General features: G+C 71.2%; 161 protein-coding genes, 1 tRNA gene and 1 pseudogene (1 of these 163 running past the window's edge). 91 read left to right on the top strand and 72 right to left on the bottom strand.

The window, feature by feature from the left end; all coding sequences use genetic code 11:
- Positions 1 to 291: 291 nt before the first annotated feature.
- On the top strand, positions 292 to 1341 hold the full coding sequence (gene bioB, locus WMF26_RS25630; protein ID WP_437322282.1) for a biotin synthase BioB: 1050 nt from the start codon (positions 292 to 294) through the stop codon (positions 1339 to 1341).
- On the opposite strand, the gene WMF26_RS25625 is transcribed toward bioB, so the two are convergent.
- From WMF26_RS25625 to WMF26_RS25610, 4 genes are all read right to left on the bottom strand, one after another.
- A complete protein-coding gene (locus WMF26_RS25625; protein ID WP_437994816.1) occupies positions 1283 to 3043 on the bottom strand; it encodes a mechanosensitive ion channel family protein in 1761 nt (586 codons plus the stop codon). The genes bioB and WMF26_RS25625 overlap by 59 nt on opposite strands.
- A 215-nt stretch (positions 3044 to 3258) precedes the next feature.
- Complete coding sequence (locus WMF26_RS25620) at positions 3259 to 4470, bottom strand: HRDC domain-containing protein (protein WP_438002444.1); 1212 nt, start codon at positions 4468 to 4470, stop codon at positions 3259 to 3261.
- Positions 4467 to 5429, bottom strand: coding sequence for a matrixin family metalloprotease (locus WMF26_RS25615; protein ID WP_437994815.1), 963 nt, complete (start codon positions 5427 to 5429; stop codon positions 4467 to 4469). The genes WMF26_RS25620 and WMF26_RS25615 overlap by 4 nt, the downstream gene beginning before the upstream one ends.
- Complete coding sequence (locus WMF26_RS25610; RefSeq protein ID WP_437948830.1) at positions 5416 to 6069, bottom strand: hypothetical protein; 654 nt, start codon at positions 6067 to 6069, stop codon at positions 5416 to 5418. The genes WMF26_RS25615 and WMF26_RS25610 overlap by 14 nt, the downstream gene beginning before the upstream one ends.
- Before the next feature lie 135 nt (positions 6070 to 6204).
- On the opposite strand from WMF26_RS25610, the gene WMF26_RS25605 reads away from it, so the two are divergent.
- The 5 genes from WMF26_RS25605 (at position 6205) to WMF26_RS25585 (ending at position 11060) form a co-directional block, all read left to right on the top strand.
- Positions 6205 to 6987: a thiazole synthase gene (locus WMF26_RS25605; RefSeq protein WP_061621915.1), complete on the top strand. Its 783-nt coding sequence runs from the start codon at positions 6205 to 6207 to the stop codon at positions 6985 to 6987.
- 291 nt (positions 6988 to 7278) lie between these two features.
- Complete coding sequence (locus WMF26_RS25600) at positions 7279 to 8517, top strand: glycosyltransferase (RefSeq protein WP_437321907.1); 1239 nt, start codon at positions 7279 to 7281, stop codon at positions 8515 to 8517.
- 195 nt (positions 8518 to 8712) lie between these two features.
- The gene (locus WMF26_RS25595) at positions 8713 to 9987 is read left to right on the top strand and encodes a glycosyltransferase family 4 protein (protein WP_437994814.1); all 1275 of its coding nucleotides are present in this window, start codon (positions 8713 to 8715) and stop codon (positions 9985 to 9987) included.
- A 104-nt stretch (positions 9988 to 10091) separates the two neighbouring features.
- Positions 10092 to 10412, top strand: coding sequence for a tetratricopeptide repeat protein (locus WMF26_RS25590; protein WP_061621175.1), 321 nt, complete (start codon positions 10092 to 10094; stop codon positions 10410 to 10412).
- A 30-nt stretch (positions 10413 to 10442) separates the two neighbouring features.
- A complete protein-coding gene (locus WMF26_RS25585; RefSeq protein ID WP_437932826.1) occupies positions 10443 to 11060 on the top strand; it encodes a thiamine phosphate synthase in 618 nt (205 codons plus the stop codon).
- Between the two features lie 54 nt (positions 11061 to 11114).
- On the opposite strand, the gene WMF26_RS25580 is transcribed toward WMF26_RS25585, so the two are convergent.
- Together WMF26_RS25580 and WMF26_RS25575 are read right to left on the bottom strand one after the other, a co-directional pair.
- Positions 11115 to 11708, bottom strand: a complete 594-nt coding sequence (locus tag WMF26_RS25580; protein ID WP_437994813.1) for a Uma2 family endonuclease — start codon at positions 11706 to 11708, stop codon at positions 11115 to 11117.
- A gap of 98 nt (positions 11709 to 11806) precedes the next feature.
- Positions 11807 to 12400, bottom strand: a complete 594-nt coding sequence (locus WMF26_RS25575; protein ID WP_437994812.1) for a Uma2 family endonuclease — start codon at positions 12398 to 12400, stop codon at positions 11807 to 11809.
- Between the two features lie 96 nt (positions 12401 to 12496).
- On the opposite strand from WMF26_RS25575, the gene ileS reads away from it, so the two are divergent.
- On the top strand, positions 12497 to 16360 hold the full coding sequence (gene ileS / locus WMF26_RS25570) for an isoleucine--tRNA ligase (RefSeq protein ID WP_437994811.1): 3864 nt from the start codon (positions 12497 to 12499) through the stop codon (positions 16358 to 16360).
- Positions 16361 to 16632: 272 nt separating this feature from the next.
- Positions 16633 to 17886, top strand: a complete 1254-nt coding sequence (locus WMF26_RS25565) for an AAA family ATPase (RefSeq protein WP_437994810.1) — start codon at positions 16633 to 16635, stop codon at positions 17884 to 17886.
- A 7-nt stretch (positions 17887 to 17893) separates the two neighbouring features.
- On the opposite strand, the gene WMF26_RS25560 is transcribed toward WMF26_RS25565, so the two are convergent.
- Positions 17894 to 18586 carry an HAD family hydrolase gene (locus WMF26_RS25560; RefSeq protein ID WP_437994809.1) on the bottom strand — a complete coding sequence of 231 codons (693 nt, stop codon included), beginning with the start codon at positions 18584 to 18586 and terminating at the stop codon, positions 17894 to 17896.
- Between the two features lie 133 nt (positions 18587 to 18719).
- Here WMF26_RS25560 and WMF26_RS25555 point away from each other — a divergent pair, with 133 nt between their 5' ends.
- Both WMF26_RS25555 and WMF26_RS25550 read left to right on the top strand, forming a co-directional pair.
- Positions 18720 to 20831 (top strand): hypothetical protein, encoded by a 2112-nt coding sequence (locus tag WMF26_RS25555; protein WP_437994808.1) that lies wholly within the window; start codon positions 18720 to 18722, stop codon positions 20829 to 20831.
- 33 nt (positions 20832 to 20864) lie between these two features.
- Positions 20865 to 23282, top strand: a complete 2418-nt coding sequence (locus WMF26_RS25550) for a hypothetical protein (RefSeq protein WP_437994807.1) — start codon at positions 20865 to 20867, stop codon at positions 23280 to 23282.
- A 19-nt stretch (positions 23283 to 23301) separates the two neighbouring features.
- On the opposite strand, the gene WMF26_RS25545 is transcribed toward WMF26_RS25550, so the two are convergent.
- Positions 23302 to 23856, bottom strand: coding sequence for a 3'-5' exonuclease (locus WMF26_RS25545; protein WP_061622765.1), 555 nt, complete (start codon positions 23854 to 23856; stop codon positions 23302 to 23304).
- A gap of 444 nt (positions 23857 to 24300) precedes the next feature.
- Between WMF26_RS25545 and WMF26_RS25540 the strand changes: the two genes are divergently transcribed.
- Together WMF26_RS25540 and WMF26_RS25535 are read left to right on the top strand one after the other, a co-directional pair.
- The gene (locus WMF26_RS25540) at positions 24301 to 25224 is read left to right on the top strand and encodes a serine/threonine-protein kinase (RefSeq protein WP_437994806.1); all 924 of its coding nucleotides are present in this window, start codon (positions 24301 to 24303) and stop codon (positions 25222 to 25224) included.
- A gap of 160 nt (positions 25225 to 25384) precedes the next feature.
- Positions 25385 to 25951, top strand: coding sequence for a hemerythrin domain-containing protein (locus tag WMF26_RS25535; RefSeq protein WP_061622763.1), 567 nt, complete (start codon positions 25385 to 25387; stop codon positions 25949 to 25951).
- A gap of 236 nt (positions 25952 to 26187) precedes the next feature.
- On the opposite strand, the gene WMF26_RS25530 is transcribed toward WMF26_RS25535, so the two are convergent.
- Positions 26188 to 26643, bottom strand: a complete 456-nt coding sequence (locus tag WMF26_RS25530) for a DUF2752 domain-containing protein (RefSeq protein ID WP_437994805.1) — start codon at positions 26641 to 26643, stop codon at positions 26188 to 26190.
- Positions 26644 to 26663: 20 nt separating this feature from the next.
- Entirely contained in the window at positions 26664 to 28064 is a 1401-nt protein-coding gene (locus WMF26_RS25525) for a zinc ribbon domain-containing protein (RefSeq protein ID WP_437948818.1), read from the bottom strand.
- 712 nt (positions 28065 to 28776) lie between these two features.
- Here WMF26_RS25525 and nuoE point away from each other — a divergent pair.
- The 8 genes from nuoE to WMF26_RS25485 all read left to right on the top strand — a co-directional run bounded on the left by nuoE (position 28777) and on the right by WMF26_RS25485 (position 38975).
- Positions 28777 to 29259: an NADH-quinone oxidoreductase subunit NuoE gene (gene nuoE, locus WMF26_RS25520; protein WP_061622760.1), complete on the top strand. Its 483-nt coding sequence runs from the start codon at positions 28777 to 28779 to the stop codon at positions 29257 to 29259.
- Between the two features lie 4 nt (positions 29260 to 29263).
- Complete coding sequence (nuoF, locus tag WMF26_RS25515; RefSeq protein WP_437994804.1) at positions 29264 to 30616, top strand: NADH-quinone oxidoreductase subunit NuoF; 1353 nt, start codon at positions 29264 to 29266, stop codon at positions 30614 to 30616.
- Entirely contained in the window at positions 30613 to 31266 is a 654-nt protein-coding gene (locus WMF26_RS25510) for an NADH-quinone oxidoreductase subunit J family protein (protein ID WP_061622758.1), read from the top strand. The genes nuoF and WMF26_RS25510 overlap by 4 nt, the downstream gene beginning before the upstream one ends.
- The gene (nuoK, locus tag WMF26_RS25505) at positions 31263 to 31574 is read left to right on the top strand and encodes an NADH-quinone oxidoreductase subunit NuoK (RefSeq protein ID WP_061622757.1); all 312 of its coding nucleotides are present in this window, start codon (positions 31263 to 31265) and stop codon (positions 31572 to 31574) included. The genes WMF26_RS25510 and nuoK overlap by 4 nt, the downstream gene beginning before the upstream one ends.
- A 52-nt stretch (positions 31575 to 31626) precedes the next feature.
- The gene (gene nuoL, locus WMF26_RS25500; RefSeq protein WP_437994803.1) at positions 31627 to 34140 is read left to right on the top strand and encodes an NADH-quinone oxidoreductase subunit L; all 2514 of its coding nucleotides are present in this window, start codon (positions 31627 to 31629) and stop codon (positions 34138 to 34140) included.
- A complete protein-coding gene (locus tag WMF26_RS25495; RefSeq protein WP_437994802.1) occupies positions 34137 to 36176 on the top strand; it encodes a complex I subunit 4 family protein in 2040 nt (679 codons plus the stop codon). The genes nuoL and WMF26_RS25495 overlap by 4 nt, the downstream gene beginning before the upstream one ends.
- Positions 36173 to 37699 (top strand): NADH-quinone oxidoreductase subunit N, encoded by a 1527-nt coding sequence (locus tag WMF26_RS25490; RefSeq protein ID WP_437948815.1) that lies wholly within the window; start codon positions 36173 to 36175, stop codon positions 37697 to 37699. The genes WMF26_RS25495 and WMF26_RS25490 overlap by 4 nt, the downstream gene beginning before the upstream one ends.
- Positions 37700 to 38057: 358 nt before the next feature.
- Positions 38058 to 38975 carry a hypothetical protein gene (locus WMF26_RS25485; protein ID WP_437994801.1) on the top strand — a complete coding sequence of 306 codons (918 nt, stop codon included), beginning with the start codon at positions 38058 to 38060 and terminating at the stop codon, positions 38973 to 38975.
- Between the two features lie 2 nt (positions 38976 to 38977).
- Here WMF26_RS25485 and WMF26_RS25480 read toward each other — a convergent pair whose 3' ends face one another.
- Both WMF26_RS25480 and hisC read right to left on the bottom strand, forming a co-directional pair.
- A complete protein-coding gene (locus WMF26_RS25480) occupies positions 38978 to 40132 on the bottom strand; it encodes a tetratricopeptide repeat protein (RefSeq protein WP_437994800.1) in 1155 nt (384 codons plus the stop codon).
- Positions 40123 to 41214: a histidinol-phosphate transaminase gene (gene hisC / locus WMF26_RS25475; RefSeq protein ID WP_437994799.1), complete on the bottom strand. Its 1092-nt coding sequence runs from the start codon at positions 41212 to 41214 to the stop codon at positions 40123 to 40125. Before hisC ends, WMF26_RS25480 begins: the two co-directional genes overlap by 10 nt.
- A 74-nt stretch (positions 41215 to 41288) precedes the next feature.
- On the opposite strand from hisC, the gene WMF26_RS25470 reads away from it, so the two are divergent.
- Together WMF26_RS25470 and WMF26_RS25465 are read left to right on the top strand one after the other, a co-directional pair.
- Positions 41289 to 41525 carry a hypothetical protein gene (locus WMF26_RS25470; protein WP_437994798.1) on the top strand — a complete coding sequence of 79 codons (237 nt, stop codon included), beginning with the start codon at positions 41289 to 41291 and terminating at the stop codon, positions 41523 to 41525.
- On the top strand, positions 41512 to 42237 hold the full coding sequence (locus WMF26_RS25465; protein WP_437994797.1) for a nucleotidyl transferase AbiEii/AbiGii toxin family protein: 726 nt from the start codon (positions 41512 to 41514) through the stop codon (positions 42235 to 42237). The genes WMF26_RS25470 and WMF26_RS25465 overlap by 14 nt, the downstream gene beginning before the upstream one ends.
- A 68-nt stretch (positions 42238 to 42305) precedes the next feature.
- Here WMF26_RS25465 and WMF26_RS25460 read toward each other — a convergent pair whose 3' ends face one another.
- From WMF26_RS25460 to WMF26_RS25440, 5 genes are all read right to left on the bottom strand, one after another.
- The gene (locus WMF26_RS25460; protein ID WP_437994796.1) at positions 42306 to 43211 is read right to left on the bottom strand and encodes a hypothetical protein; all 906 of its coding nucleotides are present in this window, start codon (positions 43209 to 43211) and stop codon (positions 42306 to 42308) included.
- Positions 43212 to 43705: 494 nt separating this feature from the next.
- Positions 43706 to 44725 carry a hypothetical protein gene (locus tag WMF26_RS25455; protein WP_437994795.1) on the bottom strand — a complete coding sequence of 340 codons (1020 nt, stop codon included), beginning with the start codon at positions 44723 to 44725 and terminating at the stop codon, positions 43706 to 43708.
- Positions 44722 to 45729: a diphosphomevalonate decarboxylase gene (mvaD, locus tag WMF26_RS25450; protein ID WP_437994794.1), complete on the bottom strand. Its 1008-nt coding sequence runs from the start codon at positions 45727 to 45729 to the stop codon at positions 44722 to 44724. Before mvaD ends, WMF26_RS25455 begins: the two co-directional genes overlap by 4 nt.
- Complete coding sequence (mvk, locus tag WMF26_RS25445) at positions 45726 to 46763, bottom strand: mevalonate kinase (RefSeq protein ID WP_437994793.1); 1038 nt, start codon at positions 46761 to 46763, stop codon at positions 45726 to 45728. The genes mvaD and mvk overlap by 4 nt, the downstream gene beginning before the upstream one ends.
- Positions 46760 to 47872 (bottom strand): polyprenyl synthetase family protein, encoded by a 1113-nt coding sequence (locus WMF26_RS25440; protein WP_437994792.1) that lies wholly within the window; start codon positions 47870 to 47872, stop codon positions 46760 to 46762. Before WMF26_RS25440 ends, mvk begins: the two co-directional genes overlap by 4 nt.
- Positions 47873 to 48145: 273 nt before the next feature.
- Here WMF26_RS25440 and WMF26_RS25435 point away from each other — a divergent pair, with 273 nt between their 5' ends.
- Complete coding sequence (locus WMF26_RS25435) at positions 48146 to 50062, top strand: DUF6345 domain-containing protein (protein ID WP_437994791.1); 1917 nt, start codon at positions 48146 to 48148, stop codon at positions 50060 to 50062.
- Between the two features lie 319 nt (positions 50063 to 50381).
- A complete protein-coding gene (locus WMF26_RS25430) occupies positions 50382 to 50765 on the top strand; it encodes a VOC family protein (RefSeq protein ID WP_437994790.1) in 384 nt (127 codons plus the stop codon).
- Positions 50766 to 50875: 110 nt separating this feature from the next.
- Here WMF26_RS25430 and WMF26_RS25425 read toward each other — a convergent pair whose 3' ends face one another.
- From WMF26_RS25425 to WMF26_RS25415, 3 genes are all read right to left on the bottom strand, one after another.
- Entirely contained in the window at positions 50876 to 53671 is a 2796-nt protein-coding gene (locus WMF26_RS25425; protein WP_437994789.1) for a Kelch repeat-containing protein, read from the bottom strand.
- 271 nt (positions 53672 to 53942) lie between these two features.
- Complete coding sequence (locus tag WMF26_RS25420) at positions 53943 to 56675, bottom strand: protein kinase domain-containing protein (RefSeq protein ID WP_437994788.1); 2733 nt, start codon at positions 56673 to 56675, stop codon at positions 53943 to 53945.
- 466 nt (positions 56676 to 57141) lie between these two features.
- Entirely contained in the window at positions 57142 to 58896 is a 1755-nt protein-coding gene (locus tag WMF26_RS25415; RefSeq protein ID WP_437994787.1) for a nitroreductase, read from the bottom strand.
- Between WMF26_RS25415 and WMF26_RS25410 the strand changes: the two genes are divergently transcribed.
- From WMF26_RS25410 to WMF26_RS25380, 7 genes are all read left to right on the top strand, one after another.
- Positions 58895 to 59452 (top strand): hypothetical protein, encoded by a 558-nt coding sequence (locus WMF26_RS25410; protein ID WP_437994786.1) that lies wholly within the window; start codon positions 58895 to 58897, stop codon positions 59450 to 59452. The genes WMF26_RS25415 and WMF26_RS25410 overlap by 2 nt on opposite strands.
- A 280-nt stretch (positions 59453 to 59732) precedes the next feature.
- Positions 59733 to 61388 (top strand): SulP family inorganic anion transporter, encoded by a 1656-nt coding sequence (locus tag WMF26_RS25405; protein WP_437994785.1) that lies wholly within the window; start codon positions 59733 to 59735, stop codon positions 61386 to 61388.
- 181 nt (positions 61389 to 61569) lie between these two features.
- Complete coding sequence (locus WMF26_RS25400; protein WP_437994784.1) at positions 61570 to 64626, top strand: YbcC family protein; 3057 nt, start codon at positions 61570 to 61572, stop codon at positions 64624 to 64626.
- On the top strand, positions 64616 to 66040 hold the full coding sequence (locus tag WMF26_RS25395) for a proton-conducting transporter transmembrane domain-containing protein (RefSeq protein WP_437994783.1): 1425 nt from the start codon (positions 64616 to 64618) through the stop codon (positions 66038 to 66040). Before WMF26_RS25400 ends, WMF26_RS25395 begins: the two co-directional genes overlap by 11 nt.
- Entirely contained in the window at positions 66037 to 67527 is a 1491-nt protein-coding gene (locus tag WMF26_RS25390) for a complex I subunit 4 family protein (protein WP_437994782.1), read from the top strand. The genes WMF26_RS25395 and WMF26_RS25390 overlap by 4 nt, the downstream gene beginning before the upstream one ends.
- Before the next feature lie 294 nt (positions 67528 to 67821).
- Positions 67822 to 69702: a phosphoenolpyruvate carboxykinase (GTP) gene (locus WMF26_RS25385; protein WP_438002443.1), complete on the top strand. Its 1881-nt coding sequence runs from the start codon at positions 67822 to 67824 to the stop codon at positions 69700 to 69702.
- 491 nt (positions 69703 to 70193) lie between these two features.
- Complete coding sequence (locus WMF26_RS25380; RefSeq protein WP_437994781.1) at positions 70194 to 75917, top strand: sensor histidine kinase; 5724 nt, start codon at positions 70194 to 70196, stop codon at positions 75915 to 75917.
- Positions 75918 to 75966: 49 nt separating this feature from the next.
- On the opposite strand, the gene WMF26_RS25375 is transcribed toward WMF26_RS25380, so the two are convergent.
- The 4 genes from WMF26_RS25375 to WMF26_RS25360 form a co-directional block, all read right to left on the bottom strand.
- Positions 75967 to 76989 carry a cation diffusion facilitator family transporter gene (locus WMF26_RS25375; protein ID WP_437994780.1) on the bottom strand — a complete coding sequence of 341 codons (1023 nt, stop codon included), beginning with the start codon at positions 76987 to 76989 and terminating at the stop codon, positions 75967 to 75969.
- Positions 76990 to 77153: 164 nt separating this feature from the next.
- A complete protein-coding gene (locus WMF26_RS25370) occupies positions 77154 to 77759 on the bottom strand; it encodes an N-acetyltransferase family protein (protein ID WP_437994779.1) in 606 nt (201 codons plus the stop codon).
- A 149-nt stretch (positions 77760 to 77908) separates the two neighbouring features.
- Entirely contained in the window at positions 77909 to 79159 is a 1251-nt protein-coding gene (locus tag WMF26_RS25365; RefSeq protein WP_437994778.1) for a zinc-dependent alcohol dehydrogenase, read from the bottom strand.
- Between the two features lie 384 nt (positions 79160 to 79543).
- Positions 79544 to 80563 carry a hypothetical protein gene (locus WMF26_RS25360; protein ID WP_437994777.1) on the bottom strand — a complete coding sequence of 340 codons (1020 nt, stop codon included), beginning with the start codon at positions 80561 to 80563 and terminating at the stop codon, positions 79544 to 79546.
- Between the two features lie 392 nt (positions 80564 to 80955).
- Between WMF26_RS25360 and WMF26_RS25355 the strand changes: the two genes are divergently transcribed.
- Positions 80956 to 82032 (top strand): aldo/keto reductase, encoded by a 1077-nt coding sequence (locus WMF26_RS25355; protein ID WP_437994776.1) that lies wholly within the window; start codon positions 80956 to 80958, stop codon positions 82030 to 82032.
- A 27-nt stretch (positions 82033 to 82059) separates the two neighbouring features.
- On the top strand, positions 82060 to 82926 hold the full coding sequence (locus tag WMF26_RS25350; RefSeq protein WP_437948791.1) for a DMT family transporter: 867 nt from the start codon (positions 82060 to 82062) through the stop codon (positions 82924 to 82926).
- A gap of 61 nt (positions 82927 to 82987) precedes the next feature.
- Here WMF26_RS25350 and WMF26_RS25345 read toward each other — a convergent pair whose 3' ends face one another.
- The 4 genes from WMF26_RS25345 to WMF26_RS25330 form a co-directional block, all read right to left on the bottom strand.
- The gene (locus tag WMF26_RS25345; RefSeq protein ID WP_437994775.1) at positions 82988 to 84247 is read right to left on the bottom strand and encodes a peptide-N-glycosidase F-related protein; all 1260 of its coding nucleotides are present in this window, start codon (positions 84245 to 84247) and stop codon (positions 82988 to 82990) included.
- Between the two features lie 296 nt (positions 84248 to 84543).
- Positions 84544 to 86241: an AAA family ATPase gene (locus WMF26_RS25340; RefSeq protein ID WP_437994774.1), complete on the bottom strand. Its 1698-nt coding sequence runs from the start codon at positions 86239 to 86241 to the stop codon at positions 84544 to 84546.
- 102 nt (positions 86242 to 86343) lie between these two features.
- Positions 86344 to 87093 carry a hypothetical protein gene (locus WMF26_RS25335; RefSeq protein ID WP_437994773.1) on the bottom strand — a complete coding sequence of 250 codons (750 nt, stop codon included), beginning with the start codon at positions 87091 to 87093 and terminating at the stop codon, positions 86344 to 86346.
- Between the two features lie 156 nt (positions 87094 to 87249).
- Entirely contained in the window at positions 87250 to 87975 is a 726-nt protein-coding gene (locus WMF26_RS25330; RefSeq protein ID WP_437994772.1) for a tetratricopeptide repeat protein, read from the bottom strand.
- Positions 87976 to 88209: 234 nt separating this feature from the next.
- Between WMF26_RS25330 and WMF26_RS25325 the strand changes: the two genes are divergently transcribed.
- The 4 genes from WMF26_RS25325 (at position 88210) to WMF26_RS25310 (ending at position 94465) form a co-directional block, all read left to right on the top strand.
- Positions 88210 to 89484, top strand: a complete 1275-nt coding sequence (locus WMF26_RS25325; protein WP_061621601.1) for a glycoside hydrolase family 1 protein — start codon at positions 88210 to 88212, stop codon at positions 89482 to 89484.
- Between the two features lie 25 nt (positions 89485 to 89509).
- Entirely contained in the window at positions 89510 to 91336 is a 1827-nt protein-coding gene (locus WMF26_RS25320; RefSeq protein WP_437994771.1) for a radical SAM protein, read from the top strand.
- Positions 91337 to 91915: 579 nt separating this feature from the next.
- Complete coding sequence (locus WMF26_RS25315) at positions 91916 to 93511, top strand: peptidase M10 (RefSeq protein ID WP_437994770.1); 1596 nt, start codon at positions 91916 to 91918, stop codon at positions 93509 to 93511.
- A gap of 141 nt (positions 93512 to 93652) precedes the next feature.
- On the top strand, positions 93653 to 94465 hold the full coding sequence (locus tag WMF26_RS25310; RefSeq protein ID WP_437994769.1) for a HugZ family protein: 813 nt from the start codon (positions 93653 to 93655) through the stop codon (positions 94463 to 94465).
- Between the two features lie 48 nt (positions 94466 to 94513).
- Here WMF26_RS25310 and WMF26_RS25305 read toward each other — a convergent pair whose 3' ends face one another.
- Complete coding sequence (locus WMF26_RS25305) at positions 94514 to 95800, bottom strand: PAS domain S-box protein (RefSeq protein WP_437994768.1); 1287 nt, start codon at positions 95798 to 95800, stop codon at positions 94514 to 94516.
- A 505-nt stretch (positions 95801 to 96305) separates the two neighbouring features.
- Here WMF26_RS25305 and WMF26_RS25300 point away from each other — a divergent pair.
- From WMF26_RS25300 to WMF26_RS25290, 3 genes are all read left to right on the top strand, one after another.
- Complete coding sequence (locus WMF26_RS25300; RefSeq protein WP_437322226.1) at positions 96306 to 96581, top strand: hypothetical protein; 276 nt, start codon at positions 96306 to 96308, stop codon at positions 96579 to 96581.
- A gap of 43 nt (positions 96582 to 96624) precedes the next feature.
- A complete protein-coding gene (locus tag WMF26_RS25295; RefSeq protein ID WP_437322225.1) occupies positions 96625 to 97524 on the top strand; it encodes a PAS domain-containing protein in 900 nt (299 codons plus the stop codon).
- A 209-nt stretch (positions 97525 to 97733) separates the two neighbouring features.
- Positions 97734 to 98894, top strand: a complete 1161-nt coding sequence (locus tag WMF26_RS25290; RefSeq protein ID WP_437994767.1) for a lysylphosphatidylglycerol synthase domain-containing protein — start codon at positions 97734 to 97736, stop codon at positions 98892 to 98894.
- A gap of 114 nt (positions 98895 to 99008) precedes the next feature.
- On the opposite strand, the gene WMF26_RS25285 is transcribed toward WMF26_RS25290, so the two are convergent.
- Positions 99009 to 100556, bottom strand: a complete 1548-nt coding sequence (locus WMF26_RS25285; RefSeq protein ID WP_437994766.1) for a hypothetical protein — start codon at positions 100554 to 100556, stop codon at positions 99009 to 99011.
- Between the two features lie 236 nt (positions 100557 to 100792).
- Complete coding sequence (locus WMF26_RS25280) at positions 100793 to 101377, bottom strand: DUF1801 domain-containing protein (protein ID WP_437994765.1); 585 nt, start codon at positions 101375 to 101377, stop codon at positions 100793 to 100795.
- Positions 101378 to 101483: 106 nt separating this feature from the next.
- Between WMF26_RS25280 and WMF26_RS25275 the strand changes: the two genes are divergently transcribed.
- From WMF26_RS25275 to WMF26_RS25235, 9 genes are all read left to right on the top strand, one after another.
- Complete coding sequence (locus WMF26_RS25275) at positions 101484 to 101999, top strand: N-acetyltransferase family protein (protein ID WP_437994764.1); 516 nt, start codon at positions 101484 to 101486, stop codon at positions 101997 to 101999.
- 30 nt (positions 102000 to 102029) lie between these two features.
- Complete coding sequence (locus WMF26_RS25270) at positions 102030 to 106373, top strand: protein kinase domain-containing protein (protein WP_437994763.1); 4344 nt, start codon at positions 102030 to 102032, stop codon at positions 106371 to 106373.
- Positions 106374 to 106604: 231 nt separating this feature from the next.
- Positions 106605 to 107969 carry a hypothetical protein gene (locus WMF26_RS25265; protein WP_437994762.1) on the top strand — a complete coding sequence of 455 codons (1365 nt, stop codon included), beginning with the start codon at positions 106605 to 106607 and terminating at the stop codon, positions 107967 to 107969.
- A gap of 95 nt (positions 107970 to 108064) precedes the next feature.
- Positions 108065 to 108982, top strand: coding sequence for a DMT family transporter (locus WMF26_RS25260; RefSeq protein WP_437994761.1), 918 nt, complete (start codon positions 108065 to 108067; stop codon positions 108980 to 108982).
- A gap of 81 nt (positions 108983 to 109063) precedes the next feature.
- Complete coding sequence (locus WMF26_RS25255) at positions 109064 to 109999, top strand: alpha/beta fold hydrolase (RefSeq protein WP_437994760.1); 936 nt, start codon at positions 109064 to 109066, stop codon at positions 109997 to 109999.
- A gap of 51 nt (positions 110000 to 110050) precedes the next feature.
- Entirely contained in the window at positions 110051 to 110986 is a 936-nt protein-coding gene (locus WMF26_RS25250) for a LysR family transcriptional regulator (RefSeq protein WP_437994759.1), read from the top strand.
- A 505-nt stretch (positions 110987 to 111491) separates the two neighbouring features.
- A complete protein-coding gene (locus WMF26_RS25245; protein ID WP_437994758.1) occupies positions 111492 to 113216 on the top strand; it encodes a M12 family metallopeptidase in 1725 nt (574 codons plus the stop codon).
- Between the two features lie 182 nt (positions 113217 to 113398).
- Positions 113399 to 114778 carry a serine/threonine-protein kinase gene (locus WMF26_RS25240; protein ID WP_437994757.1) on the top strand — a complete coding sequence of 460 codons (1380 nt, stop codon included), beginning with the start codon at positions 113399 to 113401 and terminating at the stop codon, positions 114776 to 114778.
- A gap of 433 nt (positions 114779 to 115211) precedes the next feature.
- Complete coding sequence (locus WMF26_RS25235; RefSeq protein WP_437994756.1) at positions 115212 to 115772, top strand: hypothetical protein; 561 nt, start codon at positions 115212 to 115214, stop codon at positions 115770 to 115772.
- A gap of 1 nt (position 115773) precedes the next feature.
- Here the strand turns inward: WMF26_RS25235 and WMF26_RS25230 are convergent, their stop codons facing one another.
- The 3 genes from WMF26_RS25230 to WMF26_RS25220 form a co-directional block, all read right to left on the bottom strand.
- On the bottom strand, positions 115774 to 117147 hold the full coding sequence (locus WMF26_RS25230; RefSeq protein WP_437994755.1) for a sigma 54-interacting transcriptional regulator: 1374 nt from the start codon (positions 117145 to 117147) through the stop codon (positions 115774 to 115776).
- A 49-nt stretch (positions 117148 to 117196) separates the two neighbouring features.
- Complete coding sequence (locus WMF26_RS25225) at positions 117197 to 118984, bottom strand: hypothetical protein (protein WP_437994754.1); 1788 nt, start codon at positions 118982 to 118984, stop codon at positions 117197 to 117199.
- Between the two features lie 241 nt (positions 118985 to 119225).
- Positions 119226 to 120047 carry an alpha/beta hydrolase gene (locus WMF26_RS25220; protein WP_437994753.1) on the bottom strand — a complete coding sequence of 274 codons (822 nt, stop codon included), beginning with the start codon at positions 120045 to 120047 and terminating at the stop codon, positions 119226 to 119228.
- A 284-nt stretch (positions 120048 to 120331) separates the two neighbouring features.
- Here WMF26_RS25220 and WMF26_RS25215 point away from each other — a divergent pair, with 284 nt between their 5' ends.
- Together WMF26_RS25215 and WMF26_RS25210 are read left to right on the top strand one after the other, a co-directional pair.
- Positions 120332 to 122053, top strand: coding sequence for a DUF1592 domain-containing protein (locus WMF26_RS25215; protein ID WP_437994752.1), 1722 nt, complete (start codon positions 120332 to 120334; stop codon positions 122051 to 122053).
- Positions 122054 to 122067: 14 nt separating this feature from the next.
- Complete coding sequence (locus tag WMF26_RS25210; RefSeq protein ID WP_437994751.1) at positions 122068 to 123426, top strand: DUF1552 domain-containing protein; 1359 nt, start codon at positions 122068 to 122070, stop codon at positions 123424 to 123426.
- A gap of 46 nt (positions 123427 to 123472) precedes the next feature.
- On the opposite strand, the gene WMF26_RS25205 is transcribed toward WMF26_RS25210, so the two are convergent.
- Positions 123473 to 124645, bottom strand: coding sequence for a S1C family serine protease (locus WMF26_RS25205; protein WP_437994750.1), 1173 nt, complete (start codon positions 124643 to 124645; stop codon positions 123473 to 123475).
- 168 nt (positions 124646 to 124813) lie between these two features.
- On the opposite strand from WMF26_RS25205, the gene serA reads away from it, so the two are divergent.
- On the top strand, positions 124814 to 126073 hold the full coding sequence (gene serA / locus WMF26_RS25200; RefSeq protein ID WP_061627037.1) for a phosphoglycerate dehydrogenase: 1260 nt from the start codon (positions 124814 to 124816) through the stop codon (positions 126071 to 126073).
- 83 nt (positions 126074 to 126156) lie between these two features.
- On the opposite strand, the gene WMF26_RS25195 is transcribed toward serA, so the two are convergent.
- The 4 genes from WMF26_RS25195 to WMF26_RS25180 all read right to left on the bottom strand — a co-directional run bounded on the left by WMF26_RS25195 (position 126157) and on the right by WMF26_RS25180 (position 130969).
- A complete protein-coding gene (locus WMF26_RS25195) occupies positions 126157 to 127380 on the bottom strand; it encodes an MFS transporter (protein ID WP_437322208.1) in 1224 nt (407 codons plus the stop codon).
- 143 nt (positions 127381 to 127523) lie between these two features.
- Positions 127524 to 128396, bottom strand: a complete 873-nt coding sequence (locus tag WMF26_RS25190; RefSeq protein ID WP_437994749.1) for an alpha/beta fold hydrolase — start codon at positions 128394 to 128396, stop codon at positions 127524 to 127526.
- Between the two features lie 291 nt (positions 128397 to 128687).
- Positions 128688 to 130094 (bottom strand): FAD-binding oxidoreductase, encoded by a 1407-nt coding sequence (locus WMF26_RS25185; RefSeq protein WP_061627040.1) that lies wholly within the window; start codon positions 130092 to 130094, stop codon positions 128688 to 128690.
- Positions 130095 to 130144: 50 nt separating this feature from the next.
- Positions 130145 to 130969, bottom strand: a complete 825-nt coding sequence (locus WMF26_RS25180; RefSeq protein WP_437994748.1) for an N-acetyltransferase family protein — start codon at positions 130967 to 130969, stop codon at positions 130145 to 130147.
- A 109-nt stretch (positions 130970 to 131078) separates the two neighbouring features.
- Between WMF26_RS25180 and WMF26_RS25175 the strand changes: the two genes are divergently transcribed.
- The 6 genes from WMF26_RS25175 to WMF26_RS25150 all read left to right on the top strand — a co-directional run bounded on the left by WMF26_RS25175 (position 131079) and on the right by WMF26_RS25150 (position 138240).
- A complete protein-coding gene (locus tag WMF26_RS25175; RefSeq protein ID WP_437994747.1) occupies positions 131079 to 132158 on the top strand; it encodes an alpha/beta hydrolase in 1080 nt (359 codons plus the stop codon).
- Positions 132159 to 132774: 616 nt separating this feature from the next.
- Positions 132775 to 133140 carry a hypothetical protein gene (locus WMF26_RS25170; RefSeq protein WP_437994746.1) on the top strand — a complete coding sequence of 122 codons (366 nt, stop codon included), beginning with the start codon at positions 132775 to 132777 and terminating at the stop codon, positions 133138 to 133140.
- 536 nt (positions 133141 to 133676) lie between these two features.
- Positions 133677 to 134501, top strand: a complete 825-nt coding sequence (locus tag WMF26_RS25165) for a CBS domain-containing protein (RefSeq protein WP_437994745.1) — start codon at positions 133677 to 133679, stop codon at positions 134499 to 134501.
- Positions 134502 to 134730: 229 nt separating this feature from the next.
- Positions 134731 to 135948: a glycosyltransferase family 4 protein gene (locus tag WMF26_RS25160; RefSeq protein ID WP_437994744.1), complete on the top strand. Its 1218-nt coding sequence runs from the start codon at positions 134731 to 134733 to the stop codon at positions 135946 to 135948.
- 147 nt (positions 135949 to 136095) lie between these two features.
- Positions 136096 to 137112, top strand: coding sequence for an NAD-dependent epimerase/dehydratase family protein (locus WMF26_RS25155; protein WP_061624285.1), 1017 nt, complete (start codon positions 136096 to 136098; stop codon positions 137110 to 137112).
- A 3-nt stretch (positions 137113 to 137115) separates the two neighbouring features.
- Positions 137116 to 138240 (top strand): glycosyltransferase family 4 protein, encoded by a 1125-nt coding sequence (locus WMF26_RS25150; RefSeq protein WP_437994743.1) that lies wholly within the window; start codon positions 137116 to 137118, stop codon positions 138238 to 138240.
- Positions 138241 to 138297: 57 nt separating this feature from the next.
- Here the strand turns inward: WMF26_RS25150 and WMF26_RS25145 are convergent, their stop codons facing one another.
- The 3 genes from WMF26_RS25145 to WMF26_RS25135 all read right to left on the bottom strand — a co-directional run bounded on the left by WMF26_RS25145 (position 138298) and on the right by WMF26_RS25135 (position 143378).
- Positions 138298 to 140082 (bottom strand): hypothetical protein, encoded by a 1785-nt coding sequence (locus tag WMF26_RS25145; RefSeq protein WP_437994742.1) that lies wholly within the window; start codon positions 140080 to 140082, stop codon positions 138298 to 138300.
- Between the two features lie 126 nt (positions 140083 to 140208).
- Complete coding sequence (locus WMF26_RS25140) at positions 140209 to 141282, bottom strand: HmuY family protein (RefSeq protein WP_437994741.1); 1074 nt, start codon at positions 141280 to 141282, stop codon at positions 140209 to 140211.
- Entirely contained in the window at positions 141279 to 143378 is a 2100-nt protein-coding gene (locus tag WMF26_RS25135; RefSeq protein WP_437994740.1) for a TonB-dependent receptor plug domain-containing protein, read from the bottom strand. The genes WMF26_RS25140 and WMF26_RS25135 overlap by 4 nt, the downstream gene beginning before the upstream one ends.
- 369 nt (positions 143379 to 143747) lie before the next feature.
- On the opposite strand from WMF26_RS25135, the gene WMF26_RS25130 reads away from it, so the two are divergent.
- A complete protein-coding gene (locus WMF26_RS25130; RefSeq protein WP_437994739.1) occupies positions 143748 to 143987 on the top strand; it encodes a hypothetical protein in 240 nt (79 codons plus the stop codon).
- Positions 143988 to 144172: 185 nt separating this feature from the next.
- Positions 144173 to 144247 (top strand) — tRNA-Glu (locus WMF26_RS25125).
- Here WMF26_RS25125 and WMF26_RS25120 read toward each other — a convergent pair.
- Entirely contained in the window at positions 144219 to 145883 is a 1665-nt protein-coding gene (locus WMF26_RS25120; RefSeq protein ID WP_437994738.1) for a recombinase family protein, read from the bottom strand. The genes WMF26_RS25125 and WMF26_RS25120 overlap by 29 nt on opposite strands.
- Positions 145884 to 146285: 402 nt before the next feature.
- Positions 146286 to 146981, bottom strand: coding sequence for a hypothetical protein (locus WMF26_RS25115; protein ID WP_437994737.1), 696 nt, complete (start codon positions 146979 to 146981; stop codon positions 146286 to 146288).
- A 422-nt stretch (positions 146982 to 147403) separates the two neighbouring features.
- Between WMF26_RS25115 and WMF26_RS25110 the strand changes: the two genes are divergently transcribed.
- The gene (locus tag WMF26_RS25110; RefSeq protein ID WP_437994736.1) at positions 147404 to 148057 is read left to right on the top strand and encodes a hypothetical protein; all 654 of its coding nucleotides are present in this window, start codon (positions 147404 to 147406) and stop codon (positions 148055 to 148057) included.
- 2251 nt (positions 148058 to 150308) lie between these two features.
- Here WMF26_RS25110 and WMF26_RS25105 read toward each other — a convergent pair.
- Entirely contained in the window at positions 150309 to 150935 is a 627-nt protein-coding gene (locus WMF26_RS25105; protein ID WP_437994735.1) for an HNH endonuclease signature motif containing protein, read from the bottom strand.
- A gap of 739 nt (positions 150936 to 151674) precedes the next feature.
- On the opposite strand from WMF26_RS25105, the gene WMF26_RS25100 reads away from it, so the two are divergent.
- From WMF26_RS25100 to WMF26_RS25065, 8 genes are all read left to right on the top strand, one after another.
- The gene (locus WMF26_RS25100; RefSeq protein ID WP_437994734.1) at positions 151675 to 151797 is read left to right on the top strand and encodes a hypothetical protein; all 123 of its coding nucleotides are present in this window, start codon (positions 151675 to 151677) and stop codon (positions 151795 to 151797) included.
- A gap of 165 nt (positions 151798 to 151962) precedes the next feature.
- Positions 151963 to 152820: a hypothetical protein gene (locus tag WMF26_RS25095; protein WP_437994733.1), complete on the top strand. Its 858-nt coding sequence runs from the start codon at positions 151963 to 151965 to the stop codon at positions 152818 to 152820.
- Between the two features lie 83 nt (positions 152821 to 152903).
- Positions 152904 to 155603 (top strand): hypothetical protein, encoded by a 2700-nt coding sequence (locus WMF26_RS25090; RefSeq protein WP_437994732.1) that lies wholly within the window; start codon positions 152904 to 152906, stop codon positions 155601 to 155603.
- A gap of 16 nt (positions 155604 to 155619) precedes the next feature.
- A complete protein-coding gene (locus WMF26_RS25085; RefSeq protein WP_437994731.1) occupies positions 155620 to 156018 on the top strand; it encodes a hypothetical protein in 399 nt (132 codons plus the stop codon).
- 270 nt (positions 156019 to 156288) lie between these two features.
- On the top strand, positions 156289 to 158331 hold the full coding sequence (locus tag WMF26_RS25080; protein WP_437994730.1) for a type VI secretion system Vgr family protein: 2043 nt from the start codon (positions 156289 to 156291) through the stop codon (positions 158329 to 158331).
- A gap of 9 nt (positions 158332 to 158340) precedes the next feature.
- Positions 158341 to 158691, top strand: coding sequence for a hypothetical protein (locus tag WMF26_RS25075; RefSeq protein ID WP_437994729.1), 351 nt, complete (start codon positions 158341 to 158343; stop codon positions 158689 to 158691).
- Positions 158684 to 159499 carry a hypothetical protein gene (locus WMF26_RS25070; RefSeq protein ID WP_437994728.1) on the top strand — a complete coding sequence of 272 codons (816 nt, stop codon included), beginning with the start codon at positions 158684 to 158686 and terminating at the stop codon, positions 159497 to 159499. Before WMF26_RS25075 ends, WMF26_RS25070 begins: the two co-directional genes overlap by 8 nt.
- Before the next feature lie 104 nt (positions 159500 to 159603).
- Complete coding sequence (locus WMF26_RS25065; protein ID WP_437994727.1) at positions 159604 to 160035, top strand: hypothetical protein; 432 nt, start codon at positions 159604 to 159606, stop codon at positions 160033 to 160035.
- A 90-nt stretch (positions 160036 to 160125) separates the two neighbouring features.
- Here WMF26_RS25065 and WMF26_RS25060 read toward each other — a convergent pair whose 3' ends face one another.
- From WMF26_RS25060 to WMF26_RS25050, 3 genes are all read right to left on the bottom strand, one after another.
- Positions 160126 to 160731, bottom strand: a complete 606-nt coding sequence (locus WMF26_RS25060) for a hypothetical protein (RefSeq protein WP_438002369.1) — start codon at positions 160729 to 160731, stop codon at positions 160126 to 160128.
- A 176-nt stretch (positions 160732 to 160907) separates the two neighbouring features.
- Positions 160908 to 163325 (bottom strand): DUF2169 family type VI secretion system accessory protein, encoded by a 2418-nt coding sequence (locus WMF26_RS25055; protein ID WP_438002368.1) that lies wholly within the window; start codon positions 163323 to 163325, stop codon positions 160908 to 160910.
- A gap of 566 nt (positions 163326 to 163891) precedes the next feature.
- Positions 163892 to 164605: a hypothetical protein gene (locus WMF26_RS25050; protein ID WP_438002367.1), complete on the bottom strand. Its 714-nt coding sequence runs from the start codon at positions 164603 to 164605 to the stop codon at positions 163892 to 163894.
- Between the two features lie 797 nt (positions 164606 to 165402).
- On the opposite strand from WMF26_RS25050, the gene WMF26_RS25045 reads away from it, so the two are divergent.
- From WMF26_RS25045 to tnpC, 3 genes are all read left to right on the top strand, one after another.
- A complete protein-coding gene (locus tag WMF26_RS25045; RefSeq protein ID WP_438002366.1) occupies positions 165403 to 165855 on the top strand; it encodes a helix-turn-helix domain-containing protein in 453 nt (150 codons plus the stop codon).
- Between the two features lie 17 nt (positions 165856 to 165872).
- Positions 165873 to 166196, top strand: a complete 324-nt coding sequence (gene tnpB, locus WMF26_RS25040) for an IS66 family insertion sequence element accessory protein TnpB (protein ID WP_437954403.1) — start codon at positions 165873 to 165875, stop codon at positions 166194 to 166196.
- Positions 166197 to 166452: 256 nt separating this feature from the next.
- Complete coding sequence (gene tnpC, locus WMF26_RS25035) at positions 166453 to 168498, top strand: IS66 family transposase (protein ID WP_438002365.1); 2046 nt, start codon at positions 166453 to 166455, stop codon at positions 168496 to 168498.
- Between the two features lie 571 nt (positions 168499 to 169069).
- Here the strand turns inward: tnpC and WMF26_RS25030 are convergent.
- Positions 169070 to 169468, bottom strand: coding sequence for a PAAR domain-containing protein (locus WMF26_RS25030; protein WP_438002364.1), 399 nt, complete (start codon positions 169466 to 169468; stop codon positions 169070 to 169072).
- Between the two features lie 164 nt (positions 169469 to 169632).
- Between WMF26_RS25030 and tssI the strand changes: the two genes are divergently transcribed.
- Both tssI and WMF26_RS25020 read left to right on the top strand, forming a co-directional pair.
- Positions 169633 to 172395, top strand: coding sequence for a type VI secretion system tip protein TssI/VgrG (gene tssI / locus WMF26_RS25025; RefSeq protein WP_438002363.1), 2763 nt, complete (start codon positions 169633 to 169635; stop codon positions 172393 to 172395).
- Positions 172396 to 172416: 21 nt separating this feature from the next.
- Positions 172417 to 174429: a hypothetical protein gene (locus tag WMF26_RS25020; protein WP_438002362.1), complete on the top strand. Its 2013-nt coding sequence runs from the start codon at positions 172417 to 172419 to the stop codon at positions 174427 to 174429.
- A gap of 8 nt (positions 174430 to 174437) precedes the next feature.
- On the opposite strand, the gene WMF26_RS25015 is transcribed toward WMF26_RS25020, so the two are convergent.
- From WMF26_RS25015 to WMF26_RS24935, 17 genes are all read right to left on the bottom strand, one after another.
- Positions 174438 to 175583 carry a hypothetical protein gene (locus WMF26_RS25015; RefSeq protein ID WP_438002361.1) on the bottom strand — a complete coding sequence of 382 codons (1146 nt, stop codon included), beginning with the start codon at positions 175581 to 175583 and terminating at the stop codon, positions 174438 to 174440.
- Between the two features lie 630 nt (positions 175584 to 176213).
- Complete coding sequence (locus tag WMF26_RS25010) at positions 176214 to 177335, bottom strand: AAA family ATPase (protein ID WP_438002360.1); 1122 nt, start codon at positions 177333 to 177335, stop codon at positions 176214 to 176216.
- A 212-nt stretch (positions 177336 to 177547) separates the two neighbouring features.
- Positions 177548 to 178579, bottom strand: a complete 1032-nt coding sequence (gene recA, locus WMF26_RS25005; RefSeq protein ID WP_438002359.1) for a recombinase RecA — start codon at positions 178577 to 178579, stop codon at positions 177548 to 177550.
- A 97-nt stretch (positions 178580 to 178676) separates the two neighbouring features.
- Complete coding sequence (locus WMF26_RS25000) at positions 178677 to 178958, bottom strand: hypothetical protein (protein ID WP_438002358.1); 282 nt, start codon at positions 178956 to 178958, stop codon at positions 178677 to 178679.
- 184 nt (positions 178959 to 179142) lie between these two features.
- Positions 179143 to 179496 (bottom strand): hypothetical protein, encoded by a 354-nt coding sequence (locus tag WMF26_RS24995; RefSeq protein WP_438002357.1) that lies wholly within the window; start codon positions 179494 to 179496, stop codon positions 179143 to 179145.
- The gene (locus tag WMF26_RS24990) at positions 179493 to 180071 is read right to left on the bottom strand and encodes an RNA polymerase sigma factor (protein WP_438002356.1); all 579 of its coding nucleotides are present in this window, start codon (positions 180069 to 180071) and stop codon (positions 179493 to 179495) included. The genes WMF26_RS24995 and WMF26_RS24990 overlap by 4 nt, the downstream gene beginning before the upstream one ends.
- 429 nt (positions 180072 to 180500) lie before the next feature.
- Positions 180501 to 180893: a DUF6573 family protein gene (locus WMF26_RS24985; protein ID WP_438002355.1), complete on the bottom strand. Its 393-nt coding sequence runs from the start codon at positions 180891 to 180893 to the stop codon at positions 180501 to 180503.
- Between the two features lie 21 nt (positions 180894 to 180914).
- Positions 180915 to 182084 (bottom strand): vWA domain-containing protein, encoded by a 1170-nt coding sequence (locus WMF26_RS24980; protein ID WP_438002354.1) that lies wholly within the window; start codon positions 182082 to 182084, stop codon positions 180915 to 180917.
- 9 nt (positions 182085 to 182093) lie between these two features.
- A complete protein-coding gene (locus WMF26_RS24975) occupies positions 182094 to 183245 on the bottom strand; it encodes an AAA family ATPase (protein ID WP_438002353.1) in 1152 nt (383 codons plus the stop codon).
- A 93-nt stretch (positions 183246 to 183338) separates the two neighbouring features.
- Positions 183339 to 184277, bottom strand: coding sequence for a hypothetical protein (locus WMF26_RS24970; RefSeq protein WP_438002352.1), 939 nt, complete (start codon positions 184275 to 184277; stop codon positions 183339 to 183341).
- 124 nt (positions 184278 to 184401) lie between these two features.
- Positions 184402 to 185109, bottom strand: coding sequence for a hypothetical protein (locus tag WMF26_RS24965; protein ID WP_438002351.1), 708 nt, complete (start codon positions 185107 to 185109; stop codon positions 184402 to 184404).
- 13 nt (positions 185110 to 185122) lie between these two features.
- Positions 185123 to 185410, bottom strand: a complete 288-nt coding sequence (locus WMF26_RS24960; protein WP_438002350.1) for a hypothetical protein — start codon at positions 185408 to 185410, stop codon at positions 185123 to 185125.
- A 159-nt stretch (positions 185411 to 185569) separates the two neighbouring features.
- A complete protein-coding gene (locus WMF26_RS24955) occupies positions 185570 to 186217 on the bottom strand; it encodes a JAB domain-containing protein (protein ID WP_438002349.1) in 648 nt (215 codons plus the stop codon).
- Positions 186198 to 186548 carry a hypothetical protein gene (locus tag WMF26_RS24950; RefSeq protein WP_438002348.1) on the bottom strand — a complete coding sequence of 117 codons (351 nt, stop codon included), beginning with the start codon at positions 186546 to 186548 and terminating at the stop codon, positions 186198 to 186200. Before WMF26_RS24950 ends, WMF26_RS24955 begins: the two co-directional genes overlap by 20 nt.
- The gene (locus tag WMF26_RS24945) at positions 186545 to 186694 is read right to left on the bottom strand and encodes a hypothetical protein (RefSeq protein WP_434043944.1); all 150 of its coding nucleotides are present in this window, start codon (positions 186692 to 186694) and stop codon (positions 186545 to 186547) included. The genes WMF26_RS24950 and WMF26_RS24945 overlap by 4 nt, the downstream gene beginning before the upstream one ends.
- A gap of 103 nt (positions 186695 to 186797) precedes the next feature.
- Complete coding sequence (locus tag WMF26_RS24940) at positions 186798 to 186926, bottom strand: hypothetical protein (protein ID WP_438002347.1); 129 nt, start codon at positions 186924 to 186926, stop codon at positions 186798 to 186800.
- Positions 186927 to 187116: 190 nt separating this feature from the next.
- Positions 187117 to 188832 (bottom strand): hypothetical protein, encoded by a 1716-nt coding sequence (locus WMF26_RS24935; RefSeq protein ID WP_438002346.1) that lies wholly within the window; start codon positions 188830 to 188832, stop codon positions 187117 to 187119.
- 135 nt (positions 188833 to 188967) lie between these two features.
- Between WMF26_RS24935 and WMF26_RS24930 the strand changes: the two genes are divergently transcribed.
- The 10 genes from WMF26_RS24930 to WMF26_RS24885 all read left to right on the top strand — a co-directional run bounded on the left by WMF26_RS24930 (position 188968) and on the right by WMF26_RS24885 (position 208057).
- Positions 188968 to 190473: a sigma-54 interaction domain-containing protein gene (locus tag WMF26_RS24930; RefSeq protein ID WP_438002345.1), complete on the top strand. Its 1506-nt coding sequence runs from the start codon at positions 188968 to 188970 to the stop codon at positions 190471 to 190473.
- 49 nt (positions 190474 to 190522) lie between these two features.
- The gene (locus WMF26_RS24925; protein WP_438002344.1) at positions 190523 to 193930 is read left to right on the top strand and encodes a DEAD/DEAH box helicase family protein; all 3408 of its coding nucleotides are present in this window, start codon (positions 190523 to 190525) and stop codon (positions 193928 to 193930) included.
- The gene (locus WMF26_RS24920) at positions 193927 to 195432 is read left to right on the top strand and encodes a type I restriction-modification system subunit M (RefSeq protein ID WP_438002343.1); all 1506 of its coding nucleotides are present in this window, start codon (positions 193927 to 193929) and stop codon (positions 195430 to 195432) included. The genes WMF26_RS24925 and WMF26_RS24920 overlap by 4 nt, the downstream gene beginning before the upstream one ends.
- Positions 195429 to 196673 (top strand): restriction endonuclease subunit S, encoded by a 1245-nt coding sequence (locus WMF26_RS24915; RefSeq protein WP_438002342.1) that lies wholly within the window; start codon positions 195429 to 195431, stop codon positions 196671 to 196673. Before WMF26_RS24920 ends, WMF26_RS24915 begins: the two co-directional genes overlap by 4 nt.
- A gap of 686 nt (positions 196674 to 197359) precedes the next feature.
- Complete coding sequence (locus WMF26_RS24910; RefSeq protein WP_438002341.1) at positions 197360 to 198997, top strand: hypothetical protein; 1638 nt, start codon at positions 197360 to 197362, stop codon at positions 198995 to 198997.
- Complete coding sequence (locus WMF26_RS24905) at positions 198987 to 201554, top strand: hypothetical protein (protein WP_438002340.1); 2568 nt, start codon at positions 198987 to 198989, stop codon at positions 201552 to 201554. The genes WMF26_RS24910 and WMF26_RS24905 overlap by 11 nt, the downstream gene beginning before the upstream one ends.
- 450 nt (positions 201555 to 202004) lie before the next feature.
- Entirely contained in the window at positions 202005 to 202394 is a 390-nt protein-coding gene (locus WMF26_RS24900) for a hypothetical protein (RefSeq protein WP_438002339.1), read from the top strand.
- Positions 202388 to 205180 (top strand): AAA domain-containing protein, encoded by a 2793-nt coding sequence (locus WMF26_RS24895; protein ID WP_438002338.1) that lies wholly within the window; start codon positions 202388 to 202390, stop codon positions 205178 to 205180. The genes WMF26_RS24900 and WMF26_RS24895 overlap by 7 nt, the downstream gene beginning before the upstream one ends.
- Positions 205180 to 206499, top strand: coding sequence for a hypothetical protein (locus WMF26_RS24890; RefSeq protein ID WP_438002337.1), 1320 nt, complete (start codon positions 205180 to 205182; stop codon positions 206497 to 206499). The genes WMF26_RS24895 and WMF26_RS24890 overlap by 1 nt, the downstream gene beginning before the upstream one ends.
- Positions 206492 to 208057 (top strand): phospholipase D-like domain-containing protein, encoded by a 1566-nt coding sequence (locus WMF26_RS24885; RefSeq protein WP_438002336.1) that lies wholly within the window; start codon positions 206492 to 206494, stop codon positions 208055 to 208057. The genes WMF26_RS24890 and WMF26_RS24885 overlap by 8 nt, the downstream gene beginning before the upstream one ends.
- Before the next feature lie 90 nt (positions 208058 to 208147).
- Here WMF26_RS24885 and WMF26_RS24880 read toward each other — a convergent pair whose 3' ends face one another.
- A complete protein-coding gene (locus WMF26_RS24880) occupies positions 208148 to 213775 on the bottom strand; it encodes a protein kinase domain-containing protein (protein WP_438002335.1) in 5628 nt (1875 codons plus the stop codon).
- Positions 213776 to 214261: 486 nt separating this feature from the next.
- Here WMF26_RS24880 and WMF26_RS24875 point away from each other — a divergent pair, with 486 nt between their 5' ends.
- Complete coding sequence (locus tag WMF26_RS24875) at positions 214262 to 217669, top strand: hypothetical protein (RefSeq protein ID WP_438002334.1); 3408 nt, start codon at positions 214262 to 214264, stop codon at positions 217667 to 217669.
- A pseudogene (locus WMF26_RS24870) lies at positions 217635 to 218519 on the top strand (DEAD/DEAH box helicase); the annotation flags it as partial. The gene WMF26_RS24875 and the pseudogene WMF26_RS24870, both read left to right, overlap by 35 nt.
- Here WMF26_RS24870 and WMF26_RS24865 read toward each other — a convergent pair.
- Entirely contained in the window at positions 218459 to 218632 is a 174-nt protein-coding gene (locus WMF26_RS24865; protein ID WP_438002522.1) for a hypothetical protein, read from the bottom strand. The pseudogene WMF26_RS24870 and the gene WMF26_RS24865 overlap by 61 nt on opposite strands.
- Before the next feature lie 70 nt (positions 218633 to 218702).
- Between WMF26_RS24865 and WMF26_RS24860 the strand changes: the two genes are divergently transcribed.
- The 4 genes from WMF26_RS24860 (at position 218703) to WMF26_RS24845 (ending at position 225718) form a co-directional block, all read left to right on the top strand.
- A complete protein-coding gene (locus tag WMF26_RS24860; protein ID WP_438002442.1) occupies positions 218703 to 223991 on the top strand; it encodes a helicase-related protein in 5289 nt (1762 codons plus the stop codon).
- A gap of 63 nt (positions 223992 to 224054) precedes the next feature.
- Complete coding sequence (locus WMF26_RS24855; RefSeq protein WP_438002333.1) at positions 224055 to 224198, top strand: hypothetical protein; 144 nt, start codon at positions 224055 to 224057, stop codon at positions 224196 to 224198.
- Positions 224195 to 224779 carry a hypothetical protein gene (locus tag WMF26_RS24850; protein ID WP_438002332.1) on the top strand — a complete coding sequence of 195 codons (585 nt, stop codon included), beginning with the start codon at positions 224195 to 224197 and terminating at the stop codon, positions 224777 to 224779. Before WMF26_RS24855 ends, WMF26_RS24850 begins: the two co-directional genes overlap by 4 nt.
- Before the next feature lie 54 nt (positions 224780 to 224833).
- Positions 224834 to 225718 (top strand): viperin family antiviral radical SAM protein, encoded by an 885-nt coding sequence (locus tag WMF26_RS24845; RefSeq protein ID WP_438002331.1) that lies wholly within the window; start codon positions 224834 to 224836, stop codon positions 225716 to 225718.
- Between the two features lie 87 nt (positions 225719 to 225805).
- Here the strand turns inward: WMF26_RS24845 and WMF26_RS24840 are convergent, their stop codons facing one another.
- Both WMF26_RS24840 and WMF26_RS24835 read right to left on the bottom strand, forming a co-directional pair.
- Complete coding sequence (locus WMF26_RS24840) at positions 225806 to 226969, bottom strand: hypothetical protein (protein ID WP_438002330.1); 1164 nt, start codon at positions 226967 to 226969, stop codon at positions 225806 to 225808.
- 57 nt (positions 226970 to 227026) lie between these two features.
- On the bottom strand, positions 227027 to 227449 hold the full coding sequence (locus WMF26_RS24835; protein ID WP_438002329.1) for a hypothetical protein: 423 nt from the start codon (positions 227447 to 227449) through the stop codon (positions 227027 to 227029).
- Positions 227450 to 227500: 51 nt separating this feature from the next.
- Here WMF26_RS24835 and WMF26_RS24830 point away from each other — a divergent pair, with 51 nt between their 5' ends.
- Positions 227501 to 229534, top strand: a complete 2034-nt coding sequence (locus WMF26_RS24830; RefSeq protein ID WP_438002328.1) for a hypothetical protein — start codon at positions 227501 to 227503, stop codon at positions 229532 to 229534.
- A gap of 279 nt (positions 229535 to 229813) precedes the next feature.
- Here the strand turns inward: WMF26_RS24830 and WMF26_RS24825 are convergent, their stop codons facing one another.
- Positions 229814 to 230116 carry a hypothetical protein gene (locus tag WMF26_RS24825; protein WP_438002327.1) on the bottom strand — a complete coding sequence of 101 codons (303 nt, stop codon included), beginning with the start codon at positions 230114 to 230116 and terminating at the stop codon, positions 229814 to 229816.
- A 124-nt stretch (positions 230117 to 230240) separates the two neighbouring features.
- On the bottom strand, positions 230241 to 230686 hold the 3' portion of the coding sequence (locus WMF26_RS24820) for a DUF1963 domain-containing protein (protein WP_438002326.1). The gene runs 361 nt beyond the window's last position; 446 of the gene's 807 nt are visible here — the last part of the coding sequence; its start codon lies beyond the right edge, outside the window — the gene reads right to left on this strand; it ends in the stop codon at positions 230241 to 230243.

Here is a 230686-nt window from a genome sequence, read left to right as displayed (position 1 = left end):
CTTCCGGCCCGCGACGGAAGCCTTCGCGCCGGCGCCGGAAGGCTTCGTTGCCGCGCCGGAAGGCTTCGTTGCCGCGCCGGAAGCGCTCCTCCGCCCACCAAGCGCCCTCGCAGCCGCGCCGGCGCGCTCCACCCCCGCGGCGGCGGCGCTGCCCCCCACGGCGGCGGCGCCGCCATCTCCGCCGCCACGCCTCCTTCGCGGGGCTCGCCCCCCTCCTTCGCAGCGCACCCCCGGCGCCTCCGTCGCGCCTCGCTTGCAGCGGCGACCCAAGCCTGGGTATGAGCGGAGCCCATGCTCGACGGGATCGAACGGGACGCGGCGGGGCACAACGGTGGGCGCAAGGAACCGAACGGGAGCGCCCCGGCGGCGGGCGGGGTCCGCCACGACTGGACGGTCGAGCAGGCGGTCGCCCTGCACGATCTCCCGCTCTTCGAGCTGATCGACCGCGCGCGCTCGGTCCACCGCGCGTTCCACGGCGAGCACGAGGTGCAGCTCTGCACCCTGCTCAGCGTCAAGACGGGCGGCTGCCCCGAGGACTGCGCCTACTGCCCGCAGTCGAGCCACTACGAGACCGAGGTCGGGCCGGAGCGCATGCTCGACGTCGGCGCGGTCCTCGCGGCCGCAGAGCGCGCCCGCGCGGGCGGCTCGACGAGGTTCTGCATGGGCGCCGCGTGGCGCGAGGTGAAGGAAGGCCCCGCCTTCGAGCGCGTCCTCGACATGGTGCGCGGCGTGAAGGCGCTCGGCCTCGAGGCGTGCTGCACCCTCGGCATGCTCACCGACGACCAGGCGCGCCGCCTCAAAGAGGCCGGCCTCGACGCGTACAACCACAACCTCGACACGTCGCGGAAGGCCTACAAATCGATCATCTCGACGCGCACGTACGACGAGCGGCTCGTCACCCTGCGCAACGTCCGGCGCGCCGGCATCACCGTCTGCTCGGGCGGCATCATCGGCATGGGCGAGTCGATCGCCGACCGCTGCGAGATGCTCGTCGAGCTCGCGCGCCTCGACCCGCACCCGGAGAGCGTGCCGATCAACGCCCTCGTGCGCTCGCCGGGCACCCCGCTGGAGAGCCTGCCGCCCGTGGACCCGGTCGAGTTCATCCGGATGATCGCCGTCGCGCGGCTCATGATGCCGCGCGCGATGGTGCGCCTGTCCGCCGGCCGGACGGAGCTCTCGCGCGAGGCGCAGCTGCTCTGCATGTACGCGGGGGCGAACTCGATCTTCTACGGAGACAAGCTGCTCACGACCCCGAACCCGGGCCCGGACGAGGACCGCGCGCTCATCGAGAAGGCGGGGCTCCAGCCGATGGCGCCGGCCGCGGCTCCCGCCGCCCGTTAGCCGGGCCGCCGCCGTCGGCCGCCTCGGGCCGCGGGCGCTCCCCGCCGCGCGTCGCGACGTGCAGCGTCTGCGTCGGGTGCGCGAGCCGCGACCCGGCCGAGGCGATGAGCTCCAGGAAGGTGATCAGCATCTCCTGACGCATCGTCCGGAACTCGCCGAAGTCCGTCGTCTGGAACCACGCCATCACCTCGACGTCGAGCGACGAGGGGCCGACGCCGACGAAGCGCACCACGACGTCGTCGGGCCAGATCTTCGGGTGCGCGCGCAGCGCGCGCTCGCACCCCTCGATGATCGCGCGGAGCTGCTCGGGCGTGGTCTCGTGGACGAGGCCCAGCACGCAGGCGAGGCGCATCCGGTCGCGCGCCGTGTACGACTCGATCTGGAGATCGGCGAGCTTGCCGTTCGGGATCGTGACGATCGTCCGGTCGAGCGTGCGGATCCGGGTCGAGCGGAGGCCGATGGTCTCGACCGTGCCGAGCAGCGCGTCCACCTTCACGAAATCGCCGACCTGGAACGGCCGATCGATGCCGATCGAGACCGAGCCGAAGAGGTTCTCCACCGTCTTCTGCGCGGCGAGGGCGAGCGCGACGCCGCCGATGCCGAGGCCGGCGATGAGGCTCGCCACCGGGTAGCCGAGCTCGGACAGCACGGCGATCGCGCCGACGATCACGATCGCGACCTTCGCGATCCGCCCCATGAGCGGCACGAGCGAGCGCGCCGCGGGGTTGTCGCGCGTCGCGGGGGCGGCGAGCAGGCGGCCGCCGACGGCGTCGATCGCGCGGAGGGCGAACCAGAAGACGGCGACGAAGACGCCGGCGCGCACCACCTTGTCGAGGAACGCCTCGGCCGGCGCGTAGAGCCCGAGCCACGGGAGCGCGATCTCGATGGCGAGCAGCGCCGCCGCGAACGTGAGCGGGCCGCGCGTGCCCTCGAGGAGCGCGTCGTCGAGCGGGGACTCCGTCCGGACGACGAGGCGGCGGAGCAAGGCGCGGAGGGCGAAGCTCAGGACCGCGCCGACGAGCCAGCCGGCGAGCGCGAAGACCGGCAGCGCGAGCCACTGCCACCAGAGCAGCTCGCGCGGCCCCGGGCGCAAGAGCGCCGGCGGCAGGTGGTCGCGCAGCCAGCGATCTTCGAGCCGCGCGTACCAGTCGTCGACGCGCTCCACGGTCGCGCGCGAGAAGATCCAGCGCACGCCGTCCGGGGTCGTGCGCCGCACCAGGCGCACCGGCTGGTACCCGGTCCGGGTCGGGATCTTGGCGATCTGCTCCACGCCGGCCCCGAGGTTGTCCTGCGTGTCCCCCTGCGCGTGCGGCGAGATCGTCTCCAGGTCGACCCAGATGTGCCGATCGAGCACCGCCTTGAGCTTCTGCGCGAGCGCCGCGCCGTCCGCCTTCGGCGGCAGATCGAGGAAGCGCGCGGCCTCGGTGTACTCGCCCGCGCGACACAGCTCGAAGAAGGCGCGCACCGAGGCCCGCGGCGAGTCGGGGGCGACCGGGATCGTCTCGGGATCGACGCCGGCCTCGGCGCTCGGCGCCGCCGGGGGCGCCGAGGGGGGAGGCGGCGGGGACAGCTCGCCGGCGCTCGCTCCCAGGAGGACGCACCCGAAGACGAGCGCGAAGGCGAGCGCGGCGCGGATCCACCACTTCGCCGCCGGCAAAAGGCGGAGTCGCTTCGAACCCTTGGGATGATCGTTCCAGGGCATGGGCCCCTGCTATTCCACCGCGCGGCGCGTCTGTCGACCGGGCGGCGGGCGCGTGGACGACCGGCCGGCCCGCCTGCGTACGGGGCGTCGCGCGCGCGGACGACCGTCGACGGACGCGCGTGCACCGTGCAGCGCGCCGCGACGTGCGCGCCGAACGCGCGGCGCGCCAGCTTACGCTGCGGCGCGTACGCCGCGGCGCGTACACGCGCTCGCAGCTACACCGCCGCGGCGGGCGGCTCGCTCGCCAGCGCCGCGGTCACGAGCGCCGCGAGCGCGGCGCCGTAGCGCGCGAGCCGGCGCGCGCCGAGCCCCGGGATGCGCGCGATCGCGTCGGCGACCGCGCCGCCGCCGGCGCGGCCCCCCGCGAGCGCGATCTCCACGAGATCCTGCGCGCAGTGGCCTGGCAGCACGACCTGCTCGTCGACCTGCCGCGCCTTCGCCTCGGCCCTGCGCCACGCGGCGATCCGGGTCTCCATCGCGCGCCGGACGGCGATCTCCCGCCGGGACGGGCGGGTCTGCGCGAAGAGGGCGCGCTCGTCCTCCGGCACGTCGCCGTCGCCGCGCCCCTGCTCGATCGCGCGGAGCCACGCGGCGACGAGGCCCCCCGCGCGGCCCGCCGCGGCCCCGCGGACGGCGCGCACGTCGTCGGCCCGGGTCGGCCTCCGCTGCGCGAGCTCGAGGAGCACCTCGCCGGCGACGATCTTGAAGGCGGGCAGGTCGGCCTCCTCGGCGGCGGCCTCGCGCGCCAGGACGAGCCGCCGGAGGATCGCGCGGCCCTCCGGGTCGAGCGCCTGGGCCCCCTTGATGCGCGCGTACGCCGGCCGCGGATCGCGCGGCGGGCCGAGGGCGCTCGCCAGCTTGTAGGCGCACTCCTCCGCGATCTCGTCCTCGATCCCGAGCGCGCGAACGTGCTCCGCGAGCCGCGCGTCGAGCGGGAGCAGGTGGAGCACGTCGTCGGCCAGGTAGCGCAGCTCGGCGTCCGCGAGCGGCCTGCGCCCCCAGTCGTGCTGCTGGAGCTGCTTGTCGAGCTTCACGCCGAGCTCCACGGAGACGAGCGCCGCGAGCCCCGTCGCCGCGCGCCCCAGCATGCGCGCGGCGACCGAGGTGTCGCGCACGCCGGCGAGCGGCGCGCCCGCCTCGGCGAGCATGCGCGCGTCGAAGGTGAGGTCGTGCAGCACCTTGGGAGGCCCCGCGGCCCCGAGGAGCGGCGCGAGCGGCGCGACCGGCGCGCGGAGCGCGTCGACGACCGCGACCGCGACGCCGTCGCCCTCGCGGAAGGCGAGCTGGACGGTGCAGAGCCGCGGGCGGTACGCGAACAGCCCGTTGGCCTCCACGTCGACCGCGAGCGCGTCGGCGCGCGCCGCGCGCTCGACCACCCGGGCGAGATCGCCTTCGCGCTCGACGAGGACGGGGGGAGCCTGGCTCAGCGGGCCCTCTCCCGGCGCGGGCGCGCTGCCCTGCCGCGCCGCGCCCGCGCGAGCGCGCCGAGCGACGCGGCCGCCGCGGCGAGGAGCCCGCCGCCGCCTCCGCCGCCTGGCGACGACGGGGCCGCGGCGCAGCCGCCGCTCTCCTCCGGGGCGGGCTGATCTTTGGCGCACAGGTCGGAGAAGCCGTGGCGCGGCGTGGGGTCGCACGCCTCGACCGGCTCCCCGGGCGGGTACACCGAGCAGATCCCCGCGCGGTCGTCGTCGTCGAGGTCGCGGAGGATCGTGCTCTCCGGCCGGTAGTCGGCGTACATGGTCGCGGTGACCTCGGCCGAGTGCGAGAGCCCGAGGAAGTGGCCGGCCTCGTGCGTGGCGATGCTCAGGAGGTCGAACGAGACGTCGTCGTCGTCCATCGAGAGCGTCACGTCGAACGAGTTGATCTCCATGTCGGCGTCGTAGATCTCGCCGTTCTTGAGGTTGTAGGTGACGGTCGTGAGCGCGAGGGTGTTCCCGCCGCTGCCGTACGGCCACCCGTCGTCCCGGAACGTGATGATGTTCGCGTTCCCCTTGCGCTGGTTGTACTCGTGCGCGTCGCACGAGATCGGGCCGAGGTAGGTGACCTCCATGCGGGGGCTCGTCCCGCCGCCGCAGTCGGCCGCGGTCCACGTGGCGAAGGCCTGCTCGAAGATCGCCTCGGCCTCCGCGAGCGTCACCTGGTCCGAGGCGTCTTCCTGGAGCGAGTAGCTGACGCACGGCGAGGGCCAGGCGAGGGGGATGCCGCAGTCGGTCGCCTGCTGCGGGTTGCAGACGGCCGCGGTCGACTGGGTCTCGGGACAGACGCTGGTGCGGCAGTAGGCCAGGGCGGCCCGGGGGAGGGCGAGCGCCGCGGCGACGAGCGTGAACGAGGCGACGGCGCGGGCGCGCGCGCCGCGCCGGGCGGGCGCGAGATCACTTCTGCGCATGCTTCGCCTTCCAGGCGCGGCTCACCGCGTCGATGGCCGCGTCGACCGTCGCGCCGACGAGCTGCTCGCGCGCCGAGATCGCCGGGCCGGGCCGGGCCAGGACGGTCCCGCTGGACGGGCTCGCGGCCAGCCGCCGCACGGCGATGCGCGGCGCGCCGGCGATCCGCCGCGTCTCCTCGGCGTCGACGATGGGGTAGTGGCCCTGGGCCATCCCGGACACGACGAGCGCGGAGCTGGCCCGGGACACGAAGATCATCGCCTGCGCGCCGATCCTGAGCTGCGCGTCGCCGGCCACGTGCTGTCCGACGTCCCCGACGATGCCCCCGAGGGTCCTCACCCACACGTCGGCGTCGGGCTGCCCGGCCACGGTGCGGTCGATCGACAGGCGGGTATACGTCACGATCCTCTCGGACCCGCCGAGCTCCTCCCACCTGCTGTGCTGCTCGGTCGCGGTCGCGACCACGACGTACGAGGCGGCGGCGACGAGCTCGTCCAGCGAGAGCTGGATGGAGACGGCCGCCTGCGCGGCGCGCGGGCCGGACAGGAGCGCGCCGGGGCTCACCCCGGCTGCTGGGTCGGCGTCGCCCCCGGGCGCGAGGGTGACCGCGGGTGGCAACGCGAAGAGGAGGGCTATGAGCAAGGCTCTGGGAGACATAGGGGCAACGATACCATGCTGGCGAGCGGGGCACGCCCGAAGCCCGCGGCGCGGTCGTGCTGGACCCTGTGTCCCGGTCCGACTAGCTAGATCGTCTGGGTCGAGACCGAGGAGCCTGCGATGACGAGCGACGCGTTGACGATCGGCAGACACACGTTCACTTCCCGCCTCTTCGTGGGGACGGGCAAGTACAAGGACCTGGAGGAGACCCGTCGCGCGCTCGAGGCGTCCGGCGCGGAGGTGGTCACGGTGGCCCTCCGCCGCGTGAACCTGAAGGAGCGGGGCGAGGGGTCGATGATGTCGCTGCTCCAGCAGGGGCGCGTCACGATCCTGCCGAACACGGCGGGCTGCACCACCGTCGAGGACGCGGTCCGCACCTGCCGGCTCGCGCGCGAGCTCGGGCTGTCGGACCTCGTGAAGCTCGAGGTCATCGGCGACGAACGGACGCTGTTCCCGGACAACGAGGCGACGCTGGAGGCGGCGAAGATCCTGGTCAAGGAGGGCTTCACGGTGCTGCCTTACTGCATGGATGACCCGATCGTCTGCCGGAAGCTGGAGGACATCGGGTGCGCGGCCGTGATGCCCCTTGCCGCGCCGATCGGCAGCGGGCTCGGCATCCGGAACCCGTACAACCTGATGATCATCCGCGAGACGGCGAAGGTGCCGGTGATCGTGGACGCGGGCGTCGGGACGGCGAGCGACGCCGCGGTGGCGATGGAGCTCGGGTGTGATGGGGTGTTGATGAACACGGCCATCGCGGGCGCGCGGGATCCGATCCTGATGGCGCAGGCGATGCGGGACGCGGTGAGGGCCGGGCGAATGGCCTACCTCGCGGGGCGGATGCCGAAGAAGCTCTACGCGACGGCGTCGTCGCCGGAGCACGGCAAGATCGCCGGGCTGTAGGAGCGCGCGGCGGGGGGCGCGCCGCTGCGCAGCGGGCGGCGGGCTCAGCGCGCGGCGGGGCGCGGCGCGCTACGGGAGAGCGCGCTGCGGGGGAGCGCGGCGCGCTGCGGGGAGCGCGGCGCGGCGTCCCGATGTGCGAAGTCAAACGAACAGCACGCCGGGGTCATGATACGCTCACAGCCCTGAGTCAGAATGACACGGAACGCTCATCGCACGGTCGACACCTCTGTCGTGACGCGACGGGGCGCTCCGAGGACGACCGCGGCGACCTGACGGTCCGCTCAGGAGAATATGAGCAAGCCCAACGTCTGCATGGTCGTGAACAACCTCGAGGTCGGCGGGCTCGAGAAGGTGGTGCTGAGCCTCCTCGATCGGCTCGGCGATCAGGGCTTCGATCTCTCGCTGATCTGCCTCGACGGCGAGGGGCGGCTCTTCTCGGAGGTGAAGCTGCCCCGCTCCAAGTGCCTCGTGATCACGAAGGATCTCCGGCCGGTGCTGCCCGGCCTCAAGAGCGATCCCGAGGCGATCCTCTGGATCCGGCGCTTCTTCCACCAGCGCTCCGTGGATATCGTCCACGTCCACAACCGGGCTCCGCTCATCTTCGCCGGCCTCGCGGCGCGCCTGCTCCGGAATCGGCCGCTGGTCGTCTACTCGGAGCACAACCAGATCAACCGGGCGAAGGGGTTCGACCGGCGCAAATTCGGCTACTACGCCTACCTCGCCGACGAGATGGTCGCGGTCTCGCACGACCTGAAGCGCATCCTCGTCGACGACGTGAAGGTCCGCGCGCCGGTCCGGGTCATCCACAACGGCATCGACGGGACGCGCTTCGCCCGGGCCCTGACGAGCGGCCAGCAGGGGCGCATCCGCGCGGAGCTCGGCATCGGCGAGCAGGAGTTCGTGTTCGGGTGCGCGGTGGTGCACATCGAGCAGAAGGGGCTCCGCTACCTCATCGAGGCGGCGCCGGAGGTGCTGCGGCGCGCCCCGGAGGCGCGCTTCGTCGTCGCGGGCGACGGCCCGCTCCGGGGGGAGCTCCAGCAGCGCGCCAGGGACGCGGGGCTCGGCGACCGGATGCTCTTCCCCGGGTATCGCTCGGACGTCCCCGAGCTCGTCTCCGCGTTCGACGCCTACGTGCTCCCGTCGCTCTGGGAGGGGCTGCCGCTCGCCCTGCTCGAGGCGCTCGCGCTCGGCAAGCCGATCGTGGCGAGCCGCGTCGGCGGCGTCCCCGAGATCATCGAGCACGGGGTCGACGGGTTCCTCGTCCCGCCGAAGGACCCGGGCGCGCTTGTCGAGCACCTCTCGCGGGTCGCCCGCGACGCGGAGCTCCGCGAGCGCGCGCGCACGCGCGGCCCCGCGAAGTTCGCCGAGCAGTTCAGCCTGGAGGCGATGGTCGACGCGCACGTGCGGCTCTTCGACGAGCTCGTCGCCCGGCGGCGCGGCGGGGAGGCCTCGCCGCGGGCGCAGAGGTCCGGGGGAACGAGCCAGGGACCGGTGCTGAATACGAGGTTGAGCGAGACCGACCGAGCTTGAAACGAGGCCGAGCGAGCCTCAACAAGCCTGACCGGGACGCGACGAGACGCGACGAGACCCGACGAGACGCGACGAGACCCGACGAGACCAACGCGACCTAACGAGACGCCTCGAACCAGCGCCGGCACCAAAGCCCCTGTTGCCGGCGCGCTCGCTGCCTCGGATCGATTCAGACAGGAGGAGCTCTTGCGGCGGATGCGTGTTTTGCTTATCACGAAGATTTTCCCGAACGCGGTACACCCGGACGAGGCGCCGTACAATCGTCGGCAGTTCGCCGCGCTGTCGCGTTACTGCGACGTTCGGGTGCTCGCGACGATCCCGTGGTTCCCTGGCATCGAGCGGCTCTCGAAGTGGCCTGTCGGCGCCAGCGCGCCGCGCGAGGAGGTCATCGACGGGCTCCCGGTCCGGCACCCGCGCTATCTCTACGTGCCGAGGGTCGCGCCGGCCCTGAACGGCCCGCTGTACGCGGCGTCGATGCTCCCGGAGCTCGTCGGGCGCGGCCCGTCGCCCGACGTGATCGTCGGGGCGTTCGCCTACCCGGACGGCTTCGCCGCCGTGTGCCTCGGTCGGCTGCTCCGGGTGCCGGTCGTCATCAAGGTGCACGGCTCGGACATCGACGTGATCCCGCGCGACGCGCGGCTGCGGCGGCCGCTCAGCTGGGGCCTCACGCGCGCGACCCGGGTGGTGGCGGTCAGCCGCAAGCTCGCGGACGGGGTGGCGGCGCTCGGCGTGCCGCGCGATCGCATCGACATCGTCATGAACGGCGTCGACGCGAAGCTGTTCCAGCCGCGCAGCCGCGCCGAGTCGCGCGCGGCGCTCGGCCGGTCGCCTGCATCGAAGATGTTCGTCTTCGTCGGCCACCTGAACCGGGACAAGGGGGTGCTCGATCTGGTCGAGGCGTTCGAGCGGCTCGCGCCCGCGCACCCGGACCTCGAGCTCACGCTCGTGGGCAGCGGCGCCGAGGAGCAGGCGTGCAAGGCCGCCGCCGCCCGGCTGGGCGGCCGGCTGACGGTGACCGGCTACCTGCCGCACGACCAGGTGTCGCTGTGGCTCGGGGCCTCGGACGCCCTCGTGCTCCCGAGCCTGCACGAGGGGACGCCCAACGTCGTGCTGGAGGCGCTCGCCTCGGGGCGCCGCGTAGTGGGGACGAGCGTGGGGGGCATCCCCGACATCCTCCACAGCCCGGAGCTCGGCGAGCTCATCCCGCCGGGGGACAAGGGCGCGCTCGCGGACGCGCTGCTGCGCGCCGCGCGGCACGAGTACGACCCGGCGCGGGTCGCGGAGCTCGCCGGCGGGCGCGACTGGGACGACAGCGCGCGCGCCCTCCACGACACGCTCCTGCGCGCGGTGCGCAGCGCCCGCCGGCCGAGCGCGGGCGGGCAGGACCTCGGCGACGCGGCCTTCAGCGTCCCGGGCCCGAAGGGCGGGATCGAGAACGGCGCCGCGCGGACGGGCGCTCCCCTGAGCTGACGGCTCGCCTGGGCGGTGGCGGCGGCTCGCGGCGCGGCCTCCGCGGCGGTGGCGGCGGTTCCCGGCGCGGCGTCCTCTTGACGCTCGCGCGCGTTCATCGGCGAATGGCGCCCGTGCTCCCCGGCATCCGCGCGGCCCTGGGCCCGCTCGTGATCTTCGCCGCCGTCGCGCGGGCGCCTTACCAGTGCGCGAGCGACGTCGACCCGGATCATCGCCAGTACGAGGATCCGAGCGAGGCCCTGTACGGCCTGGCCGAGCGCTTCAAGGCGAACGGCGATCGCCGCGCCCAGGCCGACACCTTGCGCTTCCTCGTCGAGCGGTATCCTTCGAGCCGGTTCGCCCGGATGGCGCGGCAGGACCTCGAGGCGCTCGGCGAGCCGGGCGCTCCGGGAGGGGACCGCGCCCCGGGCGGCGGAGACCGCTGACGCGCCGCGCGTCGGCGCAGGAGGACGGCCATGCTCACCCCGCGGTTGACCCTGATCACGCAGACGGCGGACGTGCCGGAGCCGGCCCTGCTCGCGCGGCTCTCGGCGTTCGGCGCCCTGCCCCCCGAGGCCCGCGCCCGCGTGGCGGTGCAGCTCCGCGACCCCGAGCTCTCCGGCGCGGCGCTCCACGCGCTCGGCCGGCGGCTGCGCGACGCCACCGCCGCGATCGGCGCCTCGTTCGTCGTCAACGACCGCCTGGATCTCGCGCTGCTGCTGGGCGCGGACGGCGTGCACCTCGGCCGCCGCTCGGTCGCGGTGGCGGACGCGCGCGCCCTGCTCGGCGCCGGCGTCTTCGTCTCGGTCGCCTGCCACGGCGTGGACGAGGTGCTCCGCGCGGCGGAGGCCGGGGCAGACGCGGCCGTGCTGTCGCCGATCTTCGCGACGCCCGGCAAGGGCCCGCCCCTCGGGCTCGCGGCGCTGGGCGAGGCGCGGGCCCGCCTCGCGGCCGCGTCGCGCGGCGTCGCGCTGATCGCCCTCGGCGGCGTGGACGCGGGCTCGGCGCCGGCCTGCCTCGCGGCGGGCGCGGACGGGGTGGCCGCGATCCGCGCCGACTTCGGCGGCGCGCTGCCGGCGCCGCTCGGGGGGTGACCTCGCCTGCTCCCGCCGCCGCGCCCACGGAGCCGGGCCGCGCGGCGGACGTCCTCACCTCGCCCAGAGGTCGGCGAGCGGCAGCTCGATCGCGTCGAACGGCTCGGCCCGCACGGCCTCGTCGCCTTCGTACGTGTCGAGCAGCGACCACCGGCCGTCGTCGAGCCGGTACACCTCGAGCGTCTGCGCGACCGGGTTGATCAGCCAGGCGTGGCGGACCCCTTCGCGGCGGTAGATCCGCATCTTCTTGCCGCGGTCGACGCGCTCGGTGCGCGGGGAGATCACCTCGCACACCCAGTCGGGCGCGAGGTCGTAGTGCGCGGGCGCGTCCTCCGGGCCGAGCGGGTCGGACATGCGCTCGCGACGCCAGCCGGCGAGATCGGGGACGACCTTGTCGGGCCTCGGTCCGAGGTGGAGCTCGGGCTCGTCGAGGATGACCCAGCCGCCAGGTCCGCCTCTCCCGCGATCGAAGGGGCCCGTGAGGCTTCCGCCCAGGAGCGACGCCGTACGCGTGTGCGGCCGCCCCGGCCGTGGGAACGTGTGCAGCTCCCCGTCGAGGATCTCGGCGACCATCTCCTCCGGCGCGGCCTGGAACGCGGCCTCCACCTCGGGGGCGTTGCCCGGGAGCAGCGGGTGCTGTGCGCTCATGCCGCCAGCCTATCACTCCTCCCGCTCGCGCCCCCGCGCCTCAAGGTGGCGACCGAGCGGAGCTTCCCCGCCGACGAGGGGCCGCGCGGCGGACGTCTTTACCTGGCCCAGAGGTCGGCGAGCGGCAGCTCGATCGCGTCGAACGGCTCGGCCCGCACGGCCTCGTCGCCTTCGTACGTGTCGAGCAGCGACCACCGGCCGTCGTCGAGCCGGTACACCTCGAGCGTCTGCGCGACCGGGTTGATCAGCCAGGCGTGGCGGACCCCTTCGCGGCGGTAGATCCGCATCTTCTTGCCGCGGTCGACGCGCTCGGTGCGCGGGGAGATCACCTCGCAGATCCAGTCGGGCGCGAGGTCGTAGTGCGCGGGCGCGTCCTCGGGCCCGAGCGCGTCGGGCATGCGCTCGCGGCGCCAGCCGGCGAGATCGGGGACGACCTTGTCGGGCCTCGGGCCGAGGTGGAGCTCGGGCTCTACGAGGATGACCCAGCCGCCAGGTCCACCTGGATCCAGATCGAACGGACCCCCAAGCCTCACGTTCAAACGCGACGCGGTGCGGGTATGCGGCCGCGCCGGCCGCGGGAATGTGTGCAGCTCCCCGTCGAGGATCTCGGCGACCATCTCTTCCGGCACGGCCTGGAACGTGGCCTCGACCTCGGGCGTGTTGCCTGGAAATAGCGGGTGCTGCGCGCTCATGCATCGAGCGTATCACCCTCCGCACCCGGCGCGCGAAAGCCCCGGCCCGAGCGCCTCCCTCGACGCTGGCAATCCGCCTTGCTACTAGGCCGGGCCATGTCCGAAGCGTCCTCGAAGAAACCGACCGACGGCCCGCACGAGCCCCTGTTCGACAAGGTGGCGACCGAGCTGAACTTCCCCGCCGACGAGGCGAAGATCCTCGCCTTCTGGAAGCAGCACCGCATCTTCGAGAAGACGCTCCGCGCCGAGACCCGCGCCACCGGCCCGTCCAAGGGCACGTTCGTCTTCTACGAGGGCCCGCCGACCGCCAACGGCATGCCGCACAACGGCCACGTGCTCACGCGCGCCGTGAAGGACGTCTTCCCCCGCTACAAGACGATGCGCGGCTACGACGTCCCGCGGAAGGCCGGCTGGGACACCCACGGGCTGCCGGTCGAGGTCGAGGTCGAGAAGGAGCTGCGCATCCACGGCAAGGCCGACATCGAGCGCTACGGCGTCGAGCCGTTCATCTCGCGCTGCATCGACTCTGTCTTCCGGTACACCGAGGCGTGGGAGGGCCTGACCGACAAGATCGGCTTCTGGGTCGACCTCGACAGCGCCTACGTCACCTACCACCGGAGCTACGTCGAGAGCGTCTGGTGGGCGCTCTCGCAGCTGCACAAGAAGGGGCTGCTCTACCGCGGCCACCGCGTCTGCTGGTGGTGGCCGCAGGGGGGGACGGCGCTCAGCGCGGCCGAGGTCGGCTGGAACTACAAGACCGTGGACGACCCGAGCGTGTTCGTGGCGTTCCCGCTCGTGGACGAGCCGGACACCGCGCTCTGCGCCTGGACGACCACCCCGTGGACCTTGCCCTCGAACGGCTACGCCGCCGTGCGGCCCGAGTTCGACTACGTCGTCGTGGACGCGGGGGCGTCGGCGGGCGCTGGCGGCGGGGCGGCGCCGGTGGCGCGGAAGCTCATCGTCGCCGCGGCGCTGCGCGAGGAGCTCGCGAAGAAGTTCAAGCGCGACCTCCCCGTGCTCCGCGAGCTCAAGGGGAGCGAGCTCATCGGGAAGCGGTACCGGCCGCCGTTCGACAGCTTCTCGAGGTCGCTCGAGGGCGCCAGCCTGCGGCGGAAGGACGGCAAGGAGGAGCCGCTCTACTGGGTCGTGATCGGCGCCGACTTCGTCACGCTCGACTCCGGCACCGGCGTCGTCCACATCGCGCCCGCGTTCGGCGAGGACGACTTCAACGCCCACAAGCGGCGCGTCGCCGAGCTCGCCGAGCCGGGCGCCGCGGGCGAGGTGCCGATCCTGTGCGCGGTGCGGCCGGACGGCACGTTCGAGCCGGGGCTCACGCCGTTCTCGGGCCTGTGGGTGAAGGACGCCGACCCGCTCATCCTCAAGGATCTCGCGGCCCGCGGGCTGCTCGTCCACGACGAGAAGTACCGCCACGACTACCCGTTCTGCTGGCGCGCCGACGACGATCCGCTGATCCAGCTCGCGCGGCCCGCCTGGTACATCAGGACGCGCGAGAACATCGACAAGGCGATCGCCAACAACCGCGCGATCCACTGGATGCCGCCCCACATCCAGGAGGGGCGCTTCGGCGACTTCCTCGCCAACAACGTCGACTGGGCGCTCTCGCGCGAGCGGTACTGGGGGACGCCGCTCAACGTCTGGATCTGCGCGAACAGCGAGGATCACCAGCTCGCCCCGGCGTCGGTCGCCGAGATCGAGGCGCTGAACCCGCGCGCCTTCGACCACTTCCACGAGGCGAAGAAGGCCGATCCGAGCCTGAACGACCACCTCATCGTCCACAAGCCGTGGATCGACCGGGTGACGTTCCCCTGTCCCACGTGCGGCGGCGAGATGCGCCGCGTGACCGAGGTCATCGACGCGTGGTTCGACAGCGGGAGCATGCCGTTCGCGCAGTGGGGCTACCCGCACGCCCCGGGCTCGAAGGAGCTGTTCGATCGCGCGTTCCCGGCGGACTTCATCAGCGAGGCGATCGACCAGACGCGCGGCTGGTTCTACTCGCTCCTGATGGTCTCGACGCTGGTGTTCGACGAGGCGACGCAGGAGAAGCTCGGGCTGTCGCGGCTCCGGAGCTACCCGCACCCGTACAAGACGTGCGTCGTGCTCGGGCACGTCTGCGACCGCGAGGGCAAGAAGGAGAGCAAGTCGAAGGGCAACTACACGCCGCCCGAGGTCATCCTCGAGCGCGTCCGGATGGAGTTCGCCGCGGTGCGGGCCGCCGAGGTGAAGGGAGCGCAGCCGAAGGACGGGGTCGCGCTCATCGCGCGCGAGGACTACGAGGGGCTCGACCTGACGGGCGACGCCGCGAAGGTGCGCATGTACCGCGCCGATCGCGAGGCGCAGCCGATCGCCATGGAGCTCCGGCCGCAGAAGGGGATGCCGCGGCGGATCGTCGCGCTCTCCGAGGCCGATCTCGACAGGCTGGGCCTCACGCCCGGGCAGGGGGCGCTCTCGGTGATGCCGAACGACGTGCCGCGGCTCGATCAGGCCGAGCGCGTCACCATCGAGGACCCGTCGACCTCCGCGCCGGGGGCCGACGCGTTCCGGTGGTTCTTCTACGCGTCTTCCCCGCCGTGGACGAACACGCGCCACTCGCTCACGAACGTGCGCGCCCTCCAGAAGGAGTTCGCGGTCAAGCTCCGGAACGTCTACTCGTTCTTCACCATCTACGCGAACATCGACGGCTTCTCGCCCGCGGAGGGGAACCCCGGCGCGACGGGCACGTCGCCCGCGGCGCTCGCGGCGAGCGCCGGCTACCGGCCGGCGAAGGAGCGGTCGCTCCTCGACCGGTGGATCCTCTCGGAGCTCGCGCTCTCGACGCGGGAGGTGACGGCGCACCTCGACGAGTACCGCCTGTACGAGGCCGCGCAGCGGCTGGTCGACCTCGTGGACGCGCTGTCGAACTGGTACGTCCGCCGGAGCCGGGCGCGCTTCTGGGCCCCCACGGCGGCGGATCCGCTCGACGTCGCGCCGGGCGCCGTGCGGGCGGCCCAGGACAAGCGCGACGCGTACTTCACGCTGTACGAGGTGCTCGTCGCGATCGCCAAGCTGAGCGCGCCGTTCACGCCGTTCCTCGCCGAGGCCATGTACCAGAACCTGGTGCGGCGGCCGTGGCCCGCGTCGCAGCCGGAGAGCGTGCACCTCGTGGCCTTCCCGGAGGCGGACCAGGCCGCGGTGGACGAGCCGCTCGCGGTCGAGATGCGCGCGGTGCGCGAGCTCGTCTCGCTCGGGCTGCAGGTGCGCACGGCGAACAAGCTCAAGGTGCGGCAGCCGCTCGCGCGCGCGGACGTCGTGCTGTCGCAGCAGGGGCTCGCGGCGGCGCTCGCCGAGCACGTGCCGCTCATCGCCGAGGAGCTCAACGTGCACGAGGTGCGCTTCCTGAAGCCCGGCGAGGAGGGGAGCGCGGTCCGTTACGTGCTCAAGCCGAACTTCCGCGCGCTCGGGCCGAAGCTCGGCAAGAAGGTGCAGCTCGCGAAGCAGGTCCTCGCGAAGGCGGACGCGTCGGCGCTGCGCGCGGCGCTGGCGACCGAGGGCAAGATCGCGATCGCGCTCGACGGCGAGCAGGTCGAGCTCGGCCCCGAGGAGATCGAGGTCGCCGTGGAGGCGGGCGAGGGGTTCGCGGCGGCCGGCGGCCGCGCGGGGGTCGTCGTGCTGCACACGGCGCTCACGGACGCGCTCCGCGACGAGGGGCTCGGCCGGGAGATCCTCTCGCGCGTGCAAGCGGCCAGGAAGGGCGCGGGCCTGGACTTCACCGATAGGATCCGCCTCGCCATCCGGGGCAGCCAGCGCGTGTGCCGCGTCGCCGAGGCGTCGCGGGCCCTGATCATGGCAGAATCGCTCGCCGCGGAGCTCGTGGTGGGCGGTGCCCTCGAGGAGGAAGTCAGCGAAACGGACGCGCCCGTTGAGGGGGAGGCGCTGAAGATCGGCTTGGCGCGAATGCCGTGAACTGTCAGCCAACACCCAGATGGCTCGACGTCCCGCGCATCCCGCGTGGGTAGATCGACACGAATCCGCTTCGTGTAAGCTCGTGACCGAAGCGGCACCGCGACCGGCCTAGGAGGAAGCCATCCTCCGATGGATTGGTGCACCGGCGTGGGCGTCGAGCGCGGGGAGGGCATGGTCGTGATCGGGCGTCGGACATCCCGGAAGGGCGCTGCGCTGTCGCAGCTGGGCGCTCTCGGCCTCTCCCACCTTTGTGTCGCCCTCCGGGCGGCGGCGTGGAGGTACTCGATCCGGGTCACCGCGCCGCGATGATCACCCACGTCTACGTCAGCAACTACGGCAGCATCGGGCCCGGCATCGAGCTCACGCTCGGCGCGCTGACCGCGCTCGTCGGCCCGCCCGGCGCGGGGAAGGGGGGCCTCCTCGATGCCGTGCGGTTCCTCGCCGAGTGCGCCAACGGGGCGCTCGAGCAGGCGGCGGCCAGCCGCCGCGGCGGCGGCGCGCTGCAGCGCCCCCGCGACAGCGGCGCGGTCACCACCCTCGGCGTCGCCGTCTCCAGGACCGAGGGCCACGGGTTCTGGCTCGTGCAGCTCGCGCCCGGCGACCGGGAGGGCGAGACGCGCGTGAAGAGCGAGACGGCCGCGTGGTGGCAGCGCAGCGCCCTCACCCGGCTCGTCAAGCCGGGCCTCCGCGACGTCTTCGACGCCGGCAGCGACCCGCCCGAGGTCTCCTTCGACCGGCTGAAGGGCAGCCCGAAGGGGTTCTCGCGCAAGGACAAGGGCCGCAGCGGCACGCTCGCCTACCGCGGCGTCGCCCCCATCGCCGTGAGCGGCGCCAGGCTCGTCCTGCCGCTGCTCTCCGATGGACCGCTCACCCCGATGCGCGACGAGCTGCGCCGCGCGGTCCTCTACTCCCTCGCGCCGCGCCCCCTCCGCTCGCCCCAGAAGATCAGCGCCTCCCGCCGCCTCCGCGCGAGCGGCGAGAACTGGGGCTCCGTCCTCCGCGCGCTCGAGAAGGAGCGCTGGAGCGAGCAGTTCCTCGCCAGCCTGTCCCAGGTGCTCGGCGACGTCGACGGCGCCCGCGCGCTCTCGTCCGGCGGGTTCCTCGTCCCGGAGCTGCGCCACGGCGTCGACGACGGCGGCCGCGAGCGCTGGCGCGCGGCCACGGACGAGCCGGACGCGACGCTCCGGCTCGCGGCCATGGTCACCGCGCTCTCGCAGGAGCCGCCGCTCGTGCTCGCCGGCTTCGAGCACCCCGACGCGGGCGTCGACCGCGGCGCGCTGCCGGCGCTCGTCGAGTACCTGCGCGGCGCCTCCGCCCAGCGCCACCTCCTGCTCACGACCGAGAGCCCCGCGCTCCTCGACCTCCTGCCGCGCGAGTCCGTCTACTCGGTGGCGCTCCGCGACGGCTCGACCACCGCGTCGCCCATCGGCGAGCCCGAGCGGCGGGCGCTCCGCGAGCAGCTCGTCGCCGCCGAGGGCCAGCGCGTCCGGGATGCGCGCTCCGATCGGCCCCCGCGTGGCCCCTGAGCCGCGACTACCCCGCGAGCCGCTCCCGCTGCGGCGCGAGCGGCGACGCGTCGTACCGCGCGAGGAGGTCCTCCGGATCGCGGTAGAGCGCCGCGCACCCCGCCTCGACGAGCTCCATCTCGGGGAAGCCTCCGCAGCGCAGCCCCACCGCCAGGATGCCGAGCTTGGCCGCGGCCTCGGCGCCGGACGGCGTGTCGCCGACCAGCACCACCTCGCGCGGATCGACGCTGCCCAGCCGGTCGAGCGCCGCCTCGAGGACGTCCGGATGCGGCTTCGACCTCCCCGCGTCGTCCGCCGACACCGCCCACGAGACAAGGTCGCCCACCCCGGCGCGCTCGAGGCTCGCGTCGAGCGCGCCGCGCGCCATCGACGCGGCGGCGACGATCCGGCGCCCGTCGCGCGCGACGCGCTCGAAGAGCTCGCGCACCCCCGGGAAGACGCGCGCCCCGGGGAGGAGCTCGCGCGCGTAGATCTCGTCGTGGAGCGACGCGAGCCCCGCGCCGATCCAGCCGATCTCCTCGGGCGAAAGGAACACCGGCAAGAGCCGGTCCGCGCCCTCGCCGACGTGGCGCCTGAGCTTCTCCCGCGCGACCTCGCGGCCGAACCGCGCGAAGGCCCGCTGCCAGGCGGCCGCATGCAGATCGACGGCGTCGAGGACCGTGCCGTCGACACCGAAAATGACGGCGCTGACGCTGGCCATGGCGCGACACGTGGCGCAGGGCCGGACGCACCGCCATCGGAGGGCTCCCGACGGCGCGCGGGCGCGAGCTGCGCCCCGCCCAAGGCGCGATAGACTGGGTCGAGGAGGGCGAGCGGGCAGGGCGATGCGATCCATGAACGGCCGGCTTCCGGCACTCTCGGTCTTCCTCGGCGCGCTCCTCGGCCCGGCCAGCTCCGCCGCGCAGGGCGGGCCCGCGCTGGTCGTGGTCGATCGGGACGACGACGACGCCGACGGCGTGCCCGACGGCGAGCAGGCCCGCGTGCCGTCCTCCCCGGAGCTCCTCGCGCTGCGCGCGCCGCGCGGCGCGAGCCAGGCGCCCGCGGCGATCCCGGACGGCCTGCGGCTGCTCGTCGACGGCAGCCCCGTCCAGCCGGGGAGCGCGATCCCCGCGGGCGCCCGCCGCGTCGAGCTCCAGGCGGTCCGGGCGGGCCGGAGCGAGATCGCCCTCTTCGGCAGGACGCTGCCGATCAGCGCGTTCGAGGTCCGCGCCATCGACGGCGCCGGGACGCGCATCGACATGGCGCGCTCCCACGCCTCGCTCCAGCGCACGCCCCCGGACCGGCTCGGCGACGATCCGTTCGGGAACCTCGACGATCCCGACGCGATCCGCCTGCTCGTCATCGGCGCGGCCGACGACCTGCCGCTCACCGTCGACGTCCACTCCGCGGCGCCGTCCGGCCGGGCGATCGATCGCCTGCCCAGCGTGCCGCTCGGCCACGTCGCGTGCCCCCCGGACGTCCCGGCGGGCCTCGTGTGCGGCTCGACGCGCCCCCTCCGGATCGTGGCCGACGACATCGACCGCAACCACCCGATGATCGCCGATCGTTCCGTGAAGGGCGAGGTCGGCGGCGCGCTCGTGGTCGCCCTGCCCGACGGGCCGAAGCTCCAGATGATCCGCATCGCCGGCCCGCGCTCCTCGCCGCTCGGGCCCCTCGGGCGCACGCGCGCGCGCCTGCGCATCCTCATGGTGCGGCCGCGCGCGGGCGGGCCGCCGCCGATGGGCGGGGACGACTCGGGCGCGCTCGCGATCGCGCGCGCGGAGGTCGAGCGCGCGAACGCCCTCTGGGGCGCGTGCGGCGTGAGCTTCGGCCCGCCGGAGGAGCTCGACATCAGCTTCGTCGACCCGCCGCGCCCGCACCTGCTCGCGATCGGCTGCGACCACGGCCTGCCGGCGAGCGGCGGCGCGATCCGGGTGCGCGTCGACGGCCACGAGGTGACCGCGTCGATCCGGCCCCGCATGCGCCCCGACGCCGCGGCCCGCGCCGTCGCCGCGGCGATCGGCGCCGCGGGCTTCTCGGTGCGCCTGTCGGACAACCCGGCCATCGGCGCGGGCGCGTTCGGGACCACCGACGTGCTCGTGCGGCGCCCGGGCGGCGCGCCCGCGGCGATCGAGCCGCCGGCGTCGGGCGCGCTGAGCACCGACCCGACGCTCACGGCGTGCATCGGCGCCGTGGAGCTCGAGGACGGCCTGCAGCACTTCAGCGACACGGACGCCATCGCCGGCACCGTCGAGGAGCGCGCGCTGATCAAGGCGTTCGACGACGGCGACCCCGCGACCATCGACGTCGTGATGGTCCCGAGCTTCGCCGGCGGCGGGCGCATCGGCGAGTCGTTCATCTTCGCCGACGGCGGGGCGATCCGGAACACGATCATCGAGGACCGCGCCGGCCTGCGCGCCGACCGCGCCTCGTTCGCGCTGTCGCACGAGCTCGGCCACGTGCTGCTCGACGAGCCGGGGCACCCCGACGATTTCGGGGTCGACACCCCGACCCGCCTGATGGACGCCGACGCGGCCAACTCGTCCGCGTACGGGCCGCGCCGCCTCACGGTGGACGAGTGCGCGCGCGCAATTAGGCAGAGCGGCGCGGCGGAGCCGCGCCTGGGCAGACAGAGCGGCGCTGCGGAGCAGCGCCCGGGCAGGCAGAGCGGCGCGTCGGAGCAGCGCCCGGGCAGGCAGAACGGCGCGTCGGAGCAGCGCCTGGGAAAACAGAGCGGCGCGGCGGAGCAGCGCCCGGGCAGGCAGAGCGGCGCGGCCGATCCGCGCCTGGGAAAACAGAGCGGCGCGGCCGATCCGCGCCCGGGCGAGCCCCCGCCGCGCGGCGCGCAGGGCGATCGGGCGGGGGACGTGGCGGCGAGCCCCCCCGGCGCGCCCGGGTTCCGGCCGAGCGGACCGGTGCCCCTGCTCGCGCCGTGGCCGCTCGCCCCGCTCGGTCGAGAGAGGTGAAAGGCCGCTTCCCGCTGTGGTAGGAGCGGGCCCATGCGGGTCTCCCAGCGGAGCGGCCTCTTCAGCGGCGTCGCGGCCCTCGCGTGCGCCACCGTCCTGCTCGAGATCTCGCTCACGCGGATCTGCGCGGCGCTGTTCGGCGAGCCCCACGCGTTCGTCGCGCTCGCGCTGCCGCTCCTCGGCGCGGGCGCGGGCGGCGCGGCGCTCACCCTCGCCCCGTCGCTCGTCCGCCCGCCCGCGCTCTTCGCCCGCATGGCGACCCTGTCGTCGCTCGCGTCGGGCGCCACGCTCGCGGCGGTCGTCCTGCTCTCGCAGCGCGGGCCGGCGCCCGGCGCGCTCCCGTGGCTCGCGCTGCTCTACGCCGCGGCCACCGTCCCGTTCGCGCTCGCCGGCCTCGCGCTCGCCGCCGCGATCCGGCACGTCGCGTCCGAGATGCCCCGCCTCTACCTGCTCGACCTCGTCGGCGGCGCCCTCGGCGGGCTCGCGGCCGCCGCCGCGCTCCGCGCCGGCGCGCCGCGCGCCGCGCTCGCGGCGGCGATCTTCTTCGCGGTGGCGGGCGTCTTCTTCTACCTCGCGGCGCGCGGGCAGGGCGGCGAGCAGCGGGCGCCCGGCGGCCTCGTCGCCACGTTCGTGCTCGGCGGCTTCGTGCTCCTCGCCGGCGATCTCGGCGCCCCGTGGCTCCGGCTCGCCGGCCTCCGCCGGGGCGCGGCCGACCGCACCGAGCACGAGGCCTGGAGCGCGCGCTCGCTGATCACCGTCGACAAGCCGAGGGCCGGCGCGGCGATGATGCGGATCGGCAGCGCCGCGCAGAGCCCGATCGTCGACGCGAAGACGCCGCCCCCGGCCCAGCCCGAGGACATGGCCTACGCGCTCCACAAGGACCAGGGGCCGGCGCTCGTCGTCGGCGCCGGGGGCGGGCGCGACGTGCGCGCCGCGCTCAAGGCCGGGCTGAAGGACGTCTACGCCGTCGAGGGCGACCGCGGCGTCCTCGAGGTGATGCGCGGCCGGTACGCCGCGTTCAGCGGCAACCTGTTCGACAAGCCCGAGGTCCACCTCGTCGTGGGCGACGGGCGGAGCTTCGCCCGGCGCACGCCGCTGCTCTTCCGGAACATCGTGATCCCGTCGCCCGAGACCGCCGAGGCGTCGTCGACCGGCGCGCTCGCGCTGTCCGAGAGCCGGCTCCACACGGTCGAGGGCGTCGGGGACTTCCTCTCGCGCCTCCTGCCCGAGGGCACGCTGGTCCTGAGCCGCGCCGACGTCGATTTCGATCGCCTGCTCTCGCTCGCGACCGCGGCGCTGCGCCGCGCGGGCGCGGCCGAGCCCAAGGACCACCTCTTCGCGTGCAGCGCCGCGCAGCGGACCGCGCTCCTCGCGCGGCGCACCCCGCTCGCGCGCGAGGACGTCGAGGCGCTGCGCCGCCACTGCCGCCGGCACAAGTTCTCGGAGGCGTTCGCCCCCGACCGGCCGCAGACGCCCATCCGCGCGCTCATCGTCGCCTCCGGGGGCGGCCGCGCGCCCGACGCGGCGGTCGACCTGACGCCGCCCACCGACGACCGGCCGTTCTTCTCGTACGCCGTCCCGGCGCGCCGCCTCCCCGCCGTGCTCGGCGACCTCGGGGCCCTGCGCGCCGAGCAGGCGGGCCTGTTCGCGCTCGCCGCGCTGCTCGCCGCGGGCGCGGGCCTGTTCGCGCTCGCCGCGCTGCTCCCCGCGCTGACCGCGCGCGCCGGCCGCCTCCGCCGCGGCGCCGCGGCGCCCGACGCCGCGCCCCGGCCGCGGCCCGCCCGCGCGCTCTTCTTCTTCGCCGCGATCGGCGCGGGCTTCGCGCTCGTCGAGCTCGCCGTCTTCCGGCACGGGCTCCTCCTGCTCGACCTGCCCGCGTACGAGCTCCCCGTCGTCCTCGTGATCCTCCTCGTCTCGGCCGGCGTGGGCGGCCTGCTCACCGCCCGCGTGGCGCCGGACGCCGCGACGTGGACCTCCGCGCGCGTCGCCGAGGCGCTCGTCGTGGCCGCGGCGCTCGCCGCGGCGGGGCTCGTCCCGCTCGCGCGGTGGAGCCTCGGGCTCGCGGCCTTCCCGCGCGCGCTCCTCGCCGTCGCGCTCCTCGTGCCGTTCGGCCTGCTCGCCGGCTCGCTCGCGCCGCTCGGGGTCAAGCTCGTCGCCGCGATCGCGCCGGCGCTGCTCCCCTGGTGCTGGTCGCTCGGCGCCCTCGCCGGCGCGATCGCGATGCCCCTCGGCGCCCTGTGCGCGATGAGCCTCGGCTACAGCGCCCTGCTGCTCGGCGCGGGCCTCGCGTACCTCCTCGCCGCGGCGGCCGTGCCGCCCGCAGCGGCCGGCGCGATCGCCGAGGGCGACGGCGCGCCGGCGCCGCCGGGCCCCGATCCCGCCGGCGCGCCGCCGGCGCGGGGCGCCGCGGGGGCGCAGCCCGACGTGCCCGAGGCCGCGCCGGTCGGCTGAGCGCGCGGCGCGCCCGGCCTCACCGCCGCGCGGCCAGGAGCACGTGCGCGAGCAGGCCCGCGATGTTGAACGCGTCGTCGCCGCCGCGGTGGTGCGTGCCCGCGAGCGGCAGGCCCGCGCGCTCCAGGGCCTCGGCCATCCCGATCTCGCGCGACAGGGCGTGCGTCACCGCGAACAGGCTCTTCACGTTGAGGTGGCTCGGGCCGAACGGGTAGGGCACGCCCCGCGCCTCGCACTGCCGCTCGAACATGCGCCGGTCGTAGTCGCCGTAGCTCGCCCAGAGGCGATCCTGCGCCTTGAGCTCGCCCCGCAGGGTCGCGCACGCCTCCTTGAACGACACGCCCGCGTCGACGTCGGCCTGCGTCAGCGTCGTCAGCGCCGTGCAGAACGGGCTCACGCGCGAGCGCTCGGGGCGCACCAGGATCGAGCGCCGGTCGCGCCGCCGGCCCGACGCGACCTCCAGCGTGCACACGCCGATCTCGATGATCTCGTTCTCCTCGCCCTCCGGCGGGCTGCCCTCCCAGCAGGTCGATTCGACGTCGATCACGAGGATGAGATCAAGACGCTTCGCCATTCGTTGTCGCCCCTACATGTCATGATGAGTACGCGCCGAGCGTAACGGCGATCGGGACACAAATTCTTTCGGGATTTTCCCGACAGGTCGAAAACGCCTCGGGCGGTCGGCTGTGTCCGGGCAAAAACTTAGTAGATACGGGACATAAGACGGTGGGGCCAAATCCAGGGGTTGGTCGTTTCGGTGCCCAATCCCCTTGCTCGGAGGGCCTGGTCCATGGACACTCGTCAGGTAATTTCTGACGAGGTTCTTCACGTGGCTCCTGGTTCCCCGCTCCGTCGTTCCTTCGGTCCAGCCCGGGACAGGTCCGCCTTCGCTGAGGCGCTCCCCGAACCCGGCGGGGAGGGCCTTGGTCCCGCCGCGGAGCGACGGCTGCCTCCTCGTTCCGGGATCGTCCGCCACGCGGGGCGCGACCGGGGGGCGGCGGCGAGCGCTCCCTCCGCGGTGCGCGGCGGGGCGGCGGCGGGGCTCCCGGCAGGTGGGACCGCGGCGGTCGACCCGCTCGTCGGCCGTACAGAGCACGGACTGCACATCGAGCGGCTCATCGCCGAGGGGGGGATGGGCGCGGTCTACGCGGCCCGCCGCGTCGCGACGGGGGAGCGGGTCGCGCTCAAGGTGCTCCGGCGCGTGCACGCGGGGGACTCGGGCATCGAGGGCCGGTTCGCCCGCGAGGTCCAGCTCGCCCGCCGCATCGACCACCCGAACGTCTGCCCTGTGCTCGGCGAGGGGCGCCTCGAGGACGGGCGCCCGTTCTTCCTGATGCCGCTCTTCGACGGCATCACCCTGAGCGAGGAGGTGCGCCGGAACGGCCCCCTGCCGCTCGATCGCGCGCTGGCCGTCGCGGACCAGATCCTCGCCGGCCTCGCGGCCATGCACGCGGCGAAGGTGGTCCACCGCGACCTCCAGCCGGGCAACATCCTGCTCGTCCCCGCGGCGCCGGGCGCCGGGGCGCCGGGAGACGGAGCGCCGACGGTCAAGCTCATCGACCTCGGCTTCGCGCACGAGCCCGGGGTCGACAAGGGCGACGGGGTGACGCCCGACAGCCCCGGGTCGCTCGTGGGCACCCTGCTGTTCATGTCGCCGGAGCAGGCGATGCGCAGCCGCGCCATCACCGAGCGGAGCGACCTGTTCGCCGCCGCGCTGCTCGTCTACTACGCCCTCTCGGGCAAGCTCCCCTTCCGCGGCCGGGGCGATCTCGACGTGCTCGTCGCGATCGTGCGCTCCGCGCCCGTGCCCCTCCGGCGGGAGCGCCGGGATGTCCCGCGCGTGCTCGACGAGGTGCTCGCCCGCGCCCTGTCCAAGCACCCCGACCACCGCTTCGCCGGCGCGTCGGCGATGCGCGACGCGCTGGCCGCGGTCCGGGCGTAGCCCCCGCGCGCGGCGCGCCCGCGGTCCCTTCCAGCGCCGGCCCGCTCCTTGCCACGACGGGGCCGCCTGCACCGCGCCACGCAGCACCGGGATCCGGGCTGTGCACGCGCTGCTCAAGGGCGGCGACGCGGCGCGGTGAGCTTCACGCGAGGGGAACCCCATGGACGCACTCGATCTCTTGGAGCAGCAGCATCTCGAACTCAGCGCCCTGATGGCGCGCATCGCCGCCGAGCCCAGCCCGGGCCTCAGGACATCGATGGTCGCGCAGCTCTCCCGGATGATCGACGCGCACGTACGCATCGAGGAGACGTACCTCTATCCGGTGTGTGCCGAGCGGATGGCCGGCGACCGGAAGCCGCTCCACGACGCGTACGAGAAGCACGGCCTCGCGCGCTTCGCGGCGGACAACCTGCTGCGCACGCGGGTGACCGATGTGCGCTTCGAGGCGCGGCTCCGGCTGCTGCGGGACGTTTTCGCCCACCACGCCGACGAGGAGGAGGGCATCCTCTTCCCGAAGGCGAAGCGGGGGCTCACGGACGAGCAGCTCGACGTGATCGGGAGCGATCTGGAGCGCGCGTACGAGGTGCTGCTGCGCGTGGGGGTGCCGGCGGGCGCGTCGCTCGCGCGGTCGCAGCGCGGGTGGCCGAGGCGGGGGGCCCACTCCGTGCGCGCGGCGCGGCCGGTGTCGCGGCGCCGCGGGGAGGGGCAGCGCGCCCGGGGGTGTTGACCGAGCGCGACGCGCACCCCCGACGAGGGCCTGCGGCCGTGAGGGTCGGTGACGGCTGGGCGAGGGCTGGTTCCGCGCGTCAGAGCTCCCGCGAGGGATCTGCCTCGCGAGCGACAGAGAAATAAACGCCAAGGCGCAAAGGCGCAAAACTACAAATCTTTTTTGCGTCTTTGCGTCTTTGCGCCTTGGCGTTGAACTCTCTCTCCGGATCCCTGGCCGGACGTCGGGCGGCGGAGCTAGACCGGCACGGGGCCGCCGAAGGCGCCGAGGAAGCGGGCGACCCAGACGGCGACCATCAGGATCGCCAGCGCGACGCCGAGGCGCGTGACCCACGCGCCCTGCACCGACTCGGTCGCGGCGATGCGGCCGTCCTTCACGTAGACCGCGGCGTTGTACGCGAGCGCGGCGAGCACGAGCGGCGCCATGATCGGGGAGAGCGGGTGCAGCCGCAGCGCCTCGGACACGTGGCCGTGCGCGAGGGCGAGGGTCGCGCGCGTGAGCCCGCAGCCAGGGCACGGGTGGCGGGTGACGATCGCGAACGGACACAGCGGGACGCCGCACGCGACCAGGAGCCCGAGCAACGCCGCGATCGCGCCGAGGCGCGCCGCGCGGCCGCGCGGATGCGCGGCGCTCCAGGCGGACGAGGCCGATGGAGCGCGCGGGCGGGCTTCGGTCGGGCCGGACAGCGACAACGGTGGGAGGATAGCGCGAGCTAGGCGGCGTTCGGATCCCAGACCTCGTTGAGGTCCTTCGCCAGGGCGTAGAGCGGGAGGAAGATGTAGAGCACGATGCCCTCGGCCTGCGGGTTGCGCGAGCCGGCCATCTGCTTGGCCTTGGTCACCTGCTCCGGCACCTTCACCCAGAGGAAGTAGTAGTTGAGCAGCGGGATGAAGACGTACCAGGGCTTGAACTCGGGATCCTTGGTCGCCTGCTGCAGCTCGTTCAGCATCGCCCAGAGCTGCCAGATCGCGTACACGAAGCAGACCATCCCGATCACGCACACCGTGACGGGGTTGCGCGTCTCGCCCCGCGCGCCCGGGGTCATCGACCCGCTGCCGGCATACACGCCCAGGTTGCTGGGCTGCTGGCCGAACTGACCAGGCGCCGAGAGCTGACCGCCGGCCGGCGACGACCCGCCGTAACCGCCCGGATCGCTCACGCCCTGGGGGCTCCCGTAGGCCCCGCCCGCCGGAGAGCCGTAGCTGCCCGCGCCCGGCGGGCTGCCGTAGCCGCCGCCAGGAGGGCTGCCGTAGCCGCCCGCCGGAGCGCCGCCGTAGCCGCCGCCGGGAGGGGCGCCGTAGCCGCCGCCCGGAGGGGCGCCGTAGCCGCCGCCGGCCATCGGATCCTGGCCCGGAGGCGGACCGTACCCGCTGGCGCTGTGCTGCGGAGGCTGGCCGTAACCGGGCGGCTGGCCGTAACCGCCGCCCGGCGGCTGGCCATAGCCGGGAGGCTGGCCGTAACCGGGCGGCTGGCCGTAACCGGGAGGGGCGCCGCCCATCGGGTCCTGGCCCGGAGGCGCGCCGAACGGGCTGCCGCCCGGCTGCGGAGGCTGACCGTAGCTGCCGCCGGGCGGCGGGAACGCGCCGGCCGGCGTGCCGCCAGCGCCGCCAGGCGGCTGCGGCGCGCCCGGGGTGTACCCGGGCAGCTGGTCGATCGCCATCGTGCCGCCGAGCGGGTTCACGCCCTGGTTGGGCGGCTGGCCGTACGGCGAATACCCGCCCGACGGGCTCGCAGCCGCGCCGCCGAAGGCCGGGCCAGAGGGCTGCTGTCCCGCGGGGGGCGATCCGTAGCCCATCCCGGGCGGAGGCGGCGCAGGGGGAGGTCCGGCAGACGCGCCGAGCCCGGCCGGCGGGACGCCGACCACCGTGCCGGCAAGCCCCTGCGGCGTGCTCGGGATGCCGGCGGGCATGCCCGGCGGCGCGCCGGCCGGAGGCGCCGGCGGCGGAGGCGCCCCCGGAGCGCGCGGGCTCGCCGCGCCTGCCCCCGACGACGGCTGGCTCATCAGCATGGTGCCCTTGAACTTCGGCGCGGCCGCCCCCTTGAGGTTGAAGCCGCACTTCGTGCACGTGGACGCCGTTTCCGAGTTTTGCGTCCCACAATTCGGACAGAACACGCACCACCTCCGGAGGGGGGTTCGCTGCTACCGATGCCCGCGCCCTGCGCGCGTCGTAATAGGCGCGAAGGGTAGTTGAAGCGCGTTCCGGTTCTCAAGTGAAAGACGAAGAACGCTGCGGGCTTCTCCCGAGGCTACGCGTTCTCCGCCAGAAAACCCAGGGCGTTCTCTCCGCGAGGGAGCGCGCTGCTTCCGTGGCGAGCGGCGCGTGGCGAGCGGCGCGTGGCGAGCGGCGCGCGTTTCCGCTCACCGCGCGCTCCCGCTCACGATCGGGGCGCGCTCTCCGCATCGGGGCGCGCTCTCCGCCGATGCGACGGCGATGCGACGGCGTCGCGACCGCCGTCGGGCGGCGGTCCGGGCGGGCCGGCCGGCGCGAGGCGTCGCCCAGGTTTCTGGGCAGCGAGAGGGTTTCCGTGGTTCGCTGGAGGTTTCCCCCCGGCGCGCCTTGACAGTGACCACCGTCGCTCACTAGCGTGCCGGCGCCTCGGGACGGCTCCGTACGACGGACAACCGAATGCCCGGCCGCCGGTGCGCGGGGCTGTCCGCCTCCGGCAGGCGCCTCTACTCCGGAGGCGCACGAGGGTGCGCCCGGGTTCTCCGGGCCGACCCTCGTTGGAAGGGACCCGCCACGGGGGTCCCGACTGCATGTCGAAGCGGGCACGCCGCGAGCGCGGCGCGCCCAGGGAGCCAGCGGACCGTGCCAACAGCCGACATGACCGACAAATTTGCTCTGAGCCCCGACCGGCAAACCGAGTTCGAGAAGATCCTCGCGCGCTACCCGAACCGCCAGGCCGCGTGCATCCCGGTGCTCCACCTCTGCCAGAGCCAGGAGGGGTGGGTCTCCGAACGGGTGCTGCGCTGGGTCGCCGAGCAGCTCGGCCTCCCCACGGCGCACGTCCAGGGGGTCGCGACCTTCTACACCCTCTTCAACAAGCAGCCCGTGGGCAAGCACCAGGTCTGGGTCTGCCGGACGCTGAGCTGCGCGCTGAACGGCGCGGACGCCGTGCTGCACCACTGCGAGAAGCGCCTCGGGATCCACGCGGGCGAGACCACGCAGGACGGGAGGGTCACGCTGCGCACCGCAGAGTGCCTCGCCTCGTGCGGCACGGCCCCGATGATGCAGGTCGATCGCGACTACTACGAGGGCCTCACGCTCGAGAAGGTGGACGCGATCCTCGATCGGTTGACGAGGTGACGAGATGCTCCGGCTGACGCGCTATCTGACGAAGAACTACGACACGCCCGACGGCCACAAGCTCTCGGTGTACGAGAGGGGCGGCGGCTACCAGCAGGCGAAGCGCGCCCTCGGGATGACGCGCGAGGCGCTCGTCGAGGAGATGAAGGCGGCCAACATCCGCGGCCGCGGCGGCGCCGGCTTCGCCATGGGCGTGAAGTGGAGCTTCATGCCGTGGCCCCCGAAGCCCGAGCGGCCGCACTACCTCGTCATCAACGCCGACGAGGGCGAGCCCGGCACCTTCAAGGACCGCACGCTGATGGAGAAGAACCCGCACTCCGTCGTCGAGGGGTGCATCATCGGCTGCTTCGGCATCGGCGCCCACGCCGCGTACATCTACGTGCGCGACGAGCTCCACCTGTCCAAGGCGCGGCTCTGGGGCGCCATCGAGGAGGCGCGCGCGAAGGGCTATCTCGGCAAGCGGCCGTTCGGGATCGACTACCCGGTCGAGGTCTACGTCCACACGGGCGCCGGCGCGTACATCTGCGGCGAGGAGACGTCGCTCCTCAACTCGCTCGAGGGCAAGCGCGGCGAGCCGCGGCTCAAGCCGCCGTTCCCCGCCCAGTTCGGCGCGTTCGGGATGCCGACCACGGTGAACAACCTGGAGACGATCGCCGCGGTCCCCACGGCGCTCGAGCTCGGGGGCGACAACTTCTCGAAGCTCTCCGCGCTGCACAACCTGAAGGACGGCGGCTGCCGGCTCTTCGGCGTGAGCGGCCACGTGAACAACCCCGGCATCTTCGAGGCGTGCGTCGGCCTCACCCTCCGCGAGCTCATCTACGACCTCGGCGGCGGCGTGAAGCACGGCAAGCTGCTCGGGGTCATCCCGGGCGGCTCGTCGTGCCCCATCCTGCGCGCCGACGAGGTCGTGAACGCGCCGAACGAGAAGTCGCCGCTCCACCCGTGGCACGGCCAGAGCGTGCTCGACGTGCCGCTCGGCGTGGACACGTTCCGCACGCTCGGGACGATGCTCGGGACCTGCTGCGCCATCGTCCTCAGCGACAAGGCGTGCCCGGTCCTCGCGATGCACAACCTGATGCGCTTCTACCGCCACGAGTCGTGCGGCCAGTGCACGCCCTGCCGCGAGGGCAGCGCGTGGATCCACCGGATCCTCGATCGCATCGTGCACGGCGAGGGGACGATCGAGGAGCTCGATCGGCTGCACGAGATCGCCGACAACATCATGGGCAACACCATCTGCGCCTTCGGCGAGGGCACGGCGATGCCCGCGCTCGGGTTCCTGCGCAAGTTCCGCAAGGAGTTCGAGGCGTACATTCAGACCAAGGGCCGGTCGTCGACAGGGGTGCTCTCGCCGTGAAAATCTTCGAATTCGCCTACTTCGGGCTGGCGTCGCTGCTCGTCCTCCTCGGCGGCCTGGCCACGGTCGCGGCCCGGAACCCGATCCGCGGCGCGATGGGCCTGCTCACGTCGATCGTCGGCATCGCGGGGCTCTACCTGATGCTCTCCGCGGAGTTCCTCGCGGCGATCCAGATCCTCGTGTACGCGGGCGCGGTCGTCATCCTCTTCCTCTTCGTGATCATGCTCCTCGGCCCGTCGGCGACGTCGCCGCGCGACGCCCGCACCGCGGTGCCGCGCTACGTGGGCGCCGGCGTCCTCGCGGCGAGCAGCATCGGCGCGCTCGCCCTCGTCGCCAGCGCCGCGAAGCCCGGCGCGCGGGTCGTCCCGGAGGCCCCCGAGGCGCTCGGGACGATCGAGGCGCTCGGGCACGAGCTCTTCACGAAGGGGATCGTGCCGTTCGAGCTCTCGGGCGCGCTGCTCCTCGTCGCCGTGATCGGCGCCGTCGCCGTCGCCCGCGGCAAGCAGGTCGACCCCACGCTGCTGCCGGCCGGGGCCGCCTCGCCGGACGGAAACGACCAGGTCCCGGTGCGCGACGCGGCGACGCCGGACCCGCAGCCGGGCGCGCTCACGGGCCACTTCACCCTGTCGACGAAGGAGCCGAAGTCATGATCTCCGTCCCCATCGAGTACTACCTCGTTGTCGCGGCGGTGCTGTTCGTGATCGGGTCGGTGGGCTTCCTGCTGCGCAGGAACCTGCTGGTCCTCCTGATGAGCATCGAGCTGATGCTCAACGCCGTGAACCTCACGCTCGTCGCGTACAACCGGGTGCACCCGCAGGATCACGCCGGGCAGATCTTCACTTTCTTCGTCATCGCCATCGCGGCGGCGGAAGCCGCCGTGGGTCTCGCGATCGTGCTCGCGTTCTACCGCATCAGGAAGACGATGCGCGCGGACGACGCCGATCTCCTGAGGAGTTAGCGTGGAAGCCCTGAGAGTCTTATTCCCCGCGTCCGAGTTCGCGCTGCTCGCGGTGGTGCTCGGCCTGCCGGCGCTCGGCGCGTTCGTGAACGGCCTCTTCGGCAAGCGCCTCGGCAAGGACGCGGTCCGGCTGATGGCGCTCGCCGCGCTCGGCGGCGCCTTCCTGGCGGCCGTGACGACGTTCCTGATGCTGCCGCACGAGGGCGGCAAGCTCACCTGGACGGCCTGGCGCTGGTTCTCGATCAGCGGCCGGATGGGCCAGTCGATCCCGATCGACGTCGCCTTCAGCGTCGACGGCCTGAGCGGGACGATGATCCTCGTCGTCACCGGCGTCGGCTTCCTCATCCACCTCTACTCGTCGGCGTACATGCGCGAGGACCCGGGGTACTACCGGTTCTTCGCGTACCTGAACCTGTTCTGCTTCTCGATGCTCGTGCTGATCATGGCCGACAACCTCGCCGTCCTCTTCGTGGGGTGGGAGGGCGTCGGCATGTGCAGCTACCTGCTCATCGGCTTCTGGTTCAAGGACGACAAGAACGCGAGCGCGGGCAAGAAGGCGTTCGTCGTGAACCGCATCGGCGACTTCGGCCTCCTCGTGGCGATGGCGATGCTCGCCTACTACACGGGCACGCTGAACTTCGACGGCATCGCGGCGAACGCGGGCAACCTGCTCTCTGCCGTGAAGGTCTGGCCGATCGGCAACATGTCGGCCGACACGGTGCCCGGCTTCCTGAGCTTCATCATCCCGTCGCAGCCGGTGCTCGTGTACGCGGCGACCCTGGTCGGGCTCGCGCTGTTCCTCGGCTGCGCCGGCAAGAGCGCGCAGATCCCGCTCTACATCTGGCTGCCGGACGCGATGGCCGGGCCGACGCCGGTGTCCGCCCTCATCCACGCCGCGACGATGGTGACCGCGGGCGTCTACCTCGTGGCCCGGCTCTCGGCGGTGTTCGTGCTGTCGCCGTTCGCGATGGCGGTCGTCGCGGTGACCGGCGTGGCCACGGCGCTGTTCGCGGCCTCGATCGGGCTCTTCCAGAACGACCTGAAGAAGGTGCTCGCCTACTCCACGGTGAGCCAGCTCGGGTTCATGTTCATCGGCGTGGGCGTCGGCGCCTTCGCGGCCGGCTTCTTCCACGTCCTCACGCACGCCTTCTTCAAGGCCTGCCTCTTCCTCGGCGCCGGCTCGGTGATCCACGCGATGCACGCCCGCATCCACGACACCGACCAGTCCCAGGACATGCGGAACATGGGCGGCCTCAAGGCTTACATGCCGCTCACGCGCTGGACCTTCCTCCTCGCGTGCCTCTCGATCGCGGGCTTCCCCGGGTTCGCCGGGTTCTGGTCCAAGGACGAGATCCTCTGGCGCGCGTTCTCCAGCCGGATCGCGTCGGTCTCGACGCGCGGGCAGCCGGTGTGGCAGTGGCCCGACTGGCTCGGCCCGGCGATCTACTGGGTCGGCATCCTGGCCGCGACGATGACCGCCTTCTACATGTTCCGCGCGTACTTCCTGACGTTCCACGGCGAGTTCCGCGGCTGGACGATCGTGCGCGGCTGGAAGGACCCGCACCCGCACGGCCACCACGACGACCACCACGCGCACGCGCCGGGCGAGAAGGTCGAGGGCCCGGAGCCGCACGAGTCGCCGCTGCCGATGACGATCCCGCTGATCGTGCTCGGGGCGCTGTCGGTCCTCGCGGGCTTCCTCATGGCCGAGCCGCTCGTGCACCTCACCCACAACCACGCGTTCGCGCCGCTGGCGCACCTGCTCGAGCCGGTCTTCTCGATGACGTCGAGGGCGGTCCAGGCGCGCGAGGGGGTGGAGGGGCTGCTCTTCCCGATGATGCTGCCCGGCGTCGCCGCGTGCTTCACCGGCATCGGCCTCGCGATGCTCGTGTACTGGAACAAGCGCGGCGAGCCCGAGCGGCGCTTCGCGCAGAGCTTCCCGGGGCTCCACCAGCTCGTCTACGACAAGTGGCGGATCGACGAGCTCTACAACGCCACGGTGGTGGGCATGGTCGACGCGCTGGCGGACATCTTCACGATGGCCGACAAGTGGATCATCGACGGCGTCATCGCGAAGCTCTCCGCCGCGCTGGTCGGGTTCTTCGGCACGGTGCTGCGCGCGCTCCAGACGGGCCGCGTGCAGGTCTACGCCGCGTCGATGGTCGTCGGGCTCGCCGGCGTCGGCTGGTTCCTGGTCAACCCGCACGCCGACGCGAACGTCGACGACGCGGAGCTGCGCCGGTCCGGCGAGGTGAAGCTCTCGGCGGCGCCGGGGCTCGGCTACCAGTACCGCTGGGAGGGGCCCGGCGTGCCCGCCCGCGACTTCTCGGAGTCGACCGACGTCACGGTGAAGCTCGAGCCGGGCGAGAAGAAGGACATCGTGCTCCGCGTGCGCAACGCCTTCAACCGCGAGGCGACGGAGACGTTCACGTTCTCGCGGCCGACGGCCCGCGGGAACCCGACGGGCCCCACCTCCATGCGGGGCCCGGACGTGCCCACGCTCCCCCCGGGGACGACCCCGGCGGAGCAGATCCATGACCTGATCCAGCCGAAGGGCCTGCAATGAGCGCGCTCGACCTCGTAACCCATTACTGGCCGGCGCTCGCCGCCGGCGTCGTCGGAGCGCTCCTCCCGAGGGGCGCCGGGCAGGGCGCGGACGGCGCCCACGGCGACGACCACGATCACGGCCACGGCGACGAGCACGGGCACGGCGACGAGCACGGCGACGACCACGGGCACGGCGACGACCACGGGCACGGCGACGACCACGGCCACGGCGAGGCCCACGCGAGCGCCGGGTACACGCCGTGGCAGCGGTTCGGCCTCGGGCTGATCGCGGCGCTCACCGTGCTCGGCGTGCAGTGGCTCTGGCCGTCCGACGCGGCGGCGGCCGCGGCGGAGGCGTCCGGGGAGTGGTCGTCGCTCCTCAACGTGCTCATCGGCCTGCCGTTCGTCGGGGCCGCGGCGGTGCTGTTCATGCCGCGGCAGATGCTCTCGCTGCTCCGCGGCTTCACGCTGGCCGTGCTCGGCGCGGGCTTCCTCGCGTCGCTCTGGCTGCTCAGCGTGCCGATGACGGTGGGCTGGCACTTCCAGTCGATCAAGGACTGGATCCCGTCGCTCGGCATCCGGTGGCACGTCGCCATCGACGGCATCAGCCTCTGGCTCGTCCTGCTCACGACGTTCATCGCGCCCATCGCGGCGTACGCGTCGTTCGGGTCGATCAAGAACCGGATCAAGGAGCTCTGCTTCTGCCTCCTGCTCCTGCAGGGCGCGATGCTCGGCGCGTTCGTCGCGCTCGACCTGTTCCTGTTCTTCCTCTTCTGGGAGCTGATGCTGGTGCCGATGTTCGTGATGATTGGCATCTGGGGCGGCGTCGAGAAGATCAAGGCGGCGATCAAGCTGTTCGTCTACACGATGGCCGGCTCGATGCTGATGCTCGCGGGCATCGTGTACCTCGTGTGGGCGAACCAGAAGCTCACGGGCGCGTACACCTTCGACTACCTCGCGCTCTCGCGCGTGGTCCTGCCGCGCGGCACCCAGATGCTCTGCTTCTGGGCGTTCTCGATCGCGTTCTTCATCAAGGTGCCGATGTGGCCGGTGCACACGTGGCTGCCGGACGCCCACGTGCAGGCGCCGACCGGCGGCTCGGTCATCCTGGCCGCGGTGATGCTGAAGATCGGGACGTACGCGTACCTGCGCTTCTCGATGGGCCTCTTCCCCGGCCCGGCCTCCAGCCTCGCGGCCAACCTGGCCGGCATCGCGATCCTCGGCGGCGTGATCTACGGCGCGCTCGTCGCCTGGAAGCAGGCGGACGTGAAGCGCCTCGTGGCGTACTCGTCGGTCGCCCACCTCGGCTACGTGATGCTCGGTCTGTTCGGCGTCACGCCGAGCGGGATCCAGGGCGCGGTGCTCCAGATGGTGAACCACGGCGTCTCCACCGGCGCGCTCTTCCTCCTCGTCGGCGTGATCTACGACCGCCGCCACACCCGCCAGGTCTCCGAGTTCGGCGGCCTCGCCAAGGTGATGCCGGTCTACGCGACGCTGTTCCTGATCGTGACGTTCGCCTCCGTGGGCGTGCCCGGCACGAACGGGTTCATCGGCGAGTTCATGATCATCACCGCGACCTACGTGTCCGAGCGCCTCGGGGTCTTCAGCGGGATCCACACCGTGGGCGCCGCCGCGGGCGTCATCCTCGCGGCCGTCTACATGCTGAGCGTCGTGCAGAAGATGTTCTTCGGGCCGCTCACGAACCCGAAGAACAAGCACCTGCCCGACATCACGCCCCGCGAGGGCCTGGCGCTCGCGCCGCTCATCCTGATGATCTTCGTGATCGGCCTGTTCCCTGACGTCTTCCTCGATCGGATGAAGGAGTCGGTCCTGTCTACGTACAACCAGTTCAAGGTCGTCTCCGGGCAGGCGATCCTCTTCGCGGACGAACGCAACGCGAAGCTCCTGCCGGAGGACACGTTCTCCCCCGCCTTCCTGAAGGGGGCGCCCGTGCTGGGCTCCGGCGCGGGCGCGGCGGGGGGTGACGAGGAGGCGCGGCGCGAGCCTCCGGCGGGCGGCAAGCTCGCGGCGCGCGCGGGGGAGGCGGCGCGATGAACCTCGGACCCTTCATCGCGGTGTCGCCGCTGCTCGTCGTCACGCTCGGCGGCGTGCTGCTGATGGTGGCGGAGGCGTTCTCGCATCGCCGCGAGGAGTCGCACGACCGCCGCTCCGGCCCGTCGTCCGACATCGCGCTCGGGACCGCGATCACGCTCCTCGCCGGGGCGGTGTTCTCGGGCGCGGTCGGGTTCGTCGGCCCCGAGACGCTGGACGGGGTCGACGTGCTCGCGCCCTACCTGGTGATGGACCGCTTCACGCTGTTCTTCTCCTTCGTGCTCTGCCTGGGCGGCGCGCTGGCGGCGCTGCTCGCCGGGGGATACCTCCCCGAGCACCGGCTCGATCGCGGGGAGTTCTACCCGCTGCTGACCTTCTCGACGGTGGGCGCGATCATCCTCGCCGGCGCGGGGGATCTGCTGACGCTCTTCCTCGGGCTGGAGACGATGTCGCTCGGGGCGTACGCGCTGACCGGCTTCCGCCGGACGTCGCCGCGGAGCACCGAGGCGGCGATCAAGTACTTCCTGCTCGGCTCGTTCGCGGCGGCGCTGCTGCTCTACGGCGGCGCGCTGATCTACGGGGCGACGGGGCACACCGACCTCGCCGGGATCGGCCAAGCGATCGCGGGCGCGACGGGGGACAAGGCGCCGAACCCGGCGCTCCTGCTCATCGGGGCGGCGCTGATGCTGGTCGGCCTCGCGTTCAAGGTGAGCGCGGTGCCGTTCCACATGTGGACGCCCGACGCTTACGAGGGCGCGCCGACGCCGGCCACGACGTTCATGGCCGTCGCGGTGAAGGGCGCGGCGTTCGCGACGCTGCTGCGCGTGCTGCTCGGCGCGTTCGGCAGCCCGGCGCTGTCGTCGTGGGCGGCGGGCTGGCCGCCGGCGGTGGCGGTGATGGCGCTGCTCACGATGACGGTGGCGAACCTCATCGCGGGGCGGCAGGAGTCGGTGAAGCGGATGCTCGCCTACTCGAGCATCGCGCACGCCGGCTACCTGCTCGTCGGCGTCGCGGCGACGGTGCGTGCGAGCGAGGACGCGCAGGCGAGCGTGATGTTCTACCTGCTCGCCTACACGGTCTCGACGGTCGGCGCGTTCGGCACGCTCATCCTGTGCGGCAGCCGCGGCGCGGAGGCGGTGAGCTACGAGGACCTCTCGGGCATCGGCAAGCGGCACCCGGTGGCGGCGCTCGCGTTCTCGCTGTTCCTCCTGTCCCTGGCGGGCGTCCCGCCGACGGCCGGGTTCTTCGGCAAGCTCTACATCGTCAAGGCGGCGATGGGCGCGGAGCTGTACACGCTGTCGGTGGCGCTGCTCCTCAACAGCGTGCTGTCGGCGTACTACTACCTGCGGGTGCTCGTGTTCATGTACATGCGCGAGCCGGCGCCGGGTGCGCCGATCGCCCGGCCCATGCGGTCGGGGTACGTCAACGCGGCGCTCGTCGTGTCGGCGGTGCTCGTCATGGTCCTCGGGATTTGGCCGACGACCTCGCTCGGGATCGCGGTGCGCGCGGTCCTCGCTTCCCACTAGAGCGGGGGTCCACCCGCTGCGGATACGGGCCCACCTCGACGTTTTCGGTGCTCGGCGTACTGGAGTACGCCTGCGCGCCGAAAACGCCGATCTGGGCCCGTCTCCTGTGCGGGTGAACCCCCGCTCGGCAGCGCTTGGGCTGGCATAGCGGTGCGGGATCGGTGCGGGCTCACGATGATCTGTCGGCGCGCCGCGGGGCAGCGCGCCGCCAACTGACTTGGCGGCGATGGCACCGGCGCTAGCGGCGCTCGCGCCCTCGTGCGGCGAAACCGCGGTGCTGCGCGGGGCGCGCGAGTTGCTAAAGTCGGCGCCGATGCGGAACGGCGAGACGATGCAGAGGACAGCGGGGAACTGGCGGATGCGCGCGGCAAGCGTCGCGCTGCTCGGGGCGCTCGGGTGTCAGGGGGGGAACACGAGCGGAGGCTCGCCCTCGGGGAGCGCGGCGCCGGCAGGGAGCGCGGCGCCGGCAGCGGCGAGCGCCAGCGCGGCGGCGAGCGCCAGCGCGGCGGCGAGCGCGCAGGCGGCGGATGCGCCCGCGATCTCGCTGACCTCGGAGGCGGTGCTCAAGGTGACGAACCCGAAGCGGCAAGCGCCGTACAGCGGGCCCACGGGGACGCTGAAAGGGCGGGTCACCATCAAGGGAGACCCGCCGCCCGACACGGGGCTCAGCTTTCCGACCGGCAAGTGCGGCGAGGCCGCTGCCACCTACGGGAGGCTGTTCCGCGTGGGGCAGCAGAACGCCGTCGCCGACGCGCTCGTCACCGTCGTCAACTACAGCGGCCACGTGCCCGAGCGCGAAGAGGCCGAGAAGGTGACCATCCACGGGTGCGCGTTCTCGACCCGCACCGTGGCCATGACGTTCGGACAGCGGCTCGAGGTCGCGAACCTCGACCTGCTCGAGCCCTACATGCCCAACCTCGAGGGCGCCCCGTTCATGGCCGTTCTCGTCGCCATGCCGCAAGGCGAAGCGGTGAAGTTCTTCCCGCCCCAGCCGGGCTACTACCACCTCGTGGACAAGATGCCGAAGCCGTTCCTCAAGGCCGAGGTCTTCGTGCTCAAGTTCGCGACGCACGACGTGACCGGCCTCGACGGGCAGTTCGAGATCAAGGACATCCCCGTGGGCAAGGTGCTCACCGCCGCCCTCCTGCCGGCCATCGATCAGGACGTGAAGAAGGAGATCGAGATTAAGGAGGGCGAGAACACCCTCGATTTCGAGCTCAACTTCGATCTCGAGAAGTACAACGCGAAGAAGAACAAGGCGAAGCCGTCGCCCTGAGCTCAGGGCGCGGCCGGCGCGCCCCCCGCGAGCTCCCGGTGAACGCGCCGCTCGACCTCGCGGGACAGCGGATCGCGGGCGCCGGGCGCGGGGGGCCCCGGCGGGCCGAGCCAGGCGAGCGCGGCGTCGCGGCCGATGCGACGGAAGAGCAGCTCGGCGAAGAGCAGCCGGGCGAGCGGCGAGGGGGGCACCGCGGCGCCGCCGCCCGCGGGCGCCTGGAGCGCGTCGCAGGCGCGGGCCAGCGCCTCGAGATCGCCGCTCAGATCGGCCGCCACCGCGAGCGCGACGAGCGCGGAGGCGCTCGACGGATCGGCCGCCGAGACGAGCTCGGCCTGCTCGCGCGCCTCGCCGACGCGGCCCAGGGCGGCCGCGCGCACCGCGACCTCGGCCGGCGGCAGATCCGCGTCGCGCGCCAGGCGGCGGGCGCGGCGCAGCTGCCCGTGGACCAGCGCGTCGTCGAGCTCGGCCAGCGGCCCCCGCGGCGCCGCCGGCCGCTCGGCGGCGGCGGTCCTCCGCGCGGCGAGCTCGCGCAGCCGCCGCGCCGCCTCCTCGGCGGCCGGGCGATCTCCGGCCTCGAGGGCCACCGCGTGCAGCGCGCGCCAGGCGTCCGCCGAGAAGGGGTGGCGCACGAGCAGCGCCCGCAGCGACAGGCGCGCGTCCTCCGACCGGCCGAGCCGCCGCAGGATCTCGGCGCGGAGCAGGACGCCGTCGTCGCGCTCCGGATCGAGCAGGACCGCCCGCTCGACGCGGCCGAGCGCCGCCGCGGGCCGCCCGGCCGCGAGATCGCACCGCGCCTGCTCGAGGTGGGCCGGCGCGTAGTCGGGATCGATCGCGCGGGCGCGGTCGAACGCGTCGTCCGCCGCCTCCCGGCGGCCGAGGCGGCAGCGCACCGACCCGACGCGGGTCCAGATGTCCGCGCTCTCGGGATCGCTGTCCTCCGCCAGCTCGTACGCCTCCAGGGCCGTCTCGAGGTCGCCGCGCGCCTCGGCCTCGGCGCCGATGGCGTACAGCGCGTAGGCGCGCGCCGAGATCTGGCGGCCCACGAGGATCTGCCCGTCCACGGAGCGCGCGACCTCGGGCGCGGCGCAGGCCGCGGTCAGCGCGAGCGCCGCGAGCGCCGCGAGCCGCGCGGCAGGGGGCGGCGGGGTTACGCGCACGCGGCGATCTCGGCGAGGAGGCGATCGTTCTCCTCGCGGAGGCCGACGGTGATGCGGAGCCGGTGCGCGAGGCGCCCGCCCGCCCCGTGGAAGCTGCGCACCAGGACGCCGCGCGCGGCGAGCGCCTCGAAGACCTCCCCGGCAGGGCGGCGCGTGCCGACCCAGAGGAAGTTCGCGTGGCTCGGGGCGACGGAGAGGCCGAGCTCGGTCAGTCCGCGCGCGAGGCGCTCGCGCTCCTCGGTGATGAACGCGGCGGCGCGGCGGAGCTCCCCGCCGAGCTCGCGCAGGGCGAAGGTGGCCGCGCGCTGCGACGGGACGGGCAGGTTGTAGGGCTGGCGGACCTTGTCGAGCTCGGCGACGAGCGCCCGGTCGCCGACGAGCCAGCCGACCCGCAGCGACGCGAGGCCGATCTTCGAGAGCGTCCTCAGCACGGCGACGTTCGGGTGCTTGCGGACCAGGGCGAGCTGGTCGCGCGGGGCGAAGTCGATGTACGCCTCGTCGACGATGACGAGGGCGTCGCTCGCCGCGGCGATGACCGCATCGAGCCGGTCCGCCGATGCGAGCGCGCCGGTCGGGTTGTTCGGCGAGGCGATGAAGACGACGCTCGGGCGCGCGAACTCGACGGCGCGCACGAGGCCCGCCACGTCGAGGTCCCAGCCGGCGTCGAGCGGGACCTCGACGGCGCGCATGCCCCGCGCGCGGGCGCTCAGCTTGTACATGACGAAGGTGGGGCTGGTCGTCACGATGCTCGCCGCGTCGGCGCCCGGCCGCGGGCGGCTGAGCGCGGTCAGGAGGATCGAGATCACCTCGTCGGAGCCGACGCCGGCGAGGACCTCGTCGGGCTCGACGCCGCAGCGGGCGGCGATGGCCTCGCGGAGCTCGACGAGGCGCGCGTCGGGGTAGCGGCCCCAGTCCTCGGGCACCGCGGCCCGCGCGAGGGCGGCCCGCGCCTCGGCCGACAGGAGCGGCGGGCTCTCGTTGGCGTCGAGGCGCACGGGGAAGTGGCCCGCTACCGGGGTGTAGGCGTGGAGCTCGGCGAGCTCGGGGCGGAGGAGGGCGGAGAGGAAGTCGGGCGTGGGCATCGGCTCAGTCGACGGGGAGCGCGGGCGTGGGGAGGGTCACGGGGGAGCGATATACTAGCCGGGCGATGGACGCCATGAACCCAGAAGACGGCGCGGCGGCCGACCTGATCATCCCGGACGAGCTCCCGTTCCTGGAGAGCTTGTCCTGGTTCGACGCCCGATGGCGCGAGCTCTCCGCCTTCGAGATGCTCCAACGCTACGAGCGCGGGTGGCGGAATCGCGGCGTGACGGCCGATCTCTCCGCCGAGGAGGCCGCGTTCGTGCGGGCGCTCATCCAGCGCTACGGGAGCGTGCTCGATGTTCCGGCGTGAGCTCTACCGCACCATGGCGCGCGTGCTCGAGGCTCTCGACGCGGACGTGCTCGCGCGGACATCCTTCCGGTTCGGCGGCGGGACATGCCTCGCTCTGGCGCATGGCGAGTACCGCTTGTCGCGCGATCTCGACTTCGTGTGCTCCGATCCGGGGGGATATGCGGAGCTTCGCCTGGCGGTGCGAGAGCGCGGGTACGACGCGCTCTTTCCCGCGCCCGCGAGGGCCACCTTCGGCTTTCCGCGAGAAATTCGCACCGATCAGTATGGCCTGCGCTTTCCGGTCGTCGTGGGGGGCACGTCGATCCGCGTGGAGATGATCCGCGAAGCGCGCATCGCGCTCGGCCCCGCGGCGCAGGCCGCGTGGACGCCGGTACCTCTCCTGTCCGTTACCGATGCGTTCGCCGAGAAGCTCCTCGCGAACTCCGACCGCTGGGCCGACCGAGACGATCTTTCCCGCGATCTTGTGGATCTCGCCGTGCTGCGCGTGTCACACGGGCCAATCCCGGAGGCAGCCTGGGCCGCAGCGGAGGGCGCTTACAGATCGGCGCCGCTTCACGACCTGCGCAAGGCGGCCGAGCGGTTTCTCGCGGAGCCCAGCTACCAGGAGCGATGCTTCGCGGGGCTCGACGTGGAGGGGACCGACGACGTGCTGCGCGGCGTGAGCGCGCTGCTGTCAGACCTCGCTACCAACACGATGCCAGGGGAGCGATAAAGCCCCGGGGCTGGGGCAGGTTCCCTTCGGCGTGCGCGTCTCCAGTCGCCGGCGCGGCGGGGGCCGGGTCACCGCGCGACCAGGCGCATCGGCGGGCGGCTGTGCTGGGTGGGCTCGGCCTCGAGCTCCTCCAGCTCGAACGCCCTGTCCATGTCCATGTCGAGCTCCTCGAGCTCGCGCTGCGCGCTCTCGCCGGTGTCGAACCCGTCGAGCTCGCGCATGAACCGGTCGATCTCCGCGCAGGTCGCCGGCGAGTCCACGGGCGTCATCGACTGCTCGTGCATCAGCTGGATGAGCTCCAGGATGGTCGCGAGCTTCTGCGATACCACCTCGAGCCCCTCGCGGGTCCGGCTCCAGCACTCGGCGCGCCGGTAGGCGATCGCGAGCCGCCGCTCCGACAGCCCGCGCGTGCGCCCCGCGGACGCGCTCCGGATCGCCTCGAGCGATCGGATCGTCTCCATGAGCTCGCTGTGGTTCGTCATGGCGAGCGACTCCTGGCCGGCCTTGTGCGCGATCGCGAGGCGGATGTAGCTCATGAGCAGGCGGCTCAGCCCGAAGCCGTCGTCGAGCAGCAGCGGGACGGCGCCGCCGCGGCGGCGGATGTTCTCGCGGGTGCGGTCGATCAGCCGGTCGAGGCGCGCGAGCTCCTGCTGGTGACGGATGTCCATCTGCCGGATCAGGCTCTCGCGCGCCCGCGACCACGCCGCCCGATCGGCCTCGTCGAGCTGCGCGTCGATGCTGCGGCGGAAGTAGCCGCGCCAGGGGACGACGCACAGGATCACGAGCTCCGCCCCGAGGCCGAGCAGCAAGAGCAGCGGGCTCCAGCCGATGAAGCTCAGGAGGAGCACGCTCCCCACGACGAGCAGGTTGTACGGGTGGACGAGCACCCGACCCAGGTACGTGCGGGCGGTGCGCCTCCGCAGCGGTGCGACCTGGACGCCGAACGCGGCCAGCGTCGCCCTCGACTCGGCCATGCTCGCGCCAAGCACATCCTCGAATCGGCAAAGCTCTCGATCGCACGTCGTCATGGAGCCCCCTCCTCACCTCGTCCTCTGTCCTCGTGCCACCTCGCCCCGTTCACCACCCCCCGCGGCCGAATCAACGGGTCGGGCGCCCGGCGCGATCGCGCGCGCTCCGCGCCGGCGCGCTGTGAACGCAGGTCACGCTCGCCGCGCCCACGCCGTCAGCGACACGCCCGCGGAGCCCGCCTCGGGGGACCCGACGCCCGCCGCGCTCATCGGACGCCCGCGCGGTAACACCATGAAAAGTCATGCTTTTCTGGCGGCGCTGCGGCATCGCGAGCTCCAGGGTTTTCATGCCTGTCTCGTTCTTCGCATTCGAAGGCCTCGTGGAGGGTCCGCGGTGCGTCGCCGGAGCGCAGCGCCGCCGTCGATCCCGGAGCGAGCAGAGCGGGCTCCGTGCCAAGCGCCGCGGCACCGAGCGGCGCACGATCGGGGAGGGGGCGCGCTCAGGCGTGCGGCGGGCGGGCTGCGTCCAGCACGTGGACGCCGGGGGCGCCGAGCGACATGGGCACACGCTCGAGGCCGGCCGCGGCCGCCGCGGCGCGCCATGCCGCCGAGGGCGGCGCGCCGCCGACGAAGAGGGAGACGTCGCCGCCGCCGGCGCCGCTCGGCGCGAGCGCGGCGCCCTCGGCGGCCGCGGCGGGGCGGAGGCGCGCGAGGGCAGGGGTGACGATCGGCGCGCCCGCGCGGTCGCCGAGCTCCGCGAGCGCGTCGATCTGGCGATCCAGCGCGGCCACGAAGGCGCGGGCGTCCGCGGCGGCGACGGCCGCGCGCGCGCCCTCGGCGGCCGCGCCGAGCAGGGCGCCGTGCGCCCCCGGGTCGCGGGCGGCGAGCGCGCGCACGCGCTCCAGCATGGCGCTCGTGCGCGCCGAGGCGTCGCTGGCGTAGACCTCGATCGCGAGCCCGCCCGGCAGCGCGTGCGACGTCACGGCGAGCGCGCCGTCCGGGCCGAGCCGGCAGCAGAGGACGCCGCCGTAGACGCTCGCCGCGACGTCGACGCCGCTGCCCCCGCCCTGCGCCCGCCGGTGCGCGGCGAGCGCGGCGAGGAAGAGCGCGCGGGCGTCCCACGCGGGCATCGGCCGGCCGGCCGACGCCGCCGCGGCCGCGGCCGCCGCCATGGTCGGCGCGGCCGCCGCGGCGCGCGCCGCGAGCGTCGCCACGAGGATGGCGGCGCTCGAGCCGAGGCCGAGCTTGCGGCTCGCCTCGCGCGGCGGCGCGCCCGCCCCGGCCGGCGCGCCCGCCGTGGGATCCGGCGCCGCCGACCGGAGCGCGGACGCGTCGAACCACGCCGCCCTGTCGAGCGCGCCCGCGTCGATCGCCGCCTGGACCTCCTCGGTGACGAGGTCGGCCTGGCGCGCCGGATCGGCGACGACGTACCGATCGACCGCGGCCACGAGCGCGGGCGCGCCCTCGAGCACGGCGTACGCGCCCGAGAGGACCAGCTTGCCAGGCGCCCGGACGATCACGCGCCCGCGCCCCCGGACGCGAGGTGGGCTCCGCCGCCGGGGGCGGCCGAGATGGTGCGGAGGACGCCGGGGACGGCGAGCAGCGCCTTCTCCACGGCGGGCTGCGCCTCGGGCGCCGTGAAGACCTTCACGTGCGGGCCGGCGTCGATGGTGAAGAACGCCGGCGTGCCCTGGGCGCGGAGCCTCCGCACCGCGGCGATCACCTCGACGGTGGTGCCGGTCCAGTAGAGCAGGCCCGGCGAGGCGGCGATGCTCGAGGCGTGCATGCACAGGGCGCTCGCCTCGGCCGCGACGCCGAGCGCCGCGAGATCGCGGGCGAGGACCGCCGCGCGGACCGCGGCGAAGAGCGACGGCGCGGCGTCCACCCAGGCGGGGAAGTACGGGCTCGTCGCCGCGGTGTGCCGCATGCCGTCGCTGGAGCCCACGTCCTTCGGGCCCTCGCGCGTCACGGCGATCACGACCGCGAGCGGCCAGTGGTCCTCCGGCGCGAGCGGGGTCGCCGCGAGCGCCTCGTCGCCGGGGCGCCCGGCGCGGAGCTCGACGAAGCCGCCGAACGCGGAGCGCGCGGCGGAGACCGACGTCCTCCGGGCGAGGTCGCTCACGGCGGCGGGCGCGGTGGGCAGGCCCGCGGCGGCGCTCGCGGCGAGCGCGAGCGCGGCGAACGCCGACGCGCTCGAGGCGAGCCCCGCCGCGGTGGGGAAGTCGTTGCGGCTGACCACGCGGGCGCGCTCGCGCCGGCCCGAGGCGGCGCGGACCCGGTCGAGGAGCCCGGCGACCCGGCGCGCGGCCTCCGCGTCCGGCGGCACGGCCGCGCCGCCGAGGTGGAGCTCGTCGCGATCGAGCGACGGATCGAAGGCGACCTCGGTCGTCGTGGCCATCCCGGCGAGCGTCACCGAGAGGCTCGGCACGGCGGGGAGGTTGTGCCCGTCGGCCCGCTTGCCCCAGTACTTCGCGAGGGCGATGTTCGGATGGGCGATCGCGGTCGCCCGGCTCACGGCGCTCATGCTTGATCCTCCGGCGCCGCCGTGGCGGCGCCTGCCTTCACGCGGGTCACGAAGCCGCTGTACCCCGCGTCGCGCCAGGCGGCGAGCACGCGGCCCGCCGCGCCGTTGGACGTCGCCGCCGCGCCGCCCGGCGGAGGGGGCGGGAGCAGCGCGATGACCGAGCCGCCGCCGCCGGCGCCGGTGAGCTTGGCGCCGAGCGCGCCGGCCTCGCGCGCGAGCTTGCACAGGGTCTCGATCGCCTCGGTCGAGACGAACATCCCGGCGAGGAGCATCTGGTTCAGGTCCATGAGCCGGCCGAGCGCGATCGCGTCGCCCGCCTCGATGGCGAGGGCCGCGTTCTCGACGAGCGCGGCGATGCCGGCGATGGAGGTCTCGGCCACGGTGGGCTTGCGCTCGAAGAGCTTCGCCACGAGCTCGACCATGCTGCGCGTGGACGACGGCACCCCCGTGGAGCCGACGCACAGCCAGAGGTCGTCGCGCGGGGCGAGGGGGGTCGCGCCGTGCGCCCGGGTGAAGCGGAAGCACCCGCCGCGCGCGGCGGCGGCCGTGTCGATGCCCGACGGGTTGCCGTGGAACACGCGCTCCCAGGCGGCCGCCGCGGCGACCTCGGCGGCGGCGGTGAGGGCGCCCGGCGCGGCGGCCGGCGCGCCGGCCTCGGTCGACGCGATGTCCGCAGCCGACGCGCGCGCGAGCGCGGCGACCGCCCGGGCGATCGCGACCCCGAGCGCCGCCGAGCTCCCGAGGCCGCCGCCGGGCGGCAGATCGCTCTCCGCCTCGACGCGCACCGGGCCGGCGCCGGGGAGCGCCTCGAGGAGCGCCGCGAACGCCTGCGCGACGTCCCCCTCGGCCGGCGCGGCGCCGTGCTCGCGGCCGCCCAGCAGGAGCGCGCTCGCCCGCGCGCCCTCCGGAGCGCGCGTCGCGCGCGCGCGGGCGCCGCGCTCGATGCCGGCGGCGAGCGCGGGCGCGCCGTACACGACCGCGTGCTCGCCGAGCAGGATGACCTTGCCGGACGCCTGGCCGAGCGCCTCGATCATGCGCCCGTCCACCGGAGCGCGCTCGCGGCGCCGCACAGGATCTGCCGCGCCGGCGCGCTCACCGGCAGCGACCGCCCGAGGGCCTCGGCCTCGCCGCACAGGGCGTCGAGCCGCTCCTCGACCGCGCGCCGCGCGCCGCACGCCTCGAGGGCCCGCGTCGCGGCGGCCACGTCGTCGTCGCTCGCGTCCTTGCGGCCGAGCGCGCGCTCGACGGCGCTCCGGCCCTCGGCGTCGAGGCGCCCCTCGGCGGCCGCGAGCACCGCCGTGCGCTTGCCGGCGCGCAGGTCGTTGCCGACCGGCTTGCCGGTCGAGGCGGCGCTCCCGAAGGTGCCGAGCAGGTCGTCGCGCAGCTGGAAGGCGACGCCCACCGGCGCCGCGAACCGCTCGAGCGCCGCCACGGTCTCGGCCGGGGCGCCGGCGAGCGTGGCGCCGAGCGCGAGCGGGCCGCGCACCGTGTAGCTGCCGGTCTTGAGCGCGTGCATCTGCTCGACGTCCTCGGCCCGCCCGACCACGTCGAGGTGCTGCCCGATCACGACGTCCTCGTGCATCGCGCAGAACAGCCGCACGGCCGCGAGCGTCCTCTCCGGCGGCGCCCCGGCGCCCGCGAGCGCGCCGAGCGCGAGGCTCCACGTGAAGTCGCCCGCGAGGATCGCCGACGAGGCCCCGAGGTGCGCATCGCCGAGCACCTCGGTCAGCGCGACGTGCGCGGTGCGGTCCCCCCGGCGGACGGTGTCGCCGTCGATCCAGTCGTCCTGGATGAGCAGGTAGGTCTGGAGCAGCTCGAGCGCGACGCCGGCGTCGATCGCGGGCTCGAGCGGCGCGTCCGGCGCGACGCCCTGGTAGGCGGCGACGAGCAGGGCCGCGCGGAACCGCTTGCCGCCGCGCAGGGTCAGGCTCCTCGCCTCGGCGATCATCGCCGAGACCTCGCGGCCGTAGCGCTGCGCGTGGCCCGCCGCGGCGCACCAGCGCTGCTCGAGCGCGGCCTCGACGCGGGGGCGGAGCGAGGAGAGGAAGTCGAGGAACAGGCGCGCGCCGGGGTCCGCCGTCCCTTCGAGTGTTCGATCGCCGGGGCGGGGCGCGCTCTCTCCGTCCTTCGTGTGCGCTGTCATGGAATGCGCGGCAGCCTAGGAGCCGCGCGCGATCCGGTCAATCTCGGCCGAAACGCCGCGAACCGGCGGCGCCGCGCGCCGCTCATCGACGCCGCCCCCGTGGCTTGGGTCCTGCAATGCGTGGGGCCCGCGTCGCGGGCCGGGGGGGCCGCGCGCGGGCTTCCTGCGAGATCGATTCCTCCGGAGTTGCGCGCCGACCCTCGCCGCAACCGAAGGGAAAGGGGGACTTTCGTGAAGAGATCACCGGGTGGGGTGTTGGGCATCGTTCTCGTCATGGGTCTCGGCGTCGCGGGGTGCAGCGGCCGCGACGCCCGCGAGGATCTCCCGGAGAGCGCCGATCTCGGTGCGTCCGGCACGGCGCCTTTGTCCCGGTGGGCGAGCTCCCTGCCCGCGTACCGCGTGATCGGCCGGAGCGCCGATGTCGCGCGGGCGTCCGCGCTCGCCGGCGCGCTCGGGCTCGCGGCGGAGGGCCTCTGGGGCGGCGCCGCGCTCGGGGCCGACGGGGCGATTCGCTACCTCGACCGGGCGAGGTTCCAGCGCTTGCCGACGAGGAAGGCCTACCCGCCCGCGCCCGGGTTCCGCGACGAGCGCGGCTTCGCCACCGAGAGGGGCGACGACGCCCTGGATATCGAGGCGCTCGCGGCGCTCCGCGTCCTCCCGGAGACGGACGCCGCGGCGCGGGCGTGGGCCGCGCTGGAAGGCGCGCGCCTGCCCTTCGGGCGCGACGTCGCCGTCGGCCACTCGCTCTTCGAGTCGAGCGACGCCCAGGGGCGCTACGTGGCGCGGGCCGCCCTCGACACGCAGGTGAGCTTTCGCGACGCGCTCGAGGGGCTCCGGCTGATCGGCCCTGGCGCCAAGGTCCGGGTGACGTTCGACGCCGAGGGCGCCGTGACCCACCTCGTCTATGCGCGGCGCGACCTCGCGCGCGGCGAGGACGTCGCGATCGTCCCGGCCGCCGAGGCCCCCGCGCTGTGCGCCCGCGCGCTCGGCGGCGGCGCGATCGTCGCGGCCGAGCCGGAGCTCGTCTATTACGCGCCGCCGCTCTCCCGCGAGGTGCGCCGGATCCTCCCTCATTACGTGTGCAGCGGCAGGCGGCGTTTCGGCGCCGAGGTGGTGGACGTCCGCAAGGTGATCGTCCCGGCCGTCATCGACGTTCCGAGGGCGGCGATCACGGTGCGCGAGGACGGCGAGACCCTCTCTGCGGAGGCGAGCGTCACCGGGGGTACTGCGCCGTACACGTACAGGTGGGTAACCTCGGCGCGGTCGTTCGCTCCTGACCGCGCCGACGGGGCGGCGGTGCGGATCTCGCTGGACGGCCCCGCGCTTCGCGGCGAGACGGAGACGCTCACCCTCTACGTCACGGACGCCGACGGCCTGGTCGCGACGGCGGCGCGGCAGCTCCCGTTCGCGCGCGCTGCGGCGCCCGTGGCGCCGAGCGCGCCCGTGGCGCCGAGCGCGCCCGCGGCGCCGAGCGCGCCCGCGGCGCCGTCGGCGAACGAGGGCGGCGCCGTGGTTGGCGCCGAGTGGGTCGGGCGCTGCGGCGGCCTCGATCATTCGGCGGCGAACGTCGATGGTCTCCTGAAGAGCTTCCAGGAGGGGGGCGTCGAGCACCGCTTCAACTGGGGTGAGCTCCGCGCGTGGGAGGTCGATTTCAAGGACCCGGCGATGGGCGGCCAGGACGCGTCGTACGCGGACTCGGTCGATCTCACGTTCTACACGGGGCACGCGAACGGCGTCGGGTTCATGTTCTGCAGCGCCATGAGCGATCGGATCCTTCACTTCAGCGACGCTCACTGGGGCAACTCCAACCTGGAGTGGATGGTGGTCGCCGCCTGCGGCCCGCTCCAGGACGACGCGGGCGCCTGGCGTCTCCGGTGGTCGAACGCGTTCGACGGCCTGCACCTCCTGCTCGGATATGCGACCGAGTCGTTCGACGACACGAACGAGGGGTCGATGTTCGCGAGCCGCCTGCTCGACGACACGAGCCCGGCGCCGCTCCGGCAGGCGTGGGCGACGACGGCGATCGAGGTCCAGCCCGACGACAAGGTGATCTACGCGATCATGGGGGTCTACGGCGCGGGCTGGACGCTCCCGAACTACGACGATCATTTCTGGGGCAAGGGCCCGGTCGGCCCGGACCTGTGGGGGAGCGCGAGGGTCGGCTTCTGGCGGATCTCCGGGCCGACGTAGCGGATCATCTCTCCGGGGCTGATCGCCCCTTCGGTCACCGCGGCAGGTCCAGAGGCGGACCGAGGGCCCGGGGCGGAGAAGCGGCCGCGCCGGGGACGCGCGGCCCGACGCCGGGAAGCCGAGCGCGATCTCGAGGAGGGCGGCCTCGGTCGCGGCCGGCAGCTTGGCCGTTGTCTCGGCGGGAGCGTCGACGGTATGTTACGAACCCGCAGGGTGCTCAGGACGCGCTGCGGAACGCAGCCGGCCCGGCAAGCCGCTTCTGCCGACCGCGCTTTCCGCGGCGGTAGACTGGCGCGGCGTCACGCCATAGGAGGAGCCCGTGAAGCGCACGTGGACAATCATTGGGGTCGCTGATGTGGCTCGCAGCTTCAACTGGTATCGAACGCTCTTCGGTCAGCCGGAGTCGTCGCCTGCTCATGACTATTTCGGCCAAATCCTCGACACCGACGGGACGGTGCTGCTCTGCCTTCACAAGTGGGGATCCCACGAGCACCCGACGCTGGTCAGTCCCGAACGCGCGGAGCCTGGCAATGGGCTATTGCTGTTCTTCCGGGTGGATGATTTCGACGAGGCGCTGTCGCGCGCCAGGGCCCTCGTGAGTCAGCTCGAGGAGGAGCCCCAGACGAATCCCGCCACCGGGACCCGCGAGTTCGCCCTCCGCGATCCCGACGGCTATTACGTCATGGTCAGCGCGCTCTCCTGAGCGCGCAGCTGTCCCTTCGCGCGGCGGAACATCGAGCTCTGGCGTGCTGCGCCTCGCGCTCGACTGGGAGCTCCAGCGCTGGCGCGACGAGACTGCGGGCCTGCTGCGTTTCAGCGCCTGCGGCGGCGCGCGAAGAGGGCGCTCAGGGCCACGAGCGCCGCGAACCCGCGCCCGCTGTTCTCCGCGGAGCCGGCGGCGGCCCGGCAGCCGCCGTCCGGCTCCTCGCTGCCGCCGGAGCCGCCGGAGCCACTCACGCTCGCCATACCGCCCTGACCGACGGAGCCGGCCATGCCGCCGGTGCCGCCGCCGGCCTCGCCCATGCCGCCCGCGCCGCCTATTCCCCCGGAGCCGCCCGCGCCGCCGCTTCCGCTGGAGCCGCTCTGACCGCCGGAACCGCCCTGACCGCCGGAGCCGGCCAATCCACCGGAACCGCCTGCGCCGCCCAATCCACCGGAGCCGCCTGCGCCGCCCAATCCACCAGAGCCGCCTGCGCCGCCCAATCCACCAGAGCCGCCTGCGCCGCCCAATCCACCAGAGCCGCCTGCGCCGCCCATTCCCCCGGAGCCGCCCGCGGCGCCGCTTCCGCCGCTGCCCTCCGGCGTGATGCCGCCCTCGTAAATCTCCGCGCTTCCATGCGCCTCGGGGTCGCCGTCTCCGGACGAACACCCCGCCAGTAACCCCCCGAAGACCAGGACGCGATTGCCATCGAGCAGCACGGACGACGGAGCGTCGCGCAGCCTGCTCATGTTCTGCACCGCCGACCAATCATTCCTCGCGGGGTCGTACACCGCGGCGCTGCGGAGGGTGCACTCGTTGCCGCCGGTCCATTCCTTGCCGCCCGCGATGAGCACCATTCCGTTCCCGAGCAGCGTGGCCGTGTGACGCCGGCGCGCGACGTCCAGGGGCCCAGTCACAAACCAGTCGTTCGTCGCCGGATCGTACACCTGCGCGTGCGGGACCCTCGCCGCGCCCGTGACCAGCACCCGACCCTCGGCGAGCAGCGTCGCCGTGAAATCGGCGGGCGGCATGAGCAACGCTCGCGTGGGCGTCCAGGTATTCGTGGCCGGGTCATACCGATCGGCGCCGTCGCCGCTCACCACGAGCACGCTGCCGTCGAGCAGCCTCGTCGCCTTGTGCCCGGAATGCGCGAAGGTCAGCGTCCCGGCCGGGGAGAACGTCCCCGTGGCCGGGTCGTAAAGCTCCGCCGTCGCCGGGTTGCCGGCGCCGCCGCTCACCAGCACCTTCCCGCTGTGCAAGAGGACCGCCGAATGCCTCGAGCGCGAGACGCCGAGCGAGCCCGTCGCGGCCCAGGATCGCGTCGCCGGATCGTAAACCTCGGCGACCGCCGTCCCGCCGCCCACGGCGAGGATACGATCGTCCGGGAGCCGCAGGAGAGCGACGCTCGGATCGTGGTGCGCGACCATGGCGCCGGTGAGCGACCACGTGTCGCTCGCCGGATCGTAGGCCTCGGCCGTGGACGGCGAATCGCCGCCCACGACGAGGATCTCGCCGGTCGAGACCCGGATCGACGCGGGCTTGCGGCGCGCGCGCGAGAGCGGCGCGACGTCGCTCCAGGCGTTCGTCGCCGGATCGTAGAGATTCGCGGACAGGGTATCGTTCCAGTCGTTGTCGTACCCGCCGGCCACGAGCACGCGGCCATCGGCGAGCTCGGCCCACGTGCCGTCGTGCCGCGGCACGGGCATGTTCCCGGCCGGCGTCCACGCGGGCTGGCAGCCGACCGGCACATCGCCGACGCAAGCGCCCGCCTGGCAGACGCCGTTCGCCGTGCAACCGTCGGCGCTGCCGCACACGGCACCGCTCAGCGGCGTGCAGGTGCCGTCCGCCGACGCGCCCGCGTCCACCGCGCACGCGTCGCACGAGCCCCCGTCACACGCGGTGTCGCAGCAGACGCCATCGACGCAGAAGCCGCTCGCGCATTCGCCCGCGAAGAGGCAAGGAGCGCCCGGGGCCGCGAGCGCGAGCACCTCGACGCTCGCGCTCCCGCCGCCGGCCACGAGCACCCGCCCGCCCGCGAGCGCCGTGGCGGTGTGGCCGCTCCGGTCCGTGTTCAGGTACTTGCCGAGCGACCACGTCCCGCTCGCCGGATCGTAGACCTCCGCGATCGCGCCGCCGCCGGCGACGAGCACCCGCCCATCGGCGAGCGGCGTGGCCGTGTGACTGTCGCGGGCGACGTTCAGCGGCGCCGCGGTCGTCCAGGTGTTGCTCGCCGGATCGTAGAGCGCCGCGCTGCGGTTCGTGGAGGAGAACCCTTCACCGCCGTAGTCGGTGTAGCCGCCGGCGACGAGCACCTTGCCATTCCCGAGGAGCGTCGCGGTGTGGCCTCTGCGGTTCTGGATCGAGCCCGCGGCCGTCCACGTGCCCGTGGCCGGATCGTAGCGCTCCGCGCTGCCGATGGGGTCGCCGGAGGGGCCCACCCCGGCCACCACGAGGACGTCGCCGTCCGGCAAGAGCGCGGCCGCGTGGGAGGAGCGCGCCTGCGCCATCGACCCCGCGTCGGTCCACGTATCCGAGGCGGGATCGTAGATCTCGCTCGTCCTTATCATCCACTCTTCGAGCTCGCCGGCGGCCACGAGGATCCGGCCGTCGGGCAGGAGCGTCGCGGTGTGGCGCTCGCGCGGCGTGAGGAGCGGCGCGGCGAGCGTCCATGTGTCCGTGGCAGGGTCGTAGATCTCCACGGCTTCGGTCATGCCGCCGGCCACGACGACCCTGCCGTCCGGAAGGAGCGTCGCGGTATGCCCCGTGTGCGGCGTGCTCATCGACGCGACGAGCGTCCATGTATTCGTGTCAGGGTCGTACACCTCGGCCGTGGCGCTCGCTCCACCGGCCACGAGGACCTTCCCGTCGAGCAGCCGTGTCGCCGTGTGCCTGCTCCGGGCGACGTTCATCGGCGGCGCGACGTCCCAGCGTGGCGCCGTGAGCGCGGCGGCTGCCGCCTCGATGCCGTGCTCCCTGGCGCGACTTCGTGGCTCATCGGCGCCATGGCATCCGAGCGGCGCGGCGAGCAAGACAGGGGCGAGGCGGCGCAAGAAGGAGGCTGAACGCACGCTCGACGATAGCGGTCTCAGCGCCTTGGCTGTCAAGAGAAAGCGATGGCCGCGGCGGACAGGACACCGTGGAGCTTCGTCCACAGCAAGCCTCGCGGGACGGGGGACGGCGTCAGTACCCGAGCCACTTCGGGTCGAGCTCGATGGAATAATGATCCACGAACCTGAACGCCACGCCCCCCGCGTCCCCGCTCGCGCGGATCGTATACACCGACTCGTTCGCCTGAGGCCGATGGTCCGTCGGGCTGAACGAGATCGGCCCCGCCGTCATCCCGTCGAGCACCACGTTCTGGAACGACTCCAGCGCGTTCTTCAGGTCCTCTCCCGTCGGCCGCTCCCGCCCCGCGTCGACCGCCCGCTCGACGGCCTCGCGCCACATGAGCGCCGCCGCGTGGCCCTGGACATAGAACTGGTCCTGATACCGGTCGAGCGGGTGATCGTCCTTCTCCCGGTACACCCGGTGGATCCGCAGCATCTCCGCCATCCCGCTCGAGTGCTGCGTGTCGCCGTAGATCGGGACCGGGAACAGCCCGTAGAAGATGCCGGCGCAGTCGGCCCCGCAGATCGACAGCGTCCGCTCGCCGATTCCCCAGTTGTTCGCCATCACCCGCAGCTGCCAGCGGTCCCTCCGCGGGAACGCCTGCCCTGGGAACGCCTGATCGATGAGCCTCTGCGCGGCGGCGGCGCCCTTGCCGACGAAGGACGACGAGACGACGCTGTTGCCCGCCCAGAACCAGCTCGTCGGGACATAGGACGGGTCCGCCCGCCTCTTCTCGATCTCTCGCTTCACATAGCGGGTCACCGCCTCGACGATGAGCCCCTCGTCCTCGAGGGAAGACGTCTGCGGCACGACGAGATCCTCGCCGAGCAGCATGCCGGGCAGGTGCTCCACGTATGATTTGCCCGCCGCCAGCGGATCGACGCAGTAAAGACACCGGTCGATCGTGTCGTGCACCATCGCGATGCGCCCGGGCGCGATCTTCCAGGCCGCCTTCACCCCGATGCGGATCGCGGTCGAATAGTCCGTGGCCGGGAAGAAGATGTACGGATAGCCCGGGCTCGTCTTGTGCTCTGTCGCCGAGATGCTCTGTCCGAGGGCGTTGAACTCGGCGTAGGGCACGTCCGCCGAGATCGGCACCGGCGTGGCGAGCGAGCCGGCGTACGAACCAGGGATGATGAGCTTCTTCTCCTCCGCGAGCTTCGGCGCGACGCGCGTGGTCGGCCCGGTGCCGAAGATGAACAGCGTGGAGACCTCGCTCCACGCGGGCTCCCGCCGCCACGCCGCGATGACCTCCTCCGTCCTCGCCGGGTCGTACTGCGCGTCCCTCATGTCGACGTCGATGGGACAGCCGCGGATCCCCCCATGGCTGTCGTTGAGGTGACGCAGGTAGTCGTAGACTCCGTAGCTGTACGGCGGCGCGATGTCGGTCGCCATTCCGGTGGCGCCCGTCGTGATCCGGACGCGGAGCGTCCCCGTGCAGCGGGCGCCCGCGGCGGCGGCGGACCCGGCGAGCGCGGCGGCCCCAGGGGCGACGGAGCGCGCCTGCCTGTCCGGTCGGCGCACGGAGATCGCCAGCGCCGCGATCAGGGCGGCCACGCCGAGCGCCCCGATGAGGTAGCTGCGCTGCTGCGGCGTGCCGGCCGCGCGGAGGGCCGGCTTCAGGCTCGTCGAGTCGGACGTGGCGCGCACGGGGCCCGGCGGCCCCGCCGTCCGCTGGCCGATCTCCTCATCGAGGGGGGTCAGGGCCTGGAGGCGCCGCCCGTCCGAGCCCTCGATCGCGCTCGGGCGGGACAGGCGGGGCTCCAGGATCACGCTCGGGCGGCCCGCGCCCTGCTCGATGTACGCCTTGATCTGCCGCTGCATGCTGGCGCGGCGCTCCGCGAACACGGCCAGCATCCGCGCGCCGATCTCGTCGGACCGCACGTCCTCGCCGGACCCGCGCAGGTAGTCCTCGAGCGCCGCGCGCATCTCCTGCGCGGTCGCGTACCGCTTCGCCGGGTCGCGCTCCAGCGCCCGCGCGACGATTGCGTCGAGCGCCGGCGGGATGTCCGGGTGGACGAGCGAGGGCCGCTGGATCTCGTCCACGGCCGCGAGCTTCCAGAGCGCGCTCACGGCGTCGCCGCCGAAGAGCCGCTCCCGCGTGAGGAGCTCCCAGAGCACGATCCCGGCCACGAAGACGTCGGCCCGCCGGTCGATCCCCGCGCTGTCGGCCGCCTGCTCGGGCGCCATGTAGGACGTCTTGCCCTTCAGCTTCCCGGTCTCGGTGAGGTCCGTGTTGATCGACGCCTTGGCGATGCCGAAGTCGAGCAGCTTCACCGCGCCGTCGTACGTGACGAAGATGTTGTGCGGGGAGACGTCGCGGTGAACGATGCCGAGCGGCGTGCCGTCGTAATCGCAGAGCTCGTGCGCGTAGTGGAGGCCGCCCAGCACGTCGGCCACGATCCGGACCCAGACGCCGCGCGCGAAGCCGTCCGCACCCGGCTCCCCCTGGGCCACCGCCCTCATGATCGCGTTGAGCGGCTGGCCCTCCAGATACTCCATCACGGTGAAGTAGCCGGCCTCGTCCACGCCGACCTCGTAGGTCTGGACGATGTTCGGGTGGTTGAGGCGCGCCGACAGCTTCGCCTCGTCGAGGAACATGGTGACGATCTTCTCGCCGTCGCCGCCCACGCCGCGGTGGCGCTTGACGACGACGAGCTTGTTGAACGACCCCGGCCCCCGCGCGATCGCCAGGAACACGTCGCCCATCCCGCCCCGGCCGAGCTTCGCGATCGGGCGGTACTTGCCCATGATCGCCGTCTGGGTCGGCTCCGCGTCCGAGCTGTCTTGACCCGTGCCCACCATGTCCCCGGCCGTCCTCAGACGCGCGCGCCGCTCCGAAGGAACTCGCTATGGGAGCAAAGACCGATATCCTTGTCAACGCCCCCGGCCCGCGACGCAGGCCCGATGACCGCGGCGGGTCTTGCCGTCGTTGGTCGGGTGGGTCGGGTGGGTCGCGTGGGCTGTGCGCGCTGCGCGCACAACACGCGTTGCGCGTGGCTCACGTGTTGCGCGCGGCGCACGCGCTGCGCGCGGCGCACGCGCTGCGCGCGGCGAAGCCGCTTGCGATCTGGCCGTCTGGGTCGCGGCGTCGACGGAGCTCTGTGGTGATACGGCCGAGCGGGCATCATGAATTCGAAGCCGGTTTGCGATTTGTTGTGAGGACGTTATTTGGCCGCGCTGCGGTACGCCGGCGGGGCGCCGCGGCGACCCGAGATCGGTCGCGATCATGCGAGGCGCGTGCCTGTCGGCGGTCGCCGGCGGCGGCGGCTCAGGGCGCCTCGGGGCCGCTCCCGCGGGGGCCGCGCGCCGGAGGCGGAGGCGCGGCGGGCCGTGCGCGCTCGAGGTGCTCGTAGGGCGCGAGCGTCATCAGCCGCGTGTCCTCGACGGGGCCGCCGACGGTGAAGTGATAGAGGCTCTGCACGTCGCCGCCGGCGATGCCGCACAGCTCGTGGAACACGTCGTCGAAGTAGCAGCCGATGCCGGTCGCCCGCACGCGGCCGCCGCTGTCCCGCGCGGCCTCGGCCTCGAGGTACAGCGCGTGGCCGAGGACGCCGGCCTCCCAGAAGAGCCGCCGGTACCACGGCGCGCCGCGCTCCCGGAGCGTGGCGCCGAGGTCGGCGACCATCCCGAGGCTGAACGCGCCGTCGGCGGCGATCTCCTGATGACAGCTCACGATCTGCGCCGCGCTCCGCAGATCGGCCTCGGAGAGGCGATAGAGCCGCAGGTGATCCGGACACCCGGGCGGCTTCTCCCACGCGAACGGGTGCGCGAGGGCGGCCTTCAGCCGCTCGTGCGCGGCCTCCGACCGCTCGAGCGCGTAGAGGCCCGGGTCGAGGCCGCGGACGCGGTGCACGAAGACGACCGCGTGCACGAGCGGCGCCCACGGGAGCGCGTCCCACGGGGGCACGCCGGGGCGGGGGAGGAGGTGGTCGAGCATGGCGTAGAACGCCTCGGCGCCGATCGACGTGCGGCCGTCGTACGCCGTGGCGCTCCGCCGCGTCCGGAGGATCTCCGACGCGAGCGCGCCGCCGCCGCCGTGGTCCGACAGCGGGGGCAGGCCGCTCTCCAGGGGGGCGGCCGGCTCCTCGGCGTGGGCCTTCCAGGTGGCGCCGGCGACGTCGTCGATGACCTCCCAGTCGACGTGGCTCGGGCTCAGCGCGTTCGCCCGCCCCGCCCACGCGCCCTCGCCGGTGAGGCGGGTCAGCTCGGCCGCGCGCGCGGCCGCCGCGCGGGCCGCGGCGAGCGCCGCCTCCCGGGCGAGCGGCGCGGCGGGCACGACGAGCAGCGCGGCGTCGGGGTGCTCGCGATCCGCCGCCGCGACGCCCGCGAAGTCCGCGGCCCGATCGAGGCCGAGCAGCGCGGACAGCTCGCCGTCGCCGAGGTCGCCGAGCAGCACGGCGGACCAGCCGAGCGCGGCCGCGGCATAGCGGACGGCCGCGATGGCGTGACCGGCGTCGTGCTGGCAGTAGCGGAACGCCCGCTCGCCGTACTTCCACGCCTCGCGCCAGTGGACGGAGCTCAGCCCGACGAGGAAGCCGCCGGCCGGGAGGAGCCCCGCGAGCGCGCGGGCAGGGCCGGCGCCCAGCGCGCATCGGCGCTCGAGCGCGTGATCGCGGCTCACGTAATGATAGAGGCCCGCCGGCAGCCCGGGCGCGCCGGCCGAGAGGAGGTATCCCTCGGTCGGGTGGAGATTCCCGCTCGAGGGGTTGCAGCGGAGCGCCCAGCGCGAGCCGCGGTATTCCTTCCAGGCGGAGAGGCCGAGCGAGAGCTCGAAGAGGGCCGCGATGGAGTCGAGCTCGACCGCGGCCGGCGGGATCGCGCCGGGGCGGTAGAGATCCCGGTACGCCGCGGCGAGCCCGCCGGCGCGGAGCGGCAACGGGACGACCGGGGCGCCCTCGAAGGTGCGGAACGGATCCGGCTGCGTGCTCCAGTCCATGGCGCCCGGGCCGCGCGCATAGCGCCTCAGATGATGCTTCGTGCGCGTGTGATAGGCGAGCGCGCGCTCGACGGGGCTCGTGGACATGGGCCGCTCGTCGCGCAGGGTAGCAGCGCCGCGGGGCGCCGCTACCGCGCCGAGCGGGCTCGTCCGCGGCTCGGCGATCCCTCCTTCAAGGCATTCTCGCTCTCGCTCTACCGAGTCTCGCCGTGTCCTCTGCGTTTCGAGATCTCGTCCTCCCCACGAGAGCCCAGGGGCCCGCGCGCGAGGCGGGGAGAGACGCGAGGATGGCGCTGTCCGGCAGCTCGGCGTGGTCATGTTCCTGGCCGGCGTCGGCACCCGCTCGGGGTACTCGTTCGCGCACACCCTGCAGCAAGGCGGCGCCGCGGCGCTGATCGGGAGCGGCGCGGTCATCACCGCGGTCGTCGCGTTCGGCACGCTGCTCGTCGGCCACCGGCTGCTCCGGATCCCGATGGGGACCCTCACCGGCATGCTCGCCGGCATCCAGACGCAGCCCGCGGTGCTCGCCTTCAGCCTGGAGCAGGCGCGCAGCGACGCGCCGAACACGGGGTACGCGTCGGTCTACCCGGTGGCGACGCTGGTGAAGATCGTGGCGGCGCAGCTCCTCGTGCGGCTGCTCTGAAGAGCCGCCGCCGGAGCGACGAGCTCCGCGACGCGCGCGAACGGCCTCACCCAGGCGCCGCGCCGTACCGTCGGACATCGCAGGACACGAGGCGGGCACCGCGGTCGAGCAGCGACCGGGCCGCTCGTTGATGCGCTCATGGCGGAATAATGCAGTGTCGGTGTTTGCGAAAACTTTTTGAAACATTGTGTGAGCCGGGGGCTGGAAAGCAATCACTCGGTCTCCTAGCGGTCGGGCGGAGGTGGCGGGACTCACGTCCTGCCGAAGAACGACTACTGCCATGCCCAAGCCAAACATCCCGGACCCACCAGAGCCAGCACCTACAGCGCCGGCTCCATCGACGTGGAAGTCCGATCTCGTCTCAGGGTTCCTCGTCTTCTTGATCGCTCTCCCGCTCTCCCTCGGCATCGCCATGGCGAGCGGATTCCCCCCCATCGCAGGTGTGCTTACCGCCGTCGTCGGCGGCGTCATCGCCACCTGGCTCGGCAGCGCGCCCCTCACCATCAAGGGCCCGGCGGCGGGGCTCATCGTCATCGCGCTCGGCGCGGTGCAGGAGCTCGGCGGCGGGGACAACGCGACAGGCTACCGCCGCGCGCTCGCCTGCATCGTCGTCGCCGCCGCGGCGCAGATCGCCTTCGCGCTCGCGCGCGCCGGCACCCTCGGCGACTTCTTCCCCTCCTCGGTGGTGCACGGCATGCTCGCGGCCATCGGGATCATCATCTGCTCGAAGCAGGTCCACACGCTCCTCGGCGTCACCCCGACGTCCAAGGCGCCGCTCCACCTGCTCCTGGAGATCCCGGCGAGCGTCCTGCGGATGAACCCCGAGATCGCCCTGATAGGCGTCCTGTCGCTCGTCCTCCTGTTCGGCTATCCGGCGGTGGCCAGGAGGACGCGGTGGATGCAGAAGGTCCCCGCGCCGCTCCTCGTGCTCGCGGCCTCGATACCGCTCGCGTTCGCCTTCGACCTCGAGCACGAGCACACGTACACGCTGTCGGTGACGGATTCGGTCCACACGATCGGGCCGAAGTTCCTCGTCACCTTGCCGGGGAACCTGGCGCAGGCCATCGCCTTTCCGGACTTCAGCCAGGTCGCCACGCCCGCTTCGATGAAGTATGTCCTGATGTTCTCCCTCGTGGGAAGCATCGAGTCGCTGCTGTCCACGAAGGCGGTCAGCTCCCTCGATCCCGAGAAGCGCCGCCCCGACCTCGACAGGGACCTGCTCGCCACCGGCGCCGGCAACCTCGTCGCGGGCCTGCTCGGCGGGCTGCCCATGATCTCGGAGATCGTCCGCAGCTCCGCGAACATCGGCTACGGCGCGAGGAGCCGGCTCTCGAACTTCTTCCACGGCGCCTTCCTCCTGCTGTTCGTCGCGTTCGCGCCGGGGCTCATCCACCGCATCCCGCTCGCCGCGCTCGCCGCGATGCTCACCTTCACGGGCACCCGCCTCGCGGCTCCCACGGAGCTCGTGAAGACGTTCCGCATCGGCAAGGAGCAGCTCGTGGTCTTCGTCGCCACCGCCGCGATCACCATCGCGACCGATCTGCTCGTGGGGGTCGTGGCCGGGATCGCCGTGGAGATGTTCATCCACGTGCTCCACGGCGCGCCGCTCCGCAGCCTCTTCCGGCCCGAGATCGAGGAGCACGTCGAGGGCGGACGGCTCGTGCTGCGCGTCAAGCAGGCCGCCGTCTTCAGCAATTACCTCTCGATCAAGCGGAGGCTCGCGCGGCACCGGGACGTCCCTGCCATCGAGATCGACTTCGCCGCTACCCGCCTGGTCGATCACACGGTCATGGCCAACCTGCACGACCTCAAGGCGCTGCTCGAGCGCGAGGGGCGGGCGCTCTCGCTGTCGGGCCTCGACGACCACGGCCCGATGTCGTCGCACCCGCTCTCCGCGCGGAAGAAAGTGGCCTTCGCGCCCGCGGTGAGCCGGTGACCCGCTGAGCCGCTGAGCCCGCACGGCGCGCGAGGTGCGCGAGGTGCGCGAGGTGCGCGAGGTGCGCGAGGTGCGCGAGGTGCGCGAGTTGCGCGAGGTGCACGAGTTGCGCGAGGTGCGCGAAAGCTGCGCGTGCGCGCCGCGCTTGATGGAGCGATACTTTAGGAGACGTACGATTGACATGAACGAGCCAAGTGCGAAGTCCAGCGCAGGTGAAGCTCCAGAAGAGCGCCTGCGCACCGCCCTCCAGCACGCCGGCCACCTCCTGCCATCGCAGGGGCCCATCGGCGTGTTCGTCCACCACAATACGCTGCACGCGTTCCAGCACCTGCCGTTCCACGACGCGCTCGCCGCGGCGAGCGCGCTGTTCGGGGCAGAGCCGTACCTCTCCGAGGCGGAGTACCGCGCGCACATCGCGTCGGGCCGGATCGACGACCAGGACATCGAGGCGGCGCTCGTCGAGCGCTTCGCCGACCGGCCTGACGAGCGCCGCGGCCCGCTGTCTCGCAACGAGATCGAGCGCCTCGCGCTGCGCTTTCCCATCCAGGCCGCCACCGAGGCGGGGCTCCGGTGGCGCATCGCCGAGGCGGGAGAGACGCGCAGGCTGAGGCCCGACCTCCCGTCCGAGCCGCGCCGCCGGATCCTCGTCGGTACGGCGCGATGGCTGGTCGAGCGCCCCGAGGCCGCCGTGCGCCTCCTCGCCCAGGGCGGCTACGACCTGGAGGTCCGCGCCGCGCTCGCTCTCTGGGACGCGTGCTGCGGCGTGCCGCTGCCGCCGGCGCCGTCCGCCGAGGTGCCGCTCGCCGACCGCGTGGGCGTCGATCGATCCCACCGCGATCTGCTGCTCGCGCTCACGGGGGAAGATCCGGCGGAGCTCATCGACCCGCTCTTCATCCGGCTCCTCAGCGCCTACCTCGACGATGGCGTCGCGCACTGGGTGATGCCGGACCGCGCGCAGGGGCTCTTCCGCGCGTTTCGCAGCCTCGTGCTGGAGGGGGCGAGGCCTGCCGGCGCGCACCTCGCCGGGCTCGACGCGGAGCTCGGCCGGCTCGGGCCGGACGCGTCGCCCGCGGCCGTCGTCGCCGGCGCCCTGCGCGAGCTCGGCGTCGCGGAGGACCGCTGGGAAGGTTACGTGACGCGCGTCCTGCTCGAGCTGCCGGGCTGGGCCGGCATGGTCCACCGGCTCGAGCACACCCCGGGCGACCGGCCGCACGGCTCGCCGCCCGCGTCGCTGCTCGAGTACCTCGCGGTGCGCCTGACCCTCGCCCGGTACGCCCTGCGCGACGTGGCGCGCCGGCGGCTCGGGTTCGAGGGGCCGCTCGCGGGGCTCGTCGAGCACGCCCGGCTCGCCGCGAGGCGCGCCGGGCCGCCGCCGCGCTCGCCCGACAGCGATCGGCCGTTCCTCCTGTTCCACCTCGCGCAGCTCGCGGGGCTGTCGGTCGCCGAGGTGGAGGCGCTCCCGCAGGCCGAGCGCGTCTGGGCGCTGGAGGTGCTCGAGGCGTTCGACGAGGCGACGCGGCGGCGCCTCCTGCACGAGGCGTACGAGCATCACCACCGGGTCGAGGTGCTGCACGGCATCGCGGCGAACCTGCGCCGCCCGGCGTACGAGCGCGCGGTCCTGGACCCTCGTTTCCAGCTCGCGCTGTGCATCGACGACCGCTGCGAGGGCCTCCGGAGGCACTTCGAGGAGCTCTCCCCGCGGCACGAGACCCTCGGCATCGCCGGGTTCTTCGGCGTGCCGATCCGGTTCCGCGGGCTCGACGCCGCCGGCCACGTGAGCCTCTGCCCCGTCGGCGTCGAGCCCGCGCACGAGATCGTCGAGCGGCCCCGCGAGGAGGGCGCCTTCCACCTCCGGAAGGCGCGCCGCAGGCGCTGGGCGCGCTTCGTCCACACGCTCGGGCACGGGACCCGGACCCTCTCGCGCGGCCTCCTGCTCACGCCGACCCTCGGGCTGCTCTCCACGATCCCGCTCGTCGGGCGCGTCCTGTTCCCGAGGGCGTTCGCGCGGCTGCGCCGCGCCCTCGAGCGCCGCCTCCTGCCGGCGGTGCCGACCCACCTCCACAGCCCGCACGAGGAGGGGGCTCCGGCGGGCGGCCGAGGGGCGCCCTTCACGGCCGCCGAGAAGGCCGCGAGGGTGGCCGCGACGCTCGAGATCATGGGGCTCACCCGCCGCTTCGCGCCGCTCGTGGCGGTGCTCGGCCACGGAGCGTCCAGCGTGAACAACCCGCACCAGTCCGCGTACGACTGCGGCGCGTGCGGCGGCCGGCACGGCGGCCCGAACGCGCGGCTGTTCGCCGCCATGGCCAACGACCAGGAGGTGCGCGCGCTGCTCCGCGGCCGCGGCATCGACATCCCGGACGGGACCTTCTTCCTCGGCGGGATGAACAACACGACGACGGAGGAGATCGTCTTCTACGACGAGCACCTCGCGCCGGCGTCGCACCGCGGCGAGATCGAGGCGCTCGAGCAGGCCCTCGGCGAGGCGCGCAAGCGGCACGCGCACGAGCGCTGCCGCCGCTTCGCGTCGGCGCCGGAGCGCCTGAGCCCCGAGCAGGCGCTCGCGCACGTCGAGGCGCGCGCCGTGGACCTCAGCGAGGCCCGGCCCGAGCTCGGGCACGCGACAAACGCCGTCTGCGTGATCGGCCGCCGCGAGCTCACCCACGGGATGTTCCTCGACCGCCGCGCGTTCCTCGTCTCGTACGACCCGACCCAGGACCCGACCGGGGCGATCCTCGAGCGCGTCCTGCTCTCCGCGGGTCCGGTCGGGGCGGGGATCAACCTCGAGTACTACTTCTCCCGCGTCGACAACCTCCGCTACGGCGCCGGGACCAAGCTGCCGCACAACCTCGCCTCGCTGCTCGGGGTCATGGACGGCTCGCTGAGCGATCTGCGCACGGGCCTGCCGAAGCAGATGATCGAGATCCACGAGCCGGTGCGCATGCTCACCGTCGTGGAGGCGAGCGCGGCGACGGCCGCGGCGATCTGCGCGCGGCAGCCGGCGCTCCGCGAGCTCGTCGTCAACGGCTGGATCCAGCTCGTCTGCATCGACCCGGCGACGGGTCGGTTCGAGCGCTTCACCCGCGGCGCCTTCGCGCCGTTCACGCCGCCGGAGCACCCGCTGCCCGCGGTCCAGCGGTCCGTCGACTGGTACGCGGGCAAGCGCGGCTTCATCCCGCCCGCCATCGTCCGCGCCGGGCTTCCACGGTCCCAGACGGAGATCTCTTACCATGCTGCCTGACGTCCTCCTCGGCAAGCTCGCCGCGGTCGCCGTGCTCTCGCCGGCGGTCGCGTTCGCGGCGCTCGGCGCCTACTTGCTCCTCCTGCGCACGCCGAGCGAGCGCGTCGTGTCGGGCGTCGTGCTGTCGGCGCTCTCGCTCTCGCTCGTCGCCTCGCTGGTCGCCTGGGGCTCGTCCGTCGCGGCGCCCTACGCCTTCCTCTCGGTGGATCTCGGGCACTGGTTCGAGGTCTCGGGCTACGCGTTCGACATCGTCCTGCTCGTCGACCGGCTGTCGACGACGATGATGGTGCTCGTCTCGCTGATCGCGCTCGTCACCGGCAGGTTCTCGGTCGCGTACCTGCACCGCGAGCCGGGGTTCGCGCGGTTCTTCCTGCTCCTCGCCCTGTTCTCGGCGGGCATGCTGGCGCTCGTGTCCGCGGGGAGCATGGACCAGCTCTTCGCCGGCTGGGAGCTCGTCGGCGGGACGAGCGTGCTCCTCGTGGCGTTCTTCCACGAGCGCGCGGCGCCGGCGCGGGCGGCGCTGCGCGTCTACATCACCTACCGGCTCTGCGACGTGGGGCTGCTCGTCGGCGCGGTGCTCATGCACTCGCTCGCCGGCTCGGCCAACTTCGGCGAGGTGTTCGGCGGCGCCCCGTGGCCCGGGTCCGCCGCCGCGATCGGCGCCTCCGGGGCCACGGCGATCGCGCTGTGCCTGTTCTTCGCCGCGATGGGCAAGAGCGCGCAGTTCCCCGTCGGGACCTGGCTGCCGCGGGCGATGGAGGGGCCGACGCCGTCGAGCGCGCTCTTCTACGGGGCGATCTCGATCCACGCGGGCGTGTACCTGATGCTGCGCGCTGCCCCCATGCTCGAGCGCTCGCCCGCGGCGAGCGCGGTGGTGGCCTGCGTCGGGGCGCTCACGGCCGTCTACGGGACGCTTGTCGGCCGGGTGCAGGCGGACGTGAAGAGCGCGCTCGCGTACGCGACGATGTCGCAGGTCGGGATCATGTTCGTGGAGATCGGGCTCGGGTACTACCGGCTCGCGCTCGTGCACCTCTTCGCGCACGCGTGCCTCCGGTGCCTGCAGATGCTGCGCGCGCCCGCGGCGCTCCGCGACGCGCAGGAGATCCGGGCCGCGCACGCCAGCGAGCCGCTCCCGCACCTCGCGATCGCCGCCCGCGTGCTGCCGGCGTCGCTCGTGCGGCGCGCGTACTGGGCCTCCCTCGATCGCTTCCAGGTGGAGGTGATGCAGCAGCGGTTCATCGCGGCGCCGCTCATGCGCCTCGGGCAGGTGATCGACGGCCTCGAGCGCCGCTGGGTCGCGGCGCTGAGCGGCCTCGCCGAGCGCGACGAGGGCCGCGCCGTCGAGGCGGGCGCTCCCGGCGAGCGCGCGGGCGCGGCGGCGCCGGCGCCCCAGACGAAGGGGGCGCGGTCATGAGCATGTTCCTGATCCTCTCGGCGACGATCCTCGCGCCCGCGCTCGCCGCGCTCTCGGCCTCCTGCGCGCGCAGCGACCCCGCCGCGCGACGCGTGGCCCTCGCCGGCGCGGCGCTCACCCTCGGGCTCTCGCTCGCGGCGCTCGCGCTGTTCCACGCGGCCGGCGGCGCCGCGGTCGACGCGATCGGCCCCGCCGTGCCGCTCCTCGGCGTGCGCCTCCGCCTCGTCCTCAACGGCTTCACCGCCTCCCTGCTCCCGCTGCTCGGCGCCATGCTGCTCGCCCTGATCGCCGCGGGCCCGCGCGCCGCGCTCGATCGGCGGAGCCTCGCGGCGGTGCTCGTCACCGGGAGCGCCATCCTCGGCGTCTACTGCGCCGCGGACCTCGTGGTGCTCGCCGTGGCGTGGGTCGCCGCCTTCCTGCCGGGCGCGCGCCTCATCGCGCGGAGGGGCGCGGCCGATCGGCTCCTCCGGCGCACCTACCGCATCTTCCTCATCGGCGGCACGGCGCCGCTCGTCCTGGCGCTCGGCGTCATGGCCGCGCTCGCCGCGCGGCGCGGCGCGGCGCTGCCGTTCGACATCCAGGAGGTCGCCCGCGCGGGCATCCCGGAGGCGTGGCAGTCGCCGCTCTTCGCGCTCATCGGCATCTCGGTGCTGATGCGCATGGCCGCCGTGCCGTTCCACGGCTGGCTGCCGGTGCTGCTCGAGCGCGGGCCGCTCGGGGTGACCGTGCTGCTCGCGGAGATGCAGGTCGGCGTCTGCGTGCTCGTGCGCGTGGTGGTGCCGCTCCTGCCGGAGGGCTGCGCCGCGAACATGCCGGTCCTCGCCGCGCTGGGGCTCTTCAGCGCCCTGCACGGGGCCGTCCTCGCGCTCACGCAGACCGATCTCCGCCGCATGATCGGGTACCTCGTGGCGAGCCAGAAGGGGCTCGTGCTCCTCGGGATCGCGTCGATGAACCCGCAGAGCCTGAGCGGCGCGCTGCTCCAGAGCTTCGCCCTGTCGATCGCGGTCACCGGGGTGACGATGGTCGTCTGGGCGATCGAGGCGCGCACGGGCACCGCGGACGTGAGGGAGCTCGGCGGCCTCGTGGCGAGGACGCCGCGCATGGCCGCGTTCTTCCTCCTGCTCGCGTGCGCGACGATCGGGCTCCCGGGGGCGCTGACGTTCATCGGCGAGGATCTGCTCCTGCACGGGGTTTTGCACGTCCACCCCGTGTTCGCGGTGCTGATGCTGGGCGCGACGGCGCTCAACGGGATCACGATGTTCCGCGCGTTCAAGCGCGCCTTCCTCGGCCCGCTCCCCCGCGGCGCGAAGGGCGCCGCCATGGTGGAGCCGCTCCTGTTCCGCGAGCGCGCGGCGCTGCTCTCGCTGCTGGCGCTGACCGTGACCCTGGGCGTCGCGCCGTCGCGGCTGCTCGCGCTGCACGCGCCGGTGGTCGAGCGGGTCCTCGCCGTCGCGGGCGACGCGACGGCCCACGGGCACGCAGAGTAGCCCCTCTCGTCTCGCTCACGCCGCGCGTGTGTGGGCTGGCCCCGTGCTCCTGGATCCGCGCACGGTTTGCTCCGGGGCGCACCTGGTGCGCGCCGCACGCCGAGGCGGGCGGGCTCAGGGAGGATCGGTGCAGCCAACCGGGCGCATTTCGGCCAGAATTGACGTGTGGGCGGGCAGGGCCTGCGCCTTGCAGACCCGCTCGACCCAGAGAGCCAGGAGGGTACGCCAGTGTCCGTAGCAGCCAGCCAGAGCAGCCAGAACTCGGTCCACTCGGAGCCGCCGCCGCCGGTCTCGATCCCGGGGCTCCGATCGTCGATCGCCAACGAGAAGCTCCGGCAGTGGATCGCGGAGGTCGTCGCCCTGTGCCAGCCGGACAACGTGCACGTGTGCGACGGCTCCAAGGAGGAGTACGACGCGCTCTGCGACCAGATGGTCAGGGCCGGCACGCTCATCCGCCTGAACCCGGAGAAGCGCCCGGACAGCTACCTCGCGCGCTCGGACCCGAGCGACGTGGCGCGGGTCGAAGATCGCACGTTCATCTGTAGCCGCCGCAAGCAGGACGCCGGCCCCACGAACAACTGGGCCGATCCGCAGGAGATGAAGGCCACGCTGCGCCGGCTCTTCGCCGGGTCGATGCGGGGCCGGACGCTCTACGTGATCCCGTTCAGCATGGGCCCGGTGGGCTCGCCCTATTCGCACATCGGCGTGGAGCTCAGCGACTCGCCCTACGTCGCCGCGAGCATGCGGATCATGACGCGCATGGGGAGCAAGGTGCTCGACGTGCTCGGGGACGGCGATTTCGTCCCGTGTCTGCACTCGGTCGGGATGCCGCTCGCCCCGGGGCAGGCGGACGTGCCGTGGCCGTGCAACGCGGAGCACAAGTACATCGTCCACTTCCCGGGGGAGCGGGCGATCTGGTCGTACGGGAGCGGCTATGGCGGTAACGCGCTGCTCGGCAAGAAGTGCTTTGCGCTGCGCATCGCCTCGGTGCTCGGCCGGGAGCAGGGGTGGCTCGCCGAGCACATGCTGATCCTGGGCGTCGAGTCGCCGAAGGGCGAGAAGACGTATGTCGCCGCGGCGTTCCCGAGCGCGTGCGGCAAGACGAACTTCGCGATGCTCATCCCGCCGAAGGCGTTCGCGGGCTGGAAGGTGACGACGGTGGGCGACGACATCGCGTGGATGAAGCCCGGGCGGGACGGGCAGCTCTACGCGATCAACCCCGAGGCGGGGTATTTCGGCGTGGCCCCGGGGACGTCGGAGAAGTCGAACGCGAACGCGATGGCGTCCATCCGGAAGGGGACGATCTTCACGAACGTGGGGCTCACGCCCGACGGCGACGTCTGGTGGGAGGGGATGACGGACGAGCCGCCGCCGGAGCTCATCGACTGGCAGGGCAAGCCCTGGACGCCGGACTGCGGGCGCAAGGCGGCCCACCCGAACGCGCGCTTCACGGCCCCTGCGACGCAGTGTCCCTCGCTCGATCCTCGCTGGGACGACCCGAACGGGGTGCCCATCAGCGCGATCGTCTTCGGCGGGCGGCGGGCGACGACGGTGCCGCTCGTGTACCAGTCGTTCAACTGGAGCTTCGGCGTGTACATGGCCGCGACGATCGGCTCGGAGATGACGGCGGCGGCCGCCGGCAACATCGGCCAGGTCCGCCGCGACCCGATGGCGATGCTGCCGTTCTGCGGCTACCACATGGGCGATTACTTCAACCACTGGCTGCAGATGGGGCGCCAGATCGTCAATCCGCCGCGCATCTTCTCGGTGAACTGGTTCCGCAAGGACGATCAGGGCAACTTCCTCTGGCCGGGCTTCGGCGAGAACATGCGTGTCCTCAAGTGGATCGTCGATCGCGTGCACGGCCGCGGCTTCGCCGAGGAGAGCCCGCTCGGCTGGATGCCGCGCTACGAAGACATCGAGTGGCGGGGCATGGATCGCTTCTCGAAGGAGAAGTTCTACCAGCTCATGGCGGTGGACCGGGAGGCGTGGAAGGTCGAGTTCGGCTCGCACCGGGAGCTCTTCGAGCGGCTCTACGACCGGCTGCCCAAGGAGTTCTTCCTGATGCGCGAGCTGCTCCTGTCGCAGCTCTGGCGCTCGCCGGAGCGGTGGGAGCTCGCGCCCGAGCGCTACCTCGACGAGCACGACGACGACGGCGAGGCGAGCGCCTCGTAGCGCACCGAATTCGACGTCATCGGCGTTCTCGCTCGGCCTCGCCCGGCTCCGCCCTCGGCGCTCCCGGAGGGCTGTGTCATGAACGGAATCTGAGGAATGGACGCGCCTGCGCGAGCTTTTGAAGGGCTCGCTCAGGCGCGGCACGCGGAGCCGGGCCGCCGCGCGCTGGCGCGCCGAGCTCGCCGCCGGGCTGAGCGGCCGGGCGTGCGCATGAGCCAGGGATCCCTGCTCGTCGGCGCCTGCGAGGTGCACCGCGGAACTGCCGGGCATCAGCCGTGGTATCTATCGGTCGAGGGGGCCTCGGATATGGTACGACCGCAGGAGACCGCGACAGGTGATGCGGTGCCTGGCCTGCGCTATGCGCTCACGCCGACCGTGCGGTCGCGTCGCCTCGGCGAGGCGCGCGGGCTCGACCGTTCCGGCGTCGACAGCTCTCATGTCCCACGGAGCCGCTGGGCGCCAGCGCCCCACGGCGTGTCCTCCCCAGGGAGATGCTCCCCGTGGAGGTGAGCCTGGCCTCCCCCTACGCGATCACCGAGACCCTCCACGAGGGCCAGAAGACCAGCCTGCTTCGCGCGATCCGGAGCGCCGATGGCTGCCCGGTGATCTTGAAGGTCCTCGACCCGAGGCGCAGCCGCCCGAAGGACATCGAGCGCCTGAAGCACGAGTACGCGATCGGCAAGGCGCTGAGCCACGAGGCCATCGTAACGCCGCTCGCCCTCGAGACGTACGAGGGGCTGCCGGCGCTCGTCCTGGAGGATTTCGGCGGCGATTCGCTCGACCACTTCATGGACGCGCCCATGAACATCGAGCGGTTCCTCGAGCTCGCGGTGCGTATCGTGGCCTGCGTGGCGGAGCTCCACCAGCGGGACATCATCCACAAGGATCTCAAGCCCCAGAACATCCTCGTCAATGCAGCTACCGGGCAGGTCAAGCTCGCCGACTTCGGCCTCGCGTCCCGCCTCTCCCGCGAGCAGTCGCCGGCAGGGCCTCCCCGGCTCATCGAGGGCTCCTTGCCGTACCTGGCTCCGGAGCAGACGGGGAGGATGAACCGGGCGATCGACAGCCGCACCGATCTCTATGCGCTCGGGGTCACGTTCTACGAGATGCTCACCGGGCGGCTGCCGTTCGAGGCGCGCGACCCGTCCGAGTGGGTACACTGCCACGTCGCCCGCGCCCCGCCACCGGCCACCGCGCTCGTCCCGGACCTGCCCGAGGTCCTCTCGGCGATCGTCCTGAAGCTCCTGGCCAAGATGGCGGAGGATCGTTACCAGACCGCGCGCGGCCTCAAGCACGACCTCGAGCGGTGCCTTTCGGAGTGGCGAGCGACCGGCCGGATCGAGCCGTTCCCCTTGGCCGAGCACGACGCCTCCGATCGCTTCGAGATCCCTCAGAAGCTCTATGGCCGCGAGGAGGAGGTGACCGCGCTGCTGCGCGCGTTCGAGCGCGTGGTGGGCACGGGATCCCCCGAGCTCGTCCTGGTCTCCGGCTATTCCGGCATCGGCAAGTCGGCGCTGGTCCACGAGATCTACAGGCCGGTCGTCCGGGAGCGAGCCCTCTTCCTTTCGGGCAAGTTCGATCAATCCCAGCGCGACATCCCCTACTCCACGCTCGTCCAGGCCTTCCGGGAGGTCGTGCTCGAGATCCTCGCCGGGAGCGAGGACCAGATGGCGGCCTGGAGGCAGCGGCTGCTCGACGCCCTCGGGATCAACGGACAGCTCCTGGTGGAGGTCATCCCCCAGGTCGAGCTCGTCATCGGCCGGCAACCGCCGGCTCCAGAGCTTCCGTGGACCGAGGCGCAGAACCGGTTCCGCGTCGTGTTCCGGCGCTTCATCGGGGTGTTCGCCCGGAAGGAGCACCCCCTCGCGCTCTTCCTCGACGATCTCCAGTGGACCGATTCGGCGAGCCTCGGCCTCCTTCACGATCTGGTGACGCACCCCGAGACGCGCTATCTGCTCGTCACCGGCGCGTACCGCGACAACGAGGTGCCCCCCTCGCATCCGCTGGCGCTGGCGCTCGACCAGATGCGGAAGGAGGGCGCGCGCATCTCGGACATCGTGCTCGGCCCGCTTTCCCGAGACAACATCGCCGCGCTCGTCAGCGACGCGCTCCACTGCTCCCGCGAAGACGCCGCGCCGCTCTCGAACCTCGTCCACGAGAAGACGGCCGGCAACCCCTTCTTCGCGGCCCAGTTCCTCAGGGTGCTGCACGAAGAGCGGCTGATCGAGTTCGACGAGCGGGCCGAGGCCTTCCGGTGGGACGTGGCGAAGATCCGCGAAAAGGGCTTCACCGACAACGTGGCGGCCCTGATGGTCGGCAAGCTCGCGCGGCTGCCGGAGGGCGCCCAGGGAGCGTTGAAGCAGCTCGCCTGCCTGGGACACACCGCGGACGTCGCCCTGCTGACGCTGGTTCATGGCGGCTCGGAGGAGGATGTGCACGCGGCTCTTTGGGACGCAGTCCATGAGGGGCTCGTCTTTCGCTTGAACGGCACGTACAAGTTCCTCCACGACTGGGTCCAGGAAGCCGCCTATTCGCTCATCCCCGAAGGCGAGCGGGCGTCGGTGCACCTCGAGATAGGCAGGCTGCTCGCGTCGCGGACGGCGCCGGAGGAGCTCGAGGAGAAGATCTTCGAGATCGTGAACCAGCTCAACCGCGGCATCGGGCTCATCACGTCGTGGGAAGAGCGAGAACGGGTCGCCGAGCTCAACCTCATCGCGGGCAAGCGCGCCAAGGGGTCGACCGCCTACGCCTCGGCGCTGGCGTACCTCGTCGCCGGCGCGGCGCTCCTGGCCGAGGACGGCTGGTCCATCCGCTACGAGCTCATCTTCGCGCTCGAGCTCCACCGGGCCGAGTGTGAGTTCCTGACCGGCGAGCTCTCGAGAGCGGAGGAGCGGCTCTCCATGCTCTCGCGCCGCGCAGGAGACCTCGTCGCCTTCGGCGCCGTCACGTGCGCGCGCATGGCTCTTTACACGACCATGGATCGGAGCGACCGCAGCGTGGAGGCATGCCTCGAATACCTCCGGCGCGTCGGCGTCGAGTGGTCGCCGCACCCGACGGACGCGGAGGTCCTGCAGGAGTACGAGCGGATGTGGCAGAGGCTCGAGGGCCGCCCGATCGAGGAGCTCTTCGACTTGCCCCCGATGGCCGATCCGGACTGCCGCACGACCATCGACGTCCTCTCGTGGTGCGAGGCGCCCGCCCTGTTCACCGACGAGAACCTGCTGAGCCTCCTGGTCGCTCGCATGGTGAACGTCAGCATCGAGCATGGCAACAGCGACGCGTCGTGCCTCGGCTACGTCCGGCTCGGCACGGTCCTTGGGCCACGCTTCGGCGACTACCGCGCGGGGTTCCGCTTCGGCAAGCTCGGCCTCGACCTCGTGGAGAAGCGCGGGCTGGACCGCTTCAAGGCCCGCGTCTATCTGGTCTTCTGGTACGCCATCAATCCCTGGACGAGGCACGTGCGTACCAGCCTCGATCGATTGCGACGCGCCTTTCACGCGGCGCAGGAGGCGGGCGATCTCACGTATGCGTCCTATCTGCGTACCGCCTTTCTCACGCTCCTCCTCATCGATGGAGAGCCGCTCGGCGAGGTGCAGCGAGAGGCGGAGGGCGCGCTCGAGTTCGCGCGGAAGGCGCAGTTCGGCCTCGTCGTCGACTGCATCACCGGACAGCTCAGGCTCATCCAGACGCTCCAGGGGCTCTTGCCGGATTTCGCCTCCTTCAACGATGAGCGCTTCGACGAGGGCCGATTCGAACGGCACCTCGAGGGCGATCCGCGCCTCTCGTTGGCCGCGAGCTGGTACTGGATCCGCAAGCTGCAAGCGCGCTTTTACGCGGGTGATTATGCCTCTGCTATCGAGGCCGCGGCGAAGGCGCGCTGGCTCCTCTGGACGTCGCCGTCGTTCCCCGAGATCGCCGAGTACCATTTTTACAGCGCGCTCGCCCACAGCGCGCTCGCGCGGGCAGCGCGCCACGACGCGGCACCTGCCGATGAGCGGCGCCAGGTTCTCACGGAGCTCCTCGCGCACCACGAGCAGCTCGAGGTCTGGGCTTCGAGCTGCCCCGAGAACTTCGTCCATCGCGCGGCGCTGGTCGGCGCCGAGATCGCGCGCGTCGGCAGCGAATGGGAGAAGGCGGCGCAGCTCTACGAGCAGGCCATCCGCGCCGCGCGCGCGAGCGGCTTCGTCCACGACGAGGCGCTCGCCTACGAGATCGCGTCGAGGTTCTACCGGGCGCGAGGGTTCGACCTGATCGCCGCCACGTACCTCCGCGAGGCGCGCGCCTGTTACGCCCGCTGGGGGGCGGACGGCAAGGTCAAGCAGATCGACCAGCAGAATCCGCACCTCTGGGATACGACGCCGCTCGCCCAGGCCGCCACCTTCGCGGCGCGGTCCGAGCAGCTCGACCTGCTCTCGGTGACCAAGGCATCGCAAAGCCTGTCGAGCGAGATCGTCCTCGACAAGCTGCTGCGCACGCTGCTCACGGTCGTCCTCGAGCAGGGCGGCGCGCAGAGGGCTTGCATCCTCCTGTACCAGGACGAGCGCCTCTCCATCGAAGCGGAGGCGACCCTCGAAGAGAAAGGGGCGGCGACGACCCTCCTCCCGCCTTCGACGGAGGATGGTTCGCGGCGCGTCCCCATGTCGCTCGTCCGCTTCGTGCAGCGGACGAAGGAGCACGTCATCCTGAGCGATGCCGCCGCGGACGCGGGCAAGTTCTCCGGCGATGACTACTTCGCGAGGTGTCGGCCCAAGTCGCTGCTCTGCGTGCCCATCCTGAGGCAGGGCGAGGTGGTGGGCCTGCTCTACCTCGAGAACAACCTCGTCGAGGGCGCGTTCACGCCGGAGCGGCTCACCGCCCTCTCGCTGCTCGCCACGCAAGCAGCGATCTCGCTGGAGAACGCGCGGCTGCTCTCCAAGGAGCAGGCCGCGCGGACCGCGGCCGAGGCGGCGGAGCGGCGTGCGGCCTTCCTGGCCGAGGCCGGGGACATCCTCTCCAGGTCGCTCGATTACGGCGAGACGTTGGCGCGTATTGCGCGGCTCTCGGTACGATCGCTTTGCCATTGGTGCATCATCGATGTCGTGGAAGGGGGAGAGATCCGGCGAATTTCCTGGGCGCACAGAGATCCCACGATGGAGTCGTTGATCCAGGAGCTGGAGCGGCGGTATCCGCCTGGTCGGGACTCGCCGCACCCCGCGGCCAGGGTCCTGCGCAGCGGTGAGCCGCTCCTGCTCCCCGAGATCTCAGAGGCCATCCTCCGGGAACACTGCGAGGACGACGGGCACGTGAGGCTCCTCCGAGAGCTCGGGACCTACAGTTCCATCACCGTGCCGGTCGTGGCGCGGGGACAACCGCTCGGGATGCTGAGCGTCGTCTCGTCCGTGCCGGAGCGCCGCTACGGCGATGCGGACATCGAGATCGTGCAGGAAGTGGCGCGCCGGGCGGCGAACGCGATCGACAATTCGCGGCTCTACCGTGCTGCCCAGGAGGCCGTCCGGGTGCGGGACGAGTTCCTCACGGTGGCGACGCACGAGCTCAACACGCCGATGACGTCGCTCACGCTCACGCTCGAGGCGATGGATCGGGCCCTCCGGTCGGGTGGGCCCTGGGACCCGCGGGCCATGGGCAGGCAGGTCGACCGCGCGCTGCGGCAGGCGAAGCGCCTGACCCGCCTGCACAACGAGCTCCTCGACGTCTCGCGGAGCCAGGTGGATCGGCTCTCGCTCCATGTCGCGGAGGTCGATCTCGTGGCGGTCGTCCGCGACGTCCTCGCGCGATTGACGCTGGAGCTTTCGCGCGCCGGGTGTTCGGTGTCGCTGCGGGACTGCGGCCGGATCGTGGGCCGCTGGGATCGCGCGCGCGTCGAGCAGATCGTCACGAGCCTCCTCACCAACGCGATGAAGTTCGGCGCGGGCAAGCCGGTCGAGATCGTCGTCAGCGAGGAGGCCGGGACGGCGCGGCTCTCGGTGAAGGATCAGGGGATCGGCGTCGACCCGGCGCGGCAGGAGCAGATCTTCGAGCGCTTCGGGCGCGCCGTGTCCGACCGGCACTACGGCGGGCTGGGGCTCGGCCTCTACATGAGCCGCAGGATCGCGGACGCGCACGGCGGCTCGATCCGCGTCCGGAGCGCGCCCGGCGCCGGCGCCACGTTCCTCCTCGAGCTCCCGTGCGCGGGGCCGCCGCGCGCTGGCGAGCCGAGCTCGCCGCCGCCGGGCTGAGCGGCCCCGCGCGCTCGGCGCGGCCGCCCGCCCGCCGCGCCGGCGCCCTTCACGCCGGCTCGTCGCGCTCGACGTCGATGTGCACGAGCACCTCGGCGTCCGGCTCGGCGGCGCGGATCGCGTCGCGCGCGCGGTCGCCCGTCGCGTGCGCGCGGGCGAGGCGCATGTCGCCCGGGAGCTCGATGTGCACGTCGACGAACAGCGTGCGCCCGGCGAGCCGCGTGCGCAGCCCGTGGTGGCCGAGGATGTCGCCGCGCGCGCGCATCGCGTCGAGCGCGGCCTCGATGGCGGCGACGCGCTCGTCGGGGGCGCTGGTGTCGATGAGGTCGCGCACGCCGAGCCGGAGGAGGGACCCCGCGGACGTGAGGACGTAGACGGCGACCGCGATCGACAGGAGGCCGTCGACGCGGGAGAAGCCCGTCGCGTACGTGACGGCGACGCCGAGGAGGACCGCGACGTTCGCCGCGATGTCGGTGCGGTAGTGGACGGCGTCGGCCTGGATGGCGCTCGAGCCGGTGCGGGCGGCGACGCGGCCGAGGTAGGCCACGAGCGCCGCGGTGATCAGCGCGGCGGCGGCCATGGTGCCGAGCGTGACGGCGGCGAGGCGGAGCGGCTGGGGCGAGAGCAGCCGCCGGATCCCCTCGACGAGCAGGTAGACCCCGGAGCCGCCGATGAGCAGGCCCTGACCGGCGGTCGCGAGCGTCTCGATCTTCGCGTGGCCGAAGGGGTGGGAGCGGTCGGGCGCGGCGTGGGCGAGCTGGATGGCGAGGGCGTTGGCCGAGGAGGCGAAGAGGTCCGTGAGCGAGTCGACGGCGCTCGCGGTGACGGCCATCGACTGGCCGAGCTGGCCGGCGACGAGCTTGCCGAGGGCGAGGCCGCCGGCGGTCAGCGCCGCGATGCGCCCGGCGCGCAGCGCGGCGCGGGCGCGGGCGTCGGGGTCGTGGCGGGCGGCGGGGCCGGCGGGGCCGGCAGCGGCGGCCGGCGCGGGCGCGACGCCATGGCCGGGGAGGGCGCCGGGGTCGGGGAGGGCGCCGGGGCCGGCGGCGCGTGCGGCAGGAGGCGGTCCGCTCATCGCGGGGAGGCTACCCCGCGGCGCCGGCGCGCGTCATGCCCGCCGGGGGGGCACGGCACGCCTCACCGGCCCGCGGCGGGCGCGCGTCGTGCCCGCGGGGGGCGCGGCGCGCCTCACCGGCCCGCGGCGGGCGCGCGTCGTGCCCGCGGGGGGCGCGGCGCGCCTCATCGACCCGCGGCGGGCGCATCGTCGGACAGCAGGAGGCCCATGACCAGGTCGTCCACGAACGCCCCGCCGTCGCCGCGGACGAGGTCGCGCCGCGTCCCCTCGTGCACGAACCCGAACGACCGGTAGAGCGCGATCGCCCGCGCGTTGTCCGCCCGCACGTAGAGCTCCACGCGCCGCACGCGCCCCCCGTCCGGGTCGCGGTGCGTGGCCGCCAGCCCGAGCAGCCGCTCCATCAGCGCCCGGCCCACGCCGAGCCCCTGCGCCTCCGGGTGCACGCCGAGCCCGAGGATCCCCACGTGGCGCAGCATCCGGAACCTGAAGCGCCGGAGGAGCGTCGCCTCGCCGACGAGGCGGCCCCCCGGGAGCTCGGCGGCCAGGCACATCGCCGAGCCGTCCATCGCCGTGAGGCCCGCGCGCTCCCGCTGCTCGGCGTAGGAGTCCGCGTCCGCCGGCAGCTCGTCCTCGTGCTTCACGATGCCGTGCCGGGCGCGCACGATCGCCCGCTCGAGATCGAGCAGGGCGGCGGCGTCGTCGCGCGCGCTCTGTCGGACGACGCAGTGACGGCCGCCCCGGAGCGGGGCGCGGTACGGCTCGACCCTCATGGCGGCTGCGAGCCTAGCCGCAGCGGCGGGCCCCGCTCGAGCGGGAAGTTCCCTGTTCGCGCTGGAGCGGTCCCCGCGCGCGGGTGGCCCAGGCGGACGCGCCGGCGCCCGGCGCGCTCACCCGAGCCACGCGGCGGCGCGGCGCCTGGCTACGCGACGGCGCGGTTCAGGTTGGCGGGCGTGCCGGCCGCCGACGGGCGCAGCTCGACCTTCACCCAGCCGGCCTCCCGCCGATCGAACGCCTTGTACGCGTCGATCGCGGACGTGAGGGGCGCCTGCTTCGTGATGATCGTGGTGGGATCGACCTGGCCGGTCTGCACGAGGTCCACGAGCTTCGGGATGTACTTCCTGTGGTTGCAGTTGCCCATTTGCAGGGTGAGGTTCTTGTTCATCGCCTCGCCGATGGGGAACGTGCGCGAGGTCTGCGGGTAGACCCCGATGACCGAGATGGTCCCTGCCTTGGCCACGCAGCGGACGGCCCACTGCAGCACCTGCGACGGCCCGTCGCCGGCGCGGAAGGTGTCGCCCTTGGTCCGCGCGTCGGGGGAGATCTGCTTGACCTCCAGGTCGAACGCCTTGGCGTCCTGCTTTGCCTGCTTGTGGGCGGGGCCGTCGTGGGGGCGCTCGGCGTCGACGCCCACGGCGTCGATCGCCCGGTCCACGCCGATGCCGCCGGTGAGGCGCATGATCGCGACGAGCGGATCCTCGGCGGAGAAGTCGACGGTCTCGGCGCCCTGGTCGCGGGCCATCTCGAGGCGGTCGGCCACCTGATCGACGGCGATGATGCGGCCTGCGCCCATGAGCTTGGCGCTGGCGATCGTGAACAGGCCGACGGGGCCGCACCCGAACACCGCCACGGTGTCGCCGGGCCGGATCTCGGCGAGCTCGGCGCCGAAGTACGCGGTGGGGAAGATGTCCGAGAGGAGGATGGCCTGGTCGTCGCTGACGCCGTTCGGGAGCTTGACGAGGCCGACGTTGGCGAAGGGGATGCGGGCGAATTCGGCCTGGAGGCCGTCGAAGGGGCCGGACATCTTGGGGCCGCCGAAGAAGGCGGTGCCCGCTTGCTTGCCGTTCGGGTTCGCGTTGTCGCATTGCGCGTAGTACGCGGCGCGACAGTACGAGCAATAGCCGCACGCGATGGTCGACGGCACGACGACGCGGTCGCCCTTCTTCAAGTTCCTGACGTCCTTGCCGAGCTCCTCGACGACGCCGACCGCCTCGTGGCCGAGCACGGTGCCCGGGACCATCCCGGGCATGGTGCCGCGGACGAAATGGAGGTCGGTGCCGCAGATGGCGCTGGCCGTGACGCGGATGATGGCGTCGGTCGGCTCCTTGATCTTGGGCTCCTTGATGTCGTCCATCCGGATGTCGCCGACGTCGTGAAACACTACCGCCTTCATGAGGTCTCGCTTTCTCCCTTCAGGGGTGGACCAGCGCGCCGGGCTGCCACGGAGGGCGCAGACCGGCGTGCTGCTGAGATGGCTGAGGGTTCCGATGGGGGCTGTCTGTGCCGATCCCGTGCCAGGGCGAGGGGGAGAGGGGAGGGGCGAGGCCGGGAGGATGCGGGAGCGACCGAGGAAACGGGCGGGGCGCGGTGGTGGGCTCGGGCGGAACGGAGGTGGTGCGCCGGAGGGCGTGCTGCCGAGGTTGGTGCGGCGGGGTGCTCCTGTGGGGGGAGGCCGTGGCGATTTGTCTCGGAGGGCGGCGATGGCGCGGGGAAAAGTGCAGCGGAGCCAACCCGCCGTGACCACCGTCAGCGTCGACCGAGGCCCGCCCGCCGCGCGTCAGAGGCGCTGGCCTGTGCGGCGGACGCGCGCGCCGAGCTCCTCGAGCCGCGCGACGACGCGCGCTGGGTCGAGCACGCTCTCCGGGTTGTACAGGCCCGGGCCGACCGGGGGACCGCCCGCGAGCCCCAGCAAGCGCTCCGTCGCGATCGCGGCGCCGTACGCGCTCAGGCGCGCGAGGCCGTCCGTATCGACGATGTCGTAGCGCAGCCGCGCGCCCGCGCCGTCGCGGCGCCGCCCCGACACCTCGACGATGAGCTCCGTCACGTGACCCGCCCCGCCCGTCGCGGCGTCGCGCGTCGCGATGTCGACGCGGATCTCTCGCGCGTCGGTCGCCGCCGCGAGGCTCACCACGTCGGGGAGCGGCATGGCCCGGCCGACGCGCTCCACGCCCTCGCCGTCCACGAAGCGCCGTGTCGCCGCGTCGCCGAGCAACCAGGTCCATTTCCCGCCCTGGAGCGCGAGCGGAGCCTGCCCGGTCTGCGCCTCTTGCTCGAAAGCGGCCTGCAATGCGGGGCCGCCGCGATCGTCCGCGTCGACCACGCAGCCGATCGCGATCGCGTCGACGCGCTGGAGCTCCTGCGCGAGGTGCAGCGCCGCCAGCGTCGCCGCGCCGCCGAAGGCGTGGCCCAGCAGGAGGATGGGGGCGCGCGTCGGTCGCGCGATGTAATGGGCGACCACGGGGCCGATCTCCCCGACGGCGTCCGAGAAGGCGATGTGGGGCACGCCGTCCGCCTGCGCGCGCTTCACCGCGTTCGACGCCTCGTCCTTGACGAGCGCGACGACGGCGCTGAACGACGCGCCTCGCTCGAGGCCGAGGTCGTCGCGGCCGACGTCGGCGGCCGTCGCCGTCGTCGGGCCGCCGACCTCCGCGGCGACCTCGGACGCCCTGCGCGCGTCGCGTCCGGCGATCGCGATCGGGAGGTCCGGATGCAGGCGCCGGAGCGCCTTTGCTGCGCGCGCGCCGACCTGGCCGGAGCCGCCGATCAAGAGAACGGGTGACATCGTTCGTGTGGCCATCTGAATGGACTCCTCCCACCGAGCGCGCGGGCGCCCGGAGCGTGCCTGGGGATAACCTACCATTGGTAAGTTTTGTTTCGTAATATGCGCCCGCTCGTGGCAGCGTCAAGGCGAATGGCGAAGTCCCGGGGGCTGGCCTTGTGTTGCCTGGTATTCGCGCCGGTGGATGCGGGCTCGTCGGCTGATGCGGGCTCGTCACTTGGAACGGGCTCGTCGGTTGGCGCTGACTCGCCGGGTTCGTGCGCGCGCCGTGGCCGACCGGTCAGGGTAAACGCTCGATCGCGCCCGTGGTCAACGGCGCCGCCGGCTTCGTTCTGCTGTGCCGGCCGGCCCTTGACTTCGAGCGCGCTCGAAGTCTTATGCCTCCGGGACACACAAAGGGAGAAGGCACCATGCGATACAACCTCCTCGGGAAGACGGGCCTCTACGTGTCCGAGCTCTGCCTCGGCGCCATGACGTTCGGCGGAAAGGGCTTCTGGCAGGTCGTCGGCGCGCTCGGCACCAGCGAGGCCGAGGCCCTCGTGGGCGCGTCGCTCGACCGCGGCGTCAACTTCATCGATACGGCGGACGTCTACTCCGAAGGCGAGTCGGAGCGGATCGTCGGCGCGGCGCTCAAGGCGCTCGGCCGCCCGCGCGAGCAGGTCGTCGTGGCCACCAAGGTGCGCGGGCGCGTGGGCCCGGGCGTGAACCAGGTGGGCCTCTCGCGGGCGCACATCCTCGCGAGCATCGACGGGAGCCTCCAGCGGCTCGGGCTCGATCACGTCGACCTCTACCAGATCCACGGCTTCGACCCGGTGACGCCCATCGAGGAGACGGTGCGCGCCCTCGACGACGTGGTGCGCTCGGGCAAGGCCCGTTACGTCGGCTTCAGCAACCTGCCCGCGTGGCTGGCCATGAAGGCGATCGGCTTCGCGCAGGCGAACGGCCTTGCGCGGTTCGAGAGCGCGCAGGTCTACTACTCGCTCGCGGGGCGCGACATCGAGCGCGAAATCGTGCCTTTGGCGCAGTCGGAGGGCATCGCGATCCTCCCCTGGAGCCCGCTCGCGGGCGGCATGCTGTCGGGCAAGTTCGATCCGGAGAAGCCGGGCGGCCCCGACGGCGCGCGGCGCTCGAGCTTCGACTTCCCGCCGGTCGACCGCGCCCGCCTGCCGCGCGTGCTCGGCGCGCTGCGGGAGGTCGCGGGCGCCACGGGCCTCTCGGTCGCGCGCGTCGCGCTCGCGTGGCACCTGACTCGCCCCTTCGTCACCAGCGTCATCATCGGCGCGAAGACGCGGGAGCAGCTCGACGACAACCTCGCTGCTGCGGACGTCACGCTCGCGCCCGAGCACGTCAAGCAGCTCGACGAGGCGAGCGCGCTCCCGCCTGAATACCCTGGCTGGATGGTGGAGTGGCAGAACCGCGACGCGCGGGGCGTCGTCGGCGGGCAACCGGTCATGGACCGCGCCCGCCAGCACCTGACGAAGAAGTAGCGGCCCACGCGGTCCGCCCCTCCCTCCATGCCCTCTCAGCGCCTCACCCGCATCGCGCCTCCGCTCTTCGTCGTCATCTGGTCGACCGGGTTCATCGTCGCGCGGCTCGTGGCGCCTCACGCGGAGCCGCTCACCTTTCTTCTGGTGCGCTACACGCTCGCCGGGCTCGTGCTGGCCTTCGTCGCGGTGGTGGCGCGGGTGCGATGGCCGAGGGCGGCGCGCTCCTGGCGGGACGGTCTGGTGGCCGGCGCCCTGCTGCACGGATTCTACCTCGGCGCGGTGTTCTGGTCGGTGAAGCACGGGCTGCCGGCGGGCATCTCGGCGCTCGTCGCGGGGCTGCAGCCGCTGGTCACGGCGGCGCTCGCCGGGCCGCTGCTGGGAGAGCGGGTCTCGCGGGGCCGCTGGCTCGGCATCGGGCTCGGCTTCCTGGGGGCGTGCCTCGTCGTGTTCCCGAAGCTCGGGGCCGGCGTGCCGCCGCTCTCGCTCGCGGTCGCGGTCCTGGGGATGCTCTCGATGACGCTCGGCACCCTTTGGCAGAAGCGCACGGGCGGCGGGGTCGACCTGCGGGTCAATGCCGTCATCCAGTACATCGGGGCCGCGCTCGTCACGTTGCCGATGGTGCTGCTGACCGAGCAGCGCCGGATGGAGCTCACGCTCCCGCTCTTCGCGGGGCTCCTCTGGGCGGTGTTCGGGCTCTCGATCGGGGCGGTCGGGCTCCTGCTCACCCTGATCCGGCAGGGCGCCGTGGTGGGCGTGGCGACGCTCCTCTACCTCGTGCCGCCGGTCGCGGCCCTCATGGCGTTCGGCTTGTTCGGTGAGACCCTGAGCCTGGTGCAGGTCGCCGGAATGGCCGTCGCGGCGCTCGGTGTTTACGCGGTCGTACGTCCGACCTGAGACACGACGTCTCCTCGGCGGCGAGCGCCGGGCAAGGCGTCGAGAACGTCAAAGGACGCGTTCACTGCGCCTGCACGTAGAGCGAGAACGGGAAATTGCCCTGCCTGTCGACGAAGGTCGCGTCGGGGACGTCGATCACGAATTCGTGCATGCCGGCGCTCGCGGCCCCCCACGGGACGATCCGGGTGTCGATCACGTCGCCAGGGCACCAATTGCTGAACGACTGCCACTCTTCGTCCGACCGCGGGGACCGCCCGTAGATGCCGTTGCTCTGGGTGTTGTACTTGCGAAACGGCTCGCACGACATGCGCCCGGGCTTGTATTGCAGGGCCAGCTCGCCGTCGACGTACACGTAATGCTCGCGGCGAATATACTCCTCGCCGCCCTGGTTGGCGCCATGATTCGACGTGATCAACACAAGTTGCGCATTCTGTGTGTCTGCCGGCAATTCGAAGCTGACGGTCTTGCGGGTCGTGCCGACCTTGTCGCTGGCGCCCATCGCGTAATTGTTGAATTCTTCGCCGATCGCCAGCGGTAACAGGACGCCGAAGTCCTGGGCCTCCTTCGTGCTGTCGGTGTACAGCAGCAGCGATCCAAGCTGCGTGTCATTGCGACCAGCGCAGCCGACGACCTCATCGTTCGCGGCGTAAGGCACGCCGAAGATGCTCAATTCGAACCAGAAGTCGTGCTCGGCCAGGAGGTCGGGGTCTTTCAGGATCGGTACGAGGTTGCTGGCCTCCCATTCGTAGGGGACCGTCGTCGGCTGCTTGTTCATGTCCATGAACGGCGTGACGAACCGCGCGACCTCGATCCGGTCGACCTCGCCGGCGACGTAGGTCTGGGCACCCTTGGGGACCAGCGCCAGGTTGACCGAGCCGAGTCGATCGTAGTTGTCGCACAGCGCCCCCACGACCACGCGGACCTTCAGGGTGGTCTGGACCTTGGCGAGCAGCTCGTCGGTCAACCTGGTCGCGACCAGCGAGTTGTCGTGGCGGATCACGCCGTCCGGGAGCGGTTCGTCGACCGTCGCGGCGTAGCCGTCGTAGAACGCGACGTTCTCCAGCACCGGGACCTCCTCGGGTTCCGGGGGCGGCACGTCGCCGCTGCCGCCGCTGCCGCCGCTGCCGCCGCTGCCGCCGCTGCCGTCACTGCCGCCGCCACCGCCAGCGCCAGCGCTGGTCCCGGTCGCTGCCGTCGTGCTCCCGGTGCTGTCAGAGGTCCCGGCGCCTCCGCCAATGCCCACGTCGGAGCGCTGTTCATTCGTGCACGCGGCGAGCAGGGCCAACGGACAGAGGTACGGGATCGCGCGACGCAGGTTCATTCGTCACAAGTATCAAATCGCCGACTCGATGTCGCGCTGGAGCGGCGGACCCACCACGCCCACGGGGTGTCCTGTTTGGAGCGCTCGACGGTCTCCGGACCCGAGTAGTTTCGCGAGTTTGTGCATGGCGAAGTAGGACGGAGGCGGGCCGACGGGGGCACCACCCGCAGCGACGCAAAAGCGTGTAATTGTTTATTCCTGTTGCGCCTTTGCGCCTTTGCGCCTTTGCGTTGGACTCTCTTTCGGGATCCCTGGCCGGACTCCTGGTGGGTGGAACCAGCCCGGAGTGTACGAACCTAACCCGGCTCGCCCGCGCGCACCCGGACGACCTTCCCATCGAACGCGACGGCCAGCGCATGGACCGGCACAGCCCCGCTCGCGCGCAGCTCGGCGGCGTAGCCTCCCGTCCGGATCTGCGCCAGCGCGTCGTCGAGCGCCCGATCGAGGCTCACGCGCGGCGCGCGGGCGACCTTGAGCTCGAGCACGATGCCGGGCCGGCCGGGCTGCGCCGGCCGGATCATCACGTCGGGGCGCCCCTTCCCGGACTCGCGGTTCGAGCGCACGTGATGGCCCGGCTCGAGCGCCGCCAGCAGGCCGGCGACGAAGCCGTGGTAGACCGCTTCCGGGTCGACCCTCGTCGCGTCGTGGTACGAGAGCACGTCGGTGACGAAGGCCTGGAGCTCTGTCTCGAACCCCGCCGCGTCGCCCGAGAGGAGCGCGGCGAGGAGCCGCTGCATGCTGGTGCCCTGCCGCTTCAGCCGCGCCTCCGCCCAGCGCCGGAACGTGCCGGTGTAGAGCAGCCGCACCTCGCGGTTCGGGATCTTCAGCGCGTGCGCGGGCTGCTCCCCCGGCCCGCGCGAGCGCTTCTCGGCGCGAAGGTAGCCCGAGAAGACCAGCAGCCCGAACAGCGCGTCTTCGTTCTGCGCGAGGTCGCCGACGGCCACGTTCTCCTCGAGCACGCGCTCGATCTCGCCGCCCTCCATCAGCACCTCCAGCGCGGGCTGCAGCGTGACGGCGTGCTCCTCGATCACCCTCTGGATGAGGTCGTTGGAGCTCGTGCCGAGCCAGAAGGGGAGCGGATCCGCGTCTCTCCCCTCCAGGAAGCTGAGGATCGACCAGGGGTTGTAGATGACCGCGCCGCCGAAATCGTACCCGTTGTACCAGGCGCGGATCACCTCCAGCAGGCCGCGCCGGTCGGCTTTGTCCAGCAGTGCCTCCACCTCGGGCTCGGTGAACCCGAAGCAGGTGCTGAAGTCCGAGCGGAGCAGCGAATAGACCACCACGTTGTTGAGCCCAGAGAAGATGCTCTCGCGCGCCACGCGGAGGATGCCGGTGAGGACGGCCCGGTGGAGGTGCGGATTGCCCTTCAGCCCCTCGGTGAGGAACGTGCGCACGAAGTCGAGGATGCGCGGCGCGTAGCCATGGAGATAGCCGGCGTGGATGGGCTCGTCGTACTCGTCGATGAGCATCACGACGCGCTCGCCGTGGAGGCGGTGGAGATGGCTGGACAGGTCCAAAAGCGCGCGGCCGTACACGGCCTCGGACGCCGTGCCGTCCAGCACTTCCCGGTAGCGGCGCTGCTCCACGTCCCCGAGCTGGCCGCTGTCGAGCACGTAGCGGTGCTGGTCGTAGAGCGCGACGATCTTCTCCCGGAGGGCCGCGAAGCAGCGCTCGAACGTCTCCTGCTTCGCTCCTTTCAGCGTCAAGTAGATGACAGGATACCGCTGGAAGTGCGCGCGATAGCGCTCTCCGGCCTGCCAGATCGAGAGGTCCTCGAAGAGGCTCGAAAGGTCCTCCTGCCGCTTCTCGAAGAACCAGCGCAGCATCGACAGGTTCAGCGTCTTGCCGAACCGCCGGGGGCGGGGGAGGAGGACGACCTGGACGCCCTCCTTGTCGATCAGCTCGCGGATGAGGTGGGTCTTGTCGACGTACTCCAGCCCGGACTCGCGGAGCTGGCGAAAGTCGTCGATGCCGAGCGCGACGCGGAGGGACATGGGTTCCCAGCCGTATGCTGTCCGGACAGCGCGAGGTCAAGCCAGCGCCACGGCCCCCGACCCCCTCACCGCCGCGCCGCGCCCGCCCTGCTGCGCTTACGCCTACGGCCCGGCCGCCGCCATCGCCTCCGCCGGCGTGCGCTGCGGCGCCTCGCCCGCGCCGGCCGCCACGCCGTCGATCCGCAGGTCCGCCCCGTCGACCCGCGCGATCGCCTGCCCGAACCACCGCCCGATCCGGGAGCGGAGCCCCCGGGCGAGCTCGGGCCGCGCGCCGGCCCGGGCCAGCACCTCGAACAACGACGTCTCCGGAGAGGCGGCGACGTCGACGATCTTGCCCTGGGGCGTCTCGCCCGACACCGCCTTCGCGATCGCCGCGAGGAGCGCCTCGACCGGGATCGCGTCCTTGAAGGCCTCCGCCACCTCCGGCGGGATCAGCACGCGCCGGTCCCCGAGCGCCCGCGCCGCGCCCGGCGGCAGCACGCGGAAGAGCGGCGCAGGCCTGAGCACGATGTACGGGGCGCCGTCCCGCCGGATCCGGCGAATCCCCTCGTCGCCGTCCGGCCGCGACGTCACGACGAGCAGCGATGTCACCCCGGGGGCGCGCGTCGCCGAGAGCGCGGCCGCGAGGAGCCCGGCGGAAGGCGAGGGCGAGGGCGGCGTCGCGCCGCGCCACGGGACCGGCTCGATGACCGCGATCGCGGTCGCGCGCGCGTCGAGCGCGGCCTGGAACAGGTTGCCGCGCTCCGCGGTGGCGTGGGCCGCGTCCACCCGGCTGTGCGCGATGCCTCGCTGCGACAGCCCATCACAGACCTGCTCCGTGAGGGCGGGATCCTCTCCGGTGATCAAGAGCATGACAGGGCTCCTCCTCGGCTGGCGTCGACCGATCGCTAGCCACAGGAGCTCTCACCGTCAATGGCTGCTCCCCTGTCCGACGCGGACGAGGCTGCGGTATCGGGGGCGGATCCCCTGTCCGACACGGACGATGCTGCGGTATCGGCGCGGCTCCGATCACCGCCCCTGGCGCCGCGGATCCGCCGCCCGCCCCCGCGCCGGCGCCGCGGCGTACAGCGCCAGCGCGCGCCGCACCGGGCCGCGGTCGGCGCCGCCCGCCCGCACGGGATCGGCCTCGCCGACGAGCACAGACAGGGCGCGCGCCTGCGTCCGCGCCGCGGCCTCCCGGGCGGGATCGCCCGCCTGCGCGGCCAGGGCCGAGAGCCGCCGCGCCACGCCGAGCGCCGCCGGCAGCGCCCCCGCGGCCACGTATGCGGCCGCGAGCTCCTGGAGCAGGCCGGCGTCGTCGCCCCGGAGCGCCACCGCCGCCTCGAGGTCGGCGATCGCCTCGTGGCGCCGCCCCTCGCGCGCCCGGAGCGCCGCCCGGGCGCGGTAGCCCTCGACGAAGCCGCGCACGTGGTCCAGCGCCACCGTGTAGGTGCGCTCCGCCTCGCGCGGATCGCCCGCCCGCTCGTACAGCGCGCCCAGCCCGAGGTACGCCGGACCGTAGGTGGCGTCGAAGCGGACCGCCTCCAGGTACCGCGACAGCGCCACGTCGGCCTCGCCGGCCGCCGCGCGGGCCGCGGCCTGCCGCGTCAGCTCGGCGGCTTGCGCCGTGGCCCAGCCGACCCCGTCCGCCCGGGCCGGCGCGGCCCCGTGCAGCAGCGCCGCGGCGACGGCGAATGCGAGGGCGCGCGCTCCCCGTCCTGCGCCCGCCGCACCTCCGCATCGCACCGCGCGCACCGGTCGGTAGCGTACCGGCGCCCGGCCGATCGGGCAATCGCCGCGCCCCGCCCGGCGCGCGGCCCCGCCCCGCCCGGCGCGCGCCCCGCCTCCACCGGCGCGCCGCCCCGCTGCGTGCCGCCGTACGCGGCACGCTGGTCACGCCGGTCACGCCGCAGCGCAGCGCGCCTCGGGGGCGGCGCTCCTCGCGCGGAAGGCAGCCGCCCGGCGCGAGTTCGCGTAGGATGCGCGGCCATGGGTGAGGACCTGCGCTTCCCGGACGCCTTCCTGTTCGGCACTGCCGCCTCTGCCACTCAGGTCGAGGGGCACTGCGCGCAGAGCGACTGGGCCGCGTTCGCGCGCGAGCCGGGCCGCGTCCGCGGCGGCGATACGCCGGACGACGCGTGCGACCAGCTGCACCGCTTCCGCGAGGACGTCGCGCTCCAGGCGCGGCTCTGCATGGGCGCCCACCGGCTCTCCATCGAGTGGGCCCGCGTCGAGCGCGAGCCGGGCGAGTTCGATCCGGCCACGTGGGACCACTACCGCGACGTGCTCGGCGCGCACCTCGAGGCCGGGATCACCCCGATGGTCACCGTCCACCACTTCACCCTGCCGCGCTGGGTCGCGCAGCGCGGCGGCCTGCTCTCGCAGGATCTGCCGGCGCTCCTCTCGCGCTTCGCCGAGCGCGCCGTCGAGGCGCTCGGCGACCTCTGCCAGCTGTGGGTCACCATCAACGAGCCCAACATGCTCGCCCTGCAGGCCCACCTGCTCGGCGTCTGGCCCCCCGCGCGCAGCTCGCCCGTCGAGGCGGTGCGCGCCCACCAGAACCTCTTCCGCGCCCACACCGCCATGTACCGCGCCATGCACGAGGCCGCCGGCCGCCGCGGCCACCCCATCTCGGTCGGCGTCGCGCACCACCTGCGCGTCATCGAGCCGGAGCGGTTCGGGCGCCTCGCCGACCGCATGTGGGCGGCGCTCTTCGAGCGGCTGTTCAACGACGCGTTCGCGCGCGCCGTCTGCGACAGCGGCCTGCACGACTTCTTCGGCGTGAACTACTACAGCCGCGACCTTGTCCGCTTCTCCCCGGCGCACGCGCGCGCGGGCTTCTTCCGGCGCCTCGTCCCCGAGGGGGCCGAGGTCAGCGACCTCGGCTGGGAGATCTACCCGGAGGGGCTCGGCTACGTGCTCGACGCGTGGTGGCCCCGCGCCCGGGTCCCCATCTACATCACCGAGAACGGCATCGCCGACGCCGACGACGACCAGCGCCCGAGCTTCCTCGTGCGGCACCTCGCCGAGGTCGCGCGGGCGATCGAGCGCGGCGTCGACGTGCGCGGGTACATGCACTGGTCGCTGCTCGACAGCTTCGAGTGGGCCGAGGGCTACGCCCCGCGCTTCGGGCTTGTCGAGGTCGACCGCGCGACCCAGGAGCGCAGCCCCCGGCCGAGCGCCGAGCTCTACGCGCGGATCGCGCGCGCGCGCCGCATCGACGCCGCCGGCGCGTCGCTCGCGGGCGGCGCCGCGCCCGCGTGACCCCAGCACCGGAAAGGCAGGACCGATGCGCATCGCGCTGCTGTACCCACCGCCCTGGAAGATCCCCGCGCCGGGGGAGGCGCCCGACACGAGCGGGGACGGCCCGCCGGCGGACTACCGCGAGGGCGATCTCGACCCGGACTTCCACCAGACCCCGTACGGGCTCTACTCGCTGGGCGCGCAGGCGATCCGCGCGGGCCATCAGGTGAAGGTGCTGAACCTCTCGTCGTACCCGTTCTCGCAGGTCGAGCGGGTCGTGCGCGAGCTCGACGCGGACGTCTTCGGCATGTCGTGCTGGACCGCGAACCGGCGCGGCGTGGCGCTCACCGCCCGGAGCATCCGGCGGCTCCACCCCGCGGCGCACATCGTCGTCGGCGGGCCGCACGCGACCCCGCTCGCGGCCGAGATGCTGCGGCATCACCCCGAGATCGACACGGTGGCGCTCGGCGAGAGCGAGCTCGCGTTCCTGGAGCTCCTCGAGCGCCTCGAGGCCGGCCGGCCGGCGCTCGGCATCGCCGGCACGGCCTACCGCGTCGACGGCCGCGTCGAGCTCGGCCCGCCCCGGGCCGCGATCGAGGATCTCGACGCGCTCGAGTCGCCGCACGACCACTACGCCACGCACATCGTGATGACCTCGCGCGGCTGCCCCTGGGCCTGCACGTTCTGCGGGGCCGAGACGACCTGGGGCCGCGGCTTCCGGGGCCAGTCGGTGCCTTATGTGCTCGACGCCCTCGAGGCCGCGGTGAACAAGCTGCCCGTGAAGATGGTCCAGATCAAGGACGACACCTTCACGACGAACCGGAAGCGCGTCATCGACATCTGCCGCGGCATCCGCGAGCGGAAGATCTCGTTTCTGTGGAGCTGCGACACGCGCGTCGACGTCCTCGGCGACGACCTGCTCCGGGAGATGCGCCTCGCCGGCTGCCAGCGCCTGAGCCTCGGGGTCGAGTCGGGCTCGCCGTCCATCCTGAAGAACATCGACAAGAAGATCACGGTCAAGAAGATCATCGAGTCGACCGAGCTCGCGAAGAAATACGGTATCCAGGTCCGCTATTACATGATGCTGGGCAACCGCGGCGAGACGGCGGAGACGTTCCGGGAGACGCTCGCGTTCCTGGAGGCGGCGAAGCCGCATCAGTACATCTTCTCGTGCCTGTCGATCTACCCGGGGACGAGGGACTTCGACGACGCGGAGGCGGCCGGCTGGCTCGAACGCGAGGTGTATTTCCGCGGCGACTTCCAGGAGCTCAAGACCCCGTTCGACGCCTCGGAGGAGGACACGGCGCTGATGAGCGCGTGGTTCGAGAAGAACAAGGGGTTGCGCGAGCTGTACCGCGAGGGGGTGGAGGAGCGGCGGGCGATCCTCGCGCGGCTCGGCGATCACCACGCGGCGCACCTGGAGCTCGGGATCGCCTATCTCGACGCGGGGCAGCTCGATCTGGCGGAGCGGCACGCGGCGCGGGCCCTGGAGCTCGGGTATCCGTTGCCGGGGCTCGCCCACAACGCGCTCGCGTGCGTCGCGGCGGCGCGGCGCGACTGGCAGGCCATGCAGGACCACTTCACGGCGGCGGCGAAGCGCGACCCGCAGCACGCGGTGCTCATCCGCAACGTGCAGGCGGCGCGGGCGTGGTACGCGAAGGGCGGTCCGGACCGGGGGCTGCCGCTCGATCTGGTCGCGCGCTGCGACTTCCAGCTGCTGGAGCGGACGGCGCAGCCGGCGTTGCCTGGGCCGCTGCCGGAGGACTTCGCGGTGTGGCCGCCGGCGGCGCCGCGGCCCGCGCCGGCGCGGCCGGCCGAGGCGGGCGGGCGCGAGGCGGCGGCGCAGCGGGGGCGGCTGCGGGTGGTGCCGTAGCGCCGGGCGGCGTGGCGAGCAGGCCGGCAGAGATCACCTGGCGGCGGTCGGTCCAGCGCCTTCGCGAGAGGATGGATCGGGCGGGAGAATGAGATAGCGAACAACTGGACCCGCGTGGGTAAGCCGTAGCCCGGCGCCGCCCCCCCGCACCGTGGGAACGCGAGCGCTCGCTCTGCCATCGAGCAGCTCGAGCGATACCGTGAAACGTCGCACGCGGGCAAGTGGCACGGTGCCATCAGGTGCCATCCCCGAGCTGACACGTGCCACCGTGGCTCGTGGCCGCTGCCGCGCCGGGCGCTGGTCTCCTGCGCCTCACGAGCTGGTATCGACGCCATTGCGTGCGGTGAGGTCGCGCGGCGTCGTAATCATACAGGAGGGGCCGTTTCGTCGCGAGATGGTACGGCCGTTGCTTTGTGCGCGCCCTGACGGCGAGCGCGGCCGAAGGCGGCTCGTCATCCATTGGAAGCCGTGATGCGCCCGGCCGGAGCGCCGGCACGAAGCGCGGTGCACGGATTGACCATCCTTGGAGATTCGAACATGCCGCTTGCTGCATACTCGCGTCCTCTCTTCGCAATTGGCTTGTTGCTGGGGCCCCTCTCGCTCGCCGGATGCTACTCGCCGGAGGGGGACACGCTCGAGGAGGACACGGCCGACGAGGAGCTCGTCGCGACGGCGGGGTCGCGCCCGCTCATGTCGTACGAAGAGTTCCGCAAGACGCTGGTCTGGGTGCCGTCGAAGGGGGTCTGGGTCGCCGAGGGTGACATACCGCTCCGCGGCGAGGAGGGGATCCGGAAGTTCTACGAGGATCATTACTCCCCCTCCGGCGCCCTGACCGTCACTCGCATCGGCGGCTCCAACAACATCTGGAACCGGGCCGACCGGCTGAGCCTGACCTATTGCGTATCGCAGTCCGCGTTCGGCGCCGACTACAACCGCGTCGTGGACGCCATGCAGCAGGCGGCCGCAGCGTGGGAGAACGCCGCCAACGTCCGCTTCGTCCACGTGGTCGCCCAGGACACGAACTGCACGAACACCAACAACAACGTGAAGTTCAACGTCACCTCACCGGCGCCGCCCCCCAGCAATGGCTTTGCCTTTTATCCGGACTCGCCGCGCGAGTGGCGCGAGTTCCTGCTGACCTGGGATCCCACCTGGTCGACGGACTGGCGCCAGCCCATCGGCGTCATCATGCACGAGCTGGGACACGTGCTCGGGTTCGACCATGAGCACATCCATGTGCCCGGCTCGCCATGCGAGGATCCCACGTCAACCGCGGAACTGGTGACCGAGTACGATTCGCTCTCCGTCATGCACCGTACCACGTGCCAAGGCAGCACCAACACGACCGGGGCTTTCTTTTTGTCCCAGCGCGACATCGAGGGAGCGCAGGCGCTCTACGAGGCGCCCACGAACGTCGCTGACACGACGATCTCGGGGACCCTGTATGCCCGCAAGCGCTCCAATGGCGACATCTACAAGAAGAGCGGCTCGACGTGGACGAAGGTCAGCGGACCCGTGCAGGCGTTCCTCACCATCGGAACTACCCTCTACGCGCTCGGGTCGAGCTTCGGGAACGTCCTCGAGTACAGCGGCTCCGGGACGACGTGGACGACGATCGGGGGCTCGGCGAACCAGATCTTCGTCTGCGAAGGCGCGCTGTGCGCGACCAACTCCGACGGCGACGTCTACAAATACAGCGCCACCACCAACACCTGGACGAACATCGCCGGTCCCGGCGCGTCGTTCGAGTCGACGGCCGGCTCGCTCTATGCCCTGAGCGTCGACCAGGGCGAGGTCTGGCGGCGCCTCTCGGGTACGTGGACCAACGTCGGCGGTGCATTCGCGGATCTGTTCGGCGCGGGCTCGTCGATGTACGGCCTGACGCGGGACCGGCAGACGCTGAAAAAGTACTCGGGATCGGGCACGACCTGGACGACGGTCGGCAGCGCCGGCAGGCAGTGGCAAGGACAAGCCAATGGGGCGTTCTACGCCCTCACGCCGGACGCCGGCGCCGTCTACCGCTATGACGGCACCGGGACCAACTGGAGCTACGTGGGTGGCGCAGCGGCGCGCCTGTACGGCACGCACGATCTGTACGCCACGGAGACGAACGCCGAAGACATCTGGGTTTACAATGAGGTAGGGAACAACTGGACCTACGTGGGTAAGCCGTAGCGCGACGCCCCCGCTCCGCGGGAGCGCGGGCGCTCGCTCCGCCGTCGAGCAAAGCGAGCGCGACGCACCGCGGAGCGCCCCTGAAGCCGCCGCCGACCGGGCAGGTTCCCGGCAGCCCCGTGGGTGTGCTACCCGCACTCCATGTCGAAGAGCGCAGACCACGGCCGTCCTGATTCCACCCCTGAGACAGCGCCCTCTGCACAGACGGCCCCGTCGCCGAGCCACGCCGAGCGCTGCCGCACCCTGGCGCAGCGGGCCCGCGCCGCCACGCTGTGCACGCTCGCGCGCGACCCGGCCGGCTATCCGTACGGCTCGCTCGTCACCGTCGCCGTGGACGCGCACGGTCGGCCGCTGCTGCTGCTCTCCGCGCTCGCCGAGCACACGGGCAACCTCAAGGCCCGCGCCGAGGCGTCGCTGCTCGTCGCCGAGCCCGCCGAGGGCCGGGCGGACCCGCTCGCGCTCGGGCGGATGACGCTGATCGGGCCGTGCCGCCCTCTCGAGGCCGCCGAGGCGACCGCCGCCCGCTCGACCTTCCTCGCGGCGCACCCGCGCGCGTCGTATTACGTGGATTTCACGGACTTTTCCTTCTACCGGCTCGACCCCGTGTCGATCCGCTACGTCGGCGGCTTCGGCCGGATGTCGTGGGTCGACGCCGCCGACTACGCGGCCGCCGAGCCCGATCCGCTCGCGCCCGACGCGGCGCGCATCCTCGAGCACATGAACACCGATCACGCCGACGCCGTCCTCGCCTATGCGAAGGCGCTCGCCGGGATCAAGGACGCCACCGGCGCGACGATGACCTCGGTCGACCGTTACGGCTTCGAGCTCGACGTCATCACGCCGGCGGGGCCGAAGGCGGCGCGGCTCGCGTTCGACGCGCCGGTCTCCACGAGCGACGAGGTGCGCAAGGCGATGGTGGCGCTCGTGCGCGAGGCGCGGGGCCGCAGCGCCTGAGGGACGGGCGCGACGAGGGGCATCGAGCCCCCGATCCTGCCGCGACCGTCACCCTCCGCGGCGCCGCGCGCCGCCCGGCCTGCTCCCGCGGCGCGAGCGCCCGAGCGCGTGGTGGAGCCCGCTCTGGAGCGAGCTCAGCGTGGCGATCCCCTGGAGATCGATGCCGATGCCCACCATCGTCTGCGCGACCTCGGGGCCCACGCCCGTGAGGATGACCTCCGCGCCGAGCAGGTTGACCGCCTGGGCCGCCCGGATCAGCGCGTCCGCGATCTCGGCGTCCACCACCGCCACGCCGGTGACGTCCAGGATGACCGTGGCCGCGCGCTGGGCCACCACCCCGTGCAGCAGCCGCTCCAGGAGCTGCTCGATGCGCACCCGATCGAGCCGCCCGACGAGGGGCATCACCAGGATCCCCGCGTCGAGCGGGATGAGCGGCGTCGACAGCTCCCGGATCGTCGCCTCCTGCGCGTGGATCATCTGCTCTTGAAGGGCCGCCCGCTCCACCTCGGCCCGCCGGAGCTCGGTCACGTCGTACCCCTCGGCGATCACGAGGACGCTCTCGCCCGACGCATCGACGATAGGCTTCATCTTGAGGTCGAGCGTGGCCGCGCGCCCGCCCGCCCCGCGGATCTCCAGCTCGCACGAGGATCGCGCGCCCGACGCCGCCGCCTCCACGCACGCCCTCAGCCGCTCCTCCACGCCCGGCGCGCCGCCCCAGAAGGGGGCGCGCCAGAGCGGCTCGCCGCGGCCCTGCTCGGGGCGAGCCCCGGTGAAATCGGCCATGGTCCGGTTGCACTCGAGCAGCTCCCCCCTCGGGGTGAGCAGGCTGATGAACATCGACGTCCCGTCGAAGATCGCTCGAAACTTCTGCTCGCTCTCGCGCAGCGCCTGCTCGCGCCGCAGCTGCTCGGTCAGCGGGCGCGAGAAGGCCGAGAAGAACCGCTCGTCGCCGCTCCGGACCAGGTGAGAGCTCACCTCGACGTCGATCAGGTGGCCGTCCTTGTGGCGGTGCCTCGTGATGAAGCGGAGCGACCCCTTCGCCCTGATCTCATCCATGATCGCGGCGGCCTCGTGCGCCGGCTGCGGGTCGATCTGGCCAATGTGCATCGTCAGGAGCTCGCTCCGGTCGTAACCCACGATGCTCGCGAAGGATGGATTGCAGTCGAGGATGTCACCGTTCATCCCGAGGACGTGGAACCCCTCGACCGCCGCCTGCAGGATGAGCCGCGTCCGCTCCTCCCGGCGCCCGAGCTGCTCGTGCAGCCGGTCGATCTCCTTGCGCAGGCCGGCGTTCTCCACCCGGAGCCGCTCGATGCTGTCGTGATCTGTCGCCACTTCGCTCTTCCTTCCGTCTTCCCCGCCGTGGCCGCCGAGCCCACCGACGCCGCTTCCCCCGCGCGCCGCGGCGCTGCAGGGACGATAGCCGATCTTGATGCCTCACCCGGCTCCCGCCGGCCCGCGCGCGCCCTTTCCGCCCGCGGACGGCGCGGCGGACAACCTCAGCAGATCGGATGAAACCTGCGCGGCACGGCCCCCGCCTCGGCCCAGCTGCCCGCGCCGCGCCGCGCCGCGCCGCGCGGCGCGGAGGCGCACGAGCGGCCGCGGCGCCGAGCGCGCAGCCCGCGCGCGGCCCGAGCCGCGCACGACGCACGCGCCGGCGCGCCGCGACGGCACCGCCCAGAGACGCGCCCCGCTCCGCAGCGGCGTGTGATCTGGATTACCCCTATTGAGTTCGAGTCAATGGGTGGGATGTACGTGCGATCACGCTGTTTGTTGACACCTCCCGTGACAGCGAGTCCAATGTTTCCGCGAAGCGCGGCGATCAAGGAAACGCGAAGGCATGGGATCCTCGGACAGCACCCGTCGATGTGAGCGCGCCGGGCTGGTGGAGCTCCTCGGGCGGACGCTCGGCAGCGCCGCGGCGGCGGAGATCGTCGACCGGCAGGGCGAGCGGCTCGGGCTGAGGGAGCCCATCCTGCCGCTCGAGGCGGCGTACGAGGTGCTCGACTCGCTGGCGGCGATGCCCGGCGTGATCGGCGCCGCGGCCTGCGTCGCGCGGACCGAGCTGCGCGTCGCCTCGGTCCGGCGCCGGCTGGAGCGGCGGAATCGGCGGTAACCCGGGGCCCGCGGCGGGGCCGGAGTGAATCGAGAGGATCTTCATGTCTTCGGAACCAGCGAGTCGACCCATCCTCGTCGTGGACGACAATCCGGACATCCATGTGTTGATGGAGCGGATGCTCGTGCCCAGGCCGCTCCACGATCCGGAGATGATCCGCGGGCTCCTGGCCCTCGAGTCTCGCCTGTTCGGCGCCGAGGCGCCCGAGGAGGCCCCCGACCTCCTCCACGGCCTCAGGTTCACCATCGAGTCGGCCCACTCGGGCATGGATGGAATCGCGCTCGTCAAGGCCAACCCGAGCCGGTATTTCCTCGCCTTCGTCGACATGCGGATGCCGCCGGGCATCGACGGCATCCAGACGATCAAGGGGATCTGGAGCTTCGCGCCGGACATCTACACGGTCATCTGCACCGCCTACTCGGACTACAGCTGGGACGAGATCGCGAGCGAGCTCGGGTGTCCGCCGAACCTGCTCATCCTCCGCAAGCCGTTCGAGGCCATCGAGGTCCGGCAGATCGCCACCACCATCGCGCGCATGTACGACTCGCTCTCCGGCGTGAGGACGTCGGTGAGCCAGCTGGAGGAAGAGCTCGTGATCGCGATGGAGAGCGTGTCGCAGCTCGAGGAGCGATCGAGGGCGCTCCTCGCCGAGATCGCCGAGCCGTGCCTCTTGCTCGACAGCGCGGGGGAGATCCTCGGCGCCAACCCGAGCGCCCACGACCTCTTCGGCGTGGACGAGAAGCTCCTTTACGGGCGCGACGTCGCGTCGGTGCTCGTCGACGTGCAGGCGCCGCTCCCGGCCGCCCGCGCGGTCGCGCGGAGCCGCCTCGTCTGCCCGCACAGCCGCGCGCGCGAGGCGAGCGTGACGCTGACCCCGCTCGGGTCGCAGCCCGGCGCGGGGGGCGAGTTCATCGCGCGGATCCGGGTGACCCAGGACGCGTGAGCGCGCCGGCGCGGCGCCGCCGGGGGCCGCCCCCGCCGGCGCGGCGCCGCCGGCGGCAGACCAACTCGATGTGTCGCGGCGGGGTCGCGCGCGCGCCATGAGGCCGCGACGCGCCTGAGCGCTCGGAGTTGCGCGCGTGTCATGAGGCCGCGACGCGCCTGAGCGATACGAGCACCAGCGGGGCCGATGGGCCCGTGCGCGAGCGTGCGATGACCCTCCTTGCCCACGACAAGCCGCCTCCCCAGGCGAGAGCGCGCCCTTCCGCGGGCGCCGTCGCGGTGAAGTGGCTCGGGGCGGCGGTGGCCGCGGCGGCGCTCTGGAGCACGCTGCGCGGCGCGGATCTCCCGGGGGTCGCGGCGCTCCTCGCCTCGGCGCCCGCGCCGATGATGGCGCTCGCCCTGATCCCCAACCTCGTCGCGCGGCTGCTCCAGGCCGAGGCGAGCCGGCGCGTCTTCGGCGCGCTCGCGCCGCCCGCGCCGTTCGGGCGGTACCTCTCGCTGACGCTGTCGACCGAGGCGCTCACCATGAGCGTCCCGGCCGGGGCCGCCCTCTCCGAGTCGGTCACGTTCTACCTGCTCCAACGGTGGTGCGGTGTCCCGGGGCCGCAGGGCATCGCCGGCATCGCGGCGCGCAGGTCGCTGATCCTCCTCGCGAACGCCGCCTACGTGGCGATCGCCCTCGCGCTCGGCTTCGGCCACCTGGAGCGCGCCTCGGGCCCGCTGCTCGGCGCGCCCGGGCTCCCGTGGCTCGTCGTCGTCTCCGGGCTCGGCCTGCTCGCCGCCGCGCTCGCGCTCGCGGGCGCGCTCCTCTCGGGCACGGTCGCGTCGCGGCTCTTCGCGCAGCTCAGGCGGCTGCCGGGCCGCCGCGTGCGGGCGTACGTCGAGGCGAGGGCCGCCGGCTTCTCCGCGCTCGATCGGCACGCGGCCGCGCTCGGGAGGCGGCGCGGCGCGCTCGCGTCGGCGGCGCTCCTCCTGCTCGCGATGTGGCTCGCCGAGGGGCTGGAGACGCTCTACCTGCTCCGGCTGCTGGGGGTCGACGTCTCGCTCGCCGAGGTCCTGTCGTTCGAGGTCGTCCTCGCGCTCCTCCGCGCGGCCGCCTTCATGGTGCCGGCCGGGCTCGGCGTGCAGGACGCCGGCTACGTCGCCTTCCTCGGCGCGCTCGGCGTGCCCGCCGCGGCGACGGTCGGCGCCGCCTTCGTCCTCCTCAAGCGCGCCAAGGAGCTCGTCTGGATCGCCCTCGGCCTGCTCGTCTTCTTCGGCGGAAGGGCGGTGTTTCGCCCGCTGCCCGAGGTGGCTGAGCCGGGTCGCATGCCCTCGGCGCGCCCGTCCCCCGCGAGGTGCCATGATGTGGAGAAGCGCGAGGTGTTCTGATGGACGGCGCTGCGGCGGAGTGCGCCGCGCGACGGACACCCTCCCCGAGGGCCTGAGAACCTCCAACGGAGCAGCGTTCTGGCGACGCGCACCGCAGCCGCTACCCGGCGCGCCTCACGGGCCGAACGCCGCGACGAGGATGTCTTCGCCCCCAGCGAAGGGGAGCGGGCCGGTGCCGAGGTCCAGCGCCGCGTTCATGCTGCCCGCCAGGGCGATCGCGCCGAGCGGAGAGACGGCGAGGCTGACCCCGGGAGTGTAAGACGGCTGCGTCCAGAGCTCGGTCCCGCTCGCGTCCAGCTTGGCGAGACGCGCCCCGCGGACGAGGATGCCGCCGGCGGGATCGCCGATCATATTCGTAACGTAGCGGAACGGGCGGCTGAAGACATGCTCGCCGCTGGGGTCCAGCTTGACGAGGACGTATCCTTTGGGAAGCACGCCGCCGCCGAAGTCGACGTCTCCTTGTGAATGGCCGGCCACGAAGATCTCGTCCGCGGCGTTGACCGCCACGTGGTGGGCCATCGCTCCCCGGTTACCGATCTCGGGGTCGGGGTGCCCCGGGTCGCTGGTGTTGAACTGCCGTGTCCAGAGGACCTCGCCCGCCGGCGTGAACTTGTGGACGTAGAACGTCTCCACGCAGGGGCAGAACCCGGGACCGTTCTGGTAACCCATGGCGACCACCGCATTTCCGGCGCTGTCGACCGCGAGGCTCCTGTAAGTAGGGTACTCCGATGAGTTCATGAGGCCGGCCGTCCAAAGGTACTCGCCCATGGCGCCCAGCTTCACCAGGCTGGCGGTAAGGGCGGTTTTGAGCACCACGTACACGTCGCCGAGGGCGTCGGCCGCGATGTGCTCCGCGAAAATCAAGGTGCCGCCCTGGCTCCAGATGTGGTTGCCGTCGCCGTCGAGCTTCGCCATGAAGCTTACGCTCTCGAACTCGAAGCCTGGGAGCGGGCCTCCGCCGAAGTCGACGCTGTCCTCGTTGTCGAACCCGTTTCCGAGGTAGGCGCCTGCAATGATGACGTCGCCGTTCGCGTCGACGGCCACGGCGGAGCCTTCCTCGTCAAAGCGCTTCCCGAAGCGCTTGCTCCAGAGCAGCTCACCCGACGAATCGAGCTTGAGGAGGAAGATGTCCGTCTTGCCGGCGCTCGTCAGCGGGCCAGCACCGAAGTCGACCGTTCCCTCGAAGCTCCCGATGACATAGAAGTTGCCGTCGGCGTCGCTCGCGATGGAACGGCCCCGGTCGAGCCCCGGGCCGCCGTAGCCCCGCGCCCACGCCGGCGCAGGAGGGGTGCCGCCGCTGCCGCCGGTGCCACCGTCGCCGCCGTCGCCGCCGGTGCCGCCGTCGCCGCCGGTGCCGCCGGTGCCGCCGGTGCCACCCTCGCCGCCGTCGCCGCCGTCACCCCCGATGCCGCCGTCGCCGCCGTCGCCGCCGTCACCCCCGAAGCCGCCGTCACCCCCGAAGCCGCCGGTGCCACCCTCGCCGCCGGTGCCGCCGTCACCCCCGAAGCCGCCGGTGCCGCCGTCGCCTCCGGCACCGCCGTCGCCGCCGCCGCCTATCGGCTCGCACGCGACGGCCGCGACGAGGACCGCGATCGAGCCCGCGACCGAGGCGCACCTGTGGATCCAGGAACGAGAACCGATTCTATCGGACTGGGTGGTCATGCCCCTCCGATGCTCGTGGTCGGGAAGACATTCATCCGGTCCGCTTCAGGCCCGTGCCGCCGAGTCCGGAGAGCGTGGGGGGCGGCGCTGCGGCGGAATGAGCGCGTCTGTCGATCTGCGTTCTCTCTCTCTTCAGGCCGCTCGCGACCCCCAGCGCCACCGGCAGCCTGAGCTGCCGGCCTATCGCATCATGAGCTCACCTCACGCGAATCCCACGCGTCGCGCGCGCCAGAGGATCAGACCCATCGAATCCATTCTCGCAGGATGGCCTCCAGCGCAGACCGCTTGGCCTGGATGTCCTCTCCACCGCCGAACGTCACAAGGCAGCGGTCCTTCGCGAGCCACTCCAGGAGACCCGCTGGGTCCGCGATCTTCACGCCGCTCGTCGCGGTCTCCTTCACCTTTGCCCCCATGTGGAGAACGAGCCGGACCCCCTCCTTGCCGCGCAGGTTGAACGTCGCGAAGTACTCTCGGGTCCGGAAGCTCGGCGCGTTCCACTTGATGCCCTCGCGGATCTCGGGGCTGACGCCGAGGATGATCTGCCGAACGGCCTCGATGTCGTCCTTGCGCGGATGGTCGAGCTCGCGCAGGAACGCGACCACGGCCTGGTCGTGCTGCGAGCTGCCACTCTCGCGGGGGGCGGGCGCGTCCTTCCGCGTCCTCGCGCGCGGCTTGCTCGTTTTCTCGAGGGGGCTCGTCTTCGCTTTTCCAGGGGCCAAGGAGACAGCTTCGCCGAGCGGCGACGCCTCGACAAGGCCCATTGGGCCCTCCTCGAGCGCGATGTTGGCGGCGGCGGGGCCGCTCAGGGAAGGGTCATGCACCTTCGATGCTCGCGGTCCGGACATCCACCCGGTCGGCTTCAGGCCTGCCCGCCGCCCCGGCGCCTTCGCTGGCATCGTTGCTCGCCGCTTGATATCGCGGATCGCCATGAGCTCCGCAACGACCCTGCGCGCCGACCCCGCGCACATCCCTCTCGTCCTCGACATGATGGTGGACTTCAACGCCGGCGAGGAGATCCCGTGGGATCGGGGCGCGGTCGAGGCGAGCCTCCGGCGGCTGCTCGCCGACGCCGCGCTCGGGTTCGTCGTGGTGGCGGTCACCGCGCGCGGCCTCGAGGGCTACGCGGTCGTGACCTTCAACTTCGATCTGGAGTTCAGGGGCCGCGACGCGTTCGTGACCGAGCTCTACGTGCGCCCCGCGGCGCGCGGCGTAGGGCTCGGCCGGCTCCTGCTCGCCAGCGCCGAGGCGATGGCCGTCGAGGAGGACGCGCGCGCTCCACCTCCTCGTCCGGCCCGACAACACGCGCGCGATCGCGCTCTACCGGGCCAGCGGCTTCGTACAGACGCCGCGGGTCATGATGACCAAGGAGCTCGCGGCCGCCGCGCCGCGGTCCGACGGGTGAACGCCGGAGGGCACCTTCCGGCGGGTTGCGCGCCGGGCTAGCATCGCTGCCCGAGAGGCCAACCCCCGCGGATGCGCTGCTTTCTCTGCCATCGCCGGATCGGCGCCGCCTCGGGGTGCCCGCTCCACGGCGGCGCCGCGACGGAGCCCGAGGTGGACGCGGCGGAGGCCGCGCCGCAGGTGCCGGGGTTCGATGGGCTCCGCCTCCTCGACGAGGGCGGCTTCGCGCGCGTGTTCGCGGCCTCGCGGCGGGAGGACGGCCTCGCCGTGGCGCTCAAGGTCGCGCGCCATCGAGGCGATCCGCGCTTCGCGCGCGAGGCAGCCGCGCTCCGCCGGATCGGGCCGCCCGCGGCGCCGCGGCTGCTGGGGGGAGGCGAGCTTGAAGGCTTTCCGTATCTGATCCTCGAGCTCCTCGCCGGGGAGACGCTGGCGCGCTGGATGGAGGCGCTCCCCGGAACGGGCGCCGCCGCGCCGGCCGAGGCGGTGCGGCTCGTCGAGGCGATCGGCGCCGCGGTCGACACGGCGCACGCGGCCGGCGTCGTGCACCGGGATCTGAAGCCGGAGAACGTGATGCTGCGGCAGATGGGCGGCCCGGCGGCGGAGATCGCCCTCCTCGACTTCGGGCTCGCGCGGCTCGGGGAGGCGGACGGCGCGACGGAGGAGGGGCGCGGGCTCACGCGCACGGGGCTCCGGCTCGGCAGCGCGCTGTACATGGCCCCGGAGCAGTGCATCGACGCGCACGACGCCGACGGCCGCGCCGACCTGTACGCGCTCGGGGTGGTCGCGTTCGAGCTGCTCACCGGGCGGCCGCCCTTCGTGGGAGAGGCGTCGGCGGTCGTCCACGCGCACGTCTCCCGGCGCCCGCCGCGGCCGTCGGAGCTCGCGCCCATCCCACGAGGCGCCGACGAGGTCGTGCTGCGCGCCCTGGCCAAGGCGCGAGAGGAGCGCTTCGGGTCGGCGCGCGCTTTCGCCGGGGCGCTCCGGGCGGCGCTCGAGGGCGTCATGGTCCCTTGTGCGCCGCAGCGGACCGGCCGGCCGGTCCAGGAACCGATGCAACCGGTCCAGGAACCGATGCAACCGGTCCAGGAACCGATGCAACCGGTCCAGGAACCGATGCAACCGGTCCAGGAACCGATGCAACCGGTCCAGGAACCGATGCAACCGGTCCAGGAACCGATGCAACCGGTCCAGGAACTCATCCAGCCGCCCCCGCCCCCCCGCGACCCCGCTCCGGGCGGGCCCGCCCCCCCGCGGCGTCGCCCCGTGGCGCTCCTCGCCGTCCGCACCGGCGCGCCCGTGGACCAGGTCGCCGGCATCGCCGCCACGTTCGGCGGGCGGCTCGCCCGGGTGCAGGACGGGCTCCACGTCTTCGCCTTTCCCGGGGCAGCCCGCCCGGCCGCCCGCGCCGCCCTCCAGGCGGCCCGGCGGCTCGTGGCCGCGCTCGGCCAGACGACATCGGCGGCCGTGCACGTCGCCGAGCTCCAGGTGCGCGAGGGCGCCGCCGGCGTGGTGTTCGCGGGGCCCGCCCTCTCGCGGCCCACGAGCTTCTGGCCCACTGGCGCGCCGCGGCCGGTCGCGGTCACCCCCGAGGCCGCCGCCCTCCTCCCGGACGCGGCCGCCCCCCTCGACGCAGGCGGCGAAGCCGAAAGCGACGGCGGCGCGAGCGGCGCCGCCCCGCCCGAATCCCCGGCGGCCGAGCTGCCGCTCCGCGGGCGAGACGAGCTCGTCGCCGAGATCGCCGCCCACGCGCGCGCGGCGTGGCGCGACCGCGCGCCGCTCCTGATCACGCTGCTCGGCGAGGTCGGCCACGGCAAGACGCGCCTCTGCGACGCGGTCGCCGCGGCGCTCTCGGCCGAGCCCGGCGCGCGCGCGATCGCCGTCGCCGCGCGGCCGCCCGACGTCGCGGAGCCGGCGGGGCTCGTCCGCGCGCTGCTCCGCGCCGCCCTCGCCCTCGACGACGGCGCGCGCGCGGACACCATCCGCGCGGCGTGCGGCGCGCGGCTCGGCCCCGAGCTCGGCCCCGCGTCGTGGCCGGCTGTCGCCTTCGCGCTCGACGCCCTGCCCGACACCGAGCCCGCGGTCGCCGCGGCGCTCGCCGCGCCGGGCGCGCTCCGCCAGACGCTGGCCCGGGCCGCCGGCGAGGCGCTCCGGCGCGCCTCCGAGGAGCGCCCGCTCGCGCTGGTCGTCGACGACGCGCAGTGGGGCGACCAGGCCGGCCTCGACGCCATCGAAATCGCGACCCTCTCGGGCTCCCGCGCGCCGCTCGCGATCCTCGTGGCCGCGCACCCCGCGCTCGCCGCGATGCGCCCGCTGCACGGCGAGCGGGCCGCGCGCTCGATCCAGCGGACCCTCCCGCCGCTCGACCCGGCCGCGGCGCGCGCGGCGCTGCTCGACCGGCTGCGTCCGGTCGAGTTCGTGCCGGAGCCGGTCGTCGCAGGCCTGCTCGAGGCGGCGCAGGGGATCCCGCTCTTCCTGGTCGAGCTCGCGGCCGCGCTCCGGCGGGCCGGCGCCCTCCGGAAGGTCCGCGGCGGCCCGGGGTGGTACCTCGCCGGCGACGAGATCGCGCGCGGCGAGGCGGCGCCGATCATGGACCGCCTCGCGCGCCGCGCGCTCGCCGGCCTGCCGCCCCCGCTCGCCGAGCTCGCGGAGGTGTGCGCCGTGGCGGGCGACGAGCTCGAGGTCGACGAGATCGGGCGCCTCCTCGACGAGGCCGCGCGCGAGCGCGCCGTCGGCGCCTGCGGGGGTCTGGACCCCGGCGTCGGCCTGTCCCGCCTCGTGCGTCGCGGCCTGCTGCGCGTCGCGGACGCCGGCGACGGGCGCCGGCTCGCGTTCGCGCACCCGCTCCTGCGCGAGGCGATCGAGGCCGAGGCGCCCCCGCCCTTGCGGCGGCGGCTGCACGGGATCGCGCTCCGCCGCCTGCTCGCGGCGCCCGCGGAGCGAGGCGCCCGCCTCGCGCGGATCGCGCGCCACGCGGCGGCGGCGGGCGCGCACGCCGAGGCGGCCGCGGCGTGCTTCGAGCTCGCGGAGGAGGCGCGGCGGCGGCACCTCTACGTCGACGCGGAGCGGCACTACTCGGCGGCGCTCGCGGCGCTCGCGGCGACCGAGGCGACCGAGGCGACCGAGGCGACCGAGGTGACCGAGGCGACCGAGGCGCTCTCGGCGACCGAGGCGACCGAGGCGACCGAGGCGACCGCCGCGGCCGCCCCGCCGCCGGGGGGCGCGGCGAGCCGGGTCGCCGTGCTCGCGGGCCGGGGCAAGGTCCGCTACCGGATCCAGCGCTTCGACGACGCGGCCGCCGACCTCCGCGCGGCGCGGGCGCTCGCCGAGGCCGAAGGCGACCTCTCCGCCGTCGCGGAGCTGCTCCTCGAGGAGGCCACGGTCCTCGACTGGAGCGACGATTACGCGGGCTCGCAGGCGCTCGTCGCCCGGGCGGCGCCGCTCGTGGCGCGGATCGGGGACGCCGCGCAGCGGGCGCGCTGCGAGGTCGCGGTGGGCCGCGGGCACTTCCGCCGCCAGGAGCTCGAGCAGGCCATCGCGCGCCTCGCGCCCGCGGCCCGGGACGCCGGCGCGCTGGGCGACCACGAGGGCTGCGTCATCGCGCTGCTCCTGCTCGCCCCCGCGCTGGTCTACGCGGGCCGGCTCGACGAGGCCGAGGCGCGGTTCCACGAGGTCGTCGCGCGCTGCGAGCGCGTGGGCGACCGCCTGCACCTCGGCATCGCGCTCATGAACCGCCTCACGCTCCGCCTGATGCGCGAGGATCCCGAGGGCGCGCAGGGCGACCTGCGCGCCGCCGTCGCCCTGGCCCGCGAGCTCGGCAACGCGTACCTGGAGCGCGGCCCGGCCCACAACCTGGCCGAGCTGCTCTACTGGAGCGGCGAGCTCGCCGAGGCGCTGCCGCTCGCGGTCCGCGCCTTCGAGCTCCAGCGGCGGTTCTTCCAGGCGACCCCGGTGCCCGACTACGCGCTGCTCGTCGCGCGGATCCACGCCGCCCGCGGCGAGCTCGACGAGGCGGCGCGCCACCTCGACTGGGCGCTCGGGCAGTGCGATCTCGGCGCCGCGCCGCCGGTCACGCGGGTGCTGTTCCGGCTGTGCGCGCTGCTCGCGCAGGGCGGGGGAGGGAAGGGAGGGGGGCGGGACGCCGGGGGGCGGGCGGCCGGGGGGCGGGACGACGAGGCGTGGGAAGCGCTCATCGCCGAGGCGCGGAGCGCGTCGCTGCTCAGCGAGCTCATCGAGATCCTCTGCTTCGCGGCGGCCGACGCGCTGACGCGGGGCAGGCGCGAGGAGGCCCGCCGGTGGCTCGGCGAGGCGGCGCAGACCTCCTTTGGCCAGCGCTTCTGGAAAGGCAGGCTCGCCCACCTCGCCGCGCGGCTCGAGCGGCTCGAGCGGCTCGAGCGGCTCGACGAGGACCCCGCGTGAGCGCCGTTCGGGGGCGCCTGGGGCCTCCGGAGCGACAGGCCCCCTCCCGGCTGTCGCCGCGCAGGCGACAGCGAGGCCGCGGCGCAGGCCTGGAGGGCGCGGGATCCGGCCCCGGCGGCGCTGGCGCGACGCGTGCTAATGCGCTCATCGCGGCCCATCGCGCCCGTTGCGATGCGTCGCGCGCTGCCGCGCGACGCCGCGCCGCGCTCCCTCCTCGTGAAAGGCGCAACGATGAACCTGAGATCCGCTCGCCTCGCCCTCGCTGCCTCCTCCGCCCTGTGCCTCGCGACGAGCGCCGCGTCGGCGCTCGACAACGCCGTGCCCGCCGGCACGATCCTGACGACCCCGGCGTCGATCAAGATGATGGTGATCGGCAATCACCTCCGGCTCGAGGTCCTGGCCGGCAACCTGCTCACCACCAACGCTGACAACCTTCGTGAGCTCACCCAGCGGCCGCTCGCGAGCGCGTCGTTCGCGGAGGGCCCGCTCCATCGGGCCCTGCTCGATCCGCACGCGCGCGACGTGATGCAGGCCCTTGTGGAGTGCGCGCTCCGGCCGGACCAGGTCGTCTCGTGGACCACGACGGCGTCCGAGCTCTCGGCCGTCGACGCGGGCGCCACCGTCAGCTCCCCCGAGAGCGATCTCTCGTGGGCGATCCCGCAAGGCGAGAAGCCGTCGCTCAACCCCGTTGTGGTCGAGTGGCAGGGCGCGGCCAGGCTCTGCCCGGAATGGGCTGACGGCGCGCCGTCGCCCCAGTGCCAAGAGCTCGTCTCGGCGTGCCTGCTCGCGAGGAACAACGCGCGCGGCGCGCACGTCGACCTCTCGCTCCGCTGGGAGCCGCTCTCCGAGGAGGGCTCGTCGGACGCGCAGGCGGAGCCGGGAGCGATTCAGCGGGTCATGCAGGACTATCCGGTGCAGGAGGGCGCGTTCTTCGGCAATCTGTTCGACCCCGAGAAGCTGAACACGGACGCCGAGGTGAAGCTCGAGAAGACGGTCGTGACGGGGACGAAGCTGGACAAGTCGAAGCTCGCCTACCGGATCGTGCGGCCATCGCTCAAGGACGTGCAGGTCGTCTATGAAGATGCTTTCGCCTGCTCTCCTCCCGACCCGCTCCCGTACGTGGTGTGGAGCGACCAGCACCTGCTGATGCAATCGCGCATCTGCGCGATGAGCGGCGATCAGAGTTGGGGGTGCGTCGCGCAGAGCGCCGGCTCGTGCGCCGGGGAGCCGGGTTCGTCCGATCCGCCGCCCGTGTGCGCCGGCGCGATGGAGCCTGGGACTTACGCCGCCTGCTCTTCCGAGGAGGCCGCGTGGATGCACCCCATCACGGTGTTCTTGAAGGACCCCTGTCAGCTCTACTCGTGCAGCGGCCCGCCGCCGTGGACCGAGCAGGGGCCTTACATCTACTTCCCCGAAGATCCGTTCTGGTATCTGCAGGAAGGCACGCTGCCCAACGATCCGTTCGGGGACCCGACGTGGGGCGAGTGGATCGATCCGGGCGCGTTCGATCCGGGGGTGCCCGACCCGGGCGCGTTCGGCGGGCTCGGCGCGCCGCAGGGGCTCGGCGGGCAGGGATCGCTGCCGAGCAACCCGTAGCGCCTGCCCTCCGAGGCGGCGCGGGCATGGCGGTCCGTCCTCGTCGGAGGTCCAGCCCTGGTCCCGGCCTGAGCGGCGCCCTAGTCTGCGCGGCGATGGACCCCGCCGCCGCCCGCGATCAGCGCATCGCCCAGATCCTGCTTTTTCTCACGCCCGCCATGTTCACCGCCAACATGGTGCTGGCGCGCGCCACCGCCGACTTCATCCCGCCGATGGCGCTGGCCGAGCTGCGCTGGTCCGGGGTCGTGCTGCTGCTCTTGCCCTTCTGCGGCGCCGAGCTTCGCCAGCGCCGCGGCGCGCTGGCCCGCGAGTGGCGCGGCCTGCTCGTCCTCGGCCTGCTCGGCATGGGCATCTGCGGCGCCGGCGTCTACCTCGCCGCCGCCACCACCACGGCGACCAACATCGGCCTGCTCTATTCCTTCTCGCCGATCGGCATCATCCTGCTCTCGCGCGCCATGTTCGGCGAGCGCTTGAGCCTGCGCCAGTCGCTCGGCGCGGCGCTGGCGCTCGCCGGCATGCTGGTCATCGTGCTGCGCGGCGATCCGGCGACGCTGCTCCGCTTGAGCTTCACCACGGGCGACCTGCTGATCCTGGTCGCCGCCATGTCCTGGGCGCTCTACGCCGTGCTGCTGAAGCGCTGGCCCAGCGCCCTCGGCGTCACCGCCCGGCTGGCCGCCATCGCCGCGGCCGGGGTGATCGTGATGCTGCCCTTCCTCGCCTGGGAGCTGGCCGTGAAGGGCCCGCCGGCATTCGATGCCCGCACGGTGGCGGCCGTCCTGACCCTGATCGTCGTGCCGGGCGCCGGCGCCTATGCCACCTACAGCTATGTCACAAAGCACCTCGGCCCGAGCCGCACCGGGCTGATGCTCTATCTCTCGCCCGTCTACACCGCCGTCATGGCGTGGCTGTTCCTCGGCGAGGCGTTCGCGGCCCACCACTGGATCGGCGCCGCGCTGGCCCTGCCGGGGCTGTACCTCGCCACCCACAAGCCGGCGCGGCCCGAGACGCGCTGATCGCCATGAGCGCCGCTCATGGCCGCATGAGAGGACCTCGTTTGCTCGTCCCGCCCCGCCGGCGGAGCATGGCGGACGCCCATGAAGCCCTCCGACGCTCACCCTTTGTATCGTCTCGCCTGGCTGGCGCTCGCCGTCCTGCTCGCCGCGATGGCGGGCTGCCGCCCGAGCCCCGCGCCCCCGGCCGCTCACGCGGTCGAGACCACGTCGCCGCGAGCGACCGGCGCGCCCTCCTTCGCGCAAGTGCCGGCTGCCGACGGCACCCCGATCGCCTATGCGATCGCCGGCCGGGGAGAACAGGCGGTGATCCTGTCCCATTGCTGGGGCGGCAGCGCGGACCTGTTCCTGCCGGTGGTCCGGTCGCTTTCGGACCGCTATCGCTTCATCGTGCTCGATCTTCCCGGCCACGGTCGGTCCGGCAAGGCCCGCCGCGCCTGGACCGTGGCGGCCTACGCCGGAGATCTGGAGACCGTCGCCCGCGCGTCCGGCGCGGAGCGGCCCATCCTCGTCGGACACTCGATGTCGGGGCGCATCGTGGTCGAGGCCGCGCTCGGTCCGCTCGCGGGCAGGGTGCGAGGGCTCGTCTTCGTCGATTCGTTCCCCGACGTGGATCGCCTGCCGTCCCCCGTGGACCAGCGCGGCATGCTCGGCGGGCTGCGCGCCGACTTCCCGGGCGAAGTCCGCCGGATCGTGCGGGCGCTCTTCCCGCCCTCCGCGGCGGAGGGCGATATCGAGCGGGTCGCCGCGAGCATCCTCCGCGTCCGCGCGGACACGGCGACAGCGATCCTCGAGGAGAACCTGAGCTACCCGATCCGCGACCGGCTCTCGCTCCTCACCGTGCCGGCGTGGTCGATCGACGCCGACCTCACCCCGACGAACGAGCGCGCGAACCAGGCCCTCGTCCCGGGGTGGCGCGCGCTCGTGATCCCAGGGGCGAGCCACTGGCCGATGATCGACGCCGAGGAGCGCTTCGAGGAGGCGCTCTCCGCCGCGCTCCAGGACCTCTCGCGCCGGTGAGCCCCGCCCGCGGGCGCGCGGCGGATCTGCTAGAATCCGGCCAGCGCCCTCATGCCGAACGACCCCTCCCGGCGCGGCAGCGCCGCCCTCGTCGCTCCGCCGTCTCGTGAGCAGAATAGCCTCCTTTCCCTGGGCAACGTCCCCGAGCTCGAGATCGGCCTCCTGAAGACCCTCGTCGCCGTCGCGCGCCACGGCGGCTTCACCGCCGCGGCCGGGGCGCGCCGGCTCACCCAGTCGGCGGTGAGCCTCCAGGTGCGGAGGCTCGAGGATCTGCTCGGTGCTCAGCTCTTTCATCGGACACCGCGGGGCCCGCTGCTCACGACGGCCGGCGAGCGCCTCCTCGCGCACGCGCGCCGCATCCTCCGCCTGCACGAGGACGCCGTGCTCGAGTTCGCCGGCCGGCCGGACACCGAGCGCCTCCGCGCCGCCGTCCCGGAGGACGTGCCGCTCGCCCGCGTGCGCGCGGCGATCCTGCGGGCGAGCGCCGCTTCGCCGCTGGTGCGGCTCGAAGTCTCCATCCTGCCCTCGCGCGCGTCGCTCCCCGAGCTGGGGCACGCGTTCGATCTGGTCGTCGCGACCCACCTCGACGCGGCGCCGGGCGCGGAGATCCTGCGCGTCGACCCGCTCGAGTGGGTCGGCGCGCTGCCGCGGGGCGGCGCGCCGCTCTCCGTCGCGCTCTACAGCGAAGGTTGCCTGTTGCGACACCGCCTGATCGAGGCGCTCGACCGGGCCGGCGTCGCGTGGAGCGTCGCGCTCGAGTCGAGCAGCCCGAGGCTCGTCGTCGGGTTCGCCGCGGCCGGGCACGGGGTCACGGCCGCCCGGCGGCGCTGGGTCCCGCGGGCGCAGCGCGCGCCGCTCGCCGCCTCGGCGAGGCTGCCTCGGCTCGGCCCCGTCGCGCTCGCGCTGCACCGCGCGCGCGGCCGCTCGAGGGCGCTCTCGGCGGCCGCGGCGGCGTTCTCCGCGGCGCTCGCCCGAAGCGGGGCTTGAGGCTCAACCCTCCTCCCGTGCCGGCCCCCGCGTGATCGTCGGATCGACCCGTCGCGGGCCGGCCTGGCCGGCCGTGGCCGGCCATCGTCTCACACGCACCCGGCCCGCAGCGACGTCCTCATGAGGGCTGCTCGATCATGGCGATCGGGATGGAGGCATGGGTTATCTGCACCCGAGGAGCCGTCCGGCTCCGCGCCGAGATCGCGCCAACCCAGACTGGCACGCCGAGTGCTAGCCCATGCGCGGCTCTGGCCTGATAGCGAGCTTGTCTGACATCGCGGATCGGGGCCCGATGAGCGGCTTTGCCGGCTCAGACGAGCAGATTCGATCGAGGTCGGCTCGCGCGTCTGGCGGCTGCCCGGCCGAACGGATTCGACGGATTTTCGCCGAGTGAGCTCGTGGAGCCGGGCGAGGGGGGGGGGACGGGGATTGGTTGGTTAATCTCTTGTGTATCGAATGGACCTAACGTGGAGGGTATATGGCCTCACAGGTTTCTTGGTGCCGAGTGTTCGCTGTCATGGTGTCTGCGGCGTCGCTTCTCCTGGGATGTTCGAGCATCGAGCCGGATGCGCCGCTGGGCGAGGCGACAGCAACCACACAAGATCATCTCTACGTACTCTCGACCAACGTCTGGCCATCCAACAGCATCCCCGTCTGCTGGGAGACATCCGGATCGTTCGCGACCGAGCGCGCCTGGGTGCAGGACGCGGTCACCACGACTTGGCAAGCGAACTCCGCCGTCACATTCACCGGCTGGGGCGCGTGCGTACCCGGATCCACCGGGATCCGCGTGGGCGTCTCGGACGTGGGGCCCCACGCGAAAGCCCTGGGCTCCGCGCTCAGCGGCGTGGCGAACGGCGTCGTGATGAACTTCACCTTCCAGAACTGGAGCACGTCCTGTCAGTCCACGCGGGAGTATTGCATACGGACGATCGCGGTTCACGAGTTCGGCCACGCGCTCGGGTTCGCGCACGAGCAGAACCGTCCGGACACGCCTTCATGGTGCGATCAGGAGCAGGGCACCGACGGAGATACGTTGCTCGGCGCCTGGGATCTTGACTCTGTCATGAATTACTGCAATCCAGACTGGTCGGGAAGTGGTCAGTTGAGCGAAGGTGACGTCGCCGGCGTGCGCTCGGTTTACAGCGCGCCGGCTGGTCGTGTTGACTACTGGGAGAGCTGGGGCGACAGCAGCCTGCTGGGCGGATGGCTGGACGACGCCGACCGCCAGCTCGTGGGCGACTTCCGTGGCCTCGGTCGCGACCAGGTGATGTTCATCAACCGCCAGCCCGGCGGCGGGAAGGTGATGATCGTCGACTACCAGGGTGCGGCCCCGGGGCAGGTCACTTACTGGGAGAGCTGGGGCGACAGCAGCCTGCTGGGCGGATGGCTGGACGACGCCGACCGCCAGCTCGTGGGCGACTTCCGTGGCCTCGGTCGCGACCAGGTGATGTTCATCAACCGCCAGCCCGGCGGCGGGAAGGTGATGATCGTCGACTACCAGGGTGCGGCCCCGGGACAGGTCACTTACTGGGAGAGCTGGGGCGACAGCGGCCTGCTGGGCGGATGGCTGGACGACGCCGACCGCCAGCTCGTGGGCGACTTCCGTGGCCTCGGTCGCGACCAGGTGATGTTCGTCAACCGCCAGCCCGGCGGCGGGAAGGTGATGATCGTCGACTACCAGGGTGCGGCCCCGGGACAGGTCGCGTACTGGGAGAGCTGGGGCGACAGCAGCCTGCTGGGCGGATGGCTGGACGACGCTGACCGCCAGCTCGTGGGCGACTTCCGTGGCCTCGGTCGCGACCAGGTGATGTTCGTCAACCGCCAGCCCGGCGGCGGAAAGGTGATGATCGTCGACTACCGGGGTGCGGCCCCGGGACAGGTCGCGTACTGGGAGAGCTGGGGCGACAGCAGCCTGCTGAGCGGATGGCTGGACGCTGATGACTGGCAGCTCACAGGCGATTTTCAGGCGCTCGGTCGCGACCAGGCGATGTTCGTCAACCGCCAGCCCGGCGGCGGAAAGGTCATGGTCGTCGACTACCAAGGCGCTGTCCCGGGGCAGGTCCTGGACTGGGAGCGGTGGGGGAGTAGCGGTTTGCTCGACGGATGGATCGATAACGGCGATCTGAGCCTCATCGGCGACTTTCGCGGTCTCGGTCACAGCCAGGCGATGTTCGTCAACCGTCAGCCCGGGGGTGGTAAAATCATGATCGTGGACTACGATGACTGAGAGCGTTGAGTCGACCCGGCGTCGGTGAACGCGGACGAGATGCGCTCGCCGGTCGGCGCCCAGCGCGCTGACCGTGCATGTGGCGGTCCGCGGGCACGACGAGGCCCTCGCAGCGACGTCGCGCCGTCACGGCGGAGCAGCGCGCTTGCATTTCTCCGCGCACTCGGGCGATCTCCTCCACCATGGCGGCGACCACCAGGCCTCACGACCCCACCGGCACCGCCGCCGACGAGGCGCCGGGCGCCGCCGACGACCTCGCGCCCGGCACCCTCGCGGGCGAGTTCCTTGTCGAGGAGGCGCGGAGCCACGGCGGCTTCGCGGTGGTCTACCTCGCCACGCAGCTCGGGACCGGCCGCCCCGCCGCGCTCAAGGTCCTCCGGCGTCGCCTCGCTGCAAGTACCCGTATCCTCGAGAGATTTCAGCAGGAGGCCGCGGCCCTCCGGCGCCTCGCCCACCCGTGCATCGTCGAGATCCTCGGCGCCGGGGATCTGCCCGACGGCCGGCCGTACATCGCCATGGAGTGGATCGAGGGCCGCACGCTCCGGCAGGAGCTCCGCGCCCGGGGCGCGTTCTCCCCGGAAGAGGCGCTCGCCGTGCTGGAGGAGGTCGGCGCGGCGCTCTCGGCCGCGCACGCGCTCGGCATCGTCCACCGCGACGTCAAGGCGCAGAACATCATGACGATCCCGCGGGACGGCTGGTTCACGACGCGGCTCGTCGACTTCGGGATCGCCAAGCTCCTCGAGCCCGAGCGGCTCGGCCGCGGGCCGATCTTCACGCAGAGCAGCGTGCTCGGGACGCCGGGCAGCATGGCCCCCGAGCAGATCGCCGGCCGCCCGGTCGACGCGCGGACCGACGTCTACGCGCTCGGCCTCCTGCTCCACGAGCTGCTCACGGGGCGGCCCGCGTTCCAGGCCGACAACCTCGTCGAGCTCGAGGAGCTCCAGCTCTTCGCGCCGCCGCCCCGCGCGGGCGATCTCGTGGCCGTGCCGCCCGCCGTCGACGCCGCGATCGCGCGCTGCCTCGCGAAGTCGCCGGACGCGCGCTACCCGGGCGTGGCCGAGCTGCTCGCGGACCTCCGCGCGGCGTCGCTCGCCGCGAAGGACGAGGCGCCCGTCCGCGCGGCGGCGGCGCTGCACGTCGGGGTGCAGATCGACGGGGAGGGCGAGGTCGACGCGGCCGCGTTCGACGACGCCGAGGCGGTGCTGGAGACGGTCCGTCGCGCGGCGGCCGACGCGGGGCTCGTGACGGTCGTGGACGGGGGCGGGGTGCTGGTCGGGGCGACGACGCTCCCCGGCGATCCGGAGGGCAGCCGCGCCGCCCGCGCCCGGCTGGTCGGCGCGGCGCGCGCGCTCGAGGCGACGCTCGCCTCGCGGCCACGGCCGAGCCCCGCGGTCAAGGTCGCGCTGGTGCTGCACGCCGCGCCCGCGCGGGTCCAGGGCGCGCCGGGCCGGGAGCGGTTCGCGGGCGGCGCGCTCTTGTGCCTCGACGCGTGGACGGCGGGGGCGAGCCGGAGCGGCCTCGTGATCACGCCGGGGGCGGGAGAGGGGCTCGACGAGCGGTAACGCGGCGTCGACGTCGATGCGGCGCCCTTCGAGTGACGCGGGTTCCACGGAGCGCGCCGGTTCGTCGCCGCCAATTCGTCCTTAGGCGACGCGGCGCTCGCCCCCGGCGCTCGGGATAAGCTGCCCGGGCTGTCGCCTCCGCGTCGCAGCCGGCGATTCGTCCTGTCGCCTTACAGGCCACATGTTGCCCGGGCGGCGCGGCGCTCGCCCCCGCAGGGCCCGATTCCGCAGGGTGGAGCGTCTTGGCCGAAGCTGGCATGTGCCGTGCTGATGTTCATGACGCGAGGCCGGCGAGGTCGACGAGACCGTGGATCCGGCGCGAGCGCGCCGCCCTGACTCGGTCCCTGGCCGTGGGCGCCTGCGATCGAGCCCGCGCGCGTCCGCGCGCGCCCTCCGCCTCAACCGATCTCGCCTCACAAAGGAGATTGCCGTCATGATCCATCGAATGCTGACGAAGGTTGCCGTCCTCTTCTCTTCCTGCGTCGCGTTCACCGTGCTGGGCGCGGCGGGGTGCTACGCGCCCGCCGTCGACGATACAGAGCTGGCGGAGGGCGAGGCGGAAGCCGGCGAGCCCTCGGAGGACGTCGGCGTCTCGGAGGACGTCGGCGTGGCGCAAGAGGCGCTCACCGCGTGCGACCCCGTGCTGCCCCACGGCAACAGCGCCTTCGAGAACCAGTTCACGACCACGATCGGCTGCGCTTGCCACCCCTGGTACACGAAGAGCAGCTACAACGTGTGGCATGCCGGGCACGGGGACTGCTGGCCCCTCGGCTGGGCGTCGACCGATCCCAACGATTGCCGCGTCAAGGTGCAGGTCAAGAACTCCGGCGGCTACTTCAACGGCGAATGCCGCGCCCACATCGAAGACAAGCTCGACCCCGCGGCGAGCTGCGTCAACCGCTGCGGCGGGAAAGCGCCGGCCGGCTGCTACTGCGATTCGCTGTGCTCGCGCATCGGCGATTGCTGCCCGGACAAGGCGTCTACCTGCGGCTGACCTACCCCTGCGGTTCGCGCTCCGGCCCGAGCCCGTGCCGGTGGAGCAAGCGGTACAGATACCGCCGATCCAGCCCCGCCGCCGCCGCCGCCCGCGACACCTTCCCGTCGTGCGCCCGGAGGAGCGCCTCGAAATACCGGCGCTCGAACTCCGCCAGAACCCGATCGCGCGCCTCGGCGTACGGCAGGCTCACGTCGACCGCCGCGGGCGCGCTCGGCGGCGCGTGGTCGCCCATGGGCGGGGGCGCGCGGAACACCAGGTACTGCTCCACGTAATTCCTGAGCTCCCGCACGTTGCCCGGCCACGCGGCGCGCTGCATCCGCGCGATCACCTTCGGATCGCGCAGCGCCTCGGCCTCCTCCGGCGTCGCGTGCAGCGCGGCGAGGAGATCCTCGATCAGCGCGGGGATGTCCTCGGGGCGCTGCCGCAAGGGCGGCATCGGGATCCGCACGACCGCGATCCGGAAATAGAGATCCGCCCGGAAGCGCCCCGCGTTCACCTCGGCGCGCAGGTCCCGGTGCGTGGCGGCGATGACGCGCACGTCGACCGGCCGCGGCGTGTTGGTCCCGACGCGGCGGATCTCGCGCGCCTCGAGCGCCCGCAGGAGCTTCGGCTGCAGATCGAGCGGCAGCTCGCCGATCTCGTCGAGGAAGATCGTCCCGCCCGACGCCTCCTCGAAGGCGCCCACGCGCTGCTCCGCCGCGCCCGTGAACGCCCCCCGCGCGTGCCCGAAGAGCTCGCTCTCGATCAGGTTGCCGTGGATCGCGCCGCAGTCGACGACCACGAACGGCCTCTCCCGCCGCGCGCTCCGCTCGTGGACCGAGCGCGCCGCCTGGCTCTTGCCGGTGCCGGTCTCGCCCTCGAGCAGCACGGTGACGTCGCGCTCGGCGGCCCGCGACAGGAGCGCGAACACCGCCCGCATCGCCGCCGACGCGCCCGAGAGCGCGCCGAACCGCGCCTCCTCCCAGAGCGGCAGGCGGTTGTGCTCCGTCCCGAACTCGAAGCGCGCGACCGTCTTGCCGAGCCGGATGAGGCTGCCGGTGCGCAGCAGGGCCTCGATGACGTGCACGCCGTCGACGACGGTGCCGTTGTGGCTGCGCAGGTCGCGGACGCGCGCGCCGGCGTCGTCGATGCGGATCTCGCAGTGGAACCGGGAGACGGTGGCGTCGGCGACCACGAGGTCGTTGCCCTCGCTCGACCCGATCGAGCACCGATCCGCGGACGAGTCCCAGACCGCGCCCTTGGCCGGACCCTCCACGAGCTCGACGCGGAACCGGCGGACCATGCCCGCGCTGTCGACCGGCCGCGCGCCCGGGTGGGTCAGCGTGTCGCCGCCGCCGCCGCGGGCCGCTCTCTTCGGGGCGTCGCTCGCCATGGGCGCCACGATACCACGGCGGCGCCGCGCCCCGCCGCGCGCGCCCCGCTCAGAAGAACCCGATCGGCCCCGGCGACCAGGGCAGCTCCACCGCCTCGCCGATCGCGGGCAGCGCGACGCGGCGGAGCCCCCCGTCGCGCCACGCGAGGAGCACGAGCCCTGGATCCTCGAGCGGCGCGCCCAGATCGACCTCGATCCGCGAGGGCCTCCCGCCCTCGACCTCCGCGACCCGGATCGTGGCGCCGCACTGGCGGACCTCGTAGCCCCGCGGGATCGGCGCCGACGGCGCGCGGTAGAGGGTCTCGAACGCCCCGAGCAGCATGGTGCGGCCGAGGGGCGCGAGGGTGAACGAGGACGGGCCGGTGCGCGTGAGGCGGTGCGGCGCCTTGGCCGTCGAGAGCATCGACCAGCACGAGAAGGCCTCGGGCGACTCCAGGGCGAGGACCGCCTGAGGATAGATGGACGCCATCGGATCCGAGGAGGCGGCGAGGAAGACCCGCTTGCGGGCCGGCGCCCCGATCTCGGCGGTGCGGGCGACCTGCTCCAGCTTCCGCGCGGCGTCCGCGTTCGACAGCGTGGCGAGCAGGAACATGGGCGGCGCGAGCGCGACGTGCACGACGGCGAAGAAGCCCGCGCCGGCGCGGCGGGCCCACGGCGCGCGCCCGGGCGACGGGGCCGGGCGGAGCCCGCGCAGGATGAGGACGGCGAGGAGCGGCGCGATCCCGAGGTTCGGCAGCATCATGACGCGCGACCCCGGGAAGCCGCCGACGGTCGTGAGGAGCGTGAGGAGCGCCCCGGGGACGAGCCAGCGCAGGGCGGCGCGCTCGCGCTCGGGGATGGCGGGCAGGCAAGCGCGGTAGAGCAGCGCGAGGCCGGCGGTCGCCGCGAGGCCGGCGGCGATGAAGGGGCCCACGGGGAGCGCGCCGGAGAGCTCGGAGGGCACGGTGAGGAGGGCGTTGCTGAGCAGGATGGGCAGGCGCTCCGCCGCCCTGGCGGCGAACTGGAGCGGGCTGGAGAGCGGGTCGACGTAACCGCCGGTGTGCGCGGCGCCGCCGCCCACCGCCTTGTAGGCGGCGAAGTACACGAGGAGGCCGAGCACCGGGAGCGCCGCGGTCGCCCTGGCGCGGACGCCGGCCGCGCGGCCCGGCGGCACGGGGCCGGCGAGCTGGTAGGCGACCCAGTACGCTGCCCCGCCGAGGGCCGCCTCGCCGCCGAGGAGCCCGATCCCGAGCCCGAGCGGGCCCAGGTACCGCCCGGGCCGCCAGCCCTCGTCGCGGTAGCGGAGATAGGCCAGGAGCCCGAGCACCACCGGGAGCGCCGTGAGCAGGAAGTGCTGGCAGGAGATCCAGCCGGCCGGCTGCATGTGGCTCGCGCTCGCCGCGAAGATCAGCAGCGCGAGCGCCGCGGTCGCGCGGGGGAGCACCCGCAGAAAGAGCCTGCCGGCGGCCGCGACCACCGCGATGTACAGCGCGATGGAGACGAGGTGGTACCCGAGCGGGGCGTGGCCGAAGACGGCGCGCTGGAGCGTGATCAGCGCGCTCGCCAGGGGGCGGACGAGGTGGAGCCGGATCTCGGGATCGGTCCACCACGGCATCGCGGTGAGGGCGATGATCGCCTGCGTCTTCTGCGGGTCGCCGCTGACGAAGTTGTAGAGATCGTACCAGCGGGGCGAGCCGGGGATCAGCTCCGCGAGATAGCACAGCAGGAGGTAGTCATCGCTGTAGAAGCCGACGATCACCGTGAACGCCGCCAGGGCGAGCGCGAGGAGCAAGACGGCGCTGAAGAAGCGAGGGTGGCAGAGCCACCGCTCGAGGCGATGGGGAGGGGCAGGGCTCATTCGAAGCTGCGACATAGGGCACGCGCGGCGCGCCGTGTAGATGGACGCCGCGCGTCGCGCGCCGCGGCGCCGCACCCCTGCTCCCTCGCTCGAGTCTCCCCTATCGACGCTTCTGCGCCTGATCCGCGGGAGAGCGCTCATCCATGCCGAGATCGTGATTGCCGGTCTCGGTCTGGTCGCGGCGGCCCATCAGGTAGAGCTCCTCGCCGCGGCGGAAGACGAGGGGCGAGTCGGGCGGCCGTCACCGCATCTCCGCGGCGGCGCCGCGGATGAGCTGAAGGAGGTCGCGCCGCATCTCGCCGGTCACCGTGTGGCCGACGCCCGGGTAGCTCTCCAGCGTCGCCTTGACGCCGCGCCCGGCGAGCGCCGCGATCGCCTCGCGCGTCGGGTCGATCGGCACGCGCCGATCGGCGTCGCCGTGCAGCGCGACGAGCGCCGGGGCCGCCGGATCCGCCGCGCTCGCGCCGGACAGCACCGCGGGGGGGACCCAGCCGCTCACGGGGAAGGCGGCGCCGACGACGCGCGGGTGGTGCAGCGCGAGCGCGAACGTGAGCGCTCCGCCCTGGGAAAAGCCGGTCACGATGGCCTTGCCCCGCGTCGGCCGCTCGGCGGAGATCCGCTCGATCGTCGCCGCGAGCGCGGCGGCCGCGCGCAAGATGCCCTGTCCCACCGCGTCGCTCGCGAGCGCCTGCTGGAGCGGAAACCACGAGTAGCCGTCGCCGTACGGCGCGAGCCCGCGCGGTACGACGAGGCGCGCCTTGACGTCGGCGCCCGCCAGGAGCCCCGCGAACGACTCGGGCCTGTCGCCGAGCCCGTGAATGGCGACGATCAGGGGGAGCGCCTCGCTCCTGTCCGCGCCGCCGGTGATCTCCTCCAGGAACTCGACCCCGGCGGGCGCCGCGGCGGCCGGCGCGCTCGCGGCGGGCAGCGCCTCCTCGCGAGGGCCCGCGGGGGCGCCGCCGTCGGGCGGCGCCGCCCGCCGCTCGCACGCGGCGAGCGAGACGAGCGACGCGAGCGCGAGCGCAGACCAGGCGGAGCAGCGGTGGAGGCGAGCGGGGCGCATCGAGGAGAGCCTGCTGAACCCGCTGCTCGGCGGCAACAGCGAACCTTGTCCCGGCGCCAACACCGCGCTCGCCTCGGCAGGAGCAGCGAGCCATCGAGACCTCTTGCCGTATCCGGTGTTCACCGGAAACCACACACATACGGGCGCGTGAAGTCTGGTGCTGTTGGATTTGTCTGTTTTATGCCGATCTCCGGGGCTCTGCCCAGCAATCAAGGTGCTTTTTGGGTTGTTAGTAAAGAGTGCTTCCTACATAACAAGATGGAGCTGCTTATCAGGAGAATCCGATGATCTCTTTGGCTTATCGATTGGACCGCTTCCCGCGATGGCGGCGGGCGCTCGGCGCGGGGCTCTGCGCCGCGGCGCTCCTCTTCGCCGGGTGTACGGGCCTCGTGGGCGACGGGGACGAGGGCGACGGCACCTCACCGGGCGGCTCGCCGGGCGGCTCGCCGGGGAGCGGCGCGGCGCCGACCGAGGTCGCCGAGCGCAGCATGTTCCCGCGGCTCAGCCACGCGCAGTGGGAGAACACGGCGCGCGATCTCCTGCGCCTCGACGAGCGGCCCGGCCTCTCGGCGTCGTTCACGACCGATCCGCTCGGCGGCGTGTTCGACAACAACGAGGCTGCGCTCCTCGTGACCCCGGGGCTCTGGAGCGATTACCAGCGCGCCGCCGAGGAGCTCGCGGCGATGGTGACCGCTGACCCGGACAAGCTCGCCCGGATCGTGCCCGCCGGCCTGCCGGACGAGCCGGAGGCGCGGGCGCTGGCGTTCGTCGAAGGGTTCGGCGAGCGGGCGTTCCGGCGGCCGCTCACGGCCGACGAGCGGGACGGGTACCTCGCGCTGTTCGACCGCGGCAAGGAGCTCGCCCCGGGCGACGATCCGTTCGTCGCGGGCGCGCGCGCGGCGCTCGAGGGGTTCCTGCAATCGCCCCATTTCGTCTACCGGGTCGAGGTCGGCGCCGGGCCGGCGAAGGACGGGCTCATCCCGCTGAGCGGCCACGAGATCGCGACGAAGCTCGCGTACCTCTTCTGGAACACGATGCCCTCCGACGAGCTCCTCGCGGCGGCGAAGGCGGGCGAGCTCTCGACCCCCGAGGCGGTCCGCGCCTACGCCGAGCGGATGCTCGACGACCCGCGCGCCCGCGAGGTCGTCGGGGCGTTCCACCGGCAGCTCTACGACTACGAGCTGTATCACGACCTCAACAAGGACCAGGCGCTCTACCCCGAGTTCGTCCCTGAGATGGGCGACGACATGCAGCGCGAGGCGGAGCTGTTCGTGGAGCACATCGTCTTCGACAAGGAGGGTGGGCTCACCGACCTGCTCACCTCGCGCACCGCGTTCGTGAACGATCACCTCGCCGCGGTCTACGGCGTCGAGGGCGAGTTCTCGGACAAATTCGAGCAGGTGGAGCTCGCCGAGGCGGAGCGCTCGGGGCTGCTCACGCGCCTCGGCTTCCTCGCGTCGAAGGCGACGGCGCGGCAGCCGGACTCGATCCACCGCGGCGTCTTCGTGAACCTCAGGATCCTCTGCGCCGCGCTGCCGCCGCCGCCGGACAACGCGACGGGGCTGCCGCCGGGCGAGCACGCGACCAACCGCGAGCGCGTCGAGGCGCACACGGGCAAAGGGACGTGCGGCGAGGCGTGCCACGGGACATGGATCAACCCGGCCGGGTTCGCCTTCGAGCATTACGACGCGATCGGCAGGTACCGCACGACCGACAACGGCGTGCCGGTCAACGCCGCGGACGCCTACCGGTTCGGCGCCGGGCTGAAGAGCTACGCGGACGCGATCGAGTTCAGCCGGATCCTCGCCGAGAGCGACGAGGCCCACGCGTGCTACGCGCGGCGCTGGATCGAGTTCGCGCAGGGCCGCAGCACGGGCGCGAAGGACCGGCAGTCCATCAAGGAGCTCGGCGAGGCGTCGCGCGGCGGCGCCTCCACCAAGGAGCTCATTCTCCAGATCGTCTCATCCCCTTCCTTCCTCGCTCGCGTTCCCGCGGAGGCGCAATGATCACCCGACGACGTGTGCTTCGAGGTCTGTTTGGCGTCACGGTCGCGCTCCCGTTCCTGGAGACCTTCGCGCCCCGGCGCGCGGCGGCCGGCACGGGCGACGTGCCGCCCTTCGCGATCTTCATGCGCCAGGCGAACGGCGTGGCGCAGGCGACGAACGACGAGCCCGAGATGTTCTGGCCGAGCGAGACGGGCCCGCTGTCGAAGGAGTCCCTGGAGCGGGACAGCGACCGGGCGGTCAGCGAGCTCAAGGACTACGCGGGCCAGCTGATCATGGTCCGCGGCGTCCAGTTCGCGTTCCCGGGCAACGGGTGCGGCCACTCCGGCGGCGGAAACCAGTGCCTGACGGCCGCGCGCGTGTCGGACGATCCGTCGGGGAACGAGTCGCTCGCGATGGGCGAGTCGATCGACAACCGCATCGCGACCGAGCTCAACCCGGCGGGCGTCGAGCCGCTGACGCTCTACGCCGGCAGGATGGCCGGCTACATCAACGAGGTGCTCTCGTACCGCGGGCCGAAGCAGCTCCGCGCCGCCGAGCGCAACCCGTTCAACGCGTACAAGAAGCTCTTCGGGCTCGCCGACGTGGGCGCCGAGGCCCAGCAGGCGCTGGCCGAGCGGCGCGCCAGCGTCAACGACCTGGTGCGCGGGGAGATGCGGGCGCTCATGGGCCGCAAGGACCTCAGCAAGAGCGATCGCGAGCGGCTGGAGCTCCACTTCGACAGCATCCGCGACCTCGAGGCGGCGCTCGCCTGCGAGCTCCCGCCGGAAGAGGTCGCCGAGATGGAGGCGATCTCGCCGAACGTCGGCCGATCCGAGAACGTGGAGACCGTCACCCGCATGCAGATGGACATCATCGCGCTCGCGATGGCGTGCGGCGTGACGCGCGCGGCGACGCTCCAGGTCGGCGACGGCAACGACGGGACCGAGTACACGATCCACGGCGCGCGGCAGAAGAGCTACCACAAGATCTCCCACCGCATCGACAGCGACGGCTCCGAGGGCCCGCCGATCGAGGGCGCGCAGGAGCTGCACCACCAGATCGACCGGATCCACGCGCGGATGTTCAAGCACCTGCTCGACAGGCTCTCGTCCTACAAGCTCGGCTCGGGGACGCTCCTCGACCACGGCGTGGCGGTGTGGCTCAACGACAACGCCGACAAATACCACTCCTACCGGAAGGTCCCGTACATCCTCGCCGGCGGCGCCGCGGGCTACCTGAAGACCGGCCAGTTCGTCGACATCAAGGTCACGAACAACAAGCTGCTCAACACGATCGGCGCGGCGGTCGGCTGCAAGAACGGCCAGGGCGGCCCGCTCGACGATTTCGGCGACGAGAGCCTCGAGGGCGGGCTCATCGATCCGATCGTCGCCTGAGCGCGCGTCGCCCCGGCGGGGGCCCGCGAGGGGGCCCGCCGGCCGCTCAGCTGAGGAGCTCGACCTGGACCTCGACGGTCGTCTTCTGGCCGCCGCGGAGCAGGTCGACCTTCACCTTCTCGCCCGGCTTCTTGCCGTCGAGGGCGTTGTAGAGCGCGTCGTAGTCGTCGACCTGCGCGCCGTCGATCCCGACGATCACGTCGCCCAGCGTGAGCCCGCGGTCGCCCTCGGAGAGGCCGCGCAGGCCCGCCTTGTCGGCGGGGCCGCCGGGGACGACGCCCATCACGATGACGCCGCGGATGCCGTTGCGCCGCTCCAGGCGGTGGGCCGGGTCGAGCTGGATGCCGAGGCCGACCGTCTCGGCCTTGCCGGTCTTGATGATCTGCGGGACCACCCGCGCGATCGTCGTCGAGGGCACGGCGAAGCCGATGCCGGCGGAGGTGCCGCTCTTCGAGTAGATCATCGTGTTCATCCCGATGAGGTGCCCGCTCGAGTCGAGCAGCGGGCCGCCGGAGTTGCCGGGGTTGATGGCGGCGTCGGTCTGGATCATGTCGCGGATGGTCACGCCGCCCGCGCCCTCGACCTGGCGCCCGAGCGCGCTGATGATGCCGGTCGTCAGGGTGTGATCGAGGCCGAACGGGTTGCCGATGGCGATCGCCTTCTGCCCGACCTCGAGCGGCTCGCGGAGCGGCGCGACCTGGATCGGCTTGAGCATCTCCTTGGGCGCGTCGATCTTGAGCACGGCGATGTCCTTGCGCGGCTCGACGCCGACGAGCTTCGCCGGGAACGTCTTCTCCCCCTGGAGCTGGACGACGAGCGACTGCGCGTTGTCCACGACGTGGAAGTTCGTGACGATGTGCCCGTCCGCGTCCCAGACGAAGCCCGTGCCCGAGCCGGCGGGCACCTCGACCGCGGTGCCCCAGAAGCGGTCCACGACGAGGCGGCGCTGCGTCACGAACACCGTCGCGGGCGCGACCTCGCGGAACACGGAGATCGTGTTGCGTTCGTCCTCGATGAGCGCGTTCTTCGACGGCGGCGTGACCGGCGGCGGCATCGTCTGGAGCGTCGCCGAGGCCGTCGGCGCGGCGGGCGCGTCGGGGGCCGTCGTGGGGCTCTGCGACGGGCCGCCGGGGCTGGGCTTCCCCTTGCATCCAGGGGCGGCGGCGAGCGCGGCGACGGCGAGGAAGGCGGGGAGTCGGGCGTGGCTGCGGTGGCGCATGCGGCGCAATCTAGCCTGACCTCGGCAAGGCGTCTCCCCTGCGGCGCGCGCCGCCGGGAGGTGCGGCGGTCTGCCGCGCGCAACGGATGCGCGGACGGCCGCACCTCCGCGTCGGCGCCGGATCCGAGATGCAAACCGGCCAAGTTGCGGTAGAGGTGGCCCTGACGGATGAAGCCCATGACGCCAACTTCAACGAAACTTCAGACCACCCCCCCGGCCGCGAAGGAGCCCGTCAAGGTGCTCCTGCTCGAGAACATCCACCAGAGCGCCCACGAGCTCTTTCGATCGCGGTCGTTCGAGATCGAGACGCGTAGCTCCGCGCTGAAGGAGGACGAGCTCATCGCCGCGCTCGAGGGCGTGGACATGATCGGCATCCGGAGCAAGACGCACGTCACCGCGCGCGTCCTGGAGAAGGCCCCCAAGCTGCTCTCCATCGGCTGCTTCTGCATCGGCACGAACCAGGTCGACCTCGACGCGGCGAACCGCCGCGGGGTGCCGGTGTTCAACGCGCCGTTCAGCAACACGCGCAGCGTCGCCGAGCTGATCATCGCCGAGTGCGTCATGCTCGCCCGGCAGCTCGGCGACCGGTCGCGCGAGGTGCACGCCGGCACGTGGAAGAAGGTCTCGAAGGCCTGCTACGAGGTCCGCGGCAAGACGATCGGCCTCATCGGCTACGGCCACATCGGCCAGCAGCTCGGCGTGCTCGCCGAGGCGATGGGGATGCGGGTCGTCTACTACGACATCGCCCAGAAGCTCCCGATGGGCAACAACCGCCCGCTGCCGACGCTGGAGGCGCTGCTCGCGGAGGCGGATTACGTGTCGCTCCACGTGCCGGCGACGCCGGAGACGCACAACATGATCGGCGCGGCCGAGCTCGCGCACATGCGCAAGGGCTCGTACCTGCTCAACGCGAGCCGCGGTTCGGTCGTGGTGATCCCGGCGCTGGCCGAGGCGCTGAAGAGCGGGCACCTCGCGGGCGCGGCGATCGACGTCTACCCGGAGGAGCCGGAGTCGAACTCGGACGGCTTCCACACGGAGCTGCAGCGGCTGCCGAACGTGATCCTGACGCCGCACATCGGCGGCTCGACCGAGGAGGCGCAGGAGGCCATCGGCCGCGAGGTGTCGCGCGCGCTGACGCAGTTCGCGACCACGGGGGCGACGACGGGCGCGGTGAACTTCCCGAACGTGGAGCTGCCGCCGCTCAAGGGCACGCACCGCATCCTCAACGTCCACCGCAACGTGCCGGGCGTGCTCCGCGACGTGAACCGGATCGTGTCGGACGTGAACGCCAACATCGACAGCCAGGTGCTGTCGACGGACGCGAACATCGGGTACCTCATCATGGACCTGTCGCAGGACGTGTCGGCCGAGGTGAGCCGGCGGATCGGGGCGCTGGAGACCAGCCTCCGGACGCGCGTTCTTTACTGAGGAGCGGCGGGGCGCTGCCGCGGGCTGCCCGGCCGCCCGCGGCCTGCGGCTGAGTCGATGGGGGATCGCGGAGGCGATCCCCCTCAGGCCGGCGCCTCGACCCGGTCCCGCGCGCGCCGCGACGCCGGATCGTCCCCTGCGAAGACGAAGGCGAAGGCGACGAACGCGGCCCACAGCGCCGCGAGGTGGTAGAGCATCGCGACGCCGCCCGACGCCTCGTAGATGGCGCTCGACACCGGGGGGCCGAGGAGCATCCCGGCGGCGTAGAAGACGTTGTAGATCGAGTTCGCGCGGCTGTAGTCGCGCGGCGCGGTGACGACGCCCTGGAGCGCGAGGCTGAGCGGCGAAATCGACGCGAGCGTCGCCCCGGCGACGAGCACCGCCGCGCACATCACGTCGTACCGATCGAGGTACACGAAGCCGAGGATCATCAGCGTGCCGATCGCGCCGAGCGCGCGCATCAGCGACAGGTGGCCGCGGCGGTCGCCGAGCCGGCCGAAGACGTTGGTGAAGGCGAGCATGCCGGCCGCGAAGTAGGCGGGGATCTGGATCGTCTGATCGCGCGTCACCCCCTTCGACGCCATCAGGTAGAGCGGGAGGAACAGCACGACCGAGGCCTGGAAATAGCCGTAGGCGAAGGTCGCGAAGCACGCGGTCTTGATGCGCCACAAGATCGACGCGGAGGAGGCCGCGGGCTCCGCGCCGGCCGCCGCGTCGGGCTCCCCGTGCGCCGCGGAGATGCCCGGCAGGTCGCGGTCGAGGCGCGCGAGCACGAGGACCGCCGCGATCAGCGAGATGACGCAGGAGAGGAGGAACGCCGCGCGCATCGAGGAGAGCGCGAGGATCGTCGGCGCGCAGAGCGGACCGAGGACGTAGCCGAGCGCCATCGAGATCGCGTAGATGCTCGTGATGAACGCCTTGTTGTCCTTGTCCGAGCGGGCCAGCAGGATCGTCTCGCAGCTCACCCAGATGCCGACCGAGCAAGCCCCGTCGAGGAAGCGCACCGCGGCGATCGCGGCGAAGCCCGGCAGGAGCGGGAAGGCGCCGATCGCCGCCGCGTACCCGGCCAGCGAGAGCACCAGCGTGGTCTTGGCCGAGAACCGGCGGATGAGCGCGTCCATCGGCAGCGAGAGCAGGACGATGCCGAGCGCGAAGCACGACGCGAGCAGCCCGATGTCGGTCTTGGTGAACCCGCGGTCGTTCAGGAAGACCGCCGTGAGGGAGATGGCGATGCCGTAGGCGAGGCCGAGAAGGAAGATAGCGCCGTAGATGAGCCAGATATTCCGATCAGGGATGCGGCGGAGCATGATCGCCCGGCAGGTTCGATCGGCCGCTCCGCCGTGTCAAACGGGTCCATGGCGGCGAAAAGCCGCTTCGACGCCGCTCCGCGGGCTGGCGCGCGCGCGCGACGACGGCAGCGCGGCGCCGCCGCCGCGCTGACGCGCAGGCTTCACCGCAGGAACTCGAGCAGGAGCTGATTGACCCGCTCCGGCCGGTCGTACAGCACGCCGTGGCTCGCGTCGGGGATGCGGGCGAGCCGCGCGTTCGGGACCAGCTCCGGATCCGGCGCGGCGAGCTCGGCGCCGAGATAGCGATCGTGCTCGCCCCAGATCACCAGCACGGGGACGTCGACGCGGGCCGGCTTGGAGAGCCCGCGCAGGCTGCCCGGGCGGAACATCGCGCGGTAGTAGTTGATCGTGGCCGTGAGCGCGCCCGGCTGCGACCACGACGCGACGTAACGGGCGAGATCGTCGTCGCTGAGCGCGCCAGGGCGCTGCGGATCGTTCTTCAGCGCCTCGCGGAGCAGCGCGTAACCGCTCCTCTGGGCGATCAGCTCGGGGACCCTCGGGAGCTGGAAGAAGAACATGTACCAGCTCTTGCGGAGCTGCCGCGCCGTGCGGAACCCGGCGAGCAGCTTCTGAGGGTGAGGACAGTTGAGGATGACCAGCCGCTCGAGGAGCGCGGGATACCGCATCGCGAACGCCCAGGCGACGCCGCCGCCCCAGTCGTGGCCCACCACGGCCGCGGCGCGCTCCGCGCCCGACGCCTCGATGAGCGCCGCCACGTCCGCGGTCAGCTCGTCGATCGCGTAGGCGCCGACGCCGCGGGGCTTGTCCGAGAGGTTGTAGCCGCGCATGTCCGGCGCGATCACGCGGTAACCCGCCTCGACCAGCGCGGGGATCTGGTGGCGCCACGAGTACCAGAGCTCGGGAAAGCCGTGGAGGAGCACGACCAGCGGCCCCTCGCCCGCCTCGACGTAGTGAAGGCGCACGCCGCTTCGTTCGGTGAACCGGTGCGATAGCTTGGATTCGTCGAGGATCATCGTCTCCCCTTTCTTCAGGACGGCCGCGGGGGCCGATCGCGCGCTGGACGGCTGGTTGTTGGCACGGTGCTAGAGGCCGCTCGAGGCTCCGGGAGGGCGAGCGCCTCCCGTCGAGCGACGGCCGCGGTTCTATCACGACGGGCCGCCGCCCCGGAGCGCCGCCAGGATCGCGCGCCGGCGCTGGCGGGTGAGGGGCTCTGGAGAGGGCCTGAGACGGCGCCTTGTGTCCGGGTCGGAGCTCGTCTGCCCCTCAGGCCGGAGGCCTTCGGCCGAGCGGGCCTCGCGGCGCGCTCAGACGTCGATGATCTTGCCGGGGTTCATGAGGTTCAGCGGATCGAGCACCCGCTTGATCGAGCGCATGATCGCGAGCTCCTCGGCCGAGCGCGAGTAGGGCAGGTATTCCTTCTTGAGCAGGCCGATGCCGTGCTCGGCGGAGATGCTGCCGCGGTACTTCTTCACGAGCGTGAAGATCGCGTGATCCGCCTCGTGGGTGCGCCGGAGGAACTCCTCGCGCGTGAGGCTGTCGGGCTTCATCACGTTGATGTGGAGGTTGCCGTCGCCGATGTGGCCGAAGAGCGCGATCTCCCACCCTGGATAGCGGGCCTCGAACAGGCTCTCCAGCTCGGAGCAGAAGCCCTCGAGCTCCTGGATCGGGAGCGACACGTCGTTCTTGTGCGGCAGCCCGGTCGCCGACAGGCTCTCGCTGATCCCCTCGCGGAGCGCCCAGAGCTCGGCGGCCTGCGCCCCGTGCTGCGCGAGCGTGCCGTCGGTGACCAGCCCGCGCTCGAACAGCGAGGTGATCCACGCCTCGAGCGCCTCGGGCTCGCCGCGCTCGACCTCGATGAGCACGTAGTAGTCCGACGGCGCGGAGAGCGGCACGCGCACGTTGCGGTGGCGGCGCAGGCGCGCCTGGCACTTCTCCGTGAAGAACTCGTAGGCCATCACGACGAACGGCCCCATCCGGGCCTCGCGGAACAGCGCGAGCACGCCGGCGAGGTCCGGCACCGCGAACAGGAACACGTTGAGCCCCTCGGGCACCCGCGTGAGCTTGAGCGTCGCCTCGGTGATGATCCCGAGCGTGCCCTCGCTGCCGATGAAGAGCTGGCGCAGGTCGATGCCGGTGTTGTTCTTCTCGAGCGCGCCGTTCATGTCGAGCACGGCGCCGCTCGCGGTGACGACGGTGAGCCCGAGCACCCACTGGCGCGTGAGGCCGTAGCGGATGACCTTCACGCCGCCGGCGTTCGTCGCGATGTTGCCGCCGACCTGGCTCGACCCCTTGGAGGCGAAGTCGACCGGCCAGGTGAGCCCGTACGGCGCGACGTGCTGGTGCACCGCCTCGGTCACGGCGCCGGCCTCGACGCGCACGGTCGCGCCGAGCACGTCGACCGGCCCCATCTTGCGCATCCGCTCGAGCGACACGACGAGCTCGCCCCGCGCCGCCACGGCGCCGGCCGCGAGCCCGGTGCGCCCGCCCGAGGGCACCACCGGGACGCGGTGCTCGGCGCAGAGGCGGAGCAGCCGCGAGACCTCATCGGTCGAGCGCGGGAGCGCGAGGGCCGAGGGCTTCGGCTCGTGGACCTTGGTCCAATCGCGGCCGAACGTCGCGAGGTCGGACGCGTCGGTGGAGAGGAAATCCGCGGGAAACTCGCGCTGGACGGCCGCGAGGAAGTCGCCGGGGAGGCCGGGAAGTGGGGTCATGGCCGGCTCGGTACTGCGGCGTGGCGGCGAGGGCAAGCGGCCTTCGCGGCTCAGCCGCCGTCCGGGATCGCGCCTCGGAAGTGCACGCCGACGAGCTGCACGGTCGCGCCCACCGCGCGGAGGGCGGCGGCGAGCGCGTCGTCGTCCTCGACCGTGACGAGGAGGGCCTCGGGGGCGCGCGGGGCGTGGGCGCGGATGGCGTCGAGCAGGGGAGCGGCGAGCTCCGGCGCGGCCACGCGGAACGGAAACGCGCCGGGGACGAAGGGGTCGAAGCTGGCGTACCCCAGCGGGGCGGCGCCGGGCGCCGCGGGGTCGACGAGGCAGAGGAGCGCGAGGCCGCCCCGGCCGCGCGCCTCGGCGGCCTGGCCGGGCAGCAAGCCGAACGCCGCCTCCACCGCGGCGTCGTCGGACGGCTCCGCCGGGCGGGCGGCGACCGGGCGCGCAGGGCGCGGGAGGCGGGCCGCGGCGTCCCAGGCGAGCTGGAACGTGGTCAAGGTGTAGACCTGCTCCATGCCGGCGCTCCGGTAGAGCCGCACGGCGGCGGTGTTGTCCGGCTTGACGTTGAGGCACCAGCGCGCGCAGCCGCGGCCGCGGAGGTGCGCGGCGACGGCGCGCATGACGACGGCGCCGATCCCGCGGCCGCGGTGGGACGGCGCGACGACGACGTGCCGCACGTAGCCGAACTCGCGCAGCGGCTGGACATAGGCGTAGGCGACCACCTCGCCGTTCTCCTCGAAGAAGAGGGTGTCTTTGGCCAAGGCGCTCTCCCAGCGCTCGCGCGGAAGGACGGGGTTGTCGATGCCGAGCTCTACGAACAGCCGCGCAAAGTGGTCATAATCCGAGGGGCGCGCCGCGCGCGCGACGAGGCGAAGCATGGGGCGAGCTTACATTCCGGGGCGCCGCGCGTCCCATGGATCCCGGGCGCGAGCTGCTCGCCGCGCGAGCGTTGCGGCGCCGCGTCCGGCGCGGCACCGTGATGGGGCCATGCGCAACGCACGCGGCGTGGACGGGGGCGCCCGCGGCGCGATCGAGGGCGCCGCCGCTGCGGGCGCGGCCTGCGGGGCGAGCCGCGGATCGAGCCTCGCGGGCCGCGCGGCGCTGCTCGCGGCGCTCGCCCTCGCGCCGGCCGCGTGCGACGCCGCGGCCGCCGGGGCGCCGCGCGCGGCCGACGGCGGCGGCGCGGGCGGCGCCACCTCGGCCGGCGAGGTGGCCAGCAGCAGCGCTTCCGGCCGGGGCGACGCTGCCGGCGGGGGCGCTGCTGCCGGCGCGGACGGCGTTTCCGGCGGGCGCGACGCTGGCGGCAGCGGCGACGCTTCCGGCGGGGGCGATGCTGGCGGCGACGGAGGCGGCGGGGAGGGCGGAGCGCTGAGCTGGGAGCCGGTCGAGACGGACTGGTGCTCCGCGAGGTGGATCGGCCTGGACGAGCACACCTGTTTCCACGTGCCGGAGACCGCGCCCCGCGGCGCGCCGATCCTTTATGTGCTGCACGGGGCCATGGCGCCCGACGCGCTGCCGGTGGCCCTCCAGGCGCTCGCGGCGGAGGCCGCCGCGGCGCTCGGGGTCGTCGCGGTGTTCCCGCGGGGGAGGCCGGGGCTCTGCACCTGGGATCCGTCCGTCGAGGCCCATTTCTGCTGGCCGACGCGCCGCGAGACGGTCGACGCTGCGGCGCCCGCCCTGCTCCAGGAGTGGATGGGCGCGGAGGCGCGGATGGCGCGGATCCTCGGGGGGACGTTCGGCCGGCGTTACGTCATGGGCTTCTCCAACGGGGGCTATTTCGCGAGCTATGTGGCGTTGGAAGGCCTCGTCGCCGTCGACGGCGCCGGGCTCGTCGGCGCCGGCCGGATGGTCATCGAGGAGCACCTGTTCTCCCAGGAGAGGCCGCCGATCTACATCGCCGTCGGCGGGGAGGAGCTCGCCTCCACGGTCGCGAGCGCCGAGAACCTCGCCGACGTGCTCACGCAGCACGGCTGGGAGCACGAGCTCGTGGTGCACCCCGGGCGCGGCCACGAGATCCGCGCCGACGACTTCGCGCTGGCCTGGAATACCTGGGTCGCCGTCCCCTGAGCGCGCCGGCCGACGCCGCTCGCCAGCCCCGCTGCGCGTCGCGAGCGCCGGCCCGACAGCAGCGCTGGGGCGCGTGTCGCGAGGCGCCCACAGCGCTATTCCCGAGCACCCTTGGCCACATGACCGCAGAGGAGATGGGCTGAGCGCGCCGGGCGGGCGGCGCGGATCGCCCGAGATCGGTGAGCATGAGTATGCTGCCGTCGCCCATCGCCCCACCTTGCCGGCGAGGAGGCCTCGAATCGTCGGAGACGCCTCGCGAGGCGGCCTGCGCCGAGAAGTCCACCGCTCGCGAAAGGCGTGTATTCCGTGGCTCGTCGCGCCGCGCGAGGGCGCCGGCCGCGGCGAGCCGCTGTGCGCTGCGCGCGCCCGGAAGCGCCTTATCTGCCCAGCGATCCGGCGCGGGTGAACGGGCCTCGATCGCGGCGCTGTGCGCTGTTTAGGATTGTCGGTTTATCGCAGCCTCTCGCCCGCCGCGCGCGCCGCCGGGCGGCAGCCTGTGCACACCGGCTCTCGGGCATGAGCGCTGCTCTCTGCGACCTCCGACTGGCCTGACGGCCCGCGGATGTCGCGGGTCGTGGAAGGGGGAGAAATGGTCGAGCTGATGAAGAGCAGGTGGATGCATGTTGCGATGGCGATGGCCGCCCTGACCGCCGGGTGCGCGGCGGGCGAGGCGGGCACCGACGAGACCGACATGGACGAGGCCGAGGCCGTGGAGGTCGAGGAGACCTCGCAGGCGCTGTGCGGTTCTCTGAATCCGCGGAGCTGCGGCTGGGGCGGCGGGAACTGGGGCGGCGGGAACTGGGGCGGCGGGAACTGTGGCGGCGGGAACTGGGGCGGCGGGAACTGGGGCGGCGGGAACTGGGGCCCGGGCTGGAACAGGCCCAAGCCCTGCGGCTGGGGCGGCTCCTGGAGACCGCCGTTCAACTACGGCAACTACAGCCCTGGCTTCGGCGGCGGTTACGGCGGCTACGGCAGGTGGTAATCCCCCGTAGCCGGCGCAGCGAGGCCAAGGCGAGCTCCGGTCCCGCGCCACGGCGCGGCCATCGATCGCGGCCTCGTGATGGCGCCGCTCGCGGCCCGGCGTCCGAGCCGCGGGTCGCCTGAGACGAGTCGCCGAGGGCCTGGCCGCCGGGAGCCCGCTGTACACGCGCTGCTCCCGGCGGCCGGGCGCCTGAAATCTGCGATTCCGCCACGGCCGTGCGCTGACGGCTGCGTTGCACGGCACCCCACATGATGCATTTTGGGACATCGCCGGCCGGCGTGGATGAGCTCGGCGCTCGCGTCGAGAAACTGCCCAGCTCGCAGCACACCCCGGCGCAGATGGCGCGTCCACGCGCGGCGTCTGCGCCCGCGCGGCCGGCGGTGAGCCCGCTCGCGGCGCCGCGCAACCCCCGGCGCCTGCGACAACCGAGCTCGTCGGCGCGTCGCGGCATTCCGGATCGCTTCTTGCTCCGGTCCGCTGCGCGCTGACGCGCCGCCTGCCGAGATCCGCGCCGGCGTCCTCGAGGAATCCTCCCCATGATGCGCTTTGCGACACCCGTCTCGCGTTACATGACCTGCGCAGTCATCACGGCGCCCGACACCACCCCGCTGCCCGAGGTCCACCGATTGTTGGGCGAACACGCAATTTCTTGCGTACCGATCCTCGACGCGGCGTCGCGCGCGGTCGGCGTGCTCTCTCGCACCGACCTGCTCCGGCTCGGCCGATTCGAGACGAAGACGAACAGCCGCGGAATGCTGCTGACCTTGCCCGATGTCCCGGCGCGCGACGTCCTGCGCCCGGGGATCATCACGGTCGGGCGCACGACGCTGGTCGTCCAGGCGGCGAGCGTGCTGCTGAAGCACCGCATCCACCGCGTCTTCGTCCGCGATGGCGACGAGTTGACCGGGGTCTTCAGCACGAAGGATCTCCTCCTGGCCCTGGTCGAGGCGCGGGAGGCGACGCCGATCGCCGAGCTCATGTCGGCCCCCGCGTACACGATCCCGCTCGACGCGCCCCTCGCGCTCGCGGCCGATCGGCTCACGACGGCGCAGGTGAGCGGGCTCGTGGTGGTGGACCCGGACGGCTGGCCGGTGGGGATGTTCACTCAGACCGAGGCGCTGCTCGCGCACGGCGTGCTCTCCGACTCGCCGGTCGAGGACGTGATGAGCCCAGCCATGGTCTGTCTCGACGTCCGGACCCCGCTCCATCGGGCCGCCGCCGCCGCGCACGCGGCGCAAGCGCGGCGCGTGCTCGTGGTGCAGGGGCGGCGGCTCCGCGGCGTGCTGACGGGCCTGGACTTCGCGCGCGCCGTCGCCGGTACGGGCCTGATCTCCACGGCCGCGAGGTCCAAAGCCGGCTAGCGCCGCCCGCCAGGAGCCCGGCCACGGATGGCCGGCGGCGGGGCCAGCACGGCCGTACAGCGAACGCCGGGAGCTGCTCCGGTGTGTCTCACCTTGGCACACCTTGTACTACGTTCGGGAATCCGATCGCACGAGGTGGCTCCGGGGCTGCCGACGGGTGATGCGCCAGGAGAGCGCGTCGAGCTCGACGGTTGAATATCGGCGGGCGCCCGTGCAACGAAGTGGGACGGTGAGGGTACTCCTTATATCTCAGTGGTATCACCCCGAGCCCATTTCGCGGGCCCACCTGCTCGCGGAGGCGCTGGCTGCGCGCGGGCACGAGGTGACATCGATCACCGCATTCCCGAGCTATCCGCACGGCCGCCTCTACCCGGGATACCGGCAGCGCCTCTGGGACGTGGAGCACGTGAGCGGAACCCGGGTGATACGGCTCCCGATCTACCTCGACCACAGCCGATCCCGCCTTCGACGGACGCTCAATTACGCGAGCTTCGGCGTCTCGACCGCGCTGCTCGGCCCGGCGCTCGCAGGGCGGGCGGACGTCGCTTGGGTCCACAATCCGCCGCCGAGCCTCGCGGTCGCGGCCTCCTGGCTCGCCGCGCTCCGCGGGATCCCGTGGGTGTATGAGGTCCAGGACCTGTGGCCCGAGACCGCGGCCGCGTCAGGCATGCTCGGCAACCCGCACGTGTTCGCCGGCATCGATCGGGTGAACCGCGCCCTGTACCGGAGAGCCGCGTCGCTCATCGTGATCAGCCCTGGCCTCGCGCGCGCGCTCACGCGCAAAGGCGTCCCGGCCGACAAGGTGCACCTCATCCCGAACTGGGCGGACGACCGCATCTATCAGCCGGTGGAGCCCGATCCGCAGCTCGCCGCGGCGCACGGGCTGACAGGGCGGTTCGTGGTCCTGTTCGCGGGCAACATGGGCGCCGCCCAGGCGCTCTTCAGCGTGCTCGACGCGGCGGCGCTGCTGCGGGACCTCGACGACGTGCGGTTCGTCATGGTCGGGGACGGGATCGACGCGCCACGGCTCCGGCGCGAGGCGGAGGCGCGCGCCCTCTCGAACATCGTCTTCATCGGCCAGCAGCCTCACGAGCGCATGCCTCAATTCTTCGCGCTCGCCGACGTGCTGCTCTCGCACCTGAAGCGGGATCCGTGCTTCGAGCTCACGATCCCTTCGAAGATCCCGGCCTACATGGCCGCGGGCCGGCCGGTGCTCGTCGCCGCGAGCGGGGATCCGGCGGAGCTGGTCCGGGACAGCGGGGGCGGCCTCGCCTGTGAGCCCGAGGATCCGGCGGCGCTCGCGGCCGCGGTGCGGCGGCTGCGCGACATGACGCCCGAGGCGCGGCGCGCGATGGGGGAGGCCGGCCGCCGCCATTTCCTTCGCTGGTTCACGCGCGACGCGCTGGTGACTCGCTACGAGGAGGTCTTCGCGCGCGCGGCGAGCTGAGCGCGTGACGAACGCGCCGGCGCACGAACGCGCCGGCGCGCGGCTGGAGAACGGGAGAACGCAACGCGCCTGCGCATGAACGCGCCGGCGCGCGGCTGGGGAACGGGAGGACGCAACGCGCCGGCGCGTTGTGGAGAGGAGGATTCCATGCGCGAAATGACAGAAGAGATGGCGAGCATCCGGCAGAATTACAAGGGCAGGCGGGTCGTCGTGACCGGGGGCGCCGGCGCGATCGGCAGCTCCCTCACCGCGGCCTTGGCCGACGCGGGCGCGGAGGTCATCGTCGTGGACGATCTCTCCTCCTCGTACCGCTGGTCCATTCCGGCGCGAAGCAGCGTGCGCTTCGTGGAGGGGAGCGTCGTCGACGACGACCTGCTCGCGGAGGTCTTCCGGGACGAGACCTCCCACGTCTTCCACCTCGCCGCGCTGTTCGCGAACCAGAACTCGGTGGACAACCCCGAGCGGGATCTCGAGGTCAACGGCCTCGGCACGCTGCGGGTGCTGCGCCACGCGCGGCGGCGCGGGGTCCATCGCGTCGTGTTCGCTTCGTCCGGCTGCGCCGCCTACGGCAGCGATCCGCCGCGGCCCGTCCCGGAGGACTACACCTCGCTCGACGTGCATACGCCGTATCAGGCCACCAAGCTGCTCGGCGAGCTCTATTGCAATTACTTCACCGGGCAGGAAGGGCTGAGCACCGTTCGGGTCCGCCTCTTCAACTCGTACGGTCCGGGCGAGGTCCCTGGCCGCTACCGCAACGTGATCCCCAATTTCGTCTACTGGGCGCTCCGGGGCGAGCCTCTGCCGATCACCGGCACGGGAGAAGAGACCCGCTCGTTCACGTACGTGGGCGACATCGTCGATGGGCTGCTCCGGGCTGGCACCACGGCGGGCGCCTCGGGCGAGGCGCTCAACCTGGCGTCCGGCAACGAGACCGCCATCCTCGACCTCGCGCGCGCCATCAACGAGATGACCGACAACCGCGCCGGCGTCCGGTTCGTCGAGCGGCGCGCGTGGGACACGCAGCGCCGTCGCGGCGCGTCCATCGAGAAGGCCAAGCGCGTCCTCGGCTTCGAGGCGCGGATGGACCTGCACGAGGGGCTCGCGATCACCGTGGCGTGGTTCCGCGAGCACTGGGACCACATCGCCGCCGAGGCGCGCTTCTAGCCCATGCGCGTCGCGCTCTGGGGCCCCCTCCCGCCGCCCGCCGGCGGGATCACGCGGTGGATGCGGACCTATCTCGACGCGGCGCCGGCGGCGGGGATCGAGGCGGAGGTCGTCGACACCTCGCCCCACAGCGCCGCCGTCGACGCAGAGAGCAGGTTTCGCCCGGCGCGCGTGATCCGCGCCGGCGAATCGCTGTCCGAGCTCCACCGGCTGCTCGCGCGGCGGCGGCCGGACGTCGTTCACCTGTGCACCACGCTGTTCTGGGCGACCGCCCGCGACGGCCTCGCGGTGGAGCTGTGCCGTCGCGCGGGCGTGCCGGCGGTGCTCCACCTGCATTTCTCGACGCAGATCATCGACTGGCTGCGCGCCCTCCCGTGGCCCACCTTGCAGGCGGTGCGCGCGGTGCTCGGCCGCGCCGCCGCCGTCGTCGCGCTCGCCGAGGAGCTGCAGCAGTACGTGCAGGGCCTGGTTCCGGGCGGCCGCGTCGTCCACGTCCCGAACCCGGTCGACACCGAGGTCTTCCACCCCGCCGCCGCGCCGCGCGCGCCGCGCGCGTCCGGGGCGCCGCTGCGGGTGCTCTTCGCGGGCCTGATCACCCCGCACAAGGGGGTCCTCGAGCTCGCGCGGGCGGTGCTGGCCGTCGAGGGGCTGACCCTCGCGCTCGCGGGGCCCCGGGCCGCCGGGTGCCCCGCGGATTACGCCCGGCGCCTGGACGAGGCGCTCGGGGCGCTCGCGCGGCAGGGCCGCCTGGACCTGCTCGGCGAGGTGCCGGCGGCCGCGATGCCCGAGGCGTACCGCGGCGCGGACATCGCCTGTTTCCCGAGCCACGCCGAGGGGCTGCCCAACGTGGTGCTCGAGGCCATGGCGAGCGGCCTGCCCTGCGTCGTCACGCCGGTCGGCGCCATTCCCGAGGTCATCGAGGGCGAAGAGGGCCGCGTGGCCCTCTCGGTGGCCCCGAGGGACGAGGCGGCGCTGCGGGACGCGCTTCGCACCCTGCGCGACGACCCTTCGCGCAGGGCGCAGCTCGGCGCGGCCGCGCGCCGGCGCGCCGAGCGCCGTTACGCGACCCGGACGATCATGGGGGAGTACGCCGCGCTCTATGCGCAGCTCACCTCGGCCGCGCGGTGAGCAGCTCCGCGATGTCGCGCTCGTCGGGGGCACCCTCGCCGAGCGCGTGACCGGAGCTCACCGCGCCGCGCGCGCCGCCATCTGCTCGACCACCTCGTCGGGATCGGCCGCCAGCCGCGCCGCGAGCGCGCGGGCCGCGTCGGGCGAGGCCGAGGCGACCCCCTGGATGGCCCCGAGCCGCGCGCGCCTCGGCAGGCGCGGATCTGCGGCGAGGGCCTGCAGCTCCGCGGCCACGCGCGCCGCGGGCGCAGACGCCGCGGCAGCGCGGCCGGCCGCCGCGAGGGCGCGCGCCCTGACGTGCGCCGGCGCCCCTGGATCGCGGCCGACCGCGAGCAGCCGATCGGTGCCGGCGCCGCCGGCCGCGCGGAGCCACCCGAAGAAGCCCGTGCCCAGGGCCGCGCTGTGGCCGCAGAAATGCCCCGCGAGCAAGGTCGCGGCGCGCGGCGGGAGCGCGGCCGCCCAGGCGCGGCGGTCGGGCGCCCCAGCCCGGGCGGACCCGCCCGGGGCCGGCGGCGCCACGGGCGCCTCGCTCGCCGACGCACCCGGATCGGCCGGCAGCGGAGACGCCGCGCCGCCGCCGTCCTCGACGACGCCCCGGTACAACGCGCTCGCCTGCACGATCCGCGTCTGCTGCGGCGTGATCGTGCTCGAGAAGTCGCCCCCCGTCGGAAACATGAGGTTGTCGTAATCGGGGCAGCGCTCGTACGGCAGGCCCATGTCCTCGCACTCCGCGGTGTCGTCCAGCGGATCCGCGTAGCCGGCCTCCATCTCGGTGGTGTGGAACAACCCCGCGAAGTGGCCGAGCTCGTGGCGCAGGATGACGGCGTCGGCCTCGAGGTCCCCGAAGAGCGCGACGACGATGCCGCTGAGGTGCGTCCCGTGCTCCACCGCGACCGAGGGCGCGGAGGGCGTCGCGCCGGCCGCCATCTCGAGCCGCCCGGTGAAATCTGCCACCGCGATCACGTTGAGCGCCGGCCTGCCGGCGGCGCCCGCCGTCTGCTCGAGCACGCTGGGGAGGAGCTCCTCGTCGATGACCGCCCACTCCGACCCGAGGTGATGGACGGTGATTTCTCCCACGTCGAGCCCCACGAACCCGCTGTACGCAGAGCGCAGCGCGCGCCGCATGTAGTCCTCGGAGACCGCGTTTCCGGCGATGAAGGCGTTGACGTCGATCTTCCCGCCGTGAAAGCGCCCGTCGAGCGTCTGGCGGCGCCACACCGAGAGGCGCGCCGGCTCCGCCAGCGTGCCGGTGGTGCCGCCGCCGACCGTGATCCAGTACGTGCCTGGCACAAGTGGCACGGAGGCCGCTGTGCCAGTCTGCGGTACGGCGGCCGTGCCAATGCCATGATTGAAGAAGTGGGCCAGGGTGCCGGGAATCGAGTAGCTCGACACCAACGCTCTGCCGTCGGGCCCGGTGATGCTCTCGATCCCGACCGGATCCCAGCTCGGCGACGAGGTCACGAGCTGTGCGACGGCCGTGATGCCGAGGGTGCCGGGCGGGACATGCACCGGGATGCTCTTTCCGGCGGTGACGTCGGCGAACTCTTCCTTCACGAGGGGCGGAATCGGCGGCGCGCCGCCCTCGCCGATCTCGCCGCCTTGACCGCCGCCCGAGGAGCCTGGCGTGGCAGAGCTCGTTGTCGCGCCGGAGCCGCCGGTGCCGTCGGTCGGCTCGAACCCGTCGACCACCACCTTGCCGCCGCAGGCGCCTGCGGCGAGCGCGGCGAGCGCCCCCACGGCGAGCAGCCCCCCACGGCGCGCCCGCGTCGCCCCGCGCTCGCCGTCCGGCGTCCCGCGGGACGGACCTGTGGCGCTCGATGCGGGTGCAGGCGACTCTGTCATAAGCATGCTCCTTACCGCGGATGAGGCCGTCCCTCAGCGCGCGCGCAGTATGCTCGGGTCCTGGCGCGATGTCACGCGCCGCGCACCCTTGTGACCGTCCCGCAACGCAAATGGCGGGAGTGGCGGTCATTCCACCTGCTTGACGCGCATTATCACCCGACCTGGGGAGGCGTCCGTCGCGCCCTCGAAGCGCTCGATGACGGCCACGTAGCGCGACTGGCCGTCTGCGCTCTGGACGAGCCACGCGGCGTCCTTCGCCGGCGCGGGCGGGCTCGCCCCGCGATCGAGCCAGCGCCCCGTGAAGGCCGTGGCGATGTGATCGCCGCGGTACGCGACGGCGGGATCGGTGAGGGCGGCGTGGTCGGCCGCGTCGAACCGTGCTTTCTCCGAGGCGGCGGTCCGCTCCTTGACCTCGGCGAGCGACTCGGAGCTCGCCTCCTGCTCCTGGAGATCGGCGCCGCGCGCGGTCCCTGGGCCGCCGAGCTCGCCGTTGACGCTGATCTGCGACCTGCGGAAGCAGACGTGCCACGCCGTCGACGCGCGCGCCTCTTCCGGCGTGAGCATCAGCTGCTCGCCGCTCGCGAGATCGAGGCAGGCGCTCGGCGCGGTCTCGGGCATGTCGATGCCGCCGGCGGTCGCGTCGAGATCCTCGATGTCGACCGTCGGGCCGGAGCCGTCGGGGAGCACCTCGGCATAGCGGAGCTGGTAGAGCCCCGTGACCGGCGCTCCGTCGATCTCGCCGTAGAAGGAGAGGATCTGGAGCTTCCAGTACCGCCCTTCGTGCTCGATCGCGTGGATGTGATAGCGGCTGAAGGCGACGTGCGTCTCGCCGTCGTAGGCGTACCACCCTGTGAAGGCGCCGCCGGCCTCGTCCTGGAGCAGGAAGGGCGTGTTTGGCAGCTGGCCTGCCGTGTAGTCCTCGAGGGTGAGCGGCAGCGCCCCGCCTTCGCCCGGGCCGCTGAGGCCGCTGTTGGTGAATACGTCGTACCCCGAGAACGCGAGATCCCAGTCGGTGGACACCGCGGGATCGCCGGAGGGGACGACGACCTCCGGCGTGGCGAGGCGGAGGAAGACGCTGCCTGCGGCCGGCACCTCGACCTCGAGGAGCGCGCCGTCCTCGGTCTGCGCGCCGCCTCCCACGTCGTCGCTGCACGCCGGGGTGAGCAGGAGAAGGGCTGTTGCGACGGACCATCGTGTCATGAGTCCTCCCACGGTAGCTCGGCGACGACGCCGAGGTAGACGGTGCGCCCCTCGAGGGGCCGGTGATCGTTGCGGCGGTTGGGGTCCTTCTGCGCGCCCAGCAGGTTCCTGACGCCGACGTAGGCCTGCGACGAGGGCCAGAGCGGCCGCGCGAGCCGCGCGTCGAGCGTGGTGAAGCCGGGCGCGCGGCGGGTCATGCCGTGTTCGTCCACCTCGATGAACGCGCTGGAGATCGTCCGCAGCCGGGCGACGAGCTCGATCTGGAGGGGCAGGTCGGCGCGGAGGGCCGCCTGCGCGGTGTGCGGCGGCTTGCCGGAGAGCGGCTGCGGGCGATCGTCCGTGTCGTCGCGCGTCCAGAGGTAGGCGTAGCCGGCCTCGGCGCGGAGCCACGACGCCGCCTGGAGCGTCGCCGAGAGCTCGACGCCTGCGGTCCGCGCCTTGGCGACGTTCATGTAGGTATACGTGTCGACGCCGCCGGAGGTGTCGATGGGTTTCGGGTCGAAGTCGATCAGGTCGTCGACCCAGTTCGCGAAGGCGCCGGCGCGCACCGTCAGGCCTTCTCTGGGGATCCACGTGACATCGCCGTTCGCGCCCCAGGACGTCTCCGGGGCGAGCTCCGGATTGCCCTCGAGGATGTAGCCGAGGCCCGAGTGATCGAACGAGAAGCCGAGCTCTTTGGCGCTGGGCGCGCGGAACCCGCGGCCGCCGGAGATGCGCAGCGTGAGCGACGGCGCGGGCCGGTAGGCGAGGGCGAGGCGCGGGGCGAGGACGGCGCCGTAACGCGGCCAGTACTCGCCGCGGAGGCCGGGCATGACGGTGAGGCTGTCGGTGAGCTTCCACGCGAGCTGGCCGTAGACGGCGGCGCTGCCGAGCTCGGTGTCGGGCACCTCGTCGACGTTGCTCTCGAAGATGCCCGAGGTGGAGACCGTGGTGCGCTCGAGCTCCTGGGTGAGCGACTCGACCTCGGCGCGCGCGCCGGCGACCCAGGTGAGCCGTCCCTGGGCGATGGTGGCGATGGCCTCGTAGCTCTGCAGGGAGCCTGTGCGCTCGCGCAGCTCCGACTGGGGGGAGCCGCGCAGGTTGCGCTCGCTCGTCCGGTAGGCCCACTGCCGGCCGGCGGCGAGGCGCAGGCTGGAGCCCCCGCCGAGATCGAGCGTCTCGGTGAGGTGCAGGGTGAAGCGGTCGGTCACCTCGGGGACGTCGATGAGATAGACGCCGAGGCCCGGCAGCGGCGGCGGCTGCTCGATGCCGTCCTGCTCGTCGTGGATCCACCGCGCGCGGAGGCGCACGTCGATGCCGCGGCCGAGCGCGGCGCCGGCGCGCAGGCCGACGAGGTGCTGCGCGCGTCCGGGCAGGGCGGTGGCGGCGCTGTCCTCGAGGAGGGTGAGGCTGTCTTCCCGCTGGAACGAGGCGTCGGCGCTGGCCCAGGCGCGCTCGCCGCGGTAGGCGCCGGAGGCCTGGGCGAGCAGCCCGGCGCGGCTGCGCCCCTCGACGCGGCCGCGGCCGCTGAAGCCCGGGCGGGCCGGGGGGGCGGAGAGGACGTTGACGACGCCGCCGATGGCGCTCGCGCCGTAGAGCGAGCTCGTCGGTCCGGTGACGAGCTCGATGCGGGAGACGTCGCTGAGCGGGAGGGAGGAGAGGTCGATGGCGCCGCCGCTGTCGCCGATGACGCGCTCGCCGTCCTCGAGGACGAGGACGCGGTCGAGGTCGAAGCCCTGGATCTGGATGGCGCTCGGGTTGCCGAGGGCGCCGTAGGCGCTCGAGTTGACCTGGACGCCGAGCTCGCCGTCGAGCGCCTCGCCGACGTTGGTGGCGCCGCGGCGCTCGGCCTCCTCGCGGCTGACGACGCGCGTGCGCACGGTGGCGCGCTGGCTGCTCTCGGGGGTGCGGGTGCCGGTGACGACGACCTCGAGGGGGGGCGCGGCGGGGGGAGGAGGGGGAGGCGAGGGCGGCTGAGCGGCGGACGCCGGTCGGGGAGGCTGCGCCGGTGGCGCGAGCTGCGCGCGCGCCGGGCGCGAAGGGGCGGCCGAGAGGAGCGCCGGACCGAGGCAGAAGGCGAGCTGCGCGGCGCGCGTCAGGCGCCGGCGGCGGTGCACGGTCCTCCGTGGGACATCGAAACGGCAGGCTCGAGGCGCAGCAGCGAAAGCATGGGGGAGAGCTCTGCCAGTGTGGCGCAAGGTGGGTTGCGCGGTGCGTATGGTCGCCCGATTCAGCGTGGCCGTCCAGCGGTTCGGGCGCGGGAGGTCGCGTCGCGGAAGGCGCGGGGGCGCGGCGGTCAGGCCGCGGCGCGTGGCGCAAGGGCAGGGCAGGGCCGCGCGCCGGCAGGGCGAGGTCCCGCGCCGGGAGGGAGGTCCGTGCTGGACGAGCGGCTGCGCCGAGCTCACCGGCGCCCGGTTGGCCCCTTGCGGTGCGCCTCGACGGCTCCAGGTGGTCTGGAGAAGCCGGAACAGCCCGAGGAGGTGCGCATGAAGCCGAACGAGAAGGGATCGGAGCAACGAGGGGCCGAGACGTCCAGCAGCGCCGCCGACGCGCCCGCGCGCGACCAGAAGGCCGGGAGCGGACAGCACAGGCACGTCCCGGGGGACCCCGTGGAGGGCCACGAGGCCACGGCGGACAAGGAGCCGGAACAGAAGGTCGACGAGACCGTGGAGGACACGTTCCCCGCGAGCGATGCTCCCGCGTGGACGCCGGCTCAGTCCGGCTGAGCCCACGCCAGCGGCAGCGAGGCCGCCGGGATCGGCGCCTGCCCCCGCGAAGCCCGCCGCGACGAGCCGCCGAGCGGCCGGTTCGCGCCGCGGGCTTCGCGGGGGCGGGGCCGGACGGAACGGGCGACGCGAGTTGGGCTTGCATTGCTCGACGACGGACGGTAGGTTCCCGCGCCGCATCGCCGGTCCCCATCGTCTAGCCCGGCCCAGGACTCAGCCCTTTCAAGGCTGCTACGCGGGTTCGAATCCCGCTGGGGACGCTGCCTGTACTGCACGCGCCTTGTTGCCCTCGACAGCGACGACGGCTTCCAAGGCGACGACGCCCTCGATCCGGTAGCGCTTGCCCTCCGGGGTCTCGATGGGCGTGAACCGCAGCGGGCCTCCGAGGATCGTCTCGAGCGCCTTCCGGGCTTCCTCGGGGTTCCGCTCCAGCATCGCCCGCAGGTCCCCCAGGCGCTGACGAGCCTCCTTCTCCAGCCGCCGGACTTCCAGATCGAGGGCAGATGGCGCCGCCTTGGCTGCCCGGAGGCGGGCCTCCAGCGCTGAAAGCTGGTCCTGCCGCTCGGCGATGCCCCGGATCACGGCCTCTGGCTTCTGGTCGAACGAAGCGAGCGCGTTCACCAGGCGATCGATCTCCGAACGAAGACGGCTCGCTTCCCGCTCGAGCTGCGGCAGTTCGTTGTCGATGTTCTTCGCGCGCTCGGCGATGCGGCGACGCATCTCCCGGAGGGCCTCGGCGATGACCTCCTCATGGAGCACGTTCTCTTTGATGCAGTTGATCACGGCCTCGTCGACGGTCGCCACCGGCCGGCGGAGGCCGTTGTCGCAGACGGCAGGGCCGCGGTCGCGGTGCCAGGCGCAAGCGTAGACCCGCACGTTGTCGTAGCTCACCTTCGCGTTGTCGGCGCGCATCGGCCCGCCGCACTTCGCGCAGCGACCGAAGCCGGTCAGGAAGTAGCGTACGCGCCCGCCGCGTCGACGGGAGCCCGTGAGCGCCTCACGCTTGCTCCACCGTTGTTGCACTGCTGCCCAGAGCTCGTCATCCACGATGCGTAGCTCTGGCGCCTCGATCGTCACCCAGTCTGACTTGGGCCGGTCCACGCGGACCTTGGTGCCGCCCTTGTAGGTCTTCTCCTTCTTGCCCCAGACGAGGACGCCCCGGTAACGCTCCCGGCGCACCATCTCCCGGATCGAGCTGTACGACCAGGAGCCCGTCCCCCGGCGGCCGGCCTTCGGTGGCTCGACGCCGCGGGCGTTCAGATCCTTCGCCAGCGTGCGTAGTCCCTCGCCATCGGCGTAGCGGCGGAAGATTTCCCGGACGATCTTCGCCTGCTCCTCGTTGACCCGGTACTCGACCCGCACGCGTTGCTCGCCGTCCTTCACCTCGATGTTGTCGTAGCCGTAGACACGACCGCCGACGTTGAGCCCCCTACGGGCTTTGGTGAGCAGATGCTCGTGCGTCCTCTGGCTGATCTTCTCCCGCTCGAGCTCGGAGGCGAAGTTTCGCACGTTGATCACGAGCTTGTCGAAGGCGCCGTCGATCTTCACCTCTTCGTCGGTGAAGTAGTAGAAGAGCCGGACGCCCGCATCGAGCAGGTCCTGGATGAAGAGCGACGTCCGGTTCGTGTCGCCGCCGAGACGGGATTCGTCGCGTACGACGACCGCGTCGAAGGCGTGGCGCTCGGCTGCGTTGAGCATGGCGATGAGGCCCGGCCGCTTCTTGAACTCGGCGCGGCCGTGATCGGCATCGACGAAGATGTGCTCGGGCGCGAGGGTTCCGCCCTGCTCGGCGATGTAGCGTGAGCCCTCCCCCGTCTGCACGTCGATCGATGCGGCTTGGTGCTCTTCCTTACTGCGGCGGGCGTAGAGCGCGGTGCGAAGGCCAAAGAGCTTCATGGCTTCGGAGGGTACTTCAGCAGGTCGGCAAGAAGTAGGTCCGCGAGCGCGTGGGCGAACGGACGCAGGTGGGGGGCGAGCGGGGCAGCGGGATCGGCGCGCGATCGGCGCTTCAATCCAGACGAAGGCTGCCAGGTATTCCCTGCCAGTGGCGGTGACGCCGGGGTCCCCTCTACCTTGCCCATGGGGCTCTGCTCCGACGCAGGCGCATCCGCTCCGGGTGCCGGCGTCGCGCCGTCAGCGGGCACGGCCCCCGCGCTTACCGCCGTGAGTGCATCAGGATCACGCGGAAAGAGCATGACGCTGCCGAGTTTTGGTCCAGCCTCCGGCAGCGCTTCGGGTCCCCGGGCGGGGCGGGTCTGGGACCCGAGCATGCCCGCCTGATCGCAGAGAGCGCTCGGTCTACCTAGGGCCGCGGAGATGCTTCCGGGCGTTCTTGACGTTCACGCGCTCGCGGTCGATGACTCTCCCGACCGAGATGCCGGCCTCCAAGTCGGCCTGGTTGACCTTGGGCCAGCTGCCGCAGAGAATGCTGACCACCGCCAGTTCGCCGTCGGACAGCTCTCGGGTCTGGTGGTCGGACCCGCTGCGCCAAAACATCGCGGACTCCTGGTTGGCGGAGGCAGACGGCGGTGGTGGTTGGGGCTGGTACGGCAGAAACTGTGGATCGACCTGCGCCCAGCGATGCATGACGAGCGACCGGAGCGATTCGGGGTACGGCGGTAGCTCTCCCGCATCTTCCTCGGCGGGGCCCACGGATCTGCCGTGCTCATCGAACCAAACCGCGAGTCCAACCGTCCGAGCCGAGTTGCCGGGAAGAGCCTCAATATCGTCGAGCGGAACGAGTCCCTGACGTTCAAGGAATGCCTGGATTTTTCGCGTCGTCCGCCGCAGGTCCTCCAGCAGTTCACGCGCCTCCTGATCCTGTGCGAAGAGACGGCGCTGCTCCGCGATCAACTCCGTCTTGAACGCCGGATCCCACGGGCGCCCGAACATCTCGAGGAACTTCGTCTCGCAGTGGGCCAGCACCTCGCGCTTGAGGTCGCTTTCGCTCTGCCAAGGCGGTCTCCTGGTGGACGGGGGGCGTGCCTTACCCATGGGCCGGCCATGTTACTCGGCTTGCGCCTGCGCGCGCCGACGGTCCGTGCTGCCGCTCGGCGGCCGATCGGGTCCCAGGTCCCTCCCGAGCCGGGACCCGATGCCGATCGCCGAGCGCCGCCTAGATCCCGCATCCCATGGAGGACATCCTGAATACCGCACGGCGGTGAGGGCGATGGCGGCGGTCTGCCCGAACCGAGACTACGGCCGGGACGATCCTCGGGAGGGGACGATCTTTCAGACGGACGTTCGTCCTGAGATGTAGGCCAACACACTTGCTGCCGCTGAAGGGCGTTCGGCGAGCCGATCGAGATTCTCGAGCGCCCCGGCGGCTCGACGCCGGGGCGGGCTGAAGCTCCATGAAGCAGCGCAGGCCGTATCGCTCCTCTACCGCTGTACCGAACAATAGGAGGCTGATGAATATGAAAATGAATGATGTGACTACGTACATGAACATGGACCGCAGCGTCGAAGCGGTACGAGAGGTCGTCCGACCGATCATCGAGCGTCTCCCGCCCATGAACTGGGAGATGACGATCAAGCGCGGGGACGCGCAGCCATACTCCACGAGCGCGGAGGTGTTCCATGTGATTGGCGTCGTGAACGGAGCCTCCCTGGCGCTCGATGTTCGGGTCGAGGACATCCTCAAAGACCTGCGCCAAGGGGATGGCACGCCCGTCATCACCCGCCCCCGGGGACCGCATGAGGACATGCTCGCGGATCACGAGGCGAAGGGGTCGCGGCACTACCTTCTTCACAGCTACCCGCGAGAGCGCGAGGCCGGGTGGGAGAAGTGCATCCGCAGCGAGCTCAACAAGTACAAGAGGGTCTACGAGGCCGCCGTCAGGGTCGCCAATGTCAAGCTCGACAAGCTGCCCAGATTCTGGGAGGAGGACGAACTTCCGGACGCGATCGAGGAGTACGAACTCGTGAACAGCCCCGAGGCGCTGGCAGCGTTCCGGCGTGGATGGATCGACGCGCTCTTCACCTTTGGCGCCGCCCCGGCCCGGAAGCGCCGCCCTCACGAGAGGGGCCATCAGGCCGAAGACCCCAGCACCTCGTCCCGGTCGGTGTAGGAGCAGACGACGACGCCGAACGGCCGCCGGATCGGCCATACACGAGACCCGGCGGCCGCGATCGGTCCTTACGCGTGAAAGTACGCATCGACGCTTCGTGACCTGACAAAAAGTAATTCTCATCATCCCGGCCTCGTAGCAGGTCACGCTGGCGAACTGCCCGTCGATGAGCTCGCCAGCGGTCTTTCGCGCCGTTATCCGACTAGGTGGTCGCCAAGGGGTGTCCATCACGTACATCCCTTGGCGTGCAGGTAGCCCAGCTGCAGCGAGGCGCGCTCGACCGCCAGGTACGCAGGATCGCCAAGGGGCGTGCATGACGCACGCTCCTTTAGCGTGCAGGCGGCCCAGCTGTACGAGACGCGCGTGACCTTACCAAGAGCGAGCCCGGACAAGGGGTGCTATGGATGATGCTGATCGGTTGGTAGAGCTCGGGCATTGCGTCAGACCAAGGCGACCTGGCGAGATGAGCCGGTGTACGTCCAAGAAATTCGCAAGATGACGCGCTCTCTGCGCTGCAGCTCGGGGCATTTTTGGGGCCGACCAACATCGAGTTGCGCCGGGACACACTGCCGGCGACCACCTGTTTGGAAGTTCCCGAGGGGCACGCCCGAATCGAGCTGCCTGGGAGGCGGCGTGCTGAACAAAGGCCGCGTTTTCTGCTGGTTCGGTGCACGATCGAGACGGGCGCCCGGATGGTTCTTCTCCCGCGCGGTCGTCGTCGCTCTCGCCGAAAACCTGGCGTTTTCCGTGTGGTTGGAGAAGCACGTGCCATGACTGGCGCCGATCGACGTTGCTGGCGAGCCCGCCAACCTGAGGCTCCGGAGGGGGGGCAGGCCGAGCTGGAGCGATGCAGGTGGCGTTCGCGACCTCCAAGGGCTGCCTCTCCGGCGCTCCTGCCCCGAGGGCTGGGCATCCGGACCTGGAGACTCCGACGGTGCCTCCCACCAACCGCCCCGCAAGCTCCGCGAGCTGGTCGAGACCCTTGTGGCTGCCGGTCACCTCGCGATCAGCGAACTGCGCCCCGCATCACGGCGCAGTCTACAGACCGGCGATTCTTTGCACGCCGTCGGCTCGGCGCTGGGGAGCGCTGAGACGCACGCCCGGTCGCACGGTCGCGGAGACCTCCTCAATGGCCCGCTGCACGGCGGCCCAGACTACGCCGGCTTGGTGGCGATCGCGGAGGCTTTGTCCTTCGCTCGTTGTAGCTGAGCTCGTCATTATCAACGAGAAGGGGGAGCCGCTCCGCCGCGTCTCGCTGCGCGACTGCCTTGGGCCTCGCGGCGCTACCCGAGCACACCGGGCCTGGGCGGGTGGTCGCTCCTCAGTCCTCGCGGAGCGAGACACGGACGTGCTCGTGAACGCGGAGCGTGCTTCCTGCCGGTGCGGAAGGCGGACGAGGCCGAGTTCAATCCGGTGCGGTTCAACTACCAATCCCGCGGGCGCCCCCGCGGTACTCGCGCTCGTGCCGATGCGTGAGGGGACCAGCGCGATGATCATCGACAACGCCCGAAACGGCTTCGAGGCCGGTCGCATGTGGGGCCAGCGGCTGTTCTTCAACTACAACGGCGAGCGGTGCAGCCTGGCGGGCAGGCGATGCGCGACCTCGTTGTCGCGGGCGGGGACGCAACGGACGCGGCGCCAGGCGCCGGGAGGGTCGAGCAGCGGGGCGGAATGTCGTCCTCCTGATCCCGATGCCGCTCGTGCAGCCCCCTAAGTCGCCGTCGACGGTGGCGTGTGGGGTCGCGGCGATGTCACTGCCGGGCGCTGTGCCTCGCTGCGCCGGAGCGAGCGGCGTCGAGGAGGCGGTGATAGGACACGGCGAGGTGGATGGGTCCTTCACCGAGGTCGCCGACTTGGCCACCAAGCGCAACGCGCTGCTCTGTGCGCGCGACCGTGCAGTTCAAGGCGACCAGCAACGGCGTGGTCGCGCCCGAGGACATGGCCGAGATCGCTGTGCGGATCGAGCGCGTGTACGCGGTGCTCTGCGTGGGCAGCCTCGCCACCGTGCGCCACCGAGGGACCTTTGGCGGCCGATGGCGTGGGCTGCGCAAGGCGGCAGGAAGCTCGGGCCGCCAGGGTGGCGGGAGGCGCTCTTGTAGCATCACGAGGCGGCGACGAGCCGCTGGCGCGACGAGAGGCTGGCCGAGATGTGGGGCTGTTAGGGCGCTCGTTCCCTGCGGGTTGGGAGGAGGAGATGCGGAACGCGATCGTGAGAGCGTCGGGCTGAGGTGCCGCGTCTGCGGTCGCGCGCCTAGGGACCGTACCGCCGCCAGCCGCCTCTTCGTCGCCTCCGCGGTGCATCCGCCCGCTGAGCTACCTCGGGTAGATGCCGCCAGGTCTTGCCCTGGTCGATGTTGCGGATGCTCTTCGGATCAACGCCGAAGCTGAAGGCGATCACCCGCGGGCTCACGCCCTTGTCGAGAGACGCGCAGATGCTCCGGACCTGCTCCTCGTTGAGCTGAGCCCGCGGGTTGCTGACCCCGGAGGCGCCTCGCTGCGGCGGGGCCGGAGGAAGAGCCTCGCGCTCGATCTTCTCGAGCCGCGACGCGTCCGCGTCGGGCCGCTTCGGCTTCGTCCCCTCGTACAGGTGCTGCGGGTTGACGCACGACTTCTTGCCGCAGGAGTGCAAAACCATCCCGGATGGCGGGCGTCCGTGCTCCAGCTCGAACATGTGCCGGTGAGCCACGACGAGGCGGCGTCCAAGCCGGAACACGCCGTAGCCCCGATCGTTCACCGCGCCCAGCCAGTACCAGCACTTGTCGTCGTCGCTCCTGGAGATGAGGTCGCGGAACCTCGCCGAGGATGAGGCAAGCTCACCGGGAGCGCCGGAACCCGATGGCTGAGTGTCGTGGCTGGGCTTCTTATTGGTCACGGTCATCCTGCGGAAGCTCAACTGCCGCCGGCAGTCCTATCGGCCGCTCGGCAGCACCACCACTACAACAAGATCCTGCCCCAATCATCTCCAGCGCAATCATCTCCAGCGGTGAGCCGAGGGAGGGGAGGTGACCCTCGGACGACGAATGCGCCAGGGCTTGGGGCCCAAGGGCTGGTGGGTCGTTCGCCTTCAGATTTTTCTGTTGGGAGTCTGTGTTGAGTGTATATTTATATGTAAAGTCCATGGTTTATGGTGTGTCTTCAGACTTCATTCTATCTACTCAACATCGTGTCCTAATTACAGAAAAGCACAGCGGAACCTTCGGACCTCGGCATCCATGAGCACGTCCACTCCATGACGTTGGTATCCGCGCTGGCCTCTGGGCATGAAGAGCGCCTGGCGGCAATCTATCCAGACGAGCAAGCTCAGGCGAACGGTCGAGCGTCACACGAGGTCGTTCGCCAGTAGTGTAAGCTGGCGCTAGTTTCTCCAGCAGTAGGCGAGGAAGTGCCGCTGGGGCACGCCCTTGGCGCTCTCGTCGCCGTTCCGGGCCCATGACCACCAAGACCTTGACGACGCGCAGGTGGAGACGGCTGGAGCAGCTCCGCCGCTCGGTTCTCGATGTGGTCGCTCGCTGGGAAGCATGGCCGGCGCATCCTCTCACTGCACGAGCTCGCTCCCCTAGTCGGCAATACGACGCGGCCATGCGCCTGGTTGCGGGGGCTGGCGCAGGCTCGCTCCGGTGGCTCGTGCCGCGGCGCCCGAGAGCTCGCACCTCATCGTCGGTGCCCGGCTCAGCACTTACGCGCAGGCGCGCGGCTGGGCGGTCGAGGAGGCCGGCAACCACGGCGCGTACCGAGCGTGACGGCAGAGGGGGGGAGGTCTGCCACAAGTACGCCGAGTGTAACGCGAAGGTCATGCCGGGAATGTCGAGCCCGCCAACCCCGACGGGACGGGCGCGCGTCCGTTCCCTTGCCGCTGACGCGCCGGTCGCGCCGCGGCTGCGCGCAGTGATAGGAGAAGGGTCTGCATGCCGAACCGCAGCCGAGCAACACGGGCGGCGACGAGCTCTGGCGCGGGTGCTTCAGCTCGCGCCGGCGCAGCTGCCAAAGGCAAAAACGATCCGTTCTACCTGCGCTCGATCAGCCCGCGCACCTACAACGCGTTCCATGCGCTCTACCAGGCGCTCCGCAACGCCGCGGACGGCAACGCGATCGCGATGGAGCAGCGAGCAGCGCGCCAGCAAGTCGGCGATGACCCCGAGCTGCTCATCGAGCGCATGAAGCAGCTCCAGCGAGCAGCTCGGGTCGTGAACGCTCTGCGCGTTGCACTCGAGCAGGGACCGGAGGTGTCGCTCGACGCGCCCTTCCGCTGGGCGCAGACGATCACCGGCGCCAGTCCACCCGTCCATCCGAAGCGAAAACTCGCTCCGCAGAAGGACTTTCTGCTCCAGGAAGTCACGCAGCGCATCCTCGCGCTCGCGCAGAAAGCGGAGCCACGGCTTGGGCAGGAGGTGCCGCTTCAGGACGCAGCGCGTGTCCTCGCCGAGCAGGCGACCCGACTCAAGAAGAGTCGCGGCTTGGAGCACTCGGCGGCCACAGATCGGCGCCCCCGAGGTCCCATCGAAGAGCTCGCCTGGGCCATCGCCCGGCTGCCGATCGATGGGCGCGCTCAGCCCGCGCTGGATGCGCTTCGGCAGGGTTCCCTCGCGTCGCGGGCTGCTCAGGTCACTCAAGCACTCGTGAACCTTGGCCCGAGCACCTGGGAAGATCCCGCGCTGCTCCTGGAACACAGCTTCCGCGCAATGGGCATGCCAGAGAACGAGGCCCGCTCATTCTTCAGTTACTTGGAAAAGCGGGTGAAGCGGCAGAAGCAGGACGACGAGTAGCACCGTCAAGCTCGTGGGGACCACGCGCGTAGGTCCCCGGCACCTGGCGGGAGATGGCGCCCGTGCGGCATCGTGCGCTCCCTATGAGCGACGCCAACTTTACGGACACTGAGCACGGTCAACCGCCGCCGCCTTCGCGCGCTCAGGCATCGGAGGCTGCCTCCGAGCAGCCCTCGCCGACGAACCCGTCGACGAGCGCGGGCTCGGCGAAGAACAAGATCGCCTGGCAGGTCAACGAGCTCCTCGAGCTTGCGGCGGGGGCCGAGCTGTTCCGTTCGCCTGACGGGGTTGCCTTCGCGACGCTCAAAATCAACGGCCACCGCGAGACGTGGCGCCTCGAGAGTCGAGGGTTTTCGGACTGGCTCAAGCGTGAGTTCTACCGCCGGCATCAGAGCGTCCCCGGCGCGCAGACGCTGCGGGACGCCTTGGCTATGTTTGAGGCACGCGCCCGGTACGAGGGGGCCGAGGAGCCGGTGTACCTGCGCGTCGCCGAGAAGAACGGCGTCGTGTACCTTGACCTTGGCGACAAGGATTGGCGCGCTGCCGAGATCACGCCCCGGGGCTGGAGCGTCGTCGCGGAGCCGCCGGTGAAGTTCCGGCGGACCCGCGGCATGCAGGCCCTTCCGGAGCCGGTGCGCGGCGGGCGCATCGACGACCTTCGCCGCTTCGTGAACGTTGACAGCGATGACGCCTTCCACCTGCTCGTCGCCTGGCTCGTGGGCGCGCTCCGCCCGACGGGGCCCTTCGCCGTCCTTGCCCTCCAGGGCGAGCAGGGCAGCGCGAAGTCGACGACGGCACGTCTGCTCCGCCGGCTGATCGATCCCTCCACGGCACCGACGCGGCGCATGCCCCGCGACGGGCGCGACCTGATGATCGCGGCGCAGAACGCGTGGATGCTGTCGTTCGACAACCTGTCCGGCCTGCCCGTGTGGCTCTCGGATGCGCTGTGCAGCCTCTCGACCGGCGGCGGGTTCTCCACCCGCGCGCTGCGCACCGATGACGACGAGGTGATCGTCAGCGCGACCCGGCCGCTTCTTTTGAACGGCATCGCCGGGATCACCGAGCGTCCGGATCTCGCCGATCGCGCCGTGACCGTGTCGTTGCCCGCGATCCCCGACGACAGACGGCAGGACGAGGCCACGCTCAGGACCGCCTTCGACGAGGCCGCGCCGCGCATCCTCGGTGCCCTGCTCGACGGCGTGAGCGCCGCCCTCCGGAACATCGGGACCGTCACCCTACCGACCAAGCCTCGGATGGCCGACTTCGCGCTGTGGGTGACCGCCGCCGAGGAGGGATTCAGCTGGGCGCCGGGGACCTTCATGGCGGCGTACACCCGCAACCGGGCCGAGACCGTCGAGGTCACGCTCGAGACCGACATGGTCGCGGTCGCCGTGCGCGAGCTCTTCGCTCGACGCCGAGGCGGCATCTGGGAGGGCAGCGCGACGGCCCTGCACGCGGAGCTGCACAGCCTCTTGCCCGAGAACGTGCTTCGTTCAGGAGACTGGCCCAAGGCTCCCAACACGCTGACGAACAGGCTGAGGAGGATTGCGCCCGTACTTCGCGAAGCCGGCGTCGTGTACGAGGACATGGCTCGCAGCGGCAAGGCGGGTAGCCGCGGCCTCCGCCTTCGCGATGCAGGAGCGCAGATGACCGTCAGCACCGTCAGCGAGCCTGCGACGATGAGCGAGGAGGCTCCGCAAGCGCGGGCCTCGTCCGTGGTGGCCGGTGAGGCTGACGGTCTCCTCCGATCCGTCGCCGGTCGCGAGGCCGATGATCGTCTGCTCGCGGCGACGGCCGAGATGGCCGATTCCAGCGGAAAGACGGGCCGCGCTGACGATGCTGACGGTGCTGACGATCCTTCTGCAGGCATCGTCGACGCAGCAACCGAGGACACGCGGCTCCGCGACATGCGGATCCATCGCGATGCGTCGAACCTGCCTGCCCTCGCGGCGGCGATCCGGGCGTCCGAGAAGGTCGGCCTGCGCGTGGCCGCGACCGGCCACGGTATGCGGCGGGATCAGGCGTGTTCGGTTGCGGTCGCCTTGCCGAGCGGCGAGATCCACGTCGTCGACTTGCGCGTGCCGCACGATGTCACGCCGGTCATCGAGGCGCTCTGTGAGGTGCTCGTCGTGGGCCACAACCTGAAGCCCGACCTCGCGCACATCGCCAACGAGTTCAAGCTGAGGCCCCGCATGATCTTCGACACGAAGGTGGCATGCGAGCTGCTTGACGCGGGCGTACACGGCGAGGACGCGTCGTTCTTCGACCTGGCCCACGCCTGCGGAAGAATCCTCGGCGCCCAGCTCCCGTCCGGCCGCTCGCAGATGGAGCCCATCGAGCGGCTCTCGGATGAGAGCGCCAGCCAGCTTTCCGCCGAGGTCGGGCCGCTGCTCGCGCTGGAGGAGGCCGTGGGGGCCCAGCTCCGGCGCGACGGGCTCGACAGGTTCGCCGAGTTCGCGAACGAGCTGCTCTTGGCGGAGCTCTCGATCAAGTTCGGCGATCGGACGGCCGGTTACACCCTACGGCAGGAGGTCTCGAAGGTGTGGGCCGCGAGGCTCGGCACGGTTCAGAACGAGGTCTGCTCGAGGCTCGGCGTCGATGATGCGGATGATGATGCCGAGGTCCTCAAGAAGCTCCACACCTTGCGCGTCCCGGTCGAGCGCGTCGAGATTAAGGAACTCGTCCCGTTTCTGCACATCCAGGAGGTCGGATGTCTCGTCCGCTACCGCCACCTGCGGGACTTCGCTGTCTGTATTAGCGGGCGTGGTCAGGCCAGCCCCTGACGTACCACCGAGATGCGTGACCTCGACCTCGACGGCCCGGATGCTCAGCATCGGCACGACCACGCTCCGGCGGATCGAGGGCACGCTCTTCGAGCCCGCCCCTCGCCAGGGGAGCCGGAAGATGCGGGTGTTCACGCCCGAGCAGGTCGACGTCCTTCGAATTGCGCTTCGGGAGCAGAGTCGGCTGGATCACAAGCCAGAGCTCGTCGGGCTCGAAGAGCTAGCGCATCGGGCGGCGTGCTCCATGCAGACGATCCGCAGGCGCCTCGGAACGGAGCTCCCTGCTGGTCGGAAGCTCTCCCAGGGGCCCCGCGCCAAGTGGGGCTTCACGCCGAGGGAGGCGAGCAAGATCGTGGCGTGGGTGAAGCGGCATGTCCGACGGAGGCGGCGTTGGGCCACAGGCCCTCGGGATTAGATCACGGGGGCACGCTGGACGACGCGGATCTCGCTCTTCGGAGCTGTGCCGAGCCTGATCGGGACGCAACCGGGAGCCCTCCCGGGTCGACCCAACAAATAGGCGTTTGCGGAAATTTCTTGACAGGTCGGAATGGCTTTGCGTGGGCTGTCCTCTGCGGCATCACGCCCGTCTGGCAATCGGCGGGCGTTTCCTCCTCCCCAGACGCTCCCTCGCCGCCTGGACCGCCGCCGGCCGGCTCGTGTAGCATCGCTCCCGCGCTGGAGGGATATGCCTACGTTGGAGCTCAGCTTTGCTTCTGGAGAGGACTCCCTCCGGGTCAGCCGCTTCTCGGTCCACGAGGCGGTCTCGAGCCTCTTCACCGTCTCGGTCTGGGCCCGCTCCCGCAGCCCCTCGCTCGATCTGGAGGCCCTCGTCGGCAAGCCCGCCACCTTCCACGTCGACGGCGGCGTCCGCGGCGACCACCGCGTCGCCCGCACCTGGACCGGCGTTTGCGGCTACATCGAGCAGGTCCACGCCGTCCCGTCGTCGGCCGGCCAGGAGGCCGAGTCCGGCTACTACCTGCGCATCGTCCCGGACCTCTGGCTCCTCACCCACCGCCGCAACTACCGGATTTTCCAGCACCTCAGCATCCCGGACATCACCGACAGGCTCCTCGGCGAGTGGGCGATCCAGCCTGTCTGGAACATCGACCGCGGCGACTACCCCAAGCTCGAGTACAAGGTCCAGTACGGCGAGAGCGACTATGCCTTCCTCTGTCGCCTCTGGGAGGAAGCCGGCATCGCCTTCACATTCCCTGACGCCGACCCGGCCGGGCCCCGGCTCACCCTCAGCGACAAGCTCGACCGCAATCCCCTCCGCGCCGGCGATCCCCTCCCTTACGTCGACAACCCCAGCCAGACGCCCGACAAGGAGTTCGTCTCCAACGTCCGCCTCTCTCGCGAGGTCCGCCCGGGCGCCGCCACCTTCCGCGATTACGACTTCCGCAACCCCGGCTTCCCCCTGTTCGGCAACGCTCCCAAGGCCCCTGCCCCCGAGGACAGCTACGAGCAGTACCACTACAGGCCCGGCGCCTTCTTGATCGAGACCGGAAAAGGCGGCCGCACGCCCGCGGCCGACGACAAGGGCGTCGCCCGCCACGATCAGCCGTTCGGCGACGCCCGCGCTGCCCGCGCCCTCGGCGGCGACCGCCTCGGCCGCCGCGCCGTCGCCTTCGACACGAACGCCATCGACCTCTGGCCCGGCGTCGTCGTGTCCATGGAGCACCACCCGCACGCCGAGCTCGCCGAGGGCACGCGCCTCCTCATCACCGAGTTCACCGTGGATGGCGCTCCCGGCGAGGAGTGGCCCATGTCCGCGCAGGCCGTGTTCACGGACGTTGTCTACCGCCCTGCGCAGCGCACCCCGAAGCCCACCGTCGAGGGCATCCAGAGCGCCACCGTCGTCGGGCCCCAGGGCACGGAGATCCACACCGACGAGTTCGGCCGCGTCCGCGTCCAGTTCCCCTGGGATCGCGAGGGTCGGGGCGACGACAACAGCTCCTGCTGGATCCGCGTCCACCAGGGCTGGGGCGGCGCCGGCTGGGGCATGATCACGGTCCCGCGCATCGGTCAGGAGGTGCTGGTGAGCTTCCTCCAGGGCAATCCGGACCAACCTGTGGTCATCGGCCGGGCCTACAACGCCGTCGAGCAGGTGCCTTACAAGCTGCCCGAGCACAGGACCCGCAGCACCTGGAAGAGCGATTCCTCGCCCGGCTCGGGCGGCTTCAACGAGATCATGTTCGAGGATCGCAAGGGCGCGGAGCTCGTCTGGCAGCAGGCCGAGAAGGACCGCAGGCGCCTGGTCAAGAACGACGAGCGAGCGACCGTGGTCCACGACCGGCAGAAGCTCGTCAAGAACGACGAGAGCGAGGAAACCGGCGGCTCCCGCCAGCGCTGGGTGGGAAAGGAGGAGGACCTCGTCACGAAGGCGCACCGGCGCGAGCGGATCGAGGGCGATGACCATCTCGAGGTGCGCGGCAGCCGGCGCGAGGTGATCGCCGGGAAGCAGTCGCTGACCGTGGTGCAGGATCGGCAGGATGAGGTCGGGGGCCGCTACGCGGTCCGGGCGGAGAAAGCGATGCACCACGTCGGCGGGGAGGCGTACGTCGGCGAGGGGGCAGAGGAGGTGACGCTCCGCGGCCCCGGGGGGTTCATCCGGATCGATGGGAGCGGCGTTACCATCAAGGGGACGCTGGTGAAGATCAACGTCAGCGGCTCCCCGGGGAAGGGCAAGGGTGCGAAGCCGGAGCCGCCCGATGAGCTGAAGGGCTGACCACCCGCCATGTTGATCCGAAAATCACAGATCCTGACATTCGCTGAAGAGATCAAGCGCAGCTTCGAGGAGAGCCTCACGCACCGCTTGCTCCGATCCCGCCGGCAGCACAGGTTCACCCGCCTCGACGACGCGCTGCCGTTCGTCCAGGGCGAGATACAGCGCGCGCTACTCCACGGGATCACCTCCGAAGAGGCGCTCGAGAAATACGTCACTGCGTCGTGGTTGGTGGGCGCGCCGATCGATCAGCACAGCGAGCGGCTGCGACGCCTGCTCGGCGACCGGGACCTGGCCCAGTATTATCGCGCCGTGAGCGCGCTGGAGTACGCCGAACAATGGTCGGAAGCGTCCGATGCTTGATTACGGCAGCACCATCGAGCCCTGCCTCAAGCGCGAGTACGTGATCGTCGTGGGCGCCGAGGATTACTACGATAGGCCGGGCAACAAGATGATGTTCATGGCGCACGCCGTGCGTTATGTGAGGATTTATGGCTCCAGGTTCGACATCACGACGGTGCTCTATTTTCGTGGTGGTCCCGGTGTACATACCGACAGGCAGGTTGCGGCGCTTACGGCCTCGGTAAGAAAATACAAAGGCACCGCAAGATCAGTGCGCAGCTGGCGCGATGTTGCCTCCCACATCAACACGCGGACCGTGAACGGATGCCAGAAGAGGGTTCAGGTCCTGATCTTCTTCGCGCACGGCCAGCCAGGCAGGATATGGCTGTCTGCCGATGAGGGAATCTTCTTGACGGCTGGCGATCTCGGGAGGGTGGACGCCGGATCGTTCACGCCGAAGAGGGACAGAAACTCGAGATACACCTTCCGTCATGTGACGTCCTGGGCATGCCAGACCGGGAACGCTGGACAGCGGGGGAGCGCGGAGCAGAACCTGAAGAACAGCCTGGCGCAGAAGATGGCGGACTTCTGGGACATCCAAGCTCGCGCCTCCATCACCCGGACCACTTACGCGGGCACCTGGGCTGGGTGGCGCCCCTGGGACAGGAACACGGACCGGAGGAACATCGACAATGCCGTGTGGGAGGATGACGGCGCGGACGGGAGCGTCGAGTCTGGGAGCGGCAGCGACCAGGGTAACATGCCGACGGGGATGTACTTGCTCAACCCGGGGCAACGCTCGGGTTATCGTACCGAAGACCTCGACTGAGCATGTCACGCCGCAGGAAGCTCTTCCTCTCGGTGTCCGCAGCCTCGGCCCTGGTCGCGCTCGGTCTTGTCCTGGCAAAAGAACTGGCGAGTGAGGATCATCGAATGGAATCACAAGACGCCGGCGGATACCGCTGGAAGGCCTACCGCTCGTCGGTCCTGGAGCAGCTGTCCCGGGACGTGCGCCCGGACAATAGCGCGCACTCGCTCATGGCGCTGGACATCACGCTCCGGCCGCAGCATCAGGACGCGAAGCTCCAGGGATCCAAGCTCCTCATCAAGGCGATGGATGCCGAAGGAGAGACCCTCCTCTACCATGGCCCCTACAGAGAAAGGCTCGTCCTCGATCCCGTCGCGTACACCAGCGCGTCCGCGGGCCTCTTCCTCTGGGCTTTTCACGAGGAGTCCGAGACGTTCCTGAGCTGGAAGAGCCTGAAGAGCTGGCCCGTCTTCGTGGGCAAGCCCTTGACGATCTCGCTCTACGACAGCCACCGCGACGACGTCGAAGGGTGGTTCAGCATCTCGTACGGAGACTGATGCCCGCGGCTGCCTGGCGCCGCGGCGGGTGAGCGCCACGCGCTCCAGCGGCGCGGGCCCGAGGTCGGCTGCAGGGCGCGGGATCCCCGATCACAGCTTCAGCAGCTCGTTCGTCGCCATCCGGTAGAGGTGCTCGCATCTCCCCCACGCCCAGCGCAGGCTCTCGCGCAGCTGCTGGATCTCCGCCTCGACGCGGGCGCGCTCGCCCTGATCCCCCTGATACTGGGCCAGCAGCCGCTCCAGCGCCCCCGGGTCCTCCGCGGCTTCCGTCATGTGCAGGAAGGCGCGGCGGACCCGGGCGATGTCGGGCAGCAGCGTGTGCTCGTCGAGGTAGGAGCCGGTGAGGGCCAGCTTCCGGAAGAACGCCAGGGTCGCCTGCTCGAACTCCTGGGCATGCCCCGAGTAGGCCGGGCCATTGACGTCTCCGCCTTCGAACGTGACCGTCTGGAGGCGCTCGCGGATTCCCACGAGCTCCGGGCTCTCCTTGAACCCGTTCAGCGCGGCCAGCGTTCGCGGCATGTGCCTCGCCATCCACTCCTGGCGCACGGCCGGCGCGTCCCGGCTGAGCCTCTCACGCTCGGCGGGGTCGATCTTCCGGATCACCTCGCCGAAGTACACGCGGAGACCGGCGTCGAACGCCTTCGTCAGCTTGGCGACGACGTTGTTGAACACATGATCGCCCTTGCGCGCTGCCATGCTGTCTTCCTCGATGCTGGCCTGGGCTCGCCGGCGTGTCGCTGCCGCATGTGCAGATTACCCGGCGCCTCGCCGCCGCGTCAACGCGGCGCGCCCGCCGGCCGCCCGCGCGCCGTCGCCCGCCCCGGCGACTCCAAGCCGAGGCAAGATGCCCACGCGCCGCGGGGCGCGATCGGTCAGCGCCGCCGGAGGGACGGTGTCGTGCGAGCCAGCGCCAGCACACGCAGGGCGGCGGGGTGGCTCTCGTGCTGATCCGCCTGCCCCTGCAGCTCGGCTATGAGACGCGCCTTGAAGCGCGCATACATCGGCAAGGCGTCGGCCAGGTCCTCCGGCAGGTAGGCGGGCACGAGCTCCTGCGAGCCCGCGGGCTGGAGCAGGGCGCGCACGTGCTTGCCGCCGAAGATCTTGCGGCGCTGATAGCTGCGCTGCTCGAGCAGCGCGCGCTCGGTCTGGGTGTCCAGGGTCGTGTGCGGGACAGGGCGCTTGCCCTGCGTCCAGGCCTCGCGGATGCGCGCGGTCAGGCCCTCGGCGGCGACGGGGACGCTCTGCAGCTCGGGGAGCTTGAGAATCTCCTGCGCGCTCGCGATGGCGCCTTTGAGGCCCTCGTCGTTGCCCTGGAAGAGGGTGGCGACGGCGACGGTGGTCTTCAGGGTCTCGATCTCGGCGAAGGGGAAGAGCAGGTCGCCCGCGAGGAGGCGGAGGGGAGGAACGAACTTGCCGTCGTCGCGCTCGGCGGCTTCGAGGGCCTCGCGCAGGCCCCCGGCGTCGGTGGCCGAGGCGTGGGCGAGGATCTCGAAGACCTCGCGGCGATCCTCGATCTGCATGGGGTCGTCGGCGAGGACGGCGTCGTCGAGGTCCTTGTCGAGCGGCTTGTTCTCGAGCTGCTTGATGAGGGCGCGCCACGGGGGTTGACGGCGGAAGCGGGGGAGGCTGTCGGGATCGAACCAGATCAGCTCGATGCGCTCTCGGGCTTCGTCGGTGGGCTGAGCGCCAGGGCGGACCGCGGGGGCCGAGACAGGGCCGGCAGCGGGCTGATCGCGGGGAGGCGTCCGGGGGACGTCGGCCACGGCGGCGGCGCTCGAGGCGCCGAGGACGACGGGAGGCGCTGCGGCGGCGCCGAGGGAGGAGGCGGCGGCTTCCATGGCCGCTTCGCCGAAGGTGCGCGGGGCTGCGGGGCGCACCTGCAGGGGCGCGACCGGCGGTGGGGGCGGTGGAGGAGCAGCGTCGACCAGCCGAGGTGGTACCACCGGCGGCGGCGGAGGGGCCATGTCCGCCAGCCGAGGTGGAGGCGCCGCCAGGGAGGGAGGGGCCATGTCGACCAGCCGCGGTGGTGCCAACGGCGGCGGCGGAAGGGCCATGTCCGCCAGCCGAGGTGGTGCCACCGGCGGCGGAGCGACGGCCGGGGGCGCCGCAGGGGCGAAGGGGGTGCCCTCGCGGCGCTGGGCAGGGGCGGCTGAAGCAGGCGGCGCGGGCGGCGCGGGCGAGGGACCTCCAAAGGGCAGGATCGGGCGGCCGGGCTGTTTCAGGGGCACAAGGAGGGTGCCGGTTGCGACCTGCTCCTCCGCCGCCTCGTCGAGGACCTCGATGGTGCCCGTCAGATCCAGGGGGCGGCGGGCGTCGTCCGCGAGGGAGAACTCCTCCCCCGAGGAGCCCGGCGCGGCAGCGAGGCGCTCGAGCTCCGACCAGCCGAGGGGCTGGCCAGGCTCCTCCAGGGCGACGAGCACGCGGCCCTCTTCCTGAGGGTGATCGAGGGGGATCTGGCCGCGCCACGTCAAGGTGCACAACCCGCGCGCGGTGTCGATCCAGAGGAGATCGGCGCGCAGCGGGACGGGCTGAGGGAGCCTGCCAGGGCGCTGGACGAAGGCGCGGGGGTGATGGCCGGAGAGGCTGGTGACGAGGTGCGGGTGCTCGGGATGGAGGTTGTCGAGGACCAGGCGCTCGTCGGCGCGGATCTGCTGGGTCTGCTGGTCGCGCGGGGCGACGTTGAAATAGGTGGCGTCGAGGTCGGGGGGGAGAGGCTGGTGGATCCAGTCGCGATCGGACCAGGTGGGGGCATATCGGCCGAGCCGCTGGCGACGGGTGGGCCAGGCGGGGGAGATCGGACCGAAGCCGATGGGCTCGATGGAGTCCTCCGGATAAGCCACCAGCATGCCGGGCGGCTGGAGGTTCGGGAGGGCGCGTCGACCGCGGGAGTCGCGCTGCTCCGCGGAGATGCCGAGCGGGTTCGACGTATCCGGGCCGCCGGCGGCGCGCTCCCAGAGCAGCGGCATGCGGCTGAAGGGGGAGCCCTCCTGCAGGACGCCCTCCTGCGTGAACCAGCGAGGGCCATGGACCTCGACGGCCTTGTCGATGTCGACCACGAGGAGGCGCGCGACCACGGAACGGACAGGCTGGCCGGAAGGGGCGTACGCCTCGCCGACCAAGACCACGTCGGCGCGGGGGCGGATCGGGACAAGGTCCGTGGGAGCGAAGAGGCTCCTGGCCGGGTCGTCGCTCCAGTGGCGATCCACCGGGTGGAAGGGCTCCTGCTCGGGAGCGAGCGGGGACTGGCCTGGACGGAGCGTGAACGTGGCCTTGCAAGCGAAGGTGAACATCCACGCGCCTGGGCGCGGCTGCCAGAGGAGGGAGCCCGCCGGGAGGGGAGATGTGGAGCGTGGGACGACACCGAGGGAGATGAGCTCCATGCAGCCGAGCATACACGGAGCCGCCACGCTCCGGCCAAGGGTGCGCTGACGCGGTGCGGCGGTGCGGCGGTGCGGCGGTGCGCCCCTGGCTGCTGGGTCGTGGCCGATCTGGAGCCGCCCGTCATGCGGGGGCCAAAGTCGATCGGCACCCCACGATCGCCGCCCCGAGGGCGCCCCGCGCCGCCCTGGCTCGGGGCGCCCCGATCCCCTACCCTTCCGGCGCTCGGCCCGCTCGGCCCTCGTCGCCGTCGATTCCTCCTTCGTCGCGATGGGAACAGGTAACCGGCGACGCTCGGACGGTCACGATGCCCTTGGCCGGACGCTTACGCCGCTTTGAACTCGGGCGTGAACGCGCTCCTCTTTCTCCGTCCCATCCCTGCCTCCTGGTGCCGTCGGGGGTGTCCACGGAAGCGGGGGAGGACCACCCGAACGTGCGGACCCGCGTGAGGACACTGCCGGGCTGGAATGGCAGTGCGTCATTTTCGACAAGTCGTCCTGATATACTCCGCGATGGAATCGGACATACGCTCAAAAGGCGACGGCGTCCCTTCAAAAAACATCCTTCTTGCCTCACCGTGATGCAAATTCCTCAGCACATTGACATCCACTGAGCTGGCTCCACTCAAATCCCACGGCGCACCCGCACCAGCAACACCGTCGGACCCATCTTTAAGATCGGACCTGGCAGAGATATTGATCCACTCAAAGGGCCCCGAATGTTGTGGCGTGCGCGCCTCGTAAACTCTGTAGAGATTTATCCCGCTCACGGGATCAAGTGTCACTAGCATCACAACGTTGAAACCCTTCCTGAGAAGGTGTAAGACTACGTGGACGCCATTTGTGGCGCCTAGGCTATGGCCGATGACATAAACGGCCGTGTCTCTTGTGGGGATCCTGCTCTCCACGACGGTTCCGATCTGCGCATCTGGAGTAAAAACATCCTCGCGGTCCTCTGGATGAAAGTCCTCATATCCATGATAGTACGATTGATAGTCGTGATTTGCGACAATATCGCGCAGTCTAGCATCGGACTCATTCTTGACATACCCCATGATGTGGGTCGGGCCAAAGACTCTCGGGGCGAATCTGAGCGCCTTGAATTTGACTGCGTCCGCAGCGCCGCCAATAAAAAATGCCCTAATGTGTACGGGGCATGACTGAACTGTGTCATCGCCCAGTCTTTGCTTCATGGCGTCATGCTGTTGACCCGTGATTCGTAGGCCCGGGCGCAACGGACCATTGGTGCTACGCGGCCGGGGCGGGGGGAGCGGTGGCTTCGGGTCGTTGGGCATGGCCGTCATGACACCGTACCGCGCCATGGATCGCCAGCGGGGCGATCGTTCAGCGCCTCCACCGGAGGCCGGAGGAGATCCTCGCCAGTGAGGCGCTGGACGGGGGGACGCGTCGTACCTCGTCCCCGATCCGTAGAGGACACTGGCGCCGTTCGCGCCTCTAGCGAGGCCGGGCAGCCGGAGGACGAGGGTAGCCCAGCCGCGGGCCCGGCCGCGGCCGATCACCCTCTGGTCACCTTCGCCGAGGCCGGCGCCGCAACCGAGGTGGAGCGCCTCGCCGCCTTGGGGCGCCCTGTAGGCGGCGACCGCCACGAAGTGGGCGTCCGGCTGACGGCCGACGAGGAGCCCGCGGTAGCGCCCCGCGACGTCGATGGCCTCGGCCGGGAGTACTCCCGGAGCCAAGCGCGATGGCGGCGGCAGCCCGATGGATCTCCCGCAGTAACCACCCAGCTATCGCCAAGGGCATGGGCCCTTGCGGCTCCCGCCGGAGTCGACGATGGTGGGCGCGGGGCGGCGTCGGCCCACGGCCCGGGGCCGGCGCGCGCTCGGGCGCAGGCGTTCCCGGAAGCACGCCCGTAACCGCCCGACGGACGTCACCTTGCGCCGTCGCGATACCGCGAGCACGCTCGCCGTAGCCGCTCCGCAGACCGCGTCTTTCCCCTGGCCAGCTTCGGTTGCACGGTACGCGACGTCCGATGAGGGTGGTGCCCTCGCCGAGCGAAGAGGAGCGTGCGATGCCAGGAAGCAGGGAGCTGGTGCAGCTGCGTGCGGAGCTGTCGAGGTATCGAGAGCAGAAGAGCCGAGGGAAGTACCCGAGCGAGCTGCGAGAGCGAGCCGAGGCGTACGCCCGGGAGCGTTCCCGGGCGGGGGCGACGCCGACCGAGATCGCCACGGAGCTCGGTGTCCACAAGATGACTGCCGACCGATGGGTGGCTGGCGGTGAGCGCGCAGATGAGGGTGCGTTGCCAGCGACCACCAAGGCGGCTCAGCATGTTCCGTTCCTGCCCGTCGTGGTGCGCCCGGACCGCCGAGAGGCGCCGCCTTTGCGGCTCAACGTCGCATTTACCGATGGGACGCGGATGCAGGTATGTGGGATAGGCGCGCGCGACCTCGTGGAAGCGATCGAAGCGCTGCGGAGGGGGCAGTGACCCCCGCGACAATAGCCGTGTATCTGGCGGTCGGTCCAGTGGACTTGCGTGGCGCGTTCGACCGGCTCGCCGCGATCACCCGGCAGGTGCTGTGCCTGGACCCAGCCAGCGGTGCGCTGTTCTTGTTCCTTAACAAGAGGCGCAATCGGCTGAAGGCACTCTGGTGGGACCGCAACGGGTATACAATTCTGTACAAGCGTCTGTCGAAGGGTGCGTTTGCTCTGCCCTCGTTCACCGAGGCCGACGGCAAGTGCATCGAGCTGTCAGCACAGGACTTCGCGCAACTGCTCGCCGGCCTACCCGTGGAAGAGCTTGCAAGCCGCCGCCGGGTAGTCCACTGAGGCGTCTGCGCCGGCGCTCGTCCACCGCGCTGCCGGCGCCAGCGCGGCCCGATGGCGGCCGGCTCAGCCCGATGCGGAGATGGAGCAGGGCGCGAGTTGCATCATCCCGAAGACCTCGCGAGAGCGCGGCGCCGAGGGCGCACCATGTTTGTCCCGCCTTCCCATCTTCGACGAAAGATTCCCATCAAAAAACAGCGGAAAGCGCCTACGTAAGGTACTTGCCAAGAGCAAGCGGAGGGGGCATCCATGGCGCGCTTTGACCTCGACGACACGACTCGGTGAGACCGAGCTGCCGCAGTCGGTGGAGACAGAGCGCCTTGACGGCGCGGCGCTCGTGCTCGGCTATCTCCAGGCCAGGGGACAAGGACAGGGGAGCCCCGCCGAGCCCGCGTCGGTGGTCGACGCGCTGCTCCGGCGGGTGCAGGAGCTCGAGGCGAGGCTGGCCGAGCTCTCTACGGCGGAGCAGCAGGCCCAAGAGCTCGCTCGCTCCGTCGAGTCGCTCAAGGCGTACAATCGACAGCTGCAGGAGACGATTCGGACCTTGGAGATCGGGTTCCGGCGCCACGTCTCCGAGCAGGTCTCGCCTGACCAGCTGCGGCTTTCGCTGGCCGGCGAGCCAGACGCCTGTCCGGCTCAAGCTTCGTCGCAGGCCGAGACCCACAGCGCCTCGCCCGATGCGGCTCCGAGCGACGGCAGCAGCCCGCCGCCGGGCCCCGCGAGCCCGGCGGAGCGCGCGGCGACGGCAGAGTCCTGCTCCAGCTCGGAGCCCGGAGGTGGCAAGCGAGTTAAGCGCCACGAGCACGGGCGCCGTCGCATCGGTGTCATCCCGAGGGTGATCATCGAGACGCTGCCGCCGGAGGTGCTGCTCCAAGGCATCGAGCGCTTCGAGCGTGTGGGCGTCGAAGACAGCTCGGTTATCGGCCACCGGCGCGGCGGCCCCGTGGAGATCGTCTGGCGTCGCCCCAAGTACGTGGCCAAGGCGGAGGCACCGGCGGCGAGCCGCGCAGCGGGCGAGGAGCGTGCTTCTTTGCCAGCCGCAGGGCCGGCCTTCACGCGCGAGCTCGACGAGCCCCTCGTCGTGCGGGAGCACGAGCTGTTGGGGATCCCCGCGGACACGGGCTTCAAGCAAAGCCCCTTCGTCGATGGCGTCCTCGTACGCTACACGCCCGAGTCGGACGCTGCGGAGGACAGCGGCGGACCGGTGAAGATCGCCTCGCTGCCGGAGCGCCCGATCGACAGATGCCTTGCCGATCCGAGCCTCTTGGCCCACCTGTTCGTCCACGAGCTCGACTACCACACGCCCTACTACCGGCAAGAGGTGGAGTCGGAGCGCCACGGCTTCCGCATCGGCCGCGGCAACATGACACGCTGGCAGTACGATTGTGGCAGCATCGCGATGCGCATCGCCGATGCCATCTGGAGCGACGCGCTCTCGAGGTCGTGGTTCGCCATGGATGCGACGGGCACCGCCATCCGGGCCAAGGACAAGCACCGTTATGGGCATGTCTTCGTCCTGGTCGCGCCGGGCGATGGCGTGCTGTTCCGCTATACACCGACGTACGATGGCCCCACCGTCGCGAAGCTCTTCGGCGGCTACCAGGGGACGCTCGTCGCCGATGCCTCGGCCAACCACAACGTGCTGTTCGGGCCGGGCAAGGCGCGCGAGGCTGGCTGCTGGAGCCATGCACGAAGGCGCTTCTTCAAGGCGTTCAAGGCCGGGGCCGGCAAGGAGGCGGCGTTCGCGCTCCAGACCATCCAGGCCCTCTTCCGCATCGAGGAGGAATGCGCCTTGTGCAGCCCGGACGAGCGTCTCGAGATCCGGCAGCGCGAGTCCGCACCGCTGATTGAGAAGCTCTTCGCCTGGGTCGAGGAGCAGCGGCAGGTCGTCCCGGAGCATTCGCCGTTGCGCGAAGGGCTGGTCTATCTGCACAACCAGAGGGAGGCGCTCTGCGAGTTCCTCTCCAACGGGGAGATCCCCATCCACAACAATGCCTCCGAGAGGGCTCTGCGCCGCGTCGTCAAGGGACGGCGCAACTGGCTCTTCCACGGCAGCGACGAGCATGCTGTCCGGGCGTGTGCCATCACGTCGCTCATCGCGACCTGCCAGATGCACGGGCTCGACCCCGAGCTGTACTTGCAGGAGATCCTGACCGTCGCTCCGAGCTATCCGCTCAGTCGTATCCTCGACCTGAGTCCCAAGAACTGGGTCGCGACGCGACAACGCCTCATCGCCGAGGGGCGGCTCAAGTACCTGGACCTGGCTCGGCTCACCGGCTCGCGGCTCGCCTTCCGCGACCGCTGATCGCGCCGCGTCGCCCGCTTGCGTCGCGCCCACAGCGCTCGTCGCGTCCGGAGCGGCCGAGCCAGGCGCGCGTCCTTTCCGCGTCCGCGCCGAGGTGCGTCGGCTCGTCGAGCCGGTGCTGTCGTCGCTTCGCCCCGCCACCGTCGAGCTCGTCTTGGCGGGGCGTTTCCGGGTCGCTTCGCTTCGGCGCGGCTTGTCCGCGCCTCGGGTCGGCCGCCGTTCGCCCACCTCCTCCGCGGACGGCTGGGCGGCAGTGTTGCGGCGCCGCGCGCCGGCGGCCTCGGCCGCTCCTGCGCGCTCCTCCTGCTCAGCCGCACGACGCGGGCGTCTCTTCGCCCTGGCGGGGGCGTCCTGGCGGCCTTGCCATGCGACGTGCGGCGCTGACAGCTTCAGCACCGCCGTCGTCAGGCTCGGGACTTCGACTCCCTCCTCCTCGCTCCGTCGCTTCGTCATCGCACGGCGACTCTACGCACGCGGCCGCCTTCCACAAGCACGCTTCAGAACGCGCTCTGCGGAGCGGCTACCGGGCGCCTGCGCTGAGGGCTTGCTGGCGGCGGCCATCTTCCTGGCCCTAGTCGCCGACCAGCACCGTCCCGGCGGCGATCACGCTCCCGTTCGGCGCGTCGGCCGGGTCGTTGCAGGTCAGCGCCGGATCGCCGAGGTGCGCTGCCGGCTTGTTGTTGATGAGCACCGTCTTGCTCCCTGCCTGGACCCTGGCCTGGTTCGACGGAGGGCGCTGGAAGGTACCCGCGGCAGGCAGGTGGGCGGGCGCGTTCGTCGCGGTGCTGCCCTGGATCGCGGCTGGCTTGCCCTCGACCAAGACATCGCGGCTCAGATCGCCGCCCAGCGTTCCGCTGAACGGCATCGGCATCGGCGTGGGCACAGGTCCGCCGGGCGAGGGGACCATCACCAGGTGCGTGTCGATGCCGACGATCTTGTCACCCTGCTTCGCGGCGGGCTTGCCTACCATCGTCCGAGCCTACGCCTTCCACGTCCAGCGGCCCAGCGCTCATTGGCCTTGACTCTGGTCCGGAACGGCAACCACGATCGCGACCTTTGACCCCGCCTCGAGGAGCAGCATCGCTCACTGTACGGCCTCGTCGCGATCTACCTCCGAAGAACGTAGCCGCCACCATGGTGCACCCGCCCCGCTCCACGCCCTCCTCCGCCGGTCTCCGTCCCCCCGCGCCCGCAGTTTCATCCCTCTTCGAGCTCTGGACCGGCCCGTTCCGGGGGAGGGCGCTCGACGTCACCTCCTTCCGGGGCCGCGAGGAGATCTCCCGTACCTTCTCCTTCGAGGTACACGTCCTCGTCGACACCGGCACCGACCTCCTCGAGGCCGGGATCCTCGGCCAGCCAGCGACCTTCGTCATCCAGAACCACGGCCTCCCTCCACGCCTCGTGCAAGGCATCGTCGCCTCGGTGCAGCCGGAGAGCCGACAGCCGAGCCGCGACCGTCGCGCGTATCGCGTCCGCATCGTGCCGCGGTTCTGGCTGCTGAAGCACCGGATCACGAGCCGGGTCTTCCAGGACATGACCGTGCCCGACATCGTGGCGGCAGTGCTCGACGGGGCTTCGATCCCGAGGACGTTCAAGCTCGAGCGCCCCTCGCCGATCCGCGCCTACTGCGTGCAGTACCAGGAAAGCGACGAGGTCTTCGTCCGCCGGCTGCTTGCGGAGGAGGGCATCTTCTTCTGGTTCGAGCACCCGCGCCTTCCGGCGGCGGGCGACATCGGCGGCCTCAGCGAGACCGTGATCTTCGCAGACAGCGTCCAGGCCTACCCGGCGATCCCGGGCGGCTTGAACGATGAGGTGACCGATGCGCCGCCGTGCCTCGTACTGCGCGACGCTTCGGGCCTGGAGGAAGCGGAGGACAGTGTCCGCGCCTTCACCGTCCGCCGCGCGGTTCGTCCGACCCGGGCCCTGCTCAGGGACTACGACTTTCAAAGGCCGCTGCTCGATCTACGCGCCGAGGCGCAGCTCAGCGCCGACGGCGTGGCCACGCAGGGCTCCGCGATGCCGGTGTCCTCCACCGGACGGGTCGACAGCGCCGTCGGCGAGCTCCGCGTGTACGCCCATCGCGGCGAGTACGACCAGCCCGAGGTCAATCCTGCCCGCGCGCGCACGGTGCTGGAGCAGCACCGTCGCGGGGCCACGAGCGGCGAGGGCGCCAGTTCCTCCCGTCGTCTTCTACCGGGCCACCGCTTCCGGCTCGAGGCCGACGTCGCCGCCGGCCTCTCGGGCGAGTACGCGGTCACGCGCGTCGAGCATGAGGGACAGGTCCCCGAGCACGCGGGCATGACGACACCCACCGAGCAGGTCACGCAGGTGTACACGAACCGTTTCACCTGCGTGCCCGCGACGACTCCCTTCCGGCCGAAGCGGCCCAAGCGGGTGCTTCGGCAGGTGCTCGAATCGGCCACGGTGGTCGGGCCACCGGGAGAAGAGATCTACACGGACGAATACGGGCGTATCAAGGTCCAGTTCCACTGGGATCTCGACGGCAAGCGGAACGAGCGCTCCTCGTGCTGGATCCGCGTCGCGCAGGCATGGGCGGGTACGTCCTTCGGAACCCAGTTCGTCCCGCGGGTGGGCATGGAAGCGCTGGTGACGTTCCTGGGCGGCGATCAGGACTGTCCCGTCGTCATGGGCACCGTCTCCAACGCGACCCATCCGGTGCCCTTCAAGCTGCCGGGCAGTAAGACGCAGAGCGGGATCCGCACGCAAAGCTCGCCAGGGGGCGGCGGCGCCAACGAGCTCTCCTTCGAGGACAGGGCCGGCGCCGAGGTCGTCCGGCTCATCGCGACGCGGGACCTCCACGAGGAGGTGGGCAACAACCACGCGACGAACGTGACCGCTGACCAGAACCTCCAGGTCGGTGGTGACCTGCGGCAGGACGTTGCTGGCAGCCGCGTGGAGCGCGTCGCCCGGGACCGGATCGAGGAGGTCGGCGAGAGCTACCGGCAGGCGATCGGCGAGAACCGAGCGATCACGGTGCACGGCGTCGACCACGACACGGTGATGCAGCACCGGTTCTCGACGATCAAGGGCGATTACCACCTGGAGGTCGGCGGCGGCGCGAGCAGCGTCGTCGGGAGCGAGCTGAGCCCGTGCGAGGCGAGCGCCTTCGCCTGGGGCGACTACACGGTGGCAAGCAACCGTAACATCATCGTCCGTGCCGACGAAGGCATCACGCTCTGCTGTGGGGACAGCGCTATCTCTATCACGAAGGAGGGGATCAAGATCGAGTCCGCCAACCTCTCGCTTGCTGGCACCAGGACAACGACCATTACAGGTAAGGGGCCGTCGCTCACGCTCGGCGAGGAGGCCGAGCTCGTCGCCAAGACGGTGCGCTTCTTCTCGACCAAGGCGAGCCTGGAGCTCGATGACGACGCCCATGTCGACGGCACGCGGGTCATGCTGAACTGCAAGGGCACTGACCCGGACCGACTGTCCCCGGAGGGCGTGCCGATCGAGACCAGGCCGCTCCGACTGCGCCTGACCGACGGCCTCCTTGAGCCGTATGCGAACAAGGACTATCTCCTCGTCGTGCTCGGCAACAGGTATGAGGGGAAGACGGACGGAGACGGCTTCCTGCACGAAGAGCTGCCGGTGGACGCGGAGTTCGCGAGCCTGACTCTCTGGCTCGAGGAGCGCCCCACCGGAAAGACAGTACGCTACCGGATCCGGCTCAAGGACATCCCGGAGCCCGCGACGCCGCTGGGCGTGCAGACGAGGCTCAAGAACCTCGGCTACTACGGCGGGCAGCTCTCCGGGGCGCTCGACCCTGGCACCCGGGGCGCGCTCCGCGACTTCCAGCGCGATCACGATCTCGAAGCGAACGGTGAGCTGGACGAGGCGACTCAGGCCAAGCTCCGTGAGATCCACGGGCACTGACGCGAGCACGGAGGAACGGCCATGGCATCCCGAAGCGTGTCCTGCACCCTCATCAACAAGAGCGAGCGGCGCCTGCGGTCGAGCAACCGCAAGCTCACGCACGGCGAGCTAAACCCGGAGCTCCCCGACGTCATCGAGGTGCCGCCAGGGGGCACCCTCTCGTGGAACGCCGAGTCGTGTGGGTTCATGACCGGCACCGAGGGCTGGATCGTCTTCGAGGTCATCGGCGCTGACGCGATGCTCGAGGTCGGGTGGGACAACCCGTTCATCGGCGCGAACAAGTTCTACCAGACCTTTCGCCCCATCCACGAACCCGATCCGGCCGTGAACGGCGTCTACGAGGCGTGGACTCCGCCGGGGGCAGATGGTCACGACGACAACGCGAAGACGACCTACGAATTCCGGCTCAAGGAGCTGCCCAGGAGAGAGGAGGTGCCGGCCGATTCGCCGCCGCCTCCCCCGGAGCAGGCACCAGCGCCGGATCCGAACGCCATCCAGGACGTCACCGCGCCGCTCGGGAACGACGCGCACGCCTCCCTGCCGCTGGAGATCGCGCCGCCGAGGCTGTGCGTGGCGCTGAACACCACCACGCCGGCAGACGCCGCGAGCTACCCGGAGACGTTTGCGGCGGTCGATGCCGCGACGCTGGGCCAGGTGCTCGAGGCGGTCCGGAAGCGCCTCGAGTGTCCGACCGGGCTGGACGAGGTGTGGAAGGGGCCCGACGGGCACGAGAAGGAGTGGCTGCCTGCGCTGGGAGACGAGGAAAAGTGGGCGCGAGCTTTTACCGAGCTGATGCTCGGTACGGCCTACAACGGGCCGGGCTCGCTCTACTACAAAGAGTATCTGGATGATCCGAAGGTGTACCCCTGGCTCGAGGTGGGGCGTGAGGACCCGGCCGTGCCCGTCGTCGCGGCGTGCCAGCACCTCACGACCCTGGCGGCCATCTCTCGTGGATTCAAGCTGAGCGACATCGGCGGCGCCGGTGAGACCGCCGGGCCGTGCGGCTCGCTCAAGATCTTCGGACCGAAGGAGAAGCGATGGTACCGCCCGTCCAAGTGGGCCGGGGCGAAGGGGGCCGACGCCTCGGGGGAGGACAACAACCCCGAGCGCAAGGACCTGAAGGTCATCGCTGAAGCCATCGAGACGGCGGAGCTGACGCCCGGGAGCGTCTACTCCTTCAATCCGAAGGGAGAGAACGCTCAGGGCGAGCAGATCGAGGGTGCGCACATCGCCTTCGTCCTGCGCATCCACAAGGACGCCGGTCTCGCGCAGTTCTTCGATACGGGTGGCCTGGGTATCATGCTTCGTGGCCGGCCGCCCCGGCACGACGGCGTGGACGCGATGAAGATATTCGCCTACAAGGGCAACTACGACGACCCGTTGATCCCGCAGGTGGCCACGAAGCTCATCCACACGGGGCTCGGTGTTCTACCCAGTCCGCCTGCGCCACTCGGCAGCCATGTGGAAGGTCATCTGAAGAAGGCACGTCCGCTGGGGCTCGCCCGGTTTGCGTTGACAACGCGCAACCCGACCAGGAATGACGACGACGTGTACTTCATCAGCCGCCTGCTCCGGATGTACGGTAATGACGCGAGCCTCAACTTCACCATCGCGAAGTACCTCTGGTCGCTCCGGAAGCTTCCTGGCTACCAAAACCTGCAGGGCTGGTGGATCGTTTATGTTCCGACACGTGGCAGGCTCGTAGAGGCAATGCTCGCGGGGCGGCAGACGTTGAAGCAGATCGCCGCAAAGCCGCTCGACAACAAGAAGGTGTCTGTCAGCGGGACGCAGGTCCTCGCGCTTGCCTCCTTCGAGGACGGGACGGCCCGCTCTGTGCAGCGATATTATACCTCCCCCAAGAACAACGAATTCATCGCAGAACCGAAGGACGCCATGCACGCTGGGATCGCAAGTCGCCTCCGGAGCCTTCGCTGGGATCAGGCGTACACGCGAAAGGACCTCGGCGTCGTGACGGTACCCAGGCTATTCGAGGATTACGACGAGGAGAGCGATGATGCGAAGTCGGCGTCGTGAGCCACCCCTCAGGGCGCGCCGCTGCCGTCGAGCTGCCGCCATGCGTTCTCGACCTCGTGAGGGCCGGGTAGCGTGACCGGGCTGGACACGGGGCGGCTGCGATAAAGCGCCGCGGTATTCGTCTTGCTCTTGAGCGGGGGCGCTGCGAGCACCCACGCGTCGCCGCCAGGGGCGACCCACACGGAGAGCGGCTGCACGTGCTCCGTGTCGCGCCCGTTCTGCACCGGTGGTACGAGGATGCGCGTCCAGGTACCGGCTGGCGACCGGTGCCATACTTCGCCTTCGTAGACCTGCTCCGAGTATGACGCCACCAGCAGCGCGCCATCGGGCGTCCGCGCCATCGAGCGCACGGGCTTGTGCAGGGGCGTGTCTACGATCGACCACGACGCGCCGTCGAAGTGCAGGAGGTAAGGCTTGGGGTCGACCGGACCCTTGACCTCCCTGTTGACATCGTCAGCGCGGATCCCGGCGACAAAAATGTCGCCGGCTGTTAGCGCCGAGAAGATGCCGTTGTAGTTGACCTTCTCGAGATCCTTCACGTCGCTGTGCAGGCCTGGGATGCGCACGACCACGGGTTTGCGCGCGCCGGCCGCCCACCGCTCGACGATGACGTTGCCCGGCGTGGGATCCATGGCTGGAGCGCTGTCCGCCTGGGCAGAGTCGCTCGGCGGTGCGGTTCCGGTCGTCCCTAGGACGAAGATCTCGCCGCCCGGCAAGGCCGTGAAACCCCAGCGGAAGTGGCTGTAGCCGAGGTCCGGCAGCTCGGGCAGCGAATCGCCGGCTCGTCCCTCCAGTACCTGGAAGCGGACCGATGTGCGCTTCTGCTTGGACCGCGAGCGGCCAGGGTCGACCAGCGCCAAGGGCCGGCCCTGGCTCCACCGAGCGATCCCGATGCAGCGTACGACCACGTTGTCCTTCGGCTCTTCCCAGCGATCGCCGCGCCAGCGGTAGATCCAATCGCGGCGACCGCCATCGCCTCCTGCGGCACCCGCGCTGGCCAGCCATGCGGACGTCGGGAAGTCACCTGCCATCGCAAACGGAATACCAACGAGGCCCACGCCTTTCCCTGTGGTCACGAGATGGCGAGGATCGCAACGGACATCATCCTTGTCGATGATGCAGTGGCTACTCTGCCCGAGCTCGGCGAACGCCACGGCGCCTGCTGGGACGAGCATGGCCGATTCCGCATCCACCTCTCGGCCCGGTGCGAGGGCGACGAGGTGCAGCTTGAGCGGTGCGTCGGGCCTCGGGGGAGCGCTCAGCGGGACGGTGACGGGAGAGGTCGGGGAGGGGACGCCCGCGGGGGTCGATGCAAGCGGGCCCGGCGCGGGCGCGTCCAGGGACGGCGAGGGGCTGGCGCACGACAGGAGCAGCAGCGCCGACGCAAGGGCATGCGGAGCCCGCGACAGAGGGGCAGGGGAGCACGTGGCGGCATGATAAGGCTGGGCCTTGGTGATCTGCTGGGGCACCACAGAAGGATCAGCGCAGCGGCCGCGGACGTCAACCTCGTGCGGCTGGCCACCGTCGTCTGGACCATGGCGCGGCGGTGCATCGTGACGAGCGGCAAGTCATCTTCGTCCTGTTCGGGCGCAGGACCTCGGGGCGCTGGCATCGGGGCAACAGACTTGCGAAGGAGGTGCTAAAGAAGGAGAACGGCGGGAGCCTGCGCCCGTCCTCCTGCTCCCCGCGCCTGGAATCAGACAGAGGCGTGTAGCTTCTCCTTCGAATCTTTTGTCCCCGCGCCTGCTCCGAAGTTGCACTGGTGATTCGGTTAAAGCTTGCGCTTACAGGTTGGGCATCCCGCCGAGCGCGCCGGATAGCCACAGCCGCGAGAGCGTCATCCCCCTCTCCGTGCACTTGGCGAGCGCGTCGCTGTACCCGACCCGACCCACCTCCGTCGCCCCGCTCTTGTTCCGAGCCACGATGAAGAGACGCACCCGGTCGTCCCCGAGGTCGAGCGCATCGAGCACCTCCGGCCGCTGCGTGACCATGAGCACCTGCGGCCGTCTGGGCTCGTTCAGCAAGATGTGCTGCACCCGTTCTGCGAGCCGGAGCGCCAGACGCGGGCTCAGCGCGTGGTCAGCGTTCTCGAAGGCCAAGACGGACGGGCCTTCGGGGAGCAGCAGCAGCATGAGCGTGTACAGGATGAGGCGCGTGCCGTCGTCCGCGGCGCCGGTAGAGATCCATCGCGCATCGCGGCGCAGATGACGGTCAGAGAAGCTGACGCCCTCGTCCGACACATCCTCGGCCCACTCCGCGAGCCTGCGCACCTCGTCGACGATCCGTCGCCAGACGATACGCTCTCGCTGCAGCTCAGGGGCGCACTCGAACAACACGCCCTTGAGCGATTCAGGGGAGGATCCGTGCGGGCTGTAGATCGCGAACAGATCCAGGGCACGAAGCAGAGCGCTGAGCGGCCCCTCGCCATGCGTCGCGCACACCAACGGGGCGATTCCACGGTCATGCTCCGGCTTGATCGGGACCGCGTTCCCGGTCTCTCGATCCAGCACCAAGCGCCCCACGTTGCGCTTTCGGACGGCAAGTTCCTCGCTGTCCTCGACGAGTCGCTCACGGGCGAAGCTCCATGACCACGACCAAGTCTTGGGTTCCTGAAGCCTGGCTTCGTAGCGGGCTTCCTCGGCCCACGCCTCGATGATCACCTTCGTCTGCCGGCGCTCTGATGTCCTGAGGAGGGTGCGTTGCTGGGTCCGCGTCACCCGCACCCCGCGTGCGTTCAAGGCGTCCGGCTCCACCTGGCCTTGCGCAGCCGCACCGAGCAGCGCGATTCCCTCGAGCAGGTTTGTCTTCCCGACGCCGTTCGGCCCGATGAACACGTTGAACCTCCCGAGCTCCAACGTGACGTCCACGATCGTCTTGAAGCCCCGGATTCGGACTTTCTGGAGCATGATCTCTCCTCGGTTGCTGATGGGAAAGCGCGGCCTGAGCCGCGCGACGGTAACGGCGGCCGTCGCGGGGAACTCCAGCGAGGCGCAGTCCACCCGGCAGGAGCCCGTTCGCGCCGGGCGATGACCGCGGGCGGGACCTCGGGGGCGGGGAGACAGCCCGCCGCCTGGCGCAGCGGGCTGTCCACCTGCTCTTGGTCGTCGCTGCCGAGGGCTCAGGTCCCCGCGGCTTCGACCCGCTGGCGTGCCTGGGGCTCATGCCCGGCCGCCTCGATGCCGGCGCGCACAGCGGCGGCCAGCGTCCCGTTCGCGAGCAGCGCCTCACGAGCTCGATCGCGCCCGTGGCCGATGTGCTCGCCGCGGAAGGCCAAGTGCGCGCCGTTCTTCTGGATCACCCCGGTCGTGAGGCCGTGGTCGACGAGGTCGCCGGCGGCGTCGATCCCCTTGCCCCAGCGGATGTCGAACTCCGCCTCCTTGAACGGCGGCGCCAGCTTGTTCTTGACGATCTTCGCCCGTGTGCGAGCCCCGACCGTGTCCTCGCCCGCCTTCACGGTCCCGATCCGGCGCACGTCGAGGCGCACGCTCGCGTAGAACTTGAGCGCGTTGCCGCCTGTGGTCGTCTCGGGGCTGCCGAAGACGACGCCGATCTTGTGGCGGAGCTGGTTGATGAAGATCAAGGTGGTCTCGGTGCGGTGCGCGATGCCCGTGAGCTTGCGGAGGGCCTGGCTCATCAGCCGCGCCTGCAGCCCGAGGTGCTGGTCGCCCATGTCCCCCTCGATCTCGGCCTTCGGCGTGAGCGCGGCAACCGAGTCGATGACGATGATGTCGACGGCCGAGGAGCGGGTCAGCATCTCCGCGATTTCGAGCGCCTGCTCGCCGCTGTCCGGCTGGGAGACGAGGAGCCGGTCGGTGTCGACGCCGATGGCCCGCGCGTAGGTGACGTCGAACGCGTGCTCGGCGTCGATGAACGCCGCGACGCCACCCGTCCGCTGGGCCTCACGCATGGCGTGCAGCGTGAGGGTGGTCTTGCCGGACGACTCCGGGCCGTAAATCTCGACGACGCGGCCGCGGGGGTACCCGCCGACGCCGAGGGCGGCGTCGAGCGCGAGCGAGCCGGTGCGGATGACCCGGATCTCGGGGATGCTGTCACCACTTCCGAGGGCCATGAGGGCTCCTTTCCCGAATTGCTTCTCGATGGCGCCGACCACGGACTGGACGGCGCGGGCCTTGCTAACGTGAGCGTTCATGGGGAAGGTCCTTTGCTGAAGAGGGGGTTGCCGAGACAGGAGAGCGTCGCGCAGCAGGCAAGGCCTGCGCAGGCGGGCGCCTTTGCGTGAGCGGTCGTCAGGGGAGGCCGCGCTCAGCAGCGTCGAGCAGGTTGTAGATGGTCTCCGTCGCCTTCTCGATACGGCGGCGCGCCTCGTGCCTGGAGAGAACGCGCTCCTGGACGGGGCGCGTGGCGTCTTCGGTCGCGTTGAGGCCCTGGTCCACCTGCTCCCGAAGCGCGGTGAGCCACTTGCGCATGTAGCTGGGATCGTCGAGTTGGATGGCGTCGTTCGGTGGCGGGCGTTCGGTACGGCCGTCCCACGTGTCGTCGTCCGCCGGGTACTGGCGAGTCTCTGTCATGGTGGTTTGCCTCCAGTTTGGCCTGCTCGAGATGAGGACGGCGCGCCAGGCTCCTGCGCGCCGAGGCCGAATCCGAAGATGTGGATGATTGAGGGAGGAGGGGTCCGGTCCTTCTGGTCTCGGCACAGGTGCCGCGCCTTGGAAGGAAGGGCGCGCTGTACGCCGTCAAGGTGGGGCGGAGAAGCTACTCGCCATGCTGCAGCTGGGCGTGCACGGCGATCTCACGCAGCACCTCGCCGGGCGTGCGCCCCTCGTTGTGCGCGATGGCCTCGATGACCTTATCCAGCGGCTGCGAGCAGAGGCGCGCGCCCACGACCACACGGGGCTGGACGTGGATCGGCGGGGTCTGTGGGTGCGGCCACCTGGGCGGCAACCATGCGTAGGGGATGTCCCTGGGCCAGTTGCGCTCTACCGAGAGAGCCGACTGGTAGCCCTTCGACTCCAGGTAGGTCTCGATGTCGTGTGGAGATACGCACCGTGTGACTGGCTTGCCGGGGAACGTGACACTCATGCGGTGCTTGGGATCTCGGAGGTTCATCGGCTCCCCTTTCGCCTGCGCATGCGAGCGAGCAGCTTGCGAGCCCGGCGGAGCCGGCTGGCGGCGGTTCCGAGGTGCAAGTGCAGCACACTCGCGATCTCGGCGCCTCCGTGGCCCAGAGCCGCCAGGGCGATCACTTCGCGCGCCCAGAACGGCATCTGCCAGAGCGCGAGGAGCGCCTCCATCTCGGCGCGCGCCTGGATTTGCGCCTCGAGATTCAGATCCACGACCTGGCGCAGAAGGCCGAGCGGTTCATGGTGCAGAACCTCATGACGCACGTACGCGCTGCCGAGGTAGTGGGTCGCCTGCCGCCACGCGACGCCGCGGAGCCAGCGGCGGAGCACCTGCCGAGCGTTCGCGGCAGGGTCGGGACGATACCGGCCCGCCTCGATGGCCTTCCACGCGCCCAGGACGACCGCCTGCGCGACGTCGGCGCTGTCGCGCGCGGGGACGCCGCAGGAGATGAGCGTGGCCACGATGAAGGCCCGCTCCGCCATGACCTCCGCGATGCTCGGTCGGGCCGGGGGATGTGGCGCGGCGGGTGGACGGCGGTCCCCCTTGCGCTCGCGGCTCACGCGCCGCTCCTGGCCATGGCTGGCGGCGAGCAGCGCTGGTCCGCGGGGGTGTGCCGGCGGCTTCGCGCGCGGACGCCCATGCGTCCGGCGGGCGAGGAGCGGGAGCCGTACAGCCCCAGCGGGTTACGGAGCACGGCGGTGAGCCGGAGCGCGTCGGTGTCGGTCAGGAAAGGCGGACGGGAGCGAGGGCGCCGGCGCGAAGCCGCACGGCCCCCTTGGCCCGCGGAGGGCGGGCGGACTACATTCAGCATGTCGGGACCTCGGGGCACGAGGTTTCGGCCATGCAGCCCGGGCGATTGCCGTCGCCGCGGGCTGCACTACTTCAGACTGAGTGAGCGCGCTGCTGCGTCACAGAGACGGTGCGCAGCACGTGAGAGCTGCAGGAGAGGCAGGGGTGCAGCTCCGGGACCGGCCCGAAGCTGCGTAGTCTCAATCCTCCTCCGGCAGCATGATGGTGATCACGGGCTCGGCGTTGTCGCCGGGACCGCAGACCGCCTTGAGCTCCACCAGCGAGGGCTTGGCGGAGTCGGTGACCACGTACAGCGAGAAGGTGATTTCGTTTGCTTCCGGTGCGCGCTGGGCCGCCGCGCGGAACATCCAGAGGACATCCCACAGTCGGCCGCGCTCGTCGTTGCCGGCCTGCCGCGCAGCCGGCGTCAGCATCACGTAGCGGGCCCAGACGGAGTGCGTCACGGCGGCGGGAAGCCTGATCCCCATCTCCCGGGCCGTTGACGTCACGTCCACCAGGGTGCCATCCGCGATGGCCTGGGCGCGCGTGTACGCCTCGATGACCTCGAACTCGAGTTCGTCGTTGTCCGGCATCTTGTTTTCCTCCGGTTGGGATTACGTGGCGCCGGCCAGGAGAGAGACGCTTTCCCCCTTCGCGAGCTCTGCGCCGCCGAGGCGCATGTAGTGCGCGGCCTTGGCCCGGAGCGGCGAGGTCTCGGGCACCTCGCACTGGATGGCCACCGTCCAGAGCCGCACCCCGAGCTCCAGGCCCTCGCGGAGGGCCGCTTCCTGAGCCGCCTGATCCCCGTCCACGCCGTCGGTGACGAGGATGATGTCGGCGCCCTGATGGCCCCGCCGGGCGAGCTGCCGGACCTGCTGCACGGCGATGCCGAGCGCGAGGCCGATGGCCGTTCCCCCGCCGAGGAAGTGACGCACCATCCGCAGTACCGCCTCCGTGTCGCCGGGCTTGATGGCCTGCACCACGGTAGAGGTCGAGTAGTGGACCACGGCGACCGGCCGCTTCTCGTCGAACGCGACCCGGCAGAGCGCGACGGTCGCGGCTTTCGCCCACTCGTTCCGCGCCGCGTGCATGCTCCCGGACTCATCGAGCGCGATCACGAGCGGCCCCTTCGACTTCTTCGCCTCGCCACGCACGGCGTACTGCGCTGCCCGGCGGGAGGCGATCCGCTCCAGGACCACCGTCTCCAGGACGGGCTCCGTGAGCAGCACCTGCTCGGCCGGCAGCAGACGGGACACGTCGTTGCCCTGCTCGACCGAGTAGACCTCCGCGGGCACGTCGTGGACCCGGTTGGCCCGGGCACCCCGCAGCGCCGCGTACATGCGGCCAGCGAGGCGAGCGATGCGCTCGATCTGGTGGAGGTCCCCGTGGGCGAGTTCGACATCGCGCGCGTGGGTCCACGCCGCGCTGACGTCCCAGCCAAACCCCCCGGCCAGGTGCTCGGTGCGCCGGGCCTGCGCATCGAAAACTGCCCACCTCTCCCGGGCGACGCCGCGCAGCTCGAAGGGCGACGCCCTGGGGGGCAGGGCAGGGAGGCAGCTCCACAGCCGCTCGAAGGCGTACGCCGCGGCCACGTCGTCGGACGCGAGCAGCGCCGCGTGTTCTACCGGTGCGGTGTCCTGCACCGCCTCGGCGAAGGAACCCGCGAGCGGCTCGCTCCCGGCCCCGACGATCGCGTTCCAGAGGTCCCCGGCCGCAGCGGCATCCTGGTCCGCTGCGACCGCCACGGCGCGGTGTGCGCGCCGAGCCTGGAGGAAGGTCCCCATCGCGACCTCCTACAAGGCGTAGCGCTTCGCCAGGTCGGCCTTGAGCGCGTCGTGGACCTTCTTCAGCTCGTCGAGCTTCGGCTGGATGCGCGCCTGCGCCCGGCGGGACACGCCCTCCTTGAGCTGCTCCTGCACTCGCTTGGCCGCATCGGTGACGTCGGCAGCGAGCTTGGGGAGCGCCTCCAGGTAGGCCGCCGCCTCCGTGGGCCGGTGGGCGTACGCGCGCAGGGCTTCGTCCACGACCGCGATCGCCTTGGCCACCGCGCTCCGGTCCACCGTGTCGAGCACGGCGACGACGCGAGCGCGATCGTCAGGCTTCTGCCAGAGCCCGTACCGGAGCACGGCGAGGTGGTCCAGTTCCACCTCGGCGCAGTCGTCGAGCCAGGCGGCGGCACGGAGCACGCGGGTGAGCGCGATCCAGCGCCGGTCGGAGACGACGATCCCGTTGGCCTTGAGCTCGTTCCGGATGCGGAGAAGCTCCTGCACGATGCGCTCGGGCAGCGTCACCCGGCCGACGTCCGCCCGCGCCGCGTCCCATTCGGCGAGCTTGATCTGGGCCGATGCCGTGTAGGCGGGCGGCGTCGCGACGAGCTGCATCCAGGTCGCGTCCGCCTGCACGTACTCCACCAAGTCCCGCAGCAAGAAGCGGTCGTACACCGCCGCCAGGTTCTCTTCCTCAGGCAGCTCATTCGACGCGCCGACCAGCATCCGCAGCGGGATCGGCCGGCCCTTGTAGAGCCGCTCGTTCATCGCCGACAGGAAGGCGTTGAGCACGGAATCGGACCCCTTGAACACCTCGTCGAGGAAGGCGCACTCGACCCCGGCGAGCCGGCCGTCGAGGTTGCGCTCCCAGAGATCGTTCTTCAGGGCGCTGAGCTTCACCGGGCCGAAGTACTCGTCCTCGGTTCCGAACTTTGTCACCAGCGTCTGGAACTTCCGCGCGTCCGAAAAGCACGACAGGAACCCGAAGAACAAGGCGCTCTTCGCCGTGCCCGGAGGGCCCACCAGCAGCGCGTGATTGCCCGAGAGAGCAGCGAGCAGGATGCACTCGACCGCGTTCTCGCGCTCCCGGAAGGCGGCAAGCAAACTGTCGCGCGCGGTCCGGAACCTGTGCCGCACAGACGTCATATCCACCGAGTTGTTGGTTGTCGACTTCATCATCACCTCGTGTATCTGCGCAGCGGGTATGCTGCACCGGTGCCTCGCCGCGGCGTCACCCACGGCGAGGCGCCCCCTTTGGTGAACTCGGCCTTCTCAGTCGTTGACCACGGGGATGGTGAACGACACGCCATCTCCGCCGTCGAGCTGGAGCTGGAAGCTGTGCTGGAGCTCTTTGACCCGCGCAGTGATCCGGTCGGCGACACCGGCCAGCACGCCGCGGTAGAGCTCGGCCTTGGCCGTGAGCTCCTTGCAGAGCTCGACCCGCCGCGCGAGCGCGTTCTGGCGCATGCCGTCGGAGGCTGCCTTGTCGAGGTCTGCGATGAGCTCCGCCACGTCCGCCTCCAGCGCGCCCTGCGCCGCCGCCCTGGCGACGGCGACGTTGTCGGGGGCGTCGTGCATCTCGATCCGGATCGGCTTCACGCCGAGTTGCTCGAGCCCCGGCCGGAGCCGGAGCCATGCACCGCAGGTGGACGGGGGCAGCAGGTAGAACCCGCCTCGGTCCCGCATCGGCACGCCGGAGAGCGCCTTGGCCGTCGCGACCATGGCGAAGGAGATGTCCCGCGTCTCCGCATGCGTGACGAGGTGATTTCCGTGGGCGGCCATGGCCTCGGCGTGCGCGAGCGCCTCCGCAATCGGGGGCGCGCCGTCGGGCGGCAGGCCCACGATGGTGCCCGTGTGCCGGTCGACCCGGCAGCGCGCACCGCAAACGTACTCGTCGCCGGCCTCGCCCTCGCGGGTCTTCTGCACGTAGATGCCCACGGCGGCGCTCGTGTCGCCCTTGGGCCGCGCGAAGGGCCGGACGAGGATGCCGGGCGGGCGCTTCACCTCGGCGGCGGCACGCGAGAGCGCGGTGGCCGGATCCATGTCCGGGATGAGGTGGCCCAGCCCCTCGGTAGCGAAGACGCGGCGCGCGGCCTCGCGCGTCACATCGATGCGGTCGGTGTTCCAGGAGATGAGATCGCCGATGTGGCGACCTCCCGCGGCTGCGAGCCGCCGCTGGGCGCGCTCGAGCGTCGCCGGTGCGCTGTTCATGGTGTCGACTCCTTGTCGTGGAGAGTGAGTGTGTGGTGGCGGAGAAGAAGCGGGCGCTGCGCGGCTCGACCCGCACGCTGCCCAGAGCTGCGGTCCACCAGAAGATGATGGACCGCAGTGATTGCTAGGCCGAGAACGCAGCTTCGGTGAGCGCCTCGGCGAGCCATCTCGTGCTGCGAGCAATGGCGGACGCTGAATTCGTGGAGCTCGGGCGCGGGGTGTCCTGGCTTCGGCGTTCCGGGGAAGCTGGAGCTGGCCCGTGCTTCCTGATGGCAGGAGCCGGGATGCTGACGTGCAGAACGTGGGCGGACTCGCTGGCTGGCACCACCTGCGAGTAGAGGCTCAGCCCGCCCCGCCCCTGACGCCAGCGGAAGTGGAGCCCAGCCCGGTCCACCCAGCTCACCAGATCCGCGAACTGTCTCGGAAGCACATCTGCCACCTCGACCAGCTTCTTGCGGGGCAGATGTACCGCGAAGGCACGGCTCATCAGGCTGATGTGCTGGATAGTCACATCTGCGAGCAGGTCGCCGAGGAGGAGGCTCATATCCAGGAGAGCCGAGCTTTCCCGCCAAACTGCCGTCATGGCAAGCCGCTGGGCTGCCGCCAAAACAGCATCACGACGGGCAGCCTGATGACGCAGCGTGCGGGCTTCAGCTCGTTGCTGGAGGAGCGCCCGAACCCGTGGAGCCGCCTCTTCATCGAGCTGGCCGGCCAGCGCCCGGAGCTCGCCGGCGTCAACGCCGAGCAGCCCCGCGAGCTCCTCGTCGTGCTCGGCGACGTAATCCCCGATGTTGTGCGACCCGGGCTCGAACGCGCGAAGAACGCGCTCCAAGCCAGCCAGGCCGCTACGCCGCCCGGCCATGGACGATCACGCCCTCGTCGGGGTTCGTGGGCACCGGAAGATCCAGGTCCGGCGAGGGCACCGGAAGCTGGTCGGTCCGCTTCTTCGCCTTGACCAGGTCGCGGGCGAAGTCGTGATCGGGGCTGTTGCCCAGCGCGGCGCGGCGCAGCCGCCGGGCGACGGCGAACGGATTCATGCTGCGCGGCACGCGCAGGGAGGCGGTGCCGAGCGACAGGAGCAGACGGCGCTCGGCGAGGGTCGAGGGGCGGAGCGTACGACCGTTGATGCGCATGAGATGTTCCTTTCTGCAAAAAACGGAAAGGCGCCCGGAGCACGAGAGCTCGTGCCAGCGGGCGCCCTGCGGGGTCAGGATTTGAAAGAGGGGGCGTCAGCACTGCTGTGGGCCAGCGTAGCGCGACGATGAAGTCGATACGTTTTGTCGGCAGTCTGCTTACTGGATGATGCAGAGGTCGAGCATGGAGCTGAATCCTCCGCCGCGACCTCCAATGATGATGTGGTCGACCAGAGGAATGCTCACGAGGTCAGCAGCCGTCTTCATCGCTGTCGTGAGAGCGATGTCCTCCGGGCTGGGCATCGGATCCCCGCTCGGATGGTTGTGCACGAGGACGAACGCGCTGGCGCCGGCACGGATGACCGGCCGCAGCGCGTCGGCGATCGTGAGCGCAGCGCCGTGTCTCCCGCCCCGTGCCAGCTCGAGCTCGGCCACGAACTCGTTCCGGCCGTTGAGCGCGAGACCGAGCATCACCTCGTAGACGAGCCCGCCCAGCCGGTCGGCGTAGATGCGGGCGATGTCCGCCGAGCACGAGAACTTGTGCTTCGGCAGCGAGGGGTAGCCGCTGCGGATGAGCTGCTGCAACGCCAGGACGGCGCGGCGCTGGACCTTCGTGAGCCGGAGCTGCTCCAGCTCGTGCTCGCTCAGTTCTCGCCAGCCGCCAGGGGCGCGGGCAAGCCGGTCCGCGATGCGCTGGCCCCGCAGGACGATGCGGAGCAGCTCGGCCTCCGGTGCCGCGAGCTCTCCCCCGAGCGGAACGGCTCGGTGCTCAGCTCCGAGGCCAGCCTTACCGCGGCCAGCCGGCATGGCCGTCGCGCCAGTAGGGCTCGTCGTCCTCGTCGAACAGGGACCGCTGGCCGTAGGGCGAGCCGTAGCGCGGAGCGCTGGGCGGTGCGGACGGGCCCATGTGGATGCGCGGCGCTGGGCCCTGCCGTGCGGCGAGCATGAACATCGGCCGGTTCCGGTCGACGATCACGACGCCGGTGAACGCTGAGCCGTCGGCGCTGAAGAGCTCGACACCGGGCGGCGGGGTTGCCGCCTCCCGGAGCCAGTCGAGCATGTTCGCAGCCGTCGGCACGCGCCGGGGCAGACCGTGCCGGAGCAGCTCCAGCAGGGCCTCGCCAATCAGCTCGCTCACCGCGAGGGCCAGATCGCCTCCGAGACGGCCGCGACCAGGAGGCCCGCGACGGCGGCGGCGGCGCCCTTCTTCACGGACTCGTTCGCGAACACGCGGAGGACGTAGGAGGAGACAGCGGACGTGGCGTTCTGGGTGTTCTCAGACATGGGGATCTCTCCTGTGCGCCGAAGGCGGCGCGGCTTGAGGTGGACGGGGATCGAAGCGCGCGACCCGAGTGGAGGACCGCGGTGGACGGGGCCGAGTGGGCGATCAGCTCACGCAGGCCAGGATGATCTGTGCGGCCATGGTCAGGACGGCGGCGGCGATGCGGAGGGCCTTCGCCCACCACCTGGCGTTGTTCATGGGGATGGTGCTCCCGGAAGGGAGTTCTCCTTCCATGTTGTTATCCCCTTGATCAGCTGATTTTTGCAGACCCTGAAGGACGCAACGGTCGCGTCCTTGGATGCCAGCCCTGCGTCCGCAACGCGCAGAGAATCACGGTCCCGGCAAGCTTGATGGCCAAGCAGGCTACGAGCTTCGATCCTGCGTCGCGCCCCACCAGGCGACGCGACGCAGGTGAACGGCAGAGCTACGCGCTCCGCCGCACGGGCACCTTACCGTCCGGCTCGGCCGTGTGCTCCGCGAGCGCCGCGCGCACCTGTTCCAGAGACCCAGCCGGCAACACCACGGACGCCCTCTTCGCGTCCTCGGCTTCGGCGAGCTCCACGTTCAGCGCCGTCAGCGTCGCCTTCGCCTTACGCAGCAGCCGGCCGAGCGCGTCGCCGCCCTTGCGTACCTCTTCGCCCAGCTGCTCGGCGTTGCTGCTGATCGACTCGCTGAGCTTGCGCATCCGCTCGAGCCGGTCGAGCTCCTTCCGGATAAGGTGCTCGATGTCGACGAGGGCCTTGATATCGCCCGCGTCCTCGGGGCGCCGCTGGCAGCTCGCGAGCGCGAGTCCGAGGAGAACCGCCGCGTGGAGGTACGGGTCGGTCTCCTTGTCCTCCTCGTCCCACACCACGAGGATGTCGTTGCCGTAGCGGGCGAAGCGCGGGAACGCCGCGGGGGCATGGCTGCGTGCCATGACGAAGACGCCGCTCTGCGCGAGCCGGTTGCCGCGAGCGCACTCGAGCTCCTGCAGGGCCTTGGTGACGGTGTACGCGCCATCACGCTTCGCCTCGATCACGAGGGCGCTGCCTGCATGGATGCTCTCCTTCGTGAAGCGGATGACCTGGTCGCCGACCTTGCAGCCCGACTTCGCGCCCACCGTGTTCCCGGTTGTGTCCACGGTGACCGGCGCCCCCTCCACGGTGCGCTGAACGAAGAGGAGCACGGCCTCCTCGTAGTTGAAGCCCCCGCGCGCCGACCTGGCGTCGCCCCGCTTGCGCTCCTCGAGGCGGACGAGCGACTCACGGATCGCCTGCTCGAGCTTCGCCTGCCGCTCCTGCATCGCGGCCATCGCCTCGCGCTGCGACTCTCCGTGCTGCCGGAGCACCGCCGTGAGGGAGTTCTTCAGAACCGCCATCGGCGAGTTGGGGAGCTCCGGGTTCATCGCCGACAGGAGGGCGGTACGGGCCGCGGCGGTCTCGCGCGCCAGGCGGCTCAGGAGCGAGTTCTCGTCGTTCGCATCGAGGGCCTTGGTCGCGAGCGCGAGCTGCTTGCTGCGGTCCTTGTCCGCATCCTCCAGCTCCTTGCGCAGGGCGCGGAGGAAGCGGGCGACGGCGCCATCCTTGGCGACGGGATCGAGCGCGCGCGTGACCTCGGCCTGGTTCTCCTCGAGCACCTCACGCACCTTCGCCTCGAGCAGGAAGAGGATCCCTTCGCTGTCGGTCGGGCTCAACCGGCGGAGGAGCGGGCTTTTCTCCCCAAGCTCGCGGGCGAGCGTCTGCGCCAGAGCCCCGTGCTCTGGCGAGAGGAAGCGCTCCATCATCCGGGCGAGGTCGCCCTCATCCCGCAGGAAGCCCTCAAGGCGGGCGATGACCTGGCCATCGCGGGGGTCGAAGTAGCGCGCGAGCACCTGGACGAGGGTCGCCTGCTGGCGCTCGATGTAGGCCGCGAGCTGCTCGTCGAGGTCCTCCTTGAGCGTCTTGCTGATGTCGTACAGGCGCGACTCCTCGGCCTGCCGGTGCGCGTTCAAGAGCGCGCGCAGCCCGATGGTCCACGCATCGGTGACGAGGCCGGCTCGCTGGGCGTCGTTGAGGGGGCCGAAGGCGGCGAGCACGTCGTCGCGATGGTCGCGGATGTGGGCCTCGATGGCACTGGTGTTCACGTTGACGAGGACGGTGAGGGGGCTTGCGTGTGCATGCACCGCCCTTCTTCATGTACCGTTCCATGCGTCACGGAGCCGCACGCTTGGCCGGCGCGGCTGGACCACGAGAAGAACAGGCCGGGAGGAGCAGAAAAATTTCTCTGCTACCAGAAGTTTGATTACGCTGCCCCTACCATGGCGCGCGTTCTCCTTGCGTGGATCGGGAAGACCGACATCAAGGCGGCCTCTGGAGATGCCGCGGTCGGCGAGGGGCCCCTCGCGCAGGCCCTCGTCGACCGCGACTTCGACCACGTCGTCTTGCTGAACAACTACCGGGAGGAAGAGGCCGCGCTCGTCGAGCGGTGGCTCAAGAAGAAGACGAAGGCGAGCCTCGTCGTCCGCCAGGAGAAGCTGTCCTCCCCGACGCATTACGCGGACATCTACCGCGCCGTTACCGCGGCGGTTCCGTGGGCGGTCGGCGAGTACGGCAAGAAGGCGAAGCTGACCTTCCACCTGAGCCCCGGCACCCCGGCGATGGCCTCCATCTGGATCATCGTCGCGAAGACGCGCTTCGAGGCCGAGCTCATCGAGTCGTCGAAGGAGGCGGGCGTCCGCACGGCCGACGTGCCATTCGAGCTCGCCGCCGAGTTCATCCCGGAGGTGATCCGGCGCGCCGACGAGGACCTCGAGCGCCTCAGCGGCGGGCTTCGACCCGAGGAGCCGAAGTTCGGGGACATCCTGCACCGCAGCGACGCGATGAAGCGCCTGGTGCGCCGCGCCCGTCAGGCTGCGCCATACTCGGCGGCCATCCTCATCGAGGGCGAGTCGGGGACCGGCAAGGAGCTCCTCGCGGCGGCCATCCACAAGGAGAGCCCGCGGCAGGGCATGCCCCTGGTCACCGTGAACTGCGGAGCGATCCCGAAGGAGCTGGTCGAGTCGCAGTTCTTCGGGCACACGAAGGGCGCGTTCACCGGCGCCGGCGCGGACCACGCCGGCTACTTCGAGCAGGCCGAAGGGGGAACGCTCTTCCTCGACGAGGTAGGAGAGCTGCCGCTCGACGCGCAGGTGAAGCTACTCCGTGCGCTGCAGGAGAAGAAGGTCCGGCGTGTCGGCGGCAAGACCGACGTCCCCGTGGATGTCCGTGTGATCGCGGCAACGAACCGCAACCTGCTGGACGAGGTCCGCGAGGGTCGCTTCCGCGAGGATTTGTACTTCCGGCTGGCCGTGCTCGTTCTGAAGGTGCCGCCGCTCCGCGAACGTGAAGGCGACGTCGGTCTTCTCCTCCAGCGCCTGCTCGATAAGCTCAACGCGGACATGGTGGCGCAGTCTGGCGTGCACAAAAAACTTTCTGCTGGCGCAAGAAACATTCTCCAGCAGCACCACTGGCCTGGCAACGTCCGCGAGCTCGAGGCCACTCTGCTGCGCGCCTTCGTCTGGTCGAAGGGACCGTCCATCGAGGAGAGCGAAGCGCGCGAGGCCCTCGTCGGGGTCCCCGCGGCGGGAGCGGGACAAGAAGTGCTCGGGCGCCCCTTGGGGGACGGCTTCCGGCTGGCGGACCTCCTCGGCGACGTCGCTCGTCACTACCTGGCGCGCGCGATGGCCGAAGCGCAGGGGAACAAGACGAGGGCCGCCTCCCTCGTGGGGCTCTCCAACTACCAGACGCTGAAGAACTGGCTCGAGAAGTATGGGGTAGCCGAGTGATGGAACAGGTTCTGCACATAGCGCGGGCATGCTGCCCAAGGACGCCATCTTGAAGTCCCAGAACTTCGAATTCTTGCGACGCAAGCATCCCGAGCTCGCCGACCTCGGCGGGTTCGCGGAGGCGTACGCGCGGCCCGACCCGGGCAGCGCCCTGCTCAAGCTGAGGCTCTTCGTCGAGCACGTCGTTGGCCTCATCTACACTGGGTACCAGCTTCCTCGTCCCTACAGCGATAACTTGAACGACATGCTGAACGAGACGGTCTTCCGTTCGGCAGTCCCCGAGGTGGTCCTCAACAAGCTCCACGCCATCCGCAAGTCGGGTAACCGCGCGGCGCACCGGGAGGCTCCGACCACGCAGGTCGCTCTCCTGAACCTGCGGGACGGGTTCGACATCGCGCAGTGGGTGCACGTGCAGCTCGACGGCGGCAGCCAGGCGCAATGCCCGCAGTACCGCGAGCCGCCTCCGCCAGCCCAGCCGGGTGCGACGCTCGAGAAGGAGAAGGAGGCCCACGCCAAGCTCGCCGCTCAGGAGGCGCAGCTCCAGAAGGTGCTCGCCGACTTGGAAACCGAGCGCAAGAAGCGCGAGGCGGCCGAGCAGTCGTTCACCGTTACCAAGGAGCAACTCGATCAGCTTCGGGCCGAGGGGCAGAAGGCTGCCAACATCCTCCACTTCAACGAGCGCGCGACGCGCCGTCGTCTGATCGACGAGGAGCTCATCGAGGCAGGCTGGGACGTCGGGCAGAACGGCAAGAGCACGGAGCAGGTGCGGCAGGAGGTGCAGCTCTCCGCCATGCCCACCCCGTCGGGCGACGGCTTCGCCGACTACGTGCTCTACGGCGATGATGGCAAGCCGCTTGCCGTCATTGAGGCGAAGAGGACCTCCAAGGACGCGCGGGTCGGCGCCGAGCAGGCGCGCATCTACGCGACGTGCCTCGAGAAGGAGACGGGCCAGCGGCCTGCCGCCTTCTACACCAACGGCAACGACATCTACCTGTGGGACGACGCCCAGGGCTACACGCCGCGCAAGGTCTACGGCTTCTACTCGAAGGACAGCCTCGAGTACCTGATCCACCAGCGGAAGAACAAGACGCCGCTCACCGCGGTAGCGCCGAACCTCGCCATCGCCGAGCGCATGTACCAGCTCGAGGCCGTGAAGCGCGTCAGCGAGCGCTTCGAGAAGAAGTCCCGCCGTGCGCTTCTGGTTCAGGCGACCGGTACGGGCAAGACGCGCGTCGCGATCTCGCTCTGCGACGTCCTCATGCGCGCCGGCTGGGCGAAGCGCATCCTGTTCCTCTGCGACCGCCGCGAGCTCCGCAAGCAGGCGGACAGCGTCTTCAAGGAATTCATGCCCGGCGAGCCCCGCGTCGTCGTCGACAGCACGACCTCCTCGGATCGGGACAAGCGCATCTACCTCGCGACCTACCCGGCGATGATGAAGTGCTTCGAGAGCTTCGACGTCGGATTCTTCGACCTGGTGATCGCCGACGAGTCGCACCGCAGCATCTACAAGAAGTATCGAGAGCTGTTCCTGTACTTCGACGCCCTGCAGGTCGGCCTGACGGCGACGCCGGTGCAGTACATCGACCGCGACACGTTCAAGCTGTTTGGATGCGAGAACAACGATCCGACGTCGAATTTCGGCTTCGAGGAGGCCGTTAACTCAACGCCGCCCTACCTCGTGCCGTTCCGCGTGCGAGAGTACAAGTCCAAATTCCGCAAGGAGGGCTTCAAGTACTCGCAGATGTCACCCGAGCAGCGGGCTCAGCTCGAGGAACAGGAAGACAATGTGTCGGCCGTCGAACACGAGCCGGGCGAGCTGGACAAGGACGTCTTCAACAAGGACACGAGCCGAATCATCCTCCGCAGCCTGATGGAGGAGGGGATCCGCGACGCGACGGGGAGCCGCGTTGGCAAGACGATCCTCTTCGCGCGGAACCACGTCCACGCGGTGCACCTCGCCGAGCTTTTCAACGAGCTCTACCCGCAGTATGGGGGCACGTTCTGTCGGGTGATCGACAACCAGGAGGCCCGGGCGGACCAGCTCATCGACGACTTCAAGAACAAGGACAGCGACCCGGTCATCGCCATCTCGGTCGACATGCTCGACACCGGCATTGACGTGCCCGAGGTCGTGAACCTCGTCTTCGCCAAACCAGTCAAGTCGTATGTGAAGTTCTGGCAGATGATTGGCCGCGGCACGCGCCTCTGCCGGGACCTCTTTGGGCCCAGGAAGCACAAGACCGAGTTCCTCATCTTCGACCACGGGCGCAACTTCTGGTTCTTCGAGGAGAAGTACAAGGAGAAGCAGCCTTCGCCACAGAAGTCGCTGCTGCAGAAGATCTTCGAGGCGCGCATCGCGGTTGCGGAGGCCGCGCTCGACAAGATGAACGAGCCCGTCTTCCAGGCGACGGTCGACCTGCTCGTGCAAGACATCCGCGACGTGATTGCCTCGAAGAGCATCGAGGTGCGTGATCGGCGCAAGGAGCTCGAGCTCCTGTCGCACCGCGACACGCTCGCCCAGTTTGCGGCGGCGACCAAGGCGGACCTCCTCTCCATCGCGGCGCCGCTCATGCAGTGGCGCAACATCCGTGGGGACGAGGACGCCTACCGCTTCGACCTGCTCGTGACGCGGCTCGAGGAGGCAGTGCTCAGAGGCGCCCCCGCCGTGGCCGACCTCAAGGCGGCCGTGGAGGGCGAGGTTGCCCGGCTGATGAAGAACCAGAACCCGGTGAAGGCGAAGGCGGCGGCCATCCAGGCGGTCGAGAGCAGGGAGTTCTGGTCAAGCGTCACCGTGCCAAAGCTCGAAGAGATCCGCAGCGAGCTCCGCGGCATCATGAAGTACCAGGCTCAGGTGACGACGGGCCGCCTGATGCCGCGCGTCTTCGACGTGACCGACGCGGACGTCGAGGGCGTCGACCACACGCCCAAGCTCGAGGGGCTCGAGCTCATCGAGTACCGGCACCGCGTCGAGAAGGTCATCCGTGAGCACTTCGGGAACGACCCGACGCTCCAGCGCATCCGAGCGGGCAAGCCTGTGCCCGAAGCTGAGCTCGAGGCCCTGACCACGCTGGTGCTCCGTGTCGACGACAAGGCGAACCTGAAGCACCTGGTCCAGCCCGAGCTGAAGCAGTCGCTGCTGGACGTGTTGCGCGGCCTGGTGGGGCTCGACCCCGCCGCGGTCGACGAGGCCTTCACCGGCTTCGTGCACAAACACCCCCGCCTCTCCGCGCAGCAGCTCCGGTTCATGCAGGTGCTGAAGAACCATATCGCGCAGAACGGCGGGATCGAGCTAGAGCGGCTCTACGAGCCACCGTTCACCACCATCCACGCTGAAGGCATCGACGGCGTGTTCACCGAAGTGGGCCAGGTCGACGAGATCCTGGCCATCCTGGAGACCTTCCAGCCGCGAAAGGCGTCAGCGTCCAACCCGCCGCCCTCCGCGAGGCAAGCATCATGATCACCGGCAAGCTGAAGAACGACATCGACAAGCTCTGGGGGGAGTTCTGGACCGGCGGCATCACCAACCCGCTGACGGTCATCGAGCAGATCTCCTTCCTTATGTTCGCGCGGCTGCTCGACGTGGCCGAGACCCGCAACGAGAAGCGGGCCGAGCGAACCAAGAAGCCATTTAAGGGGACCTTCGACGGCCCTGACGACAAGCGGCGCTGGAAGAACTTCAAGCAGCTGAAGTCCGAGCAGATGCTGGCGGTCGTGAGCCAGAAGGTCTTCCCGCACTTCCGGCAGCTGAACGGCGGGACGACTTTCGCCGAGTACATGTCCGACGCGCAGCTCATGATCCAGAAGCCGAGCCTCCTGGTGTCGGCCGTGAACATGATCGACGCCCTGCCGATCACCGATGGCGACGCGAAGGGCGACCTCTACGAGTACCTCCTCAGCAAGCTCACGACGGCTGGCATCAACGGCCAGTTCCGGACTCCGCGGCACATCATTCGGTTCATGGTCGAGATGCTCGACCCGAAGCCGACCGAGATCGTCGGCGATCCGGCGTGCGGCACGGCGGGCTTCCTCGTGGGCGTGATGCAGTACCTGCTCGAGAAGTACACCTCGCCGAAGGGCATCATGATCGGGGAGAACGGCGACAAGATCTACACGGGCGACAAACTCGAGCCATACCGCGAGCACATCCAGAACGACATGTTCCATGGCTTCGACTTCGACAGCACGATGCTCCGCATCGCGTCGATGAACCTGATGCTTCATGGGGTGGATAACCCGGATATTCACTACCAGGACACGCTCTCGAGTAAATTTCCTGAGAGATTCGCGAAGCAGGCGACTGGTTGCTTCGACGTTATCCTTGCCAATCCGCCGTTCAAAGGGAGCCTGGACGCCGAGGATGTACACCCGTCACTCACGCAAAAGGTGAAGACCAAGAAGACGGAGCTGCTCTTCGTGGCGTTGATCCTGCGGATGCTGAAGAAGGGAGGGCGCAGCGCGACGATTGTGCCGGATGGCGTGCTTTTCGGCTCGTCGAAGGCGCACGTGGCGCTTCGGCAGATGCTCGTCGACGATAACCAGCTCGAAGCGGTCATCTCGCTGCCCTCGGGCGTGTTCAGGCCTTATGCCGGCGTCTCAACGGCCATTCTAGTCTTCACCAAGGGCGGGAGGACAGATCATGTCTTCTTCTACGATGTCGATGCTGACGGGTTCTCGCTCGACGACAAGCGCGATCCAGTGAAGGAGAACGATCTGCCGGCAGCGCTGGAACATTGGCAGAAGAGGAACGCTAAAAAGGATACTGACCGGACGGTCAAGTACTTCACGGTTCCGGTTAGCGAGATCCGGGGGAATAACTTCGATCTGTCAATCAACCGCTACAAGGAGGCCGTGCACGAGGAGGTGCAGTACGAATCGCCGAAGGTTATTCTTGGTAAGCTGCGGGCCGTCGAGGTGGAGATCGCTAAGAGCCTCGATGACCTTGCAAAGGCGTTATCATGATGAAGACTGCTACCGCCACTCCGACTACACTTGGCTCGGTGCTGGTGCGTATCGAGGCCGGCCGAAGCGTGAAGACGCTCGAACGACCGGCCGAGCGTGGTGAGCTCGGAATCCTTCGCGTGAGCGCCGTCACCTGGGGCGAGTTCGATGCGACCGAGAATAAGGCCGCGCTTCCAGACTACGAACCGAGTGGCTGTCCTCGGCCGATGAAAGGTGACATTCTCCTCTCTCGTGCCAATACCACGGACCTGGTGGGTGCCGCCGTTCAGGTGCCTCGCGACTTCCCGGATCTACTCCTGTCCGACAAGATCCTAAAGTTGGTGCCAGATGCGACCAAGGTTGATGCACGGTACCTGCTGCGAGTTCTTCAATCGCCTCCGACGAGGCGTTATTTTGCTGCGCGTGCCGGAGGTACCAGCGGCTCGATGCAGAACATCACCCAGGAAGACATTCGGAGCGTGCCGCTTCTCCTACCGCCGCTCCCCGAGCAGCGCCGCGTCGCCGAGATCCTCGACAAGGCCGACGCGATTCGACGCAAGCGGAAGGAGGCAATTGCGCTCGCCGAGAAGTTGCCTCAGTCAGTGTTTCTGGAAATGTTCGGGAGTCCAGTGGACAATCGCAGGCGGCGTCATATTGTCGCCTTAAGAGAGCTGGTGGCTGACGCTGATAAGATTAATTACGGCGTAGTGCAGCCCGGTGATGAGTGTCCTGAAGGTATTCCTTTGGTAAGAGTCGGTGATTTTGCTGACTTAAGAATTCGAACTGATTCGATGAGGAGAATTGATCCTAAGATCGACCAGCGCCATGCGCGCTCTCGCCTCATCGGTAACGAAGTGCTCATTGCATGCGTTGGGGCAACATTTGGTAAGGTTGCCTTGGCAGAGCCGGTGCTCGCTGGAGCCAATATTGCACGCGCAGTGGCGCGAGTTCCCTGTGGGCCCAGGCTGAATCCGCTGTATCTTGCGTATTATCTTCGGCTTGAATACGTTCAAAACTATTTTCGAAGCGAGATTAGGACGGTGGCGCAGCCGACATTGAACATTGCGCAGATTGAGGAAACGCCGGTGGATGTTCCATCGATTCAGGAACAAGACCGTTTTGTATGTATAGCTCGCGCCGCTGAAGTTTCATTGCTTAATCAAAGGAAGGCGATTGGTGCTAGCGATGCGCTGTTTGACTCCATTGTGCGGAGTGTGCTTTGCGGAGAGCTTGCTCGAGGGGTTGTGTCGAAGGTTGCTTAGCTCAAGATGTTTGTCGAGGTGGAGGCCAGGTGAGTCTGTTAAAGAGCGCCCTGTGTTGTGTGGATCTCGTCTGAAGACTGTTGGGTGTGAGTAGAGCCATTGTGTTCATGTGAGCAGCCAAGAGTTGCTCGTGTCATCGCTGTGCTGATTGTCGATGCTCGTGCCGCTCGACGTGAATCTGTTTCAGGACGCGCAGGACCATAGTGCTCGTACCCTCGAAGGTGCGGGCGTGTACTGCATCGAGGAGCGCTGGGGCGCTCGTCCCGAGAGTGATACCCTGTTTCACAAACCGCGCCGGAAGGACGGCGAACTTGAGTCTGGGACACCAGGATAATCGAGAGATGAAACTTCGCTGAGTAAGCGTGGAAGGCGTGGATACAGAAGAGGTGGAGCAAGTTTTATCCGTGAGTATACTCCATCCTTCCTTCAGCAGCACGTGCGGGGCGAGTTTAGCCTCTTTCGAGGTCGCGTCGTTTTCGACGCGGGTGACGAGGGAAGACTCCTGCTGGTGTTGTGTAGCATCTGCTTTGATGGCTTTATTGAAAATTTTTCAGGTAAGCCTGCCACGCTGTCGTCGGAGCGTCTGGGATCAGTGCCTTCTGCTGCACGGAATTCGATAGCATTTGCCTCTGTAAGACTGATGACAAGCAAGCTGCCGCCCACGAGGTCGGGTCAGGAGGGGACGGATGACGATCGTGGAGAACATCGCCTGGGTGAGTCCGCCGCAGCCGATCCGCGGTCTTGATCACCTCGGGGTCCAGGCGCCGTGCACGACCCTCTACACGCAGCTCCTTCCAGGCATCACGAACGTTACCGATCGGGCCCGGTACTACGCCTTCTATCCATGGGTGATCTGGTCCTTCGAGCGCCGGTACGCCGACCACTCCCTTGATGAGTTCCGGCGCGTTCTGCGCCGTGCGGAGTGCCTCTTCGCGCTCATCGCGATCCGACACGCCCGTGCGCTCGGCGACGCCGACCATGGGCGCCACGGCATCGGGATGGTCGGCCGGTTCGAGCTGCTCCGGATCGGCGACGATGTCGAGGAGATCTCGTTGGACGAGTACGCGGCCCTCGAAGGGCCAAGGCGCTACTTCAAGAACAAGCTCGGCGGGCTCGGCCAGTACTACTTTGGCCCGCTCCGCGACCTGAGCATCCTCGACCACTCAGATCAGGGAGTCGACTACCCGCCCGGGTATGGTCGCGAGCGGGGGCGCGAAATCGCCGAGGCGTTCGCCAAGGGCGTTGAGGAAGAGGCATTCTTCCGCGTCCTGGAGGCATCGGCAATCGCCTGGTCGGATCTCGACGAGCTCGCGTCGTTCTGCCCTTGCGCGCTTCGCGGAAATCCCGTTGAGCACGAACTGCTGCTCGACGTGTTCCTTGCCAGGACAGCCGCGTACGAGGCCGATGGAGACCACGCGCGCCGGGCGTCGCTCGGACTGATGCTCGACCTCGCCGCCCGTGGTGGGAAGAACCCGGATTACACGTACGAAGCGCTGCTTCGCGGCGCTTCGTACGCCGGGGTGCTCTCCGACGGCTCGCCATGGGAGTTGGACGGGGCGCTGCTCCGTGCGCGACGGGGATGGGGGACTTACCAGCGGAACGAGCTCCTGTCGCTCGCCGTCCAGGGGCTCTTCGCGGCGATCCTCCGCGCTGTCGAGCGTGACCACCAAGGCGTGCTCAGGGAGTCCTCCGACGCAGCGGACGTGGGCGAACGCTTGCTGTCGTCGTTCGGCGCGAGGCTCTCACGGCCCCTGGCCGACGAGATCGCGCACGTCCGAGGCGAGCTGCCGCCGCTCGCAAACTGGTCTGCTCCCGAACACGAACTGGATCGCGGCTGGCGTCTCGCTGGGCTCGGTCTTGAGGACGATCAGCTTGAAAACGTCGCCGTTGAAAGCCTCCAGATCCTGCTGGCCCTGCTCGCCCGCGGCGTCGACGAGTACCCGTACGCCGACTTTGAACTCGACCCCGAGTACTTCGACCCCCAGGAGGTCCACCTCCTCTCCCTCCGGCAGGCCTCGCGCACGACGTGGGCCGCGATGAGCCTCGGCGAGTGGATCCGATGGCTCTCGGTGCACTGGTGCGTCGGCCGCCATCTCCGGGTCGCCCTCCGCAAGCTCCGCGCGGAGCGCCGCGACACCTTCCGCATCCGGCCGCTCGAGGGCGAGCTGCGCGTCGTGGAGGCGCCGGCGCCGACGTTCACGCTCCCCCGCGTCACCAGGGCGGTGCAGATCCTCCGGGACCTCGACCTGATCGACCTCGAGGCCGATGGGCTCGTGCTGACCGAGCGCGGCCGCGCCGCGCTGGAGGTGTGCCGTGGAGGGTGAGCTCGCATCCATTTCGCTGATGGAGCACCTCTCCGAGCCGGGATTCCGGGCCTCGGTCATCGCGACCTACAACTGCTACTTCCCGTTCTACGAGGAGGTCGTGCTCCGGCGCCTGGTCGCCGCGGGCTGCACGCACAACGTCCTCATGATGGATGCCGCCCGGTGCGCGGAGGCGTTCGCGAGCGAGGACCTCCGCCCGCGCCGCGCGGGGAGGGACTACACGCTGATCCCCGTCGAGGTCGGCGGCGCCTTCCACCCGAAGATCCTGCTGCGCGTCGGCAAGTCGAAGGGGGCGCTGTTCGTCGGCAGCCACAACCTGACGCTGTCCGGCTTCGGGCTGAACGACGAGGTGACCACCGTGTTCCGCGCCCAGGGCGCCTCGATCCGCGGCGCCGCGGCCCCGTTCCGCCGGGCGTTCGAGTTCCTCGCCGGACACGTCCCCTCCGGATTGCCCGACGTGGTCGAGGCGTACGAGGGCCTCAAGCTCGGCGTCCCGTGGCTGGACGGCCCGGTCGCCGCGGACGCGGGCGATCGCGTGATCCTGACGTCCTCGGCGACGGGCGCCGATCTCTGGTCGCAGATCGTGCCCCGCATGCCGCGCGATGTCGCGACCGCGTTCGTCTGCGGACCGTTCTTCGATCCGAAGCTCGCCTTCGCGCGCCGGCTGCTCGCGGATGTCCGGCCGCGTGAGGCCGTGATCGGGATCGATCCCGCGTCGGTCGACATGGATCCGAACGAGGCGGCGAAGCTCCCCGGCGTCCGGTTCGTCAACGTGGCCGGCGTCCCGAAGCACCGGCAACCCCGCGACGACGGCGTGCACTACCTGCACGCGAAGGTGCTCTGGTTCCAGGGGGCGGACGGCGAGCTCCTGGTCGTCGGGAGCGCGAACCCCAGCGTCGCGGCGTTCCTCGCGCCACCGGCCAGCCGCAACGCCGAGGCCGTGGTCGCCGACCGGCGGGTCGGCGCGGGCGCCGCGCTCGGCATTGAGGCTCTGCGCGCAGCGCCGCCGGTCACGGAGGCGGACTGGTCGTTCATCGCAGAGCGACGGGCGACCCAGCCGGCGCGGGTCGACGCTCCTGGTCGGAAGGTGTGGATCGCCACGCCAACCGCCCACGGCTTCCTGGCGCAGGCGCCGATCCGCGCGGGCGTCGTCCTGCACGGCATCGGCGACGAGGGCGCGGTCCTCGGCCAGGCCGTCGTCCGGGGGGAGAGGAGCGGGACCTCCATCGAGGCGCCGGAAGGCGTACGTGACGGAGCTCACTTCCTCGAGGCGCGGTCGCCCGGTGACCCGATGCTGGTCATCGTCCATCGAACCGAAGAGATCGCGAAGAACCTCGGCGGCGACACGCGCAAGGCGCTGCGGCAGGCGCTCGGCGCGCTCCAGGAGGACCCCGGTCAGCTCGAGACCCTCCTGAAGCTCACCGAGAAGGTGATCTTCGATTCCGATGACGTCGTGCGTACGACGCCTTTGCAGTCCACCGGCGGGGCGTCCTCCACGACGGAGCCGTCGATGGGACCCGCATCGCTGGCGGTGGATGCCGCCGGGCCGAAGGCCGGTCGACGCCGACGCCGGCTCGCGAGCGGCGACGTCCTGGTGTTGCTCGACGCGCTCATGCGGCGCCTTGGCGAAGGCCTGTCGGCCGCGCCCGGCCCGCGCCCGCCAAGCGACCAGGAGCAGATCGGCGCGGACGAGGAGGACGGCGGCGAGCTCGCGCGCGAGGCCCCCGACCACGAGGCGCTCGCGAAAGCTTGCCGCGGGAAGGTGCGCCGGCTGATCAAGCGCATGGAAGGGCAGCTCGAGCTAGCAGCCGAACCGGACCGAGCCCGGCGAGCGGTAGTTCAGCTGGCTGCCGTCCTCGGGGTGCTCCGCGCGCTGCGCCTGATCGAGCAGCGACCGGAATGGCGGCGGAAGCGACTCGAGCTCGTCGATAGGGATGACGCATGGTGGCTCTACGAGTCGGCGGCGCTCGCACTCGTGTGGGGCGCCGAACCGGTGGCGCAACGTGCGCTCGCCGAAGCGGACGGCGAGATGTTCGAGGAGCTTTCGATGGTCGTCGGCCTTCTCGGCTGGCTTGCCTGGGAGGTCGGCCTCGACGTCGAGGTGGCCTCGGAGCGGGCAGGGCAGCGGGGCGTCGAGGATGATTCCTGGGTCACGGCGCAGCTCTACGCCTTGCTCGCGCCCTGGCTCGCGGCTGACCCAGAAGCGATCTCGATCCTCGAGGAGAGCGTCGCCCGCACACCCAAGCCCCGGGTCGACGGCGACCGGTGGTTCATCGTACACCTCGGCCTCGCCGAGCGCCTTGCGGAGGTCCTCGCCGACCCCGCGCGCACGGCCAGGCCCGCCCGCCGGCCGCGTCCCGGCGATCTGGTCGTGCTGGCCGAGCGGTTTTCCCCGCGCGTCCGCGTCGTGCTCGACGTCAACGCGATCGTCGGCGACGCGAAGGTGGTGCTCTTCGATGCCGGCGACGAGAGCGGCCGGCGCGAGTTCCTGGCGTCGAAGGTCGCGAGCCTGCCGTGGGAACCCGAGCGCGGCGCGCGTGTTGCCGCATCGGCGTAGCGGGGCAAGGGCCTGGTGAACACGATCTGCTGCGTCGCGTTGCGGAGGCATAGAGCGGCCGAAGCGCTCGCGTGCGGCGAGCGCACTGGGAGACGCTCCGCTGGTTCGCGAGTCACCTGGCGGCTGGGCGTGTGGTGGATGCATGGCTGGATGCTCGCGCGGGCCCGCAGGACCCGTACATGCCGCAGGACACGGCGCACGGGACGGTCGATCGGGGGGCGGACCCTCGCGATGCGTAGCCGCCGGTCCGCGGGGCAGAAGAATCTTTCTGGCGGCATAAGCCCGCTTAGGGTGATCTCCTGCAGGAGGAGCCTGGCAGGGGCCTCGGTTCACACGCCGCGCAGGCTCAAGAAGGCGAACGGGACACCCCGGAGGGGTCCACCGGCTCGATCAAGCCGGCACCTGGTCGAGGAGAAGATGCTCGGCACACCCGCTGCAATACGGTCGAGCATGAAAAACTCATCTCGATCCACCGCATCGTTCCCCCTGCGTCCAACACGTCACTACTTCGAGCGCGCCTCCCACCGACATCTCCGCGACAATGTGCGCGACTTCATCCTTCGCCACGGCGTGGATATCCGCGCGGCGGGAGCCACCCACCTTGTCGTGATGGAGCGGCGGCTCCCGGAAGACCTGCGCGGCACGGAAGCGGCACGACTTGCGCGCGACTGGATCATCGTGGTGGGCGACGGCGGCGCCCTCATCACCTGCTACCGGCGGAGGCGCGCGGTTCGCTTCATCCGCCGGAAGTCCGGGCGACCATCGGCGCGATCGGAAGGTCGCCCGCGTCAGACGCCGAAGGCGCGCGCGCGTCACTCGGGAGGAGGTGCTGCATGCTGACCCAGCGGATCACTCGCTACGCGGCTGCTCATGGGATCGCCCTGCCTGCGCTCACCGACAACCATGTGCGTGAAGGCCTGGCGGGCACGTTGCGCATCGAGCCCGAGATCCCGTTTCAGGTGCGCTCCGACATCCAGGGCAGGCTTGGGCCAGGGGTGGACGTGGGCGCGCTGCTCGGCGGGCACGTTCGTGCGGGTGTGCGCCCCGGGGACGGCGGTTGGGAAGCGGTGAGAGCATTCGCGTGTGGGGCAGCGCGACCGACCGCATGCGCCCTTGTGCTGACCACCCCCGCGTGGCGTTTCGTGCTGATCCCTGTGAACGGCGGCTTCCTCGTGATCGAGGCTCACCGCCAGAGCGCCGACGTTGAGCCTTCTCCGCCGGAGCCGCTCCTCTACGCCCGGTTCCGACATGGGACCGTTTCCAATTTCGACGGCGACGGGATCCTCCGGGCCATCGCCGCCCGTGTGCAGGTCAGGAGATTGGCCCGTCGGATCGAGTCCGTCGAGCGGGCAGACCGCGCGTTTCTCTTGCCGTACCAGCGCTACTTGAAGGCCCTGCACGATCGGCTTCGGAAGCTGTCGTCGAGCGTAGCGTACGAGCTTGTCTCCAAGAAACCGATCCGGCTCGAGATCCGCGGGGAGGACGACGGGTGGCCGCTTGCCTTTTCATTGCCGCGCGCACAGGTCGATCTGCCGCGGCTGGGCGGCGGGATGCGCCGCCTTTATGTGGCCGAGGTCGACGACGAACGGCTCGTGCTCACGCTTCACGGGGAGGACGACCGAGAGGAGCCGATCGCGGAGCAAGGGTACGCAAGGCTCGCCAGCGCGGTCGGCCCGCTCCGGCGCATGCTGGAAGCTCTCGAAGCGCTGGCCGAAGGACGCCACGCGGCGCACGTGGAACTGCTCAATGCGTTCCTCCGCCCCTACGAATTGCCGGCCTTCGATCTGGCGGCAGCTTCATTCCCCAGGCTGGGTGCCCGGGGACAAGAGAACGACGCGCAGCACCGCGCGGTCGCGCTTGCGCTCGCGAGCCCGGATTTGTGCGTCATAGATGGACCGCCGGGCACCGGTAAGACCACGGTTATCTGCGAGATCATCCGCAACCTGGTCGCTCGCGGAGAGCGCGTCCTGCTCGTGGCTCCGACCCACGTAGCCCTCGACCACGTGCTCCAGCGCATAGGCGACGAGCCCAGCATTTTTGCGCTGCGTATCGGCTGGCCGGATACCGTCGACGAACGAGCTCACCGCTTCCTCGTCGACCACCGCGGAGCGTCACTGGGCGAGCGGTTGCGCGGGAGCCTCGATGCGGCGCTCGACGGGGCCGACCTCGCCGATCCCGTCGTCGCAGCGCAGCGGGTGTGGCGCGACGCCATCGAGCACGACGCGAAGCTTGGAGACATGCTTCTGCTGAACGCGAACCTCGTTTGCGCGACCCCCATCGGCATCGCCATGGATCCCGCGTTCCGCGAACCAGAGCCGATCTTCAATGTGCTCATCATGGACGAGGCCAGCAAGGCGACGGTCCCCGAGTTGCTCGTGCCCGCGACCCGAGCGTGCCGCTGGATCATCGTCGGCGACCACCTCCAGCTCGCTCCATACGCCGAGCTTGCGGAGCTGCGTGCGATCGCCGCTCAACGTGCCGAGCGGGGCGAGGCAGGCGCAGATGACGAACAGATCGAGGAGCTCGCGTGGACACTGCGCAGGCACTTCGAGCAGCGCATGCATCCCAACGATCGTATCCGGGAGCGAGTACGCGAGGATCTGCTGGCGGCCGCGTTCCCAGGAGAAGAGGAGGACGTCATCACGCGCCTCGCCGCCGTCCCTGATGACCAATGGCGCAACCTGGCCGACGCCTACCGCCAGTCAGGGGTACTTCCAGCCGAACTCGATGATGTGACGTTGGCCGACAAGGCCGCTTTCTATCCGCGCGCGCGCCTCCTCGCGGAGATGCTCGAGATGCAAGACGTCGCCATGCGCAGCGCCTTCGAGCTCATCCGCAGCATCCCGGACCTCGCCTCGCGTAGAGTGAGCCTCGACTGTCAGCACCGCATGCACCCGCAGCTCGCCGAGTTCTCACGCCGTTGCGTCTACGGGCCGCAGAACCTTGGCTACAAGTCCGCCGGCCACACGGAGGAGCTCGGATTGCCCGTTCCGGGGCTGGAGGCTCCGGCGATCTGGATCGATACGGCATGGGCCGAGGCCAACGATCGCTACGAGTATCCGCGAGATGGCCAGTGGGACAGCGGTGAGTATGTGAATCCTCTGGAGGCCGATATCGCCGTCGAAGTTGTCGAGAGATGTATCGTCTGGGCTGAGCGGAGCTACCGCGGCGAGCGCCGCCCGGACGATCCATTCGAGATCGGCGTCGTCACTTTTTACCTCTCGCAAGCCCGCAAGCTCATCGACGCGCTCTCTCCGCTGTATCGGCCTGGAAAGTCGCAGTGGCGAGGTCCCGCTTACCAACGCACAGCAGCGGGCGGACTTATTGACGTTCACGTGAGCTTGGTGGACCGTTTTCAGGGACAGGAGAAGCATGTGATCATCCTCTCGGGAACGCGCAGCAACCCGATGCACCGCCGGGGTCACGTGAACAACCTCAACCGCCTCAACGTCGCCGTAACCCGCGCCCATCACAAGCGGATCATGATCGGCGACACCTCCACGCTCGCAAGGCGAGGCAACAAGGAGCGTCCGCCGGGCGATCTGCTTCGTGAGCTGCTCACCGACTGCGAGCACAAACAGGCATGGGGCAAGCGGCTCGGCCGACGACCCGGCGCCGAGAGGTGATGATGGATCCGGCTCACTTCATCACTGCCGCACGCGTGCTCGAGAAGCGACCAGATGCTCCCGCGATGGTTCTCGGACGCGCACTCAAGCTCTACGAGGTAGAGCTGTCGTCGGTAGACCTCGCGGTGGAACAGAAGCTTCCGCCAGTCGACCGTGCCGTCCTGCAGCTCGCTCAGGCGCTTGGCGCGGTCACTGCAGCCGATGTCAGGGCATATCTAGGCCTCGGCCCAGAGTTGTCCCCGCCCATCGTCGCGCGCCTCACGAAGGTCGGCCTGTTGCGAGCGAGCAGCATCACCCCGCGGGCTACCTTCGCGCGCCAGGTCGAGCATGTACACGACGATCGCGAGCCCGGCCTCTCGCTGACAGAAGCGGGCGCCGAAGCGCTTGCGGCCGGCGCTCGCGTCGTCATTCGCCAGCGCTCGCTTCGTCTTCTGATGAGCGCGGATCCTCTCATCGTGGTGAGCGTTCTCTCGCGACCGACGCACGCCCGCGCACGAGGTGACCTTCCGCTGCCTCCCACGGAGGTTCCGAAGCCGCTCCAAGCCCTGGATGCGATCCTTCGTGCCTCGCGGCAAGCCCGCTTCGAGGCGCTGGGGCTCGACGACACGCTCACGGATATTCCGGGTGGCGAGCGCATTGAGGGGCGCCTTCTCGGCTGCTCACTCGGAGCGCCGTACGAGGTTCGGTTGGCGTCAGAGAACCTGGAAGCGTGGCTCTTGATCGCCGTGCATACGGCGCCGATGGAGCCCTTGACGCACCGGCTCCACACGGCGGTCTTCCGGCGCGGTGAAACCGATCTCCGCCCGCTCGTTCACATTGATCCGTTTGCCACTGTCCCTTCGTGGCTGCGCGCACCTCGCGATGTTGACAAAATCCTCCACGACGCCGGGATGCGTCCTCTTTCGCCGGCGGCCCTGCCCCCATTTCCCGTCCTTGCTGAGGGCACGCAGCTCCTCGAGCTTCTCGGTCCGGGAGACGAGCCCGCTCCGGTGTGGCGGGCTCTACCCAATCCCGGAGACGGATTCTTCGCGCGCGTTCACCTGCGGGCGATCCCGACATCGACCGAAGCGGCCCATGATGCCCTTTTCACCTTTCTCAGCCGCCGTCCGAACGCTCTGCGCGCCGGCCTCGCGCGCGCCCTCGCAATGACCTGGGAAAAGCTCTGCTCGTTCTGGTCGTGGAGCGACGCGGCACCGCCCGACATCACCACGGTGCATGAGCGTCTGTGGGCACAGCCCGCCTTACGAGGGGTTCTCTGTGCTGGCCGCCTCGAACGGGACCTCGTCGCCCCATACCTCCCAGAGGTGCAGCATGATTGACGCCGCCCGTATCGCCACGCTTGGCCCTGAGCGTCTCGTGGGCATGTTCTTCGTCCCGGGGGCGCCCATGCTCCGGGCGTGGATCGAGTCGAATCCGCTGCCTGGTCCGACCGCGGCAGGTCCGATCGCGCACCTCGCGACCACCGGCCCGGACCCGAAAGCGCCCCTACGCGCTGCGCTGCTCGATCTGATTAACGGCGCCGAGGAGAAAGTCTTCCTCGCCAGCTTCCTGTTTGCCGATCGCGCCGTCACAGAAGCGCTCGCCCGTAAGGCCGAGCGTCTCCGGGGAGGCGTGTACGTTCTTACCGCGCTCGATCGCAGCTTCCCCATGGATATCGGCGAGCCCGAGGAGGATGAGCCCGGAAAGCGTGAGCAGATCGACCGCAACCGGCGTTTGCAGCACTTTGAGAATCTTCGTACGCTCGCCAAGGCGGGCGCATGGCTCCGCAGCGCAGCCGACCTGCACGCAAAACTTTGTGTTGTCGATGACCGCGTCGCATTCGTGACGTCTGCGAACGCGACCGACGCGGCATACCAGAAGAATCCAGAGAACGGCTTACTTGTACGCGACCCCATGCTCGCGCGAGAGCTCGGTCGCGCCTTCGCGCGCGTCTTCCTCCACCGCGTCACCCATCAGTCGCCCCCAGCCGCTGACCTCGATGTGAAGGAGTTCCGGCCCACCCCCGGTCCTCCCTGGAAACCGATGGTGGTCCGCAGTCCAGACGCTGCCGTCGCCACCATCGGCCGAGATGAAGCCTCTCTCCTCCACGTCACGCTGGAACTCATCAATAGCGCCCGCCGCGAGTTGGTCCTCACCGCCTTCAGCGCGGTCGACCTCCGTGATCACCCCGTCGGGGTCGCCTTGCGCGCCGCCGTTGCTCGCGGGGTACGCATTCTCGCGGTTTTTCCTCCCGACGACCGCCGTTCCGATCGCCGCGAAACCGGTGCCTGGCTCTTCGGTGACGCGCCAGACGGCGCAGTTACGGTGGCAGGCTGTCCGCGGACCCACGCGAAAGCTATGGTCGCCGATGGGGCGCGTACCCTGGTGTGGACCGGCAACCTCGATGGACGGCACGGTTACCAGGACGGGTTCGAGTTGGGCCTCGCAACTTCCCGCCCCGACGTCGCCATCGCCGTGCGCGCCTACGTGATTTCGCTGGCCCTCGTCGCGAGCCACCGCGCCGTCTTCAACCCCACGCCTGACACCCTCGCCGACGCATACGGCACCCCGACCCCACTAACCGGTGACTGGACCCTTGTCCTCCCACCGGGCGCGCTCTGGTCCCCTGCCACCCTGATAGAGCTTCTTCGCTCAGTGCCGGCCACGTTCACCCGCCGTAGTTCCGAACTGATCGTTCGCATCGGCGAGGCCGCTGAGTTGATTACCAGCGTTGACGTTCAGCGGCGCACCCTTCGAGTAGAACGATCCTCCGATCGACCCAGCAACGGAGCGCCTTTCGATGGATATCTCCGGGGATGCCGCCTAACCGTGACGGGTGGGGGGAAGGAGATGGCGAGGCCCGAGAAACGAAGGGGTGGGCGAAGAGGTAGAGGTTGACAGCCTAGGGGGGTAGAGCGCCAGTGAAGGTTACTGTCCTTTCATGGATGCCGATCTGCTCGACGAGCTGAATCGCCGAGCCACTCCGCCTCAAGGATGGCGCATCCAGGATGCGCGCTCCGGGCCGCCGTTGGGCGCGCCGGTGTGGAGGGTCTCTTTGATGAAAGGGGCGATCGCCTTACTCTGCGTGAGCTCGTCGAGAAGTCGCGCGGCGTGGTCGAGCGAGTCGACAAGCTTGGTGTCCGCGTCCCGCGCCGTGAGCGTGCTGCCCAGCTGCTGGAGAGCGCGATCGACGATCTCGTTGAACGCGTCGGGGTGATGCTCGGCATTGCGCAGCCTGCCCGCGACGTCCATCAGCGTGTCGTCGAGCCACGCGGGAGCTCGAAGTTTCGCATTGTCGATCCGTGAACGCGCGCTCCGCAGGTACACGCTCGTGGGGGCGTCATAGCCGCGCGGGAGCCGCGCCTTCACGATCCTCCGGAAGGCGACCTCGAGCATGGCGGCCACGGCTGCGTAGCGGCGCGTGCCTTGGAGCATCCCGGCACGGATGAAGGTCAGGCTCCGCATCGAGTCCTGGGCCGCCTGTTGCACCGGGTCCGGGAGGCCGACGATCCGCTTTTTGAGCGCCGCCGCGATATCCGCCAGTCCGGTCGAGCGGTGCTCGTCCCTCATGCTCTGCACGATGGCGCGAAAGCGCTCTCGAAGCTCTCCGGCCGTCGGGCGATCGTCGGGTCGAGGTACCACCATCCGGCCCAGGAGAGCCTGGAGCTGGTGGGAGGCTGCGGACGAGGTCGTGGCGGCGCTCAGGTCCGCCTTCAGAAGCTTCCGCAGCATGGTGCCGGTGGAGTACACGTCGCCGGCGGTCGACCACGCCGAGGAGTCGCTCGTGTTGAGCACCTCGGGAGGAATGAACTCCGCCACGCCTTCGACGATGGAACGTGGGCCGCCACGGAGCTGCTCGACCGCCCGCGCCAGCCCGAAGTCGATCAGGACGACGTTGATCTCTACCTTGCGAGCATCGTCGTCCTGCGGGACGCGGAGGAGGACATTCGCGGGCCGGATGTCGCGGTGAACCACGCCCGAACGCTCCAGCACCGCCAGGACTTCCGCCATCTGCAGGCCCACTTCGGCGACCGTGGGCTCCATCATGCTGCCCTCGGGGAGCGGGTAGCCCGGGATCCACTCGTAGAGCACGAGCCCCTGCTGAGGGTCATCGTCCGCGATGCCCATCTGCAGGATGCGGGGCAGATGCTCCCGAACCCGCTGGTCGCCCGCTTCGCCGATCTTCCGGAGGAGCGCGACCTCGTGGATGAACCGCGCCCTCGCCCGCGTCTCGCGGAGGGAGATCGCCCTCACCGCGACAGCGCGGTTGTTCCATTCTGCTTGCCAGATCCGGGCCTGGCTGCCCTCGAAATCGGGAGCCTCGTCGGCGTCGCTGCTGCTCACGCGCGGCGGCCGTCGCACCCGGTGAAGCCCCAGGCGCTGCGCGGCTTCACGCTCGGCATCGTCATGGAGCGGGCGCGGGCTGAGCGCACGAATTGCGAGAAGATGCTCCAACATCGGCAACTTGAACTCGCCGCGCTCGTTGAGCACACGGAGGTTCTCGAGCTCTGTCTCCGCTTCGTTCAGCCGCTCATCGAGCGGCTCTGCGTCGGGGCAGAGCTTGCGGAGCAGCGCTCTGGCTTCGGCGCGGCCGGCGCTCCCTCCGGCTGGTCTCTGCGCGCGCGCACCGGCCCAGGCGAGAGCCAGCGGATAGGCGATGCTCGGCTTCCAGTCGTTGAGGTTGTCGCTCTCGTTGAGCGGATCACGTACCCAGTCCCAGATTGCCGTGTCACCGTTGCGGAAATCCGTCTCGATCTTCTCGCTCGCCCGGTCGACGTCGGCGCGAATGAACCAAGTCCGGTGCGATTCCCGGCAGAGCGTGAGGATCTCCGTCAGGAGCTTGCCGAGGATGAACAGGTTCCCGGAGAGCTTCGCAAGGTGCTCGCGCGCCTCGCGGGAGCTCTGCAGGCCATCGCTGCTGGTGGTGCGCTGGAGCAGGTCGACGATCTCGTCATCGCTGAACTCGAACCGGTGGAATTCCTTGAGCGAGGCGCGCAGGTTGGTGCTGATCAGTTTCGGCAGATGCCCCTGGCCGACGAACCCGAAGAGCACCGCCGCGCGTTGCACCTTCCCTTCGCGTTTGACCACCGCCCACGAGTCCTCCATCCGCTCCTTGAGCCGCTCCGCGAGCTGCTCGCGTCGTGAATGCGCGAACATTGCCTGCGCCTCGTCCACGAGGACGTAGATGGCGCGAATCCCGCGCTCTGCCGCCTCTTCGCGGACGGAATCGTATGCATGCGCCACGGGCAGGAGCCCATCCTCCAGCTCCCGGTATACTTTCCTGGGGCTGAACCTGTTCTCGAACTGCCTCGCGATGTCCTCCCACAGGCCTACCAGCGTGCGCTGGCTGGCCGCGACGCGGTTCAGTAGGACGACGTCGCCAGCGTCGATGAACTTCTGTACGCCACGGAGCAAGCTCGTCTTGCCAAATCTTCGGGGGCCGTAGACGAAAAAGGACGACGTGCCCTGGCGCAAGATGCTCAGCAAGGCATCGTAGCGGCGCTCGACGCCGAGCCGGCAGCGCAGCATGTCCTCCGGCTCCACGTTCTGGGGGATGGGATCGCGCAGCTCCGGCATTGTCAATGCTAGCATCTTCCAGGTCAGCGTGGTCTTCTCGCTCTTGCCGTCCGGTGCGGTGCCCGTGATTGATACTTGCAGCTCCTTCTTGCGCGCCGCCATGTCCTCGGCGAAGCGTCGGGAGAGGACCACCGTGATTTCAAAATCGTGCTGGATGGTTCCCGCCGGGAGCTCGAGCGGCTCGATCTCTTCGCGGTACGCATGGGTCTTAGGGGTGTCGAAGCTCACGAACAGCTTCGTGAGCTTGACGCCGAGCTGGATTGCCGCCGGGAGCGGCGACTTGAAGCGCACCTGCACCGGGAAGCAGACGGTCCCGTAATCGAGCGTATCGATCTGCTTGTATACGCCTCGAGCATGGTGTACCGCGGCGCTGGCGCTGCCGTCGCTCTTCGAGGACAGCGGGGGATCGAACCAGAACGCGGGGAGCGAGCGCACGGCAAGAGACTGGGGCAAGACAACCGAGGCGATTTCCCGGATTTGCTGGAAGGTAAAGTTAGAAATCGTCTTGAACCGGGCGCGGACCACGTCGACGTCGCGCAGCGTGCTGCTGCAGTCGTCGAGGGACGCAGTTCGCAGGTGCTCCCGGACGGAGTCGAGCGTCTCCGTGCCGAGGCAGCTCGAGAGCTCCCTGAACCGCTGCAGGATCTCCTCTCGCTGGAGGACCTCGGCCTCGGTGTCAGGCCACCCGGCCGCGAGGCGGGCACGATCCTGGTCGGTGGTGATCTCTGCGATCTGCATGAATCGGCCCTCACGTTCGTTCCGTGCGGCCCGCTCTTCAAACGCCCGCCCGAGTCGCTCCGCGAGCGTGCCGGCACCCAGGTCGGGGAGATCGCGGACGTGCTCCTGCTCCGCCGCCGGGAGTTCCTCCACCCAGCGCAGGCAGGCCTGCACCTCGTCGCGAAAAGCACCGGCATCAATGAGTTGGCTGGCGCGCGCGGCGCGGTCCGTCACCCCTTGCCATACCCAGTCGGGGAGCAGTGACTCGATGCGGGTCGCGAGGGCGCGCGCGCGCTGGAGCTGGTCGAGGCTCTCCGGCCGGCCGAGCAGACCCACGAGCCTGTCGTCAATTGGGGCTTCGATGCTGGTACCGAGCCAGGTTGCGATCTCGTCGACCGACGTCGCGACGACGGCGACCTCGTTCTGCTCTGGCAGCCGTGCGAGCTGGGCGTTGAGGGCGACGATGGCCTGGCTCAGCGCGGCTGCCACCTGGAGTGGACGCGCCGGGTCGAGGGGCACCCCGATCCACCCTTCCTCGGCTTCGCGTAGGAAATCGAGCGTGCGGAGTACCTCGTTCACGTCCAAACAAAGGCGCGCACGCGCCGCGTCCAGCAGGGTGCGGACACACGGTGGCAGTGACTGCGTCTCGCCCACGCGCGGCTCCGAAGAATTTGGCACGCCGGGCGGCAGGTTGCTGTTGGCATCGACCCGCTGCGTGGACTGACGGACACCCTGCGCAGCCTCGCCTGCCCCCTGCGCAGCCTCGCCTGCCTCCTGCGCAGCCTCGCCGGTGCCTGGCGAGTCCTTGGTGGCATGCACGGCATCCACGCCAGTGCCAAGTTCCTCCTCGCCGGCGCCCAGCGCAGTTTCGCGAGCGTATGGTGCAGCTTCGCCAATTTCCTGCGCGGCCTCGCTACCCTTCGCCTTAATCCTGACGGTCAGCGGCCCGATGGGCGGCGTGGACAGGACGGTGGCAAGGCTCGTCACAGGCCCCGGTCGCGAACGCGGCGCGGTATCCGTCGGCATCTCCCCCGACGGCGCGAGCACCGACGCGGCGGCACGGCGCTTCGATGTCGGTGCACGGTAGTCCTTCCAGCGGAGGAGGACTGCGGCGGAGTTCGCGTCGTGCTCCGCGGCCAGCAGGTGCTTCACGTGTGACGCCAGGAACGCGTCATCATCGGTCAGATCGTCGAGGCCTTCGCGTAGCCACGTAAGAACCGCGCGACGCCAGGCGAAGGCAGCCTCTGGGCCGGTGGCCGCGTGGCTCAGGTCCTTCGCGCTCTCCTCGAGCTCGACCAGTCGGTCCCGAGCTCCGACCCCCCTCGCCATGGCCAGCCAGATCTGCGCGCGATCGTCGTCGAATAATGGCAGCTGAGAGAGCGCTGCGAGGAACGCTTGGAGCTTCTGGTTGCCGAACGATGCGGGGTTGCACGCGGTGTTCAGCAGCGGCACGCCGAGCGCGCGCCGCAGGGCCTGGTGCACGCGCTCGTCTATCTCGACATCACCAGGCAGAGGGCCAGCCACGAGTGGCCGGAGCTTTTCGGGCAGAAACGCGCGCGTCCGGACGCCGTGCGTGTTCAGGAACTCTCGAGCGATCGTGAGGACGTCCGTTACAGGGGGGGACTTCCGTGGCAAGAAGCGCCTCCGCGTGGCGGGGGGCACCCCCGACAGCCGGCGCCTCACGTCCTCGCCGAGGGCCTGCGCGGTCACGAGGAGATCCTCGTTGGCGATGCGACGGCGCGGAGGGAGCGTGGGCGTCTCCGGCTTCGGCGGCGGAGGCGCGACAGGCTTCGCATGCAGTGACGCATCGCCGGAGGGCTGCGCGGTCACGAGGAGATCCTCGTCGGCAATGTGGCGGAGCGGAGGGAGCGTGGGCGTCTCCGGCTTCGGCGGCGGAGGCGCGACAGGCTTCGTATGCAGCGACGTGGACGCGACGCGCGCAGCCGGCGCGGCGAGGAGGAGCAGCAAGCCGTCGAGCTGATCAGCGGGCGGTGGGCCTGCATTCGGAGCGACGGACTTGAACGACGCCTGGAAGCGGACGGCCTCTGGCGGGGCCGGAACGGGCGCGAGGAGGTCCGTGATGAGCAGCGCATCACCGCGCGGTGAGATCCTCGCCGTAGCCCTGCAGAGATCGGAGAACAAGACCAGCTCTTGTGCCTCCGTCCCCCGCGCCACGATGACGTAGTTCTTACCCCCCGACTTGGCCCACCGGTGGGTCAGCTCGTCGAAGACGTGCTGGCCGGAGCGGAGGCCCTGGGGCCCGCGGAACTCTGGCTCTCTGCGGACGGCGTTTCCGGTCAGCTGAAGATAGTGAGTCGTCATCGCGTGCGTTGCTCGAGCTGGGCGATAGCGCCGCTCCTCGAGAAGAAGCTGCGCTTCGTATCATGGAACCCTCTGGGAGCTCTTCCGGCTTCCCGACGGGCGCTGCCTACGGACGGAAGGCGTCAGCGTACATGATTGTGCGGGTGCCTGGTAGACGGGATGAGGGGCCCAGCGCCGCGCAGCGGCAGGCGGCACGCGCCGGAGCGAGAGCTGGGCCGACGGACATCTCCCTCCATGGTGGCGGAGGGACCTACGCCGTCGCTGGTGCTCGCCGCTGACGCCGTAGGTGATGTACGCGGATCTGTTCTGGAGCTGCTTCCGGGGCGGCGTTTACATGAGCGCGCCTTGGCGCGAGGATGAGGCTCGCGTCGTCGTGGGGGGAAGGTTGACCACTTCGCAAAGTTATCCACGTGCCCAAGTCCGATGAGAAGGGGAAGTCTCGATGAAGCGAACCGCGGTCCGGTACTTCCTGTGCGAGGTGCGTTGGTGAGCGTGCGAGGACAGACGGTGAACGCTGCGCTGCGCCGGCACCACGGCGGGCGCCCGCTCTTCACGCTCAACATGTCGGCGGCCGAGCTCTCCGCACTGCGGGAGGAGCTTGCGGAAGGAGTCCGAAGCACGGGGATCGCGGCGTTGCGGGCACCGGACCGCGCCCGCATGTTCGTGGTCTACGCCGCCGAGTTCCTGTGCCAGGAGGGGCACGCGCTGGAGTGGCGGCCCATCCTCGGCTCGATCGGGGTGAGCGCCGAGGAGGCGCCGAGGTATTCCGAGCTGTACGAGGCCGTGGTCGACGCCCTGCGCGCTTTCGATCGGCAGGTCGTGACGCGCCAGGGCCGCAGGCGCTTTCTCGCGACGTTGCTCCGGGAAGGCGGGCTCCCCGTGCACATCGGCAACCTCCCCGAGCTGGTGGGGGCGCTGGGCCGGGAGATCGGCTGGGAGGCGCTCGCAGGCCAGGACGGCATGGCCGCCCGGCGCTTCGCCGTGGCTCGTATCAAGTTGCTTGCGCAGGGGCGGCTCCGAGAGTTGCTCGACGCGAGCGAGGCCGCCGAGGCGCTGGAAGACGTCCTCGCAGACGCCGCGGCGACGCGCGAGCGGCTGGCGCGGTGCGGGGTGGATCCGACCTCACTCGGCAGCGCGGACGATGTCCGGTGCGCGCTGGATCAACACGGGATCGAGCTGCCGGCGACGAGGAATCCCCGCTTGCTAGCGGCCATGCTGGCCTCGTTCCGAGACGCGGCGCAGTCGCCGCGCGGAGCGCCGGCGGCGTCCTTCGGCGCGGCGCTGGAGCTGCGCGCGATCCTGCTACCAGGTCGCCGAATCGAGCTCCGCGCGAGCTTGGATCTGGCGCATCCGGAGCTCCGTGGGCGCATCCCCGCGGACGTGACGTATGCGACCGTGGCCCTGGAGCCTGGGACGCACGGGGCGCGCTTGATCGCGTGGTCGGAAGGGGAGAGGCGGTTCGAGAGCGATGACGCTGTCAAGGGGCGTCTGGAGTGGCTCCTCGGCATCGGGAGCCCGACTGCGATGGTAGTGGCGCGCTACGCGGCGAGGGGCGGCGCGGCGCAGGTGGTGCCCGTCGAGACGCTGGTGCTCCCGGACCAGGCGCTGTGGTGGTTCGACGGGGAGGGCCGGATGCTCCGCGCGGATCAGGAGATCATCGCCGCCGGCGAGCGCCGCCTCCTCTTGGCGCGCGAAGAGATCGTGATGGAGACCTCGGGAGGCGTCACCGTCGCGGAGCTGTCCGGGGGAGCAGCCGCCGCCTGGGCGATCGACGCCGCTACGGAAGGGGAGGTCCGCGTGCTCACCGCGGGAGGCGAGATCACGGTGCTCGAGTGCCGGCAGCGGGTCCTCTCCGTGAGCATCGAAGGCGGCTTGCCGTCCCAGTTCTCGCGCACAACCAGCGCCTTCGAGCGCTTGCCCGATCTGACCGTGAACGACGCCCCGGATGGGGTCGACGTGGTCGTAAGCGCCGGGCCGCACGCGCCCTTTGAGACGGTGACGCGCGATGCGGCGGGGCGTATCCGTCTCAGCGGGATCCCGCAGCTCCGAGGCGCGTGCGGCACCGTACGGGTGCGCCTCACGGCGCGTGACGGGCGGAGCTTCCACGCCCGCTGGACGGTGATCCCGTCGCACTTTGTGGAGCTCGTCGAGGCGCGGCGGGTCGTCTTCGGATCGAAGCTCCTGGCCCATGTGACCAGCCGGCACGGGGTGGTCACGGCGCTCGGCCCAGGCCGCTTCGAGGTCCAGGCCCCCGCGGACGCGCAGGAGGTCGCGGCGGCGCTGGGGCTCAACTCGGGGGAGATCCTCCGTGCCTGCGTGCCGCTCGCGCGACGCTACGTGCGCTTGTGGAAGGACGTCGTGTCCAGGGAGGAAGCGCCGCTCGACGGGACGGCGATCCTCACGGAGCGCATGGTCTTCACGCACGCCTGCGTGGAGGTTCGCTCCGAGCCCGATCGCGAGGTGTGGCTGGAGGACGAGGGCGGGGCGCGCCTCGTCACGAGCCGCACCGATCGCTTCGGGCGCGCGCTGGTCCCGCTGCGCGAGGTGGTGCGGCAGAAACTCCGGCCAGACAAGAGCTCGATCGTCGTCGCCGCCCGCGTCGACGGCGATCCGGCGGCCTACCGCTTCCAGGTAGTCGTTCCCCGGATGCACCACCCCTCGCGTGTCGCGCGCCCGGGGCAGCTCGTACTCAAGCTGCTGCTTGACGAACGCGATTTACCGGAGAAGCCCGCGCTGGCCTGCTTCGATGTCCTGCGGCCGTTCGATGAGCCGGCGATCGTCGCCTGCGGGCTTGAGAAGGTCGGGCCCCAGCGCTTCGAGGCAGCGGCGGCCGCAAGCGCGCTGCCGACGTCGCGCGGCCGGTGGATCGTGTTCCTGGCGGACGCGGCGCGCTCGCCCGTGAGGAGCCATTCGGGCGGCGTGCTGGTGGAGATACCCCTCGACATGGAGGCGGTCCCGCCGCGCGCTCTCTCGGCGCTTGACGAGGGGTTGTGGTCCAAGGAGGAGCCGCAGATTCTCCGCGCGCTGGAGGACATGACGACCGATCCGCCGGCGTTCGAGGTGTGGCTGGACCGCTTCGTGGGCGCGGTGCGGGCCCGCGCGGCCTTCGGGCTCGAGTGGTTCTACCTCTTCGATCTCATCGCCGCGCGCGCGCCCTGGGTCCTGCTCGCCGCGGCGGCGCAGCTCCCCGCGCGCGCCCGGTTCGCGTGGCTCGATCTGTACCGCACCGAGTGTCGCGGCTTCACCTGGCTCGGCGTGACCCGTTCGGAGCGGCGACCTCTCGCGCGAGCGCTGCGGCGCAAGGAGGTCCACGAGATCACCGAGCTCATCGAGACGGCCAAACAGGCGCGCGCCATGCCGCGCGCCGTCGAGCTGACGCTGTATCAGGAGGCGCTGGGTGGGCGGCCGGAGGCCCCGCTGCTCCTCGAATCCATGAAGGCGGAGGTGCTCGGTGAGGGTGGTCCCATGGAGCTTCCCCGCGACTGGGAGGGGCGCCTCGCGCTCCGGATGTCGGACCTGACCGAGATCGCGACGCAGGACAGTCTGCGTGGACGCCGGGCGGCGGCGTTGCTGAAGCTCCGCCAAGGGGCGAGCCAGGAGCTTCTAGAAGCGCTCCCGCGGGCCTGGGTCTTCGGTACGCCCGGCGCCGCGCCGAGCGTCACGGCGACGTTGATCGAGTCGGAGGCGAAGGCGAAGCGCGAGCTCTCGGTCGGCCACGGCCGCACGGTCGTCGACGCCGAGCTGCGCGTGACCGAGGCGGCGCGACTTTTGACGGCGTATCGTGAGCAGGGCGTGCGGATCAGGAAGGACGCGTGGAACGCCATCGCGGTGCTCGACCAGATCGTACCCGACCTTCTGGATGCCTGGTTGCTCGTGTCGATGGGGAAGAGGTGAAGCGATGAGCGGGTATCAACTGGACGCCTATGCCGCCAATGAGCGGGCGCTGGCAGAGATGACGAGCTTCGTTCGGTCCTCGTTTCGCTTCCGCGATCCGACGCTCGACGACGCGGTCCACAAGGCGATCACGGACTTCGGGCTCGTCGCGCCCCCCGTCGTGGAGGCGAACTTTCCCTTCGAGCTGCCCAGCCTCGGCCCGAAGACGACCGGCGAGCTGGCGAAAGCAGGGATCGTGCACCGCGATCTCCCGGCGCTGCTCCAGGCCGCGCGCGGCGAGGCGCAATGGCCGGCCGACCGCCCGCTCTACCGGCACCAGGTCGAGGCGATCGAGAACTACCGGAAGGGGAAATCGCTCGTCGTCGCGTCGGGCACGGGCAGCGGCAAGACCGAGTGCTTCCTCTTCCCCGCGCTGGACAAGCTCCTTCGCGATCCGGACCTGAAGCGACCCGGCGTACGCGTGCTCCTCCTCTATCCCCTGAACGCGCTGGTGAACAACCAGATGGATCGGCTGCGGGCGATTCTTGGCGACCATCCGACCATCCGCTTCAGCCTGTACACGAGCCGCCTGCCGGAGACGACGAAGGTGGCCGAACGGAAGCTCAAGAAGCTCGGGTTGCCCGTGCCGCGCGCGGAGCTCATCTCGCGCGAGCAGCTCCGCGAGCAGCCGCCGCACATCCTGGTGACGAACTATTCGATGCTGGAGTACGCGCTCGTCCGGCCGGCCGACGCGTCCATCTTCGACCAGCTCGCGCGCCCGGAGATGGTCGTCATCGACGAAGCGCACGTCTACGCCGGCGCGATGGCGGCCGAGCTCACGCTCCTCATGCGGCGCGCCTGGCTTCGCTGGGGGATCGCGGAGCCGAGCGCGGTCCAGGGGATCGCCACGTCGGCGACGATGCACCAGGGGATCTCGGACGGCCGGGAGCGCCTCCGCTCCTTCGCCGCGAGCCTGCTATCCAAGGCCCCTTCCGACGTCGAGCCTATCGAGGGGCGGCGCGTCGTCCCCCAGGCGAAGACCTCGCCTGTCAAGATGGCCCTCCCCGCGCCCGCCGCGGTGGCGGCGCTCGACACCGACTTCGCGACGCTCGTGGACGAGGTGGTGGACGGCGAGGTCGAGGTCAAGCTCGACGGCTCGAAGGTCTCCCGTGAGCGGGCGCAGCAGGTGGTCGACGTGCTCCGCCCCGGCTTCCGGACGCGCGATGACCTCCCGGCCGCGCGCCTGCTCCATGATGCGCTGGAGCCGCTCGCCTGGGTACGTAAGCTGCGTGGCGATCTGAACGACGCCGCCACCCGCATCGATCGACTGGCCGACGCGCTGTTCGGCAAGGACGGTGATCTGGGCGAGCGCCGGCGGGCCGTCCACCGCGTCCTCGAGGTGCTCGCGCTTGCCCGCAGCACGGCGGGTGAGATCCCGCTCCTGCCCGTGCGCATCCATGCCACGGCGCGCGGACCGCACGGCGTCTACGCCTGCCTCAATGGCCAGTGCCCCGAGGCGGTGCTTCGGGGCGCGCTCGGCACGCTGTACACCGAGCCGGTGGGCCGGTGCGGGTGCGGCTGCGGCGTCTACGAGCTGCGCGTGTGCGAATCCTGCGGTCAGTCGTTTGTGCTCGGGCTCGAAGGGGCTGGCGATGATGGTCTCCCGGCGCTGGTGCCGCAGCGGGTGCACGGCCAGGCGGGCTCCGGCGGGAAGCGGAAAGAGGACAAGAGCGACGTGGCCCTGTTCTGCTTCCAGGATCGTTGGGACGACGGCAGCCCTTTCCCTACGGCGGACGGAGCGCCGGAACAGCGGTGGGTCGACACCAGCTCGGCACCCTGCCGGCTCGGCGCCGCGGACGGCCGACGCCTGTGGCGATTTCCGGGCGGGAACTTCAAGGGGCCCGAGCGGACGCTCGCCGGTGTGGCTTGCCCCCGCTGCGACTCCCAGCGACCTGCGCTGCCCGTCATCCGGCGCGTTCAGGTCGGCACCGACGCGGCGCTGCAGGTGTTGATCGATGGGGTGTACCCGTCGCTCCCGCGACACCGCGCCGCCGCCGGTCGCTGGTTGCGCGGTGGGGGGAGACGCCTCCTGCTGTTCGCCGACAACCGCCAGGTGGCCGCGTCGCTGGCGGCGAAGGTGGAGGAGTCGCATGATACGCTGCTCGCCCGCCGGATCCTCGTCGAAGCGCTCGACGCTTGCGCCGGCCGGGGGGAATCGGGCCGCGCCTCTGGCCTCCAGCGGGACATCGTGGCCGCCGTGGAGCGTGACGACTTCGAGGAGGTGGCCCGCCTCAAGGTCAAGCTTGCTGAGGCCCGCGCTGCCGCCGCCGCCGAGGGCGTCGACTTCGAATGCTTGGCTTCGGCCATACGCGACCACGCAGACCTCCGAGAGCTCAGCAACCACGACGCCGCCAGCGCGCTGGATCTGGCTCGCATGCTCGTTGCCCGCGAGCTCTCGCGCCGCCCTGGACGGCTCGGCAACCTGGAGGCGAACGGCGTCGTGGTGGTCGATTACGGGATCGCTTTTCCCGCGCCCAAGCATCCGGACGTGCGCCGGCTGTTCCCCGACGAGGTGTGGAGCGCGCTCGTTGCCACCCTGCTGGACACGATGCGCGCCGATGGCGCATGCACGGTCCATCGCGTCGGGATCCATGATGACTTTCTCCCGCGCCGCCTCATCGACCGCCCGATGGTCAAGGAGCATCGGAAGGGCAAGGCCGACGCAGACACCAACGACGACGCGGCCGACGGCACGTGGGAGAAGACGCCGGTCCCGCTCATGCCATCCGGCGCCGGGGTGACCGCGAACGAGAGCCGCCGGCTGGCTTACGTGGCGCGAGTGCTGGCGCAGGTGGGCGCGCCCGCTGCCGTGACGCCGGTGCTGGTCCTCGAAGAGGTCTGGGACGCGCTCGACCGCGTCGCGCCCATGGGGCAGCAGCAATCTCAGTCGGTGTCGCCCATTCGGCGCCGGGACGAGGCGGGGCGCTTGGAGATCGTGTTCCACCTGCTCCGCTTCCGGCGATCGAGCGCGGGGCCGCTCTACCGCTGTGGCCTGTGCCGGACCTCGTGGGCGCACGCGGTGGCAGACGTCTGCCCGACAACTCACTGCGAGGGCACGCTCGCCCGCATCCCGCCGGGGCAGGAGCTCGATGAGCGGGACCGGATCGTGGCGCGTGCGGTGGGCGAGGGCCGGACGGAGCTCCTCGGGCTGAACTCCGAGGAACACACCGCCCAGATCCTCCCGGAGGACCTGGAGCAGAGCGAGGCTCGCTTCAAGGAGGGCGAGCGCAACGCGCTCGTGTGCTCGACCACGATGGAGCTCGGCGTCGACATCGGCGGTCTCAGCGCCACGTTCCTCACCAACGTGCCGCCCGGTCCGTCGAACTACCTGCAGCGCGCTGGCCGCGCCGGCCGCCGCGCGGAGGGCACGGCGCTGGTGCTGACCTTCGCGCGACCGCGGCCGTTCGATCAGGCGGCCTTCGCCGATCCGGAGCGCCCCTTCAAGCTCCCGATCACGCCCCCCGCGGTCAAGCTCGACAGCCCCCGGATCTGCCGGCGCCACGTGTACGCGCACCTTCTGGCGCGGTTCTTCCAGCGCTTCGACGCCGGCGTGAGCGCTCAGAATCCGCTCACCGTCTTCGGCTCGGTGAAGGCGTTCTTCGAGGACGCCATCGCCGCGGTCGAGCACCTCGACGCCGCGGTCGGCGATCAGATCGGGAAGACGCTCGGGGTGGACGTCAAGCAGGAGACGATGTGTCACGCGTTCGTCGCCTGGCTGGTGGACATGGCGGTCGCCGACACTGCGCTCGTCGCGGAGGTGCGGGCGCTGACGGCGCGCACCGCGCTGGCGAGCATGTCGATGGACGACATCACCGACCGCTGCTGGACGCACATCGAGAAGATCGCCGCTGAAGTGCGCCACCAGCTTCGCGTCCTGAACATGCAGCTCGACGCCGAGCGCGCCAAGCCGGAGGCGGCGCAGGATCGCGGGATGATTCGCGCGCTGGAGTACCAGCGGGACGACTTGGCGAGCGAGTCGTTGCTCAGTTATCTCGCCGTCGCGCAGTTCCTGCCGCGGTACGGGTTCCCGGTGCAGGTGGTGCCTCTCGTCGAGCGCTGGGAGGAGAGCCGCGGGGAGAGCCGGTCATCCTCGCAGCCGCGCCTCCGCCTCGAGCGCGACGTGGCGCTCGCGCTGAGCGAGTACGCGCCGGGCGCCGAAGTCATCGCGGGCAAGCACGTGCACGTCTCCCGCGGTCTCCTCCGGCACTGGACCGGTACGGACGCGCCCGGCGTGATCGCGCAGCGGGTCATCGGCCTGTGCCCGAACTGCGGACAGTTCCACTTCGCTCGCAACCAAGGTGGCCTGGAGAAGGCGTGCAAGACCTGCCAGCAGCCGGGGTTGCGGGAGATCCCGGTCATCCAGCCGAAGCTAGGGTTCGCCGTGCAGTGGGGGCGGCGGCCGCAACGCTGGGCCGGCGGGGCCAGGACCGCCCTGCGCCCGGTGACGGAGGCCGTCTACGCAACCCGCGAAGGAGGCCCGACGGCAGAGGTGAGCGCCGGTCTTGCGCTGGCGTACGACGAGGAGGGGTCGATCCTGGTGCGCACCGAGGGGTCGCTCGTGGAATCGGACCGAAGCGGAGCGAGCGCGAGCTCGGCCGCGGTGGGCGCGCAGCGGCAGGGATACGGCTACGCCATCTGCTATCTCTGCGGCCGCGCCGAGCCCGAGACGGAGCTGCCAGGGACCGACAAGAAGGGCAACAAAGTCGATCCGCTGCCCAAGGCGCTCGAGCAGCATCAACGCCTACGTGGCAAGGGGCGCTGCGAAAACAAGGGGAACTATTGGCGCCACATGGTGCTCGCCGGCGACCTGCGCACGGAGACGCTCCGGATCGAGCTGAAGGGGGCGCTCGCGCTCCCCGGCGGGGAGGATGGGCTGCGCCTCGCCACGACGTGGATGGTGGCGCTCCAGCTCGCAGCGGGCGAGGTGCTGGGGGTCGATTCGCGCGAGGTCAGCGGGTTGCTCTCGCCGCGTGGTGTCGGTCAAGGCTTCGTGTACGACGTCATCCTGTACGATCAGGTGGCCGGCGGGGTGGGCCACTGCCGGGCGCTGCGGGAGCGCTGGCAGGAGCTGATGAACACGGCGCGACAGCGGCTGCGGTGCTCAAACCCTGCTTGCACGACGGCATGTCACCGGTGCCTGCTCGCGTTCGAGACGCAGCGTTACGAGCCGCTCCTGCGGCGCCGTAAGCTGCTCGACCGTCTCGATCCCGGCTGGGCGCTCCTGGAGAAGCGGGCTGAGCGAGACGGGCTTCCGGTCGAGCCGGTGTTCCGGGGCGGCGTCGAGGTCCGGGAGCGTCTTGCGCGGCTGCCGACTGCGGAGATCACCGTCGTGGCGCCCGGCGTCGGCCGGCAGGCGATGGCGGACGATGGCTGGCTGCGCTGGATTGTGCGGCACGCCGACGGCCCAGGGCGCGCACGTGTGGTGCTCGGTCGCCTGCCGGATCCGAACTCGGACGAAGAGCGAATCACGGCACTCCGGCTGCGGCTGGCGATCGAGATGGGCAAGGTGGAAGTGCGGAAGGTGTCGCCGAGCGCCGCAGCGGATTTTGCCTGGAAGCTGTCGTCCGGTGCGCCCGATTCCGAAGACGTGTTCCTCGTGGAGCAAGCGCATGACGCGGACGCGCTCGGCCCTGGGTGGCTGCGCGAGAAATGCCGGGTGTTCCGCGCCGTGGGACGCGCGGCCGGGCAGGCAGCCCGGGAGCGCGTGGCGGCGCTTGTCGCTGCCGCGCGGGTGTGCACCGCATCGGACTTCGAGCCGGACGAGGCGGCCCCGACCATCATCGTCCACAACGTGCCCGCGCGCAGGCAGGGCGCGGACGCGACCTTCGCCCGCTGGTTCGTCAATGCCTCGGGTGAAGCACTCAACCATCGACCCATCCGCGCGCTTCGGATCGTCGATCCTTACCTGCAGACCGACTGGCAGCTGACGCTGCTCGAAGAGGCAGCGGCGTTCTTCCGGGCGCGTAGCTGCCAGAGCCTGGAGGTCGAAACCTACGCGCCCATTCCCGAGAGGGAGAACCAGGGGCACGGGCATCACCGGACGCTGAGCGCCGTCGAGCAAAAGGCGCGGATTGCACGCGTCGCGGGGAACTCGGGATGGAGACCGCTGGTGCTGCCGAGCGACCCGCTGGCGCGCGTCCACCAGCGGGCCATTACGGGCACGCGGGAGGACGGTTCGCGTTTCGTAGTGCTGCTTGAGCGCGGTCTCGACTTTATCGCATTCGACAGGCGGCGAGCGGCGCGGACGACGCGGGAGAGCTACGTCGTGGTGAAGGAAGAGTGAGAGCAGGGCGCAGGCTCGTTCCTGCACCGCTGCCTCCATCGGGCGCGCGCCGACATCGACACGGTGCGCGGCCTGCTCACCTCGGCGCTCACCCGGAAATCGCTCAGCCCGACGACGTTGCACGCCTTGGAGATCGAGGACGACGTCGCGCTCCGCGCGCGCATGGACGAGGTGCGCAGCGGGGCGGACCAGGAGGAATACACATGAGCCATCTTCCGGATGCCGGCACCCTGGACGCGCTGGTCCTCGGCCTGTCCGAGGCCGCCGATGAGCGTGCATGGGAGGGCCTGGTGATGCAGCCCGGCAGCGCCGAGGCGTGGCGTGCGGCGGTCGCGCGAAGGCGGCGTCTCGATGCGATCGCCGGTGCGGTCCGCGGAAGAGCATGGCTCGCCCGTGCGATGCGGCAGGTCACGGCGCCCTCCCGCCGCGCGCGCACGCCGCTCGACGTCGAGCTCTCGCTAGATTTTCCTGACGCGCAGCTGAAAACCCTGGTCAACCCCGGGCTCGGCCCGGCAGACGAGCGGCAGGCCGGCGAGGTGCTGCGACCGGTGTGGGGGCAGATCGCCCCGGTCAAAGCTGCGATTGACGTCCGCTACCGGTGCAAGGGTCACGACGGGTCGCTCCCGGAGCGGACCTGGATGCTCGAGGCCGACGAGGCGCCGGTGCTGCTCCTCGCGCTCGTTGGCGCGCGGACTGGGACCACCCTGCGCGAGGCGCTCGAGCAGGCCGCGGCGATCGCGGGGGTCCTCCTGCTGGAGGCGCCAGCAAGCGGGGAAACTTCCACGTGAACGGGGCTATCGGCGTGCCCGGAGCGATCCGCCGGGCCTGCCGAGGAGCCACCGATGAAGATCGTCGCTGTCAACTACCACCTCGACAAGCCCTGCAACCTGCGCTGCGGCTTCTGCTTCGCCACCTTCCGACATGTCCACGAGAGCCTCGCGGTCGCAGACGCCCTCCGGCTGCTGCGCTTCCTGTGCAATGCCGGATGCGAGAAGCTGACCTTCGCCGGCGGGAAGCCGACGCTCCACCCGCGCTTCGGCGAGATCCTGGCCGAGGTGCGCCGCCTCGGCTTCGTGACCTGCGCCGTCACGAACGGCGCCCGCCTGGCGAACATTCTCGAGGGCCAAGCCTCCGACCTCGACTGGCTGGGGTTCTCGATCGACTCGGCGAGGGAGGAGGTGCAGGCCGCGCTGGGGCGAGGCTCAGGGGACTATGTACAGAAGACTCTGGCCCTGGTCGATGAGGCGCGGAGGCGGGGCGTGCGCATCAAGCTCAACACCGTCGTCACAAGGCTCACCTGGGAGGAGGACATGTCCGAGCTCGTCCGGCGCGTGCGTCCGGCGCGGTGGAAGGTGTTCCAGGTGCTGCCTGTGGCGGGGCAGAACGACGGCTCCGTCGAGGAGCTCCTGATCGACGGCGACCAGTTCCGCGCGTTCGTGGCGCACCACCGCCACCTCGAGGCAGAGGCGCTGGCTCCCATCGCGGAGAACAACGAGGCCATGACCGACTCGTACGCCATGATCGATCCCTCGGGCCGTTTCTACGGCAACTCCGGCGGCCGTCACATCGCGAGCGCCCCGATCCTCGACGTAGGGATCGAGGCGGCGCTGGCGCAGGTTGGGTTCGTCCTCGAGAGGTTCGCGGCCCGCGGCGGGGTGTATGCGTGGGAGTCCGCGCCTCGGCCTGAGAGCCTGCTTTCACCGCCGCGCTCGTCCGCGTGTCCCTAAAATGATCCACCGGGAGCTAAACCTTGTGGAGGCGCTTTAGGTAGTACAAGTGAGCATCGCCGTCAGCGAACTTTCTGCAACCCTTGTTCACCGCTTTCGGCGCGATAAAGCTGACTCGACCAGCGCCTGCCAGCGCGGCCTGAGCGTCGGATCGCGCTGAAAGCGCTCTTGCCAGACCGCATGGAGCGTCGTCCAGGCATGCGCATCCATCTTGTAGTGGTTACGAATCTGGACGACCTGATCGGGCAGCGCCGTGACCGTGGCGCAGATCTCTGCGTACTGGGCAAGCGATATGCCGTGGATATACTTCAACATCTCCGCGGAATGACCGCTGCTTGCTGCTCCGCCTGATGCCGCCGGCTCGGGATGTGGTGCTGGCGGAGAGCACTGGACAAAAGGAAGCACGCCAGCGCCGGATTGGGGCGCGGGCAGATCGGGGGCCGATGGTGAGCGCCGTGGCACCTGGGGTGATCCGGTTGGTGGTGAAAAAGGAAGCGCTCTGCCTGCAAAGGACACGGGAGCCAGCATGGCGGTTTGTGAAGCAGCATGCTCATCGAGGTCTGGCTCGTCATGCACGCCTGGAGGCACGTGGTGCGGGACCAAGGGCGCGTGCTTGAACGGCAAGGCATCGTTAGAGCGACGCGCTCCTCCATCGATGGGCAGGGTCATGCATTCACCGAGATCGCCAGGCGGCGCGGTCTGGTTCGCCGTGTTGGGGCTCAGTAGGCCCTTTGCGAACGGGAGCACCGCGCGCGCGACCGCGGAGGGCGAGGCGCGAACTGTCCGAGTGACATCGTCCTCCTCCGTCGGCGGCGCCGACAGATAAGCCTGGGGAGGTGGGGCCGCGAAGGGAAACGGCGAGCTGGGCGGTGTCGCGATGGGGGATGACGCCGCAGGCATGGGCGGAACCGGCGCGACCACGACTGGGAGCGGCGGCTGCGCGACGCTCAGGGGCAACGGCGTCGTCGTGGCGGACGGAGGCGGTGAAGCCGCGGGGGCAGGCGCCGGAGCAGGAACGGCAGCCGCCTGGAGGGCGCGCTGCCGCTCGAGAAAAGCCTGCGTGTATCGGTTCGTCAGCTCGAAGCGGCCGCGCTCGAGGTCCGTCCCCATCCTCTCCAGCCACGTCTGCTGCGTGTCTATCCAGTCGTCGATCGTCAACCCGGTGCGCGCCAGCACCTCGTCACGCAGCCTCCCCGCGTCCATCTCGGCGCGCATCTCCGCAAAGCGTTCGATCGTCACCACCGTGCCCATCGGCCCCATCCTAGACGCTGACGCCGGCGCTGTCAGGGTGATCGAAGAGCTCCGCCCTCAGCGCCCGCGCAACGCCGCTTCGAACCGGCGCTCCAGCTCGGGATCCTCCACGATCCGCCGACTCCAGTGCTGGCTACCCTGGACGTACTCGGCCATCGTCACGCCTGCGCGGGCGAGGGCCGCTTGCACGTCACCGCTCCCCTGCATCAAACGCGTTACCTGTGCGAACTGATCGAGAGAGATCGGCGGAGAGCGCCCGCTCTGCGCGGCCTCGTACGCAGCCGCGTACGCCGAGAGGAGCGGGGAGATGCCGTCTTCCGCCTCGTCGAGGGCCGCGGAGAGGCGGGCCTGCCACGTGGTGTCGAGCGCCTCCCATCGGTCCTCATCGAGACCGCGTCGCGCGAGCACCTCGGCGCGCGCCGGTCCGGCCGCCGACAGCTCGGCCATGACCTGCGCGTACGCTTCGATGTCGAGTTCCACACCAGGATTCTAGTCGCCACGGCGACCGGGAGCAGCTAGAAAACAGTGTCGATGCGTACCGAGCCCGCTGCGGCCGACCCCGCGTCGGTCTGGATGACCCACCTGGAGCGAGCGCACGACCGTGCCCACGCGGCCGCTCGGTCGATCGAGGATCACGTCGAACCCAGCGCGCACCTCGCGTCGGCCGCGCGCCGCATCGAGCATGGGCTCGCGGCGATGTACGACGCATTCGACGGGCGCGCGGACCGACCCACGGCCATCAGCGTGGCGCACGCGCGACTCTGGGACGCAGCGATCCTGGTGGCGCGGGCGGGGCTGCCGGGAACGCTCGTGGCGTTGCGCGAAGCGTGTGCAGCGCTCGTTGGCGCCGAGGGGCGTTTCCCGCGCGTGCCGCTCGCCGGACGCGCCGCCGTGGAGCTTCAGGCCGGCTCCACCCTGCCGCCGCTGCACACGATCGAGCGGGCCTCGCTCATGCCGTCGTTCCGCGCGCCGCCGGTCCCCGAGCGCGAGGGGGAAGCGGCGGTGATCGAGCTGCCGGAGCCCACGACGTTCGAGGAACTCGCGGCGGTGGCTGAGAGGGCGCGTCGCATGACGCAGGAGCGAGCGCAGGCGCTCGCAGGGCGCCTCAAGGCGCCACCCGCGGCCAAGGCGAAGGTCGAGACGCCCGTAGAGGTGCCCCCCGGCTTCGCCTTCGCCCCGCCTCCGCCGCTGGACGAGGGCGCCTTCGTGCGGCGCTGGGCGCGCGAGTGCTTTGACGAGATCGGCATGCTCGGCCTCCAGCGCGCGCCGCTCCACGGCGACGACTGGCGTGCGTGCCAGGCCCTCGAGGTGCGCCTGATCAACGCCGTGGACGCGCTCGCGGCGCTCGGACCGGCCGCGCTCGCGTACGTGGAGCCGCTGGCGATGGATGCGCCGGTCGCGAACTCGATGAGCGTGTTCGCGGCCGCGATGATCGGCGGATGCTTCGAGGGCCGCGACGCGCTCGCGGCCGCGGAGCGCGTGCTCTACCGCTTCGGGCCGAACGATCCGATCATCGCCGAGCCGTTCGCCTCGGCGATGAAGCTCGCGCCGAACCCCTTCGTGCCGGGTGTCTTACGATCGCTGTACGCGTCCCCTGACCCCGGCTGCCGCGCGATCGCCGTCGACGTGCTGGCCTATCGAGGTTGGCTCACGCCCCAGGAGCTTACCGAGCTGGCGGATGAGGAGGATCCGCGCGTCCTCGCGCTCGCGCTGCCCGCGCTCGCTGCTGCCCGCCATCGGGATCTCGGGCGTGTCCTCGAGCGCGCTCTCGCGCACTCTGATCTTCAACTGCAAGCGTCGGCGCTCGATTCCATGGTGACCGCCGCCCATCGGCAGGCAGCGGCGGCAGCACGCACGGCGGCGCAAGGAGCGCTCGGGGATCGGGCGCTCATTCGGCTAGCGATCGTCGCCGACGAGAATGACGCACGCTGGCTGCTTGCGCGGATGCAGGCATCGCCGACCCCGGCCGCCATTGAGGCCGTCGGTTGGTCAGGGCTTGTCGACGCGGTGCCGGCCCTGATCCGCATGCTCGAGGCGGGCGACGACGAGGTGAAGCTCACCGCCGGCGCTGCGCTCGATCGGTTGCTCGGCGCGAAGCTCATCGAGAGCATCCACGTGCCGCCCGAGGCGATCGAGGATCCGCCGGTCCGCGATCCAGATCCTGAGGCGCGGCCGCCGCGCCGGCCGCTCGCCGGCATCGTGAGTGATCCCCGCTTCTTGCCGCCGCCGGGTTCCAAGGAGAAGCTCGAGGTGCCCTCCGCCGATCCGCAGAAATGGCGCGCGTACTGGGCCGAGCACAGGCGCGAGGTCGACCCGAAGACGCGGCTTCGCCGCGGGCAGGCGTACTCGCCGTCGGTATCGCTCTACGAGCTCGATCAGCTCCCGCTCCCACCGGGCGACCGGCGCCGCCTGCACCGCGAGCTCGCGGCGCGGACGGGGAAGCTCACCCGGTTCGATCCCCATGATTTCGTGGTGACCCAGGAGCAGTGCCTCCAGGCGTGGGCGGGGATCGTGAGGGCCGCGAACTCGGTGCCGGGCGAGTGGTCTCACCCCGTCGCGCGGTGATGCCCTTCTTCTGAGAGCACCGCACCGAGGGAGCATCATGCTCGCCATGGCATCGATCGAGTGGGTCATCTCCAACGGCGGACCGCTCCTCGCTGTCCCCGGCGAGCTGGCCAGTCTTCGATTCAGATCCTGGATTCGGAAAACGATGACGCGAAGCTCACTGCCGGCGCGGCGATCGAGCGCTTGGAGTGCATGAGGGCGTGGAAGAGGCTCGTCGGCGCGTCGATGACGACGCCCGAGGCGTGGAGCAGGCTGCGCCCTTGAAGGGGGCCTCGGACTTTACCTGAAGAGCTGCGTGAACCGTTTGTCGACTTCGAGCACGTGATCGACGACGTGGAAATAGTCCTGGATATCGGCCCGCGCGAGCGCTGAAGAGCGCGTTTCGATCGGGCCGAACACCGCGACGTCATTCCACGGATTGCCCTCCTGACCGACGACCATCACCTGCCATTTGCCCTTGCGCTTCCGGACCTTCATGACGACGGACGTCCGGTCCTCGGGCTTCGATCCGTTCGTCCAATTGCCGATCGAGACCAGTAGGGTCCCCTCTTTCTCCGGGTGTTTTTCCGTGTAGCCGGCCATGTACACCGCGTGGGCTCTGCCGTCCTTAGAGACGAACCCGCGAAGGACGTGAGCCCGTTTTCCGCAGCAGCCGCATCGGACCACGGAGGCTCGACCGAGCTCGACGTCAAGGTCCATCTCGGGCTCAAGCCTCGCTGAACGTCGAGGCCGCCGTCTGCACCGTCGACGCGTTCACGACGTCTCCATCGATATAGATCCGCAATGTCTCCACGTCGCCCATTTCCAGATCGATCGTATCGTCCGAATCGAATTGCGCGACGAAGCACCGCCCCTGCTCGTCGTGGTACGTGGCTGCGCTGGGCCACCCGAGGAGGCTGTGGTACGGGGCGCTGGGCTTCAAGGCTAGCCACACCGCGTCATGATAAGCGTCACTTTCGTCAATGTTTAGGTCCAACGTTGAGATGATGGGCGCGCGGCCCGGAGGGATCGTGAGCCGACCTCTCGGCTGGATGAGACCCATGCGTTTCAGGACGAACATGGGTCCTGGGGGAGCCGTGCGAACGAGGTCCTTGGTAATCGGGAAGTACAGAACGGCACAGTATTCGCCGTATTCGGGCGATGCGAGGTGCG

This window comes from Sorangium sp. So ce185 (genome assembly GCF_051526825.1).
GTDB lineage: Bacteria > Myxococcota_A > Polyangia > Polyangiales > Polyangiaceae > Sorangium > Sorangium cellulosum_D.
The sequence above is the reverse complement of the archived record's forward strand: the minus strand, read 5'-3'. Positions and strand labels throughout refer to the sequence as shown.

What these genes read in the sequence shown, in the direction of transcription:
- bioB (WP_437322282.1), top strand. Translation starts at nt 292, where the DNA reads ATGCTCGACGGGATCGAACGGGACGCGGCGGGGCACAACGGTGGGCGC.
- WMF26_RS25625 (WP_437994816.1), bottom strand. Translation starts at nt 3,043, where the DNA reads ATGCCCTGGAACGATCATCCCAAGGGTTCGAAGCGACTCCGCCTTTTG.
- WMF26_RS25615 (WP_437994815.1), bottom strand. Translation starts at nt 5,429, where the DNA reads ATGCGCAGAAGTGATCTCGCGCCCGCCCGGCGCGGCGCGCGCGCCCGC.
- WMF26_RS25605 (WP_061621915.1), top strand. Translation starts at nt 6,205, where the DNA reads ATGACGAGCGACGCGTTGACGATCGGCAGACACACGTTCACTTCCCGC.
- WMF26_RS25600 (WP_437321907.1), top strand. Translation starts at nt 7,279, where the DNA reads ATGAGCAAGCCCAACGTCTGCATGGTCGTGAACAACCTCGAGGTCGGC.
- WMF26_RS25595 (WP_437994814.1), top strand. Translation starts at nt 8,713, where the DNA reads ATGCGTGTTTTGCTTATCACGAAGATTTTCCCGAACGCGGTACACCCG.
- WMF26_RS25590 (WP_061621175.1), top strand. Translation starts at nt 10,092, where the DNA reads ATGGCGCCCGTGCTCCCCGGCATCCGCGCGGCCCTGGGCCCGCTCGTG.
- WMF26_RS25585 (WP_437932826.1), top strand. Translation starts at nt 10,443, where the DNA reads ATGCTCACCCCGCGGTTGACCCTGATCACGCAGACGGCGGACGTGCCG.
- WMF26_RS25580 (WP_437994813.1), bottom strand. Translation starts at nt 11,708, where the DNA reads ATGAGCGCACAGCACCCGCTGCTCCCGGGCAACGCCCCCGAGGTGGAG.
- WMF26_RS25575 (WP_437994812.1), bottom strand. Translation starts at nt 12,400, where the DNA reads ATGAGCGCGCAGCACCCGCTATTTCCAGGCAACACGCCCGAGGTCGAG.
- ileS (WP_437994811.1), top strand. Translation starts at nt 12,497, where the DNA reads ATGTCCGAAGCGTCCTCGAAGAAACCGACCGACGGCCCGCACGAGCCC.
- WMF26_RS25560 (WP_437994809.1), bottom strand. Translation starts at nt 18,586, where the DNA reads ATGGCCAGCGTCAGCGCCGTCATTTTCGGTGTCGACGGCACGGTCCTC.
- WMF26_RS25555 (WP_437994808.1), top strand. Translation starts at nt 18,720, where the DNA reads ATGAACGGCCGGCTTCCGGCACTCTCGGTCTTCCTCGGCGCGCTCCTC.
- WMF26_RS25550 (WP_437994807.1), top strand. Translation starts at nt 20,865, where the DNA reads ATGCGGGTCTCCCAGCGGAGCGGCCTCTTCAGCGGCGTCGCGGCCCTC.
- WMF26_RS25545 (WP_061622765.1), bottom strand. Translation starts at nt 23,856, where the DNA reads ATGGCGAAGCGTCTTGATCTCATCCTCGTGATCGACGTCGAATCGACC.
- WMF26_RS25535 (WP_061622763.1), top strand. Translation starts at nt 25,385, where the DNA reads ATGGACGCACTCGATCTCTTGGAGCAGCAGCATCTCGAACTCAGCGCC.
- nuoE (WP_061622760.1), top strand. Translation starts at nt 28,777, where the DNA reads ATGACCGACAAATTTGCTCTGAGCCCCGACCGGCAAACCGAGTTCGAG.
- nuoF (WP_437994804.1), top strand. Translation starts at nt 29,264, where the DNA reads ATGCTCCGGCTGACGCGCTATCTGACGAAGAACTACGACACGCCCGAC.
- nuoK (WP_061622757.1), top strand. Translation starts at nt 31,263, where the DNA reads ATGATCTCCGTCCCCATCGAGTACTACCTCGTTGTCGCGGCGGTGCTG.
- WMF26_RS25495 (WP_437994802.1), top strand. Translation starts at nt 34,137, where the DNA reads ATGAGCGCGCTCGACCTCGTAACCCATTACTGGCCGGCGCTCGCCGCC.
- WMF26_RS25490 (WP_437948815.1), top strand. Translation starts at nt 36,173, where the DNA reads ATGAACCTCGGACCCTTCATCGCGGTGTCGCCGCTGCTCGTCGTCACG.
- WMF26_RS25485 (WP_437994801.1), top strand. Translation starts at nt 38,058, where the DNA reads ATGCGCGCGGCAAGCGTCGCGCTGCTCGGGGCGCTCGGGTGTCAGGGG.
- hisC (WP_437994799.1), bottom strand. Translation starts at nt 41,214, where the DNA reads ATGCCCACGCCCGACTTCCTCTCCGCCCTCCTCCGCCCCGAGCTCGCC.
- WMF26_RS25470 (WP_437994798.1), top strand. Translation starts at nt 41,289, where the DNA reads ATGAACCCAGAAGACGGCGCGGCGGCCGACCTGATCATCCCGGACGAG.
- WMF26_RS25465 (WP_437994797.1), top strand. Translation starts at nt 41,512, where the DNA reads ATGTTCCGGCGTGAGCTCTACCGCACCATGGCGCGCGTGCTCGAGGCT.
- WMF26_RS25460 (WP_437994796.1), bottom strand. Translation starts at nt 43,211, where the DNA reads ATGGCCGAGTCGAGGGCGACGCTGGCCGCGTTCGGCGTCCAGGTCGCA.
- mvaD (WP_437994794.1), bottom strand. Translation starts at nt 45,729, where the DNA reads ATGAGCGCCGTGAGCCGGGCGACCGCGATCGCCCATCCGAACATCGCC.
- mvk (WP_437994793.1), bottom strand. Translation starts at nt 46,763, where the DNA reads ATGATCGAGGCGCTCGGCCAGGCGTCCGGCAAGGTCATCCTGCTCGGC.
- WMF26_RS25440 (WP_437994792.1), bottom strand. Translation starts at nt 47,872, where the DNA reads ATGACAGCGCACACGAAGGACGGAGAGAGCGCGCCCCGCCCCGGCGAT.
- WMF26_RS25435 (WP_437994791.1), top strand. Translation starts at nt 48,146, where the DNA reads ATGGGTCTCGGCGTCGCGGGGTGCAGCGGCCGCGACGCCCGCGAGGAT.
- WMF26_RS25425 (WP_437994789.1), bottom strand. Translation starts at nt 53,671, where the DNA reads ATGAACGTCGCCCGGAGCAGGCACACGGCGACACGGCTGCTCGACGGG.
- WMF26_RS25420 (WP_437994788.1), bottom strand. Translation starts at nt 56,675, where the DNA reads ATGGTGGGCACGGGTCAAGACAGCTCGGACGCGGAGCCGACCCAGACG.
- WMF26_RS25410 (WP_437994786.1), top strand. Translation starts at nt 58,895, where the DNA reads ATGGGCCGCTCGTCGCGCAGGGTAGCAGCGCCGCGGGGCGCCGCTACC.
- WMF26_RS25415 (WP_437994787.1), bottom strand. Translation starts at nt 58,896, where the DNA reads ATGTCCACGAGCCCCGTCGAGCGCGCGCTCGCCTATCACACGCGCACG.
- WMF26_RS25405 (WP_437994785.1), top strand. Translation starts at nt 59,733, where the DNA reads ATGCCCAAGCCAAACATCCCGGACCCACCAGAGCCAGCACCTACAGCG.
- WMF26_RS25400 (WP_437994784.1), top strand. Translation starts at nt 61,570, where the DNA reads ATGAACGAGCCAAGTGCGAAGTCCAGCGCAGGTGAAGCTCCAGAAGAG.
- WMF26_RS25395 (WP_437994783.1), top strand. Translation starts at nt 64,616, where the DNA reads ATGCTGCCTGACGTCCTCCTCGGCAAGCTCGCCGCGGTCGCCGTGCTC.
- WMF26_RS25390 (WP_437994782.1), top strand. Translation starts at nt 66,037, where the DNA reads ATGAGCATGTTCCTGATCCTCTCGGCGACGATCCTCGCGCCCGCGCTC.
- WMF26_RS25380 (WP_437994781.1), top strand. Translation starts at nt 70,194, where the DNA reads ATGCTCCCCGTGGAGGTGAGCCTGGCCTCCCCCTACGCGATCACCGAG.
- WMF26_RS25375 (WP_437994780.1), bottom strand. Translation starts at nt 76,989, where the DNA reads ATGAGCGGACCGCCTCCTGCCGCACGCGCCGCCGGCCCCGGCGCCCTC.
- WMF26_RS25370 (WP_437994779.1), bottom strand. Translation starts at nt 77,759, where the DNA reads ATGAGGGTCGAGCCGTACCGCGCCCCGCTCCGGGGCGGCCGTCACTGC.
- WMF26_RS25365 (WP_437994778.1), bottom strand. Translation starts at nt 79,159, where the DNA reads ATGAAGGCGGTAGTGTTTCACGACGTCGGCGACATCCGGATGGACGAC.
- WMF26_RS25360 (WP_437994777.1), bottom strand. Translation starts at nt 80,563, where the DNA reads ATGGCCACACGAACGATGTCACCCGTTCTCTTGATCGGCGGCTCCGGC.
- WMF26_RS25355 (WP_437994776.1), top strand. Translation starts at nt 80,956, where the DNA reads ATGCGATACAACCTCCTCGGGAAGACGGGCCTCTACGTGTCCGAGCTC.
- WMF26_RS25350 (WP_437948791.1), top strand. Translation starts at nt 82,060, where the DNA reads ATGCCCTCTCAGCGCCTCACCCGCATCGCGCCTCCGCTCTTCGTCGTC.
- WMF26_RS25345 (WP_437994775.1), bottom strand. Translation starts at nt 84,247, where the DNA reads ATGAACCTGCGTCGCGCGATCCCGTACCTCTGTCCGTTGGCCCTGCTC.
- WMF26_RS25340 (WP_437994774.1), bottom strand. Translation starts at nt 86,241, where the DNA reads ATGTCCCTCCGCGTCGCGCTCGGCATCGACGACTTTCGCCAGCTCCGC.
- WMF26_RS25335 (WP_437994773.1), bottom strand. Translation starts at nt 87,093, where the DNA reads ATGCTCTTGATCACCGGAGAGGATCCCGCCCTCACGGAGCAGGTCTGT.
- WMF26_RS25325 (WP_061621601.1), top strand. Translation starts at nt 88,210, where the DNA reads ATGGGTGAGGACCTGCGCTTCCCGGACGCCTTCCTGTTCGGCACTGCC.
- WMF26_RS25320 (WP_437994771.1), top strand. Translation starts at nt 89,510, where the DNA reads ATGCGCATCGCGCTGCTGTACCCACCGCCCTGGAAGATCCCCGCGCCG.
- WMF26_RS25310 (WP_437994769.1), top strand. Translation starts at nt 93,653, where the DNA reads ATGTCGAAGAGCGCAGACCACGGCCGTCCTGATTCCACCCCTGAGACA.
- WMF26_RS25300 (WP_437322226.1), top strand. Translation starts at nt 96,306, where the DNA reads ATGGGATCCTCGGACAGCACCCGTCGATGTGAGCGCGCCGGGCTGGTG.
- WMF26_RS25295 (WP_437322225.1), top strand. Translation starts at nt 96,625, where the DNA reads ATGTCTTCGGAACCAGCGAGTCGACCCATCCTCGTCGTGGACGACAAT.
- WMF26_RS25290 (WP_437994767.1), top strand. Translation starts at nt 97,734, where the DNA reads ATGACCCTCCTTGCCCACGACAAGCCGCCTCCCCAGGCGAGAGCGCGC.
- WMF26_RS25285 (WP_437994766.1), bottom strand. Translation starts at nt 100,556, where the DNA reads ATGACCACCCAGTCCGATAGAATCGGTTCTCGTTCCTGGATCCACAGG.
- WMF26_RS25275 (WP_437994764.1), top strand. Translation starts at nt 101,484, where the DNA reads ATGAGCTCCGCAACGACCCTGCGCGCCGACCCCGCGCACATCCCTCTC.
- WMF26_RS25270 (WP_437994763.1), top strand. Translation starts at nt 102,030, where the DNA reads ATGCGCTGCTTTCTCTGCCATCGCCGGATCGGCGCCGCCTCGGGGTGC.
- WMF26_RS25265 (WP_437994762.1), top strand. Translation starts at nt 106,605, where the DNA reads ATGAACCTGAGATCCGCTCGCCTCGCCCTCGCTGCCTCCTCCGCCCTG.
- WMF26_RS25260 (WP_437994761.1), top strand. Translation starts at nt 108,065, where the DNA reads ATGGACCCCGCCGCCGCCCGCGATCAGCGCATCGCCCAGATCCTGCTT.
- WMF26_RS25255 (WP_437994760.1), top strand. Translation starts at nt 109,064, where the DNA reads ATGAAGCCCTCCGACGCTCACCCTTTGTATCGTCTCGCCTGGCTGGCG.
- WMF26_RS25250 (WP_437994759.1), top strand. Translation starts at nt 110,051, where the DNA reads ATGCCGAACGACCCCTCCCGGCGCGGCAGCGCCGCCCTCGTCGCTCCG.
- WMF26_RS25240 (WP_437994757.1), top strand. Translation starts at nt 113,399, where the DNA reads ATGGCGGCGACCACCAGGCCTCACGACCCCACCGGCACCGCCGCCGAC.
- WMF26_RS25235 (WP_437994756.1), top strand. Translation starts at nt 115,212, where the DNA reads ATGATCCATCGAATGCTGACGAAGGTTGCCGTCCTCTTCTCTTCCTGC.
- WMF26_RS25230 (WP_437994755.1), bottom strand. Translation starts at nt 117,147, where the DNA reads ATGGCGAGCGACGCCCCGAAGAGAGCGGCCCGCGGCGGCGGCGGCGAC.
- WMF26_RS25225 (WP_437994754.1), bottom strand. Translation starts at nt 118,984, where the DNA reads ATGAGCCCTGCCCCTCCCCATCGCCTCGAGCGGTGGCTCTGCCACCCT.
- WMF26_RS25220 (WP_437994753.1), bottom strand. Translation starts at nt 120,047, where the DNA reads ATGCGCCCCGCTCGCCTCCACCGCTGCTCCGCCTGGTCTGCGCTCGCG.
- WMF26_RS25215 (WP_437994752.1), top strand. Translation starts at nt 120,332, where the DNA reads ATGATCTCTTTGGCTTATCGATTGGACCGCTTCCCGCGATGGCGGCGG.
- WMF26_RS25205 (WP_437994750.1), bottom strand. Translation starts at nt 124,645, where the DNA reads ATGCGCCACCGCAGCCACGCCCGACTCCCCGCCTTCCTCGCCGTCGCC.
- serA (WP_061627037.1), top strand. Translation starts at nt 124,814, where the DNA reads ATGAAGCCCATGACGCCAACTTCAACGAAACTTCAGACCACCCCCCCG.
- WMF26_RS25195 (WP_437322208.1), bottom strand. Translation starts at nt 127,380, where the DNA reads ATGCTCCGCCGCATCCCTGATCGGAATATCTGGCTCATCTACGGCGCT.
- WMF26_RS25190 (WP_437994749.1), bottom strand. Translation starts at nt 128,396, where the DNA reads ATGATCCTCGACGAATCCAAGCTATCGCACCGGTTCACCGAACGAAGC.
- WMF26_RS25185 (WP_061627040.1), bottom strand. Translation starts at nt 130,094, where the DNA reads ATGACCCCACTTCCCGGCCTCCCCGGCGACTTCCTCGCGGCCGTCCAG.
- WMF26_RS25180 (WP_437994748.1), bottom strand. Translation starts at nt 130,969, where the DNA reads ATGCTTCGCCTCGTCGCGCGCGCGGCGCGCCCCTCGGATTATGACCAC.
- WMF26_RS25175 (WP_437994747.1), top strand. Translation starts at nt 131,079, where the DNA reads ATGCGCAACGCACGCGGCGTGGACGGGGGCGCCCGCGGCGCGATCGAG.
- WMF26_RS25170 (WP_437994746.1), top strand. Translation starts at nt 132,775, where the DNA reads ATGCATGTTGCGATGGCGATGGCCGCCCTGACCGCCGGGTGCGCGGCG.
- WMF26_RS25165 (WP_437994745.1), top strand. Translation starts at nt 133,677, where the DNA reads ATGATGCGCTTTGCGACACCCGTCTCGCGTTACATGACCTGCGCAGTC.
- WMF26_RS25155 (WP_061624285.1), top strand. Translation starts at nt 136,096, where the DNA reads ATGCGCGAAATGACAGAAGAGATGGCGAGCATCCGGCAGAATTACAAG.
- WMF26_RS25150 (WP_437994743.1), top strand. Translation starts at nt 137,116, where the DNA reads ATGCGCGTCGCGCTCTGGGGCCCCCTCCCGCCGCCCGCCGGCGGGATC.
- WMF26_RS25145 (WP_437994742.1), bottom strand. Translation starts at nt 140,082, where the DNA reads ATGACAGAGTCGCCTGCACCCGCATCGAGCGCCACAGGTCCGTCCCGC.
- WMF26_RS25140 (WP_437994741.1), bottom strand. Translation starts at nt 141,282, where the DNA reads ATGACACGATGGTCCGTCGCAACAGCCCTTCTCCTGCTCACCCCGGCG.
- WMF26_RS25130 (WP_437994739.1), top strand. Translation starts at nt 143,748, where the DNA reads ATGAAGCCGAACGAGAAGGGATCGGAGCAACGAGGGGCCGAGACGTCC.
- WMF26_RS25120 (WP_437994738.1), bottom strand. Translation starts at nt 145,883, where the DNA reads ATGAAGCTCTTTGGCCTTCGCACCGCGCTCTACGCCCGCCGCAGTAAG.
- WMF26_RS25115 (WP_437994737.1), bottom strand. Translation starts at nt 146,981, where the DNA reads ATGGGTAAGGCACGCCCCCCGTCCACCAGGAGACCGCCTTGGCAGAGC.
- WMF26_RS25110 (WP_437994736.1), top strand. Translation starts at nt 147,404, where the DNA reads ATGAAAATGAATGATGTGACTACGTACATGAACATGGACCGCAGCGTC.
- WMF26_RS25105 (WP_437994735.1), bottom strand. Translation starts at nt 150,935, where the DNA reads ATGACCGTGACCAATAAGAAGCCCAGCCACGACACTCAGCCATCGGGT.
- WMF26_RS25095 (WP_437994733.1), top strand. Translation starts at nt 151,963, where the DNA reads ATGCCGAACCGCAGCCGAGCAACACGGGCGGCGACGAGCTCTGGCGCG.
- WMF26_RS25090 (WP_437994732.1), top strand. Translation starts at nt 152,904, where the DNA reads ATGAGCGACGCCAACTTTACGGACACTGAGCACGGTCAACCGCCGCCG.
- WMF26_RS25080 (WP_437994730.1), top strand. Translation starts at nt 156,289, where the DNA reads ATGCCTACGTTGGAGCTCAGCTTTGCTTCTGGAGAGGACTCCCTCCGG.
- WMF26_RS25075 (WP_437994729.1), top strand. Translation starts at nt 158,341, where the DNA reads ATGTTGATCCGAAAATCACAGATCCTGACATTCGCTGAAGAGATCAAG.
- WMF26_RS25070 (WP_437994728.1), top strand. Translation starts at nt 158,684, where the DNA reads ATGCTTGATTACGGCAGCACCATCGAGCCCTGCCTCAAGCGCGAGTAC.
- WMF26_RS25065 (WP_437994727.1), top strand. Translation starts at nt 159,604, where the DNA reads ATGGAATCACAAGACGCCGGCGGATACCGCTGGAAGGCCTACCGCTCG.
- WMF26_RS25060 (WP_438002369.1), bottom strand. Translation starts at nt 160,731, where the DNA reads ATGGCAGCGCGCAAGGGCGATCATGTGTTCAACAACGTCGTCGCCAAG.
- WMF26_RS25055 (WP_438002368.1), bottom strand. Translation starts at nt 163,325, where the DNA reads ATGTTCACCTTCGCTTGCAAGGCCACGTTCACGCTCCGTCCAGGCCAG.
- WMF26_RS25050 (WP_438002367.1), bottom strand. Translation starts at nt 164,605, where the DNA reads ATGAAGCAAAGACTGGGCGATGACACAGTTCAGTCATGCCCCGTACAC.
- WMF26_RS25045 (WP_438002366.1), top strand. Translation starts at nt 165,403, where the DNA reads ATGAGGGTGGTGCCCTCGCCGAGCGAAGAGGAGCGTGCGATGCCAGGA.
- WMF26_RS25030 (WP_438002364.1), bottom strand. Translation starts at nt 169,468, where the DNA reads ATGGTAGGCAAGCCCGCCGCGAAGCAGGGTGACAAGATCGTCGGCATC.
- tssI (WP_438002363.1), top strand. Translation starts at nt 169,633, where the DNA reads ATGGTGCACCCGCCCCGCTCCACGCCCTCCTCCGCCGGTCTCCGTCCC.
- WMF26_RS25020 (WP_438002362.1), top strand. Translation starts at nt 172,417, where the DNA reads ATGGCATCCCGAAGCGTGTCCTGCACCCTCATCAACAAGAGCGAGCGG.
- WMF26_RS25010 (WP_438002360.1), bottom strand. Translation starts at nt 177,335, where the DNA reads ATGCTCCAGAAAGTCCGAATCCGGGGCTTCAAGACGATCGTGGACGTC.
- recA (WP_438002359.1), bottom strand. Translation starts at nt 178,579, where the DNA reads ATGAACGCTCACGTTAGCAAGGCCCGCGCCGTCCAGTCCGTGGTCGGC.
- WMF26_RS25000 (WP_438002358.1), bottom strand. Translation starts at nt 178,958, where the DNA reads ATGACAGAGACTCGCCAGTACCCGGCGGACGACGACACGTGGGACGGC.
- WMF26_RS24995 (WP_438002357.1), bottom strand. Translation starts at nt 179,496, where the DNA reads ATGAACCTCCGAGATCCCAAGCACCGCATGAGTGTCACGTTCCCCGGC.
- WMF26_RS24985 (WP_438002355.1), bottom strand. Translation starts at nt 180,893, where the DNA reads ATGCCGGACAACGACGAACTCGAGTTCGAGGTCATCGAGGCGTACACG.
- WMF26_RS24980 (WP_438002354.1), bottom strand. Translation starts at nt 182,084, where the DNA reads ATGGGGACCTTCCTCCAGGCTCGGCGCGCACACCGCGCCGTGGCGGTC.
- WMF26_RS24975 (WP_438002353.1), bottom strand. Translation starts at nt 183,245, where the DNA reads ATGATGAAGTCGACAACCAACAACTCGGTGGATATGACGTCTGTGCGG.
- WMF26_RS24970 (WP_438002352.1), bottom strand. Translation starts at nt 184,277, where the DNA reads ATGAACAGCGCACCGGCGACGCTCGAGCGCGCCCAGCGGCGGCTCGCA.
- WMF26_RS24960 (WP_438002350.1), bottom strand. Translation starts at nt 185,410, where the DNA reads ATGCGCATCAACGGTCGTACGCTCCGCCCCTCGACCCTCGCCGAGCGC.
- WMF26_RS24955 (WP_438002349.1), bottom strand. Translation starts at nt 186,217, where the DNA reads ATGCCGGCTGGCCGCGGTAAGGCTGGCCTCGGAGCTGAGCACCGAGCC.
- WMF26_RS24945 (WP_434043944.1), bottom strand. Translation starts at nt 186,694, where the DNA reads ATGTCTGAGAACACCCAGAACGCCACGTCCGCTGTCTCCTCCTACGTC.
- WMF26_RS24940 (WP_438002347.1), bottom strand. Translation starts at nt 186,926, where the DNA reads ATGGAAGGAGAACTCCCTTCCGGGAGCACCATCCCCATGAACAACGCC.
- WMF26_RS24930 (WP_438002345.1), top strand. Translation starts at nt 188,968, where the DNA reads ATGGCGCGCGTTCTCCTTGCGTGGATCGGGAAGACCGACATCAAGGCG.
- WMF26_RS24920 (WP_438002343.1), top strand. Translation starts at nt 193,927, where the DNA reads ATGATCACCGGCAAGCTGAAGAACGACATCGACAAGCTCTGGGGGGAG.
- WMF26_RS24915 (WP_438002342.1), top strand. Translation starts at nt 195,429, where the DNA reads ATGATGAAGACTGCTACCGCCACTCCGACTACACTTGGCTCGGTGCTG.
- WMF26_RS24910 (WP_438002341.1), top strand. Translation starts at nt 197,360, where the DNA reads ATGACGATCGTGGAGAACATCGCCTGGGTGAGTCCGCCGCAGCCGATC.
- WMF26_RS24900 (WP_438002339.1), top strand. Translation starts at nt 202,005, where the DNA reads ATGAAAAACTCATCTCGATCCACCGCATCGTTCCCCCTGCGTCCAACA.
- WMF26_RS24895 (WP_438002338.1), top strand. Translation starts at nt 202,388, where the DNA reads ATGCTGACCCAGCGGATCACTCGCTACGCGGCTGCTCATGGGATCGCC.
- WMF26_RS24890 (WP_438002337.1), top strand. Translation starts at nt 205,180, where the DNA reads ATGATGGATCCGGCTCACTTCATCACTGCCGCACGCGTGCTCGAGAAG.
- WMF26_RS24885 (WP_438002336.1), top strand. Translation starts at nt 206,492, where the DNA reads ATGATTGACGCCGCCCGTATCGCCACGCTTGGCCCTGAGCGTCTCGTG.
- WMF26_RS24880 (WP_438002335.1), bottom strand. Translation starts at nt 213,775, where the DNA reads ATGACGACTCACTATCTTCAGCTGACCGGAAACGCCGTCCGCAGAGAG.
- WMF26_RS24860 (WP_438002442.1), top strand. Translation starts at nt 218,703, where the DNA reads ATGGCCCTCCCCGCGCCCGCCGCGGTGGCGGCGCTCGACACCGACTTC.
- WMF26_RS24850 (WP_438002332.1), top strand. Translation starts at nt 224,195, where the DNA reads ATGAGCCATCTTCCGGATGCCGGCACCCTGGACGCGCTGGTCCTCGGC.
- WMF26_RS24845 (WP_438002331.1), top strand. Translation starts at nt 224,834, where the DNA reads ATGAAGATCGTCGCTGTCAACTACCACCTCGACAAGCCCTGCAACCTG.
- WMF26_RS24840 (WP_438002330.1), bottom strand. Translation starts at nt 226,969, where the DNA reads ATGGGCACGGTGGTGACGATCGAACGCTTTGCGGAGATGCGCGCCGAG.
- WMF26_RS24830 (WP_438002328.1), top strand. Translation starts at nt 227,501, where the DNA reads ATGCGTACCGAGCCCGCTGCGGCCGACCCCGCGTCGGTCTGGATGACC.
- WMF26_RS24825 (WP_438002327.1), bottom strand. Translation starts at nt 230,116, where the DNA reads ATGGCCGGCTACACGGAAAAACACCCGGAGAAAGAGGGGACCCTACTG.